This is a genomic window from Phocaeicola plebeius DSM 17135, assembly GCF_000187895.1.
Classification (GTDB): Bacteria; Bacteroidota; Bacteroidia; order Bacteroidales; family Bacteroidaceae; genus Phocaeicola; species Phocaeicola plebeius.
Genome location: NZ_DS990130.1, coordinates 403,700 through 634,385, shown reverse-complemented (window position 1 = coordinate 634,385; position 230,686 = coordinate 403,700). Strand labels below are relative to the sequence as shown.

Sequence of the window (230,686 nt, the reverse complement as noted above, 5' to 3'; positions counted from 1 at the left end):
AAGTAACTTGCTTCCTTTTATATGGAAGTGATAACCAGCTGAATAAAACCATAAAAGGTCTGACAGAGAGTTCCCGAACAGACCAGATATTCCTACTAACTGACCATCCGGAGGACAAAGACATTCCCACGGAGAAATGCCACCTTCTTCCCTCTTTCTCCTTCCAGCATACCGAAGGCATCCGGCAAATGCTTGCCCTCACCCGCACTCCCTACCTCCTTGTTTATACCAAGCCCTATACATTAGATATGGGCTACATGGCACTGGAACGCATGTGCGACTATTTAGCCGCACCGGAATCGGGCATGGTCTATGCCGACCATTATCAGGTGACAGAGGGAGTACGAAAGCCTCATCCGGTCATTGACTACCAGCCGGGAAGCGTGCGCGATGATTTTGACTTCGGCTCGGTGCTGCTCTTCAAGACGGCAGCCTTGCAGGAAGCGTTCGACACCATCACCCACCAGCCCGAATACCAGTATTCTGCCTTGTATGCCGTGCGACTGGCACTTTCACAGAAATACGAACTGACGCACATACGTGAGTTCCTTTATACCGAAATTGAAGAAGACACCCGCCTGTCGGGCGAAAAACAGTTTGACTACGTAGACCCGCGCAACCGGAGCGTACAACTGGAACGGGAAACGGCATTTACTTATTACCTGAAGAACATTCATGCCTTCCTGCCCCCTGTGGAGCGCAAAGTCGATTTGTCGGAAGGCGAGTTTGCATACGAGGCTTCGGTCATCATCCCCGTGCGCAACCGCATCCGCACCATTGCCGACGCCATTGAATCGGTACTGAAACAGGAAACAGACTTCCCGTTCAACCTGATTGTCATCGACAACCATTCTACCGACGGCACCACGGAGTGCATTGACCAATACGCCGGAAACGAAAAAGTGATTCATCTCATTCCCGAACGTGACGATTTGGGCATCGGCGGATGCTGGAACCTGGGTGTGCATCACCCTCTCTGCGGACGCTTTGCCGTGCAGCTCGACAGCGACGACCTGTACAGCAGTCCGTCTACCCTCCAGACCATTGTCGACAAGTTCCGCCGGGAACGCTGCGCCATGGTTATCGGCTCTTACCGCATGACCAACTTCCAACTGGAGACACTGCCGCCGGGCGTCATCGACCACAAGGAATGGACCGATACCAACGGACACAACAACGCCCTCCGCATCAACGGACTGGGAGCCCCGCGTGCTTTCTTCACACCGCTGCTGCGGAAAATCCGTGTACCGAACACCAGCTACGGCGAAGATTATGCGTTAGGACTGGCTTTCTCCCGGGAATACCGCATCGGACGTATCTACGACGTACTTTATTTATGCCGTCGCTGGGAAGGCAATTCCGACGCGGCCCTGAGTATTGAGAAGCAGAACCAGAACAACAGCTACAAGGACAGCCTGCGTACCCTGGAAATACGAAAACGCCAGGCCCTGCTCCGTCACCCGCTTTCATGGGAAGATGCAGCCCCTGCGGCTTCTGCCGAAACCTTCATCCGTCACCAGCTCGACACATGGCCACTGGCCCGCAAAAACCACGAAGCACTGGCGCACGTACAGACCCGCACACTTTCACTCGGCACGAACGACATCACCGTGCAGTTCAATCCAGCACGCGCCGTTTCCACCTGTGCCAAAGTAGACAAGGCCTCCATCGCTGCCCGCCCCTGCTTCCTCTGTCTGAGCCACAAGCCGGAAGAGCAAGAGTCTGTCCGCATCCAGCTGGACGAACCTTTCAGCCTGCGACTGAATCCTTACCCCATTCTGCCGGGGCACCTCACCATCTCCACGGAAAGTCACCAGTGGCAGACATTGGCCGACAAGACTTCGCGCCAGTTGCCCGAACGCCTGGTCGACTGGTTGGAGAAGAACTTCGCCAGCGGCTACACCGTATTCTACAACGGAGCCAAATGCGGTGCTTCTGCCCCCGACCACTTCCATTTCCAGGCCGTACGCCAGGAAGATGTACCTCTCATCCGCCAATGGGAAAGACTGATGAGCACAGCGGTAGAAAAAGGTTTCGAACCCCTCTCCGACGGCAAATCCTGCATCGCCTACGACATCGAAGGATACTTCTGTCCGATACGGGCCTTCATTACCCAGGGAGGACTGGCCACTGGTGTACGGCTGATTGACAGCTACCTGCACAGCCTGCCCCTGCACGAAGGAGAAACCGAGCCACGCTACAACCTCTTTGCCTGGAATGACCCGCGCTACGGATTTGTCACCGTCTACATCCCGCGCACAGCCCATCGTCCGCAGTGCTACACTGCCGAAGGCGACGCACAGCTGATAGTCAGTCCCGGTGCCCTCGATATGGCCGGCATCCTTGTGACGGCCCGCGAAGAAGATTTTCAAAAACTGGAGGCTGACACGCTCCGCCAAATCTACCACGAAGTAACACATTAAGCATCATGAAAGAACCTGAAATTAACGTGGGCATTGTCAATGCCCTTGAAATAGCCTTTACACTCAATGCCAAATTTCTGGCCAAAGGAGAAACCGTATCGGGCAAGCAACGCGTATCCTTCGACGAAGGAGGAATTTCCTGGAACGGCAACGTGTACCGGGAACTGACCTTCACCCCGTTGGAGGACGATGCCTCCTTCTCGCTCGAAGACGTAACCATCGGTATCAATTTCCACTGGGAACGTCAGGAAACACAAACCTTCCTCGGCACCCTGCGCCTGGTGGTCGACGAAGGAAAGATTACCGCCATCAACCAGGTGCCGGCAGAAGACTACCTGACCAGCGTCATCTCGTCCGAGATGAACGCCACCTCTTCTCTGGAGTTTCTGAAAGCCCATGCCGTCATCTCACGAAGCTGGCTTTTAGCACAGATTGAAAAGCGGAAGGCCCTCAGCAAACAGGGCAGCAACTTCTTTCCCTTCCTCAAGACCGAAACAGAATATATCCGCTGGTACGACCGCGAAGACCATACCATCTTCGACGTATGCGCCGACGACCATTGCCAGCGCTATCAGGGCATTACCCGTGCTTCCAACCAGAGTGTGGTGGAAGCCGTGAAGGAAACACGCGGCCAGGTGCTCATGCACAAGCATGCCATCTGCGACGCCCGTTTCTCGAAGTGCTGCGGCGGAGTGACCGAAGAGTTCAACTACTGCTGGGAAGACAAGCATTATCCTTACCTCAGTGCCGTGCGCGACTTGGACACGGATACCCCCCTGCCCGACCTCACCCAAGAGGAAGAAGCCGAACGATGGATACGCCAGCGTCCGGAGTCTTTCTGCCATACCACTGATCCGAAAATCCTTTCACAGATACTCAACAACTACGACCAGGAGACACACGATTTCTACCGCTGGAAGGTGAGATACACGCAAGCCGAACTGGCCGAACTGATTGCCACGCATACCAAGAGCGATTACGGGGAGATACTCGACCTTATCCCCATGGAACGAGGAAAATCGGGACGTATCAGCCGGCTGAAGATTGTAGGAACCCTGAAAACAATGACCATCGGAAAGGAACTGGAAATACGCCGCACCCTCTCACCTACCCACCTGTTCAGCTCGGCATTCGTGGTCGACAAGGGACCGGAAGTGAACGGAGTACCCGAATGGTTCGAACTGACCGGTGCCGGATGGGGACACGGTGTGGGACTCTGTCAGATCGGTGCTGCCGTGATGGGCGAAAAAGGATATTCCTACGACCAGATTCTGCTGCATTACTACCGGGGAGCTGAAATCCGTAAGTTATACTAAAAACGAACGACTATGCGCACACGCTCTCCCTGGTACTGGGTACCTTCGCTCTACTTTGCCGAAGGACTTCCCTACGTAGCTGTGATGATTTTATCGCTGGTGATGTACAAACGGATGGGCATCTCGAATACGGAGGTGGCCCTCTACACCAGCTGGCTGAACCTGCCCTGGGTCATCAAGCCCCTGTGGAGCCCGTTTGTCGACCTGCTCCGCACCAAGCGGTGGTGGATTGTCACTACCCAGTTGCTGCTGGGTGCCGGACTGGCTGGCATTGCCTTCACCATCCCCACCAGCCATTTCTTCCAGACCACATTGGCGGTGTTCTGGCTCGTAGCCTTCAGTTCCGCCACCCACGATATCGCCGCCGACGGCTTCTACATGTTAGGCCTTACCCCGCATCAGCAAGCCTTCTTCGTGGGCATCCGCAGCACGTTCTACCGCTTTGCCACCATCGCCGGACAAGGACTGCTCATTATGCTGGCCGGCTGGCTGGAAGAAATGACCGGACGCACATCGTATGCCTGGAGCATCACCTTCTTCACGTTAGCGGGCTGCCTGCTGGCTCTGTGGCTCTACCATTCCTTCGTACTGCCCCGTCCTGACCAGGACTGCCCGTCGGTTGCCCGACAAGGAGAAGCCCGGAGCATACTGACCGATTTCCTGCTCACCTTCCGTTCCTTCTTCCAGAAAGAACAAGCGCTTACCGCCATCCTGTTCATGCTGCTCTACCGCCTGCCCGAGGCACAGTTAGCCAAGATGGGCATTCCCTTTCTGCTCGACCCGGTGGAACAAGGAGGACTCGGCATGACCACGGCACAGATAGGCTTTGCCCAAGGAACGCTCGGCATTGTCGGTCTCACCTTGGGAGGTATCCTGGGAGGCATTGCCGTAGCACGCCACGGACTGCGCCGCTGGCTCTGGCCGATGGTATGGGCCATCTCCCTGCCCGATATTGTCTACGTGTACCTGAGTTACGCCCAGCCCGACAACTTAATCATCGTGAACAGCTGCATCTTTGTGGAACAGTTCGGCTACGGATTCGGTTTCACGGCCTACATGCTCTACCTTATTTATTTTGCCAACGGCACACACAAGACCTCGCACTATGCCATCTGTACCGCCTTCATGGCCTTGGGCATGATGCTGCCGGGCATGATAGCCGGCTGGATGCAAGAAACCCTAGGCTACCAGCTGTTCTTCATCTGGATTATGGTGTGCACACTGGCCACCTTCGGCGTTACCGCCCTGTTGAAAATCGACCCTGAATTCGGGAAGAAATAAAAAGAGACGTTTTGTCCGGCCTTTACTTTCCAGAAAGGAAGTGCCGGACAAAACGCATAAAATTCAATACCGTATCCGACTCCTGTCCCTGAGCCGATACAAAACAGAAATGCCGCTTGAACTGCAAGCCCTCAATGTCAATCACCTGAAAGTCTCCTTCCTTCAGTTCCCTCTCTAAGGCACAGATTGACACGATGCCCATACAGTTGCTGCACCGCAAGAACGACTTGATACCTTCCGTACTGCCTAAGTGCATCCGCACGTTCAGCGAAGAAAGCTTCAATCCCTGCTCTGCCAATACCATCTCAATGGCATCCAGCGTGCCGGAACCCCGCTCACGAAGCACCAGCGGCACACTGACAAACTCCTCCAGCGTCAGTTCCTCCTTTCCGGCCCAGCGACCGCGCGGACAAACCACCGGCACCAGCTCATCGCACAAGAACGGGTCGTAGCGCAGGCTGGGCAGACGGAACACTCCCTCCACCATACCCACGTCAATGGTATGCTCCTGCAAAGCCTTCTCCACATTGCGCGAATTGGTGTCCATCAATGACACACTCATCTTGGGATAACGCTCCGTGAAAGCAGCCAGCACAGGCGGAAGCACATACTGTGAGATTGTCGTACTTGCCCCTAACCGTAACTCTCCCGCATACTCATTGTTCAACTGGTGCATGTCGTACTCCAGCTTGCGGTAATCGTCCAAAATCCGTTCGCAGTGCTCCATCAGCAACTTCCCCGCCTCCGTGAGCGAAATGGAATTCCCCTTCCGGTCGAACAGGCGCACCCCGTAGAGACTCTCCAGCTCCCGTACATGCTTGGTCACTGCCGGCTGGCTCACAAACAATTCCTGCGAAGCCTTGGTAAAACTAAGGTTTCGTGCCACACTATAGAACGCTTTCAAACGGAAATCAGACATACCTCCACAAAATTAAAGTTCCTCTGCCCGGATGCCCAACGACTGAAGAATGGCAAATCCCAACATTTCAAAAGAATATTCATAATCGTGTGCCGGAGGATTCATGCCGAACACCGTCACACCATCTTTTCCCTTTATCTTTGCCGCCAGCCGCTCCACAGCTTCTCCATATTCCCCTTCATCGGGCACCAGCATGATTCGGCGTGCATCTTTCGATTCGGTCAGCAGTTGCAATGATTCCGTAAACAAGTCCTCCCGGCGAGCCATATCCGAAGGCTGGAAAGCATAAAGCGCAAACTCACCCAGACGACTCTGGAATGCCATGCCGTGAACTTCCTTTTCCAAATCGGAAGGAAGGCAGAAATTCATCCGGCTATGCTCCGCATCATACACAAAAATTACCTGTATCTCATTCTTTCCCGGCTCAATTCCGGCATCCAAAGCCAGACACTCCAGCAACACGGCCAGATCAGCCTTAGGCAGTTCGCGCCCAACCAACGGTGCAAAATGTGCCGCCATATCCTTACCCACACGGTCAAGGAAAACTGCATCAATTAAAATTACATCAGAAGCAAAGGGTATTTTCTTTTCCATATTAGTTAATGTGTTTCTATTTATACTTGTTTCTCCAGTTTACCGTCCTCCAGCTAATAGACCTACATTATTTACCCATGAATAGCATGCTAAAAAGCCAGACATATAACTTGCAATGGCATCCCTCAATGAGCCGGGACAGATATATTCGCCCCCATTGAAATCCATGTGAAATACCAGATACACCGTGCATTCCTTCTCCAGGCTGTCAACCTTCAGGCCTCTGAAAGCTCCTTGCGCCCTAAAAAAATAGTTCTTCAGCGTAGAAACCAACAAACTCTTCCCGAAACCTCGCGGACGGCTCAGAAAGTAAATAGAACCGTCCTTGGCAATCGAATAAACCATATCCATCTTGTCTACATATACATAACCGTCTTCGATGATGCGATCAAAGCTCTGTATTCCGGTTGGGTATTTCATAAATAAAATAATAAATTGACATTATAGATGATATCTGAAGCAAAGATAGAAAATTTCAACCACAATCCGCTCCCTTTCAGGAAGGCTTTTTTCTCCCCCGGAAAAAACACAAGTACATTCATCCGTAAACGCAAGTGCGTTTCAAGTAAAATGTAAAGGCGTTTGAAGTAAAACGTACTTGCGTTTCAGGAAAAACTCTTTGACGTTTCAAACGCAATGTACTTACGCCAGGACCGACTGACAAAAAGCGAGCCATAAATGACAGATTTTCAGTATAAAAGCGCAGTCAAGTGACAAATCGTCAGGTTTTCGTCTCCGGCAGACGCTGGCAAAGAATTTGAATAACACTAAGCGTAAAAAGTGAAAATAATAAGAAACCACAACTAATAACGAGAAAGGAGACCATTTATGAACTTTAACAACTTTACAATCAAATCGCAAGAGGCAGTGCAGGAAGCGGTAAACCTGGTACAGAGCCGCGGACAGCAGGCCATCGAGCCGGAACATTTGATGGCAGGTTTGCTGAAGGTGGGCGAAAATGTAACGAACTTCATTTTCCAGAAACTCGGCATAAACGGCCAGCAGATAGAAACCGTACTCGACCGGCAAATCGCCTCACTGCCGAAAGTTTCAGGTGGGGAAGCTTACCTGAGCCGGAGCGCCAACGAGGTATTGCAGAAAGCCGTGGAAGTATCTAAGGAACTGGGTGATGAATATGTGTCACTGGAAGCCTTGCTGCTGGCACTGCTGAACGTGAAAAGTACGGTGGCCACCATCCTGAAAGATGCGGGCCTTACCGACAAGGAACTGCGGGCTGCCATTCAGGAACTGCGTCAGGGACAGAAAGTCACCTCACAGTCGAGCGAAGATACCTATCAGTCATTAAACAAATATGCCATCAACCTGATTGAAGCTGCACGAAGCGGAAAACTTGACCCGGTTATCGGCCGTGACGAGGAAATCCGACGGGTATTGCAGATTCTGAGCCGACGTACGAAGAACAACCCGATTCTGATTGGTGAACCGGGTACGGGTAAGACGGCCATCGTAGAGGGACTGGCACAGCGAATCCTGCGTGGAGATGTGCCGGAGAACTTGAAGAACAAGCAGCTGTTCTCACTGGATATGGGTGCGCTGGTTGCAGGTGCCAAATACAAAGGTGAATTTGAGGAACGTCTGAAATCGGTTATCAACGAAGTGACGAAGTCCGACGGAAACATCATCCTCTTTATCGATGAAATCCACACGCTGGTGGGTGCCGGAAAAGGGGAAGGTGCCATGGATGCCGCCAACATTCTGAAACCGGCCCTGGCCCGTGGTGAATTGCGGAGCATCGGTGCCACTACCCTCGATGAATACCAAAAGTATTTCGAAAAGGATAAGGCATTGGAACGTCGTTTCCAGACGGTCATGGTAGACGAACCGGATACGGCCAGCTCTATCTCCATCTTGCGTGGACTGAAGGAGCGCTACGAGAACCACCATCAGGTGCGTATCAAAGACGAAGCCATCATCGCGGCAGTGGAACTGAGCAACCGTTACATTTCCGACCGTTTCTTGCCGGATAAGGCCATCGACCTGATGGATGAAGCGGCTGCCAAACTGCGTATGGAGCGTGATTCGCTTCCGGAAGAACTGGATGAAATCGAACGTCGGTTGAAGCAGCTCGAAATTGAGCGTGAGGCTATCAAGCGTGAAAAGGACGAGGCTAAACTGGCTCAACTGAACAAGGAGATTGCAGAACTGAAGGAACAGGAAACTTCTTACAAGGCTAAATGGCAGAGTGAGAAAGAACTGGTGAACAAGATTCAGCAGAACAAGAAGGAAATCGAACAACTGAAGTTCGAAGCCGACAAGGCAGAACGTGAAGGTGATTACGGACGGGTGGCTGAAATCCGCTACGGAAAGCTTCAGGCACTGGAGAATGAAATCAAGTCTATCCAGGAAGACCTGAAGAAGAAGCAGGGTGACAGTGCCTTGATTAAGGAAGAGGTAACGGCTGAAGACATCGCCGACGTAGTTTCCCGCTGGACGGGCATACCGGTAAGCAAGATGCTGCAAAGCGAAAGAGAGAAGCTGCTTCACCTGGAAGATGAGCTGCACAAGCGGGTTATCGGACAGGACGAAGCCATCGAAGCCGTGGCCGATGCCGTACGCCGTAGCCGTGCCGGACTGCAAGACCCGAAACGTCCGATTGGTTCGTTCATCTTCCTGGGTACGACGGGTGTGGGTAAGACCGAGCTGGCCAAGGCACTGGCAGAATACCTGTTCGACGATGAATCGCTGATGACGCGTATCGACATGAGTGAGTATCAGGAGAAGCATACCGTGTCACGTCTGATTGGTGCGCCTCCGGGATACGTAGGCTACGATGAAGGTGGTCAGCTGACCGAAGCCGTGCGCCGGAAACCGTACTCTGTGGTGCTGTTCGATGAAATCGAGAAGGCTCATCCGGATGTGTTCAACATCTTGTTGCAGGTACTGGACGACGGACGTCTGACCGACAACAAGGGACGTACGGTGAACTTCAAGAACACCATCATCATCATGACTTCTAACCTGGGAAGTGCCTACATTCAGAGTCAGTTCGAGAAGATTAACGACCAGAACCACGACCAGATTGTAGAAGAGACCAAGAAAGAGGTGATGAACATGCTGAAGAAGACCATCCGTCCGGAATTCCTGAACCGTATTGACGAGACCATCATGTTCCAGCCGCTGAACAAGCCGCAAATCGAACAGATTGTACGCCTGCAAATCAACGGTATCCGGAAGATGCTGGAAGGCAACGGAGTGACTTTGCAGATGACAGATGCTGCTGTAGACTTCCTGGCTACTGCCGGTTACGATCCTGAATTCGGTGCACGTCCGGTGAAACGTGCCATCCAGCGCTACTTGCTGAACGATTTGTCAAAGAAGCTTCTGTCACAGGAAGTGAACCGCGAAAAACCGATCATCGTAGAACGCGAAGGAGATGCATTGAAGTTCCGCAACTAAGTCAGCGGGGTTTCCCTATCTTCTATATAAAAACAAACCCTCCGCAGGGATTTCCTCAAAAGGATACCTGCGGAGGGTTTTTGTTTGTCTGTATGGTAAGAATTTTTTCTGAATCAGGGTATCGTCATGCGCTTCAGCTCATCCAGCGTGCCGTTGAACACATTCAGGTCCACATCCTCACGGATGCCCGGCAAACGTCCCACATCGGTATGCTGCCAGAAACGCCACTGCCCTTTGTATTCCACCGAGTCGGCATAATAATGGGCTATCCAGTACGGATAAGAGTTGAAAACGGAATCGTTCAGGTAACGGGTCTTAAATTTGTAAGAGGTATAGAGAATCGGTTTTACGCGATAATAGTTTTCGATTTTATCCAACCAGACTTTCAAGTCGCGGCGAAGCTTTTTCTCATCTTCTCCCCTCACCTCGATGTCGAGCACCGGAGGCAGGTCGCCCGATTCCAGTTTCACGGAGCGGATAAAGAAATCGGCCTGGCGGGAAGCGTCTGTCTTGGGATTGTAAAAATGATAGGCTCCGCGGATAAATCCGTGCTTGCGGGCCTCATCGAAATTATGGATAAAGGCTGTATCGCTGAAATCACCTCCCTCGGAAGCTTTCATAAATACGAAACGTACAGGGAAAGGAGCTGTCTGGGTTTTCTGCAGTTCGTTCCAGTCTATCTGTCCCTGATGGTGGGATACGTCGAAACCGTGCACCTCAAATCCGTATGGCAGACATACTCCGTATGCTTTCATGCCATAGCAGGGTTTCCAGCGGTAGGCGTACGGACGAATAAAGAAATAGTAAAAACAGATGACAAAACAGGCTCCAATGAAACCGAGCAGCAGATAGTAACACCACGAGGGCATCTGCCAGCGACGGATGGTTTTCTTCCCTTTGGAATTCCTGCCCGACGTTTTTCCGGAAGCGGTCTTCTTACTGCCTGTCGCTTTTCGGGGCGCAGGACGCTTGCGGGTTGTTTTTTTCACGGGCTCGTTCACCGCGAGAATGGGTGATTTCTTTGTCATCTCAAATAAGGTTTATAGAAAATTTCAACAGATGTACCGGCAGAACCGGTTGAGCTTGTTTCAACAAATAGCGAAGAATCCGGCCCTCTTTCGGTCGGCCTGATTCTTCGCTAAATTAATTTTCCTATAGAAAGTTCACTTCCGGGAATTCAGGAATCAAATTATTTTGCCTGTTCGTACTGCAGCGTCTTAGTAGGCTGGTCGCAAACTTCTGTAGGACCGAAGTACTGGATAGGACCCGGATATACGTAAGCTGTTTCCTTAGCCCAAGTGTCGCGTACGGCAGCGAATGCCTTGAACGGAGCACCATCCAGTTTCACCAGTGCTTTCTGGATAACCGGTTTCATTTCACCGTGACGACGTTCCATGTTCATCATCATAGTGATAGGCACACCACCTGCAATCCATTCTGCAGCAGGAGCTGTAGTGTTACGTACAGAAGACATGTAACCAGTCTTACCGTTAGCAATCAGCATAGATGCAGTGTAACCCAATGAGTAGCAGTAGTCAGCATCGAAGTTAGAAGGAGCAGCGCAACGTCCTTCGTAACCGAAGAAGTGGTGCTGAGCAGCAAACTTACCTACGAACTTGCCTTCTTCTTTCCATGCAGCCAGCTTAGTAGCTACCATTTCAGACAACAGCTTTTCAGTTTCAATCAAAGAAACCTGTACGTTTCCGTGCGGGTCACGGTCGAGTGACAACTGACGAGCTACGCCTTCCGGCAGAGAAGCATAGATAGCAGCGTTTTCAGGAGACAGCTTGCTGATGATGTATTCGCGCTGTTTAGAACGCTTGATGCTGTTGAATTCTTCACCGTTAGCAGCCAGGAAGTCGTTCAATTCAGCAATCAGACGCTTCATGGCAGGGATGAATTCAATCAAACCTTCCGGAATCAATACAGTACCGAAGTTGTTTCCGGCAGCAGCACGGTCGGCAACTACCTGAGCGATGTAAGTAACGATGTCATCCAAAGACATGTTCTTAGCTTCTACTTCTTCTGAGATGATACAGATGTTCGGCTGAGTCTGCAAAGCACATTCCAGTGCGATGTGAGAAGCAGAACGTCCCATCAACTTGATGAAGTGCCAGTATTTACGAGCTGAGTTACAGTCGCGTTCGATGTTACCGATAACTTCTGAGTAAGTCTTGCAGGCAGTATCGAAACCGAATGAAGTTTCAATCATGTCGTTCTTCAAGTCACCGTCGATAGTCTTCGGACAACCGATTACCTGTACGCCGTAGTTCTTGGCAGCATAGTATTCAGCCAATACGCAAGCGTTAGTGTTAGAGTCGTCACCACCGATGATTACCAGTGCCTTGATGCCCAGTTCTTTCAGGATTTCGTATCCTTTTTCGAACTGTTCTTCTTTTTCCAGTTTGGTACGTCCTGAACCGATAATATCGAAACCACCGGTGTTACGGTATTCGTCGATGATATCAGCTGTCAGTTCCATATAGTTGTGGTCAACCAAACCGCCAGGACCCAGGATAAAACCGTACAGTTTGTTAGCCGGATTCAGTTTCTTGATACCGTCGAACAAACCTGAGATTACGTTGTGGCCACCAGGAGCCTGTCCACCAGACAAGATTACGCCGACGTTCATCGGAGCAAATTCTTTTGCTTCACCTTCCACGAACTGGATCAACGGCATGCCGTATGTGTTCGGGAACAGCTTCTTGATTTCTTCCTGATCGGCTACAGACTGAGTCGGTTCGCCTTCCTTAGCTACTACAGCACCAGTCAACGCTTTCGGCAATTTCGGCTGGTAAGCAGCTCTTGCGATTTGTAATGCACTTTTTGTCATAATTGTTATTTTTATAAAGGTGTATGAATTAATCTTTATTATTGCTGTGCAAATTTCGTATTTTTTTTGCAAATATGAAAGAAAGCCGGCAATTTTAGCCGTATCTAGCTTCTTTTCTCTTCTTCTATCCGTGCCTTGATACGCTCCAGCAAACGAAGACAACCCTGCAAGCGCGGATTCTCATAACATACGTAGGCCTGCATGACTAACCGGCATACGGTTTCTTTGACATCGGGTATATAGATAGCCTTGTCCAGCTGCATCTCTGCCGGAAACTCGGTCTGCTCTGCCCAGGCTTTCAGCTGGTCTACTTCTTCAATGGTATATACATTCTTGTCCATATAATAATAGATGATATTAAAAGGGATAACCTACTGCAAAATGAAACGCAAAGTCGCGTTTGAAATCAGGAGAAATAATCGGATAACGGTCGCGCCCGGTGTACATCGGATTGATGGCCTTCATACCTCCGTCGAAACGGATAATCAGGAAGTCCAGGTCGAAACGCAATCCTAATCCGTAGGCCACGGCCAGCTGCTTATAGAAACGGTTGAACTTGAAGAGTCCTTCGGGCTGCATTTCCCGGTTACGAATGGTCCACACATTTCCGGCATCCACAAATGCCGCACCATTCAGTTTCCAAAACAAATGAGTACGATATTCCAAATTCAGGTCGAGCTTGATGTCACCAGTATGATTCACATAATCCAGGCTGTTGCTGTCGCCACGGTAACCGCCTGGTCCCAACGAACGAACGCTCCATCCACGCACACTGTTGGCACCCCCGGAGAAATAAAGCTTTTCAAACGGAAGACTCTTGGAGTTTCCGTACGGCACGGCCACTCCCACTCCCACATGGAACACCAGGGCATTACGGTCGTCAATCATAAAATTCTTGGCATAGTCGAAATCTGTCTTTACATACTGTGCAAAGCTGATGTTGGCCATCTGATAAGCTTCTCCGTTTTTCGGACGGCCGTTAATCATCCGCGAAAACAGATACAACAGGTTGCCCGACTCTTCGATATTGAAACGAATGGAGTAAGAATTGCGTTGCGACGTTTTCAGTGTGGTAGCACCCGAGCTGTTGTAAGTATACGTATACCCCAGACGCACGATGAACAAATCTTCATAGCTATAGCGCAGCAAGGGGTTTCTTTCGTCCATATAGTCCAGGTATTCACGGAAAGTTTCCGAACGATAGGGCATGTAGATGTAGTTCAGGTCGAACACATCGAAACGATGGGTCGCTCCCCGCTTTCCCCAACGGTAACTCCAGGCCGCAGAAGCTACCGTACGCTCAAACTCCGGGCGAATCTGCCAGTTGTATTTCATCGTCACCTCGGAAGTAGCACGGCTCCGACGGCGGAAATCAGACGAAAGGAAGGGAAACATGAATTCCGGAAAGCTCAAGCTGGTTTCCACTCCATATTCCAGGTAGTTGCTGTTGGCATATCCTTCCAGGCCCGTAACGGCTTCGTATGCTCCACGCAACTTAAAGGTGAAGGTTTCAGACCCCTTGAACAGGTTCCGGTGAGAATAAGCTACGGAAGCGGCAGCTCCCAAGTCGCCAGCCGAGTTAGTTCCTTCAATTTCAAAGGAAAGCGACTTGTTCTTGTTGCGGGTAAGCATGACATAGGCATCCAGATAAGCCGAATCGGCCTCCAGTTCTTCACGGAAACGGATGTTGGAATATTTCAGGATATTAAGACGTCCCAATGCAGAATAGGTGCTCTGCACATCGCGGGTACGATAAAGATTTCCGGATTTCAGATAATTATAGTCGCTGATGACCTGCGGACGTAAGAACAGCTTATCCTTGTAGAAGAAATTCACCCCGCCCGAACGAAGAGAATCAATTCCTTTCAGTCTGCCGGAAGTCAGTTCTGCAAAGTCCACATCGAACATGAAATCTACATTGCGTATATAATACTGGCGATGCGGTGAAGGGGGATCTTCCTTTTTCCGGCGATAAGGATGCAACTTCATAATCAAGTCGACATTGCGCGAGTTACGCATGGTATCTACCTGATACGTAATGAAGTCTTTGTTGAAACGATAATAGCCCCGGTTCTGAAGATACTGCGTGATGCGGTCGCGCTCCTGATCAAGCTTGTTTACGTCGAGACGGGAACCGGACTTCAGATAAGAACGGGCTGAATCTGCCATCAGGTAATCATGTATCTGGTAGTCGGCAATATCGTATGCCACATGCGAAATCAGGTAAGGCTCACCGGAATGAATCTGATAGCCGACCTTGATTTTTTTCCCCTTTACCTGCGTGCGCATACTCACCTGTCCGCTCATATATCCCATGTTGCGCACCGCCTGTTCTATCTGCAAGCGGGTTTCTTCAGCCAGTTTCGGGTCATAAATACGGGGAGCATCTCCCATGCGGTACAAGAAACGGTTGATCCACTTTGTGGAATCCTTGCCGGCTGCTCCGTAAATGTACATAGGAAGCTTCACCAGGCTGAACCACTTGGCATTGGGTGTCTGGCGAAGATACACATTCATCTGGGATGACTTGATTTCCTTGTTGTCTGATTCTACTTTTACATTGTCCAGAAGATAGTGCCCCTCAGGAATGAATTTACTGACCGAACATCCGCTCAGAAAAAGCAACAGGACAAGCAGGCCGATATAGATACGGGGGATTATCTTCATACAAACTGAAACTATATGCAAAATTTTATATGCAAAGATAGGCAATATTAAAAATATCTTCTTAGCTTTGTTCTTAAAATATAATTAAAAATCCCCGTCACACTATGCTGAGCAAAAACAGAATCAAATATATCCGGTCATTGGAGATGAAAAAATACCGGAAAGCAGAAAAAGCTTTCTTAGCCGAAGGTAACAAACTGGTCAACGACCTGCTGGGACACTTTTCATGCAAGCTGTTGATTGCTACGGCACAATGGCTGGAAACTCATCCACTTCTGCTTGCTCAGGAAACCATTGAAGTAAGCGCGGAGGAACTGGCACGTGCCAGCCTGCTGAAAACTCCGCAAGAGGTGCTGGCCGTATTCGACCTGCCTTCTTATACCTACGACGATTCTTTGCCGGGCCATTCGCTCTGCCTGGCACTGGATGACGTGCAAGACCCGGGCAACCTGGGTACCATCATCCGCATTGCCGACTGGTTTGGCATAGAGGATATTTTCTGTTCGCAAGGTACTGCCGACGCCTTTAATCCGAAAACCGTACAGGCCACAATGGGAGCTCTGGCACGTGTCAGGCTACATTACTGCGATTTGAAAGAGTTCATTCGCGTGCAGACAGAAAGAAACGTGCCGGTATTCGGTACTTTCCTGGACGGGAAAAACATCTATTCGCAGAAATTATCGGCACAAGGGGTTATCGTGATGGGTAATGAAGGAAACGGGGTGTGCAAGGAAATTGAGAATCTTGTTTCTCAGAAACTGCTGATTCCCAACTACCCGCAAGGAAAAGAAACCAGCGAATCGCTGAACGTAGCGGTGGCAACTGCCATCGTGTGTGCGGAATTCCGCCGCCGTCTGTCATAAACGTACCAGGCGGCTCCGGTCGGTGAATGCCATCTTCTGCAAGTCAAAAAACGACACATGGAAAGCATAAAGCGGCTGGTCTCCTACCACTGCAGAAGCCGTCCGCGCACGAAATTCCTGAAATGTTTCGTCTTTCCTTAATTCCGGAGCAGAAGCTGCCAGAATAATCAGTCCGCCCAGCCACTGGGTATTCCGGACTTCTTCTTCCAAAGGCTCCATCGACACCCAGGTATGACCCGATACTTCCAGCCCTATACGCTGCATGCGGAACAGTTTGTCCTGCCCCGCATGCCAGAGATAATGAGATGCATAATACTGCATAAGTATCAACGTTTGGTAATTTCCTGCCGCTTCACCCTACGAAGGGTATCGTTCGGAGCAAGTGTATCGGCCTTCACAGCCACAGAATCATTCTGCTGCGGCAAGTTCTCTTCACGCATGCGATAACGCATCAGACGTATATCGCTGATCAAAGCTGATGAGTGGTCTTTTCCGGTGTAATACATGAATCCGGTCACGCTCTTGTACTTGAATGCGGAATCCGGGCGAAGCATCAGACGCTGTATGCCCGAAGCCTCTACCACCCGACTGATTCCTTGCGTACTGTCGTTATCAAATGTCAGGTTCATGGCCATCACTACCTTACCTTCACGCTTGCCTTTGGGCAAGAAAGAGAAATTAGCTTCCAGCACCATCTTGTCCCTCTCGTGGAACGAAGTGTCGGCCTTCAAATCGAAAGTCACCTTATTGGTAAGTGAAGAAGAAGTCAGCCAATAAATGGTACGGTCTTGCCATAGGTCCACCGTATCACCCGACAATGAAACCGTCACCTCTCCGCTGCTGCGTACTGTCTGTTTTTTCAGCAGCTCGGCAGTAGTTTCCATGCGCTTCTGCAGATTCTGATAAATCGTATTCATCTCGTCGCTGTGGCGCGAATACCACACCATGGACGAATCAAACTCCGCCTCCGTTACTCCATGCTTCTGGAACACGTATGCCAGATAAGCCTGTTTCTTGTAATTCTCATCGTAAGGCAAATCATTACTCATCGTAGTCGCCAGATGATAATCATAAAGCAGGTTCTCCATGGCTTGCGGCTGGATAATATCTTCCGGCACTTTCTTGCCACAACTCCACATGCCGCACAACGCCAGCATGGTCACTCCTATAAGCGATATTCGTTTCATTTTTTGACCTCTTTATGAGAAGTTTCCGTATTCAGGTAATGCGAATAGAAAATAAGCAAGGCGATGATGCCGCAACTGATAGCCGCATCGGCAAAGTTAAAAATAGGACTGAAGAAAATAAAGTGATCACCTCCTACAAAAGGCATCCAGTCAGGCCAGTAGGTATCGATAATCGGGAAATAGAACATATCGACCACCTTGCCATGCAACCAGTCGGAATATCCCTGACCCAGTGGAACCCACGAAGCAATCTGCGAATGCGTGCTCTCGCTGAATATCTCTCCATAGAACACACAGTCGATGATGTTACCCACCGCACCGGCCAGAATCAAGGAGAGACAAACCAGGTAGCCATTCTTCACCTTGTCCGTCCGTTTCACCAGTTTCACCAGATAAACCGTAATCAAGATGGCAGCCACGATACGGAAAAGTGTCAGGAACAGTTTGGCAAAAATCTCCAGACCAAAAGCCATACCGTTGTTTTCCGTGAAATAGATATAAAACCAGTCGGTCACATGAATGTTTTCATGCAAATACATGTTTGTCTTCACCGCAATTTTGATAAGCTGGTCGATAATCAGCACTCCTGCCACCACAAGAGTAACCAGACGTCCCTGAGTGAAAAATCTTTTCATCTTCTTCAATTTGCAATTTGTATTCAAAAAAATTGAGAACTGAAAATTGAAAATGGATCACTTTGAAAAGTCCCGTTTCTCAATTTTCAATTCCCAATCTTCAATTAAAAATTCATTTCGTTACTTCTTTCCCTGCTGCTTGGCCTCGATGCTCAATGTAGCATGAGGAACAGCACGAAGGCGCTCAGCGGGAATCAATTTACCTGTTTCGCGACAGATACCGTAAGTTTTGTTTTCAATACGGACCAGTGCCGCACGCAAGTTTTGAATGAACTTCAGCTGACGGGCAGCCAGACGAGTAGTTTCTTCTTTCGATAAGGTATTGGCACCTTCTTCCAGCACTTTATATGTGGGAGATGTATCGTCAGTATCGTTACCATCTGTGTTCATTATACTACTTTTCAGTTTCTCATAGTCGCGTTCCGCGAGCTGAAGTTTCTCCATGATAATGGCGCGGAATTCCTCAAGTTCTGCGTCAGAATACCTTGTTTTTTCAGCCATAGTGCTTAAGTTTTAAGTTAATAATAGTATCCACCCGACTAAAGCCGGGTGGATGGGTTCATATTACAGCTTCGTTACATTTACATACAACGAGAAGTCATCAAAGTTAAGTTCAGTGCCGTCTGCCACTTCATCGGCCAGTGTCAGTGAGTTAGCCAGCACTTGGTTGCAAATATAAGTATTATATTCATTTATCGCGTCATCGGTATTTGAATTTTTTGACAGCACGATAGCAATCTTGTCAGTAATTTCAAAACCGCTGCTCTTACGGATATTCTGAATACGGTTCACCAGTTCGCGGGCAATACCTTCACGCTTCAGCTCATCGGTTACAGTCACTTCAAGTGCTACGGTCAGTTTGCCTTCGTTGGCTACCAGCCATCCCGGAATGTCTTCGCTGAAGATTTCTACGTCGGCAGCTTCTACCACCGCATCGGCTCCGTCAAGCTGGAAGGTGTAACTTCCGTTCTTTTCCAGTTCAGCAATAGCTTCCTGCGACATACCTGCCACAGCTGCAGCCACAGCCTTCATCTGTTTTCCGAATTTCGGGCCCAGTTTCTTGAAGTCGCATTTTACTTTCTTCACCAGTACGCCTGCCGCACCATCCACGAACTTGATTTCTTTCACGTTCACCTCGTTCATGATCAAATCTTTCACGGCTTCGATATGCTGCTTCTGCGCTTCATCTACTACCGGAATCATGATACACTGCAGCGGCTGACGAACCTTAATGTTGACTTTACGACGCAAAGCCAATACCATAGAAGTCACATCCTGTGCCATCTGCATACGAGCTTCCAGTTCTGCATTAATCAGGTTTTCATCGGCTACCGGGAACTTGGCAAGGTGAACAGATACTACCTGGTCACGTCCGGTCACCGCAATCAAATCCATGTACAGACGGTCTGCATAGAACGGAGCAATCGGCGCCATCAGCTTAGCTACCGTTTCCAAGCAAGTGTACAAGGTCTGGTAAGCAGACAACTTATCAGTTGACATGGCACTACCCCAGAAACGTTTACGGTTCAGACGCACGTACCAGTTACTCAAGTTATCGTTTACAAAGTCTGTAATCAGACGGCCAGCCTTTGTCGGTTCGTAATCGGCAAAGCAAGCATCCACATTCTTAATCAATGAATTCAACAGTGAAAGAATCCAACGGTCAATTTCCGGACGCTCGTTCATCGGCACATCTTCTTCAGCGTATGTAAAGCCATCTACATTGGCATACAGTGCAAAGAATGAGTAAGTATTATACAATGTTCCAAAGAACTTACGACGTACTTCATCCACTCCGTCTGTATCGAACTTCAAGTTGTCCCATGGAGAAGAGTTGGTAATCATGTACCAGCGCAACGGGTCAGAACCAAACTTCTCGATGGCACCGAACGGATCTACAGCATTACCCAGACGCTTAGACATCTTGTTTCCGTTCTTGTCGAGTACCAGACCATTTGAAATCACGTTCTTGTAAGCCACACTGTCGAACACCATTGTAGCGATGGCATGCAATGTAAAGAACCATCCACGAGTCTGGTCCACACCTTCCGCGATGAAGTCGGCCGGATAGTAGCTGCGTGAATCTACCAGTTCCTTGTTTTCGAACGGATAGTGCAACTGTGCATACGGCATAGCACCTGAGTCAAACCATACGTCAATCAAGTCTGATTCACGCTTCATCGGTTTGCCTGAAGCAGATACCAGGATGATGTCGTCTACATACGGACGGTGCAAGTCAATCTTATCGTAGTTTTCCTTGTTATATACACCCGGCTGGAATCCTAATTTCTTATACGGATTTTCTGTCATGAAGCCAGCTGCTACAGACTTCTCTATCTCGTTGTACAGTTCTTCTACTGAACCGATGCAGATTTCTTCGCCATCCTCACTTCTCCAGATAGGCAGCGGAGTACCCCAGTAGCGTGAACGGCTCAAGTTCCAGTCATTCAAGTTTTCCAGCCACTTGCCGAAACGTCCGGAACCAGTTGATTCAGGTTTCCAGTTGATGGTCTTGTTCAACTCAATCATACGGTCCTTGCAAGCAGTAGAGCGGATAAACCAGCTATCCAGCGGATAGTACAATACCGGTTTGTCGGTACGCCAGCAGTGCGGATAGTTGTGCACATGCTTTTCAGTCTTGAATGCCAGTCCCTGCTGTTTCAGCATCATGCAGATATATACGTCGAGCGATTCAGCAGCCTGTGCAGCCTTTTCATCGTATTTTCCGTCTACAGTGAACTGCGGATCGTATGCGTTCTTCACCCAACGGCCTTCATATTCCTTGTATTTTTCTACATCGACACATTCCTTTACGAAAGCCTCATCCAGTTCCTCCATCAGGTAGAACTTACCGGTCAGGTCAACCATCGGACGAGTCTCGCCTTTCTTATTAATCATGAACAAAGAAGGAATACCTGCCGCACGAGCCACGTTCGCATCGTCCGCACCAAATGTCGGTGCAATATGTACGATACCCGTACCGTCTTCTGTAGTGACATAATCACCCGGGATGACACGGAATGCTTTAGCCGAAGCTTCTTTCCAGGAACCGTCTTCTGCAACTTCCACTGGTTTCACCCATGGGATAAGCTGCTCGTATTCCATACCAACCAGGTCAGTACCCTTGTACTCGCCTACCACTTTGAACGGAATCAGTTTATCACCCGGCTTGTAGTCTTCCAGTGCAATGTCTTCTGCCTTTTTATTGAAATGCGTATAGAGCAAAGGTTTGGCAAGTACCACCGTCATCTTTTCTCCATTATAAGCATTGTAAGTCTGAACAGCTACATAGTCAATCTTCGGGCCCACACAAAGTGCCGTATTTGAAGGCAATGTCCACGGAGTAGTAGTCCATGCAATGAAGTAAGGTGTACCCCACTCTGCCATTTCCGGCTTCGGATTCTTCATCTTGAACTGACCTACCACGGTAAGGTCTTTCACGTCGCGGTAACATCCCGGCTGGTTCAACTCATGTGAGCTCAAGCCTGTACCTGCTGCCGGAGAATACGGCTGGATGGTATATCCCTTGTACAGCAAACCTTTCTTGTAAAGCTGCTGCAACAACCACCACAAAGTTTCAATGTAACGGTTATCGTAAGTAATGTACGGATTTTCCAGGTCTACCCAGTAACCCATCTTATGGGTAAGGTCAGTCCATTCTTTCGTGAACTTCATGACATCCGTGCGGCAATGCTTGTTGTAGTCTGCCACAGAAATCGTTTTACCGATATCCTCTTTAGTGATTCCAAGTGCCTTTTCCACTCCCAGTTCCACCGGAAGTCCGTGTGTATCCCATCCAGCTTTACGCTTCACCTGGAAACCTTTCATGGTCTTGAAACGACAGAATGTATCCTTAATTGTACGTGCCATCACGTGGTGAATACCCGGCATACCGTTAGCCGAGGGAGGACCTTCGTAGAACACGAAAGAAGGATACCCCTCACGTTCTGTCATACTTTTAGAGAACACATCGTTTTCATCCCATTTTTTCAGCACCTCCTTGTTTATTTCTGACAAGTTGAGCTGAGAATATTCAGTAAACTTCTTACTCATAATTATGTGGTTTTTATCTAATTTCTAATCATTCAGGAAGTAACCTCCCAAATTTAGGCTGCAAATTTATAAGAAAAAAAGGTTATATAAAAGAAATAAGAAAAAAATAGAGTAAAATGGAAACCGACTAACCACAATTAACAGCCACCCCCGCAAGAACAGGCGGGCAAGTCTTCTTTTCTGATTTCCGTAATGTAGAAACGGGCGAAGGCATTCTTAATCTCATCCCGCACACGACGGAATTCTGCTTCAATAAATTCCGGAGTTCCGGTGGCATGCGAAGGGTCGTCAAAACCGATGTGAAGACGCTTGCCGACTTTTCCGGTAAATGCCGGACAACTTTCATTCGCCCCTCCGCAAACGGTAATCACATAATCCCACTCCTGGTCAAGGTAGGTATTCACATGAGTCGGCACATGCGAACTGATGTCAATTCCGACTTCTTTCATTACCTCTACCGCCTTGGCATTTACCTGTGCGGCAGGCTCTGTTCCACCCGAATACACTTCTATATTTTTATCGAACGACTGCAAAAAGCCGTGGGCCATCTGGCTGCGGCAACTATTTCCTGTACAAAGAATCAATACTCTCATATATGTAACAATGATAAATTAAAGAACAAAATTAAACAAATAACCCGACAAGATAATGAAGAAAGCCACCGTTCCGAAGAATATCGCAATCAGCCGCCACGTCATCACTTTTTTCAGCAAAGTCGCTTCCGGAAGTGAAAGCCCCACCACGGCCATCATGAAGGCGATGGCTGTACCCATAGGAATACCTTTGGCCACGAATACCTCGATAACCGGCACAATACCTGCCGCATTGGCATACATCGGCACGGCAAGAATGACCGAAAGCGGTACGGCAAACCAGTTCTCCTTCGACATGTATTGCTCAAAAAATCCTTCAGGCACAAAGCCGTGCATAAACGCACCGATACCGATACCTATCAGGATGTAAATCAGTACACCACTGACAATCTTCCAGGCATCACGCACAATGACGGGAAGTCGCTTGATAAAAGTGGTATGGTCTTTCTCCCACTCTCCTGCCTGCGCCGAAGAGTTGGCCTGTATCTGCTTCACCCAGTCGCTCAGGTAAGGTGAGAGATGCATACGACCGAGCACAAAACCGCCTATCACTCCCAGCAGAATACCGCTAATGACATAGATAAGTGTGACTTTCAGTCCAAAAGAGCCGAGGAACATAGCTACCGCCACCTCATTCACCAGCGGAGAAGTAATCAGGAAAGCAAACGTTACCCCCAAAGGGATACCGCCTTTTACAAAGCCGATGAACAAGGGAATGGACGAGCAGGAACAGAACGGAGTAATGGCTCCGAAAATGGAAGCCAATACATACTGCAACCCATACATTTTATGCGTTACCAGATAGTTCCTCAAACGTTCTATCGGGAAATAAGCGTTAATGATTCCCATCAGCACACTGATAAAAAACAGTAGAATAAGAATCTTAATGGTATCATAAAAAAAGAAATTTACGGCTACTCCAAGCGGTGTATCGTCACTCAGTCCGAACAATCCGTAAACAAGCCAGTCTGCAAAATCTTGTATCATGTTTCTATCGTTATAATTCGTTTAAATACGAACAAGTATCTTATCATAAAAGCGGCAGCTGCCTCGAAGGCCGTTTCTGCCGCTTCTGAATCAATCCTCTTGTTTATTCGATTCCTAAAAGTTTCTTCACATCGCTTTCGGTGGGAACCTGTCCTTTCATCTTCACTACTTCGTCTACCACTACAGCAGGAGTTGTCATGATGTTGTAGCTCACCATTTCCATGATGTCATCCACCTTGGTCAGTTTCACGTCCAGGTTATTTTCCTTGATTACTTTTTCAATTACATTATAGGTGGTCTTGCACTTTGCGCAACCCGGTCCTAATACTTTAATTTCCATACTTGTAAAGATTTTGTTTGTTATCAAATTCGTTTATAAATACATTATCCAGCTATAATATATGCCGACGACGATAAACAGCACACCGACTATACGGGTCATCCATTTCTGCACCTTCTGCATCTTGCCGTAAAAACTGCTCAGCTGCTGTACACTGAAGGCTAAAATCCACGCCACGACCAGCACCGGTATAGCAGTCGCAATGGCAAACACAACGGGCAGCAGATAACCTGCTGTGGCCGTAGCCGACATTGGTATCAGCATGCCAAAATAAAAGACACCGCTTGTGGGACAGAAAGCCAGGGCAAACAACGCGCCTATTATCAACGCGCCCCAACCGCCTTTCCGGGCAAGTCCTTCCGCATTACCCTGAAATCCAAACTGAGGCAAGTTCAACCTATCACCGAAAAGCATGAAAAGACCTATCAGGAACAAAAGCGGTCCCAACACAAGCTCTCCCCACGACCCGATGGTCTTCTGTATGCCGAACATGCTCGACCCCTCTTTCAGAATCAGAATCAACACCACCCCAAGCAACGTGTACGAAAGAATACGTCCCAGCGTATAGAGCAGTCCGTTCCGAAAAATACGCTTCCGGTTCTCTATGTCTTTCCCGATAAAGCCAATAGCCGCAATGTTGGTCGCCAACGGACAAGGCGAAAGTGCGGTCAGCAGCCCAAGCAGAAACGCCGTCCATACAGGAGTAGAACTGTTGTCCAACAATGTCTGTAACCAGTCCATAGTTTCTCCTTATTATTTCAGCATGTCATTGACGGTCTTCACCAGTCCTTCCTTGAACACCTCCGGCGATTTACGGGCATTCCCGAAAGCAAACTGAGTCATATTTTCCGCAGTCTCCTGCCCGTTCTTGTAGCGCACCACAAAGAGTGACGACCAGGTAACCTCATATTTTTCGGCTATCTTCTCATTTTCCTTCTTGCTGATGTCTATCACCTTGAACACCACTTCTCCCTTCTTTGCCTGCTCCGAGAGATTCTCTTTCATCACAGCCAAAGTATTATTTTCAATGGCTATACATGTGGCACAACGCTGCTTTCCATGAAAATACAATACCTCTACATGGTCTTTAGCAGTTACCTCACTGTTTTCGACCACCACTTTGTCACTTGTTTGAATTTCTTTTTCACTTCTGCCCTGCATCCCACATGCGGCCAATGCCAAGCATACCGACAGAAGACATACCATCTTTTTCATCGTTCTTCAATATCTATTATTAGTAATTCGCAAAACAACGAACAAACACAGCAAAAAAAGAGCTTATTCGCAACAGCTCTCTTTTTTACATATCGGCTGGCCCAGGAAATCGGCAAACATTTTTTTGGCCAGTTTCCAGTTCTCCTTATTAATACAATACCTCACCTTAGGCGCTTCAATCTCTCCCTGAATCAGCCCGGCTTCTTTCAGTTCCTTCAAGTGCTGTGACACCGTAGCCTTGGCTATGGGCAGTTCTTCGTGAATGTCGCCAAAAAAGCAACATTCCTGCGAAGCTAAAAATTGAAGTATGGCTATACGAGCCGGATGCCCCATGGCCTTGGCAAAGCGAGCCATCTTCTCCTGTTCTTCTGAGTAGTTTTTTCTTACCATTTTCACCTCTTCTGTTTGTTGTTCGCAAAATTACGAATAAAATTATATAATGCAACAGAAAAAGCAATTTTTATCAAGCATACCTTCCATTTTAGCTATCTGCTTACTAAAACTTAAAAAAATCAGGAGAGACAATGCCTCATATTATATTTTGCAAACTTCCTAAAAGAAAAAGCAGACTGCTGAAAAGTTTTCTACGTTTCCCCCACATAAACCGTACGGTTTCCGATAGGGAAACCTATATTTCCGCACTGAGAGACTTATGTTTCCGCAACGGGAGACATAAAAAATAGCCTGAAGCTTCCGCAAAAACTTCAGGCTATTTATAAAACCCAACTTTTCAGTTGTTTATTTCTTTATCTTCTTTCGGTAAAGCTCCGCACGTGCCAGTATTTCATGCACAAACTCATAGGTATCGCTTCCACGCACATACCCGTTCTTGCAGACAGGGTCCTGATAGTACTCCTTATTGCTTTTCAACAGCATAAAGTGGGCCACATGATGCTCCCAGATGTAGCGGTTACGTCCGTATTTTTCAGCCAATGCCATGGCATCGGTCACATGGCCGATACCGGAATTGTAGGCGGCCAATATGAACTTGGCCTGTTCTTCCTTATCCGTGATTTTACTAAACGTACGCTGCATTCCGGCAATATACTTCACAGCAGCTTTGATGCTCTCTTCCGGATCCTGCTCTTTGCCCGGCGGCACTCCCATGGCACGTGCCGTAGCTGGCATCAGCTGCATCAGCCCCTTGGCTCCGGCCCATGATACGACATTCGGATTAAAGTTCGATTCGGTATAGGCCAGCGAGGCTAACAGTCGCCAGTCCCAGCCTATTTCCTTGGCATAATGCCGGAACAAATCATCGTAGTGGGAAATCTTGCCGTCTTTTACGGAAAGAATGGCTCCGTGTGCCGGACGTTTGGCCAGTTCAAAATAACGGCGGGCGCTGGCACGAAACTCCGGTGAATTGATGTTTTCGCGATGCCATTTATCAGCGGCCTCTGCCAGCAAAGGAGAAGTTTTCCGCACAGCCCACGAAGAACGCTGGTCGAAGCTGATGGCCAGGTTAATATCGAGCACCGGATAATAGGTGCGGTTGATGCGGGCAATCTCATCTGTGGCCACCGTGTAGTCAATACGCCCCTCTGCCACCCAGGTAATCAGGTCTTCCGAAGACACACTGTCGGAGGAAATCTCACAAATATCGATTCCCCCTCCCAGTTCGCGGTTCAGGTTCTCCAGACGGGTACGGTATTTTCCAGAATTGACATAGACTTTCTTTCCTACCAGTTCCGTAACGTCTTTCAAAGCTTTTTTCCCTCTTCGCTGTATGATTACCTGCCGCGTAATATCTTCTTCACCACAATAAATCAGGCTGTCTTTCAGCGGGTTGGTAATAATCAGGTTGTAGGCAACCAAATCACCTTCTCCTTTGAGCAGACTGCTGACCAGTTGCTCTTCGTCTTTCACGACCTTCACCTTCAGGTCGAGTCCCAGCGACTTGGCAAACTGCTGGGCCAGTTCGTACTGGAATCCCATAGGTTCACCACGATAATGGAAATAAGACACAGAGCTGTTGACAGTCAGCACCACCAGTTCCTTTCTTTCCTGAATCTGCGGTAAATCGACGGCAGTCTCTTCCGTTTTTTTCTCAGAGCCGCACGAAAAAAACAAAAAAAGGGCCAGCACACAGCACAGCCCCGTTATCCAGCCTTTCATTTGTCTACGATTCGTTCAATGTACATCTTCAGAATCTCGATGGCCTTTTCATTATGACCTCCTTGCGGCACAATCAGGTCGGCAATTCTTTTAGCCGGTTCGATAAACTCCAGGTGCATGGGTTTCAACACACGCACATAACGTTCCATCACCGCCTCAGCCGTACGTCCGCGTTCTATCACATCCCGCTGGATGACACGGATAAGACGTTCGTCCGGATCGGCATCCACAAAAATACGCAAATCCATCTGCTTGCACAGTCTGCGGTCGCTCAAGGCCAGAATACCTTCGATGATGATGACCTTACGGGGTTCTACATGCACGGTTTCTTTCTGGCGCGTACAGGTAAGATAGGAATATACAGGCTGTTCAATGGCTTCTCCCTTACGCAGCATGGAGATATGCTTGGAGAGCAAATCCCAGTCGAATGCCGAAGGATGGTCAAAGTTGATGTTCTGCCGTTCTTCCACGGGCACATGACTACTGTCCTTATAATATGAATCAAGCGGAAGCACTGCCACTTCATTCTCCGACAGACTTTCGATAATCCTTCTCACTACAGTTGTTTTACCGGAGCCTGTTCCTCCTGCAATTCCAATGATAATCATAACTTGTTTCAATAATTAATTTCTATATTTGCAATATTCAAAGATACGAAAATCATAAAAACAAACAAACATGGTCAAGCACATTGTTTTATTTAAATTGAAAGAAACCCTTTCTCCGGCAGAAAAAACCGACATTATGAACCGTTTCAAGACTGCCATCGAGGCTCTTCCGGCCACTATTCCCTTTATTCGTGACATTCATGTAGGACTGAATGAAAACCCGGCAGAAGTATGGGACATCTGTCTGGACAGCAGTTTCGATACGCTGGACGACGTAAAGGCTTATGCCATCCATCCGGCACACGTAGCCGCAGCTGGCATTCTGAAAGAAGCCAAGGAAAACCGCGCCTGCGTGGACTATACTATCTAAAACTCAGCCGTCATGGAAAAAATCATCAATCCATGGGAAGGAATGGAAGGATACTTCTGTTTCGGCTGTGCGCCCAACAACGAGTCGGGCCTGAAAATGGAGTTCTATGAAGACGGTGACGAGATTGTGAGCAAATGGATACCTGAAACCCGTTTTCAAGGCTGGTTGAACACCCTTCACGGAGGTATTCAGGCAACTCTGCTGGATGAGATATGTGCCTGGGTAATTGCCCGCAAACTTCAGACGGCGGGAGTGACTTCGCGCATGGAAACTCAATACCTGAAACCCATCCACACGACCGACTCTCACCTTACCCTCAGAGGAAGAATCAAGGAGCAGAAACGGAACTTTGTGTTCATTGAAGCCGAAATCTACAATGCACAGGATGAAGTCTGCACCAAGGCCGTCTGCACCTATTTCATTTTCCCAAGGGAAAAAGCAGAAAAGGAAATGTACTTCAAAGGCTGTTATACGGAAAAAGAAAAGGAATCTTTATAAATTTGACAGCAAAAGCGAGTTTTTTCTGATAAATATTTGCTCTTTTAATTCTTATCTAATATTTTTGTCGAAACAAAAGAACGATAATTATGATTTTAAATACTGTACATCATCGCCATCATCATTACCTAACGGTTCACACGGTAGGCTGACGACGCGTGCAGTTACAAGAGATAAGATTACACAAAGGCTTGCCGTAAGAATTTATTCCTCGGTAAGCCTTTTTTTATTTGACACTTTAAAAACTTAGAACAATATGTTAAGAATTGCCGTACAATCCAAAGGGCGCTTGTTCGAAGACACAATGGCCCTGTTTACTGAAGCAGACATCAAGTTATCTACCTCCAAACGCACCTTGCTGACACAGTCCAGCAATTTTCCGGTAGAAGTACTGTTCCTGCGCGACGATGACATCCCACAATGTGTGGCCAACGGCGTGGCCGACCTCGGTATTGTAGGAGAAAACGAATTCGTGGAACGTGCTGAAGAAGCGGAAATCGTGCACCGTCTGGGCTTCAGCAAATGCCGTTTGTCACTGGCCATTCACAAAGAAACGGAATACAACGGACTGGAATGGTTCAATCACAAAAAGATTGCTACCTCCTATCCCAATATCCTGAAAAACTTCTTAGCAGAACAGCACATTGAAGCCGACATTCACGTCATCACCGGTTCGGTGGAAATTGCTCCAGCCATCGGTCTGGCAGATGCCATCTTCGATATTGTCAGCTCCGGCTCTACCCTTATCAGCAACAACCTGAAGGAGGTGGAAGTGGTAATGAAGAGCGAAGCGCTGCTCATCGGAAACAAGCACATGTCAGACGAAAAGAAGGAAATACTTCAGGAACTGCTGTTCCGCATCAATGCAGTCAAAACCGCTGAAGACAAGAAATACGTGCTGATGAATGTACCGACCGACAAGGTACAGGAAATCGTAGCCGTTCTTCCCGGTGTGAAGAGTCCGACCATCATGCCATTGGCTACAGAAGGCTGGAGCAGCATTCACACTGTTCTCGATCAGAAATGTTTTTGGGAAATCATCGGCAAGCTGAAAGCCATCGGTGCACAAGGTATCCTGGTGCTGCCCATAGAGAAAATGATACTTTGATTTTCAAAACCTCATCACAAAGATTGTTACTATGAACATCATTACTTATCCTGAAAGAAATACATGGGCGGACTTACTGAAACGTCCGACGCTTCAAACGGAATCATTGCGGGAAACCGTACTCGAAATATTAAACCGCATCAAATTTGAAGGTGATAAAGCCGTACTGGAATACGAAGAAAAGTTCGACAAGGTGCGACTGAACTCCCTGTTGGTAAGCGAGGAAGAAATTGCCGAAGCAGAAAAGAAAGTCAGCATCGAACTGAAGGCGGCCATCACACTGGCTTATAACAACATCCGCACATTCCACGCCGCACAGGTATTCCAGGGAAAGAAAATCACCACACTACCGGGCGTGACTTGCTGGCAGAAAGCTGTAGCCATTGAGAAAGTGGGATTGTACATTCCCGGTGGAACAGCTCCTCTTTTCTCCACCGTCCTGATGCTGGCTACTCCGGCACAGATTGCCGGATGCAAGGAAATCATTCTCTGTACTCCTCCTGACAAGGAAGGAAAGATTCACCCGGCCATTCTCTATGCAGCCAAACTGGCAGGTATCAGCCGTATCTTCAAAGTCGGAGGGGTGCAGGCTATCGGAGCTATGGCCTATGGCACGGAAAGCATTCCCAAAGTATACAAGATATTCGGTCCAGGCAACCAGTATGTCACTGCCGCCAAACAGCAGGTTTCCTTACGTGACGTAGCCATCGACATGCCGGCCGGACCATCTGAAGTAGCGGTACTGGCCGATGAAACAGCCAATCCGGTCTTTGTGGCTGCCGATTTACTTTCACAGGCAGAGCACGGCACTGACAGCCAGGCCATCCTGATTACCACCAGTGAGACTTTGCTGAAGGCGGTGACAGAAGAAGTAGAACGCCAGCTGGCCCAACTTCCCCGAAAGGAAATTGCCAGTCGCTCCTTAGCTGCCAGCAAACTGATTTTAGTAAAGAATATGGATGAAGCCGTAGAAATGACCAACGAATATGCTCCTGAACACCTGATTATCGAAACCAAGGACTACCTGGAAATCAGCGAACGCATTGTCAATGCGGGTTCCGTATTTTTAGGCTATTATTCTCCGGAAAGTGCGGGCGACTATGCTTCGGGCACTAACCATACTCTTCCTACCAACGGTTATGCCAAGGCCTACAGCGGAGTTAGCCTGGACAGCTTCATCCGCAAAATTACCTTCCAGGAAATTACACCCGAAGGTATTGCCATGATTGGTCCGGCCATTGAAGTCATGGCAGCCAACGAACAACTCGACGCCCACAAAAATGCAGTATCCGTACGTTTAAATAAATAACTATGAAACCATTGAAAGAACTTACGCGACCGAACATCTGGGCTCTGAAGCCTTACTCTTCGGCACGCGACGAATATAGTGGGAAAGAGGCTTCCGTATTTTTGGATGCCAATGAAAATCCCTACAATACCCCCAACAACCGTTATCCAGACCCGCTTCAAAGAGAATTAAAGGGCCTGATTGGAAGAGTAAAGAAGGTATCGCCAGACCGCATTTTTTTAGGCAATGGAAGCGACGAGGCTATCGACCTTCCTTTCCGTGCTTTCTGCCGTCCGGGCATTGACAACGTAGTAGCTATCGACCCGACTTACGGTATGTATCAGGTATGTGCCGAAGTAAACGATGTAGAATACCGGAAAGTACAGTTGGATGAAAACTTTCAGTTCAAAGCTGCCGACTTACTGGCCGCTGCCGACGAACACACCAAACTGATTTTCCTCTGTTCGCCCAATAACCCGACGGGAAACCGTCTGTGCCGGGAAGAGATTCTTACCCTGCTTCGCTCATTTGAAGGACTGGTTATTCTGGATGAGGCATACGCTGATTTCTCCAGTGAAACATCTTTCCTGCAGCAGCTCGATGAATTTCCAAACCTGATTATCCTGCAGACCTTCTCCAAGGCATGGGGATGCGCCGGTATTCGTTTGGGCATGGCTTTCGCTTCTCAGGAAATCATCAACCTGCTGAATAAAATCAAATATCCGTACAACGTGAACCGGCTGACCCAGCAAGAAGCCATCCACATGATTGAAAAGCATTATCAGGTACAGCAGTGGGTAGAATCCTTACTTCACGAACGTACCCGTCTCATGCAGGAATTCCAGAAGCTTACTTGCTGCCGACGTATCTATCCTACTGATGCCAATTTCTTTCTGACACGAGTCAGTGATGCCAAGAAAATCTACAACTACCTGGTGGACAAGGGTATCATCGTCCGCAACCGGAATAGTGTCACGCTCTGTCAGAACTGCTTACGCATCACCATCGGTACGCGCCCAGAAAACGATACCCTGCTGGAAGCCCTGAAAAACTACAAGGAGGAGGAAGAATGAAAAAAGTATTGTTCATTGACCGCGACGGTACTCTCGTCATCGAGCCGCCCATAGATTACCAATTGGATGCATTCGAGAAACTGGAATTCTATCCGAAGGTGTTCCGCAATCTTTACTTTATCCGCCAGAAACTGGATTTTGAGTTTGTCATGGTAACCAACCAGGACGGATTAGGTACTGACTCTTTTCCGGAAGACACATTCTGGCCCGTACACAACCTGATACTTCAGTCATTCAAAAACGAAGGTATTGAATTTGACAATATCCTTATCGACCGGAGTTTCCCGGAAGACAATGCTCCTACCCGCAAGCCACGCACCGGTATGCTCACGGGCTACCTGAACAATCCGGAATACGACTTGGCCGGAAGCTTTGTAATTGGCGACCGCGCAACCGACGTAGAGCTAGCCAAGAACTTAGGCTGCAAGGCCATCCTGCTGCAACCGGATAAAAATCTGCTGACCGAAAAAGGACTGGAAGACACATGCGTATTAACCACCACCGACTGGGACCGCGTGGCAGAGTTTCTTTTTGCCGGTGAACGTACTGCTGAGGTATGCCGCAAAACCAAGGAAACCGATATCCGTATCCGAGTGAACCTGGACGGAAACGGCACTTGCCATATCCATACCGGATTGGGATTCTTCGACCACATGCTGGAACAGATTGGTAAGCACGGCGGCATCGACCTGGACATCCACGTAGACGGTGATCTGGAAGTGGACGAACACCACACCATTGAAGATACAGCCATCGCCCTAGGAGAATGTCTGTACAAAGCATTAGGAAGCAAGAGAGGCATTGAACGTTACGGCTACTGCCTACCCATGGACGACTGCCAGTGCATGGTTTCGCTCGATTTCGGCGGACGGGCCTGGCTGGTATGGGATGCCACCTTCACCCGCGAAAAGATTGGCGACATGCCTACCGAGATGTTCCTCCATTTCTTCAAATCGCTAAGCGATTCTGCCCGCATGAACCTCCATATCAAAGCCGAAGGAACTAACGAGCACCACAAGATAGAAGGTATCTTTAAAGCCCTCGCCCGCAGCATTAAGATGGCCATACGGCGCGACATTCATCATTTTGAAATTCCTTCCAGCAAAGGATGCATATAAAAAGAAGAAGCATGGAAACCTACAATCGGAATCCATGCTTCTTTTATTAGTTACGCAAAACGTGAAATTACTGCTTCTTAAGCTCCACACCCAGTTGCAGCCCATCATACTGGCTTAACAGCGAACTAGCTGTACTCACCGCAGAATTAGACGACTTGCTTGCTACAGCTCCTGTAATGGTCTGTGCCAGTGACATCAATTTGTCTGCCTTAAACAGCAGGCTCATGGTGTTTCCTGTAAGACCTTTCGAAACTGTCGCATTTACCTTCAGTCCTAAACGAGTTTTCATCGTCAGTTCCTTGGTATCTGCATTGTAGCTATAAGTTCCATTGACTGTTTTTCCGCCAATCACAGAGGTATACGTACTGTCTTCATTGAAAGTATAAGTCGCCCCTTCTTTGAAGCCCAGTTTTTCCAACACTCCACTCATTTTTTCCTCTACTTGCTTAGCGGCGACTTCACCACCAGCCTTGGCTAACAGGTTATCACTTTCAAATTTACAATCGGGACCCGCATAAGTCCACGTACCTGTCAATGAAGCACTTTCACCCGTTACCTTATTCGCTACCGCATTGGCTACACCCGAAAGGATTGATTTCAGGTCCTGAGCCATTCCATTGGCTGTTCCGGCAATACACAATGCCAGTACCAGCACACTTCTCCATAAAACACTTTTTTTCATCACTCTTCTTATTTTTATTTGGTAGATTCTTCTTCAACAAGTGACTTGCTTCACATGCTTGTCCATCTTAGCAAGCCTTGAAACTCATGTCAAGACCTTTTACAGAATGCGTCAGGGCACCAACAGAAATGTAATCCACTCCACATTCTGCATAGTCACGCAAAGTATCGAAGGTAATACCACCCGATGACTCCAGTTCCACACGTCCGCCTACCATTTCCACAGCCTTGCGTGTATTTTCCGGAGTAAAGTTATCCAGCATGATACGGTCTACTCCACCCAGGTCGAGTACCTGCTGCAACTCATCGAAGTTGCGCACTTCAATTTCAATCTTCAAGTCCTTTCCTTTTGCCTTGCAGTATTCCTTGGCACGAGTAATTGCCTTGTCAATACCACCGGCAAAATCCACGTGATTATCTTTCAACAGAATCATGTCGAACAATCCGATACGATGGTTTACTCCTCCACCGATCTTCACCGCCATCTTTTCAAGGATACGCATGCCCGGAGTTGTCTTACGTGTATCAAGTACCCGAGTCTTCGTTCCTTTCAGACGTTCCACATACTTGTTTGTCATGGTAGCAATACCGCTCATACGCTGCATGATGTTCAGCATCAGACGTTCAGTCTGAAGCAAAGACTGAATCTTTCCTTCTACCACCATAGCCACATCACCCGGTTTTACGTGCGTACCATCTTGAATGAACACTTCCACCTTCATTTCAGGGTCAAAGCGATGAAATACTTCTTTGGCCACTTCAATACCAGCCAGGATACCTTCTTCCTTTATCAAAAGTTTTGATTTTCCCATGGCGTCTGCCGGAATACACGACAGTGTAGTATGGTCACCATCACCGATGTCTTCTGCAAATGACAAATCTATCAAACGGTCTATCAAATCTTTTACTACTTTTTCATCCATTGTCTTTCTACTTTTTAAAATTCTAGCATTGGCAAAGGTAGAATTTTATTCGTACTTTTGCAACACAATTATCCGACAAGTATTTTGACTTTTCCCAATCTGAGATTATTTATGTCATTATCATTTTGTACGCAATATCCCACAGGTAAATATCATTTGCTAGCTATACTGACAGTAGGTGTTTGGGGAACTACTTTTATTTCGACGAAAGTGCTAATCGAAAACGGACTTTCACCTCACGAAATCTTTTTTCTCCGCTTCCTCATTGCCTACCTGGGTATCTGGAGTATTTCTCCACACAAGCTGCTGGCCAACAGCTGGAAAGACGAACTGCTTTTTCTTGCTACCGGATTGACAGGAGGAACCCTCTATTTCCTGACGGAAAATACAGCACTCAGCCTGACTCAAACCACCAACGTGGCCTTTATTATCTGCATGACTCCCCTGCTCACAACGGCCCTATCTTTACTTACCGACCGGAAGGAGAAAGCCAGCAAACAACTGATGGCCGGTTCGGTAATCGCACTGTTAGGAGTTGCCCTGCTCATCTTCAATGGCAGCTTTGTATTGAAACTTTCCCCATTAGGAGATTTCCTTACACTAGGCGCAGGCTTGTCGTGGGCCATTTACAGCCTGATTATCCGCAAACTATCAGGACGCTATCCGGCTGTATTCATCACCCGAAAGGTATTTTTTTACGGGATACTGACCGGACTTCCGACCTTTCTCGTACATCCTTTCCAATTTCCACTATCTGGATTCGCCAACCCAGTAATATGGACTAACCTTTTGTTTCTGGCAGTACTGGCCTCACTCATCTGCTTTGTCGTATGGAACATCGTATTAAAGCAACTCGGTGCCATTCAGTCCTCCAATTATCTTTATTTGAATCCCCTGTTCACCACCATAGCCGCTTCACTCATTCTTGAAGAACAGCTTACGGTGTTTGCCGTGGCAGGCGTCGGTCTGGTATTGGGAGGTGTATACTTTGCAGCCCGTAAATCCTAATTTTTCATCAATATCCAAAAACAGAGACTTCAATGAAATTTGTACTTTTAGTTGTAGGTAAGACAGTAGAGAAACATTACATCACGGCCATTGCCGACTATGTGGAACGTGTGAAACATTACGCTTCATTCGATATGGAAGTAATTCCTGAACTCAAAAACACCAAGAGCCTCAGCATGGACCAGCAAAAAGAAAAAGAAGGTGAAGCCATTCTGAAAACCTTGCAACCGGGCGATGTAGTGGTGTTACTTGACGAGCATGGAAAAGAATTCCGCTCCATCGAGTTTGCCAACTGGATAGAGCGGAAAATGCATACTGTAAACAAACGGCTGGTGTTCATCATCGGCGGACCTTACGGATTCTCTCCTTCCGTCTATCAGGCTGCCCAGGAAAAGATTTCCCTTTCCAAGATGACGTTCTCGCACCAGATGATACGGCTTATCTTCGTGGAACAGCTTTACCGAGCCATGACCATTCTGAACAACGGCCCTTACCACCACGAATAAACCGGTTATCTCAACCGCAGAATATCGCCTACTTTCGGAGCCGGGGAATCTGGCTCCATCTTATTCAACTTATACAAATTCTTCAAACGGATACCGAATTTCTGGGAAATAGAATACATGGAATCCCCCTGACGCACCACGTACACAATGTATTCCTTCGTCGCCCGACGACGTTTCTTCTCCAGATACACAATTTCTCCTCCCATGAACTGGTAGTCCTTCGGCAGTTCGTTGTAAGTGCGCAGTTTCTTTTTGCTGATACCCAATTCATCCGACAGTTTTTCAAACGTATCTCCCCTACGGGCGATGATGTACACCATATCATTGGCTAAATACGGCTGATGCGGATTTGGGAATTCTTCTATCCACTCCAAACCTTTCTTGGTATCGTAACGATCCAGGTCGTAGAGTTCAATGATGTTTATCAGGCGGTCGGCATAACGCGGGTCAGTGGCATAGCCCGCCTTCTTCAGGCCACGTGCCCATCCCTTGTAGTCTGTAATCTTCAAGCGAAACAAAAAGGCATAACGTGCTCCCGTACGCAAAAATTTGGAATGGTCACGATACGAATCCTTGGCATGACGATAAGCCCGGAAACATTCATTCGGTGCATCGTCATTGTGACGTACTGTCCGTCCGTCCCAGCTCCGTCCACACTTGATACCAAAATGGTTATTCGACTTGCGGGCCAGTTCACTTCGTCCGGCTCCCGACTCCAGCAGTCCCTGTGCCAGTGTGATACTGGCCGGAATGTGATAACGCTTCATCTCCTCCACTGCAATTTTATGATACTGCCGGATGTAATCTTCGTACGCCTTATTCTTGCGCTGAGCTGCTCCCAAAGAGAGTGCCATCCCTGCCAGACAGCACACCAAAATATATTTTAATGATTTCATGCAGTTCTTCTTTACCGTTTAACGTACAAAGATAAACGATTCACCACAGAAGCTTACGGGCAAACACTTAAAAATACAGAAAAACAGGGAGAAAAGCATTTTTTTACTTATATTTGTTTACCAACTACAAAAACAAAAGCCATGAAAGAAATCAAACTTGAAATTCGTATCCACTCCTTGCAATACGATGAACTTACCCCACAAGACCGTGAACTGATAGACAAAGCCAAAGAAGCCACCTCACGCAGTTATGCGCCTTACTCCAAATTCTCAGTCGGTGCCGCTGCCCTACTGAAGAACGGAATGATTGTGACGGGCACGAATCAGGAGAACGCGGCCTACCCTTCCGGTTTATGTGCCGAACGCACCACACTGTTTTATGCCAATTCCCAGTATCCCGACCAGCCTGTGCTGACACTGGCCATCGCTGCCCGAAGTGAATCCGGCTATCTCGATACACCGATTCCTCCTTGCGGAGCCTGCCGGCAGGTATTACTGGAAACTGAACAGCGCTACCAGCAGCCTATGCGTATTTTGCTATATGGAGAAAAAGCGATTTACGAGATAGACGGAACCAAAGATTTATTACCCTTATCTTTCGGCGGGGAGTTTTTGAAATAAACTCCCTCACCCTACCACATAACGGGCATACTTTCCAGTTAACCGGCGAAGCAGAATCACCAGTCCCCACGATACAAGGAAAGCAACTACCGCAGCAAACGGTATCTGCAATCCGACAGGCACGTGACACATACGGGCCAGCACTACGCTCGGACCGGTGAAGAAATAATGAATCATATACACTCCGAAACCGCATACCGTCAGATTGGCAAGGGCTTTCTGTATTTGCTGATTATTTACACGGACTTTCTTGCAAAGCATGAATAATGGAATGGTCATCAGCACCACGTTCGGTGAGCAATAGTAGAAGAAAAGTTCAAGCTGTTCTTCCGTGCAGTCGGGCGATGCGGTCATGTGACGGAAACCGAAGAACGTGACACAGAAACCTACGACAAACATAGGGATTCCCCATCCCAGTGTTTTTGCCAGGCTCCATTCCGTGTGACGCAGATAATGTCCTAACAGCAGATAACCGTTGAATCCGGCAAACATATAGAGCATATAAAACTCGTTCCAGGAACAGGAACCCCAGATGTAAGGCCCTACAAACTCCCTGTAATAAGGAACAAAAAGCGTCACGCCCCAGGCCACAAGGAACCAGCGCTGTGCTTTCCGGCTGGCTTTTTCCACCCAGGCAGAAAATACCGGCATGTACAGATACAGCCCGATAAGCAGATAAATGTACCACATGTGCACGTCTAGCAAAGAGAAGTTAAACGGCATCTGTGCAATGTATCCCAACGATACATCGAGTGACTGGCGCATCACCTCCTCACCTGAATACGGGAAAAAATCGAGAATGACTTCCGGAGCTACTCCCAGCAACCCGGTAACCCACGGGAAAAGATTGTAAATGACCGACCAAATAAGGAAAGGCCAGAACACACGCCCGATGCGTTTACGATAAAATGGTGCCACCTCCCCTTTTACCGGCAACAGCAAAGCTCCTGTAATCATCACAAACAAAGGCACACACGGACGAAGTAAGGAACCGTACACGGCACCCCACCACTTGATTTCCGCAATATTGGCCGGAGGTTCTCCCGGATAGAAGTTAAACGGGTCTGCCGAATGGCAGCATACTACAGTGAACATGGCTACCAGACGAACCACGTCGAGCCACACAATGTGTGTTTTTTGAGTAGGATTTAAAGTTGAGTCCATAATAACTAACTGATAATTTGAAGATTATACCTATATTTTCATAATATTCCAAAGGAGTCCTAACGAACAGAAAAAACGCAAGTGCGTTTCCACAAAAACGTACTTGCGCTTTAAGTAAAACGCCTAAGCGTTTTGATCAAAACGTCCTTGCGTTTTCTTCCAAACGCAAAGGCGTTTTTTGAGTCTTATTTATCGCCGTACATACGGGCACGCATTTCCTTGATATGGTCGGATGAAATATACTCGTCGTAGCTCATCATCTTATCGATGATTCCGTTCGGAGTCAGCTCGATGATACGGTTAGCCACGGTTTCGATGAACTCATGGTCGTGTGAGGCAAAGAGTACATTTCCCTTGTAAATCTTCAGGTTGTTGTTGAACGCCTGAATAGATTCCAAGTCCAGGTGGTTGGTCGGAGTATCCAGAATCAGACAGTTGGCATTACGTAACTGCATGCGGGCAATCATACAACGCATCTTCTCACCTCCCGACAGCACGCTGACTTTCTTCATCACCTCTTCACCGGAGAACAACATACGGCCGAGGAAGCCTTTCATCTCCACTTCATTGCCCTGACCGTACTGACTCAACCAGTCTACCAGGTTCAGGTCGCAGTTGAAATAATCCGTATTATCCAGCGGCAAGTAAGCCGTGGTAATGGTTACTCCCCAGTTATAGTGTCCGGCCTGTGCTTTACGGTGTCCGTTGATAATTTCAAACAAGGCCGTCATGGCACGCGGGTCACGGCTCAGGAAAACAATCTTATCGCCCTTCTCCACGTTGAAGTTCACGTCATTGAAAAGCACTGTTCCTTCTTCCGTTTCGGCACGCAGTCCGGAAACCTCCAGAATCTGGTTACCCGGTTCACGGTCCATCGTAAAGATGATACCCGGATATTTACGGGAAGACGGCTTGATTTCATCCACATTCAGTTTCTCCAGCATCTTCTTACGGCTGGTAGTCTGCTTGGATTTCGCTACATTGGCAGAGAAACGACGGATAAATTCTTCCAGTTCCTTACGTTTTTCTTCTGCCTTGGCCTTCTGATTCTGCTGCTGACGGAGAGCCAGCTGGCTGGATTCATACCAGAAGCTATAGTTACCGGCAAAGAGGTTCACCTTACCGAAGTCGATGTCCACCGTATGCGTACATACTGAGTCAAGGAAGTGACGGTCGTGGCTTACCACAAGCACGGTATGTTCAAAGTTAGAAAGGTATTCTTCGAGCCAGGTCACCGTATCCATATCCAGGTCATTGGTCGGCTCGTCGAGCAACAGGTTGTCCGGATTTCCAAAAAGCGCCTGTGCCAGCATCACGCGCACCTTTTCCTTACCACTCAAATCACCCATCAGCGTGTAGTGCTTGTCTTCTTTTATGCCCAATCCGCTCAGCAGGATAGCTGCATCGCTCTCGGCATTCCAGCCCTCCAGTTCGGCAAACTTTTCTTCCAGTTCGGCTGCCTTGATACCGTCTTCATCGGTAAAATCTTCCTTGGCATACAGAGCCTCGCGCTGCTTCATGATGTCCCAAAGGATGGTGTGTCCCATCAGCACGGTATCAAGCACCGTGTGGGCATCAAACTTAAAGTGGTCCTGGCTCAACACCGAAAGGCGTTCGCCCGGTCCCAGGGTAATGCTACCCTTAGTAGGGTCCAGCTCGCCTGAAATCACTTTCAGGAACGTAGACTTACCGGCACCGTTAGCTCCGATAATACCATAGATATTACCATTCGTGAACTTCAGGTTCACGTCGTTATACAACACTCTTTTACCAAATTGAACGGCTACATTTGAAACTGTTATCATCTGTTTTTTCTACCTTTTTTGAATTATGGCACAAAGATAATATAAAAATATGAGATACAGTACAAAGGAGAAGAGGAGGTTTCACTTCGGACAGACAAGTACCGCACGTCTTACGAAATCAGAACCAGTCTTTCAATTCCGAAGCTTTGGCCTTGCTGATGATGATTTTCTCGGGCACCGGCACCTTCAGGTTAATGGCCAGCCTCCCGTTGAACCACAGGCTGATGTCGGACACAGCCTTTCGCGACACGATAAACTGTCGGTTGGCCCGGAAGAAATCGTGCGGATTCAATTGCTCGCCCAGTTCGTCGAGCGACTGGGAGAAAACAAATTCTTTTCCCTCACTGTCTACCGCCTTGACCAGCCCGTTGGAAATATAGAAATACTGGATGGCCTCCACCGATACGGGCAAAAGTTTATCTCCTTTCACCGGCACCAGAAAATGCGTCTTGTAATTCTCTTCCTTTTTCAAGCTACGGATGATGGCCGACAAGTCAGGCTGTTTCTCTTCCTTCATCTGTCCGCCCAGCAATTCCAGTTTGTGCATGGCCTCCTGCAAATCTGTCCGGCTGATGGGCTTGAGCAGATAGGCCACACTATTCACTTTGAAGGCCCGCAAGGCATATTCATCGTAGGCCGTAGTAAAGATAATGGGGCACGTAATGTCTACCTGCGCACAGATGTCGAAGGCTGAGCCATCGGCCAGATGGATGTCCATAAACACCAGCTCCGGCATGGGATGCGTGCGAAACCACTCCACTCCGTCGAAAATGCTGTCCACTTCGCCGACGATTTCAAAATCGGTGTCCACTTCCTGCATCACGGCCTTCAAGTTGCGCAAGGCCGCTTTCTCATCTTCTATAATCAAAGTCTTCATATCAAAGGCAGAATAACGGTGAAACGATGATTTTCCTCTTTTACGATTATGTCTTTTTTATACAGCAACTGATAGCGCTTGGCCAGATTTGCCAGTCCGATACCCATTCCAGCACTCCCTCCCCGTTTGGGCTGAAACGGATTGCTCACCTCCACCGTGTCACCTTCGGCTATCACAGACACTGTCAGCGGACGGCGGTTACTGATTTCATTGTGCTTCACGGCATTCTCCACCAATAACTGCAAGGCCATGGGCGGCAATTTCCGTGACATCAGTTCCGGATGGATACGGATGTCAAACTGAAGATTCTCTTCATAACGCACCTGCAAAAGGTACATGTACGATTGTACAAATTCCATTTCCTCGCGCAAAGGCACAGAATGCGACTCATTGTCCTGCAAAGTGTAGCGCATCACCCGCGACAATTCTTCCAGATAATGGCGAGCCTTGTCGGGCGATTCCCGAATCAAAAGGTACAAAGTGTTCAGCGAATTAAACAGCATGTGAGGGTTCAACTGGCTTTTCAAGGCCTCGTACTGATTGATGACATTTTCCATGCGCAACTGCTGGTTTTCGAGCAACATCTTACGGCTCTTCCGGTTCTGATGGAAGAAATAGCAGCTTCCCGTCACAATGCAGGTTATCAGGAAATCACGCAAAGGATGAAGATAATGATGAAGCATGGCATCAATGGCAGGCACATCGAAATGCTGATGCAGGTAAACAAAACATTTGCCCAGCAGGTTACTTACTACCCAGGTCAGCACAAACGAACAAACCACCTTTTTCCACCCGATAGATACCATATCGCTATTGAAACGGAACACAGCTTCATTCAGGAAAAAGAGAAAAAGAAGGGAAAGGTACGTAAACAGCACCTCATTGCCCACATCGGCCCAGTGCATGCCCGGAAACGAAAGACCGTCGGCCGAATACGGATTCGACAAGGTAATCAGTTCCGGGAAATGCGTAAGGAATGCCACCATGATGGAGATGGCATTCACTATCAGCACATATTTATTACTCCAGATTCGCTTCATGCTGCAAAGTTATTCATTTTTTGCCGACTTACGTGCCGACACATACATGCCGGGACGAAAATCTTTCTGCGGATGAGCTACACGGGCATACACTTTGATGGAACGATTGGCATTGTCTACCATCTGGTCAATGGAAACCAGTACGGCTTCGAAGGTTTCATTCCCCATTCCGTTTACATGGAACTCCATACGGTCGCCCACATTCAATTTATCCAGATCTTTTTCGTAGGCTGTAAGCTGCAGCATCGGGGCCTGCTTGTCAATCACATCGCACACGGGCTCACCTACATTAAAATATTTTCCTACGTTCACGTTCATGTTCGTGACATAGCCGTTTAAAGGTGCTTTTATTTCCAAATAAGGCTGAATACCTTTTGTCTGCAAACTGCGGGCATCTACTCCCAAAATCAGCAACTGGGCTGCAGCTGCATCCAGACGACTCTTCATCGACAAATATTCCGCCTTGCTCTGCTGCATCCGCTTTTGCGAAGCTGCCTCATGTGAAGCCAGATTCTGCTGGCGAAGATATTCTTTTTCCAGGAATTCTGTCTGCGCAGCTGCATCGAGCCAGGTTTGCTGCAAGGCAATGAATTCCGGATTCTCCAACGTCAGAATGACCTGGTTTTTACGCACATAATCGCCCGGAAGGAAAGAAACACTGTGTACAGCCCCTCCCATGCTAAGGGTAATCGTTGCGTGTTGCTGTGGCGGTATCATCAAGATGCCGTTAAAAGAAGGTGCATTGGCCACCTGGGTAGCTCCCGTAGTACCGTCCACCTTCAGGCTGTCGGCAGATGCCTGAAGACTATCCTGCTGTACGGACTGTACCGCTGTAGATTCATCGGATGTTTTTTCAGTGGCACCACCTCCGCAAGAGGCCATCACCAACGAGTAGCATAAGGCTGAGAAAAAAAGAAATTGTTTCATCTTGCTATGTTTTTTTATTTTTATTCTGTATATAATTCGATTTCCAACACGGATACATTGTATGCATACACTGTCTCAATATAATTCCGGCGAATGTCACGGGAAGCATTCAGACTCTGCACAAACTCCGTAATGTTGATTTCACTTTCCTTGAACTTCATCAAGGCACTTTCCTGCAAAGCATCCGCCTCTTTCAACGCAGCCTTGGCATAATAATCCAGACTTTCCTGCTGCTGGCGCACACGACGGTAAAGTTCCTCCACCTTGTTATTCAGTTGCACACGGTTCTGGTCGGCTTCCCATTGAGCAATCTGCAGGCTTACCTTTGCCTGCTTGCTGCGACTGCGCTGCGGGAAGAACAGAATGGGGAAAGACACTCCCACCATCCACGAATTCAAGCCATTCAGCGGAGCAATTTTCTGACGGACATAACCCAGCGAGAACTCCGGGAAGAACTTGCTCCGTTCTATCCGGAGCTGTGATTTCTTTTCCTGTACCTGACTGGCAAAATAGTTCAGATGAGGGGCCGAAAGCATCCGGTCTTGCAAGGACAGCGGAAGCACAGCCAATGAACTGTCATTGGGAACCACCTGCTCACCGGCATAGCATGCCCAGGCGAAACGGCGGGAAGCCAGTTCCATCTCCTCCCGCGCCTGCAGGCTGCGAGTGTGAAGTTCGGCAGCAAGTGTTGCAATCATATTACGCTCCGTCTGGTCAATATCTCCCTGCTGATAACGCAAGTCACCGCTCTCACGCAATTTCAAGGCCAGTTCTTCTTGCGCTCCATACAAATGATACAGGTGGAAAGCATACTGATAATATACCCAGGCACGTTTCACTTCGGCCACAATCTCTTTCTTCACCATGTCACGGTAATGAGTACCAGTGGTTACCTGGGCATTCACCAGCGCATTCTTATAAAAAGGAGTCAGCAAAGAGCCTAACGACTGTTCCACGGCCAGTTCATTATCTTTCTTGTATTCTCCGTTCAATTGTCCCCAGGAATAGCTGAACGAGGTATTTCCTCCATCCCACACCTCACCACGGGCTGCGCGGCTGCGTTCAATCTCCGCACTGGCCATCTTCAGACGGGGATGGTTCTGCAAGGCTATTTCTACCGCCTCATCCAGGGTAATTGCTTTCTGCGGAGTAACTGCAGAAACGGATACAGCTGCAAGGAGCAACATACACGTCATACCCGCCTTGCGCCCCAACCGTGCACGGTGTTTTTTCCGGCCCCACAGATGGGCTATCACATTTACCAGACGATAAAATACCGGAATGACAATCAGGGTCAAAACAGTAGACACTATCAGCCCACCAATCACTACCGTGGCCAGCGGACGCTGTACCTCGGCACCGGCAGAAGTAGCTACGGCCATCGGCACAAAGCCCAATGAAGCTACCAATCCGGTCAGGAAGACAGGTCTCAACAGATGAGGACATCCTTTTGCAATAATTCGGTTCGTACACATGGTATATGTTTTTTCTTTTCGCAAATCATTAAAATGGTTAATCATCAGAATACCGTTCAACACGGCTACACCAAACAGGGCAATGAATCCTACGCCGGCTGAAATACTGAACGGAAGTCCGCGCAGCCACAGAGCTACCACACCACCAATCAGTGACAAGGGCACTGTAGAAAAGACAACCAATGAATAGATAACACTGCGGAAGGCAAAGAACAGCAACAGCAGAATCAGCATCAGCGCAATCGGAATGACAATGCTCAGGGTACGCACGGCATTCTGCAAGTTCTCAAACTGTCCACCGTATTCCCAGTAGTATCCCGGTTTCAACTTGATATTTTTTTCCAGAGAGGTACGTATCTGCTCTACTACCTGCTGAATATCGGCATCGCGCACATTGACCCCAATGACAATCCGTCGTTTGGTCGCATCGCGGTTAATCTGCAAAGGACCGTTTTCCAAATCAATGCTGGCTACCTCGCTGACCGGTATCTGAATACCTTCTCCCGTGCGGACAAACAGTTTGTCGATATTCAAGTCCTTCACCTTTTCGTTATCCAAACGAAGTACCAGGTCGAAACGACGTTCGTTTTCAAAGACTACCCCGGCGGTTTCTCCAGCGTATGCCGTACGAATAATGGAATTCAACTCTTCTATGTCAATGCCATAACGGGCTATTTTAGAGCGGTCATACTTCACCAACAATTGCGGAAGTCCCATGGCCTGCTCCACCAACACATCAGCGGCTCCAGGCACCTGTTCCACAAATTTCGCAGCTTCTTTGGCCTTGGCATACAACTCAGCCATATCCTCTCCATACAGTTTGATAGCAATGTCGGCTTTGGCACCCGTCATCAACTCATTGAAACGCAACTGAATAGGCTGGCTGAAGTTGAATTCTGCCCCTTCTACTGTTTCCAATGACTTCTTCATCTTCTCTACCATCTCTGCCCGACTGCTGGCCGATGTCCATTCACTGAAAGGCTTCATCACAATCATCACGTCGGCATCCTCTACCGCCATCGGATCGGTCGGGACCTCTGCAGTACCAATCTTGGCAACCACATGCTTGATTTCCGGAAAATCCTGCTTCAGTTTCTTTTCAGCCTCAAGCGACACCTCGATGCTACGGCTCAATGAACTACCTGCCGGAAGCGTCATCTGCATGGCAAAGTCACCTTCGTCGAGAGTTGGAATAAACTCGGCGCCCAAGCGGGTAAACAGGAAGAACGAGAGTATTAATAAGGTAAAGGCTGACACCAGCGTACCCCATACATGCGACAGGCAGAAGTCCAGTGCACAGCGATATACACGGTTCAATTTCTCAAAAAAGCGGTCGGCCAATGTCGGTTTTACCGATACCGTACGTTTCAGGAACAAGGAAGCCATCATCGGCACATAAGTCAGCGACAGCAACAGAGCACCGATAATACAGAACACCAGCGTCTTGGCCATCGGGGTAAAGTATTTTCCTTCGATTCCGGTCAAAGTCAATATAGGGAAGAACACAATCAGAATAATCAGAACGGCAAACGTGGCACTTCGTACGACATTGCCAGCTCCTTTCTCCACCTCTGCATCCATTTCTTCTTTGCTGAGGGTACGCCCCATCAACCGACGGCCGTAGATATGTGCCAAAATTCCTTCCAATATCACAATGGAACCGTCTACCACAATACCAAAGTCGATAGCTCCCAAACTCATCAGGTTGGCAGATACACCGAACACTCTCATCAGAATAAAGGCAAAAAGCATAGCTAACGGGATTACGGAAGCCACAATCAATCCTGCACGGACATTGCCGAGGAACAGAATCAATACCAGGAACACAATAATGGCTCCTTCCACCAAGTTGCGGATAACTGTCGAAATGTTACGGTTCACCAATTCTGAACGATTCAGATAAGGTTCTACACTGACGCCTTCGGGAAGCATCTTCTGTACCTTCGCCACGCGTTTTTCCAACTCCTGCGTGACCACATTGGCATTGGCACCTTTCAGCATCATGGCAATACCTCCCACGCATTCACCTTCTCCATCCTTGGTCATGGCACCAAAACGCTTGGGAGCCCCATAGCGTACTTTAGCAATGTCGCTTACATGTACAGGAATACCTCCACGATTGGTCACGACAATCTGTTCAATATCTTTCAAGTCGGTAATCATACCTTCCGAACGGATGTAATACGCACGGTTTACCTTTTCTATATAACTACCTCCGGTATTCTGGTTATTGCGGCTCAATGCATCGTACACATCGCTGATGGTGATATTGAGCGAATACAAGGCATCCGGGTCGACAGCCACTTCATATTGCTTCAGGTATCCTCCGAAACTGTTGATTTCCACGATACCCGGAATACCCGAAAGCTGTCTTTTCACAATCCAGTCTTGAATGGTACGCAACTCCATGGCATCATACTTGTCTTCATACCCAGGAGCTACTTTCAGTACATACTGGTAGATTTCACCCAAACCGGTGGTAATGGGCATCATCTCCGGCACACCCAACTCCGAAGGTATTTCTCCGGCCACGGTTTGTATCTGTTCATTCACCAGCTGACGGGCATCCAATGTGGGCACACTTTCCTTAAACACCACGGTCACCAGCGACAAGCCGAAACGGGACACGGAACGAATTTCCTCCACATTCATGATGTTGCTCATGGCCACTTCTATCGGAAAAGTAATCAACTGTTCCACCTCCTGCGGGGCCAAAGTGGGCGACACGGTAACAATCTGTACCTGATTATTGGTAATGTCGGGCACTGCATCGATGGGCAATGTCAGCATTGAATAAATGCCCCCAATCATTAAAAACAAGGTTGTCAGCACGACAAACAGTTTTTTTCGAATTGAAAAACGGACTATTTTCTTAAACATTTTCTTGTGTATTGATTGATGATGGAAACAAAATTACTTCACACCACACAATAAAAGCCCAACAAACGTGCGAAGCTGACAAATCAAGGGTTGAACTAACCTATCAGAATGATGAAATGCCAAAATCGGGAGTACACGTGTAATCTTCGTTTTTTCTATGTCAGTGTGGCAGTTTTTTATTATTTTTGCAGCCAATTTGAATAAAACTGCCATTAAGGCACGAAATTTGTTAGAGGGAAAAGAAAACTATTCAATCGAAAATAAAAAACCATTAAGATATGAACAACGAAAATAAAAATCCGAACGTGGAAGAAGAATTGAAAAAGCAGTCACAAGAAGCTGCCGAGAATGAACAAACGACTTCCGAAGCATCAGAAGCACAGGAAAATGCCTCTTCAGAAGAAAAGGAACTGACCGCAGAAGAAAAGTTGGGGAAAGAACTGGAAGAAGCTCAGAAAGTCATCGACGAGCAGAAAGACAAATACCTGCGTCTGTCTGCTGAATTCGACAACTTCCGCAAACGTACCTTAAAGGAAAAAGCTGAATTAATCAAAAACGGAGGAGAAAAGGCTATCAATGCTATCCTGCCGATTCTGGACGACTTGGAACGTGCACTGCAGAACATGCAGAAGGCAGAAGACGTGAAAGCCATTTATGAGGGAGTGGAACTGATTTATCAGAAGTTTTTGAAAAACCTGCACCAGGAAGGCTTGGAAAAGATGGAACCTGTGGGCGAAGCATTTGATACTGACTTCCATGAAGCTGTGGCTTTGGTGCCTGCTCCAAGCGAAGAACAGAAAGGAAAGGTACTGGATTGTGTACAGACCGGATATAAACTGAATGAAAAAGTCATCCGCCATGCAAAAGTGGTGGTTGCCCAATAATAAACAGGTATAGTCATGGCGAAAAGAGATTATTATGAAGTGCTGGGGGTTGCCAAAACAGCCACGGCAGACGAAATAAAGAAGGCCTACCGAAAGAAGGCCATCCAATATCATCCGGACCGCAACCCGGGTGATAAGGAAGCGGAAGAGAAATTCAAGGAAGCCGCAGAGGCTTACGAAGTTTTGAGCAACCCGGACAAGCGTTCACGCTATGACCAGTTCGGTTTTGCCGGAGTAGACGGTGCAGCCGGAGGTGGAAGTGGATTTGGCGGATTTGGCGGCCAAGGCATGTCAATGGACGATATTTTCTCTATGTTCGGCGATATTTTCGGCGGACACGGAGGCTTTGGCGGATTCAGCAGTGGATTTGGTGGCGGAGGCCAGTCACGTCAGCGGAAATTCCGTGGTTCAGACTTGCGCGTAAAGGTCAAACTGAACCTGAAGGAGATTTCTACTGGAGTTGAAAAGAAATTCAAGCTGAAGAAATACGTAGAATGCAGCCACTGTCATGGTACAGGAGCAGAAGGTGACGGAGGTACAGAAACCTGTCCTACATGTCACGGAACGGGTAGCGTAACCCGCACACAGCAGAGCATTTTCGGCATGATGCAGACACAGTCTGTATGTCCGCAGTGCGGCGGTGAAGGTAAAATCATCAAAAACAAGTGTAAGGAATGTAACGGTGAAGGAGTGGTTTACGGTGAAGAAGTGGTAACCGTGAAGATTCCGGCCGGCGTGGCTGAAGGCATGCAGGTGACCATCAACGGAAAAGGTAATGCCGGAAAACACAACGGGGTACCGGGCGACTTGCTGGTATTGATTGAGGAAGAAAAGCATCCAGAACTCATTCGTGACGAAAGTGACTTGATCTACAACCTTCTGCTGAGCGTACCAACCGCAGCATTAGGAGGTACGGTAGAAATCCCGACCATCGACGGAAAGGCAAAAATCAAGATTGAGCCGGGCACGCAGCCAGGTAAAGTACTTCGCTTGCGCGGCAAAGGTCTGCCCAACATCAACAGCTACGGCTACAACACCGGTACAGGCGACTTGCTGGTAAATATCAGCGTCTACATTCCGGAAACGCTGACGAAAGAAGAACGTCAGGCACTGGAAAAATGGCAGGAAGCAGAGAACTTCAAGCCAAATACAAGCCTGAAAGAAAAAATCTTCAAGAAATTCAGAAGTTTATTCGATTAAGCAACTGCTTTTCAGATACAAGAAAGGACTGTCTCCCCTACAGGTGGAGTCAGTCCTTTCTGCATTTAAACACGATTCCTGCAAGTCGCCGATTTCGGCCAGAAGCCTTTTCCCTGTACTTCCGAAGAAGTACTCCAGTACTGCATAGAGAGTATTCCAGTACTTTCGTGGAAGTACTACAGTACTCCTTAAGAAGTACTGAAAAGAGAACAGGACATTTCAGATTCTGCTCCGGTCCACATCGTCTTCTTTATCCAAATAAAATTTAAACCAGGACTAAAAAGAGATAACAGCCTAAATAGCAGTGACATTTTTTGTATTTTTGGGGTAACAAAAAAATGAAAGTCATGAAAAAATATATCTTGCTGCTGACATTGTTCTGTCCGTTACTCGTTTGGGCACAGACAGAAAATCCGAAGTCGCTTCCTTCCGACTCCCTTTCCACGACATTGCATGCAGAACAGCTCATGGCTAAGGATACACTCAGTGTACCCCTACCCGCTCCTGTTCCGCAGCATTACCTATACTCTCCCTTCGATATGTATGGCATTACTCCGTTCAATTACGGCTATGCCACCTGGGAGCTACATAAAGGATTCAATGCTTCCATCGGCATGAATGTCACGTTCAGTCCGAGCAAATACGCTCCTTCCGGAGTGGGTTTCGGTCAGGATGCCGCTTTCTTGTACGCCGTACCGCTGAACAAGCGCTTCAGCGTTGCAGGCGGATTGTATGCCAGCAACTTCAACTGGGGTGGCATCAACTACCGCAATGTGGGAATTACCGGCATTGCTGCGTTTAAAGTCAACGAGCGTATCAGTCTGTATGCCTATGGCAACAAGTCGCTCATGCCGAAACGTTCACCCTATTACTATCCCATGCCTAATTTCGCTCCCGACCGGATTGGAGGAATGATTAATTTCAAATTTAATGAAAGCAGTTCCATCAGCATCGGAGTAGAAGGAATCAAATACCCACAAGGGGCTTACTGGTAAATGAAATCGTAAAAAGATAGGTTATCCTGATAAAAATGATGATATTTGCAGCTGTTTTTAAAAAGCAGAAATCATGAATTATCAGGAAACACTTACCTACTTATATAATAGTGCCCCTCTGTTTCAGCAAGTGGGCAAAGATGCCTACAAAGAGGGATTAGACAACACGTATGCGCTAGATGACTACTTCCATCACCCTCACCGCAAATTCCATACGATTCACGTGGCAGGAACCAACGGGAAAGGTTCTTGTTCACATACATTGGCTGCCATTCTACAGGCTGCAGGCTATAAAACCGGACTTTATACTTCTCCTCACTTAGTGGATTTCCGTGAGCGTATCCGCGTAAACGGTACTCCGGTAAGCCAGGAATTTGTCATCGACTTTGTAGAAAAGCACCGTGCTTTCTTCGAACCGCTCCACCCTTCTTTCTTTGAACTGACCACCGCCATGGCATTCACTTATTTCGCTGAACAGCAGGTGGATGTAGCCGTTATAGAGGTTGGCCTTGGAGGAAGACTGGACTGCACCAACATCATTCAGCCCGACCTGTGTGTCATTACCAACATTAGTTTCGACCATGTACAGTTTTTAGGCAATACTCTGGAAAAAATTGCTTCAGAAAAGGCAGGCATCATTAAAGAAGGTACTCCGGTTGTAATCGGTGAAACCACCCCCGAAACCCGCCCTGTCTTCCAAGCTAAGGCAACTGCCGTAGGAGCGCCCATTGTATTTGCCGAAGACGAACACCTGCTCATCCATGCAACCCGCAACGAAGCGATGCATTACGTCTACCAAACTGCTGACTATCCTCAACTAGAGGGTGAACTGGGAGGCTTATGCCAGCTAAAGAATACCAATACCCTACTCTCGGCTATCCGCCAGCTTCGTCATGCAGGGTATAATCTGTCAGAAGAGAATGTGCGTGAAGGCTTCCTTCATGTCTGCGAGCTGACCGGTCTGATGGGACGCTGGCAGAAATTAGGTGAGAAACCGACCATTATCTGCGATACCGGACACAATACGGGAGGCATGCAATACATTACCGAACAACTCAGACATCAGACTTATAAAACCTTACATATTGTCATCGGCATGGTGAACGATAAGGATGTGAGTGGTGTATTGTCCATGTTGCCTAAAGATGCACGATATTATTTCACGCAAGCCAGCGTGAAACGAGCTCTTCCCTACCAGCAGATGAAAGCACTGGCCGAGACCTTCAATTTGCACGGAGAAGCCTACCCCCATGTGAAAGAAGCCTTCGAAGCAGCCAAGGAACAGGCCCAGCCGGACGATTTTATTTTTGTGGGAGGAAGCAGTTTTATTGTGGCCGATTTACTTTCTTTAAACAATTAAAGAACGTTCTTTCTTCGAAAATGTTTGGGTATATTGAAGAAAATCTTTTTATTTGCACAACAAAATAATGTGTGAACTAAAAGATTTTAATAATATGAACAACACATTTTACAAAGAAAATAATTTAAGCGGCTTAAAAAGAGCAGATTTTCAAAAAATTGTAGACGGCAAAGAGACAGATTTGTTTATTCTTTCTAACCAGCAAGGTGCCGAAGTAGCAATTACAAACTATGGGGGAGCAATCTTAACTGTGATGGTACCGGACAAAAACGGTAAACTGGCCAATGTGGTACAGGGACATGACAGTATCGACAATGTAATCAATAGTCACGAACCTTTCCTGAGTACATTAATCGGACGCTATGGCAACCGTATTGCGAAAGGCAGTTTCCTGATGGACGGACAAGAACATAATTTGACCATCAATAATGGTCCTAACTCCCTGCATGGAGGTCCGACTGGTTTCCATGCCCGTGTATGGGATGCCAAACAGGAAGATGAACATAGCGTAACGCTGCACTATCTCTCTAAAGATGGGGAAGAAGGTTTCCCAGGCAATCTGGACATCACAGTTACTTATACGCTGACAGGACAAAATGAACTGGTCATCACTTACGTAGCCAACTGCGACAAGAAGACCATTATCAACCTGACAAACCACGCATTTTTCAGCCTGGCAGGTTTGAATAATCCGACTCCGACCGTAGACAATAACATCGTCACAATCAACGCAGATTTTTATATTCCAATAGACGAAGTATCTATCCCTACAGGAGAAATATTGAAGGTAGAAGGTACTCCGATGGACTTCCGTACACCGCACACAGTGGGAAGCCGTATTAATGAACCGTTCCAGCAGCTCATCAACGGAGCTGGATACGACCATTGCTACGTGCTGAACAAACGCGAAACGGAAGCTTTGGTATTTGCGGCTAAATGCGTAGAACCGGAAAGCGGACGTTCGCTGGAAGTTTATACCACAGAGCCGGGGGTACAAGTATACACAGCCAACTGGCACAATGGTTTCACTGGATACCACGGTGCTACATTCCCGGCAAGAAGCGCTATCTGCTTTGAAGCACAGCACTTCCCCGACTCACCCAACAAAGGACACTTCCCGTCAGTCGTACTGAAACCGGAAGATACCTACCATCAAGTAACTATCTATAAGTTCGGAGTTGAAAAATAAAAATCTAATTCTTTAATTAACCTATAACAAACTAACACCTTTAAACAACATGTCACAACAACAAAAAAGCTATTTGTTACCCATAGTAATGATGTTCGCATTGTTTGCTATGATTTCTTTCGTAACCGGTTTGCCGGCTCCATTCGGAGTTATCGTACAGAGTGAATTTGGAGCTACCAACCTGGAAGCTACACTCGGATTTGCTGCGAACTTCATTGCATACGCATTTATGGGTATTCCTTCGGGACTTCTTTTACAGAAAATCGGATACAAGAAAACAGCATTGATTGCTATTGCTGTAGGATTCATTGGTGTAGGTATTCAGGCATTGGCCTCTAAAGGCGGATTCTCTGTATATTTGGCTGGAGCCTTCATCTCTGGTTTCTCTATGTGTATGCTGAACACAGTAGTTAACCCGATGCTGAACACTTTGGGCGGCGGCGGCAAGAAAGGAAACCAGCTTATCCAGACTGGTGGTTCACTGAACTCTTTGTCAGCTACTATCGTTCCGGTATTGGTAGGTTACCTGATGGGTGCCAACGTAGAAGAACGTACTATCGCTAAGGCTTTGCCGGCACTTTACATTGCCATGGCTATCTTCGCCATCGCGTTCCTGGTACTTTTCTTCATGGCAATCCCTGAACCAAGCTTGTCTAAGGCAAACAAGAGCAAAGGCGAACACAGCCCGTTGTCTTTCCGTCACTTCAAGTTGGGAACTATCGCCATCTTCGTATACGTAGGTATTGAAGTAGGTGTTCCTCACTTTGCAAACTTGTTTATGACTGCACAAGTGAATGAAGGCGGTCTGGGTATCGATCCGGCCATTGCAGGTTCTATCGTAGGAACTTACTGGTTCCTGATGCTTATCGGTCGTCTGATTGGTGCTTCACTTGGTGCTCAGTTCAGTAGCAAAGCCATGTTGACCGTAGCTTCTATTCTCGGATTGATTTTGATTGGTATCGCTTTTGTAACCCCATTGAGCAGCGTAGTCAACATGCCGGTATTCAAAAGCGGAGCTAGCCTGTCATTCGGACTGGAAGCTGTTCCTGTCAGCGTAATGTGTATGGCACTCTGCGGACTCTGTACTTCAATCATGTGGGGTGGTATCTTCAACCTGGCTGTAGAAGGACTGGGTAAATACACAGAAGCTGCTTCCGGAATCTTCATGGTAATGGTTTGCGGTGGTGGATTGCTTCCGTTGTTACAAGGTGGAGTAGCCGACTCAGCAGGTTACCTGAACAGCTTTATCGTAATTGCAGCCGCATTGGCATACTTGTTGTTCTATGCGTTGATCGGATGCAAGAATGTGAACAAAGACATTCCGACTGAATAAAAAAAGACATAAGGATGAAGGATGGACTCATTCTTCATCCTTTCTTGTTTATATACCAGAATTTATTAACCTTTAATTTTTATCATTATGGACATAGAATTTGTAAGAAGCCGCTTTATCAAGCATTTCGACGGTACAACAGGCTCAGTATATACTTCTCCGGGACGAATCAACCTGATTGGTGAGCACACTGACTACAACGGAGGTTTTGTATTCCCGGGAGCTGTAGACAAAGGTATGGTGGCTGAAATCAAACCGAACGGAAAAGATAAAGTTTGCGCTTATTCTATCGACTTGAAAGATTACGTAGAATTCGGATTGAACGAAGAAGATGCTCCGAAAGCAAGCTGGGCACGTTATATCTTTGGTGTTTGCCGTGAAATGATCAAACGCGGAGTTGACGTAAAAGGCTTTAATACTGCATTTGCAGGTGATGTACCTCTGGGTGCAGGTATGTCTTCTTCTGCTGCATTGGAATCTACATACGCATACGCTTTGAACGATTTGTTCGGCGACAACAAAATTGACAAATTCGAACTGGCTAAAGTAGGTCAGGCTACAGAACACAACTACTGTGGAGTAAACTGCGGTATCATGGACCAATTTGCTTCTGTATTCGGTAAAGAAGGTCACCTGATTCGTTTGGACTGCCGCTCACTGGAATACCAGTACTTCCCATTCAGACCGGACGGATACCGTTTGGTATTGGTTGATTCTGTAGTAAAACATGAACTGGCATCTTCTGCATACAACAAACGCCGTCAGAGCTGCGAAGCTGTTGTAGCTGCTATCAAGAAGAATCACCCGACTGTAGAATTCCTGAGAGACTGCACAATGGATATGCTGAACGAAGTAAAAGCTGAAGTTTCTGAAGAAGACTACATGCGTGCTGAATACGTAATCGAAGAAATCCAGCGTGTACTCGACGTATGCGATGCATTGGAAAGAGGCGACTACGAAACAGTAGGACAGAAAATGTATGAAACTCACCATGGTATGAGCAAACTGTATGAAGTAAGCTGCGAAGAGCTCGACTTCCTGAACGATATTGCTTTTGACTGTGGAGTTACTGGTTCACGCGTTATGGGCGGTGGATTCGGTGGATGTACCATCAACCTGGTTAAGAACGAATTGTATGAAACATTCATTTCTACTGCAAAAGAACGCTTCAAAGAAAAATTCGGTCGCAGCCCGAAAGTATACGATGTAGTTATCAGCGACGGTTCACATAAAGTTTGCTAATTCTATATCCATCATATCATAAAAAAAGCACGAATTTCGGTTCGTGCTTTTTTTTATGATATATACAAAGTCAATCGCCGCGATAATAATAAAGCAATGAATGCCGCGCAATAAAGTCCGCATTAAGCTTCACCAGCATCTTCTCTCCTACTTCAGGCAGTTCTGCATCTGGCAGTAAGTTCTTCTCAATACAATAATGCAGCAAATCCGGTGGGCAAAGCATCTCTTCCGTCAACATACGGAATGCATTTTGCGAAGCCTCTTCCCGATCGTAATAAGGATTTTCCGTGTCGGCAATGTATTCACACACGTCCTTCGCCAGCAAAAGCCCTTTCTGCTCATCCACCATCAATACAAAGTTCCGGCAACTCTTCATCTGCGGCAAGGTGTGATTTTCATCATCCGGCCACTGCAGAATCTCTACCAGGAAGCGTTTCAATGAATCATAGCCGTTGAGATAAATAATCTTGCGTCCGCCAGTCCACAAGGTAAATAGACGATAAATCTCCGCATTCTTCTGCAGAATATTTTCCGGTATTTCCTTTTCCTCCTGATACAGACGAGGAACCGATTTCCAGCACGCAGCCTGCTTACCAGCCAACAACTCAATCCATTCGTGAAGGAACAATGCCAAAGGACCCGTAGGAATAATAAAACGGTCGTCTGGTGCTACTCGTTCAATGTAAGGCAGCATAGAAGGTTCCGTAAGGTAAGTGTGGCCGAAAAGCCATGACAATTTCCTGTCAGCCTCTTTTTCATCTATATATCCGGCAAAATAATCCTTCAGCAACTCATTCTCAGGAGCCACCTCATAAGCTTCCTCCAGTAATGGCAGAAAAGCCTGTGCCTGCTTCAAAATTGCAGTATCCAGCGGGTTCACATACCTATGTGAGTAAGGAGCCTTCTGCCAAGTATTCCAAATGATAAAACGTATATCCTCCAGGTTCACCTCTCCCTTCATATAATCTTTCCCTGTAGGATAAAATGGAAGACATCTGCCATACAAACGGGTATGAGCAGTGGCAAATCCCTGCCACAATCCCAGTCCGGAGATTATATCTTCCAGATAAGCCGCCACATACAAACTTACATTCTTGCGAAACGTCTCAGGCAATTCCTCCAAATGACAGACCGCATAAAGTTTATTGGCCAACTCCACAAAAAACGTATCTGAAGAACAAACTGTCGTATACGGATGAATAGCCAGCCAGTCGTTCAAATAAATCACATTCTTTTTCATATATATTCGTTCATTTGAATAATCAGTTTCGAGTAAAAAGTGTCACAAGCAATGAAATCAGTGTCAGGCCGATTCCTACACAGACAACTCCGGTCCAACCCCATGCATGCCAGAAAGTACCGGCCAGAAAGGTTCCTAGTGAACCGCCCACAAAATAAGTTGTCATAAAGATGGTATTCACCCGGTTAGTTGCCTTGGGAGCCTGCGACAATGCACAGGTTTGATTACCTATCTGCACACATTGCATACCGATATCTATCACGATAATTCCTATGATAAAACCTAAATAAGAGTTCTGGAAGACAAACATGATAACCCAAGCCGCGATAATAAGAAGACAACCTAGAAAAGTAAAAAACCGCACTCCAAACTTATGTACCAGACTCCCAACAAAAGAAGCTGTCAACGCACCAGCCACTCCACACAGTCCCAGCATACCGATGATGTTATTTCCTGCATAAAACGGTTCCCCACTCAACTTAAAGGCCAGGCACGCCCACAACGCCAGAAAACTACCAAAACAAAGTCCGGCCCGTGCAGAAACCAAACGAATAGTAGAATTGTCCCGATACAGCGTAAAAAGCGATTTCATCAGTCCTTTGTACGTACCTTTGAAATTTAGCGGCATATCCGGCAACACCCGAACTACCACAAAAATACAAAGCAACATGATGACGGCTGCAATATAATACATCGTACGCCATCCCCAATATTCTCCTACAAAACCACTGATTACCCGCGAACCCAAAATTCCTGTCAGCAAACCGCTGACCATCATCCCCACGTTACGTGCTTTATTCTGTGGCAGTGAGAACTGTGCAGCAATCGGAATAAAAATCTGCGGCATAACTGAACAAACTCCTGTCACCAGCGAAGCCAGCAGGATGTAAAACACATTCACAGACATGGCAATGCTACAAGTTGCCACCGACAATAAGAGAAAGTTAATAACAATGATATTCTTCCGCTTGTACAAATCCCCCAAAGGGATAATAAACAACAATCCCAGTGCATACCCAATCTGTGTGGTCATAGGTATCAGATTGGCAGTAAATTCCGAGATACCCAAATCTTCACTGATACGATTCAGCAACGGCTGATTATAATACAGATTCGCCACTGAAAGTCCTGATATAATGGCCAGTATCCACAGCAACGAAGCCGGAATTCCATTATTCTCTTCCAATTTCTGTTTCATATTGATAAACTCTTACTTTCATTCTGCAAAAATAGACAAAAAAACAAATGTCCATAATAAAGTCAACCACTAAGCAAAATGAAAATAAATTCAGGATTCATACAATAACCTTGTTCAATTCGCCTCCTTTGAAGTCAAAAGTTACAAATATATTACGTATAGTTACAACGATGCAAGTCACACAAAATCAGCTCCAAACATTCTACTCCGGAAATAAATTTACTTCTATTGCAAAATAAAAAAGTTAATTATTTACAGCCTAATTTGTTAAATCGTCCACTCTCCAATTATTCGCTGAAAAGATTTTTTAACTTTGCAACAGAAAAAGAGGAATAATACAAAAAGAATCAACGAACTTAACTACAAAGAATTAAGCGAACAAAAACGCTAAAATAGATTTACAATTTATTTAATTAAAAATTTATGGTACATCATTCCAAATTCCTGTATTCCGCATTGGTCGTTTCAGCCATGGCTGTCGGCGCAAATGCTCAGGTAACGACTTCTGCTATCAGCGGAAAAGTTTTAGATGAAACCAAAGCCCCGGTTATCGGTGCTACAGTGGTAGCTATCCACGAACCGTCAGGAACTCTCTACGGTGCAGTGACAAACGTAGATGGACGTTACACCATCCAAGGTATGCGTACCGGTGGTCCCTACAAAATTGAAATCTCATACGTAGGTTACAACAAAACTGCATTTACAGGTATTTCACTTGAACTGGGTAACACACTCAGTCTGAATGCCGAAATGAAACCAAGTTCAGAACTGTTGGACGAAGTAGTAGTCGTAGCTGATGCAAAAGCAAATGCTGGAGCCGCACACAACTTCTCTACACAGAAAATCGAAAACACTCCGACAGTAGACCGTAATGTGTACGACATCGTGAAGAACATGCCGATGGCCATGACTTCAAAGAACGGAGGTATCACATTCGCCGGCTCAAACAACCGTTACAACAGCTTCCAGATTGACGGTACAGTAAGTAACGACGTGTTTGGTTTGTCTGCATCTGGAACTAACGGTGGCCAGACAGGTGCCAACCCGATTTCTATGGATGCCATCCAAGAAATTCAGGTAGTCGTTGCTCCTTTCGACGTACGTCAGAGCGGATTTACCGGAGGTGGTATCAATGCCATTACCAAGCAGGGTACTAACACCACTCACGGTTCGGCCTACACTTACTTCAACAACCAAAATATGTATGGTAAATACAGCGCCGTACGTGATTACGAAAAATCTCCGCTCACCCAGCAGTACACTCGTACTTATGGTGGAACATTGGGCGGTGCCATCGTAAAAGACAAATTGTTCTACTTTGTAAGCGCAGAATCAAAAAAAGAATCTTATCCTTCAAGCATTTATCCGGGATATACAACCTCTTATCTTACTTCTGAACAGGCTAAGCAAATTGCAGATGCATACTACGATATGACAGGCTTCAAAGAAGGATATTCACAACGTAACATTGATAACAAATCATTCGGATTGCTAGCTCGTATTGACTGGAACATCAACCAGAACCATAAACTAGCATTACGCTATCAGCACAACAATTCATACGATGACAATTATGGAGTAGGTTCAACCAGCTACATGTTTGAAAACAGCGGTTACCGCATGAATAACAAGACAAACTCAATCGTAGCCGAATTGACTTCTCACCTGGGACAGAATTTGTACAACGAATTCCGTGCTTCCGCCAGCTTTATCCGTGACCATCGTGATGTAGCTTACCAGGGACCAACTGTACAGATCAGCAATATTCCAGCACCGGACGGAACAAACATCACTGCCAACATCGGTACGGAATATTCTTCTGGAGCCAATTACTTGGATCAGGACATCTACACTTTCGAAGATAACTTGTCATGGTACCTTGGAAATCATACACTGACCTTTGGTACTCACAATGAGATCTATAAGATGACAAACCTCTTCATCCAAGCTTCTAACGGTTCATGGTATTATAATTCATTGGAAGATTTTATTGCTGACCGCCCTTATAAATACACCTATAAGTATACAGATCCAACTCTGACAGGTGGTGATACTAAGTGGGCACCTGCTATGAAGTCTGGTCAGTTCGGATTCTATGCACAAGACAAATGGGATGTCAATAACAACTTCAATCTGACATACGGATTGCGTATCGACATTCCGGTTATCTTCAATAATCCGACTACAAACGACGCATTCAACCAGTTTGCTGAATCACAGAACCTGAACGCACGTGTAGGTCAGAACCCTAGTGCAAAAGTCTTGTTCTCACCGCGTGTAGGTTTCCGCTGGTACACTAACGATTCACACAACACATTGCTCCGCGGTGGTATCGGTATCTTCACAGGACGTGTACCGTTCGTATGGCTGTCTAATGCTTTCAATAACACTGGTATGGAAAGCAAAGGAACCACCATCACTCCAGAAGATGCAGATGGAAACTACACTTACGACGCACCAAAACTGGGAGAATATGCAGACAATCCGCTGGGAGCTGCCAATTCACAAAGCGGTGCTTCTGCAAAACCAGACATTGTAACTGTAGACAAAAACTTCAAATACCCGCAAGTATTCCGTGCCAACTTAGCATTGGAGCAGATGTTGCCGGGTGACGTGAAAATGACGTTGGAAGGTATCTACTCAAAGACCATGAACAATGTGTTCTTTGAAAATCTGGCACTGACTCAGAGTGGCAACAAAGTATATGCTGTAGCAGGAAATGAAGCATCTGCAGCTCCTTACTACCAATTCAACTCTGGTAACTATTATAGTATTATCAATCTGAAGAATACGAATAAGGGATACACATATGCTTTATCTGCTTTGTTGGAAAAACGCTTCAACTTCGGTCTAGACTTGTCTGCATCATATACTTTCGGACATGCAAAATCTGTGAACGATGGAACAAGTTCTGTAGCTTATTCTAACTGGAAATACAACTACTCTGTAGACACCAACTCTGGAAATGAACTTGGTTTCTCGAAATTCGATATACCTCACCGTGTAATGGTTCAAGCTTCTTACAACAGTCCGAAATATTGGAACGGCTGGACAAGCACCACTATCTCTGTAATTTACAACGGATTCTCAGGAAGTCGCTACAGTTTAACAATGAATGAAAAATCAGATTACAACGGTGATAAATGGTCTGGAAACTCATTGTTATATATCCCGACAGACGAAGAACTCAGCAAGATGAATTTTGTAGACATTACCGATAAACAAGGAAATGTTACAATGAGTGCAGAGGAAAGTCGTGAAGCATTCAAACAATGGATTGAAAACGATAGCTATGCCAAAAACCATAGAGGTCAATATGCTGAACGTAACTCAAACCTGAGCGATTGGGAGCATGAAATCGATTTGCACTTGGCACAAACTATCTACAATGTGCAAGGAGTTGGAAAACTAGAATTTACATTCGATATCATCAACTTCGCTAATATGTTGAACAAGAAATGGGGAGCAAGCTATAGCTCAGCTTATAACTTATCACCGCTGACTATGACAGGACTTTCTACAGATGCAGATGGCAATAAAATCGCATCTTTCTCTTACAACAAAGCTGAAATCCAGAAGAGCGATATCAGCTCACGCTGGCACTGCCAGGTGGGTGTAAGACTGACTTTCTAATGAAAGACTAACCCTTTACATAAAAGGTGTATTGCCCACAAAAGAACGGCAATACACCTTTCTTTTTATCACCCTAAAAACAAACTAGACTTATGAAAAAAATTATCTCGCTGTGTATGATGTGGTGCATCTGCCTCTCTATCTGGGCCGGAAAACACTACACCGTCATTGTATCCCTCGACGGGTTCCGCTGGGACTACCCGCAAATGTACGATACACCGTTCTTCGACCGGATGGCTCATGAAGGCGTAAAGGCCACCATGATTCCATCGTTCCCCTCGAAAACATTCCCTAACCACTATACCATTGCTACGGGACTGGTGCCCGACCACCATGGTATCGTAGCCAATACGTTCTGGGACCCACAGCGCCAGGAACTTTACAAGATGAGCAACCTGAAAACCCGCAACGATGCGTCTTATTATGGTGGAGAACCTATCTGGATTACCGCACAGAAGCAGGGTGTCAAGACGGGAAACATCTACTGGGTAGGCTCTGACATTGCCGTAAAAGGACAGCACCCCACCTACTATCACGTGTACGACCAGAAACCCCGGCTCACCCAGACGGAGCGTGTGGCAGAGGCACTGAGAATGCTGAAACTGCCGGAAGAAGAACGCCCCCAGCTGGTTATGATTTATTTCGAGGATTCTGATACCTACGGACACACTTATAGCCCGCACAGCAAGGAAACACGCCGCTGCGTGGAAGAGCTGGATGCCCTCATGAAATACTTATGGGAAGGACTTCAAAGCTTGCCTTTCGGAAAGGACATCAACCTGATTGTGACGTCCGACCACGGAATGGCGACTGTCAGCGCAGACCGCTTTGTGCCTATCAAGCACCTGTTGAACGAAAAATGGTATACTTTGATTGACGGGAATCTGCCGGCACAGATTTATACGAAACCGGAATACCGTGACTCTGTGTACCAGGCACTACAGGGACTGAATCACGTACGGGCATGGAAAAAAGAAGATATTCCTGCTTATTTGAACTATGGTAGCAATCCACGTGTGGGCGACATCATCGTACTGCCTGATTTAGGCTGGCTGGTGGAAGAAGGCAAGAAGACACTTCCGGGAGCCCATGGGTTCGACCCGACCTACGACGATATGCAGGTGATGTTCCGGGCATGCGGACCGGATTTCAAGAAGGGATACGAGGCTCCGAAATTCCGGAATGTATCGATTTATTCCTTGCTGGCCCGCCTGCTACACATCACTCCAGAGAAGACAGACGGATGCCTGGAAGAGGTTGAAAATATGTTGATTCAGTGAAGCTTACTGAAGCAGTCCAAAACGTAAGTACATTTCAAATCAAACACAAGTGCATTTGAGTCAAAACGCCTTTGCGTTTCAAGTAAAACGCAAGGACATTTAAACAAAAAGGCTTCGACGTTTTTCGGTGAACGTCGAAGCCTTTTTTCGTCATGTATAATCTGCTGTAAATTAGTCTTCCATCAACTTGCGATAACGTACGCGCTTCGGCTCTACATTGCCCATACGCTTCATCTTGTTTTCTTCGTATTCCGTGTAAGAACCCTCGAAGTAGAACACCTGACTGTCTCCTTCAAAAGCTAAGATATGGGTACAAATACGGTCGAGGAACCAACGGTCGTGGCTGATGACCACAGCACATCCGGCAAAGTCTTCCAGACCTTCTTCCAGCGCACGGAGGGTGTTTACATCAATATCGTTGGTCGGCTCGTCGAGCAACAACACGTTACCTTCTTCCTTCAGTGCCATGGCCAGGTGCAGACGGTTACGTTCACCACCAGAAAGCATACCGCAAAGTTTTTCCTGATCAGAACCGGAGAAATTGAAACGACTCAGGTAAGCACGGGCATTCACATCGCGGTTACCCATACGAATCAGGTCGTTACCGCCACTGATTACCTGGTATACAGTCTTGTTCGGGTCGATATCCTTGTGCTGCTGGTCTACATAGGCCACTTTCACAGTCTCTCCTACTTCAAACTCACCTTTATCCACACTTTCCAGTCCCATAATCAGGCGGAACAACGTCGTCTTTCCGGCACCGTTCGGACCGATAACTCCCACGATACCGTTAGGCGGCAACATGAAGTTCAGGTCATCGAAAAGCAGTTTGTCGCCATACGCCTTGGCCACATGCTTGGCTTCGATAACCTTGTTTCCCAAACGCGGACCGTTCGGAATAAAGATTTCCAGCTTTTCTTCCTTCTCCTTCACATCTTCGTTCAAGAGCTTGTCGTACGAATTCAGACGAGCCTTACCCTTGGCCTGACGAGCCTTAGGAGCCATGCGCACCCATTCCAACTCGCGTTCCAGCGTCTTACGACGCTTGCTGGCCGTCTTCTCTTCCATTTCCATACGCTTGGTCTTCTGCTCCAGCCAGCTTGAATAATTTCCCTTCCAAGGAATACCTTCACCACGGTCAAGTTCCAGAATCCATCCAGCCACATGATCCAGGAAGTAGCGGTCGTGTGTCACGGCAATTACCGTTCCTTCGTACTGCTGCAAGTGCTGTTCCAGCCAGTCAATACTTTCTGCATCCAAGTGGTTGGTCGGCTCGTCAAGCAACAGGATGTCAGGTTTCTGCAACAACAGACGGCACAAAGCCACACGGCGGCGTTCACCTCCCGAAAGGTTCTTCACCAGCTGGTCTTCGGGCGGACAGCGCAATGCATCCATCGCACGTTCCAGTTTGCTGTCAAGATTCCACGCATCGGTAGCGTCAATAATATCCTGCAGTTCGGCCTGACGCGCAAAGAGTGCGTCCATCTTTTCCGGATCTTCATAATACTCCGGCAAACCGAACTTCTGATTGATTTCTTCGTATTCGACCAGCGTGTCTACCACCTGCTGCACTCCCTCCATCACGACTTCCTTCACGGTCTTCGTGTCGTCAAGCTGAGGTTCCTGTGCCAGATAACCTACAGAATATCCCGGTGAAAATACCACTTCACCCTGGTAGTTCTTTTCGATTCCGGCAATGATTTTCATCAAAGTAGACTTACCGGAACCGTTCAAACCGATGATTCCGATTTTCGCGCCATAAAAAAAGGATAGGTAGATGTCTTTCAATACCTGTTTGTTGTTCTGGAATGATTTGCTCACTCCCACCATTGAAAAGATAATTTTCTTGTCGTCTGCCATATTCTTTATATTAGTTAAGTTATCTATTCTTCATTCGTTTCATGAAATAGCCGTGCACCACTGCCTGATAAATCAACAGACCAGCCAGCAGAATGAGCGATGCAGCGCGGAACTGTTGTCCGGAGATGTCTTCTGTGTATTTCCCGAAGAACACGCCCAGCATGACACCCGACTCCCAAAGCAACTGATAGGTGTGATAGCCCGTTCCGCGCTCACAGTGCAAAGGAAGACGTATCATCATCCGCAAGAACTGAAGCAGGGAAAAACCCATGCCCAATCCGGTCAGAAGACCGGCTCCCATTAGCATTTCTTTTTCGGTGGAACAGCCCAATATCCATACTGCCACACACATCAATACCAGCCCGACACCATTCAGCAAACGGCCGTTCACTTGCTTACGAACCACGCGGTCCAGCAGCAGGAAAACGATAAATCCGGCTATGATACAAATGTAGAAAAAAGTATCGAAAATCGAGCTGAACAGCACCCCTAAAATGAAGGGAACCACCATCATGTTCAGCCCCGGAATCAAGGTACGGAAAAGCAGAAAACGGTCGAACGACAGCAACGGAAGGTCCAACGGAGCACGGAAACAGACTTCCACCATGGAAACCAGTACGACCGGAAGGGAACAAAGTCCCACAAAAAGATAAATCTGCTGCTGGAAAGAAAGATACCAGCCTGCATTATATCCCAACAGGATGCCGCACAGCATACCGAGTACCCCCGACCAAGTGAAAACCACACTGGCCTTGTTTCTGTACTGGCTGGGAGTTACATCGATGACCAGGGTACTTCCCATTGCCATCAGTACCACCCCAAACAAGGCTCCCTGAAGCACACGCAAAAGGAAGATCATCCCCCACTCTCCGGCATATGGATACAACAATCCCAAAAGCGCCAGCAGCAGAAGACTACGCGTACACACATTCTTACGCTTAAACGTATCGACCAGATAATTATTGAACGCTCCCAAAAGGAAAAGAGAAGCTCCAAAGATAGCTATGGCACCTCCGGCCTGAAATCCCGTATACCCTCCTTCTGACACCATCCAGTGATGAAGTGCAGGAAACAGCATATACACTGCCGTATACAGGAAAAAATTAGCGATGAGCAAAAGATTAAAATTCTTGTTCCACATTTTTTCTACATCTGATAGAAAACACAGATGCACAGACTGCGACTTTTAAATTGTCCGGAAGAACCGGACTTTGCAGTCCATGCATCTGCGGCTTATAAGTGATAATCTTAGTATTGTTCTGACTCGTTAGGGAAGTCACAAGCTTTCACGTCGGCTACATAATGTCCGATGGCGTCGGTCATCACGGTATTCAAGTCGGCATAGCGACGAAGGAAACGCGGACTGAATCCTTTGGTCATACCCAGCATATCAGTCACTACCAATACCTGTCCGTCTACTCCTCCACCGGCTCCGATTCCGATAACCGGAATAGTCAGTTCCTGAGCCACACGGGTTGCCAGTGCAGCCGGAATTTTCTCCAGTACCAGAGCGAAGCATCCGGCTTCTTCCAGCAGACGTGCATCCTTAATCAGCTTTTCAGCTTCAGCATCTTCTTTGGCACGCACACCGTAAGTTCCATATTTATTGATAGACTGAGGCATCAGTCCCAGATGTCCCATCACGGGCATTCCGGCACCAATAATACGGCGAATCACGTCGATGACTTCTTCACCGCCTTCCAGCTTCAGAGCATCAGCATGTGTTTCTTTCATGATGCGGATGGCATTGCGTACCCCGTCAAACGGGTCTGCCTGATAAGAACCGAATGGCATATCCACCACTACCAACGCACGCTTCACACCGCGCATCACTGACTTTCCGTGATAAATCATCTGCTCCACGGTAATAGGCAAGGTCGTCACGTTACCCGCCATCACATTCGAAGCTGAATCACCTACCAGAATCACATCCACACCTGCGCCGTCTACAATCTGCGCCATCGTATAATCATAAGAGGTCAACATGGAAATCTTCTCACCTCTCTGTTTCATCTCAATCAAACGGTGAGTCGTTACTTTACGAGTATCACCAGAAAGATATCCTGCCATAGTTTTCTTCTGAATTAATAAAATTTCCGCAAAAATAGCCGATTTTTCCGAATCAGACAAGCCTTACAGCAAGTTCATCATTTCTTCATACGTAAAACAGGTGAAATCTGGAATCACCCGGGCGCACTGATTTTGAATGGCTTCCGCCGGATTGGTGGTGCTCAGTCCCACTACAGGCATGCCTGCTGCGTTTCCCGCCTGAATACCATGGAACGAGTCTTCAAACACGACACAATTGACCGGGAGCGTCTCGAAAACTTTGGCTCCAAGCAAAAAACAATCGGGATCCGGCTTGGATTTCTGAAACATCTCGGCTGTGAGTATCCGGTCCACCATGTTCTTCAATTCAGGATGTGCCGCATATACATTGGCCATTTTCTTCTCGTTCGAACTGGTCACTATGGCTATTTTCACTCCATGGGCACGAAGGCTCTGCATGAACTCTGCCACTCCCGGCACATATTCATAGCGCATCTCCGTCTCGAAACGGTTCAGGGCTTCTGTAATTTCAGCCTGTTCATGCTCCATTCCCTGAAAATAACGGTCGTAAATCTGCCGCAGCGTCTGTCCCTTAATGATTTTTCCGAATTCCTCGTATTCCGGATGGTATTTTTTTCCTACCTCATTCCAGAAGATACTATACTGTGACTCAGTGTCCATCACTACTCCGTCAAAATCAAAAAGTGCTGCTACGCATTTAGTTTTGTCCATTGGTATGTTTAGTTTGATTTAACGGTGCAAAGTTCTAAAATATTGCTTCATATTCCTAACTTTGGAAATTAAAATAAACAAACGTACATGAAAGAAAACAATCCGCACATATTGGGAGAGGCCCCTATCGGGAAACTGCTGGTGGAATATTCCATTCCTGCCATTATCGGAATGACACTGACTTCCTTGTATAACATCATCGACAGTATTTTCATCGGTCATGGTGTGGGAGCCCTAGCCATCTCCGGTCTGGCCATCACCTTCCCGCTGATGAACCTGCTGGTAGCTTTCTGTACACTGGTGGGCGTAGGAGGTGCCACACTTTCTTCCATCAGATTGGGACAGAAGGATAAAAAGGGGGCAGAAGACATTCTCGGCAACGTAGCTATTCTTTGTGTCATTAATGCCATCTTCTACGGCGGACTGGCATTTATCTTTCTGGAACCGATTCTCTTTTTCTTCGGAGCCAGCGAAGCTACCCTGCCGTATGCCCGCGATTTTATGCAGGTAATTTTGTTGGGCAGTCCGATTTCTTATGTCATGATCGGACTCAACAACATCATGCGTGCCACCGGTTATCCGAAAAAAGCCATGCTTTCTTCCATGCTGACCGTAGGCTGCAACATTATTCTGGCTCCGATTTTTATTTTTGTACTGAACTGGGGAATCCGGGGAGCGGCACTTGCGACCATCTGCTCACAATTCATCGGCATGCTGTGGGTATTGTATCACTTCTATAGTCAGAAGACTTATATCCGGTTTCAGCGTCACAGCATGCGACTGAAACAGCACATCATAGCCAACATTTTTGCCATCGGCATGTCGCCCTTCGTTATGAATGTGTGCGCCTGCTGCATCGTGATTTTCATCAACAACCGTCTGCTCAACTATGGAGGTGATATGGCCATCGGTGCATTCGGTATCCTCAACCGTATCCAGATGCTCTTTGTCATGATTGTGATGGGTATCACCATGGGAATGCAGCCCATTACGGGATACAACTACGGTGCACAACATTTCGACCGCGTAAAAAGAACCTTGAAACTGGGAATCACGGCAGGATGTATCATTACTACCTTAGGATTCATAATCGGTGAACTGTTTCCCGGTATATTTGTCGGCATGTTTACTGACAACCACGAACTGACTGATGAAGCGACACTGGCCCTGAGAATTGGCATTCTATCCTTCCCGGTGGTAGGTGCACAGATTGTCATCACCCAGTTCTTTCAGTCCATCGGAAAGGCCCGGATTTCCATCTTCCTGTCTCTTTCCCGCCAGCTGCTCTTCCTTCTGCCGGGACTGGCTTTTCTCCCACCTTTCTATGGCGTGGAAGGTGTATGGTTCAGCATGCCGTTATCCGATGCATTGGCCTTTGCCGTGGCAGCTTTGATGCTGGCATACCACTATAAGAAAAAGATGTCAGGCACCGATTTACGGACAGCTTAAAAACTTTCTGAGAAAAGAAGAGCCAGATTCAGCACAGATACAATCACTGCCATGGTGTAAAGCACAAAACTGCTCCACCGGGAGTTGGCATATTGCCCCATGACCCGTTTCGAGGAGGTCAACCCTACCTGCAAGAATATGGTAAACGGAAGCTGAATGCTCAGTATCATTTGTGAGATAATTAATCCCTGAAAAGGATTCTCGATGAACAGAATGACAACCAGTGCTATTCCTAATGAAAGTAGAATTCCTACACGAGAGTGCACATCCTTTACATGATAGGATTCACCAAACATGCCGGCAAAAATGGAACCGGCGGCCATCCCGCTTGTCACAGTGGAAGAAATACCTGCCATCAGCAAGGCAAGGGCAAAGATGGTAGCAGCCTGATTGCCCAGCAAAGGCTCCAACAAGCTCTTGGCCTGCTGCAACTCTTCCACTCCGATATGGTGAGCAAAGAAGGTAGCCGCAGCCAGTAGAATCATCGCGCTGTTGATGGCCCAGCCTACTCCCATAGAGAACAGGGTATCATAAAATTCATATTTTAATAGCTTACGGATAGAAGCATCGTCCTTCTTGTTGTACTCCCTACTCTGTACCACTTCCGAGTGCAAGAACAAGTTATGAGGCATCACCACGGCTCCCAGCACACTCATTATCACCAACAGGCTTCCCTCAGGAATGGAAGGTGTCACCCATGAACGGGCAGCCAAAGGCCAGTCAATGTCAACCAGGAAAAGTTCATAAAGGAATGACAATCCTATCACTGACACGAATGCAATAATGGAGCGTTCAATTCGCTTGTAGGAATTGGTAAACAGCATGATAGTAACAAAAAAAGCGGTGAGAAGGGAACCCCAGATGATAGGAATATCGAATAGCATTTCCAAGGCAATAGCTCCTCCCAAAATCTCTGCCAGAGAAGTGGAGATAGATGCCAGTACGGCTGTTCCCAAAATAGGACGTGACACCCATTTCGGCGTATATTTAGTGGCAGCTTCGCTCAAGCAAAGCCCGGTAACAATTCCCAAGTGAGCTACATTATGCTGCAACACGATGAGCATAATAGTAGACAAGGTAATCACCCACAACAAGGAATACCCGAAATCTGCCCCTGCCGCAAAATTAGAAGCCCAGTTGCCCGGATCAATAAAACCAACGGTCACAAGCAAACCGGGACCAATATATTTAAAGAAATCCAGTCCACCAAGATAACGCTGGTGGTCCTTACGTCGTAATTCTTTGATGAAATTCCACATATCTATAAATCTGTTTTAATAAGTAAAAACACATTTAGCCAATAGAATGTTCACACAAAGAGTAAAGAAATTTGTAATTAGTTCAAATTTAAATTATCCCAACCTGCGGCATGGTACCAAGAGATGGACTGTTCGTAATAATCATTCCAAGCTGTTTTATTAGCAACGTAAGGATTATATTCTTCTGGAATATACATACCGATTCCACAGAAACGAGTGCCATCAATAACTACCCCATCAAAATCATAATCAACACCAGACAAACAATCTTTAGCTATCACCGCCTGATTCAATGCACTTTGTACAGAAGCAATAGCTTCATTCAAATCAGTAGTTTTTACCACCCCACTTTTTCTTCCTAACTCCCGAAAGAAATCAAGCACATCATAAGAAAAGTATCGATAACTCCCCACTCCATACTGCTGTACGTTCTGCATGGACACAGAAGAAAGCGCATCCTCCCATTCTGAAAGTTTTGCTTTTACCGTACTGGCCAGATTTTCCATTTGACTACAATCCATCACTGCACATGTACCCCAGGCATCTTTTATTTTATTGAAAGAAATAAATTCATGGCATACAGCAGAATAATCCACGTTTTCAGAATACAAATAAGGAAGAATCTGATCGTACGGGAATCCATACACCGGAGTTTCCATTACGGAAGCAATGCAATATGAAGTTGTCTCTCTCAACTCATAACCCACTTCCGCTGTACCCATCATGCAGGCATCAAACAATACGAAATCAAGTTTTTCCGAAAAACTATTTTTCAACACATCAGCCAGATCCGGAATATCTATATTGTAACCATCGTCATCACCAAAGGCTTTTGACTGCACAGAATTCCCCTTCATCCACCCCGAAGCATGCGAGCCTAGAATAAGGCCATAACTGTCAGAAGGTGCAACAATCTGCATATCGGTAAACACCTCTTTCATCACAGCCGGATCAGTTGCAATCTGACTGTTCATGGTATACTCTTTTTTCTGAGCAATCTGACAAACTGCCTCAAATGTCAAGTTATCCCCACTTAAAACTGGTTGATTATTGACATTACCACGCCCGTCAGTATAGAAACTCATTAAGGTAGGATTACTCAAGGGAGTATCACCCGTATACGGACGATAGAATACCAGCAATGTGCATGATTCTTTCATGTTACCCAATGCGGTATACATATCGATTACGTTATCACGCAAATAGGTATCTAAAGAACCTGCCTTGTTATTCGAAATCAGATATGCCAGCACCGTACGTCCGGAACGTTTCGCAGGCTGTTGTTCCGGAATTTCATTAGAACAAGCAGCCAGCACAATCACCAGCAGGGTGTAAAGCCATTTCTTCATCTGCATTATTCAAAATCAGGCTTCTCAAACTTAAATTCTGCATTCACATCCTGAAGGAACAATGAGCCACCCTTGGTATATTTTTCCTTCAATTTCTTCAGTTCCTTCTGCACGTTTTTCTTTTTACGGCTGAAAAACATGAAACAAGTACGGTTCTTCCCATTCTGTTTCTGCTCCAAATAGTCTTTCAACTGGATGCTGTACAATGCACGGCCAATGAGCATTCCTTTATCATCTACAGCTGCACTATCCAGATACTGCACGTCAGTAAAATACACCAGTGAATCAGTAAATGAAGCAGAAACGCCTGCCAAATAAACTCCATATTTGTTCTTATCTTTCGGCCGCTTGCTGAATGCAGAAGCAGCAAATACCATCATTAACAGAAAACAGAAAAACTTTGTATAACGCATAATTTATCGATTTATGAGGGCAAAAGTACACAATTATGCGTAAAAACCGAAAGAAGACATATAAATTAACAAAGAAAAAGCCTTTCTACATACAAAAAGAGATGTATCAAGGTCTGAGCTAACCTTCATACATCTCTTCTGTTTTTTTGGAAATCAATCTCTACCTTATCCCAAATAAGATTTGAGCAGCTTACTACGAGAATTTTGTCTTAATCTTCTAATTGCCTTTTCCTTAATCTGACGAACACGCTCACGTGTGAGCCCAAACTTGTCGCCGATTTCTTCCAACGTCATTTCCTGCGTGTTAATACCGAAAAACATCTGGATAATATCCTTCTCTCTTTCGGTTAGCGTAGAAAGTGCTCTGTCAATTTCCCTCGAAAGTGATTCATTTACCAAGGAGCGGTCGGCCATAGGAGAATCATCGTTCACCAGCACGTCCAGCAGACTGTTGTCCTCTCCTTCCACAAAAGGAGCATCCACTGAAATGTGACGACCGGAAACCTTCAGCGTATCCGAAATCTTGTCTACCGGGATTTCCAGTTCATCGGCCAGTTCTTCCGGTGAAGGACGACGCTCGTTTTCCTGCTCAAACTTGGAAAACGCCTTGCTGATTTTGTTCAGTGAACCTACCTGATTCAACGGCAAACGCACAATACGCGACTGTTCAGCCAGTGCCTGAAGAATAGACTGACGAATCCACCAAACGGCGTAACTGATAAATTTGAATCCACGAGTTTCATCAAACTTTTCAGCAGCTTTAATCAAACCCAGGTTACCTTCGTTAATCAAGTCAGGCAAGCTCAATCCCTGGTTCTGATACTGTTTGGCCACAGACACCACAAATCGCAAATTAGCACGCGTAAGCTTCTCCAAAGCAATACGGTCACCCTTACGGATACGTTGAGCGAGTTCTACCTCCTCTTCTACAGTAATCAAATCTTCACGACCGATTTCCTGCAAATACTTATCCAAAGAAGCACTCTCTCGGTTAGTGATACTTTTAGTAATCTTTAACTGTCTCATTCTATATAAAATGATTTGGGTACAAAAGTACAAAATTAATTTTATTTAGGCGGCAGATTTCCAAAGAAAGAATCTATAAATTTCTTAAACAGACAAACTTACTCTCTTTTTGTTAACCATCTGCCATAAAGGACAACAGACTAAACCGTCTGATTGTTCATCTTCATGAAAAATACAAGGCAAATAAACATCAAAAAGGCGCTTCGGCAATCGAAACGCCTTTTCTTTCCAATTCTTTTTACCTTAGTAATATCTTTTATTCAGCTTGTGACAAGTCTACCGCATAATTGGCACGTCTTCCTGAAGGATAAACTCCCGTCATGAACAGTACCTGATCGGGTGACTGAGAAGCCTCTTTCATTACACTTTCCAAATCTTGTACGGTGCGCAACTGCTTGCCGTTGGCTTTCAGAATAATGAAACCTTTACGGATACCGCTGTCTTTCATTCTTCCGTTATCAATACCGGTCACTTCAACTCCATAGCCTAAGTTCAACTGTTTCTTCAGTTCATTAGGTACGGCACGGAAAGCTGCTCCCAGAAGTTCCATATCTGCCTGTTTTACCACCTTGGTTGTTCCCTGAGAGTTCTTCAACGTGATGGTAAAGGTCTTTTCTTTCTTGTCGCGCAATACGGTAACTTTCACCTTGTCACCCGGACGATACTTAGCCAGCAAGCCTTGAAGGTCGGCCATCGTCTTCACCTTATTGTCATTCAACTTCAGGATCACATCGTTCTTCTGCAAGAATCCGTCGGCAGAACCACCTTCAGTTACTTCAACTACCTGTACACCTTCAGTAGCTCCCAGTTCCTTCTGTTCTTTTCTGATTTCATCCGGATACCTTTCATCACCCATGTCACGACCACCGATACCCAGCAAAGCACGCTGTACGGTACCATATTGTTTCAAGTCGGTTACCACCTTGGTCATGATACTTACCGGGATAGCGAAACCGTATCCTGAATAAGCACCAGTCGGAGAATACAGCATGGCATTGATACCTACCAGTTCACCTTTCGCATTAACCAATGCACCACCACTGTTACCCTGATTGATAGCCGCATCGGTCTGGATGAAAGATTCTACCTGATTAGCTCCCAGTCCACGAGACTTCGCACTTACCACACCGGCAGTCACTGTAGAACCCAGGTTGAACGGGTTACCTACTGCCAGTACCCACTCACCTACTTTCAGGTTGTCAGAGTTACCTACCACAATAGCCGGGAAATCATCTCCTTCAATCTTTACAAGTGCCAGGTCAGTAGTCGGGTCAGTACCGATGACACGACCTTTCATTTCGCGTCCGTCGTGCAACTTCACGTTGATTTCATCCGCTCCGTCAATCACGTGGTTGTTCGTTACGATGTAACCATCCTTTGAGATGATGACACCCGAACCGAAACCTCTCTGTTCCGGAGTCTGTACTTGCTGCTGACGTCCTCTACCGTCACCGAAGAAGAAGTCAAAAATATCCGGTTGTCCCTGAATAGTCTGTATCTTGCTACGCTGGATAGACATGATATGTACAACGGAATTCAACGTACTCTCTGCCGCTTTAGTCAAGTCTACCGGCTGCATGCTGGAAGCATCGAACGCTGCGGTACGTAAAGGAGATGCCGTTTCAAAACTTTCATAAAAAGAAGTATTATCCTGATTTTTCTCCATCATGGCATACGCTGTAACCCCTGCCACTCCGGCACTCAAAGCAACGACTGCCACAGAACCAATCGCAAACTTAGTTATTGTTTTCATATCTTCTATTGTTTTAAATGTTAATTTCGACGTTGTTTTAACTTTTCATTTGCTAAAGTAGAACAAAATCCATACGATTGTACTCTTACCCTATTCTTTTTTCCGTCTTTTAACAATGAAAACAAGGGCATTAACCGCAGTTAACTGGCATATCTGACAAATTTACATTCATTACCAGTGAAATAGTGACAACGCTGACAATTCGTCCGGCCCGTTCTGACAGCTCCCCAAACACCCGAATCAAAAGAATCCTGACAATTATAGCACAAATTCCGTTTATTTGCGTACCTTTGCACGAAGAAAGCAGTCGGTCGGTCTGTCGCTGGTACATTATTATATAGTAAAAGAGGAAAGTCCGGGCAACGCAGAGCATCCTACTTCCTAACAGAAAGCTGTCCGTAAGGGTAGAGTAATGCAGAAGAAAATAACCGCCTCCACCCGGAGGTAAGGGTGAGAAGGTAGGGTAAGAGCCTACCAGCCGCATAGCGATATGCGGGCTGTGCATCTTAGGAGTTGTAAGGTCATGTAAACCGGCATTAACGAGGGTTGCTCGCCCCACGTCGGAGGGTGGACCGCTAGAGCCTGTCGGTGACGGCAGGAGTAGATAAATGACAGACTCCCCTGCTTGCAGGGTGACAGAACCCGGCTTATAGACCGGCTGCTTTCTTTTTCATTAAAACCAATCCACCATGAACGCACGACTCAAATCACTGATTCACTTTCTGGACGACGGTATCTGGCGCATCCGGGAAGAGGAAGTTTCTCACCTCCAATGGAAAGTATACACCTGTCTTAAGATTATTTACTTATCCATCAACCAGTTTATCAATGACCGTATTGTGGTGCGTGCATCAGCGCTGACCTACAGCACCCTGCTTTCCATCATCCCCATCCTGGCCTTGCTTTTCGCCATAGCCAGAGGGTTCGGATTCGACACCTTGATTGAATCACAGTTCCGCAGCGGGGTAACAGGTGCGCAGGCTGAACTTGTTATCAGCTGGATTAATTCCTATCTGGAACATGCACAAAGCGGAGTTTTCATCGGTGTGGGCCTCATTATGTTATTAGGAACCGTCCTGCTACTGATTGACAACATCGAACGCAGTTTCAATGCCATCTGGCAAGTAAAGAAGCCACGCGGTCTGTTCCGGCAGATTACCGACTATTCTTCTTTGATTCTGCTGCTACCGGTACTGCTCGTTATCTCCAGCGGTCTGTCCATCTTCATGAGCACCTATGTCAAAGAATTGCAGAACTTCATGGTACTGGCCCCGGTTCTGAAATTCTTCGTCCGCCTTATCCCCTATGCCCTTATCTGGGGAATGTTCATCGGACTTTACATCTTCATGCCCAACACGAAAGTCAAGCTGGCACACGCCTGGCTACCGGGTATTCTGGCAGGAAGTGCTTTCCAAGCCTTTCAGTATTTCTACATCAATAGCCAGATATGGGTTTCTAATTACAATGCCATCTACGGAAGCTTTGCGGCCATTCCTCTGTTCCTTTTGTGGACACAAATATCCTGGAGCATCTGTCTGTTCGGAGCCGAAATGAGCTACATCAGCCAGAACATATCCACCTTCAACTTCGGAAAGGAAACAGCCAATATCAGCCGACGTTTTCACGACTTTTTCTGCACCATCATTTTGAGTTCTATCTGCAAACGGTTCGCCACTGGCGGCCGGCCTTACACGGCAGAAGCCCTGAGCAAAGAACACAAGATTCCAATCCGCCTGACAAAAAGTATTCTGTATGAATTGCAGGATATGCGACTGATTTATGAAGCCGGTGCCGGCGGAGAAGAAAAATCCCGCGACCCTCAATATCTTCCAGGAATAGACATCCACCGGTTAAGCGTAGGCACCCTCCTCAGCCAGCTGGACGCCAATGGAGCGGAAGATTTCAAAATTGACCCGGGACATTATTCTACAGCCTGGCAAACCCTGATACAGGCCCGCAAAGAATTTACAGAAAAAAGCAGTGAGGTACTGCTCAAAGACCTATAAGAAACGCAAGGCGCAGCTTTCGGAAATCGTTCCAAAAAGCTGCGCCTTGAAGTTATATAATTTGAAAGTATCACTCTGTAAGCTGCATCATACGGCTCAGGTACTTACCAATAATATCAAATTCGATATTTACCACACTGCCCACCTTGATTGTATGAAAATTGGTATGCTCGTAAGTATAAGGAATAATCGCTACCTGGAACGTATCCGATGTAGGATTGCAGACTGTCAGGCTGACACCGTTCACCGTGACAGAACCTTTGTCTACCGTAAAGTATCCGCGTTTTGCCATCTCCTTGTCAAAGTTATACTTAAAGGTGAAATACCAGCTTCCCTGCGCATCATCAACCGCCGTACAGACTGCAGTCTGGTCCACATGTCCCTGCACGATATGACCGTCCAGCCGTCCGTTCATCATCATGCTGCGTTCCACATTCACCTTGTCGCCTACAGCCAGCAGACCGATATTGGAGCGTTCAATGGTTTCCTTCATGGCCGTTACCGTATAAGTACCGTCCTGGATGCTGACTACCGTCAGACATACCCCGTTATGTGATACACTCTGGTCAATTTTCAGCTCATCCACAAACGAACATTTCAATGTCAGGTGCAGGTTTTCCTGATCCTTTACCACCTTCACGACTTCTGCATATTCCTCTACTATTCCAGAAAACATAATCTTATGGTTTTAAAAATATAAACTGTGTCATTTCTTTTTCGACTCGGGAATCGGGCTGCTCCATACGGTTTCTCCGCCGGAAGATACGACCGAAATCACTCCGCCTGCGTAATCTTCAATGTAGCTGTTGCCCTTCACCAACATGTCTTCCGCCATGTGAATGGCCTTTTCCGGGGTCTTGATAGAAAACCCCTTATTGTCGCTCGAACTGCCGTCCGAGAAATAAATATCATACGTTGTCATGTTTCTTCATTTTCTTAATTGCAGGCGCAAATATATCAAATTCCTCATAATACCCGCAACAGATATACAAAAAATTTCCTGCAAGAAAAATGCATAAAAAAAGAGAAAACAACCTGCGTTGCTTTCTCCTGCGAGCGGAAAACGAGACTCGAACTCGCGACCCTAACCTTGGCAAGGTTATGCTCTACCAACTGAGCTATTTCCGCAAAAATTTAAAAATCAAATGGAGCGGAAAACGAGACTCGAACTCGCGACCCTAACCTTGGCAAGGTTATGCTCTACCAACTGAGCTATTTCCGCAAAATGTAGTGCCCAGAACAGGACTCGAACCTGCATGCCTCTCGACACACGCACCTGAAACGTGCGCGTCTACCATTCCGCCACCTGGGCATTACGGTCTTTCGACCTTCGCGCAACAAACGCTGGAGCGGAAAACGAGACTCGAACTCGCGACCCTAACCTTGGCAAGGTTATGCTCTACCAACTGAGCTATTTCCGCATTTTCGGTGAAGGAAATGAGACTCGAACTCACACGACATAACTGTCACCACCCCCTCAAAGTGGCGCGTCTACCAATTCCGCCATTCCTCCAAAAAGGAAAAGAAAAGAATTGTTTTCGTGGTGCCCAGAACAGGACTCGAACCTGCATGCCTCTCGACACACGCACCTGAAACGTGCGCGTCTACCATTCCGCCACCTGGGCATTGTTTTTTTCGCGCAACTCTTTTCTTTCACTGAGCGGAAAACGAGACTCGAACTCGCGACCCTAACCTTGGCAAGGTTATGCTCTACCAACTGAGCTATTTCCGCATTGTTTCTACAACCGTTCATCATTTTCCCGATTGCGAGTGCAAAGGTAGTCCTTTTTTCGAAACTACCAAAATTATCGACTATCTTTTTTTGAAAAAAGTGACAAATTTCTTTGGCTTCACAGGCCCCATTAAGGTATCTGCCTACCCTTTTTCCGATTAAAACTCCTTGTAAATGAACGTTTCGAAAGGCTCTTAGAACTGTTTCAAAAAGCATATTTCAACAGCCTAAAAAACACAAGGACATTTGACTGAAAACGTACTTGCGTTTCAAATCAAACGTCCTTGTGTTTTGACTCAAACGCACTTGCGTTTGAATCAAAACGCTTAGGCCTTTTTTCACGAATACCTAAGCGTTTAAAAAAAGACTATTTTACCATCCAAATTAGCACATCCGGTCACGATAATCCTCGTAATGGAAAGTGCGATATACTTCCAGTTCTCCATCCGCATGGAGCAGGGCTATCGAAGGATGATGGATACCGTTAAACATATTTGTCTTGACCATCGTATAATGAATCATGTCTTCAAATACGATTCGCTCTCCTACCTGCAATTCGTGGTCGAATTTCCAACTGCCCATATAATCACCACTCAGGCAACTGTTTCCTCCCAACCGGTAGACATGTTCTTCCCGAGCAGCTGTTTTCACCGCCTCAGCCGGAAGAGATTCGGCATTACGCACCCGCGGCTGATAAGGCATTTCCAGACAGTCGGGCATGTGGCAGGTAAAGCTCACATCCAGAATGGCCGTCCGTATCCCCCGACTTTCTACTACATCTACTACCGATGCCACCAGCGGGCCAGTCTGCCAGGTGAAAGCCGAACCAGGCTCCAGAATAATCTGCAGATGCGGATAGCGTGATTTCAATCCCTGCAGCAAGCCTATCAAATGGTCTACGTCATAATCGGCACGTGTCATCAGATGACCTCCACCCAGATTCAACCATTTCAACTGAGGGAACCAGCGGCTGAACTTTTCCTCAATATGCTGGAGCGTGCGTTCCAACTCGTAAGAACTCGACTCACAATGACAATGACAGTGGAAACCTTCAATACCTTCGGGCAACTGCTTCGGAAGCAGGTCGGCCGTTACTCCGAAACGTGTGCCCGGCGCACAAGGGTTATAGAGCTCTACTTCCACTTCCGAATATTCGGGATTGACACGGATGCCACATGACACATGCTCCGGATACGCCTTTGCCAGCGGATAAAAACGCTCAAACTGCGACAGGGAGTTGAACGTGATGTGACTGCTGTACTTCAGAAAGGCAGGAAAGTTCTGTGCGGTATAGGCCGGCGAATAAGTATGCGCCTTACTGCCGAACTCTTCGAAAGCCAACCGTGCTTCGTATTCCGAACTGGCCGTGGTATAACGGATGTATTCCCGGAAAATAGGGAACGACTTCCACATGGCAAAGGCTTTAAATGCCAGAATAATTTCCACTCCCGCCGTATCGGCCACATGCTTAATCAGCGTCAGGTTCTTTCTCAATAAATCTTCTTCCATGACATAGCACGGAGAAGGTATCTTATCCCAGTCTTTTATCATTCTTTTTCTCTGTTATTTAGTGTTTGAATCAATTATCTTAAAACGGGCAAATTTCAGCAGCAGCTGTTTTACGCCGGCGTGCTGGAACTGTACGGTAGCTTTGCAGTTGTCTCCGTTGCCTTCCACCCGAGTCACTTCCCCTTTGCCGAAGCGTTCATGCTCTATCCACATACCGGCAGAAAGTCCCCCTGCTGACGGACCGGCCGGAGCTGCCGAAGGACTCGCATCAGGTATACGGCGAAGCGTACGAGGAGGCACAAAGCGATGAGGTTCTTCCGGCATCGGCCCGCCATCAAACATAGATGGACCCGTTTCGCGAGGTTCGCGTTCGTAAGATGCACGGCTGGCTTCTTTCCGGAAACGGCTGGCCTTTTCTTCGATGCGTGTACCCATCAGTTCCTCCTGCGGCACCTGCAGGTAACGTACGTCAATATCTTTCAAGAAACGGCTCGGATTACAGAACTCCATCTTCCCGTATTTGAAACGGCTCTTGGCGTACGACAAGTAACAGTGCTCTTCAGCCCGTGTCACTGCCACATAAAACAGACGGCGCTCTTCCTCGAGTGCCCGATAGCAAGCAGATGACAGCGGACTCGGAAACAGATTTTCTTCCAGTCCCACCACAAACACATTCGGAAACTCCAACCCCTTGGCGGAGTGAATGGTCATCAGTGTCACCTTCGGCTGCGCTTCCCCCTGCTCTTCATCCTGATCGGTCAGCAAGGCAATCTCTGAAAGATAATCCGACAAAAGCACATGTGGGTTTCCTTCTTCCTGACGGCCGTCGCAGAAATCGCGCATACCGTTCACCAGTTCCTCTATATTTTCCTGACGGCTCATGTTCTCCGGCGAACGGTCCTGATAAATCTCTGCCATGATTCCCGAACGTTTCACCAGTTCCATACCCAACGTATAGGCATCCTGCTCACGAGCCAAAGTAACGAATTCCGAAATCAGGTCGCGGAATCCCTGCAACTTGGTATAGGTTCCTTTATTCAGTTCCACTCCGTAGCTCAGCGGTTCGCAAAGCACTTTCCACAAACTCACTTCACAACGTCCGGCCGCTTCGGTCAACTTGCCCAATGTGGTATTCCCAATTCCTCGTGCCGGATAGTTGATGACACGCTTGAAAGCCTCTTCATCGTGCGGATTCACCGCCAGACGGAAATAAGCCACCACATCCTTCACTTCCTTCCGCTGATAAAACGAAAGTCCTCCATAAATACGGTAGGGTATACTGCGCTTGCGCAAAGCTTCCTCAAAAATACGGCTCTGTGCATTAGTACGGTAAAGAATGGCAAAATCATGATAAGCATATCCCGACTTGGCATGCAACTGCGCAATCTTGTTGGTCACGATTTCTCCTTCTTCCACATCGCTATAAGCTGCAAACACGCCGATAGGTTCCCCCTTGTCTTTCTCGGAGAACACCTCCTTCTGAATCTGGTCGCGGTTTTTCGCAATCAGGCTGTTCGCCGCATTCACGATGGTCTGCGTGGAGCGGTAATTCTGCTCCAACTTAAACAACCGTGCATCTTTGTATGTACGGGTAAAATTCAGGATATTATCGATGTTAGCTCCACGGAAAGAATAGATACTCTGGGCATCATCACCTACTACACACACAAACTGGTGTTTCTGCGTAAGCTGGAGTACGATGCTGTGCTGTGCAAAATTCGTGTCCTGATACTCATCTACTAAGATGTAACGGAAACGCGCCGCATATTTATCACATATATCCGGACGAGTACGGAACAACAAATAGGTGTACAGCAGCAGGTCGTCAAAGTCCATCGCGTCACTCTGCCGGCAGCGGTTCCAGTAACGCAGGTAGATTTCATGCAACAGAGGCACCTTCGCAGCCCGGTCAGCTTCTATGAGTTCGGCATTTGCCGCGTATGCCTCCGGCAGCACCAGGTGATTCTTGGCATTGCTGATGCGGCCCTGCACCATCCCCGGCTTGTAAACCTTATCGTCCAGGTTCATTTCTTTTATGATAGTTTTCACCAGACTTTTGGAATCCGTCGCATCGTAAATTGTAAAATTAGGAGTAAAACCCAGCGCCTCAGCCTCGGCCCGCAATATCCGTGAAAAAATAGAATGGAAAGTCCCCATCCAAAGATAACGGGCACGTTCCTGCCCTACCTGACGGGCGATACGCTCCTTCATTTCACGGGCAGCCTTATTGGTAAAGGTCAAGGCCAGAATAGACCACGGCTCATAACCGTTGTCCAGCAAATAGGCTATCTTGTATGTCAGCACGCGGGTCTTTCCGGAACCGGCTCCGGCAATCACCAGCGAAGGGCCTTCATTGTACAATACCGCCTCGCGCTGACTTTCATTCAGTTCATTCAAATAGTCTGTCATACAGGTCAAAATAAATCCGCCACAAAGATAGCACAAATCCGTCAGTGTCCTAACACTTTTTTCGACTCTCCCCTTAAACAATTTCCCCCTTTGAGGTGTTATAGTAGTTGGTACAGTAAAACAATTACCATCGTATTAAGGTTATAAAGAAAGGGAGGCTTACCGACTGTCAAATCCGGCAAAGCCTCCCTCTTTTTATTGTCTCTCGGACAATTCTGTCTTAACTACATACACCTGATCAAAGGTTCGGATTCTTGGCAGAATCGGTGTCTGGATAAGGCATGTACACCTTGCTGTCACTCCACGTACCGCTCACTTCCACACCTTCTTTCACCTTCACACCCGGAGCTACTTCTACTTCCGGATTCCCTACACGTTCTTCAAATGTTTTTTGAAGCAGTTTCATACGGAACTGGTCCGCACGGCGCGTTACCAATGCCACCCAGTAACCAGCGACTTCCCATCCATGTTCTTCGAAAGCAGCCTCAGCCAGTTGTGAGGCGTTCATCTGGTCAATATCCACACCGTTAATGACTTTCCAAGAACCGTCATCTGCATACGTTTTTTTCTTGCTGCCATAGGTATCGCCCACCATTCCGCGCTTACGCACATCCTTCAGACACTGTCTGGCCAGCGTTAAATCCGCTTCACCGGCACGTGCCGCAGCTTCAGCATACCACAGTTTCACTTCCGCATAACGAATCAGGCGATGGCGGTGGCCGTTACACATATTCTGACTTGCAGGAAGAGTATAATCATAAGGAGCATCTATATTGGCCTTGGAAGCCGGATCCCAGTTCACAGAAAAGACACTGAACATCGGATGACATTCCGGAAATACCCAGCCTTCGCCCGACTTTTCATACCAGTCGTGGAGTTCATAGCCATTTCCGTCCTTATTGGGCTTCAGAATCTGCGGATCATAAATGGCATCCTTACGCGGTCCTTCAGGGAATCTCTTCCAGAAACGGATTTCTCCCCATGCATCTCCCCATCCGCCGATTGACTCAAACTGATTGCAGGAGGTAAGCTGTGAATCCTGTACCCAGTCTACATTCGGAGAATAGTTGATACCGAGAATCGTTTCCTTGTTGTAGTTATTGCTCATGGCATACACGTCGTAGTAATTATCATCCATGCGGATGTCATAAGTACCGTTTTGGGCGCCTTCAATCACTTTCTTCGCTTCTTCAGCAGCCTTCGCATAATATGAAGCTCCCTTTTCCAACGGCCATCCAGCCATTGCCATGTACACGGCAGCACGTGTAGACTGCAAAGCAGCCTTCGTGACATATACATTGACTCCGTTCATGAATGCCGGTGCATCCTTGTAACTTTCAGGAAGACTTTCGCATTCCTCTGAAGTCAAGTCGGCTACAATCTGCTCATACACTTTTTCCACAGGACTGGGACTCATGGTAAAGTCATCATTTTCATTATCCAGTGTCAAAGGGATGTCACCGAAAAGACGTACCAGCGTAAAATAAGCATACGCACGCCAGAATTTAGCCTGACCAATGGCCTGTTTCATAGAAGTCTCATCGGTTGGCGTCTTTGAAGCATTCAAAATAATGAAATTGGCAGCCTTGATAATGGCATAATGGTCGGCCCAGCAGTCCTTTACTCCCTTATTCGAGTTTACAGGAGCAAAACGATCTATTTCGGCCGCAGCCTGCTTGTTACTTCCCGGGTTGGTCGTAATGTCATCTCCCTGCCACTGGGGATACTGAGGATTCGTACGAGTTTGCGATGCATTCACCTTGCTATACAATGAATACACACTCATGTTCAATTCTTCCTGCGTACTGAAATAGCTTTCAGGTGTCAGTTTGCCCCGAGGGTCCTCCTGAAGCAAGTCTGCACAAGAAACGGTCAGCAGTGAGGCCGTCATCATACAGCCTAAAAATATTTTTGTTTTCATGTCACATCTAGTTTTGATTAAAGGTTAAAAATTCATACGCACACCAAAGGTAAAAGTGCGAGGAGTAGGATAAGCTCCCATGTCAATACCGGCATCTACGTCCACATTGCTGTTAGAGAAAGTAGTTCCCACAGGGTCCATGCCCTTATAACCGGTAATGGTAAAGAGATTCTGGCAGCTCAACGTGAAGCGGATGTCAGCAAATTTCGCCACCTTTTTCGGCAGGTTATACGACAAGCTGATGTTTTCCAGTCTTACATAGCTTGCATCTTCCACCCACTTGGTAGATACGGCCTGATAGTTATTTCCTGTCACCTTTAATCCCGGATACATGGCCGACTGTCCCACCTTATCAAAGTTTTCGGTATAAGCCTCACGCAAGGTAATGAATCGGGAGTCTCCCACCATTGAAGCCATAGTAAAGCGTGCCAGATTCAGTCTGTCTACTCCAAATGCTCCGTTAAAGAACAGGTTCAGGTCCCAATTCTTCCAGGTCAGCGTATTGTTCCAGCCAATAGTAAAGTCAGGTGTTGCCTTTCCTATTACCTGGCGGTCGGCTCCGTCAATCGCTCCATTGCCGTCCATATCCAGGTAAGTATCCTTACCCGATTCATCCAGTCCGGTCCACACATATCCATAGAAAGAACCGATTGCATATCCCGGTTTGATAATCGTCGCTTCATCTACCATACCCGATGCCGGTTTAGACCCGAAGAAGAAGTCATTCTCACCACCAGCCAGTTTTTCCACACGGTTCTTCAAGTAAGTTCCGTTTAAAGTAGTAGACCATGTAAAATCTTTATTTTGAATCAAATGGGCTATCAAAGATATATCCACACCCCGGTTGCTGATTTCGCCGTCGTTTACCCAATAGCTGGCACCACCTTTATAACTCGGCATCGTCTTTTTCAACAGAGCATCGGTCGTACGCTTGTCAAAATAGTCCACACTCACAGACAAACGGTAATTGAACATGGCAAAATCCAAACCAATATCAAACTGACGGGTCTTCTCCCATGTCAGGTCAGGAGTGGCAATGTCGTTAGCCCAATATCCTACGTAGTCACTGCTGGTACCAAAATTATATTTGGTCTGCGTCATCAATCCCAATGTAGAGTAAGGGTCAATGGCCTGATTACCCACAATACCGAAGCTGGCACGGAGTTTTAAATCCTGCACGGCCTTGACATTCTTCATGAACTTTTCATTGCTAATCGTCCAGGCAGCAGCCACTGAAGGGAAGAAACCCCATTTATTTTTTGAGAAGCGTGAAGAACCATCCGCACGGAAAGTTCCGGTCAGCTGATAACGGTCACCGTAGTTGTACATCACACGTCCCACGCCGGAAACCAGTGCCCAGTTCTGTATGCCGTTGCTTACGTCACGGCTCTGTGCCATACTGGCATCCCACCATCCGACCGATTCGGTCAAAAGATTTTTCCCGGAAATACCCATCAGACGCTCTTCATACTTGGTTACTTCGTACACGGCTGTAGCAGTGAGTGAATGCTTGTTCCATTTTCCCATGTAAGTAAAATTATTCGAACTCTGCAACATCATGCGATAGGTATCATTATTGCCCATGCTATTGGATGGATTAACACGCTTGGAAGCAAAACTATAAGACTTCGCATCATAATAATCCACACCATTGGTCGTAGTAAAGGTCAGTCCTTTTGCCAGGTTAAAACGCAGGTCCACATGTCCGGTCAGCACATTGGTCATCGTTTCTCCACCGTGCAACCGAAGAATACCTACCGGGTTGCTGGCAATGGCATTGATCGGGTCTTTCGCGTAATTATTGCCATCCATCATCTGCATAGTCGGAGAATAATTCATCGCAATCCAGATTGGGTTATCTTTTCCGGTTACAAACGAGCCGCCTTTTCGGATGCTGTGTGAAGCATTGATGTCTGTCGTGACATGCAACCACGGAAGAATCTGCGAAGTCACATTGGCCTTTGCCTGGTAACGTTCATTCTTGGATTCGATAACTACACCCGTCTGGCTCATATAGTTACCAGACAGATAATACTGCGTTTTCTCATTTCCACTGGATAATGACACTTTATAGTTTTGTGTAATACCCGTACGGAAAATCTCATCCTGCCAGTCGATTCCCGGATTGGAACCATCCAGATAAGCCGACATTTCATCCTTGCTTTTCTTTCCGGCATCTACCAGTGCCTGAGCATACTCACGTGTGTTCAACAAGTCATAACGCTTATACACATTAGCCACTCCAAACGAAGCGTCCAAAGTAATCTGTGAAGCTCCCGCTTTACCGGTCTTTGTAGTAACCAATACCACACCGTTGGAACCACGCGAACCGTATATGGCCGTAGATGAAGCATCTTTCAGCACCTGCATAGACTGAATATCTTCCGGGTTGATGCCATCCAGACCGCTTTCACGCACAATTCCGTCGACAACGTACAACGGATCATTACTCTTGTTGATAGAACCAGAACCACGCACACGAATCTTTACGCTTCCTCCCGGTACACCACTGTTTTCTACCTGCACACCCGACACACGGCCCTGCAATGCATCAGAGACTTGCGTAATGGGCTGGTCCTTGAAGCTTTTATTATCCAATACGGCCACCGCACCAGCCACATCAGCCTTACGTACGGCACCATAACCGATAACAACCACTTCATCCAGTTTCTCTGCATCTTCCTTCAGCACAACTTTCAACTCGTTCTGATTCTTAGCCGAAATTTCCTGTGTTACATAACCAATGTAAGAAAATACCAGTACGGCATTCGGAGAAGATAGATTTAAGGTAAATTTTCCATCAAAATCGGTGATGGTTCCGTTTGTAGTTCCTTTTTCCAGCACATTCACGCCAATCAGTGGTTCACCATTTACATCGACCACACTTCCGCTAAACTGTGCAACCTGCTGTGAAACAGCCGACTCAGCTACATTGGCAGCCATTAATTCGGCTGTAGAACCAATTGCAACAAACAAACTGAGAGTAATAGGGACAGACTGTAACAGTCTCCTTCCCCAAAGAGACTTTGTCTCTTGACAAGAAAATTGTTCTTTCATGATTTATTTCATGATAAATTAAAGGTTAACCATTAAAGTATAGCATGCCTTAAAAGAGAAGTGATAGCACCAAATACTTCAATGTGTTCAAATAGGTTAGTTAGTCTGCTGCAAAGAAATAGCTTTTTTATGTCTTGCACAAGCGATAAATCATTTTTTATCTCTTCAGTTCGTATGTTTAAAAGCAGCTATATAAAGAAAAATCAGCCAGTTCCCTTTATGAGAGCTGGCTGATTTCCTTTATTTTTGTATATCCGTAAAATCAGTTCTTGAAACTGTGAATCGGAGCAGGAATTCGTCCGCCACGATTCACAAAAGCTTCACAGCTGAAACGGTTGACCGGCATTACCGGTGCATAGCCCAGCAATCCGCCGAACTCTACCGTATCGCCCACTTCCTTTCCTACTACCGGAATGATTCTCACTGCCGTCGTTTTCTGGTTGACCATACCAATGGCCGATTCATCAGCAATCATTCCTGAGATAGTTGCCGCCGAAGTACTTCCCGGAATGGCAATCATATCCAACCCTACAGAGCATACACACGTCATGGCTTCCAGTTTTTCGATAGTCAAGGCCCCAGCCACAACCGCATCAATCATTCCCTGGTCTTCACTGACCGGAATAAACGCACCACTCAGTCCGCCCACATAAGAAGAAGCCATTACGCCACCCTTCTTCACCTGATCGTTCAGCAGGGCTAAGGCAGCCGTTGTTCCCGGTGCACCCGGATATTCTAATCCGATTTCCTGAAGAATCTCTGCCACACTGTCACCTACTGCCGGAGTTGGAGCCAACGAAAGGTCGATGATACCAAACGGCACATTCAAACGGCGAGAAGCTTCCTGTGCCACCAGCTGCCCCACACGCGTAATCTTGAACGCCGTGCGCTTGATAGTTTCACAAAGTACTTCAAAGCTTTTGCCACGAATCTGTTCCAAGGCATATTTCACCACACCAGGACCACTGACACCCACATTGATAACGGCATCCGGTTCTGAAACACCATGAAAAGCACCGGCCATAAACGGATTATCATCCGGAGCATTGCAAAGCACTACTAGTTTGGCACAGCCTAATGAGTCACGTTCTTTCGTCATTTCCGCCGTTTCCTTGATGATTTCACCCATCAGTTTCACTGCGTCCATGTTGATGCCGGTCTTGGTAGAACCTACATTCACAGAACTACAAATACGTTCTGTACAAGCCAAAGCCTTCGGAATGGAACGAATCAGCAACTCATCGCTACGACTCATACCTTTCGATACGATAGCCGAATATCCTCCGATAAAGTTTACACCCAGTTCGCCCGCAGCCTTATCCAGCGTCTTGGCAATCTGCACGTAATCATCCGGAGTCTTGCAAGCCGTTCCTCCCACCAGTGCAATAGGCGTAATCGAGATACGCTTGTTTACGATAGGAATTCCAAATTCCTTGGAAATGTCCTCACCCGTCTGCACCAGATTCTTTGCCAGACCGGTAATCTTATTATATATATTCTGACAAAGCACCTCCAGGTTACTGTCCGCACAATCCAGCAAGTTAATACCCATAGTAATGGTACGTACATCCAGGTTCTCCTGCTCTATCATCTTGTTGGTTTCAAGAACCTCAGTTATATTAATCATACCGTTTCCCGTTTTTATTAGATACGATGCATTTTGTCAAAAATTTCTTCACGCTGGCATTTGATCTGTACCCCAATGCCAGAACCGATATTCGCCAGTTCGCTCACTGCCTGTTCAAAAGGCTTTTCCAGCTTGGTCATATCCACAATCATCATCATTGTGAAATACTCCTGCACGATGGTCTGCGAAATATCCAGAATATTCACTTTATTTTCTGCCAGATAAGTACACACCTGAGCAATGATACCTACCGTATCCTTACCCACCACTGTAATAATAGCTTTGTTCACCATTGTTTCTAAAATAAATTGTTGTTTATGCCCCACAAAGGTAGACAATTCTTTCCATGTGTCACCTTTTCAAAAGAATTATTTTCAAGAAAGTTGCGTTTTCACAAAAAGAATGACATTTTGCAGGTACCCACCGATTCCTTTACAGACCTTTCGCCTTTGCTTCGTTCCAAATAGCATCCATCTCTTCCAGCGACATATCCATCAAATTCTTTCCTTCCTTAATGGTATGCGCTTCCAGGTAATTAAAGCGACGGATAAACTTCTGGTTTGTCTGCTCCAGCGCATTGTCCGGATTGATTTTATACAAGCGAGCCGCATTAATCAGGCTGAACATTACATCACCAAATTCGGCCTCTGCCTTCTCTTTGTCCATCTGACCTACCTCTGCTTCAAACTCGCCTATTTCTTCCTTCACCTTGCTCCATACCTGCTCACGTTCTTCCCAGTCAAACCCTACATTGCGAGCCTTGTCCTGAATGCGATACGCTTTAATCAATGAAGGAAGGGCATCGGGTACCCCGCTCAATACAGACTTATTACCGTCTTTTTCCTTCAACTTAATCTGCTCCCAGTTTTCAGACACTTTTTCTGCCGTATCCGCCTTCACTTCGCCAAATACATGCGGATGGCGGAAAATCAGTTTGTCGCACAACTTATCGCACACATCCTTAATGTCGAAATCGCCCGTTTCACTGCCAATCTTGGCATAGAATACCACGTGAAGCAATACGTCGCCCAATTCCTTGCAAATATTTTTCTTGTCGTCCTTCATCAGGGCATCACAGAGTTCATACACTTCTTCAATCGTGTTCGGACGCAAACTTTCATTGGTCTGTTTACGGTCCCACGGACATTTCACCCGTAACTCGTCCAGCACGTCGAGCAGGCGTCCGAACGCTTCCATCTTTTCTTCTCTTGTATGCATGATTTTCTATTTTTCTGTTTTACCCTGCAAAGGTACGACAAAAAAGCAAATCCTATTTCACTTCCACCTGCCAGTTTATTTCCAGCGGGTTGTTTTTCATGCGCCACACCACGGGTAGAGACGGATTGTCCCATATCCACATCTCACCCCCTTCATGACGGTCTACCACATGCAATAACGGACGTCCGGCATTCTTTTCCGATTCATCGGCTACCCGGTCATACACCGTCCGGTTAAACTCCATACTTCCCTTTTCTTTCAACTGCTGCAATGCACTCTGAGGTAACACATACGCTGTTTCCAAAGATGAGAGCGTCAGGTGATTTCCGTCCTCCGGCTGCAGGAAACACAACTGCTTTCCGTTTTTCAAGGCTTCCGGTGTCATGGTGTAACTGCCCGACTGCCAATGCAGGTTGCGTTCAATACCCCAGTTCATCTGTATATTCTCTCCCTGCTGACAGAAAACTACCTGATAACGGCGTGTCTGACCATGCAACTTGAACACAAACTTCAATGTATCCGATACGGCAGTCTGTGCAGACAGCATGCCCGTACTCCACAGACATGCCGTTAAAAATCCAAGTAAATATCTTTTTTTCATACGCATCTTATTTATCCAATCCCAGTTCCTTTCCCCAGCTTCCGGGCTTCTTTCCCATTTTCAAAACCAGCTCACCTCCGGCCATTATATCCTTGTGACGCAAAACAGAATATGGATAGTCTTTTCCATTCAATGTCACACCCTGGATATAACAGTTTTTATCCGAAAGTCCTTCGGCCACGACCTTAAACTCTTTTCCTCCTTCCAGATGGAAAGTCGTAGAGGTCAGTAGCGGTGTATGAATCAGGTAATAATCCTGTCCGGCATTCGGATACAAGCCTATCATGTGGAATGCCAGCCAAGAAGACATGGCACCTGAGTCATCATTACCCGGCAAACCTACCGGACCGTCGTTATAGTTCTTTGCAATAATCTCACGGATACGGTCGCTTGAGCGCCAGGGTTTACCCAGCCAGTGATACAGACAAGGTGTCAGGAAAGACGGTTCGTTGTTCACATTGAAGAAACCTTTATCAAAGAAAATGTCCAGTCGTTTTTCAAAATCGGCTGCCCCGCCACATTTCTCTATCAGCCCCGGCACATCGTGCGGAATGCTCAACGAATATTCCCATGAACTGGCTTCATAGAAGAACATGCTCCACCAAGGAGTGTACCATGGTCCTTCGAAGGTAACCGGTGTGTATTTAAACTTCGGCTGCATGCGAGTGGAATGACCGAAAGGAATAGAATCCAACCAGTTTCCTTCCTTGTCGCGCGGCATGATAAAGCCTTTCGCCCCTTCATGTTCATAGTCACCACGCCACAAGTTTTTCCAGTTTTCCGACTGCTTCAAATAACGCTGATACAGGTCTTCTTTACCCAAGCCTTTAGCCACCAACGCAATGGCATAATCACAATAAGAATATTCTACCGTACGGTTGCCAGCACGGTCAACACCATGAGGTATGTAGCCTAATTCCAGATAAGGAATCAGTCCGCCTCGGCCTTCTGCCTCTTCATTTCCACCGGGAGGCACCGTAGCGTCCTTCAGCATGGCTTCCAATGCTAGTTCATAATCAATTCCTTTTAATCCTTTCACAAAGGCATCGGCAATCACAATTTCCGCATTCGAACCACCCTGTGTACGACCGTTGCTGTTACCGCTACGCGCATCGGGCATATAACCATCACGTTTGTAAATATTTACCAGCGAACGTACAATATCGGCCTCCCGTTTCGGGTCAATCAAGGTAATCAAAGGAGAAGAGCTACGATATGTATCCCAGATAGCATAAAAATCGTCGTAATAAGGTTCCGGATCACTCCACAGCGGATTCTCGCCCGTACGGTCTACTGGCATCAGCATGGTGTGATACAGTCCGGTATAGAACATGCGTTTCTTTGCAAGCGGAGTCGACGGATTGATTTCTATTTTCTGAAGAAGTTGCTCCCACTGTCCTAACAAATCCTGATGCACCTTTTCAAACGACCAGTGAGGAATTTCAGAATGCGCATTGATTTTTGCCTTCTGCATACTCAGGAAAGAAATACCCACCTTCAACTGTACCACTTTGTCATTCTTCGCAAAGCGCAACAAGGCACCTGTCTTTTCTGCAGAGTCATACTGCGACTGTGCCTCCGTAATACGGTTTCCTTTCCAGGTAAGCGACTGCACAAACGGACGGTCTGTCTCCGCATAGAAATATACCGTATAAGCCTTTCCGTTGTTCCATCCGCCACGAATACGTGTATAACCAGCAACTTCATGGTCGGAAAGCACCTGAATTTCAGAACCGACAAACTGCTGAGCCTCGCGTGCATCCGGCACTGGATTTTCTCCCAAGAAGAAACCTGCATCCACTGCCAGCGATTTCAAAGAATCTTCCGGATACGTAAAACGATAGAAAGAAGCGCGATTGGCAGTAGTGATTTCCGTACGGATACCATTCTGCTTGAACTGCGTATCATAATATCCTAACCGGATGGTTTCATACTCACGGTAGTCATAATGGTTGACCCGGTCCATACCATTTCCAAACGGAGTAACCAGTACATTTCCATACTTAGGACCTCCTCCCGTACCACTGACATGCACCTGAGCAAATCCGTCTACCCGCTCCGGCATAGGTAACCATCCACTATTAGGAGAAGGTGTACAATCAGGTGAAGGCTTTACCATGCCATACGGACACGACGGCCCGATAAACACACGTCCCAGTCCTTCAGAACCGATACGCGGATCGACATATTGCGACAAAGGTGCTACATATTCCCCTTCGCTTTCAGCTACCACACGTGCCCAAAGCTCAGGCTGGTCGATATTCACTAAATCCGGCTGTGCCTGAATGGCTTTTTTGTAAGCCTCCTCATTCCCGTTTTGTATAGCAGCCATTACCAATATGCCATTTTTATGACAATAATTTACAAGATTCTTAGTAATGTTTTCCGGTTCAATCTCCACATACGAAGGCCGACATACAGCCTGCCATTTTTTAATTCCTTCTATATCCGATGCATTTACCTTTATCTTCATTTCAGGAGCCAGTTTGACAAACTCCGGAACCATTTTTGCATCGGCAAACCAAAAGAAACTATTCTTTTCGAATCCTTTAGCACGCACCAGCTTTACCAAATCAGCAACCGGAGTTCCTTTTTTCACATCAAAAAACACATTGGCCTTTCCCTTCAAAGAATCCAGCATGGTTTCAATACGCGGCACCTTAAGACCCCGGAAAGCAGGGCCGAACCATGAACCTGCATCCAACCGCTCTATTTCAGAAGAGGTAACCAAATGAATTGGCCCATGCCCATCCGTAGTACGGTCGAGGGTTTCATCATGAAGATTATACAACACTCCATCTTTACTTTTACGTACATCCAATTCTATCCATTCGGCTCCATATTTCAATGCAGCCCGTGCAGAAGGCAACGTGTTTTCCGGAGCTAAAAAATTTGCTCCACGATGTACAACCACTTCTATATCTTCAGAAGAAGGCCTGCCTTGCGCAGCAGGATTTGCATAACCCATGCCGGCCAAACCAGCCACAAACATAACGGTAAACAGCCTGGGAAATATATTCATGTTCATATAAAATTTATTAGATTGATACTTTTGGAAGCTAATTTACAATTTTTCGTCAATTTTATCTAGTATTTTATAGAATAAAGTTTTTCTACAAGAGAATATATCCGTCATAAAAAAGCCCCGTGCAGCACATCAAAGTTATCTTTTCTGCGACACGGAGCTTATTTTCAGATTAAAAACAATCGCTTGCTTCTGCTTTCAATCGCTTGCTCGATTAATATCCCTCATTCTGTTCCCAGTTCGTATTGGCATTCAATACATCCAGGGCCAACGGGAAAATTCGTTTGGTCAATTCGGCATTATCCGGATTAATATACTTGAATCCCCATGCACGTTCATAATCACCAAAACGAATCAAGTCATTCCTACGCCAATGTTCATCCAAAAACTCACGGCCGCGTTCATCCAATATTTCCTGCAACGAAGGATTGTAATCTATATCCAGCGAACCATCACGATTGGGTGACACATACGTACGAATCTGATTAAACAAACTCATCGGAGTATCGCCTAAAGTAGCCTCACCTCCACGGACAATTGCCTCACATTTTGTCAGAAGAATATCAGCATAGCGGAAAATAGGAATATCATTGTCCTGATTACGTTCATACAGATTATAGTCATTGGCATCCGGATAGAATTTGATAGAACGATACCCTTGTCTTGTTCCGTCTGCTCCCACATCCAAGTCACCATCTTCACGAATCAAGGTGATATGCTTCGTAAACTCTACTTGTTTTCCTTCGTACATATGAGGAGTAGTTGTTTTTTCACCGGTTACCGGATCATATTCAAAAATCAGTGTCTTTTCTTTTGAAGGATCTCCTACCACCACATCATTACGGCAGTCACCCGGCAAACAGAACAATTCTGCAAATTCAGGATTCATTGCAAAATTTCCTCCACAGCTCGGAGTCAGTACCGTAGTATAGAAACCGTTGGCACCACCATATCGCCAAGTACGATAACGGGCATAACACATTCCTTGGCTAAGGCTAGCTTCGTAAGGTACTGCATAAATAAAGTCTTTAATATGTGAACCGTTATTATACATGAACTTTTCCTTATAATCATCGCTCAAATCAAAAAGCTGAGAATTGATGATACGGTCACATGCCGCAATACAATCATCCAACTTTTCATTGGCCGCATTCGGATTCCAGTCTGCGCTAGTCACATCTTGTGTATATACATTCCAGTTGATATACAGTTTAGCGAGTAAAGCGTCCACCATCCAGCAAGTAGGTGTGCCATAAGTCGATTCATTCACTTCGCTGGGACACTTATCACGTACAGCCAGAAGTTCTGTCTCAATCCAGCGGGCAACATCTGCACGAGGAGAACGTTCTATAGAAGCAGAACCTTCGGTCAGTTTATAGTCCACGATAGGAGTGTCTCCAAAATTATCCATCAGCAAGAATGTATAGAATGCACGGGCAGCGCGTACCGGATTCGAAGTTTCCGGATTAGTTTCTCCCAAGTCGCGCAACAGCTGATTACAATTAGTTATACCTGCCAGAATATCGCTATACACGTTCAGCTGGCTATTGTTTGCCGAAGCCTCCCATGAATGAGTGGAACAGTTGGAATACTGACGTCCGTCCAGCCATCCTCCATTGAAACACACAGCCGAATATTCGTCTGAACTAAGGGAAAGCAATTCATCATAACGACGGGCCAACGGAGTACGGAATGCATAATACGCATTACTGATTCTTGCTTCCAGCGCAATGTCTGAGTCAATCGGATACTCCGTATATTGAGATTTGATGTCTACATCAAGGTCGTTACAACTGATTGTTGCGAGTGCCAGCATGGCACAGGTAAATATATTTTTGGTTTTCATATCAATTTTGTCTCCTTAATTTATATTAGAAGTTCATATTTACACCCACCATAAAGCTTCTGGTTCTAGGATAATTGCTATAGCGCATGTCCATACCCGGTTCCAGTCCGCCCAGGTTCACTTCAGGGTCTATTCCTTTATAACCTGTAAGAGTAAATACATTGTTGCATGTGGCATACACGCGTAAATTATTTACATAGTTACCCAGTTTACCGAAATTGTAAGCCAATGTCAGCGTAGACAAACGGAGATAAGAACCATTTTCCAAATAACGAGTAGAAGGAGCCTGGGCACGCGAGTCGTTAGCATGCTGTTCAGTAGCTACTTCTGACAAAATATTTTTACCGAAGCTGCTGAGTAAAGAAGGATCGCTATAGGTAGCACGAGTTGCATTAAATATCTTATTTCCGGCTACTCCCTGGAAGAAGGCACTCAGTGTCCATTTTTTCCATGTCAAATCATTGTTCCATCCGTAAGTCAGTTTCGGCTGTGCAGAGCCTGCCATACGGCGGTCACCATCATCTGGAGCATCGGTTGTTCCTACCAGATTGCCTTCTTCATCATAGTCATTGAAGATTGACATACCGTTTTCATCGTATCCGGCCCATTCCCACAAATAGAACTGACCGATAGGAGCGCCTTCCATCAATCGCTGTACATGCTGTCCTGAGTAGCTGTTGATGTTAGGATCGGCCATATCAATAAAGTTTACAGTATATTCAGAGTTAGACATTGACTCTACTTTATTTTTGTTGTGTGACAAATTAAGAGTGGTACTCCAAGTAAAGTCTTTTGTCTGCACAGGCACGGCATTAATCGTAATTTCAACTCCTTTGTTGCTGATGTCACCCACATTGGCCCACATTTCACTATAAGGATAGAGCAGCGTAGAAACCCGATAATTGTAAATCAAGTCACTGGTGCGCTTGTCATAATATTCTACGGTACCAGAAAGACGGTTATTGAAAAACCCAAAGTCAAGCCCCACATTCAACATCGCTGTCTTTTCCCATTTCAAGTCCGGATTTGCATTACGGGTAGCACCCAGCACACGGTAATTGTCGCCATCGGCACTAGTAAACCAGCCGGTAGAGCCATATACCTGACGTGAATAGAAGGCATCAAAACCCAAAGAGTTACCGCTGACACCGTAACCAACCCGGAACTTCAAATCGTCAAACACATCCTGTTCTTTCATAAAGTCTTCTTCAATGATTCGCCAAGAAGCAGACACAGAGGGGAAAGTACCCCAACGATTATTGACACCAAATGCAGAAGAACCGTCACGACGCAGGGTAGCCTGCAACAGATATTTGCTCTTGTAACTATAGTTAATACGTCCGTAATAAGAAATCATACGCAGCGTAGACAACAGATAACCGCTATTTATATTGCTTATATCGTCCATGGAAACACTGTTTGCCAGTGCCATATTATAATAAGAAAGCGCATCATTGTAGAAATTATAGGCTATCAGTCCAAAACCATTGTTATTATCTGCCTGTTCCCAGGAATATCCCAGCATGACACCTACTTTATGGACATCATTAAACGTATGGTCCCAGTTAATGTAGGTTTCCATCTGCTTCTTGATGTTTTCAGCCGTACTGCGTTCTGCCTGTCCGTTGCGTGACGCATAATCTACAATCTGAGATTTAGAAGAATGGTAGTTGTTGTAAAGGTATTGTTCATTCTGATAAGAAAGATTCAAATTCCAATCCAAACCATCGCAGATATGCAGTGTAGCCTTTGCAACTCCTTGCAACAATTTTTGCGTAGTTTCATAGCGGTCTTCATTGATAAGAGAAGCCGGATTGTAATATTGTGAGGTAGTTCTGCCATACCATGTTCCGTCTTCATTCTTCACCGGATTCAAAGGCAAGTAGTAGTTCATGGCATCCAAAGCACTTCTTCCCTCATTACTTGCAGGACCATTTTCATTATTGGTGATACTTCCATTCAAACTGATAGAAATATCCAGACGGTCATCGAATGCTTTTGTCTGAAGGAAAGAACGGGCTGTCAGGCGATCCATACCCGTACCGCGAACCGTACCCTGACGCTCCAGGAAGTTTAAAGAAGCATTATAAGAAGTCTTTTCATTACCTCCGTTAATCGAAATATTGTGATTATGACTGAAACCTGTACGAAGTACTTCACTCTGCCAGTCTGTATTAGCCGGATTATTTACATCATAATATCCAGATAAATCCAGATCATTGGCATCCGCATAAGCCAATACCTCGTCTGCAGTCATCATGTCCAGGGTTTTCATGGTTTTATCCCATGCCACATATCCACTGTAGCTTACATTGGTCTTGCCATTTTTATTCCCTTTCTTGGTTGTCACAATGATTACACCATTGGCTGCTTTTGAACCATAAATAGCTGTTGCAGAAGCATCTCTCAACACATCAATGCTCTCAATATCTTCTGGAGCAACCAGTGAAAGGCTCACTCCCGGCACACCGTCAATGACATAATATGGCTCCATAGCCTCCCCCGAACGAAGTGAAGAAGCACCACGTAATGAAATAGAAGGAGAACCATTAGGGTCGCTGGTATTGGCAATGGTCAGTCCCGGAACCTTTCCTTGAAGCAACTGAGCCGGAGAAGTGTACACCCCCACATTGAGATCTTCTGCCTTAACCGTAGTAATAGAACTGGTCACATCTTTACGGGTCATACTTCCATACCCGATTACCACCACCTCATCCAAGGTTTTAGTATCTTCATTCAACACCACATTCACCACATTTGAAGTCACTTTTATTTCCTGAGTGACAAATCCAATAAAGGAAAACACCAAAGTCTTTCCTTGTGGCATATCAACGGTAAATTTACCGTCTATATCAGTTACGGTTCCGTTTGTGGTTCCTTTTTCAAGCACATTTACCCCAATCAAAGGTTCTCCGGTTTTGTCGGTCACAACACCTGTTACCCGATTTTGGGCAAATGCCAAAGTACTACTCAATAAAAACAACACAAAGAACAAGCTTTGCGTAAATGTTCTTTTACTCTCTGATTGTACATTAAGCATAATACAAATTTTTAGTTAGAAATAAACTTTTTTTTCAGCGGCAAAAGTATCCCGACGATGTTACAAGAATATTTCCAGACTATTAAATCTGTATTTAAACAATTGACAAACAAACAGTTATACACACATACTAGAATACCTCACCACTTTTCAATGGTAAGGGCACAACAAAGATATTCAGGCTCACTTTTGCCTGAAATCCTGATGCAAAACTAGTGGATAAACCACTAAAGAAGGAGGAAAATAGTATAATATAGGAGGGAAATAGTACATCCAGAAGCTAATCTTCTGTGATTGCATCTTTTTTCAGGTCAATCACAAAATTCTGACAAGGCTCTCCATTCAGAAAAGCAAGGAAAAGCGTACCCAGACCTTTCACCATCTCCACTTCGGCCGAACGGAACGTAGAAATACGCGCACGGTCAAACAGATAACGATAAACCGCCAAACGAGTCCTCGGAATATCTTCCAAAGCCAGACGTTCTGCATAACGCAGACGATATAAATCCAGAACCAAATCTTTCATACACCAGTCAGTCCAGTCGGCATCATCCGACTTATCTTCTCCCGACACGGCTTCCAGCATCCGGGCACCGGTAAAATCCAGGCAGGCCCGCCAGGATTCCGGAAGGTCACGCGGAATAAATCGCAGACGCACCAAATCACGAAACTGATAATCGCAGAATTCTCCATACGTACGGGCAGAAAGAATTTCTTTATTCCATACAGGTGAATGTCCTTTCAGACTATCCGACTGGTATTCTGCGCGATACAAAGGAAACAGACTATCGAATCCTGGCACCGTGTCCAATGCTACCGTTTCCACCCGAAACACCTCATCGCTTTCAATGGTCAGAATCTTATAGGCCGGTACATAGGTCGCAATTGAAGGGACCTGTATATTATATAGATGTTTCCCGTCTTTTCCTTCCCAGATACCAGTATCATTCACGTGCATGTGTCCGGCAAAATGCAGACGCAGTCCGGCTTGCAGAAAAGCCTCACTCACTTCGGCTTCCGGCACACGGTGCAGATCGAACCGGCGGTCGCCCCATATCCGACGTACATGTTCCGACACACCGTCATTGAAATCGACCAACGGATAATGTGAAAATGACACCAGTGTCTTATGGCGCTTCTGTGCTTCCTCTACTACCTTTCGCACCCAAGGCAACAAAAACGGTTTATGTTTCAGTACAAGGTTGTATCCAGCACTGGAACCTTGATAGCTCCACTTTCCATCCTTCATTTCTTTTGGAAGATAAACTCCTCCGTCAATGGCCAGCAGCCAGAGTCCGTCTACCGGTTCTACCAGGTAACTGGCATCCGTAGCCGTCAGCGAATCGCACAGTGTGTAGGTCCGCTTGCTCAATACACTTTCACGGCAAGCATCCTCGTAAGAATACTTGTCATACGTATAAGAAGTAAAAGGACTTTCCCAATAACAATCGTCCTTCCGAGGGAAAAAGCCAAAATCGGCATAGCATTCCATCTGCGACACATAACCGGCACACGAATCCTCACGCGTCACACGGCTTCCGTCTGCTGCCAGAAAATGCGCGTTCTTTTGCATCAGCCCCAAAGGAAGAGCCGGATCATGATTACCTGTAGTCACAAAAAAGCGCATACCTTTTCTTTGCGTGTACGAATGCAATATATTCTTTATTTTTTGTTGATTGAAGAACTGCCCGTTATCGGTTAAATCACCCGGCAACACAACCCAGCGAATATTCCTGCGAGCCACGTCATCAAGAGCCGCCAGAAGCGCATAATAATTTTCATTAAACAAACGGGTGGACTGTACCTGTACCTCCATGGAACGCACTCGTTCGGCATGACCGTCCACATCTTGAATATGTGCATCCGATATAAATGCAATCTGTGTCTGTGCATTTCCCAACAGCATAATTCCCCACAAACATGCCACCAAGCACAGCTTTATCATTTTACTCATAAATACGTACTTAAGAATCTCTTACAAAGATAGTGATTTTATCAGAAAGGAGACTCTCCATTCTTTCTTTTAAAACAGCATCCTATTCTTGACATACTTTTGAAATATTTTCTTAACCACAAAGAATCTTTTACGTTTCTTACAGCAAAGCCTTATGTTTTCCCGACGGAAAACGTATAGCTCCACCCGGAAAAACATAAGGCTGTCATAAGGGAGACATAAAACACCCTGCTTCATTTCTCCCTACATACAAAGGGGATTATCAATCAATGATTCGGACACTGATGTTCTCCACCCTCATGATGATGATCGCAACCTACACCAGAATCCTGTATCTTTCCAGCCAGATAGGCCTCAGCCACTTCTATCACTGAGCCATGGCATCCTCTGATTACCTCTATACCACAAGCTGAAAGTTTGGCCAGCGCACCGGCTCCCATATTGCCGGCCAACATCACGGTCACCCCGTCAGCCTGTAATTTAGAAGCAATATCCGACTTACATCCACAACCCTGCGGAGAAGGGAGCACTTGCGTACGAGCTATACGGTTCTCTTCGTCTACCGTAAAAATGGTGTAAAACTCACAATGACCGAAATGGTCGTCTATCAGACCGTTTTTTGTAGGTAAAGCTATCTTTTTCATACGCGCTTAATTTGATAATTTATTGACGCAAAAGTACGAATTAAAAGTAATAAGCAGAAAAATATAGCAAAGTTATTGGCAGATAGGCGTTTTAGGAAAATAGTTTTGAAAGACAGAAAAAGCAATGAAAAAGCCAAGTTAGGACATCGCAACATTACCAATTCGTGACCATACCTGAAACAGGTTATAACGAGGTTGTAAAAATATAGGAAACATTAATTTCCAGTAAGTTAGTAATAACTCACGCAAGAGAATGCGGCATAAACGAGAATTGCAGTATTCCTCAATGATTTGCGTAGCGACGAAAGATTCTTCACGAACTAAATATGAAATCAAGAAAGAGGGAACAACAAGAGGGTTTCTCACGAAAGGGGAAATCCGTATGCTGATGGACGGCAAACCGAAAAACGCTAAACAGGAGCTTTACCGTGACCTGTATCTGTTTTGTGCGTTTCATGAGGTTGTCGTTTTCCGATATGCGCAATCTGCGTGAAGAAAATATCCATACATACTTCGACAACCATGAATGGATAAACATTAACTGCCAAAAGACGGATGTAGAATCGAACATCCGCCTGCTGGATCTGCCCCGAAGAATCATAGCAAAATACCGCGGACTGTGTGAGGACGGAAGGATTTTCCCTGTCCCCATTACATGACCTGCCTGTGTGGAATACGTGCCGTAACCAAACGCGGTATCACGAAACACCTTACATGGCACCAGAACCGCAACACGGCGGCGATAACCGTATTCCTGTCAAACGGCATACCTATTGAAACGGTGAGTTCGATACTCGAACACAAGAGCATCAAGACAACGCAAATTTATGCGAGTGCGCCCAGAATGGTCGCTTAATAAATACTTCTTTAGCAAGAAGTTAGGATTGGGTTCGATATAGTCCTATCGTCAATCAGTTTATCCAAAAGGGAAACCCGATGGAGAGTGTAGCATACTGATTAAAGCTCCAAGTCCACTAATAGTCAGGTGGCGACTGAGGGGCAAGACGAAAAGACATACATAAGGATGAAGCCTTGATTGGTTGAATGATAGTTCAGTGGTACCAAATCTTGCAACAACGGAAGACTATTATACATACGTTGTTTCATAGTACTCTGCCTATTTTGTGCGTTAGTGCAGAGCATAAAGAACCGACTATGACACAGCCGCAATAAGCGGACAAGAACGAAAGTCGCATCCGACAGTATGTCGTGCTAATAGTTATTAAGAGAACTAACTGGGGATTACCTAAGTCGGAACGCTGGAACAAACAGCTATAAAGAAAGCTTTTGAATATCCGATATGGTAACGGAACTTCCGTAGTAGTCTGAGCAAGGGAAAGCCTTGTACATGGCGAAGGGAAGTAGTCTGTAACTTTAATACAAACAACGGAAAACGTGAGAGACGTATGAGAAATCCAGAGCAAGTATTAAACATTTTAGCTGGACACAGCAATGAGCCCGAGTATAAATACGAAAGGCTTTACCGTATTCTATTCAATGAACAGATGTTCTTTGTCGCCTACCAACGTATGTATGCAAAGCCGGGCAACATGACACCCGGCACAGATGGCAAAACTGAGGATGAAATGAGCATTGATAGGATAAACAAACTCATAGAGAGTATAAAGGATGAGACTTATAGTCCCAATCCTGCAAAGAGAACTTACATTCCGAAAAAGAATGGGAAGATGCGTCCGCTAGGAATACCGTCTTTTGAAGACAAATTGGTTCAAGAGGTAGTAAGAATGGTGCTTGAAGCCATATATGAGGGACACTTTGAGTGGACATCGCACGGTTTCAGACCAAACCGAAGCTGCCACACAGCACTGAAAAGTCTACAAAACAATTTCAACGGTGCAAAATGGTTCATTGAGGGAGATATAAAAGGCTTCTTTGACAACATAGACCATAATGTGCTGATAGAAATAATGAAAGGCAGAATAGCAGACGACAGATTTCTTCGTCTGATACGGAAATTCCTCAATGCAGGGTACATGGAAGAGTGGCAATTCAACAAGACTTATTCAGGGACACCGCAAGGTGGTATCATAAGCCCTATTTTGGCAAACATATACCTAGACAAGTTCGATAAGTACATGGATGAATATGCCAACAAATTCAATAAAGGGACAGCAAGAAGCCGCAACAAGGATATTTGCAAACTCAACAGCAGAGTACACTACCTAAAACGTAGGATAAATGAAGTAGAGGATGTAAACGTAAGAACAAGGATGGTAGAAGAACTGCACGAAAAGCAGAAGCTGATACTTACAATGCCAAGTGGCAATGATATGGATGTAAACTTTCGCAGGTTGAAATACGTGCGCTATGCCGATGATTTCCTTATCGGAGTTATCGGAACGAAAAACGAATGTGAGACAATCAAAGCTGACATCACTAAGTTTATGCAGGAAAAGTTAAGGCTGGAGATGTCACAGGAAAAGACTTTGATTACAAATGCACAAGACAGCGCAAAATTTTTGGGTTACGAAATATATGTCCGTAAAGACTATGCCACAAAGAGAAACAGTAACGGAACAGTGCGCAGATACTTCAACGGGAATGTGATACTACACGTTTCAAGAGAAGTAATCAAGAACAAGCTGCTCAGCCTCGAAGCCATGAAAGTTGTCACCAAACACGGCAAGGAAACATGGGTGTCAAAAGGCAGGACTTATATGATTGACAATGAAGCGCACGAGATTGTATCTCAGTTTAATACCGAAATACGAGGGTTCTACAACTATTACTCAATAGCAAACAATGCATCGGCTTTGGGACGCTCTTTCGGCTGTATTATGAAGTTCTCCATGTACAAAACTCTTGCTCAAAAGCTGAATATGTCAGTGAGAAAAGTCATTGAAAGATACCGCAAGGACAATCTCTTTGCAGTGCCTTTTGTAAACAAGGGAGGAGAAACCAAGTACAGGGTATTCTATAATGAGGGATATGCCCGCAAAACGGATTGTGAAACAGCCCCAAGTGACAATCTGCCGTACATGTTCAAAACGCCATCGTTGAGTCTGATAGAAAGGCTTACAACAAAAACGTGCGAACTATGTGGCAAGCACGGAGAAGTGGTAATGCACCATGTCCGCACACTCAAAGAGTTAAAAGGTAAAAATGACTGGGAACGCAAAATGCTCTACATGCACAGAAAGACTTTGGTTGTATGTGCGGAGTGTAACGCAAAAATCCAGAGATGTGTCAAGTAAGATGATGTTACAGATGGAGAGCCGTATACATGGAGACGTGTAAGTACGGTTCGGGGGCAGGCAAACGAAAACCTACCGCTGTAAAGCGGAAAGGCGTTGTTTGCCGAGCCTACAGATTACAAAAGAAAAGTTCAATCAGGATATGGAAAATTCTGTCGCACGCCTTGGCAGCATAGAAAAGTTTAAAGGATACAACATCTAAAAGAAGAAAAACCATGAAACGAAATGTCATTACCATAGAAGGGAAATCGATAATTGTAACCGGTAACGATGTATGGATGACGGCATGGGAAATCGGAGAACTATTCAATGTAACAACAACGGCGGTAAATGCGGTTATCCGGGTAATCCTGAAAACGGACGTACTGAATGACTTTGAAGTGTGCCGGTATGTCTGGTTGAAAATGGTCTGAATACCGATGTCTATTCCCTTGAAATCATTGGCTCAATATGAAAACAGCAAATCATTTTTATCAACATCTTCAATATTTATTACAATGAATAGCATTCCCAAGTTTGGCAACACAATATTAACAACTCATAAATGAAACTACAACTCATAAAGGCATTGAACCTTCTTACAATATGATTCATTCTGGAAATTTATCTTTACTTCATCAAATAAGAGAGAGACTCATACCTTAAATCTTATTTCTGTTGTTTATATGTGATAAAAATCAAATAACATCGTAGTAACCAATGATGTCAAAAATTAATATGGTGGTTATAGAATATATTTGGATTTATGTTGATGAAATATGGCTTTCTGTAGAACTTACTTTGTGGACATCACACAAACAGGTAAATTTGCAGAAAACAAATGGTTATGAAGCATATAGTAACATTAACATTGACACTTTTTTCTTTTTGTGCTTGTACCTCTGAGAAGAATTTTTCGAATGATACTGATATTGTCCTTACGATGAATTATCCCATTGTCGGTACTAACCAGACTCTTTCATTCAACGACTGTGAAATAATCAGCAATGTATATGAAGGAGCATCATTTTATGGACAGGACTCCAATTATCCGGGCAATATTCCTTCATATACAAATAATGGAGACGGTACTGTAACCGATAATGTTACCGGACTTATGTGGAGTAAAAGTCCTGATTTGAACGGTGACGGCATAATTAACTATGATGATAAAATCAGTTTAGAGGAATCGGAACAGTTCATAAAAGAGTTTACTCTTGCCGGATATACTGACTGGAGAATACCTACCATAAAAGAGCTTTACTCACTGATAGATTTCAGTGGCATAGACATAAGTTCGTATTCCGCTACTTCTACAGAAGGGTTAACACCATTTATAGATACGAGGTATTTTGACTTTGGATATGGAGACCTGTCTTATGAAAGACTTATAGATGCCCAGATGCTGACAACCACAATTTATACATCTACCACAATGGAGAATGCAAAAACTCTTTTCGGGGTTAATTTTGCAGATGGCAGAATCAAAGGATACGGTCTCACTTCTCCAAAGGGTGAAAAGAAATTCTATGCATATTTTGTCAGAGGTAATTCGGATTATGGGAAAAATGATTTTGTAGAAACAGAGGATGGAACAATAGTTGACAAAGCGACAGGTCTGATGTGGATGAAAGATGACAGTGGGAAAGGTATGGCGTGGCAGGAGGCGTTAGAATATGCGGAAAACTACAGTTATGGTGGCTATGACGACTGGAGGCTCCCAAGCGTAAAAGAGCTTCAAAGTATAGTTGATTATGACCGTTCACCGGATTTCACATCGTCAGCTGCAATATCCCCCCTGTTCAACTGCACGCAGATTACAAACGAGGCAGGCCAAAAAGATTATCCTGCCTATTGGAGCTCAACCACCCATCAGCGATATGCTTCGGATAGGGTTGGAATCAATGCATGCTATGTATGTTTTGGAAGAGCAATGGGACATATGGGCAGATGGATAGATGTCCATGGTGCCGGTGCTCAAAGAAGCGACCCTAAAAACGGAAATCCCAATGACTATACCAACGGATTCGGCCCACAGGGAGATGCTATCAGAATTTATAATTATGTAAGACTTGTCAGAAATGCTGAAACAGATTAATAAAATAGACGGACAAATTATTGAAAGAACCATATATGTATTGCTGTGGTCTTTATTCCTTTTATTTCCTATACTTATCATTGGAGGAAACGGCAATCTAAGATGGGAAAGAGTTGTATTGGAATGGGTAAGACTTTTACCATTTCTGTTGTTCTTCATCATACACAACAGTCTGCTGATTCCTGCCTTTCTGATGAAAAAGAGATACTTCCTGTATGGTTGTGGGTTGATAATCAGTATTATTGCTGTGATAATGCTTTCCCCTATATGTAGAGAAATCCAAATTCTCGTGCTTCCTGAAAGGCCTCCATACACAATCCCAGGTATGGGGCAACAGAGAATGGCTGCCGTGTATGGAGTACGGAATCTGTCGGACAAAATTCTGTTTATGATTCTTATTATGGCTTTCAACCTATTGCTGAAGTATTTCTTTATGCAGCAACAGAAACTCAGACTGGAGGAAACTAAAAGCAGGGAAGCCATACAGACAGAACTGAATTTCCTGAAGAATCAGATAAGTCCGCATTTCTTCATGAATACTCTGAACAATATCCATGCACTGATAGATTATGACCCTGATATTGCAAAGGAAACTGTATTATCGCTCTCTCGTATGATGAGACATATACTTTATGAATCAAAGTCAAGGCGGGTTCATATAAAAAAGGAGATGGACTTCATCAGGAGTTATGTGGAACTTATGAGATTGAAAACCTCTGAAAAGGTTGCCATTTCATGCAATATACCGGATAATCTTCCGGACAAGAGTATTCCACCTCTGATTTTCACATCACTGATTGAGAATGCCTTCAAGCACGGGGTAAGCCTGAAGGAGAAAAGCTATATCTGTATAGATTTCTCTTTTCCGGATGAAGGTCACATGAAATGCCGGATTGCAAACAGCAACCACTCTGCAAACCGTCAGGGCGAACACAAAGGCATAGGTCTGGAAAATACCAAACGCCGTCTGGACATAGAGTTTCCTTCAGCCTATATTCTTGAAATAAGCGATACCCCAAATGAATATACAGTAAATATAAACATACCGATATGATAAAGTGTATAGCAATAGATGACGAGCCTCATGCACTCAGACAATTGGCAGAATATATAGAGGCTGTTCCTTACCTTTCTCTGGAAGGAAGTTTCGAGAGTGCTTTCGATGCCTGCAACTTTTTACATGACAATGCCATAGATTTGATATTTGTTGACATCAACATGCCGGACATAAACGGGATAGATTTTGTAAAATCATTGTCTAAAAATGTAAAGATTGTATTTATCACGGCACACAGCGAGTTCGCTTACGAGGGTTTCCAGCTTGACGCAGCCGACTATCTGCTGAAACCCATCAGCTTTACTGATTTTCTGAAGTCTGCAAACAAGGTGAACGAAAGATATTTCCAGCAGAACAGCAGTTTGCCTGAAATCCAGCAGAACAGGGATTATCTATTTATAAAGTCAGAATACCGTGTCATACGCATAAACTTCAAGGATATAAAATACATAGAAAGCAAACGTGAGTATGTGAAAATATTCCTTGATGGAAGCGAGCCGATAACTACTCTTATGAGCATAAAGAAACTGGAAGAAACTCTGCCTGGCAATATGTTCATGCGTGTCCACCGTTCTTTTATAGTTAATCTAGACAAGATTACTGTTGTGGAGCGCAACAGAATCATTTTTGACAACAAGGTATATATACCGATCAGTGAGAATTATGGTGAGAAGTTTCAAGAATATATGGAGAAGGGGTTTGTATGACTCTGTTTTCATCCTTATGATGGCTGTTATATCTGTATCCTGCGATAAGGTACAAGTGGATTCTGACAATGAAAATGAGAATGAGAATGATACCATACGTCTATGTGTCGTTTCAGACATGCATGTAGGTTCATCGGAAATATTCACAGACATAGCCAGTGAGATTATGAAAAAAGATGTTGGGTGTATCATAGCAACCGGTGACCTGGTAGAAGGAGGTAAAGGTGCTACTGTTTCAGAGTTTTCACAGCAATTGTCTGAATGGAAGGAAATAACCACCCCTTTAGTTTCAAAAGGTATAAAGATACTGCCCCTGAAAGGGAATCATGAGGATGATGTCAGAAACGGCGCCGGTTTATGGAAGGAATTCTTATCAGGATATGTACCTGTCGATGACGGTATTATGAACTATACTTATGTATATAAAAATTTGCTATTAGTGTGTCTCGACAACTATAACGGAGAAGAAAAGGTCGATATATCATGGTGGGAGGATGAACTTAAAAGAAACCGGGACAAGAAAGTATTGGTATTCGGTCATGAACCGGCATTCAAGATTTTTCATGATGACTGCCTTGATGATGATGTGCAGAACCGTAATGATTTCTGGGAAATACTTAAACGATATAATATAAGGGCATATTTCTGCGGACATGACCATTTTCTCGATGTTGCAGAAGTCTCAGGAATTCATCAGATCTGTTCAGGTACAGGAGGTGGTTGGCTCATGGAAAAATATAGTAACTATAACGGATACAATGGAAACTATACTCCACATAGATTAATACATAAGTCTTCTTATGGATATATTGTGATAGAGTGCATTCATAATCATATATCTGTTTTTTGGAAAAGTCTGAATTATACAGAAGAGATTATGTTACTTCTGATATAAAACTTGTTGAATATTCTAATTAATGTAGCTTTATGAAAGTTTTTGTATTGTTGATGTGTACTGCATTCCTGATAACAGGTTGTGGTACAACGGTAAAGGCCGTTCCGGCAAGAGAAAGACGTGTAGTATTGGTTGAGCAGCACCGCCACAGACATAAAAAGCCTAGAAAGGTTGTAGTAGTTGTCGGTACGAAAATAAAGGAACGACCGGCCAGAAGTGTTGTCATTTATTATAAGGATGCCCCTTATCTGTATGCAGACGGAGTATATTATAAATCTGTGGATAAGGACTATGAAGTGATTAAACCACAAATCGGAATGGTTGTACCTGAATTACCGAGAGAAGGAGTGACCAAAATGAAGATTAAAGATGAAGTCCTTTATGCTTATGACAATGTGTTGTATAAGAAGATACCCACATCAAATGGCGTACAGTTTGAAGTTCAGGGATTTATCAATGAATAAAATAAGAAAAGTATGAAAAAAAGATTGTTTTTGTCGTCTGCAATATTACTGATTATGCAGGCGGGTTATTCGCAGGTGAAATATCCAATAGTGGATACAGGACAGAATGAATGTTACAGCAACAACAAGGTAATTGACATGCCGGAACCGGGACAGGATTTCTACGGACAGGATGGCTGTATACAGGGAAACCAGCCAAAGTATAAAGATAACGGTGACGGCACGGTTACAGACCTTGTTACCGGACTTATGTGGGAAAAGGATATGGGAGAGAAACTGACTTTCGAGGAAGCGAAGGAAAAAGCGGAAAAACTCAGAACCGGCGGTTATGATGACTGGCGTGTGCCGACAATAAAGGAACTGTATTCACTTATACAGTTTACAGGAAGGTCTATGGGAGAGCGCGTCATAACTCCGTATATTGATACCAATTATTTCAACCAGCCTATAGGTGACAAGAGCAAGGGAGAACGTGAAATTGATGCACAGACATGGTCATCTACTATCTATAAAGGCAAGACAATGGGAGGACAGACAACCGTCTTCGGCGTCAATTTCGTAGACGGAAGAATAAAAGGATATCCGCTAAAGAAAAGAAGGGAAGAAAACAAAATGTATTTCCGTATGGTGAGAGGCAATACAGAGTATGGCAAGAACCAGCTTGTAGATAACGGTGACGGCACAGTTACCGATTATGCAACAGGGCTGATGTGGCAGAAAGCGGATGACGGAAATCTTTATGACTGGAAACAGGCTCTGGCCTATGCAGATACACTTTCACTCGCAGGCTATTCAGACTGGTATCTTCCAAATGCCAAGGAACTGGAGTCAATAGTGGACTACACCAGAGCACCGTCCGTAACAGATTCTCCGGCAATATCTCCATTGTTTGAGTGCAGCAAGCATGAACTCTATGATGGTGTTGATGGATATGCATATTATTGGAGCTCAACCACCCATTTGGATGGTCCGAATCCTTACAAAAATGCAGTTTATGTATGTTTTGGCGAGGCATGGGGAAGAGAACCACGTACAAATGAATTCTGTGACGTACATGGTGCCGGAGCTCAGAGGAGTGACCCTAAATCAGGTTCATTATCAGAATATCCCCGATTCTTCGGACCACAGAAGGATATGCTTTGTGTATTCAATGCCGTAAGATGCGTCAGAAAAATAAAATGATAGACAACAAGTAAAGATGATAGCATGAAGAAGATAATTTTTATTATATTTTCTGTTCTAGTATCATTCCTCCCTATATCAGCGCAGAACGGTAACTGGCATTTTGCCGTTGTTGGGGATACGCATGTACCCGATGCCTATACCATTAAGAAGATTATACCATCACTGATTGAAAACAAGGTAGAGGTTGTATTGTTTGTCGGTGATTTGATACAAGGTGGTAAAAGACAGACAACGCAAGGCATGTATGAGGAACTATCGCAGTGGAAGGAATTAACACAGCCTCTAAGAGATGCAGGCATAAAGATAATTGCGATACGAGGCAATCATGAAGCAGATGTAAAAGGGGATAACCTTAAACCCTGGAAAGAAATGATTTCTCCAGACCTGAACTTGGTATCCACCTACAGAAATGTAACATTCATTGGAATGGACAATTATCTGGACGGCGAGCATACCGTTGACAGTGGATGGTTAAAAAAGGTTCTTAAAGAAGCAAATAAGGATAATATTATTGTTCCATTTGGCCATGAACCTGCATTCACCTGTAATACGTTTCATCCGGTATGTCTTGATGCCAACGAAAGCAGCAGGAACAAGTTCTGGAGCCTTCTTGAAAAGTATGGTATAGACTATTACTTTTGCGGACATACCCATCAGTACAATCATTGTACCGTAACCCATGATGGAAAAACCATCCATCAGATAGTTTCAGGTGGTGGCGGTGGCTTCCTGCAACCGAAACGTGGTGGTATTCAAAATGCTGACGGATATAAAATCGAGCCTATCGATCTAAAGAGCGAGACAGGATATGTTCTTGTAAACGTCTCAGATAGAAATCTGTCAACCAATTGGATAAGTATTTTTGATAAAGATGTAAAGAACAAACCAATGCCTCAAAGGAAAAATAGACCAGGTGGACAACGAGAACGTTTCTAATCTTAAATTCAATTTGGTTCTATAATTCTATAAGATATAAACGTAAAGGCGAAAACTGAAAGCATACATCAAATACATATATCCACTTTCATCTATTCTGAATAGAAATCTACAAGATGGGAACAAATAGACTTCTGTCAGTGATAGTCTTCTTTGGAACAACGTTTTCTTTGCTACTTCCTTTTTCCTCCGCCTACTTACCGAAAAAAGTGTATTCATAAAGAAATCGACAAAAAAGAACATGAATAGGCACAACAGCCGTAAAAGCATCATCAAAATTTGCTTTTTATAGAAAGACTTGTCTGTGAAGCTTAAAAAGCTGATTTCGTCAATAGATACCATTAAAATACTACTTTTACATACGAAGAGTTCTTTGAGAGTTACGCAACGCGCAGAAAAATAAAACAGCAGATAACTAACTAATTCGTAACTTATTACTACTATGAGTTGGTAGCTGCAATTCATATTCAATCACTTAGTTCTTTTTCGTAATTTTAATTTGCAAAGGTAAAGAAAAAATGCCTGTACTTACACTATCGGGCCAGAACAAATGAAGTTTTCGGGCAAAGCCCCCTAAAATCCAAGTAGTTTTATTATTTTTGCAGCCGATTATACGATAAACATAATAATAAAGATATTATAACCATGGAATTAGCAAGTAAGTACAATCCCGCTGACGTGGAGGGAAAATGGTATCAGTATTGGCTGGACCACAAACTTTTCAGTTCTAAACCCGACGGACGTGAACCTTACACCGTCGTCATTCCTCCCCCTAACGTGACGGGAGTGCTCCACATGGGACACATGCTGAACAATACCATCCAGGATATTCTTGTAAGACGTGCCCGCATGATGGGAAAGAATGCGTGCTGGGTACCGGGTACAGACCATGCATCCATCGCTACTGAAGCAAAGGTGGTAAATCGTCTGGCTCAACAAGGCATCAAGAAAACAGACCTTACACGTGAAGAGTTCTTGAAACATGCATGGGCATGGACAGAAGAACACGGAGGCATCATTCTGAAGCAGCTCCGCAAACTGGGCGCATCATGCGACTGGGACCGCACGGCTTTCACCATGGACGAAACCCGTAGCAAGAGCGTAATCAAGGTATTCGTGGACCTTTATAACAAGGGACTGATTTACCGTGGCGTACGTATGGTAAACTGGGACCCAAAAGCACTGACTGCCTTGTCTGACGAAGAAGTAATCTACAAAGAAGAGCATAGCAAACTGTATTACCTGCGTTATTACGTAGCTGATGACGACATGAGCGGTGAAACAGGAGCTGAAGGTGAAATCGTACACCGCGACGCACAGGGCCGCCGTTATGCCGTAGTAGCTACTACGCGTCCGGAAACCATCATGGGTGATACGGCGATGTGTATCAACCCGGCAGACCCGAAGAACCAGTGGTTGAAAGGTAAGAAAGTTATCGTTCCGCTGGTAGGACGTGTGATTCCGGTTATTGAAGACAGCTATGTAGACATTGAATTCGGTACAGGTTGTTTGAAAGTTACTCCGGCACACGACGTGAACGACTACATGCTGGGAGAAAAATACAACCTTCCTTCTATTGATATTTTCAATGACAACGGTACACTGAGTGAAGCTGCCGGATTGTATGTAGGTATGGATCGCTTCGACGTACGTGCGCAGATTGAAAAAGATCTGGATGCAGCAGGATTGCTGGAAAAGGTAGAAGCTTATACGAATAAGGTAGGTTTCTCTGAACGTACCAACGTAGCCATCGAACCGAAACTGTCTATGCAGTGGTTCCTCAAGATGCAGCACTTTGCCGACATGGCATTGCCGCCGGTAATGAACGACGAGTTGAAGTTCTACCCTGCCAAATATAAGAATACATACCGCAACTGGCTGGAAAACATTAAAGACTGGTGTATCAGCCGTCAGCTGTGGTGGGGACACCGTATTCCAGCTTACTACTTGCCGAAAGGTGGTTTCGTAGTAGCTGAAACTCCGGAACAGGCATTGGAACTGGCTAAGGAAAAAACCGGAGATGCAAACCTGAAGATGGAAGACTTGCGTCAGGAAGATGACTGCCTCGACACCTGGTTCTCTTCATGGTTGTGGCCGATCTCATTGTTCGACGGTATCAACAACCCGGGCAACGAAGAAATCAAGTACTACTACCCGACTGCCGACCTGGTAACCGGACCGGACATCATTTTCTTCTGGGTAGCACGTATGATTATGGCTGGCTACGAATACATGGGCGACATGCCGTTCCGCAACGTATACTTCACCGGTATCGTACGCGACAAGATTGGCCGTAAGATGTCAAAATCACTCGGTAACTCACCCGACCCGCTGGAACTGATTGAACAGTTCGGTGCCGACGGAGTGCGTATGGGAATGATGCTGGCTGCTCCTGCCGGAAACGATATTCTTTTCGATGAAGCACTTTGCGAACAAGGACGTAACTTCAACAACAAGATATGGAATGCCTTCCGTCTGGTAAAAGGCTGGCAGGTAGCCGACATCGAACAGCCGGAATATGCCAAACTGGCCACTGAATGGTTTGACTCTATGCTGGCCAAGACCGCAGAAGAAGTAAACGACCTCTTCGGTAAATACCGTCTGAGCGAAGCGTTGATGGCTGTATATAAGTTGTTCTGGGACGAATTCTCAAGCTGGTATCTGGAAATGGTGAAACCTGCATACGGACAGCCTATCGACAAGGTAACCTACGAAAAGACATTAGCATTCTTTGAAACCTTGCTGAAACTGCTCCATCCGTTCATGCCGTTCATCACAGAAGAGTTGTGGCAGCACATTTACGACCGTCAGCCGGGCGAAAGCATCATGACCCAGACGCTCGTAAAAGACATGCCTTACAACGAAGCACTGATTGCACAGTTTGAAGCTGTGAAAGAAGTAATCAGTGGCATCCGTACCATCCGCCTGCAGAAGAACATCGCACAGAAAGAAGCGTTGGCACTTGAAGTAACTGGAGAAAATCCGGTAGCCGGCTTTGGTTCTGTAATTGCCAAACTCTGCAACTTGTCAGAAATCAAGCAGGTAGAAACCAAGTCGGAAGGAGCTGCTGCCTTCATGGTGGGTACTACAGAATATGCCGTACCATTGGGTAACCTGATTAACGTAGAAGAAGAGCTGAAGAAACTGGAAGCTGACCTGAAATATCAGGAAGGATTCTTGCAAAGCGTAATGAAAAAGCTGAGCAACGAAAAGTTTGTCAGCAAGGCTCCGGCCAATGTCATTGAAATGGAACGCAAGAAACAGGCTGATGCAGAAACGAAGATTGCAGCATTGAAAGAAAGCATTGCTGCATTGAAGCGTTAAGCTGCTTGTTTCCCTAAAAATAAAACCCTTCCTAAATAGCTGACAGTTATTTAGGAAGGGTTATCTTTTAATAAATCAGAACAATACAAGACCTACAGACAGGGCGCTGAACTCAGGACCGTACGCCGTATCAAGTATCTTACAAGGACTGTATTTTACGTAAAATCCAATCGTCTTATAACCTATAGCTGCCTGAATATCTATTGTTACCGGAGTTTGATGGATGTTGCTATCGGTCAGCTTAAATTCCTGCCCATCCTGTTTATACCTTGTTTTCAGACTGGCATGTGTATTGAAATTGACAATTGCTCCCAGACTGAAGTTGAAATTATTCTTTGTTTCATGAGTAAGCATGACAGGAACAGCCCAACTGAAAACTTTGATACGTGAAAACTGAATATCGGCTCCTTCTGGATAACTACCGATGTACATATCACTACCCGCATCTTTTATAAAACGCTGCTTGCCAGTCATCCGGTAATTGCGCCAGCTGCATGCCACTCCGAGAGAAAGAGAGGTTTCCGTAGCCCACGGATAACACTGCCATCCGAGAGTAGGAGTAGTAACCTCCCATGATGATCCCATGCTGACATCCATATTTTCAGGAGCTCCCTGCACGCAGGAAAGTCCTATCTTGAAATCTTTCAGCACAAACTCATTACGCTTATGCCTTTTTTCCGACGTGCGTTTTCTAAAGGGAATATTAAAATCCCAGTTGCCACTGCGCTCCTTTGTTACCGAAACATCCGAAGGAGATATTTCCACCTCACGAGCATAACGGAAACCCGGATTATCTTTCTTTCCACTGATTTCCACAAGGAAGCGGTTTCCAGACTCAGTGATTGTCACCCGTTCGGGATTCTCCACACTCATGACACTTTCCACCTTCAGTGAATCTCTACTTTCGGCATATCCGCCAGTTGCAGTCAGCAGAGTGACTGCAAGCAAAAACATTTTCTTCATATCTTATCGTATCTTGTTTGTTTGCATTTCATTTGAACATCTGTTTCAGTTCTTCCAGAGTAACTTCTCCTTCCATGTATACCACCGTCACTTCGGCCTTCTTTTTGCTGCCAGGCGCGACCAAAGTATTCCGATAGAATAAATACCTGTAATTGTCATCCCGTGGTGGAAAACAGTAAAAACCGTAATATAATTTCTTACCCACTCTGCCTTCCTCCTTATCAACTGCCGCTAGAGCATCCCGACTGACCAACTCCTCTATTTCTTCCGACACATCCGGAGCATCAGTGACTGTCAAGCTGCGAAACAAGGTCAGATGATACTTTTTCAATTCTTTCCCTTTGATAAGCACCTCTACGGCACGTTTATCATGCTTAAAGCGACTTTCAAACAAGGCGTCTACATGCATACCTTTCTGTGCATACCCAGACAACACAGACAGCATGATTATCCATAATATAACCCATCGTTTCATATCATCTTGTCATTAATTATCCATTGATATAGTATCATTTTCTTCCAACGTCTGAAACAAATCCGACAACTGCATTTCGACAGTTTCCTCCGGTGAATAGTGACGAACCTTTTCCACAGACTTCAAAGCCTCGGAAAATACAATTTCCTTGTCGGTACAACGTTCCCCGTTAATATAAGCCACACACACATTGGTTCTTTCCGTCAGCTGCCAAGTTGTAATCAGAACAATGATTCCCATAGCCGCAGCTGCTACATAATGCCACATTCGTACACTGCGTGTATGCGGTCGATTGTATATGGAACGTCTTGTAACAAAATATCCCATCACAGCACGAAGTTCATCGAACTCCTTGCCTTGTGCAGCAGGAGTAGCTAAAAAACGTGCCAGTGCTTCTTCTTCAGCCTCACTCGTTTCAGCCTCAAAGTAGCGGTTTGCCAGCTCTTTCCACTGTTGAAAAGTTCGTTCGTTGTTTTTCATCGCTCCATTTGTTTTAAGTAACATTCTCTAATTTCTTTTCTCGCTCTCGATAGTTGCATACGTACTGCTGCCTCCTGCATACCCAATATGCCGGCTATTTCATTATATTTCTTTCCTTCATATTCTTTCATGTGCAGAATCTGCTTCTGAAGTGGCGTCAATCTAGATTCAATAATACGCTCAACCATACGGAACTGCTCTTCCTTTTCCAACACCTCGGCTGCTGAATCGAAAATAGATTCATCTCGATTTTCGTCTAGCTCCACCGTAAGCAAATGATTCTTTTTACGCAAAGTATCGATGCACAGATTCTTTACCGTAACAACTGTAAGCGCCTCTGCCTCTTCGCGCGAGTCGATTCGGTCTGCATGTTTCCACAGACGGAAGAAAGCCTCCTGCAACGCATCGTCGGCATCCTCTCTGCTAGGAAGGAAGCGCATTGCCAACTGGAGAAAACTTTTTCTCAAATCGGTGAAAGTTGATATCAATGTTTCTTTACTCATGCTTATTAGAATCGTCGTAGAAGTCGTTTCTCAAAAAGGTAAACGTAAAACTATATCTTTTGTAACAAAAAAAGACACAAAAATCTTATCTTTTATTCTCAGGACAAATAAAAGATAAGACAAAATGAGTACACAATCATCTACAACAGAATCTGGTCAAACAATTGATTACCCCCAAAAGTCCACCATATTTCCGAACTGACATATTCTCCTTTGAGGAATATAAATGAAATTCTGTCAGCTAAAACTGACAAATGAAGCAGACGATTTGTCAGTCTTTGCCAGAGCAATTGATTTACATCAACAAAACAACAGAAAAATAAAATTATATGCTATAAAACATGTTTTTCAAAAAAAAGGCATTACCTTTGCAGTGTAATAAAACGAACGAAGGAACCAGAAAGGGTTCTGGAGGAAAGGATAAAAAGATTAAGGATAACAACAATAGGTAACAAAGATTTGAAAAGTCCTCTGCGAAGAGCACCTCGAGAAACAATAACTAAACTAGAGATTAAGATACAATAGGTACTAACAAAAAGCAAATGAAAGGATAACAGTTATGAAAAAGGTAACAAAGATTTTCAAGAAGATTGCAAATGCAGATCCTATGATCTGGGGGTACGTCATGTTGAGTGAAAACGCTCACACGAAGTAACCCGCTGCCGATGACCGGCGGATTTATTATGATTAGAAAACAAAACAATTGACAATAGAAAGTCCGGAAATCTATTTTCTGACCATGTGCAGAAGGTAAGATTTCCGGACTTTTTTATTTTCTTGACGATATAATCTCTATCGAATCGGTTGCAACTTGATAATCTCCCCTAATTCAGGAATTATGACCGGCATGCCGCGCTTCTTAGCTTCTGCCGCAAACACATGAGGAGGATCGAACAAAGGTTCATCCGAAAGGTCAAAAGTGCCATAGTGCATTGGAATTGTAACCTTTGCATGCAAATCTGCCGAAGCAGTCAATGCATCGTATGGAGATATATGATTCGGCTTCATAAACCAGCGAGGTTTGTAAGCTCCAATTCCTACCATGCAATAATCTATATGAGAAAAAAATCCTGCAATTTCTTCAAAATGCCGGGCATATCCGGTATCTCCACTATTATAGATGGTAATACCATCTCCCTGAATCATAAATGAGCCCCACAAGCGCTCTCCTCCATCGCTTACACCACGTTTGCTCCAATGCTGGGCAGGTAAAAAGGTTAAGCGGAAATCGCCATCGACATACTGTTCATACCATGCAGCTTCTATCACTTCCAGATTAGGGAACCAGCTTTTTATCAAAGCCCCCGTATTCAAGCCACAAAAGAGCTTAAGTTGAGGATTATCTGCTACCAGACGTGCTACACTCGGTTTATCCAGATGGTCAAAATGATCATGACTAATAAGCAGATAGTCTATCTGACGAAAAATAGACGGATCGGCAGGGAATTGACTTCGGCGTTTGACAAACGGAATACTTCCATATACAGGATCAATCATCAAACGCTTTCCACCCAATTGAAGAAAAAAAGAGTTATGCCCCAACCAAATCAATGAATTACCCACCACTTTCTCCAGAGAGGTGAGATAATGCACTTTAGGATTCCATTTGATTGTACGCTTTTCTTTCCGCTGGGGATTAGGAGAGAACCGCCATTTCAGGACACTTCCCATCCCCGGTTTCCAACGGTGCTGACGGTTAAAAAATTTGCCATTCACAGTCGGATTCCCTCTCCAATGAGGGTGTATGCTTCGCAACCCCTCATTGCGGCGGAATGTGATTCGCTCTCCCATTCTAGCGGAATTTAACGTTCCAACAAATCCTTCAAAAAGGCATCCAATTCTTCATCCAACCCTTTTAGCAGCTCATCATTCAGCAACAAGGTCTCATCTTCGTCCACAAGAAGCAGTTCGGCTACCGTTTCTTTGTCTTCATCTACCAGCACAAAAGAGTAAGGCTTCATCAGACAAAGCTTCTCCAGTTTTCCGCTCTCTTTCAGCGCCTCAACCTCTGCACGAAGAATCGGTTCTACTACAGTATAGAAATCATCACTCTCATATTCTACCCACTCATTGATAATCGTACGCGACAATTCCTGATCGTCATCGTCGAAAATAATCAGCTCACCACTTTCTGAGTTTGGTTGCAAATGAATATCTGTAACGACCGTTTCATCTCCTTCTGATGCATACCGGCAAATGGCTGTTTTCAGAGCCGAGACTATTGAAGCACGTGATTGTTCACTCATTTTCATAGGCTATATTCTTTTTATGTACTCAAATGTACAAAAAAAATGAATCGGACAAGATATTATTAATTGATTTTGTTTCCAAAACGAGCCATTTGAAGGTTCAGCAACTGAAAATCCTTGGCACGTTCCTGCAATACTGTAGAATAAAAGAGTGCAGCACGTTCTTCTTCCGAACCTTTAGATGCACAACTTTTTGCTTTTTCAATCCAAGAAACAGCCTCATCCATCAACCCCTGTACCTCACAGGCTAAAGCCATATTGAAAGCAGCACGTGATTTCAATTTTCCCTTTTTCAATGAGTCGTATAAATTCTTCCACAAACGGCCTGCTTCCTGCCAGTCTCCTTCTCGTAGTGAAACTGCTGCATCACGCATGTCGGGATTTCCTCCATCAAAATAAATTCGTTCTACATTCTTCCAATGAGGAACTAACTGGTTAACAAGCGTAATACCGGTATGTTGAGAAGCTTCTTTCACTACATCATGGTCAGATAACATAGGAGTTAAATCCCATAACATACTATCCACCTTACTGATAGTAACCACAGGCATTACCCTAGAAGGAATGTATGCACGCACTACCGGACGGATTTTCAAATCAAAAGCAGCAAAAGGGGAGATTAAACCCGGATAGTAGATTTCTTTCTTTCCGGTCAACAATTGAATTCTGTCCACTGAAAGAATCATATCGACCCCAAGTACTTGAGTTAAACTGTCTACTACCGGTTGAGGGAGAATTTCTCCTCCTGTCAATTCCTGCGTAATTGCTGAATCTGAAATAACTACCTGATAGAAATAACGACTATCAGCCAGTCCTCCAGCCAAACTTTCCGACAAAACCTTCCCATCTCCTTCCAATCGGCCCAATGTCAATAAATCCTTTTTAGGGAAAGGTATAGCAGGAGCATGGTTCACTACTGCCACCGTACGAACCTGCTCAGGAAAAGTAACCTCTGCGGGATATAACTGATCAAACGTAAAAGGCTGAAGTCCTCCACAAGAAACCAGCATAGTAGCTGCTAAAAGGATTCCGGCCATAATGTATTTCTTCATAATTCACTACTTTTTTGTTCGCAAACAAAAATAATAAATAAAAAAGACACGGATTCCATCGTTTTCACAGATTATTCTAAATTAAGAAATAAAAATCTGCAAACGGTGAAAACCGTGTCTTAAATATCTCAATCAAATGCTTAATCAGGCATTTTTCCCGTGACAGTTTTTATATTTTAATCCGCTGCCACAAGGACATGGGTCATTGCGACCGACTGTCTTTTCTGAGCGATAAGGCTCTTGCTTCTGTTCACGAGTATCACGACCTGCTGCTTCACGCTGGTCTGGGTCAGTCAAATCCTGCTTTTCTTCACGATACTGCTGGCGGGGAGCCTGAGGTTCAGGAGCGGCTTCACGCACTTGTTCCGGCTCCTGCACCGGTATCTGACCACGCATCAATACAGAAATAGTGTTGTTGTTAATCTTGTTGACCATGTTATCAAACAGATTCACAGATTCCAGTTTGAAAATTAATAGTGGATCTTTCTGCTCATAACTTGCGTTCTGCACAGAATGCTTCAGTTCATCCAGTTCACGCAGGTTTTCTTTCCATGCATCGTCAATTGTATGCAACAAGATGGCTTTTTCGAACGACTTCACAATTTCTTTTGACTCGCTTTCGTATGCAGCTTTCAAGTTTACTGAAATGTTATACATACGCTTACCATCAGTAATAGGTATCATGATATTTTCATACATGTGTCCCTGAGCCTCATATACCTGTTTGATAACCGGATTAGCAATCTGAGCCATACGTTCAGTCTTACGTTTGAACAATGCCATAGCTTCCTGGAAAGTCAGTTCTGCCAGATCGTCTTTCTTCTTGGAACGGAAATCTTCTTCAGTAAACGGAGCTTCCATAGCCAGAACCTGAAGAATTTCCATCTTGGCATCATCATAAGTAGGCTGCTGTACGGCATTGTAGCAACGTTCCCAAATCATATCTACAATATCCATTCCGATACGTTCTCCCATAAGCGCATGACGACGTTTGGTGTAAACCACTGTACGCTGCTTGTTCATCACGTCATCATATTCCAACAGACGTTTACGGATACCAAAGTTGTTTTCTTCCACCTTCTTCTGTGCACGTTCAATGGAGTTAGAAATCATCTTGTGTTCAATCATTTCTCCTTCCTTAAATCCTAACTTATCCATCACAGTAGCAATACGGTCGGATGAGAACAGACGCATCAAATCGTCTTCCAAAGAAACAAAGAATACAGAAGAACCCGGGTCACCCTGACGTCCGGCACGACCACGCAACTGGCGGTCTACACGACGTGATTCGTGACGTTCTGTACCAATAATAGCCAGACCACCGGCAGCTTTCACTTCTGCACTCAGCTTAATATCGGTACCACGACCGGCCATGTTCGTAGCAATAGTTACCGTAGAACTCTGACCTGCCTTCGCTACAATTTCAGCCTCCTTCTGGTGTAACTTCGCATTCAATACATTATGCTCAATCTTACGCAGGGTAAGCATCTTGCTCAACATTTCAGAAATTTCTACTGAAGTAGTACCTACCAGCACCGGACGACCAGCCTGTACCATCTTCTCAATTTCTTCGATTACGGCTTTATATTTCTCACGTTTCGTTTTATAAACGCGGTCGTTCATATCAATACGGGCAATCGGACGGTTTGTAGGTATCACCACTACATCCAGCTTATAGATATCCCAGAACTCTCCTGCTTCTGTTTCTGCAGTACCGGTCATACCTGACAATTTATGGTACATACGGAAGTAGTTCTGTAAGGTGATAGTTGCAAAAGTCTGTGTAGCAGCTTCTACCTTCACGCCTTCCTTCGCTTCTACAGCCTGATGCAGACCATCACTCCAACGACGGCCATCCATGATACGTCCTGTCTGTTCGTCGACAATCTTTACCTGACCATCCATTACCACATAGTCCGTATCTTTTTCGAACATGGTATATGCCTTCAACAGCTGGTTGATAGTATGTACACGCTCTGCTTTAATGGCGTAATTGGTCATCAGCTCATCTTTCTTAGCCAGACGTTCTTCATCAGAGAGCCCTTTCTGATTTTCAAGTTCAGACAGCTGAGCTGCAATATCAGGAAGTACGAACAAGGTAGGATCCTGTGAGTTACCAGTAATCAGATCTACACCTTTATCAGTCAAATCTACACTCTTCAGTTTTTCATCGATCACAAAATACAAAGGTTCTACCGCTTCCGGCATACGCTTGTTATTCTGTTCCATATAGATTTCTTCCGTCTTCAGCATACCAGCCTTGATACCAGGCTCACTCAGGAACTTAATCAACGGTTTGTTTTTAGGCAATGCCTTGTGGCTACGGAAAAGAGCGAGGAAACCAGCTTCCTGATCTTCCTTCTTATCTGAAGCAATCAAACGCTTGGCATCGGCCAAATACTGGGTAGCCAGTTTACGCTGCGCTTCTACCAGACGTTCTACCAACGGACGAAGCACTTCAAATAATTGCTGGTCACCTTTAGGCACCGGACCTGAAATAATCAACGGCGTACGTGCATCATCAATCAATACAGAGTCCACCTCATCGACAATGGCATAATTATGCTTGCGCTGTACCAAATCCTTCGGAGAAACGGCCATATTATCACGCAAATAATCGAAACCGAATTCATTGTTGGTACCAAAAGTAATATCTGCCATATAGGCACGACGACGAGCTTCAGAGTTAGGCTGATGCTTGTCAATACAATCTACACTCAGTCCATGGAACATATAGAGCGGGCCCATCCACTCAGAGTCACGCTTTGCCAAATAATCGTTGACAGTTACCACGTGTACTCCATTACCAGTCAAGGCATTCAGGAACACCGGAAGCGTTGCTACCAAGGTTTTACCTTCACCGGTTGCCATTTCCGCAATCTTACCCTGATGTAATACCACACCACCAAACAACTGTACATCGTAATGTACCATGTTCCAGGTCATTTCGTTTCCACCCGCTTTCCAATGGTTTTTCCAAATAGCTTTGTCACCTTCAATGCGGACAAAGTCACGTCCCTGTGCAGCAAGTTCACGATCAAAATCGCTAGCTGTTACTTCCAGTTCTTCATTTTCTGATAAACGGCGAGCTGTATCTTTTACAATAGAAAAAGCAGTCGGCAACACTTCACTAAGTGCTTTCTCGTATTTTTCCAGGACTTCTTTCTCCAACTTATCAATCTGAGAGAAAATAGCCTCACGTTTTTCAAGGTCAGTAGATTCAATTGTTGCTTTCAGTTCTTCAATCTTTTTATTCTCCTCTGCGGCTGAATCCTTGATAAACTTCTTCAATTCTTCTGTTTTCGCACGTAGTTCATCGTTCGTCAACTTGGAAATTTCCGGATAAACGGCTTTTACCTTTTCTACCCACGGCTGAATTTCCTTCATGTCACGAGTCGCCTTGTTTCCGAACAGCTTGCTTATAAATTCATTAAATCCCATTGTATATTTCTTTTTATTATTTACTAATTAATTATTTTTTAATCCTACCGCTACAAAGATAGGTAAATTACGAATTATTCGCATAATATTTATTTACGAATATTAATCATTGGAGCATCTGAGCAAGCATTTGGCGCCCGTATGCGCATAAAATGAGCTAAAGTAGGTACAATTGAAGTAATTTTCACCGGAGAATAAAGCTTTTCAGGCTTTACATCAAACCCCATAAACACAAGAGGAGCTGCAGTATATGCTTCACGAACGACCTCTATTTTCTGAGAATATTCGTTGACTACGGACCATCCAGGCATTACTTCTACATAAATATCACCCGAGCAATTTGGATTATATGTATTTCTAATTTTTCCAATCTTCGGAGTCCATGCCCCCAAAAGTAAACGCTGCGCTGAATAAGCATTCTGTACCCCACTCATTTGCACCACAAACTCCGAAGAACGGGTCATAACTTCCACCAAATTCAGTTTACGTTCTTCTATCAATTTATGATTCAAATAAATCTGTCGGTCATAATAGGTTTCCACATATTGACCTTGCCCATAAAGAGCCATTAAATACATGTTCAGCAAAGCTGCACAGCGCTTAATATGAAATTCTCCACCAGGAATCCTGTATTTAACCGGATCCACAGGTTCCGGATCGGTATAACCCGTAGAAGTGATGAAGAATAAGGTATTACGAAGCCCTATTTTACGGTCTATCAAATCCAACAAATCTCCAATACTGTTATCCAGACGAACATACATATCCTGTATCTCCATCGCATATTCCGTATTGGGTTTGTGATCATAATTTCCTGCATAATAAGATAAGGTCAATAAATCCGGAGCTGCGTCCTGACCAATTTGTGTATTGCTTAAACATGCATTCACCAAACGATTTACCTCGTCATTTATATATGGGCTTGTTTTAAACTTCTTATATTTATCCAAACGCTCATCCGAGAAATTATGCTTAAAGCTAAGCTGCTTAGTTTCAGTAGTGATATACTGATAAGAAGTTACCGGTAAATAAGGGAGCCATTCCAAGTTGTTAATACGAAAATCAAGCCCCTCCTTGTCATTATAATTGCTCACCCACAACGGGCAATCACCATAGTAAGTCGTGCCAGCCCACTTCCCAGTTTCATCATTCAACCAGAAAGCACCATTCGCTGCATGTCCGGCAGCTAAAACAGCCATTTCACGAGTCGGTGCAATAGAATAGACTTCAGCCTGCCCCTGAGTAGCAACCTTCAATTCATCCGACAAAGTAGAACAACGTAACAACTTAGCTGAAGAGTTTTCAGAGGTGTATACTCCCATAAAATCCTGGTCATCTACAGATTTTATAATCCGTAAAGACCCGCGGTCCATCCACCGATTAGAAGGTATACCATTATAATAAGGTGTAGTGCCTGTATAAATCGAAGCCGTCGCCGACGAACGGTCTACATTAATAAAATCATATTCCGCATTGGTATATATACGCCCTTCTTTTAAAAGGCGTTTAAACCCTCTTTCCCCATACAATACAGAAAAAGCTTCTATGTAATCTGCCCTCAACTGATCAATCGTCAACCCCACCACCAATCTTGGGACTGGAGAAGGAGCTTGCGCCTGAATTCCAGAGATGACAAATACAGTCAATAAAGATGTCAGTATACGTTCTTTCATTACTTTTTATTCAATACTAATACATGGCTTGCAGCATTTACCAGCAAACCGAGTGCCAAAGGTAATACTGTTAAATTAAAATCTTGCGGTAAAAACGGGAATAGCACCATAAAAAGTGTTAAATACACCAGATTGCAAGTATGATACAGGTCTTTTTTATGTTTTAACTCACGATAAATCATAAAAGGCAGATAAAACAATGGCAACGGATTAAACAAGAGCAGCAACCAATTTGAACCTACAGTCGGATGAGAAGAAATGAAAAACAAGAAAGCAATAATACAGCCAGCCATTCCTTGAACTGCATACAATAATATATCCCACCCCCAGAAAATCATTTGCTTCCTCCACTGGAAGAATCCGATAATTACATTCAAAAGCAAGAATAAAGCAGCGGCTATCATCGGGGTTATCTTCCTAGATGATTCTGTGTCCAATTCTGCATCCACAATTTTTTCCTCACGCAAAACCAAAGGCCGTCTGACACCATCAGGAGTTTGAATGTATGCATCCTGAGCAAAATAACGCATATAAAACGGAGCAAACATTTGCTGCCTTATATCTATCGGCTTATCAGCTTCCGCCCCAAGACACAAATCTATACCCAATTCATCCCACGGAGACCCTTTGGTAAATTCATGCACAATCCCTCTGAAAGTTTTATGCCAATCTACGGAAGGATACACAACTTTTCCCTGAATACTTCTTTCTATCTGATCACGAGCACGAGTCGTACAATTATCATAAAAATAATTATAACGGTAAACCCTGTTTTCCGGTAGATAATTATCCTGAAGTAATTTCAATAAAGATATTTTCTCCAAGTATGTCAAATTCAGGACCTGCTGATAAACTGAAGAACCCCTGAATGCATATTCCGATTCAAAATAAGAATAAGGTGTGATTCCTAACTGATAGTCCGTTTCACCTTTCACAAAACGATATACAAAATGAGGAGTATCGAAACTAAACATACCATAATTAAACACTAAATCTACTCCTTTAGAAAAATTCTGGTAGCGAATAGCCGTATGTCCAAAAAGTGCATATATCTCACTACCTGGCGCACACGTCAGCAAACTAAACTGAATACTATCAGTTTGTGGTACTTTTTTTATATCACTAGAAATTTCCCCCCAAACTTTGGTTGAAGAAAAAACACAGCTTATCAAAGTAGCACACAGCAAAAAAACAAACTTCTTTTTCATAAACTAATGCAAATATCAACCAAATACCAAGACTTCCCGAGGTATCTGAATAATTCATAATATTTTTTTCTGCATGCAAAAATACATGGATTCTGCCATAAGAACGAAATAAATAATCAGTTTTATTGATGTTCATATCCAAATTTTGTCTTACTTTGCAAGCGAAATAAAGAAGAAAAACGTGAATTTAGTAATTGATATCGGCAATACTGTTGCAAAACTGGCAGTATTTGATGGTGACAAAGTGGTGGAGGTTTTAAGAGGGTCCAATCATTCGCTGGACTGGCTGTCTATGTTGTGTAACAAATATCCAATTAAAAGAGGTATCATTGCATCAGTCATCACGCTCAGCAACACCATACGACGCCAATTGGCTGGAGTTCCATTTGAAATTATTGAGCTCAACCACAAAACCCCCATCCCTATTCATAATTTATACAAAACACCTGAGACTTTGGGAATGGACCGGTTAGCAGCCGTGGTCGGTGCTAACTATATTTCACCTGGAAGGAACCTGCTAGTAGTAGACGCAGGGACTGCACTAACTTATGAATTCATAGACGCGGAAGGGAATTATTGGGGAGGAAACATTTCACCTGGGATATACACCCGCTTCAAGACATTGAATGCGTGCTGTGACAAACTTCCCCTAATCGAAAGAAAAGGTGAAACGCCTGAATTCGGATTTGACACAGAGACCGCGATTCGTGCCGGAGTTATAAGAGGCATAGAATTCGAAATCATTGGTTATATCACTCTGCTACAAAAGAAATATCCCGACCTTTTGGTTTTTTTAACTGGAGGAGATAAATTTTCTTTTGATACAAATTTAAAAAGTATCATCTTTGCAGATAGATTTTTAGTATTGAAAGGTTTAAACAGAATATTGAATTATAATGTTAAGTAAGAAAATACTTGTTGGTTCATGGCTTTTAGCTAGCTCTACTATGGTATGTGCACAAATAAGCACTAATTCACCTTATACACGTTATGGACTTGGAGACATGTTTGACCAGAGCTTTACAAACAATGCAGCAATGGGAGGAGTTGGATATGCACTCCGAACGTCTGAGCACATTAATGCCATGAATCCAGCTTCTTATACGGCCGTGGATTCTCTTTCCTTTATCTTTGATGCAGGTATGTCTTTAAAAAGTTCCAACTTCCAAGAAGGGAAATATAAAGCCAACGCCAAGAACTCCAGTTTTGATTATATCGGAATGCAATTTCGCTTACATCCAAGACTGGGTATGACTATTGGATATACTCCTTTTTCCACTGTGGGATATAATTTTACCCGTTCAAAGGAAATAGAAAATAGCAGTGACGTAACTATATCCAATAATTTCTATGGAGATGGAGGTCTACAACAAATTTTTGGAGGACTGGGATTCAAGATTCTGGACAACCTATCTATCGGAGCCAATATTGGTTATTTGTATGGGAAACTGAATTACCAGACGACAGCGACCCTCAGTAATGGAGGTGACCAAACCATAACCTACAATACTTTGTCTATCAGCAGTTACAATGCTAGTTTTGGCCTTCAATACACTCAGCCTATAAATAAACAAAATGAACTGACATTAGGGCTTACTTATAGTTTGGGACATACTTTAAATGGACACGATACGCAAGGTACACAGATTACTAATGGTTCGAACTACTCTGTAGTAAATCAAGAACAAATTAATGACTCCTATGGAATTCCTCATATATATGGAGGAGGTTTAGCTTGGAAATATAAAAAAAATTTGACAGTAGAAGCTGATTATACACTGCAAAAATGGAGTGGAGTAAAATATAATAACCGCACGGACTTATATCAGGATCGATCCAAAGTAGCTATTGGAGCAGAGTTTTTACCTAAAGAGTTCGGACGAAACTATTTTACCCGTATACGCTATAGAGCAGGGTTCTATTATGCAAACTCTAATCTTCAGATTCCAGTTTCACAAAATATGATAGATGGTCCTAAGGAATATGGCGTCAGCGTGGGACTAGGTTTACCACTTAAACTATACCAACGAAACAGTGTACTAAGCATTACCGGTCAGTACATCCATGCCACTCCTTCTGTAAGCGACATGTTATCGGAAAATCGGTTCGTCCTAAAAATAGGATTGACATTCAACGAACACTGGTTCATGAAATGGAGAGTAAATTAATATGAAAATAAACACAATGAACAACTAATCTTACATACGATGAAAATGAAAATGTTTACAATGCTGTGTGCTTTATCTTTAGGCACCACAGCAGCTTTCGCTCAGAAAGGTGTAGAAGACGGATCTCGTTTCGGACATGGAGAAGACAGTATCCGTTGCTTGCAAAACATCAGTATTTACAGTGAATACGTAAAAACTGACAACTTCACAGATGCATACAAGCCTTGGATGGCTGTATTCACAGAAGCTCCTTTAGCTCAAGTAAGTACTTATACAAACGGAGCTAAAATTTTACGTGCCTTGATTGCCAGCTCTAAAGATGCCGCACAACAAAAAAAGTATCTTGACGAACTGATGGCCGTACACGATCAACGCATCAAGTATCTTGACGGATTGAATCAGTTGGTAAAAACTCCAACAACAAAAGGATCTATTCTTGGAATGAAAGCTCATGACTACATCATCTTCTCCGGAGCTAATGTAGACGTAAACAAGGCTTACCAAATGATTAAAGAAGCTGTCGACTTGGAAAAAGCTACATCTGATTATTTCATGTTCCAAGATTTGATGGACATTTCTGCCCGCAAATTAAAGAGCGATGACACTCATAAAGAACAGTTTATCCAAGACTACCTGACAGCATCAGGTTATGCAGATGAAGCTCTGAAAGCAGCTACTAAAGAAAGAGATAAAAAACTGCTGAAAACAGCAAAAGACAACGTTGATGCTTATTTCATCAATAGTGGTGCTGCCAGCTGCGAAAACTTGCAGGCTATCTATGGCCCGAAAGTAAGTCAGAATAAGACAAACTTGGAATACCTGAAACAGGTGATTAATGTAATGCAGATGCTGAAATGTACAGAAGAAGAAGCTTATTTCGTTGCTTCTGAAGCTGCACATGCAATGGAACCTACAGCTGCAACTGCTGCTGGATGTGCTTACATGTACTACAAAAAAGGTGACTTGGACAAGAGTGTACAGTACTTTGACCAGGCTATCGAACTGGAACAGGAAGCAGAAAAGAAAGCTGACTATGCATACAGCGCAGCAGTTGTATTGTTCAGCAAAAAACAGTTGAGCAAAGCTAAACAATATGCAAACAAAGCTATTTCTTTCAACGGAAGCTACGGAAAGGCTTATATCCTGATTGCACAAATGTATGCATCAAGCCCGAACTGGAGCGACGAAGCAGCTTTGAACAAATGTACTTACTTTGCTGCTATTGATAAATTGCAGCGTGCAAAGAGTGTAGATCCCAGCGTAGCAGAAGAAGCCCAGAAGCTGATCAACACATATGCCGGACATACCCCGAAAGATGAAGACCTCTTCTTCCTTGGCTTGAAAAAAGGTAACTCTGTGACAATCGGTGGATGGATCGGAGAAACTACAACCATCAGATAAATATATGTCAGCCAAACTTAAAAAGCACATATATAGGCTATTTATCAACATAACAGTTGCCACATGGGCAACTGTTATGTTTCTTTTTGTTCCTGCATGCGGAAACAAAGAGAAACCTACTGCTGCAGCCGTAAAAGAAGGAGATTCTCTTCCCGATATGCGTACTACAGGAGTAACCACCCTCGTGTCTGACTCAGGAATGATCAGATACAAGATTATTACAGCAGAATGGCTTATCTACAGCCATCGGAATCCTCCATTCTGGGCGTTTGAAAAAGGAATCTATCTAGAGAAATTTGATAGCCTTTTCCATGTAGATGCAAGTATCAAAGCTGATACAGCTTATTACTATGAGCCCAAGAAACTATGGGAGCTACGTGGAAACGTCCATATTCAAAGCCAAAGAGGCGACAAATTCGACACGGAATTGATGTTTTGGGATCAAGGAAAAGAAAAAATCTATTCCGATAAATTTATCCGTATCGAACAAGTTGACAAGGTACTGACTGGATACGGTTTCGAATCCAATCAGCAAATGACCGAATACCAAATCTATAACAATACGGGAATCTTTACCGTTGAAGACAATGCTGTCCAAGCAGACAGCACACAAACTTCCAAATAAAACTATTAGTATGGAGCTTATCATCCAACTACTTATATCTATGGTGTTTTCTGCCTATTTCTCAGGTATGGAAATCGCCTTCGTTTCTTCCAACAAATTGCGTTTTGAAATGGAAAAGACGAACAATGTATCGTCTTATATCCTTTCCGTATTCTACCGGCACTCAAATAATTTCATTTCCACCATGCTGGTAGGAAACAACATCGCATTGGTCATCTATGGTATTTTGATGGCTCAACTTATTGAACATTATATACTTGCAGATGTGATTTCAAATCAGGCATTGCTTGTTCCCATAGAAACCGTAATTTCCACATTGATTATTCTTGTCACCGGAGAATTTCTTCCCAAAACACTCTTCAAGATTAATCCCAACGCTACTCTGAAGTTTTTCAGCGTACCGACATTTGTATGCTACATCATACTCTACCCCATCAGCCGTTTCTCATCGATGCTTTCAAGCGGTATTCTTCATCTTGTAGGAGTAAAGACAAATAAAGAAGACCGGGAAAAGGCATTTACCAAAGTCGACCTAGATTACTTCATACAAAGCAGTATTGAAGAAAAAGAAGGAGAAGAGATTGACAATGAAATCAAGATATTCCGCAACGCACTTGATTTTTCCAATGTCAAAATACGTGACTGCATGATTCCTCGAACGGAAATCATAGCTGTGGATTTTGATACTCCGCTCACTGAACTCAAAAAGGTATTTATTGAAAATGGCATCAGCAAGATAATCGTTTACAAAGAAAATATCGACAACATTGTGGGATACATTCATTCATCCGAAATGTTCCGAAGCAACGACGAATGGCAAAATGGCATTCGTAGCATCCCTTTTGTGCCTGAAACAATGGCTGCCCACAAGTTGATGCGAATCTTCAAACAACAAAAACGTTCACTGGCTGTAGTAGTAGATGAGTTTGGAGGTGTTTCAGGTATCGTGGCATTGGAGGATTTGATTGAAGAAATCCTAGGCGACATTGAAGATGAACATGATACCACATCCATCGTCGCCAAGCAAATATCAGATAACGAATACATCTTCTCTGGAAGAATAGATATAGAAAAAGCCAATGAAACCTTTGGCCTGAATCTGCCTGAGAGCGAAAATTACCAGACCATCGGCGGACTTATTCTGAATGAATGTCAAAGCATACCCAAAGTAAACGACGTCATTCAGACTGAGAATTTTACCTTTAAAATTATCAAAGTAAGCGCCAATAAAATAGAATTGGTCAAACTGTTTACCACGAAATAAGCATTTTTTTGAGAGAAAATAGTGACTAAACAGTATTTTTTGTATCTTCGTGCGCTAATAACAGAACTATAAAAACAATAAACAAAAAAATAATAACTTTAAATGGCAACTTTACAAAAAATTCGAAGCAAAGGACCTTTGTTGGTCATCGTAATCGGTCTTGCCCTTTTTGCATTTATTGCCGGTGACGCATGGAAAGTACTCCAGCCGCACCAAGGTAAACAAGACGTAGGAGAAGTGAACGGGGAAGTTCTCAGTGCACAAGATTATCAGAAAATGGTGGACGAACTCAGTGAAGTCATCAAACTGACCAATGGATTGAATTCGCTGACAGAAGACCAGTTGAACAACGTGAAAGATCAGGTATGGCAAAGTTATGTCAACAACAAGCTGATTGCTGAACAGGCAGAAAAATTAGGCTTGAAAGTGACAGACGCTGAAATACAGAGCATCATTGACCAAGGCACACACCCGTTGCTGATGCAGACTCCTTTCCGCAATCCGCAGACTGGTATGTTCGATAAAGATATGTTGAAAAAGTTTCTGGTAGATTATGCAAACTTGAATGCAAGCCAAATGCCTGCACAGTATGTAGAATACTATCAGAAGATGGGTGCTTTCTGGCAGTTTGTAGAAAAGACTTTGGCACAAAGCACTTTGGCTGAAAAATATCAGAACCTGGTAGCAAAATCTTTGATCTCTAACCCTGTAGCTGCTGAAGATGCATTCAACTCACGTACAGAACAGAGTGACCTGTTGTTAGCTGGTGTACCTTACAGCTCTATCAATGATTCTACAATTCAGGTTTCTGACAGTGAAATCAAAGACCGCTACAACGAAAAGAAAGAACAGTTCAAGCAGCTGGTAGAAACACGCGACATCCGTTACATCGATGTAAAAGTGGTTCCGTCTGATGCAGACCGTAAGGCTGTAGAAAAAGAAGTAACTGAATACAGCAACCAATTGGCTAGCACAACAGCCGATTTTGGAACTTTTGTTCGTTCTACAGGTTCTTCTGTAAACTACTCTGACGTTCCGGTAAGCAAATCCGTATTCCCTGCAGACGTGGCTTCACGCCTTGACTCTACGAATGTAAACGAAGTATACGGTCCTTACTACAATCAGACAGACGATTCATTCAATGCATTCAAGTTGCTTGCAAAAGTTTCTTCTCCTGACTCAATCCAGTTCCGTCAGATTCAGGTATATGCTGACACTGAAGAAAAGACAAAAACACTGGCCGACAGTATTTACAATGCATTGAAAGGTGGTGCTGACTTCGCAGCCGTAGCTAAGATTTACGGACAGACAGGTGAAGCAACTTGGGTAAATGCACAGAGCTGGGAAGGTTCTGAACTGGATGCAGACAACAGCAAGTTCATCAACACATTGTTGAACCAGCCTGTAAACGAACTGGCTAACCTCAACATGGGACAAGCTAATCTGATTCTGCAGGTAATGAACAAGAAGAGCATGCAGACTAAATACAAAGTAGCTGTCGTTAAACGTGAAGTAGAATTCAGTAAAGAAACTTACAATGCAGCATACAACAAATTCAGCCAGTTTGTAGCACAGAACACTACTATCGACTCAATGGTGAAGAACGCAGAAGAAAGCGGTTATACACTGATGCCTCGCACAGACCTTTCAAGCGCAGAACACTATGTAGGTGGCGTACGTTCTACTCGTGAAGCACTGAAATGGATTTTTGCTGCAAAACCAGGTGAAGTTTCTCCGCTGTATGAATGTGGTGAAAACGATCATCTGATGGTAGTTGCTCTTGACAAGATTCATGAAGCCGGTTATCGTGACATCAACTCAGTAGCTGAAATGCTGAGAGCTGAAATCCGCCGCGATAAGAAAGCTGAAAAGATTATGGAAGAAATGAAGAAGTATAACTCCATTGCTCAGGTGAAGGGAATGAAGGATGCTGTAAGTGATTCTGTAAAACACGTTACATTCAGTGCTCCTGCTTACATTTCAGTTACACGCAGCAGCGAACCGGTTATCGGTGCTGTAGCTGCTAAGACAGCTGCCAACAAGGTAAGCGCACCTATCAAAGGTAATGGTGGAGTATACATGATTCAGGTATACGCAAAAGAAAAAGGAAGCGAGAAGTTTGATGCAAAACAAGAAGAAGCTACATTGACTAACATGGCTGTACGTATTGCAGGTAACCAGTTAATCAATGACTTGTATCAGAAAGCAAAAGTTGTAGACCAGCGCTACCTCTTCTTCTAAAGCTTAGCTAAATAAATAAGAACCCTATAAAAAGACAGACCGTTTTGAATGTGAAAGCATCAAAACGGTCTGTCTTTTTATTTTAAAGAACAAAAACCTCTTTACAACCCCATATTGTTCACCACCACATACACCTGATAATGTGTAGTTGCCTGTACTGGAGTCAGTGGCAAATACCCTTGAAGGATACGCCCTTCTTGAGTAATCTTTAACGGATAGGCAGATAAACACCTGTGATGATTTTCCAGAGCTTCCCCCTCAGCTGCATAATGCTCCACCACATATTGTCCCGAAGAAGAAGGAGAGACATAACGATCAAAGAACAGGCGAGACACCACTCCCATATTCATGCGAAGATTAATTTCCACACACGGATGTACCACAAACTCTTCTGTAAGGCGGCAAATCATCATATCTACCCCCAAATACCCTTCATAATCATCCTTCAACAGCCGTTGAAGTGCGGAAAGCAGACAGCTTCTTACTTCATGTAGAATCTCCCGAGATACATACGCTGACAACCGATGCTCAATTTCTGTATTTGATAACAGAAGATTAAGCTTGTAATTTCCATGGGCATCTGTTTCAAACAAAGAATAACCGGCAAAACGGACTCCATTCTGCTTCTCCGCATAAAACTCCATCGCAAAATCAACCACTTTATCATAAATGGGCTCTGCCATTACAACTCCCTGTACCCTCAGAATACGTGCGGCCCACCCAGCCAGTTGCGCATTCCAACTGGCAGAAGATACTTTCAGTAGCCCTCTCCCACTTCCCGACCATGGAGCTTTCAATACCAATTCTCCTCTTTCCTGAAGATACGCTTCCAGTTCAACCAGAGACACACAAGCTTTCATCTCCCCGCAAGTCCCATCTATCTTCACTAATTCAGGCAATACCTCCAGACAACGCTGACGAGACGAAAAAAAACGGAAACGCCTGACAGCATCTTCCGAAGGCAAAAAGCGCTCTTCTACTCCTTCCTGTCTGAGCCGGTGCACCAAGGCAGGTGTCCACCCCCAGGGGATATAACGAGCTGAAGGCCATTCTGCCGTCCAAGCTGCACGCGGCAATAACCCATCGAGCCTTCTTTCCATCTCCATGCTTCCTCCACACACCTCTTTCAACTGCTTCTTCAAAAGAGATACAAGAGCCATATTCTCCACCTTCACACAACTTCCTTCTTCAGCAAACCACCATGGAAGAGCAGATAAATCCGCAATCATACGCACAATCTCTGCAGGAGATTTATAATAAGGAGTGAAATTGGCCATCGCCATATCATAATCCGGATTAAACAAATATACGTTTGGAAACATGCTTTTCTCAATTAAAACCCTACAAAAATACGAAAAAACAGTTCCGTATCCCTAACTTCCTCCTCTTCATCATCGAAAGAAGAATATTTTTTCTCTGAAAGTTTTCTGCCGAGAAAACAAATTCGCGAAAAATCAATGAAAAATATTTCAAACTTAAACCTAAAATAGGGTAAAAACAAGTAATTTTGCACTACACAAAATATAAAAGAAGAAAGTACACCTTTTTATGCTTAAGAACAGCTAAAAGAAAGTATATTTGCATATCGATAAAACAAAAAGAAAGAAAATACAACTAAATACAATACAAAAAGACAATACAACTAAAAGTAAAGAGTTTTAAACATTAACTAAAAACACGAAAGCAATGAAAAGAATGCAACTCACCGGAATCGCACTGCTTTTAATGACAGGCATTCCAGTCATTTCAATGGCACAAGACAAAGTAGAAGCTGACATTGGAGCCGATCTTGTAAGCGGATACATCTGGCGTGGACAGGATTTAGGAAATGTGAGCATCCAACCCTCTGCTTCCGTATCCTACAAAGGTTTCTCCCTTTCAGGCTGGGGTTCTGTCGGACTGGATAAAGAAGACACCAAGGAATTCGACCTTACTTTAGGATACAGTACAGGAGGATTCAGCGTATCTGTCACTGATTATTGGTTTGATGGCGGTCCTGAGTATTTTCACTATGGTACCCACAACACTTCACATGTGTTCGAAGCGCAAGTCGGTTACGATTTCGGTCCCTTAGCCGTGAACTGGTATACAAACTTTGCTGGAGCTGATGGTGTAAAAGCAAACGGTAACCGTGCTTATTCTTCCTACTTCAGCATCGCAGCCCCCTTCAAGTTAGGTGGTCTGGACTGGTCGGCAGAAATAGGTGCTACTCCATGGGAAACCAGCTTCTATAACAATGGGGCAAGCGGATTTGAAGTTTCAAATATATGCCTCGGAGCTAGCAAGGAAATCAAAATCACAGATTCCTACTCGCTGCCTATATTTGCCCAGGCTATTTGGAATCCGGCCACAGAAGGAGCTTACTTTGTGTTTGGCATAAGTTTCTGACAAAAATATACTACAATACAAATACAACATCAATAGGATTAATGATTTCAAGAGGCAAAAAAGATTACACAGGATAACAAACAATACAAAATACAAATACAATTTATTATGAAAAAGATTGAGGCAATCATCCGTAGAACCAAATTCGAAGAAGTAAAGGAGGCATTATTGGCCGCCGACATCGAATGGTTCTCCTACTATGAAGTAAGAGGTGTCGGAAAAACCCGCGAAGGTCGTATTTACCGTGGGGTAGTATATGATACCAGTTCCATCGAACGAATCCTGATTTCCATCGTGGTGAGGGAAAAGAATGTGGAAAAGACCGTACAAGCCGTCATGAAAGCCGCTTATACCGGTGAGATAGGTGACGGACGCATTTTCATCATCCCCGTAGAAGACTCCATCCGTATCCGTACAGGCGAACGTGGCGATATTTCGCTTTATAATGCGGAACAGGAAAAATAATCCCGGAAAATCAACTCAGGTATTAATTCTTAATAGGTAAAAATTATGAAACGACTTACAGAAGGTGTGCACACAGCAGCATACCGCAAAATCCTCATACCCTTATTCTTACTTCTGTTTCCATTGATTACAACAGCGCAGACCTCTGTACCTGAAGAGGTTAGCAACGCTGACAAGATAGCGGAATTATCTACCGGACTTAACACCGTATGGATGTTACTGGCTGCCATGCTGGTATTTTTCATGCAGCCGGGCTTTGCTCTGGTTGAAGCCGGATTTACCCGCAGCAAGAACACAGCCAACATCCTGATGAAAAACCTGGTGGACTTTATGGTAGGTTCCATTCTGTTCTGGTTTATCGGTTTCGGACTGATGTTCGGTGTAGGAAATGTATTCGGTACTCCACACCTTTTCGACCTGGATGCCATGGACAATATCATTCAAAACGGATTACCTATTGAAGGTTTCCTAATCTTCCAGACCGTATTCTGTGCCACTTCTGCTACCATTGTGTCAGGTGCCATGGCCGAACGTACCAAATTCTCCATGTATCTGGCTTACACGATAGCCATCAGTGTATTAATCTATCCGGTTTCCGGTCATTGGACCTGGGGAGGAGGATGGCTTTCAAACGCAGATCCGGATTCATTCATGATGTCTGTGTTCGGTTATACATTCCATGACTTTGCCGGTTCAACTGTGGTTCACTCTGTAGGTGGATGGATTGCATTGGTCGGTGCCGCCATTCTTGGTCCGCGTTTGGGCAAATACGGAAAGGACGGAAAATCAAAAGCCATCCCCGGCCACAACCTGACACTTGCTTGCCTGGGTGTATTCATCCTCTGGTTCGGATGGTTCGGTTTCAACCCGGGTTCACAGCTTGCAGCAGCCGGATACGGTGACCAGACAGCCATCTCACACGTGTTCCTTACCACCAATCTGGCAGCTTGTACCGGAGGATTCCTTGCCTTGATTGTAAGCTGGATTAAATATGGTAAACCGTCACTCTCTCTCACACTCAATGGTATCCTTGCCGGACTCGTCGGTGTAACAGCCGGATGCGACCTGGTATCACCTATGGGAGCCGCTCTTATCGGAGCCATCTGCGGAACTGTCATGATTTTCGCTGTAGAATTTATTGAACACCGTCTGAAAATTGATGACCCTGTAGGTGCCTCTTCCGTACACGGTGTATGCGGCAGCCTCGGAACCATTCTTACCGGTCTGTTTGCCGTAGAAGGCGGCACATTCTACGGAGGTGGCTTCGGATTCCTCGGTGCACAAATTTTCGGTGTAATCATCGTCGGTGGATGGGCCGCATTGATGGGATACATCATCTTCAAAGTCCTCGACAAAGTTCACGGTCTGCGCGTTCCAGCCAGAATCGAAGAAGAAGGTTTGGATATTTACGAACACGGAGAATCAGCTTATAACCATTAAAACTGAACATTCACTACTAACAATAAATAACCAATAAAAATTTACAGTCACATGTCAACATTAAGATTCAGAGTTGTAGAAAAGGCCTTCCAAGCTAAACCCATGGAAGTACCTACCCCTGACAAAAGACCGGGAGAATATTTCGGTAAATATGTATTCAACAGAGAAAAGATGTTTAAATACCTGCCTTCTACGGTATTTGCACGATTGATTGATGCCATGGATAATGGCGCAGCACTCGACCGCCAGATTGCCGATGCCGTAGCCGAAGGTATGAAACGATGGGCCAGCGAACTGGGTGCTACCCATTATACTCACTGGTTCCAGCCACTGACAGAAGGAACAGCCGAAAAGCATGATGCATTCGTAGAACACGACGGAAAAGGTGGCATGATGGAAGAATTCTCCGGAAAGCTCCTTGTACAGCAGGAACCGGATGCTTCATCTTTCCCGAACGGCGGAATCCGTAACACCTTCGAAGCTCGCGGATACAGCGCATGGGATCCTTCCTCACCTGTGTTCGTGGTAGACGACACCTTGTGCATCCCGACAATCTTTATCGCTTATACCGGTGAATCACTCGACTACAAGGCTCCGCTTCTGAAAGCCCTCCGTGCAGTCAACAAAGCGGCAGTAGACGTTTGCCACTATTTCGACCCGAATGTAAAAAAAGTGATGGCTTACTTGGGATGGGAACAGGAATACTTCCTGGTAGACGAAGGTTTGTATGCCGCACGTCCAGACCTGTTGCTGACAGGACGTACACTGATGGGACACGAAGCGTCTAAGAATCAGCAGTTGGAAGACCATTACTTCGGCGCTATTCCTACCCGTGTGGCAGCTTTCATGAAAGACCTTGAAATCCAGGCACTCGAATTAGGAATTCCGGTGAAGACACGCCATAACGAGGTAGCTCCTAACCAGTTTGAATTGGCTCCGATTTTCGAAGAATGTAACCTGGCAGTAGACCATAACATGCTCATCATGTCATTGATGCGAAAAGTAGCCCGCACACACGGATTCCGTGTACTGCTACACGAAAAACCCTTCAAGGGTGTCAATGGCTCCGGTAAACATAACAACTGGTCACTCGGTACAGATACCGGTACTCTGCTGATGGCTCCGGGAAAGACTCCAGAAGAGAACCTGCGTTTCATCACATTCATCGTAAACACCCTGATGGCTGTGTACCGCCACAACGGATTGCTGAAAGCTTCTATCATGAGTGCAACCAACGCACACCGTCTGGGAGCCAACGAAGCACCTCCCGCCATCATCTCTTCCTTCTTAGGCAGCCAGTTGAGCAAAGTACTCGACCACATGGAAGACAGTTCAACCGACGAACTGATTGCCTTAGGAGGTAAACACGGTATGAAACTCGACATTCCGCAGATTCCGGAACTGTTGATTGACAATACCGACCGTAACCGTACTTCACCATTTGCCTTCACCGGCAACCGCTTTGAATTCCGTGCCGTAGGTTCTGAGGCCAACTGCGCCAGCGCCATGATTGCCCTGAACACAGCCGTAGCTGAACAGCTTACCGAATTCAAGAAAGAAGTGGACGAACTGATTGAGAAAGGTGAACCGAAGATTTCGGCCATCATTCAGGTGATCCGTAAATACATCAAGATTAGCAAACCCATCCGCTTCGACGGCAACGGATACAGCGACGAATGGAAAGAAGAAGCTGCACGCCGTGGTCTGGACTGCGAAACCAGCTGTCCGGTCATCTTCGACCAGTATCTGACAGAAGACAGTGTACGCATGTTCGAATCTGCCGGTGTCATGACCCGCAAGGAACTCGAAGCACGCAACGAAGTGAAATGGGAAACCTATACCAAAAAAATCCAGATTGAAGCTCGCGTTTTGGGCGACCTGGTAATGAACCACGTAGTTCCGGTAGCCATTGAATACCAAAGCAAACTGATTGACAATGTCTACAAGATGAAGCAAATCTTCCCTACAGAAGAGGCCGAAAAGCTGTCTGCTGAAAACATGGCCATCATCCGTAAGATTGCAGAACACACTTCTTACATCAAAGAACACGTAGATACCATGGTAGAAGCCCGAAAAGTTGCCAACAAGATTGTAGACGAACGTGCAAAAGCCATCGAATATCACGACAAGATTACTCCGATGCTGGAACAGATTCGCTACCACATCGACAAACTGGAACTAATTGTGGATGATCAGATGTGGACATTACCCAAATACAGAGAACTGCTGTTCATCAGATAATCCATCCCCTAAAGGATTATCTCTTATTTCTTATTGGTTGTTTGAGAAAGAGGCCGCGACCGTGAAGGTCGTGGCCTCTGCGTTTTCTTACTCTATTTATAATCTCCCATTATCATTCCATTCCCCGTAGAGAAGCCCTTTTCGCGTATTCTCTATAAACTTATTCAAGCGGCTTTCAAAAAGTTCCTACAACGTGGCCTTTTCCGCAAATTAAAAAAGCCGCTTGCACATGACGAAATTTGTCAGTTCCAGCTGATTGGCTCTGCACTTTTGAGACTTAACCACTTTGTATCCCTTTTGTTCAAAAAACGATTTTGCAGTCAAGCTGATCTCCGAGGTAATTTCAGTAACTCCATACGCTTTGGCCATCTTCTCTACTTCCGAAAGCAACTGAGTAGCTACTCCCCTGCCCTGCATGTCCTTGTGTACAAACATGGAATGCAAATATCCCTCTTTATTCATAGAAGAGAAACCAGCCATATTGTCTTGTTCATCAAAAGCCCCAATAAAATGATGTTGAGACAAAAGTTCTTTCCAGTGCAACAAGTCATCACCACAAGAAGCCCAGTCTGCTACCTCTTCTTTTGTATAGTCCCTCAAATTCACATTAAGCACTGTAGAACGGAACAAGTGCTGCATTTCCGGAATGTCTTTTTCTTCAAGCGGACGTAAAGCATAAACAAGCTTTGTTTCTTTACAATTTTCCTTAAGAAAATCTTCTTTCGTCAACAAAGTAAAATGTTCTGTCCGCACATCACCCAATGGAGAAAGTTTGCCCTCTTCCGTATGATGGAACTTGAAACCACATTTATCCATTACTCGGCGAGATTTGGTATTTCCGTCATAATAACCACACCACACTCGTTTTACTCCCAGTTCCTCAAAACAACGCCTCAACAGGCGATTGACGGCCTCCGGAATCAGCCCCTTTCCCCAATGAGGAACTCCAATCCAATAACCAATCTCTGCATCTCCTTCCTGCATGTCAGCGCTGTGTACGCTGTCTCCAAACATAATGCCCACACTGCCAACAGGTTCATTGATTTCTTTCAACACTACCGCATAAGTTTCCGGTGCTGAAAGAATATCACGTATCACCTCTCGGCTGTTTTCTACAGACGTGTGCGGTGGCCAACCGGCAATCGGCCCTACAGCCGGATTCTTGGCATATTTATAGAGTGAAAGGGCATCTTCCTCACGCCACGGCCTGAGTATCAGTCTTTCTGTTTCCATAATTATGTGAGTTATATTTTATTTTTTATATGCCGCAAGATTAGCTATCATCTTTTTCAAATTGGCTTCATTTTCCTCATCCGAAATGGAAGGATCTTTCATAAAACGACCACAAGGTAAATCCGGACATCCCCCACAATTTTCCCGCTTTTGTTCCTTACAGCATTTCCAAATGGGACATACCGCATCACCTGTATACTGAAGCCAGAACACCTTACCTTTTATCTTTCTGCATCCTTTGCATTCCTTTGGGAATGACGCACAGTCCACACACCTTGCTCCACACGGAGAGGGATAAAAATAATCATCTTTCCAATACCACCACTTACATTTCTCTCTATCCGGGTTTTCCGTATGAACAAAATACTCTAAAGCCCGATACAGATAAAGCTGACAGCGGTCTATCGTACACCCACGCAAACGGCATTCTTCCTCGTACAAATCCTCCGCTTTCTTTCCTTTCAGCGATGCGATAGAGGTATACCCCATGGCTATCAAGTCTTGTTCTGTCTGTGAACCTACATTGGGGATTTTTCGTAAAGAAGATTTTTCCTGGTTGTTAGTCATATCTTATTTTTTATTCATCATTTTTCTTTCTCAGCGATTCGACTACTTTCATTGCATTTCTCCTGGCTGCTACGATGCTTGGCATCATTTCGTATTCCAGCATATCAAGACAGGCCACTAGTTCATTTGCCAGTTCCGGAACAAACCGGCACATTTTTGCAGCCAGTTTTATCATCATCGAGCGGCTGCTGTCCGATTCCTTCTTGTCGACAGCATGGGCAAGACAAAAATCAAACAAGTCCGTCCTGAAGTTCTGCTTCGTAGACAAGTCAATCAGAATAGAAAGAACAAGTCCCCGACGTATATGCAAACAAGGCTTCATTGCCCAGTCTGCAATCTTATCATAAAAGGGAGAGACATAAAGTCTTTTGTCTTCTGCCGGTAAATAATACAGTATCCATGCCGCATTGTATGCCGACTGTGCATCTTCCGCATAAAGCATAAGGTCACACAACTTACCGATGCCAGCCTCATCATGATGCAACTCGCGAGACAAAGCCATTACCTGCCATTTGGACAGCCTATCCTGCAAATGTTCCATTTCGTTTTACTATGTTTCTATATGCAATAAGAGCAAATCTAAACAATAAGAAACAGAATAACAAACAAGCCACTATTTCTTTCACATTTACCCCTCAAAAAAACACAAGTACATTTCAACTCAAACGCCTAAGCTTCTTAAGTAAAACGTACTTGCGTTTGAATCCAAACGCATTTGCATTCTCTATCAAACGTAAGTACGTTTTTCCCTTGTGCTTAAAAAGCCCCAATTTTTCTTTATTTATTCAGAAAATATACATTTCAAAGGCATTTTTTAGTATCTTCGCACCAAACTAACTAGCCTGACTAACCTATGTCTGTACTCCGATATTTCATCATTATAGGGATACTCGCCGTGGGAGTATACGTTTTTTCGTGTACCTCCCCAACTGAAGCACCTTCCCCTGAATCTACAGAAATAAATACTCATACCGATAGCCTGTTGCAGTTCAGGATTTATCTTGAACAGGCCCGCATCAGCCGTTTTAAAGGAGAAAATCAGGAAGAAGCTCATTTCTTAGACGCTGCGGAAGACATCGCGCAATGTCTGAACGACTCGTCCGTATATGCGAATTTATGGCAGGAGAAAGCCATGCTTTACCTGCCGCATCAACCGGAAAAAGCTAAAGAATTCTTTCAGAAAGCACTTGCTTATATGCCTTCCGGAACTCCAGCCTCCATCGCACAAAGTGAACTTTATCTTTCCCGCATTTATTTAGAGCAAGGACAGACGGACAGTGCCTTCCATTACATCAATAACGCCATTCGCCAAAATCTGCCGGACAAGGAAGCTGCCGCCTTGTACCTTCAGAAAGGGTACATTTTTGCCTCTCTTCTGCAAGCTGACTCGGCCACGCATCATATCCTGCCTTTTTTGTCTGATGCCTCCTTAAAACAACGTACGGAAGCCTACCGTCGTCTGTTCGAAATGTACGGAAAGAAACAGAATGAGAAGCAGGAAAACATCTACATGCGAAAATACATTCTGTCGCATGACTCGTTAAGTGCCGAACGAAAAGAAATGGTCATCGAAAAGATACAGGATATGCACGAATACAAGTTGCAACGCGAACGGGCCAACAAAGCAGAGATGCAGGCAGCACACCACAAACTGGTTTTCTACCGGATTGCGGTCACCTTAGGCGTAGTGATTCTTATCCTGCTTTTACTTCTTCACCGCATCCGCGTACACAAACAAAAGCTGACAGAAGAACTAAAGACTACCCAGTGGATGCGCATGGAAGAAACGCTGAAAAGGAAAGAAGCGGAAGTGGCACTGGCTCACGAACAGGAGAAATTGAAACAGCAGGAAATTGACCGGCTGAATAAAAGCGTGGCCTACTACCGGCAACTGAATGCCATCACGCTTCCTTCTCTGTTGCGGAAAAGGAATTCGCAAGGCGCACTTCACTTAACGGAAGAGGAATGGGAAATCATTCAGCAAAACGCGGACACTTGCTTCGACGGATTTACCAGACGACTGAAGGAATGTTACCCGCAACTTACAGAAGAAGAACTTCGTTTCTGCTGTCTGGTAAAGATGGATCTTCCCTTGTCATTACTGTCCGAAATTTACCATATTGCCAAAGGAAGCATCTCGCGCCGGAAAATGAGACTAAAGGAGAAAATGCACATCGAAAATAGCAGCTTTGATGAGTTTATCACCGCATTTTAAGTGTCATGTACATCATAAAAACTATCAACCATCTAATTTCCAATAGATTAATCTTCGCTTGTGTACATCAGATTTTTCCCTGACTTCCATCTGTTCACTTTACCTTTGCAGCCGTAAATCTATTTAAACATACGCGACTCATGAAAGTGAAACAACTACTTTATGGGATGATGTACGGCTTACTGATTTTCTTCACGGCATCTTGCAGTGAAGAAAATTCAGAAAATCTACCAGACAATGTAGCCATTTATCAAAGCTACCTGGTGGCTTTTTCTGATTCACAGCCTACCCTGGCCTACGCCCGTTTCTCCCCAGAGAAAGACGTACCCCTGAAAGAAATCAAGCTTACAGGCGGAGCATCCATCATGGCCAATGGCAAAGAGATGGAATACCATTATTTTGATGGGAATACAATATTCGGTTATTCCTATTCACTGTCACTCGGAAAAGACGAACAAGTCTCATTCGTGTTCCAACGCAAACGGCAGCAAGAAACCCGTATGCTGACCAATTATGTCTACAAGGAATGGATTAATGAGATACATATTCCTTCGGAACTTACCACGATTGCCAATCAGGAAATGGTTGAATGGAAGGGTGAGAAAATCGCGTCCAATGAAGAACTGGAGGCCACGCTGGACAATCCCTCTCATTTGGAGGAATATACCGCTTATTATGGTACATTAAATGAAAGCCGTGACGGAGTTTCGTTTAAGAATGTGCCGAAAGGAAAATATATGCTTACGCTGAAACGCATCCTGAAACTGGAAACCAAAGACAATGACGCTCCTGCCAAAGGAGAAATCAGACTGGTTTTCTACGACAAGAAAGAAGTAACGGTGAAATAACAAGACATAGCTTAAAATGAGAGGAGTTTTTGTAATCATTTTGCTAATCTGTAGCTTGTCTGTGTATGGTCAGACTGAAAAACGCCCACTTTGGAAAATACAACTGGAGGGCGCACTGGACAATTACAGCAGATGGGAGGTAGAGCCGTCTGTCACTTTCCAGCCTTTCAAGTATGCCGGCATCGGAGTCAGCTTTCTTTTTAGCAAAAGTTTGGATGACATCCATCTCAATGGTGTCTCTGCTGATAAAAAATTCCGCTTTGAATTGAACGACGAAAAGGTTCTGTCCACCCACCTCGCATGCAGAATTGCGCCACAATTCTACACGCCTTCGTGGATATTAGGACATGACCGGGAATATGCCTTGTACCTGACATTCAGTCCAGGCATCACTTGTTCGTTTCCACCCACTAAACATATAACCCTGGCCTATTTCCCAAACTCTACAGGTGTATGGACTCCCCACCACTATGAAGAAATCACAACTTCCCGTGCGGAGCCTTTATCCTTTCAGCTGAAAACTTCCGTTTCGTTGGAAATAGAAGAAAGCCTGATAATCTCTCTGGGATACACCCTCTCTAACCTTGACCCTTACTCGGGCCTCCGGGAAACCGTTTTCGACGGAAACATGCTGAATCTCGGAAAGAAGTGCCCATTTTTTCATTCACTCTCAATCGGGATAGGCTGGCGGTTTTAAAAACTGGGTCGGATTAACGTCCGGCCCAGTTTTTTATTCTGTTCATAGCTTCCTGGCAATCTTCACGTTTACCAAAGGCTGTCAGTCGCAGGAATCCTTCTCCGCTTGGTCCAAATCCAACTCCCGGAGTTCCTACCACATTGACTTCGTGAAGCAACATTTCAAAGAAGCTCCATGAATCCAGTCCTTCGGGTGCCTTTACCCAAATATAAGGCGCATTCACTCCTCCATAGAGTGTAAATCCGGCAGCATGCAATCCTTCACGCATCAAACGGGCATTCTCCATATAATAAGCTATGGTTTCCTTTATCTCAGCTTGTCCTTCGGCGGTATAGATGGCCTCTGCTCCTCGCTGGGTGATATAGCTGGTACCATTGAACTTCGTACACTGCCGACGGTTCCACAAATGATTCAAAGCTACTTGTTCGCCTGAAGCCGTCATGGCTTTCACTTCTTCCGGCACCACGGTATAACCGCAACGCACTCCGGTAAAACCAGCAGTCTTGGAGAAGCTGCGGAATTCTACGGCGCAAGAGCGGGCTCCTTCTATCTCATAAATAGAATGTGGCACATCACTTTCGTGAATGTAAGCTTCATAAGCCGCATCATATAATATCAACGCTTTGTGCTCTAAAGCATAATCCACCCACTTCTGCAATTCGGCTTTGGTCAGTGTCGTTCCCGTCGGATTGTTCGGATAGCACAAATAAATCATGTCTACCGGCTCCTGGGGGAAAGAAGGTATAAAATGGTTTTCTGCCGTACAAGGAAGATAAGTCAGACGGTTCCATTGCCCGTTTGCCTGCAATTCTCCAGCTCTCCCAGCCATGACGTTACTGTCAATATACACCGGATACACAGGATCCGTTACCGCTACTTTATTGCCTGTGCCTAAAATGTCTCCAAAATTACCGGTGTCACTTTTAGCTCCGTCACTCACAAAAATTTCTGTCGGGCGCAATTCTACTCCACGCGAGCGGTAATCATGTTCCAGAATAGCCTGAATCAAGAAATCATATCCTTGTTCAGGACCGTATCCATGAAAGGTTCCGGCATCGGCCAGTTCGTCTACCGCACGGTGCATGGCTTTGATAGAAGCCGGTGGAAGCGGACGAGTCACGTCGCCAATTCCTAATCGGATAAGTGCGGCTTCCGGATGAGCCGATTTAAAGGCATTCACTTTTTTAGCAATGCTCGAAAACAGATAGTTTCCGGGCAACTTGATGAAATTATCGTTTACTTGTATCATATATATCTTGTCTTACTCTTTTAATTCGATTGTTCCGTCAAATACTTTTACTGCGGGTCCTGTCATATACAAATGCTGCCCCTCTCCTGCCCAGTCGATGGTCAGGTCACCTCCATCCATACAGACTGTTGCATGGGAGCCGCATTGTCCGGAAAAGGCTGCTGCCACAGCGGTAGCACATGCTCCCGTACCACAAGCTTGTGTGATACCGGATCCTCTTTCCCATACCCGCATGCGTATGTTTTCTTTATTCAATACCTGAGCGAACTCTACGTTTACCCGATCCGGGAAAAGCGGATGACGTTCAAGCACCGGTCCTACTTCCGCAAGAGCCACCTCTTCCATTTTATCTACAAAAATAACCAGATGAGGGTTTCCCATTGACACTGCTACCCCTTTCCGAAAGGGATAAGCATCACCCAAATCCACCCAGTGAATATCGGCAGGAATTCCCATATCTACCCGAACAGACTCTACCTTTCCCTCCTTCACCTGCAAATGCAGTTCCTTGATACCGGAAAGCGTATCCAGCAAAATATCCGTCTTCGTAGTCAGTCCATATTCATACAAATACTTCCCGATACAGCGACTGGCATTTCCGCACATCTTGGCCTCAGAACCGTCCGCGTTAAAAATACGCATACTAAAATCAGCTTTGTCCGAATCGCCAATCAGCACCAGTCCGTCACTGCCTATCCCCGTATGAGGACGGCTCCAGGCTATGGACTTTTCTTCCGGATTAGTCAACGGGTATTTCATCGTATTCACATAGATGTAATCATTACCCAGACCATGCATCTTTGTAAATTCTATTTTCATATCTGATAATCAGTTTAGTTTTTGTATCCCTCTTCATGTACATCGGTTACCGCACGTCCGCTCGGCTCATTGATATGCTGGAAAGCTTTATCCCAAGCCAGTGCCTCCGCTGTAGAACAAGCCACACTCGGTACGCTGGGAACACTCTTAGCCGCACTCTCACTCGGGAAATGCTCCTCAAAAATAGAGCGATAGTAGTACTCTTCCTTGTTGCGGGGAGGATTCACCGGGAAACGTTCAGCCGCATGCGCCATCTGTTCGTCGGATACTTCTTTTGACGTGAATTCCTTCAGCGTATCAATCCAGCTGTATCCCACACCGTCACTAAATTGTTCTTTCTGACGCCATGCCACGCTTTCAGGCAACAAGTCGGCAAAAGCTTCGCGTACGATTTTCTTTTCGATGGTTTTTCCGGGGCACATCTTGGCTTCCGGATTCAACCGCATGGCCACATCCAAAAACTCCTTGTCCAGGAACGGCACACGTCCTTCTACTCCCCAGGCAGCCAATGATTTATTGGCCCGCAAACAATCGTACAAATAAAGTTTGGACAATTTACGCACAGTTTCTTCATGGAAAGCCCGTGCATCGGGAGCCTTGTGGAAATACAGATAACCACCAAAAATCTCATCTGCTCCTTCTCCGCTAAGCACCATCTTGATACCCATACTCTTGATGACACGAGCCAGCAAGTACATAGGTGTAGAAGCTCGAACTGTCGTTACATCATAAGTCTCAATGTAATAAATCACATCGCGAAGTGCGTCGAGACCTTCCTGAATGGTGTAGTGAATTTCATGGTGCACGGTACCGATGAAATCAGCCACTTCACGTGCCTTGGCCAAATCGGGGGCTCCCTCCAGACCAATGGCAAAGGAATGAAGCTGAGGCCACCATGCCGCCATCTTTCCATCCGTTTCCACACGACGGGCTGCATAACGCTTGGCAATAGCAGAAATGACCGAGCTGTCCAGCCCTCCTGAAAGCAATACACCGTAGGGTACATCACTCATCAGTTGCTCACGTACGGCTTTTTCCAAGCCTTCCCGCAAAGCACTTACCGATGCCGGAGCATCAGCTACTGCCTCATACTGAGTCCAGTCACGAACGTACCAGCGGGTCATCTTCCCGTCCTTGCTATAATAACAATGTCCGGGTAAAAAGGGTTCATAGCGTTCACAAAAACCTTCCAACGCTTTCAGTTCGCTGGCACAATAGACTTTGCCATCGCTGTCATAACCAATATAAAGTGGAATTACGCCGATAGGGTCGCGAGCGATGAGAAACTCATCTTTTTCTGAATCATACAGCGCGAATGCAAAAATACCATTCAGCTTCTCCAGAAAATGTATTCCGTATTCTTTATAAAGCGCCAAGATTACTTCACAGTCACTTCCTGTCTGGAAATCATATTTTCCGGCATACTCCTTACGAATCTCACGGTGATTGTAGATTTCGCCGTTCACGGCCAGTACCACTTTCTTATCGGGTGAGTACAAAGGCTGTCCGCCACTCTGCGGGTCTACTATCGACAAACGTTCATGCGCTAAGATAGCCGATCCCCCACAATAAATTCCACTCCAGTCGGGACCACGATGACGAATCTTTCGAGCCATGGCCAATGCTTTTTCACGCAACTCTGGAGTCTGTTTTCTGATATTTAAAATAGCTGCAATGCCACACATAATCGTAAAGTTGTATTTATATTTTGTATGAAATCAATTATTTTCGGCTTAAATATGCATCAATGTCGGCTGCGGCCTTCCGACCGCCTGCAATGCACTTCACAACCAGACTGGCTCCGGTAGCTGCATCACCGGCCACAAAGACATTTGCCGGGAATTCGGGTTGTACCGGACGAAGGAATCCCATTGCCAGTAATACCAAATCGGCTTTCAGAATTTCTTTCTTGCCGGTTAGCTTCATCACCGGACGTTCTCCTTCGGCTCCCGGAGTCCATTCCACTTCTTCCACTTCTACACCGCACACTTTCCCGTCTTCTTCCAGGAAACGGTTGGAAGTCAGACTCCACCGACGTATGCATCCTTCTTCATGACTGCTGCTGGTTTTGAGAACCACCGGCCACTGCGGCCACGGAGTATTCGGATTATGACCTACAGGAGGTTTCGGCATAATTTCAATCTGCGTCACACTGAGTGCTCCCTGACGGTTACTTGTACCGATACAGTCACTACCCGTATCTCCACCTCCAATTACCAGCACATGTTTGCCTTTTGCCGTGATGCGTTCCTCCTCCGAAATATGCTGCCCAGCCAGCACGCGGTTCTGCTGTGCCAGCATCTCCATGGCAAAATGAATACCTTTCAGTTCACGTCCGGGGATATTCAAATCGCGTGCCTGCGGCGTACCCGTACAAATACAGTATGCATCAAATCCTTCGGGAAGGTTTGTCACGTCGATATCGGCATTAACCTTGAAAGTGATTCCTTCTGCTTCCATCACTGCCACACGGCGGTCGATTACCGACTTGCTGAGCTTAAAATTCGGAATACCAAACCGCAACAAGCCTCCCACGTATTCCAGTTTTTCGAACACCGTCACCGTATATCCTCTGCGGTTCAACTGATTGGCAGCCGCCAGTCCTGCAGGTCCGGAACCGATGACAGCCACAGACTTCCCGTTTCGTTCATATTGACGAGGCTGTACATACCCTTCACGAAAAGCAGCTTCAATGATAGCGGCTTCATCTTCACGAATGGTTACCGGTGCATCCATACTCAACTTCAACACACAACTCTTTTCACACAATGCCGGACATATACGGCCAGTGAACTCCGGAAAATCATTGGTTCCGGTAAGTATCTCATAAGCTTCTTTCCATTTTCCCTTGTACATGGCATCCTGGAACTCCGGAGGACGATTGCCCAACGGGCATGCCCAATGGCAGAAAGGTACCCCACAGTCCATACACCGCGATGCCTGGAGCTTTCGCTCGCTTGTGTTCAACGTCTGTTCCACTTCACTGAAGTCCATGATACGGTCGTGTACCGGACGATATCCGGCTTCTTGTCTGGGAACGGTCAGAAATGCTTTTGGATTTCCCATATATCTAGTTTTTTACTGTTCAACAATTAATCAATAATCACGCTGTACTTCGGCTATCTTCTGCTGCAGTTTGCGCATCTGCTCTTCAGCCAGCACTTTCTTGTATTCAATCGGAGTTACCTGAATGAATTCTTCCACATAACGGCTCCAGTTATCCAACATCGTACGTGCCAGTTGAGAACCGGTGTACAGATAATGCTGACGAACCAGTTCATGCAATTCCTTGCGGGCTGTAGCATCTTCCAACAGAGAAAGTTCTACCATTTCCATGTTACAGAAGTAATCGAAGTTGCGGTCTTTATCCCATACGTAAGCAACTCCCCCACTCATACCTGCGGCAAAGTTACGTCCGGTCTTACCCAGTACGACTACTCGTCCGCCAGTCATATACTCACAGCAATGGTCGCCTACTCCTTCTACTACCGCAATGGCTCCAGAGTTACGTACGGCAAAACGTTCACCTACGCAACCATTGATATAAACCTCTCCACTTGTGGCACCATACAACAAGGTATTACCAGCGATTACGTTGTTTTCGGCCAAGAAATTGCTTCTTACCGGAGGCTGTACCGAAATATGTCCTCCACTCAAGCCTTTACCCAGGTAGTCGTTCGCTTCACCTTCCAGCTTGAAGCTGACCCCATGTGGAAGGAAAGCACCGAAACTCTGTCCGGCTGAACCTTTGAACTTCACCTGGATGGTCTGTGCGGGCAATCCAGCTTGTCCATACTTGGCAGCTACGGCTCCAGAAAGCATGGCTCCTACCGAACGGTCGGTATTGGATATGGCATATTCCAACGATACCTCCTTACGGTTTTCCAGTGCTTCGCGTGCGGCAGCCAGCATGCTCACATCCTTCACGTGCTCTATCTCATGACGCTGTTCTGTTACATTATGTAAAGCAGCTCCGTTATCGACTTTATGCAACAATTTACTGAAATCGAGCAATGAAGCTTTTTCATGAGTTGTCGGGCGTATTTCAATCAAATCCGTACGTCCTACAATGTCTTCCAGACGGGAGAATCCCATCTCTGCCAGGTATTCACGTACCTCTTGTGCCAGGAAACGGAAGAAGTTGACTACATAACGATAATGTCCGCGGAAATGTGCCCGCAACTGCGGATCCTGTGTAGCTACCCCGACAGGGCATGTATTGGCATGACATTTACGCATCATGACACATCCCAAAACAATCAATACAGAAGTTCCGAATCCAAACTCTTCTGCTCCCAGCAAAGCCATGCTGATGATATCGCGTCCAGTCTTCAACTGTCCGTCAGTCTGCAAACGTACCTGACCACGGAGTCCGTTGAGTACCAGTGTCTGCTGTGTCTCGCTCAGACCGATTTCCGGAGAAATACCAGCATAGCGCATGGAAGAGGCCGGAGAAGCTCCAGTTCCACCTTCTGCTCCTGAAATGACAATCAAATCAGCCTTTGCTTTTGCCACACCGGCTGCAATGGTACCAATACCACTCTCAGCTACCAGCTTTACACTGATTTTGGCTTTCGGGTTCACGTTCTTCAAATCGAATATCAGCTGAGCCAAGTCTTCGATTGAATAAATATCGTGATGAGGGGGAGGCGAAATCAGCGAAATGCCCGGAATAGAATGACGCGTCTTGGCAATCACTTCATTTACCTTGAATCCCGGAAGCTGTCCACCTTCACCCGGTTTAGCTCCCTGTGCCACCTTAATCTGAATTTCTTCGGCATTCACCAGGTATTCAGTGGTTACCCCGAAACGTCCGGAAGCTACCTGCTTGGTCTTACTGCACAAGGAAATACCATCGTAGGTTTCATGGAAACGATCGGAATCCTCTCCTCCTTCACCTGTATTACTGCGGGCGTTCAACTTGTTCATGGCCAGTGCCATGGCTTCATGTGCCTCTTTACTGATAGAACCAAAAGACATGGCTCCCGTTACAAAATGCTTTACAATTTCCTCTACCGGCTCTACATCTTCCAATGGAATCGGATTACGGCGGAAAGAGAAGAAGTCACGCAAGAATATCGGACTTTCCTTTTCATCTACCCGACGCGTATATTCCTTGAACTTGGCATAGCTTCCCAAACGAGTGGCCAACTGCAAAGCACTGATAGTTTCCGGATTCCAGGCATGTTTCTCACCATCCTTACGGTAGGAGAACTGACCGATGTAAGGCAACAAATCGTCGACCTCTTTTGCAAAACCTGCATCATGGAATGCCTGGTAATCTTTGGCAATGCTTTCCAATCCGACACCTCCAATGGATGAAGAAGGGGTACCAAAGTAAGTAGAAAGCACTTCGCTGCCCAAACCAACGGCTTCAAATATCTTCGCTCCACGGTAAGAACGTATCGTACTGATACCCATCTTACTCATTACTTTATAGAGTCCTTTGCAAACGGCTTTTATGTAGTTCTTTTCGGCAGTTTCATAATTCAACTGTACATCGCCTTTTTTCACCATGTCATCCAGAATGGCAAATACCATATACGGATTGATGGCGCTCGCTCCATATCCCAGCAACAAAGCGGCATGCATCACTTCCCGAATTTCTCCACTTTCTACCACCAATGCGGTCTGTACTCTCTTTTGTACAGAAATCAGGTGATGGTGTACGGCACTTACAGCCAGCAAAGAAGGAATGGCTGCATGTGCTGCATCAATCTCACGATCGGAAAGAATGATGTAGTTTACCCCTTCATCCACTGCCGCCTCGGCTTTCTTGCACAACTCATTCAATGCCTCACGCAGACCTTCCGCTCCTCTTGCTGCATCGAACAGCATCGGCAACTTCACGGTATTGAACCCTTTATAGCGAATGTTGCACAATATATCAAGCTGTGTATTGTTCAGAATCGGATGTGGCAGACGCACCATCTTACAATGTGATTCACTCGGCAACAAGATGTTGGTTCCTACGGCTCCGATATATTCCGTCAACGACATCACCAGTTCCTCACGTATCGGGTCAATTGGCGGATTGGTCACCTGCGCAAACTGCTGACGGAAATAATTGAACAATATCTGAGGCTTGTCAGACAACACAGCCAAAGGAGTATCGTTACCCATGGAGGCAGTGGGTTCGGCCCCATTCATACACATTGGAGTAAGCGTACGTTCTATGTCCTCGCGAGTGAATCCGAATGCACGCAGGCGACATTCATAATCAGGTACAGAATTGGAAATCTTACGGCCACTGCGTAATGTATCCAGTTCAATACGGTTGGTAGAAAGCCACTGACGATAAGGCTTGGAAGCCGCCAACTGGCTCTTCAGTTCTCCATCGTAATAAATACGTCCTTCCTGGGTATCTACCAACAATATCTTGCCTGGCTGAAGACGGCCTTTTTCCTTAATGGCTTCAGGTTCAAAATTAATGACTCCGGCTTCGCTGGCTACCACCATCATATCGTTTTTGGTGATCAGGTAACGCGCCGGGCGTAAACCGTTACGGTCGAGCATACCACCTGCATAACGTCCGTCGCTGAACAACAAGGCTGCCGGTCCGTCCCAAGGTTCCATCAAAATGGAATGGTACTCATAAAACGCCTTCAGCTCCTCACTTATCGGATTCTTGTCATTGAATGACTCTGGCACAAGCATAGCCATGGCATGCGGCAGGCTCAATCCGGACATCACGAAAAACTCCAATACATTATCGAGTGAGGCACTGTCGCTCATTCCCGGCTGTATAATCGGACCTATTTTCTTCACGTCACCCAGTAAAGGAGTGGAAAGCACACTTTCACGCGCCTCCATCCATCCTCTGTTTCCACGAATGGTATTGATTTCTCCATTATGGGCTAACAAGCGGAAAGGCTGTGCCAAACTCCAGGTAGGAAATGTATTCGTACTAAAACGAGAGTGTACGATGGCCAGTCCGCTGGTAAAGTAAGGCTGGGTAAGGTCCTGAAAATATTCACGCACCTGTACCGAAGACAGCATACCTTTATATATAATATTTTTGCTGGACAACGAAACAATGTAAAAGTCCTTATGATGTACACGACGTTCAATCTTTTTACGTACAATATATAAGGTACGTTCAAAGTTTTCCAGGTCGGTTGCCCCGGTAATGAACACCTGCTTAATGTCTGGTTCAGTCTCCAACGCACTTTTCCCTAAGATAGAAGAATTCACGGGCACGGAACGCAAGTGCATCAATGACAAGCCTTCACGCTCTACCTCCTCAATCAGGATGCTCAGAATGGACTCCTGTTCCTTCGCGTCTTTCGGAAGAAAAACCAATCCCGTACCATATTTCCCCTTTTCAGGCACCGGAATTCCTTGTAACAATATAAACTCATGTGGAATCTGCAGCATAATACCTGCACCGTCACCCGTCTTGTTGTCAGCGCCTTCTGCGCCACGATGTTTCATATTTTCCAAGACTTTCAAGGCTGCATCCACCAATTCATGTGATTTATTACCATGAATGTCTACAATCATACCTACTCCACAAGCATCGTGCTCGTACTCCGGTTGATAAAGCCCGGAAGATGTCTGATGACATTCTGTTACTTCCTGCTCTTCTTTTCTCATAAATTTTCCTGCTAACCTCATTTTATCTTTCATTATTAATACCCAAAACAGAGTTTACATTCTATTTGTCCACAAAAATAATAATATCACTTCCAATATGACACTTTTGTAGGATTTTTCATTACAATATTTTCATCTACGTCAGCTACACCTTTCACTTTCTTTATATAGTAAATAAAAAAGTTTCAGAATAAAACAGAATAGATACATTTTAATTACATTTATCACAAAAAGACAGAAACAATGTATTTTTTCATGCACAGCACATACCTCTTTTAATAATTGTCTGTTATTTTGTAAACGAAAATCATAATATGGCTTGAAAACAAAATACAGATGGAAACATTAAAACATGAATGCGGGGTCGCTCTTATCCGACTCCTGAAACCACTGGAATATTATCAGGAAAAATATGGTACATGGATGTATGGCTTGAACAAGCTTTATCTGCTGATGGAGAAGCAGCACAACAGAGGACAAGAAGCTGCAGGATTAGCCTGCGTAAAACTGCAAGCCAACCCTGGTGAGGAATACATGTTCCGTGAAAGAGGACTCGGAGCGGGAGCCATTACAGAAATCTTCAACAACGTTCATCAACAATACAAAGATTTAACGGAAGAACAATTGCACGATGCAGAATTTGCAAAGAAGTGCCTGCCCTTTGCCGGAGAACTTTATATGGGACATCTGCGTTACTCTACCACCGGGAAAAGCGGTATCTCGTATGTTCATCCATTTCTCCGTCGCAACAACTGGCGTGCCAAGAACCTGGCATTGTGCGGTAACTTCAATCTGACCAATGTAGACGAAATCTTTGCTGATATTACTGAAGCCGGACAACATCCCCGGAAATACGCAGATACCTATATCATGCTGGAGCAGGTAGGTCACCGGCTGGACAGAGAAGTGGAGCGCCTTTACAAGCAGTGCAAAGAAGAAGGCTTGAAAGGAATGGACATTACGCATGCCATTGAAGACCGAATTGACCTGACAAACGTACTGAAAACATCTTCTCCATCTTGGGATGGAGGTTACGTCATCTGCGGAATGACAGGAAGCGGCGAGACCTTTGCCGTACGCGACCCATGGGGTATTCGCCCCGCGTTCTGGTATCAGGACGATGAAATCATGGTATTAGCTTCGGAACGCCCTGTCATTCAGACGGTATTGAATATCCCTGCTGAAAGCATCCATGAACTGATGCCTGGCCAAGCTGTATTGGTCAATAAGAAAGGTCAGCTCAGACTGGCACAAATCAACAAACCCGGAAAATTAAAACCCTGCTCTTTCGAACGCATCTACTTCAGCCGAGGAAGTGACGTGGATATTTATCGGGAACGTAAAAAATTAGGAGAAAAACTGATTGAACCGATTCTCTCTGCAGTCAATCATGATATTGCCCATTCTGTATTCTCATTCATTCCCAATACAGCTGAAGTAGCTTTCTATGGAATGCTGGAAGGACTGGACAATTACCTGAACCAACTTAAAATCAAACAAATCGAGGCTCTGGGTCACACACCAAACCATGAGGAGCTGAAACAAATTCTTTCTCAACGCATCCGAAGCGAGAAGGTAGCCATCAAGGATATTAAATTACGTACTTTTATTGCAGAAGGAAATACCCGTAACGACCTGGCAGCTCACGTATATGATATTACCTACGGAAGCCTCGTGCCACATGAAGATAATTTAGTCATCATTGATGACAGTATCGTACGAGGAACGACCTTGAAACAAAGTATCATCAGCATTCTCGACCGTCTGCAGCCCAAAAAGATTGTCATCGTATCCTCTTCGCCACAAGTCCGTTATCCGGATTACTATGGTATTGACATGGCCAGCATGGAACAATTCATCGCCTTCAAGGCTGCCATTGCTCTGCTGGAAGAGCGTGACATGCAGCACGTCATTGAATATGCCTATAGAAAATCCAAAGAACAAATGAACCTGCCTAAGGAAAAAATGCACAATTACGTAAAAGAAATCTATGCATCCTTTAGTGATGAAGAAATATCAGAAAAGATTGCTGCATTGCTGACTCCTCCCACTACGCGGGCAAAAGTACAGATTGTTTACCAAACGTTGGAAGGACTGCATGAAGCATGTCCGGCACATCCAGGAGACTGGTATTTTAGTGGAGACTATCCTACTCCGGGAGGAACACGCCAAGTAAACCAGGCATTTATCGACTGGGTGGAAAAGAATTATCAATTCTAATCCCCCCAAAAACGAACTGAACTAAGTTTCCAGTACTCCCGAAGAAGTACTGTAGTACTGTCTATGAAGTACTCCAGTACTTTCACGGGAGTACTATAGTACTTCTTTGAAAGTACTGAGATTACACAAATGATGCTACGATTCTCCCCCTTTACAAATTATCAAATCGAGAATCTATACCTGAAAAGCAAACCAACAAATCCCCGCCTTTGATGCACCAAAAAGAGATTCAAAAAAACTTAATCAAAAGATGAATTTTTGACAACTCCAGTTTGCAATATTATGAAGTATTCGTATATTTGCAGCCTAGAAACAGAATTCATGGAAGCATTTTACAGAACACATAATTATTTGGTTGAACATACCAACGCTCCTGTTCGCCGTGATCTCATGGATGAAATAGACTGGAATGATCGCTTGATTGGTATAAAAGGTACAAGAGGGGTAGGCAAAACCACATTTCTTTTACAATATGCAAAAGAAAAATTCGGGACTGACCGTTCCTGCTTGTTCGTAAACATGAATAATTTCTACTTTTCACAATACAGTTTAGTAGACTTTGCCGGGGAATTTGTTAAAAGAGGGGGAAAAGTCCTGCTTATTGATCAGGTTTTCAAGCTTCCAGACTGGAGTCATGATTTGCGTACATGCTACGAACGTTATCCGCAACTGAAAATTGTATTTACCGGTTCTTCTGTAATGCGCCTGAAAGATGAGAATCCCGAGTTGAACGGGATTGTCAAGTCATATAACCTGAGAGGATTTTCTTTCCGTGAATTTCTGAACTTACAGACAGGAAATCATTTTTCAGCTTATACGTTGGATGAGATTCTGCACAATCACGAGCATATTGTGAAAACAATCTTACCACACATCAACCCGCTCAATTATTTTCAGGACTACATCCATCATGGTTTCTATCCTTTTTTCCTTGAAAAAAGAAATTTCTCGGAAAATCTGCTGAAGACCATGAACATGATGATTGAAGTGGACATTCTCCTGATTAAACAAATCGAACTGAAATATCTGTCCAAAATCAAAAAATTATTATATTTGCTAGCGGTAGATGGTCCTGTGGCTCCTAATGTCAGCCAATTGGCTAATGAAATTCAGACATCACGTGCCACAGTCATGAACTACATAAAATACCTGGCAGATGCACGACTCATCAACATGGTTTATCCGAAAGGGGAAAGTTTCCCTAAAAAGCCGGCTAAAATCATGATGCATAACACGAACCTGATGTACAGCATTTACCCAGTAAAGGTGGAGGAACAGGATGTGCTGGAAACCTTCTTTGTCAATACCTTGTGGAAAGACCACAAAATCAACAAAGGAGATAAAGGTACCTCTTTCCTTGTAGACAATACGCTACATTTCCGGATTTGTGCAGAAGGAAGCAAATATAAAAGCAATCCGAACATATACTATGCCATGCATAAAATGGAAATAGGACACGGTGACCAGATACCTTTATGGTTATTTGGATTTTTATATTGACAATAACGATTTTATTACTTCATATTTAATTAGTAATTGTATGACTAAACAAAAAAAATTCATCACTTGTGATGGTAACCAGGCTGCAGCACATATTTCATATATGTTCTCAGAAGTTGCAGCTATCTATCCTATCACCCCGTCATCTACAATGGCTGAATATGTAGACGAATGGGCTGCCGCAGGTCGTAAAAACATCTTCGGCGAAACTGTTTTGGTTCAGGAAATGCAATCTGAAGGTGGTGCTGCTGGTGCAGTACACGGATCTCTTCAGGCTGGTGCATTGACAACTACTTATACTGCTTCTCAGGGTCTTCTGTTGATGATTCCTAACATGTACAAAATTGCAGGTGAGTTCTTGCCATGTGTATTCCACGTTTCTGCACGTACACTGGCTTCTCACGCATTGTGTATCTTCGGTGACCACCAGGACGTAATGTCTTGCCGTCAGACTGGTTTCGCTATGCTTTGTGAAGGTTCTGTACAGGAAGTTATGGATTTGGCCGGTGTAGCTCACTTGTCAACAATCAAGTCTCGCGTTCCGTTCTTGAACTTCTTCGATGGTTTCCGTACATCACACGAAATCCAGAAGATTGAAATGTTGGAAAACGAAGACCTCGCTCCGCTGGTAGACCAGAAAGCTTTAGCTGAATTCCGTGAACGTGCACTCAGTCCTAACAAACCGGTTGCTCGCGGTATGGCTGAAAACCCGGATCACTTCTTCCAGCACAGAGAATCTTGCAATCCGTTCTATGAAGCAGTTCCTGCTATCGTAGAAGAATATATGAACGAAATCAACAAGATTACAGGACGTCACTACGGCTTGTTCAACTACTATGGTGCTGAAGATGCTGAACGCGTTATCATCGCTATGGGTTCTGTAACTGAAGCTGCTCGTGAAGCTATCGACCACTTGGTAGCAAACGGCGAAAAAGTTGGTTTGGTTTCTGTACACTTGTATCGTCCGTTCTCTGCTAAACATTTCTTGGCAGCTGTACCTAAGACTGCAAAACGCATTGCAGTTCTTGACCGTACAAAAGAACCGGGTGCAAACGGCGAACCTTTGTATCTTGACGTAAAAGACTGCTTCTACGGACAGGAAAATGCTCCTCTTATCGTAGGCGGACGTTATGGTCTGGGTTCTAAGGATACTACTCCTGCTCAGATTCTTTCTGTATACGAAAACTTGGCATTGCCGACTCCTAAGAACCACTTCACTATCGGTATCGTAGATGACGTTACCTTCACTTCTCTTCCTCAGAAAGAAGAAATCGCTTTGGGTGGCGAAGGTATGTTCGAAGCTAAATTCTACGGTTTGGGTGCTGACGGTACTGTAGGTGCTAACAAGAACTCTGTAAAAATCATCGGTGACAACACCAACAAATACTGCCAGGCTTACTTCTCATACGACTCTAAGAAATCTGGTGGTTTCACTTGCTCTCACTTGCGTTTCGGTGATCATCCTATCCGCTCTACTTACTTGGTAACTACTCCTAACTTCGTAGCTTGCCACGTACAGGCTTACCTGCACATGTATGATGTAACTCGCGGTCTGCGTAAGAACGGTACATTCTTGCTGAACACTATCTGGGAAGGCGAAGAATTGGCTAAGAACCTGCCGAACAAAGTGAAGAAATACTTTGCAGAAAACAACATCACTGTTTACTATATCAATGCAACTAAGATTGCTCAGGAAATTGGTTTGGGTAACCGTACTAACACTATCCTGCAGTCTGCATTCTTCCGTATCACTGGCGTAATTCCAGTTGACCTGGCTGTAGAACAGATGAAGAAATTCATCGTGAAGTCTTACGGCAAGAAGGGTGAAGACGTGGTTAACAAGAACTACGCTGCCGTTGACCGTGGTGGTGAATACAAACAATTGACTGTTGATCCGGCATGGGCTAACCTGGAAGTTGAAGCTGCTGCTGCAAACAACGATCCGGCATTCATCAACGAAGTTGTTCGTCCTATCAACGCTCAGGATGGTGACTTGCTGCCAGTATCTGCATTTAAGGGTATCGAAGACGGTACATGGCATCAGGGAACAGCTAAATACGAAAAACGTGGTGTAGCTGCATTCGTTCCGGAATGGAATCCTGAAACTTGTATCCAGTGTAACAAGTGTGCATACGTTTGTCCTCACGCTGCTATCCGTCCGTTCGTACTGGATGCTGAAGAACAAGCTGGTGCTAACTTCCCGACTCTGAAAGCTGTAGGTAAACAGTTCGACGGAATGACATTCCGTGTACAGGTAGACGTTATGGACTGCTTGGGTTGCGGTAACTGTGCTGACGTTTGTCCGGGCAACCCGAAGAAGGGTGGCAAGGCTTTGACTATGAAGCCGCTTGAAACTCAGTTGGCTGAAGCTGCTAACTGGACTTACTGCGCTGACAACGTGAAGTCTAAACAGCACTTGGTAGACATCAAGGCTAACGTGAAGAACTCTCAGTTCGCTCAGCCGTTGTTCGAGTTCTCTGGAGCTTGCTCTGGTTGTGGTGAAACTCCGTATGTGAAACTGATTTCTCAGTTGTTCGGTGACCGTGAAATGGTTGCTAACGCTACTGGATGTTCTTCTATCTACTCTGGTTCAGTTCCTTCAACTCCTTACACAACTAACGAAAAAGGTCAGGGTCCTGCTTGGGCTAACTCATTGTTCGAAGACTTCTGCGAATTCGGTCTGGGTATGGAATTGGCTAACAAGAAACTGCGCAACCGTCTGGAAGAAGCTATGAAGTCTGCTATCGCAAACGAAGCTACTCCGGCAGAATACAAGGAAGCATTCCAGGAATGGATTGACGGCCGCAACGATGCGGATAAGAGCAAAGCTGCTGCTGAAAAGATTATCCCGTTGGTAGAAGCTGCAAAAGACAAGTGTGCTGCTTGCGCTACTATCGCTGAATTCAAAGACTATCTGGTAAAACGCTCACAGTGGATTATCGGTGGTGACGGTGCTTCTTACGATATCGGTTACGGAGGTCTTGACCATGTAATCGCTTCTGGCGAAGATGTAAACATCCTGGTATTGGATACTGAAGTTTACTCTAACACTGGTGGTCAGTCTTCTAAGGCTACTCCGCTGGGTGCTATCGCTAAGTTTGCTGCTTCTGGTAAACGCGTTCGCAAGAAAGACCTGGGTATGATTGCCACTACTTACGGTTACGTTTACGTAGCTCAGATTGCAATGGGTGCTGACCAGGCTCAGACTTTGAAAGCTATCCGCGAAGCTGAAGCATATCCTGGACCATCATTGGTTATCGCATACGCTCCATGTATCAACCACGGTTTGAAAGCTGGTATGGGTAAATCTCAGGCTGAAGAAGCTAAGGCTGTAGAATGTGGTTACTGGCACTTGTGGCGCTTCAACCCGGCTCTGGAAGAAGAAGGTAAGAATCCGTTCTCACTTGACTCTAAAGAACCGAACTGGGAAGGCTTCCAGGATTATCTGAAGGGTGAAGTTCGTTTCGCATCTGTAATGAAACAATACCCGACAGAAGCTGCTGACTTGTTCGCTGCTTGTGAAGACATGGCTAAGAAACGTTATGCTTCTTACAAGCGTATGGCTGCAATGGACTGGAGCGACGAAAAAGCTGAATAATTTATTTTAGCATAATAACAGAAAACGGCTGCCTTATAAAGGTGGCCGTTTTTTATATAAATAAGATAACATTATCTTGCTTTTAAAATATAAGAAGACGAAAAGTAACAATTTTTTCTTAAGTTTGTATCGAATTCTATAATGACCAAACAGTTTATATGAAATATTTGATTGTTTCAGACATACACGGATGCCTTCCTGCTTTGGAAAAAGTCCTACAATTTTATCAAGAACACCGGTTTGACATGCTTCTCATCTTAGGAGATATATTAAACTATGGGCCTCGAAACGGTCTTCCTGAAGGACTAAATCCTAAAGGCATCGCAGAACGATTAAATGAAATGGCAGATGAAATTGTAGCGATACGAGGAAATTGTGATTCAGAAGTAGATCAAATGCTATTAAATTTCCCCATTTTGTCTGATTACACATTGGTAGTAGATAACGGAAAAAAGTTATTCCTCACACACGGCCATATTTACAACGAAGAAAAACACCCACAAAACGGATATGACATATTCTTCTACGGACATACCCATTTATGGAAACTAGAAAAAGCAGGGGATACAATGGTTTGTAATACAGGTTCCATCACTTTTCCAAAAGGAGGCAATCCTCCCACTTTCGCAAGCTATGAGAACGGAAAAATCACCGTACACCATTTAAATGGTGAAACCTTAAAAGAACTTCAGATATAAAAGAATACAAAAAAGGCTGCCAACCTATCGTAACCCATAACAGACAATACATAACATTACGATTCGGAAGGCAGCCACTCCCCATCTCAATTATTTAATTATAGTAATAGACAAGTATGTTTTTAGAGTTCAGAGAATGGTTTTGGTTTTCCTCCCAAAGGGAAAGATATTCCCAAAAAGCCATTTACTGACTTAGAATTATTTCCAAAGAACATATAGTCAGTACCTATGAACAAGGGACCTAATTTCACAGCAAGACCAATTGATTTTCCACTTGCCTGAATCGGAGAATAACTAATTGCTGCATTCAACCAATTTTTCGGACGTAGTGTAGCCGAGAATGTCAATTCATTCAATGTTTTCGGTTCTGCAAAACGAGCAGTATACATTGCACCAACACTCAGCTTATTATTCAACAATCCATACTCACCAGCCAGCAACAGTGTAGAATACAAACGAGTTTTTGTCTTTACCTTTTCTGGTGAACCTTCTTCAAAATCAAAACGTTCAAATGACAAGAAATCACCGCCGATATAACGGTCATAATTCTCTGAAGTAATAGTTACATTTTCACTACCAGTCACTGTAGCTACAGTTGTTTCGCTCTCCTTCCATTTTAAGAAACCTAAATCAAGAATTGAAGCTGATACAGTCAAATTATCCCAAACTTTATAACTTGCTCCTAAATCAATACCAAAACCAGAACCAGCAATACCTAAATCCCCTGCATCCAAATCAAAATCATCAATCATTCCATTGTTATCAAAAGTCATACCACCGCCTTTCAGAGTAGTAATTACATTACCATCAGCTGAATAATTGTAATGCGCACCATACCAGTCAGAAGGAGATAATTCACCATTAGAACTATAATCCTGATAACTTGCATAATTAGGATTCGGTACTTCCAAATCCAGATCAAACTGATTAATATTCATTTCTGCACGAGCTAAACCTAACAACACTTTTACACGTGCACCTACAGTTAATTTCTCTGTAATCCGACGAGAATACCCCAAACCAACTTCCGCATATGCTTTCATATTCAAGGTCTGGTTGGACAAACTATAATTCTGATTAGTTCCTGCTATATTTTCCAATGAAAAACCATTCATTGTACGCATCATAGAGAACATATCCTTTGACAATGCTGCACCGAAATCAGCACGTAATCCCACATTAAAACTCCAAAATCCTTTTCCCCGATACCAGCCAAAAGAAAGAATATCCGTATTCAAGTTTACATTTAATCGATTGTCTGTCTTTAAACGATCAAACAACTTATCATTTGAATATAAATCACTTCCAGAATTCAGGATATCAATAATATCACTTGTTCCTAACACATTAGAAGAGGCTGACATATTAATAGACCCAATAATCGGCATATTAAAATACCCCTTGGTAGGTTGCAAACCTGGATTTAACTGTAAACGGGCACTAGTCCCTTCCATAAAATAAGAGGAACGCAAATACTGAGCCTGCGCCGTTCCACCCAACACCATTATGCTTCCTAACAGAAGCATAGCCTTACACCCAATTTTTCCCATACAATTATTATTTGCAATTTTTAATGCAAAAATAAAAATATCTGTAATAAAGACGAAACAAGAAAGTAAAGCCTACCAACTAAACATCATATATTCAACACTAAGCAATCCTTTTTTGATACTAAGCGGATAAAAACATTTCATTACAATTGACAAAAACGTTCCATCATTTCCTTACGGAATTTTTTAGAAACCTGAATTTCATCTACATTATTAAAAGGCGGATACATCACGCACTGACATCCCTGAACCATCAACAAATAGTTCATATTTATAATATAAGACTGATGAACCTGTACAAAAGCAGAATCATAAGCGCACAAATTTTCAGCCCTTGTATTCCGTTTTAAAGGAATAAAAGAACCGTTCACCAAAGCCACTTCCCAAATTTTACGATCGGAAACATACCGAAAATATCCGATATCCGACACACGTAACACGCGTAAGTCTCCCATTGGAGTCACTACCATAAAAGATTTCTCTCCAACTCGTCCACCATCCGACTGGATATTTGCCGGACTTTTAATACCATCTGCAGACCGCAAACGCTCCAAAGCCACCGATAACTCCTTCGGGTCAACAGGCTTTAACAGAAAATCAAAAGCATAATTACGCAATGCATCAATCAGATACTTATTATAGGCAGTATAAAAAATTATATGCATATCCCAGTTCTGAAATTCATGCACCTTAATAGCCAAGTCCATCCCTAACATATCCGGAAGTTCCACATCCAAAAATAATAAATCCGGACGTTCCTTTTCTATTAAACGAATCCCCGATTTGCCATTACGGGCAATACCATCTACAGAAATCCACTGATATTTTTTAAGCTCAAAACAAAGGTTATCAATGGCTGTTTCTTCGTCATCTATGATGACAGCCTTAATCTTATCATTCATACTTTTCTGTTTTTCTTTAATTGATATGAATAATCCAAAGGAACCACAAAACGTACTTCACATCCCATTTCTTTCTCTTCCCCGATAAGTACATTATTAATTTTCATAAGAATAGGACGAGAATTATACATATTCAATAACTGAATAGTCTGCGTTATTACCTTCATGCCAGTTCCTGTTCCATAGCTTACACTCGTTTTACGGTAACCTCCCCCATTGTCACAAATCACAATCTCCACCTGATTGTTTTCTAATTTATGAACTTGTATAAGCAACAAGCGCTTTCCTTCTTTTAAACGCAGACCATGCTTAATTGCATTTTCCACCGGTATTTGCAACAACATAGAAGGAACCTTCATTTCTTGTAAATCCAGTTGTTCAGCCAAATCCAGACGATACTCAAACTCAGAACCTAACGACTGTCTTTCCAATTTTACATACGTATCTACAAAGTCTAATTCATCAGCCAATGACACTGCCAAGCAATCTGTCAGTTCCAAATTACGACGTATTAATTTTGTAAGTCCAATCAAGTTCTGGCTCTCTTTATCTCCCTTATGCAAATTCATTTCACGATTTAATACGTTAAAAATGAAATGAGGAGAAATCCGGTTTCGTACATTTTCCAAACGCAAGGAAGTCATGGCATTTTGCATGCGCCATTGTTCTCTATCTCTCTGCCGCTTACGATACAATATGACTGCAGACACAACAGCTATCAACAAAAAACATCCTCCCACAATTCCATACATCAACTGATGTAACTGAAGTACCTGATTTTCTTTTTCTCGAATAGAGATTTCTTTTTTCATCAACGTACTATCCTGAGTATATTTCAGCTCAATTTCTGCAGCCCTCATTTTTACCCTTTCATTCCGAATGGAATCATCTATACGATGATTTTCCTTTAAATAATGATAAGCATGTTTATAATCCCCAACTTTCTCATAATAACGCTGTAAATAACGATTACGTACGTGAATCATGTTAGGTTCCACCTCGTCATATTTAACAGCCTTTTTTAAACGTTCTCTGGCCAATGCCACATTTCCTTGCTTAAGAGCCAGTTCCATAAGTTGAGTATCAATACAATATAACGCCGTAGAATGATGTATAGAATCAAAAAAACCTCGGCATTTTTGCAAATAATAAGAAGCAGAGTCCGTGTTATTCAGAAGGAGAAAAACTTCACCCAAATTAATCATGGTCAAATTTCGTTCAAAGGTCATATCGGGATATTGATTCACCACGGCCAATGAACGACGAAAATACTTCAACGCTGTCATATAGTCTTGCCTGTAATAATAAGAATTACCCCTATTATTCAGGTAAATATGCTTCTCAAAAGGATGCATTTTATCATAATACTTATAGGCTAAATCATAATAATAATCGCATGCGGAGAAATCCCTTAACTCCATATTTACTTGAGCCAAACCATAATAAGCAGGAAACCTTTGCTCATCTGGCATATTCAAAGAATCGGCAATGGTAAGTGAACGATTATACCACAAAGAGCCTAAATCGTAACGTCCCTGTTTGACATATACATCGGCCAGATTCAAACAAATATCGGGCAAAACCTCCCTTTTACCTCCACGATTAGCATAGTCAAAGGATTTCAGATAGCAATAACAGGCAGAATCCACTTGAGAGGTACGCACAAAAATATTTCCACGTGCATTATACACCAATGCATACAATCGGGCTATCTCCTGACTACCTTGATGTCTGTTACAGAAAGAACTGATTCTATCCATGAAATAATCTGCTGAATCAAGCTTAAAAGACAGAAAACAGTTTCTGACTTTCAAAAAAAGCAAACGATAATACATCATACTATCTGTAACGGAAGGGAGTAATGTATCAACCATCCGATTTACCTTTTCCGGAGAATCAGCCGACAACTGCTCCATCTGCTGATAAAGTTTCTCTATTGAGTCCACCCTGTTTACCTCTCTCTTTCCCCTACACCCAATCATGGCAGAAAAGAAACACAAACAGCTAATCCATATAACTATATAATGATTCCTCACATTCAGTTTCATATATCTCTACCCAAGTATTAACCAAACAAAAATACGTAAAACTATTCAGGCTACAAAAAAAGTCTAATTTTTTCGCATAAGACGTAAAAAAAGATTTACAAATAGACAAAATAAGTCATCAAAACATAGCTTTTTATCATACATTCTTATCGGTAAAATACCTGTAAACTTTTTAATTATTGGACAAAGCGCCCCCATGTTTGCAGGGAAATATGTACATTTGCAACTAGAAACAAGAACTATACATACAAATGAACGGTAAATCCTCTTACGAATTGCCAGATTTGGCTCATTCCATGGGAGCACATCTAGGCATTCAGTTCCTCGAAATGGAAGAGGGATATGTCAAAGCCCAAATGCCGGTAGACGAAAGGACCTGCCAACCATTTGGCATACTTAATGGCGGTGCATCCCTAGCCCTCGCAGAAATCGTAGCCGGACATGGCTCCATTCCATTATGCAGTGCAAATGAAATGCCTTGTGGCATTCAAGTCAGCGCCAATCATCTTCACATGGTTCCAAAAGGAGAATTTGTCATAGCCACCGGACGTCTCATCCATCGTGGACGGACATCTCACCTGTGGAATGTAGATATTACCAACCAGGAAGGAAAACTAATTTCTACAGCTCGCATTGTCAATCAAATAGTCAAGAAAAGACCATGAAAACGCCGGAAACTATATATCACCATCTTATTGACTCATTCACCCATAGCAACGTATCTTTTGCGTTGTACAGACTTCCTTGGACTGATGAACCCATTCTCATCATGCAAGAGGAAGGCCAACCTGAATGTATCAGTAGCCTGAATGAGTTAAATCAGAAAAAAGGATTTCTTCTTTCTCCTTTTCATCTCACCTCATTCCGCCCGGCTACATTAATCCGTCCGGATATACAGGCACACGACTGGGGAGAAATAAAATCGGTCCTGCAAGAATGGATTACACGCCATCCGCAGTATACAGATTCTCATGCCACTGCACAAGAAAGTGTACCAGAATCTTATACAACTTCTGAAAAAGAAGAAAAAGACTTGTACACCGAAACATTCAGCCGTTTCATCATGCCGCTTAAAGAGAAGCAGTTCCGAAAGCTTGTGCTATCCAGAAGTACCACACAGATAATTAATGAACAGTTTTCTCCTCTTTCTGCCTTTATAAAGGCTTGCAACAGCTATCCGCGAATGATGATTTCGCTATGCCATACCCCTAGTACCGGCACATGGATAGGCAGTACCCCCGAAATTATACTTAGCGGACACGAAAGAAACTGGCATACAGTAGCATTGGCTGGAACTATGCCCATGCAAGGAGAAATCATGCCTACAGAATGGAGTAAAAAAAACAAAGAGGAACAGGCCTTTGTAGGAGAATATATCCGTAAGGCTATCAAAAAGTTTGGCAGCAAACTGACCGAAAAAGGTCCGTATACCGCACGTGCCGGTCAGTTAGTCCATCTGAAAACGGATTTCCATTTCTGTCTGAAAGATACTTCTCACCTGGGCGATGTATTACAAGAATTGCATCCTACCCCAGCTGTCTGCGGATTACCTAAAGAAGAAGCTTACCAGTTCATTCTGGATACAGAGCCACACGACCGTCTTTTCTATTCAGGCATCATCGGATGGATAGATCCCGAAGGGGATACCACACTTTATGTCAACCTGAGGTGTATGCACATAGAAAATAAGAAAGCGACACTCTATGCAGGAGGAGGTATTCTTCCCGATTCCACAGCTGATGCAGAATGGGAAGAAACACAGCAGAAAATGAATACCATGCGAAATATCCTGTAAATCTAACATATTAAAAATCATGTACACAGACAAGAAAAATATTCTTCAGCTTGTGGCGCTACTAAAGGCGCACCGGATACAAAAAATTGTGCTATGCCCCGGAAGCCGGAATATCCCGATTGTACAAACACTTGTAAACATTCCGAAATTTACCTGCTACCCCGTCACAGACGAACGAAGTGCAGGATTTTTTGCCTTGGGACTGGCACTGAACGGAGGTAGCCCGGCTGCCATCTGCTGCACATCAGGTACAGCCTTGCTCAATATCCACCCGGCCGTAGCCGAAGCTTTCTACCAGCAGGTACCGCTTGTCGTCATTTCGGCCGACCGCCCTGCCGCATGGATTGGCCAAATGGACGGACAGACACTTCCTCAACCTGGCGTATTCGGAAGTTTGGTGAAAAAATCAGTCAACCTGCCAGAAGTACAGAGTGAAGAAGACGAATGGTACTGCAACCGCCTCATCAACGAGGCACTCATGGAACTTGACCATCACGGAAAAGGACCTGTACATATCAATGTACCTATCAGTGAACCTTTTTTCAAGCTACCGGTCACGGAACTTCCTGAAGCACGTGTCATTACCCGCTATCAGGGACTGAATGTGTACGACAAGGACTACCAGCCACTCATCGACCGCTTGAACCGCTACCAGCGACGGATGGTCGTAGTGGGACAAATGAACCTGATTTATTTGTTTGAAAAGAAATACACCAAGATGCTCTACAAGCATTTTGCCTGGTTTACCGAGAATATCAGCAACCAGACCATTCCGGGCATGCCTATCCGCAACATCGAGCCATTGCTCTGCTCTATGGATTTCGAAGCCCAGCAGAAGATGCGTCCGGAGTTACTGATTACTTACGGAGGACATATCATCTCCAAACGATTGAAAAAATTCCTTCGCCGTCATCCACCGGTAGAACACTGGCACGTGGCTACTGACGGACAGGTAGCAGACCTTTTCGGTTCACTGACCACCGTGATTGAAATGGACCCGTTTGAGTTCTTAGAAAAGATTGCCCCGATGATGGACAGCCGCACACCGGAATATCCCCGCACATGGGAGGCTCTGTCGAAGAATATTCCGCAAGCCGTATTCCCCTACTCCGAAATGAGTGCCATCGGGAAAGTCATCAATCACCTGCCAACTCCTTGTTCCCTTCACCTGGCTAACAGCTCCACTGTGCGTTACGCCCAGTTGTTCCCTCTGCCAAACGACGTGGAGGTGTTATCCAACCGGGGAACCAATGGCATCGAAGGTTCTTTGTCTACTGCCATCGGCTATGCTACGGCGTCCGACAAGCTCAATTTCATCTTCATCGGCGACCTGAGTTTCTTCTATGACATGAACGCACTCTGGAATGCCAACTATGGAAGCAACGTACGCATCCTGCTCCTCAACAACGAAGGTGGAGAAATATTCCATGCGCTACCGGGACTGGAAATGGCAGACAGCAGCCGACGCTTCATTACGGCCACTCACCGCACTTCTGCCAAAGCATGGGCTGAAGACCGGGGATTCCAGTACCTTTCTGTCCACAATGAAGAGGAACTTGACCAGGCAGTAGAGATATTCACCCAGCCATCCATTACCTCACAGCCCATGCTGATGGAGGTATTTACAGAAAAGGACAAGGACATCGAACACCTGAAAACGTATTATCACAACCTAAAAAAATAGCAATATGTCACAACCCAGAGAATGGAAAACCATCAAGGAATACCAGGATATTCTTTTTGAATTTTATAATGGAATCGCCAAGATTACCATCAACCGCCCGAGATACCGCAATGCGTTCACTCCGACCACCACTACTGAAATCAGTGACGCATTGTATTACTGCCGCGAGTGTCAGGACATCAATGTTATCGTACTGACAGGAGCTGGCGACAAGGCTTTCTGCTCAGGAGGCGACATGCACGTGAAAGGCCACGGCGGATATGTAGGTACCGACGGAGTTCCCCGCCTGAATGTGCTCGACGTACAGAAACAGATTCGTTCCATCCCGAAACCGGTGATTGCCATGGTCAACGGATATGCTATCGGTGGCGGACACGTGCTTCACGTAGTCTGCGACCTGACCATTGCTTCAGAAAATGCTATCTTCGGTCAGACAGGGCCTCGCGTGGGCAGCTTCGATGCCGGATTTGGTTCTTCTTATCTGGCTCGTATCGTAGGCCAGAAGAAAGCCCGCGAAATCTGGTTCCTCTGCCGCCAGTATTCTGCCCAGGAAGCACTGGATATGGGACTAGTCAACAAAGTCGTACCGTTCGACCAACTGGAAGATGAAGTGGTAGAATGGGCTGAAACCATGATGCAGCACAGTCCGCTCGCCCTGCGAATGATTAAAGCCGGACTCAATGCAGAACTCGACGGACAGGCTGGTATTCAGGAACTCGCCGGTGACGCAACCATGCTTTACTACATGACAGAAGAAGCACAAGAAGGTGGAAAAGCCTTCCTCGAAAAGCGGAAACCCGACTGGAGCAAATACCCTAAATTCCCCTGATTATTCTCTCATTTCACTTTTTTATCGGACAGAAAGCAGAAACCACTTCCGCTTTCTGTCCGCTTTTATTCCCTTCACAACAGACCTATATGTACACACTGAAAATCATTCCGCGCACACTTCATTTCAAACAACCGGCCGGTACCTCACGCGGGGTATATCACACCCGGCAGGTATGGTATCTGCTACTTACTGACACTGAAACCGGACAATATGGCGTAGGTGAATGTGCTCCTCTGCCCGCGTTAAGCTGCGACGACCTGCCCGATTATCCTCGCCTGTTAGCTGAAATCTGTGAGAAAACAGCCGCAAATGGCTACATTGATTATGAAGCACTTCGTCCTTACCCCTCTATATTATTCGGACTGGAAACCTCATTTGCCCATCTGCAGGCCAACAGTCTGCAGTTCTGGGATACCCCTTTCAGTCGCGGTGAACAAGGTATTCCCATCAACGGACTCATCTGGATGGGAAATTTCGATGAAATGTACCGCCGCATAGAAGAAAAGATGAAAGCCGGATTCCGGTGCATCAAGGTGAAAATCGGAGCGATTGAATTTGAACGTGAACTGGAACTGCTGGCTCACATCCGTCACCATTTCTCAGCTGCCGACATCGAACTCCGGGTAGATGCCAACGGAGCCTTCAGTCCTGAAGATGCCTTACGGAAACTGATACAGCTGAACGAATTTCAACTGCACTCCATCGAACAGCCCGTACGCGCCGGCCAATGGGAAGTCATGAAAGAACTGTGTGCTACTTCACCCTTCCCCATCGCACTGGATGAAGAACTGATTGGAGTAAATGAAACGGAACGGAAAATCCAGCTGCTGGATACCATCCGCCCACAATACATCATCTTAAAGCCGTCCTTGCACGGAGGTATCCAGGGAAGCAAGGAATGGATTACATTGGCTCAGGAAAGAGGCATAGGCTATTGGGTAACCTCCGCCTTAGAATCCAACATCGGACTCAATGCCATCGCACAGTGGTGTGCCACTCTCCAGCCTGAAATGCCTCAGGGGCTGGGCACCGGTATGCTTTTCACCGACAACATTGACTACCCGCTGCACATTGAAAGCGACTGTCTGTGGTTCCATCCTGAAGAAAAGACACCCGATTTCCTGACTTATCTGCAAACCATCTGACATGAACGCCACTCCATTTATTACAGCAATAGCCCGTCAGTCCATCTTGATTGACGGGAAATGCTACACTGCTCATGAAGTCCATATACCTGAAGGCGAATCACAAAGTCTGCTGCAAAAACGATTCCATGCGGAATATGGAGCAGACAGCTTTCAGGCCTCACTTGCCGATTTCTTAGCAGAATGGTTTAATGACAGCACCACCGTACTGGTGCATACCTCCGGCTCCACCGGAACCCCCAAACCGCTCCGGGTAGAAAAACAACGCATGATGCAGAGTGCCATGCTGACAGTCCGTTTTTTAGGTCTGAAACAAGGAGACACCGCCTTGCTTTGTATGCCCCTGAAATACATTGCCGGAAAAATGGTGGTCGTCCGTGCGTTGGTAGCCGGCCTGAACCTGCTACCAGTTACTCCTTGCGGACATCCGCTGGCAGAGATAAATGCCGCTCCTGAATTTGCTGCCATGATACCCATGCAGGTATACAATTCACTGCAAATACCTGCCGAAAAAGAATGTTTGCAACAAATACGCCATCTCATCATCGGCGGTGGAGCAATAGACAGTACATTATCCACGGAATTAGCGTCATTTCCTCATGCCGTATGGAGCACCTACGGAATGACCGAAACCCTTTCTCACATCGCCCTGCGACGACTGAACGGACCGGATGCCTCCGACTGGTACACCCCCTTCCAAGGAGTCAAGGTCTCACTCTCTCCGGAAAACACCCTGACCATTGAAGCACCAGCCGTTTGTGCAGAGAAACTGACCACAAACGACATCTGTGAGTTCAATGCCCAGGGACAGTTTCATATTTTAGGACGGAAAGACAATACCATCAACACCGGAGGAGTGAAGATACAGATTGAGCAGGTAGAAAATGCACTGAAAACTGCGCTGCCGATTCCCTTCATGGTGACTGCCGTGCCCGATCCGAAATTTGGAGAATGCATCGTCCTGCTGCTGGAAAGCGAAGAACAGACCGATGTCCCCCCTCTGTTAGCACAGGCTTACAACCAGCTTCCGGTCTATTGGCGACCGAAACAGACCTTCTTCGTCCAGCATCTTCCACAAACTGAAACCGGAAAACCCGACCGCGCCACCGCACGAAAAGTGGCCCAAGAAATCGCAAGCGCGAAAAAGAAATAAGTAAAAATCCCCTTGTATATGAGCATTTGATTCTTTAACTTTGTTTAAAATTCAAATGCTCATTTTTTAGCTGACATCAAAACTATGGAAGAATACACTTTCCTCGCCCCCTTGCTGCTGACTATCGGGGGGCTCATCATTGGAGCGATATTGAAATCATTGCTCAAGCACAGCCGCCTGCCCTACACGGTAGGTCTGTTTGCCATTGGAATCATTTTAGGAGTCATGAACCGTACAGGCGTCTTTCAATCGCTACCGGAACTGCATGATGCGGTCAGTTCCGTCGCCAATATCAATCCCGACCTGATTCTTTATCTTTTTCTACCCATCCTGATTTTCGATGCAGCCTACGAACTCAACCTGCACATTTTCAAGAAGACATTGGCCAACGCTACCCTGTTAGCGGCACCGGGACTTATCATCTGCATGCTGCTGACGGGAGCCCTCATGATGGGAGTAGCGACCTTCATCCCCGGTTTTGAATCGTGGACATGGGCATTTGCACTGATGTTCGGAGCCTTAATCAGTGCCACCGACCCGGTGGCCGTAGTAGCCCTGCTGCACGAGTTGAAAACCAGCAAACGCTTCTCTACCCTTGTCGATGCGGAATCCCTGCTGAACGATGGTACAGGCATCGTCTGCTTCATGCTTTTCTTCGGAGCATACGCCGCCGGAGAAGCCACTCATGCCTCTCCTGTCATTACATTTATCCGTGAAGTGGGCCTCAGTACCTTTTTAGGATTTCTGTTGGCACGGATTATCATCTGGTTCATCACGCGCATCAACTCGGAAGAGATGGTACAGAACAGTGTTATCATCTTAGCGGCTTACCTCACCTTCATTCTCTCCCAATATTATCTTGGCGTATCGGGAGTGATTGCCCTTGTGGCTTTCGGACTGACCGTCACTTACGTAGGAAAACCCCGGTTAAAACCGCAGGTGAATACGTTCATGGAGCATTTCTGGGAACTACTGACCTACATAGCCAATACCCTGATTTTTATCCTGGTGGGAGTAGTCATTGCCGAAAAAGTGGATTTCTCCTGGGGAGCATTAGGCGTGCTGATACTTATCTACATCGCTCTTAACCTTATCCGCTTTGCCATGATTATGCTGCTCTACCCTGTGATGAAACGCCTGGGATACGGACTGACCCGACGCGAATCGGTTATCCTTACCTGGGGAGGATTACGTGGTGCATTGGCCATGACCTTGGCCCTGATGGTATCTTATACCCCGGCTATTCCGGAGGACATCCGCAGCCAAGTATTGTTCTTCACTGCCGGCATCGTTACCCTGACACTCTGCATCAATGCCACCACCATGCGCGCACTGCTGAACCGTTTGGGACTGACTCACGTGCCTTCTGCACGTACCATGTTGGCCTACCGCATTGAGAAGTCAATACGCGACAATTCCGAAAAATACCTGGAAGGATTGAAAAAGAGAGACGCCTTAGAAGGAGCCAACTGGCACAAAGTGGAAAGTTACATGACCGCACAACCGCAGGAGCCGGCCAAAAATCCACAAAACAAAGCCATGCTGCCGGAAATCCGTCTGCGTGTATTGGATAAGGAAAAAGCCATCTGCCGGGAAATCTATGAAGAAGGAGTCATCTCCAAACCCGTATTCCTCCGGCTCATGAACTCGCTGGATGAATTGTATGACCATGACGGAAACTACCCGCTGAACGTTCGTACCTCCATTTTCAAGTTCTGTCAGCGTACAGACCTGCTGAACACACTGCGAAATATTCCTTATCTGCAAAACTGGATGACCTTCTATTTCCGCGAACGCATCACGGTAGTGTACGACTTAGGCCGTGGCTTCATTATTCTTCAGAAAGGAAGTCTGAAACTACTGGAGGACCTGCGTGCATCAGAATGGGTAACCGGCGAACAGGACTCCGTGCTGGACACACTACGGGAAGAGATAAATGACAATATCAATCGCATGAGTGCCTTTATCAATAACTTGGCCGATAATTTCCCCAAAGCATACGGCCATGCACTGACCATCAAGTCCATCCGTATGCTGCTGAGCAATGAGCGTCGCACTGTAAAACAGCTTATCAACAACGGTATGCTTTCCGAAAAAGACGCAGAAAGAATCCTGGACGACATTGACGAACGTACGGATGAAATCAATTCATTCAGCCATACTTTCACCGCTTCTTTCTTGCGATGGCTGTTTTTTATTAAGAAAAAGAAAATCTATCGCAATTAAAAAAGGAAGCTGTGCCCTTACAAGGCACAGCTTCCTTTTCCAATATAATCACTGCTCACTTCTCCCTGATATTCTGGATGCCGCTGCAACCATATCACAGCATAAGAGCAAGTAGCAATAGCCTTCAATCCTTTGCATCGTCCATAATCATAAGCTGCCTGTACTAACGCAGAAGCTATGCCTTTCCCTCCAATAGCTTCCGGCACAATCGTATGTCGGATATCCAGCCCTTCGTCGTGAATTTTATAACTCACATGGGCTCTATGTCCCTCCAGTTCCACATAGAACTCCTGCCGGGATTCATCATGTTTTACTTCCATATCTTTTCTTTTTAGTAAACTGTACACAAGATAGGAAATATTCTTATTTTTACAAAAGAATAAAGCTAAAAATCAATGAAATTTCCGTTCCTTATCATGACTAAAGAATACCAGTTTCCTCCGATTACAAACATCATACAAAAATTATTTTTTCCTTGGAAGTATATTCGCCGAGGGACACTCGTAGTTAGTAATCGGCAATTTCACTTTTTTCAGATCTTTCAATCTGAATTTAGGCATATCTACACCTTTAGGGTACCTCTTACGAGAATAGATACGAAAGTACTCTAAACAAGCATCTTTCCACCACACCGCATCATTCGCTTGAATATCCAGCCGTTTAGCCACCGCCTGAAAACGCTCCTCATCCACATACAGTTTCATCTGGTTCCACACTTTCTGAAATTCACGTACCTTATCAACGCCTTGCTGATATTTATAACACAATTCATCCCAAAGAGTACGTCCAGACTTTAATGAATGATTCCAGTCTACATGATGAAACCACAACAAAAATTCCTCCGGACATAGCTCCAATGAATTGAATACGTGGGCTAAAGAGTCTGGATACTGAGACACCGCATCACTTCCAGAACGGCTCCGGTCAAACCCCAAACCTTTTTTGTCTGCCTGATGATAATACGACGGCAACCAATCTGCACGGGCACCCGGTACCTCACACCAGGGTTCTGGTCCGTAATGATGACTCCAGGCAAAAATATGATGTAATCCTAACGGCATCATGTAATCTACCACCGCCTCCCGACTATCCATCATTACTTGCGTCATGGGCTCTACGAACTTAGGGTCGGACGTAAAAGTCTGTGCCAGCCACTCTTTAGCTATTTCTTCAGAAGAAAGCGAAGGATTCCATGCCAGCCGGCCATACGCATACCAGTTAGCCTGTGCAAAATCATGTCCGCACCAGTTGGTATCATCACCTATATTGGCCACTCCAGCCACCCCTTTTAAAGAAGCAGGAGACACATACCGATAAAACTCCTTCCACATAGTAGCCAGGTAAGCCAGGTGATTGGAATGCCCTAAGTATTCCTGTGTAACCTGAAATTCAGCCATCAACGGGGTGTGGGGCATCGCACCAAACAACGGACTGTAAGGTTCTCTCGGCTGGAAGTCAATCGGACCGTTTTTCACCTGCACAATCACATTATCTAAAAACTTTCCATCCAAAGGTTTAAACTCCAGATAAGCCTGTTTGGCTCTGTCGGCATCCGACGGACTGTACACAAACGCACGCCACATCACGATTCCTCCGTAGGGTTTCAGGGCCCTTGCCATCATATTCGCTCCTTCGGCATGCGTACGCCCGTAATCGCACGGACCAGGCTGTCCTTCTGAATTAGCCTTGACCAGAAAACCTCCAAAATCAGGAATAAGACTGTAAATCTCATGTACCTTCTTTTTCCACCACTCAACGACCTCCTCATTCAACGGATCGGCTGTAGACAATCCTCCCAACTGCATGGGAGAAGCGAAGTTGACCGAAAGATAGACTTTTATTCCATACGGCCGAAAAATATCCGCAAGCACGCGTATCTTTTCAAGGTATTCGCTGGAAAGTATTTTAACCGAAGCGTTGACATTGTTAAGCACTGTCCCGTTGATACCAACCGAAGCATTGGCCCGGGCATACTCCTGATAACGTGCCGACATAGTATCTGAAAGTTCGTCCCACTGCCACAAGGACTTACCGGCATATCCACGCTCTATCGTACCATCCAGATTATCCCAATGATTCAGCACACGTACATCGAAGGCCGGTTTTTCCGCAATATCCAGACGGGTACAATCTGCCCCTTCTGCCTGCAAACGTAAAAGATGATAGGCCGCATAAAGCAAACCCTGTTCAGTAGTGGAGCCAAGCACTATCTTTTCATCGGAAGTACGTATGGTGTACCCTTCCCTCCCCAGCTTACGATGAGCTTCATCAGCAAACAGTTGTAGCTCAACCGCCTTTCCACGCCATAAAGAAGCCAGTTCCTCACGAGCTATGGCAATGGTAGGAGAAGAAATTGAACAACAGACAGACGCCTTTTCACAAGACGCCTGTCGCAACCAGAGTTTACTTCCATCTTCCGCAAATAAGGTCAGTCCGAAAGACAAAAGACATATACCCAACAAGTACTTTTTATTCATCCGCACTTCCTTTTATGGTCTGAATCTTACCCTCTTCATCGTATTCCAATTCAACCACTTTTAAACTGCGAAGCCAGGTCTTTCCACCTGAAGGAACACAATCATGATGGAAAAGATACCACTTTCCTTTATATTCTGCAATAGAGTGATGGGTAGTCCATCCTACTACCGGAGTCAGAATTACGCCCTGATATGTAAACGGTCCATAAGGATTGTCGCCTACCGCATAACACAACAGATGAGTATCGCCCGTAGAATAAGAGAAATAATATTTACCTTTATATTTATGCATCCACGAAGCCTCAAAGAAACGATGCGGATCGCCTGCAAACAAAGGTTTGCCATCTTCTCCCAATACGATGACCGGACGGGGTTCTTCTGCAAATTCCAACATATTATCCGATAATTTTACCACACGACTGGGCAAAGCCGGTTCATTATCAGCTGGGAGACATGGACTTTCAATGGCTTTGTTATCACGGTAACGCTGCAACTGTCCTCCCCAGATTCCGCCAAAATACATGTAGTAGCTTCCGTCATCATCGCGGAAAACTGCCGCATCAATACTGTAGCTTCCACGAATCGGATCGGGCTGAGGAATAAACGGACCTTCAGGTTTATCGCTAATGGCTACCCCCATACGGAAAATATCATTCCGGTCTTTCAACGGAAAATACAAGTAATATTTTCCATCCTTGCAGGCAATGTCACAGTCCCACAGCTGGCGTCCGGCCCAAGGTATATCAGCAACCTTCAAAGCCACTCCATGATCGACGATTTCACCCTTCATCACGTCATCCGTCGACAATACATGGTAATCATTCATATCAAAATGGTCACCGTTGTCATTTTCAGGAATACCTGATTCACGGTCGTGTGAAGGATAAATATACAAACGTCCGTTAAATACATGTACTGACGGATCTGCCATATAGTCGGCAGGAAACAAATATCTTTCTTCCTTTTTCATTTTTATATTGATTTATGAGACTCTTACTGAAAGCGTCTCCTGTTAAACGTTATTTCTGTGCAATAGCTGTCGTATCCGACTGCTCATCTATCATTTTCTGTATAAATTCCTTAGGTTGATAGTTCCGGTCAAAAAGCAACGGATAGTCTCTTCTTCCACGAATCGGGAAATCATTCTTCCACGAATCACTATCTGTAACTCCCCATGCCGTTACACGCGTCACAATATCGGCATGTTTTTCAAAAAGCTGGAAGAACTGCTGCATTCTTTTGTTCCAAGCCTGGCTGACAGAGTCAGGGAGTTCCTGCGGATAAGGATTCAATGTTTTCTTAAATGCAACCGTATCCGAGATGTTGGCACTGCGAAGTGCAGTAGGCAGCGCACTCATATCCCATTCTGTAATCATCACCTTGACACCAGCAGAAGCAAAAGCAAGCATACTTTCTTCAAATTTCTGAATGTCGGGGTAATCCATTCCCATGTGTCCTTGCATGCCTACAGCATCAATACGCAATCCTTTTTCCTTCAATGAACGGACAAGCTTCACAACTCCTTCCCGACGACCCTGCACGTCCATACCATAATCATTATAATAAAGTTCGGCATCCGGGTCAGCCTCGTGCGCATACTGGAAGGCCAGTGGAATAAACTCTTCTCCCAAGATTTCATAAAATTTACTTTTGCGATAAGAGCCGTCTTCCACAATAGCTTCATTCACCACATCCCAGCCTTTCACCTTTCCTTTGTATCGTCCTACAACGGTCTGGATATGCGTTTTCATACGCTGTTTCAACTTTTCAGGAGAAACATTCTGACCCTTTTCATCTACGCAGAACCAGTCCGGAAGCTGAGAATGCCAAATCAAGCAATGTCCTATCACCGTCATTCCATTATCTATTCCGAACTGCACAAAGCGGTCGGCATCCTCAAAATGGAACTCTCCCTCTTTAGGCTGAATTTCTCCGCATTTCATACAGTTCTCTGCCACAATGGAATTGAAATGCTGCTTCACAATCTTCACTGCTGAAGTATCAACACCAGATGACTGACGTACATTCAGCGCTACCCCCATTAAAAACTTGTCTCCTACAACCTCTTTCAAAGATTTCTCTGATACAACCGTATCAGAAACCTTACTCCCGCACCCCATAATAAACAGGCTGCACAGCATCCATGATGCAATGTGTTTGTTCCTCATATAGCTTTTTCTTAATTAATAGTCACTCTTACTTCTTCGAGCAGTTAATTCTGCCTGCATTTTCTCATTGTATTCTTTACTGATAGGATAGAAACATAATGCCACCACACCGACAAAAAAGAATGCGGCTGGAATCAGACTTGATGAAAGAATGATGCCATGAACGGCTGTATCACTTTGAGCTATATCCGCTCCAGAAACATAACCAAATCCCGACAGCAAGAAGCCCAATACAGCTCCTCCAATACCTAATCCGGCTTTCAGGGCAAACACCACTCCCGAAAAGATAAATCCCGTAGCACGACGATAATTGATATATTCCGAATGGTCGGCCACATCGGCAATCATAGCCCAAAGCAAAGGAACCGTTGGTGCATAAGCCAAGCTCTTCAAGAAGTTCAATACGAACATCATTTCAATATCGTATTTTGAAGGGAAATAGAACAAAGCCGTGAAAATAGCCGTCAGCGCAAGACATACAATAAACGTACGCTTCTTGCCATATTTGTTGGCTAAAAATTCTGATAAACAAATTACGCCGAAAAACTGAACCAAGGCTCCCACCATATTGAATACGCCAAAGCCCACTTCGTATGCTTTGTCCGGAGAAGTTACAATCAACCCGAAAGCATCAAGTATATGATACCCGACTGAAGTTCCACCGTCAGTGGCTACCAACCCGATATTATCCAGGAAAGTAAACAAAGCTGCCTTATCCACATAGTTTTCAAAATAATAGTTCATGGCACTTCCCCACATAGCCAGTGTGATGAACACAAAAAGAGTCAAGAAAAACATGGCACGCCAGGGCACACTGCTTAATACATCTTTTATATCCTGACGGGTATCATTTTTCTGATTGGCAGGCGGAGTAATACGTTCTTTTGCTGAGAAAAATACAATTACCAAAAACAAGAAACCTACGGCAGCAAACAAGGATATGGTACAGAGCCAGCCATGTGCCTTGTCACTACCTTCCGAAAACTTGCTGACCAACGGTAAGGTAAGTCCTTGTACCACAAACTGTGCAATTGTAGAAAAGACGAAACGCACAGAGGTAATACTGGTACGTTCTTTAATATCTGACGACATGACTCCTCCCAATGAAGAATAGGGTGTATTATTAAAAGAATACATCGTCATCAGTAAGGTGTATGAAATTGTAGCATACAAAGCTACCAGTCCTTTTTCTTCAATGCCCGGATTGTAAAAGGCCAGTACATAGAACACCATGAAAGGAAGTGCTGTCCATAATACCCATGGACGATATTTTCCCCATTTCGTCTGAGTCCGGTCAGACAAAATACCGACAGTGGGATCTACAAACGCATCCACAATACGTGCTACCAACATGACGGTTCCTGCAATTGCTCCTTCCAGCCCAAACACATCCGTATAGAATTTGGTCTGGTAAATCATCATCATCTGGAATACCAGATTTGCGGAACAGTCTCCTAATCCATAGCCCACCTTTTCGGCCATGGATACTTTCTGATTCTGAATCTTACTCATATCTGTTTATTATTTTTCATTCTGTATTACTGCTTCCACCAGACGGGTAGCTGCTGTTTTTTTATCCAAAGGATGGATGTCATTCCATTCTCCCGTATCACTATTCTTTATCAGTGTAACGTGTGCATTCTCACGGGCAGTTTTCGCCTGCTGTTTTCTCAACTCAGCCCATGCTGCTCTTCCCGGATCATCCGGTGCCAGGAAATCAGCTAATTCAATGATATAGAAAGGAAGATTTTCATCTTTGAAAAGTGTTCTCCAGTCGGCTATCAATGCACTGAGCAAAGACGAATATTCGCTCCAACGGCCCACATTTGACTCTCCCTGATACCACACCACTCCTTTGAACGTATAATGACGTAATGGATAAATCATCCCATTATACAAGCCAACAGGAGTGTAATGAAAGGCTGTAGAAGAAGGAGAAGGGGGCATCACCGTACCTATTTTGTGCTTCCATCCCCCTTCCAGATTTACTTCTTTCCCGTCACAAATCAACTTATAAGGCTTTTCCTTTACAAAAGAAGGACGTCCTCCATAACTAAACAACCGTACAGTAAGTTGATTTTTTCCCTTCTTCAGCAACTTGGAAGGTACTTTATAAATACGAGGAGGATACTGATAGGAAACAGTGCCGACGAAATGTCCGTTTACAAACACAGAGTCTGCATCCACAATGCATCCTAAACGTAAAACGGCTTCTTTCCCACTCCAGTCCTCTGGTATAAAAAAGTCCTTCCTGAACCAATGCACTCCGTTCAAAGGACGGCCATTACGAATGGCCCAATTATCTGAAAACATATCTACCTGTTCCCAATCCGAATCATCATAATCCTCCGTATACCAGGGTGTCACACCATGAAGTCCTGCATCAGACTTATACAATACTTTATTCCATGCCTGTTGATGCAGCCTTTCAGTCTCTGTTATCCGAGAAACTAATTCTGTATCCTCATACAAGGCCTTCTGATGTACATACTCCGGAAAGTTTTGCAATCCTTTTTCACTAACCCAAGCTTCCACCGGAGTTCCTCCCCAACTTGCATTAATAATACCTACCGGCACATTAGTCTTTTCTTCCAGCAACCGGGAAAAGAAATAACATATCGCAGAAAAATCTTTTACATTTTCGGTCGTCATCGGACGCCAGGTTACAGGACGAATATCTTCTTTCTGTTGAGAAAAATCATACGAATAAGGAACTTTCACATATCGAACAGAGGTATTTTCATATCCTTCTATCTCGTCTGCATATTTATCCATTACTCGATTAACCGGAAGTTCCATATTAGACTGACCTGAACATAAAAAGACATCTCCTACGAGAATATCATTTAAAACAATGTCGTTAATTGTCATAGAGTAAGGTCCTCCGGCTTTCATAGCAGGCAGTGTTACAGCCCATTTCCCATTCTCATCCGCCGTTACCTTATATTGTTTCTTATGAAACTTTACACAAACCTTCTCAGACGGATCAGCCTTACCCCATATTGTTAACGGAGCATTTCGCTGCAACACCATACCGTCTGATACCAGCACCGGTAAAACCACCTTTGCAAAAGCTCCAAAATCACAAGAAGCAAGCAAGGCTAAGCCTAATAAAAAACGTTTAATAATAAAATGTGTTTTCATATACTTTTCATTGTATTTTTCATTGATTTTTCACTGTAACAAAAATAGTGAAAGGTTATTAATACGTATGTCCGACAGGATACCAAGCTTACATCTATGGTTACATTTCATTTTCTATTGTAACAAAAAGCATATGTATATGTTACACCATCTCTACAATAAGGGTATTAACGTCCACATACACTGCTTATTTTAAGCACCGCCCTACACCAGAAACTCTATAAAAAGTATCTATTTAATTCCTTTACTTTTCATTGAGAAATGAAAAAAAAGAATTTACTTTGCATCACTAACAATACGTACATTTCAACAAACTTATCCATTAGGGAAATAACCAAGTGTAAACTTATGATACAGATAATGAAAAACAAAACCTTTATTTTAATCATCTTTCTGTGTTTTCTACCTCTTTTTTGTAAAGGACAGTTTTGTAAGTTATATTCAACTCATGGAGATATATCCAGCAGTATGATTAACCATATATACCAAGATTCCAAAGGATATATATGGGTGTCTACAGAAGATGGATTAAACAAATACGATGGCGCCAAATTTGTTAATTACAAAAATCATTTCAATGATTCTACTTCATTGCTTGGGAATCATGTATACAGAACATTTCAGGACGCCAAAGGCAATTTGTACGTACTTTCAATCAAAGGACTTCAGATTTACAATTATAAATCAGATTCTTTCATTACAATTAATAAATCCAACTCAAGTTATGAATACAACAATAAAAGTATTGCACAGCTCAGCGACGGCAGCATATTAATAGGAACAAGTGGGTATGGCATCAAAGAACTATCTTTTAACGATAGTGGAAATTTTCAAGTTAAAGATTGGAATACATCTTTAATTGGACATACTATCAATGATATCATGGAAGACCATAAGGGGAATATATGGATTTGTACGGAATACCATGGAGTGGTCAGAATTGACAAAAATAAAAAAATTCATCACTATACTCTTGGAAAGCCTTATGGAAATCAATTTATCAATTGTTGTACAGAAGACTCAAATGGCAATATATATGCAGGAACCAGCGGACGAGGAGTATTTATATACAATCAAGAAGATGACACCTTTCATCAAATATTTCATTCCAGTTTCCCCATTAAAGTATTTAAGCAGAATAATAATCTCATGCTGATTGGTATTGATGGAGAAGGAATTGTAGCTTATGACATTTCAAAAAAATCCATAGCCAACACGGATTTTTACATAGACAACATAAACATCAAGAAAAGCAAAGTACATTCTTTGCTGACAGACAGCAGCAATAATCTTTGGATTGGTATCTACCAGAAAGGAGTAGCATTTATTCCTTCACAAGCGAATATGTTTAACTACATCGGAAACTTCTCATCTATCCGAAATTACATAGGAAGCAATTGTATTACAGCTTTGTGCGAAACCACAGATAAGGGTAAACTAATTGTAGGTACAGACAATGATGGTATTTATTTATTAGACAAAAACTACAACTTTATTCAACATCTAACTCAAGATAAAAACCCGGATGTTCCTCCTACCGTCATGTGCCTTTTTGAAGATTCCAATAAAAAGGTATGGATAGGTTCATACCTTAGTGGAATATCTTTATTCGATTCGCAAACAAACAAACTTTCAAAAACTTCACTGCGAAATAATGAAGGGAATGAAATAACAAAAGTATATAGATTCGTAGAAGACCCTCATAAAAGATTGTGGATAGGCACAATGGGAACAGGGCTTTATTATGTAGATTTACCAGCTTCATCGGCTTCTTATAGTGACCTGAAAGTACATCAGGCTCTATCAGAGAAAGAAATCAATCAATGGATTAATACTTTATTGTATATTCCAAACGGACGATTGTATATAGGTACTTATGATGGTATTAAATGCATAGATACTGAGAAACTCAAAGTCGTAGGTAAGGAAAAAGTGCTCATAGGCTTAAGTATAAATACCATTGCACAAGGGCCAGACGACCATATATGGGCAGGAACCCCGGAAGGAATTTATGTAATGGATTATAATTTGAATATAATTGAGAAATTTACAACTCACAATGGACTCCCCAATAATCTGATCTCATCAATCATTGTGGATAAAAACAAGGATATATGGGTAAGTACAAGTCAGGGAATTGCCAAATATAATTCACACAACAAATCGTTTATTCCTTTCTTTGCATCAGACGGATTATACAATAATGAATTTTCAAGAAATGCCTATTGCATATCTCCCGACGGAAAAATTCTGTTTGGAGGAACCAATGGTATTGTCTTTTTTAACCCGAATGACATCGAAACACAGAAGTTTCAAAGCAATATAAGAATTACCGGTTTCTATCTGCATGATAAAGCAGTCAACGAAATGACTCAATCCGGAAGTTATCATGTGATAGATAATGATATATTTCATACCAAAGAAATCAATCTGTCCCACTATGACAATTCGTTTTATATAGAATTTGCTACAGACAATTTCATTTCCCCACAAAACTATTTATATTCCATGAATAATGGAACATGGAACTCTTTTCCCAAAGGAAGCTCCCGTGTTTCCTTCAGTAATCTTCCTGTAGGAAAATACGAATTTAAAGTAAAAGCAATCAATGGCACTTCTGAATCTAAAATAAAGACAATAGTCATTAATATACATCCTGCATGGTACAACTCCGGTCTGGCATGGGTTATCTATATCTTAATCATCATTAGTATAATAGCCATCTTTATACATCAGGCTAAAGAAAAATACAGAGTAAGACAGGAGATGCTAAAGCACAAACACTTGGAAGAGATTAATGAAAGTAAATTACAGTTCTTCATTAATATTTCTCACGAAATCAGAACTCCGATGTCTTTAATTATCAGCCCATTACAGAAATTAATATCTACAGATAATGACAGCGAAAGACAAAAAAGCTATTCATTGATAGAACGTAATGCGCAAAGAATTCTAAACCTGATCAACCAATTAATGGACATCAGAAAGATAGATAAGAACCAAATGAAGCTAAGTTTCACAGAAGTGGATTTAATCAGCTTTATCAATGACATAAAAAATACATTTGCATATCAAGCAGCTGCTAAAGGAGCTAAATTAAACATTATAACCCAAATGGAGAGCCTGAAAGTTTGGCTGGATCCTAATAACTTTGACAAAGTAATCTTTAATTTACTCTCAAACTCCTTCAAACATATCCAGAATGAAGGAGAAATCAACATATATATCAACTCCGTCAATAACTCTTCAAATGTTTATCCATTGAATAACTATGCAGAAATCATTATTGAAGACAATGGAACCGGCATAAAGGAAAGTGAGATGGAACGTATTTTTGAAAGATTCTATCAAATAAGCGATGACCGGTCACGAAGCAAAGGAACCGGAATCGGACTTCATCTATCTATGTCGCTCATAAAGATGCATCATGGTACTATCACGGTCAAGAACAATGAAAACAAGTCCGGATGTAGTTTTACCATCCATATTCCATTGGGATGTAGCCATCTGTCAACCGAAGAACTTTATCAGAATAGTAATAAGAATATTTCAGAGCAACCATCCATTGAAGATCAGCCTCTGCAACATATTCCGGCTTCTATTGAAGAAAACGAAAATAGCGAAGACGGCACTAAAAAAGTAATCAGGAAAAAGCATTCTATATTAATTGTAGAAGATGAAGATGAGATACGAAATTATCTGCTCACTGAATTAGGAAGTCATTTCCGTGTGTTAAGTTGTAGCAACGGGAAGGAAGCACTCGACCTTATTATGCACCACATGCCTGATTTGGTTCTAAGTGACATCATGATGCCGGAAGTAAACGGTATCACGTTGCTTCGTAAATTAAAGCAGAATATCAAAACCAATCATATCCCGGTAATCCTTCTTACCGCCAAAAACAGTGAAAAGGATTATATCGAAGGACTTTCCCTAGGGGCAGACGCCTATATAGCCAAACCTTTCAACCTGGATATTTTAATAACAACTATTGAAAACCTGATTAAAAACAGAGAAATATTACGCAATAACTTTAGCGGAAAGCAAGAACAAAACGACAATATTGAAGTGGCACAACCTCAGTCTGCAGATGAAAAGCTGATGCAAAAGGTTCTAAAAGTAATCAATAAGAACCTGAATAATCCAGATTTAAATGCAGAAATGATTGCAGCCGAAGTGGGTATAAGTCGTGTACACCTATACAGAAAACTAAAAGAACTGACCAACCAGTCTACCCGGGATTTTATCAGGAATATCAGACTGAAACAAGCAGAAATCCTGCTGAAATCTGAAAAGAATTACAGTATGTCTGAAATAGCCCAACTGGTAGGTTTCAACAATACGACTTACTTCTCCAATGCATTCAAAGAATTGTACGGAGTATCCCCCAGTAAATATACGGAACGCTGTAAAGAAAAAGAAGAGGAGAAGAAAGATGAATAAAAAGAGAGGAGATAGACGGGGTTGACCGAGTCCATCTCCTCTCTTCGTATAAATACCCTATTACTTACTCTTTTTCAAAAGTTCAAGCATGGTAAAGGCATATCTCTTGCCAAGTTCTCTATAGCCAGCTGCACTAAAATGCAATCGATCGGATACGGCCTCACATCCTTCAGAAGAAACCACATGTACTACAGGAATCGTTTCAGGTAATTTCTGAATCACCGGATTCATCGATGCACAAGCTCCCCCTTGCCCCTCAGACACAAGCTCACCAACTAAAAGAGGCAATGAGTTAGGCTGCAAACCAAGGTCTGAAAGAATATTATCGTATACTTTTTTTACCTTCATCGGCCAATCCGAATCTCCGGTATTGGATTCTCCTTGATGAAGAAGTATACCTTTTATAACTCCACACCGAGAAGCTTGTTTAGCAAGCTCGATTAATCTGGCATAAGGATTTCCATCATACTCAGCTACCATATTTTTTAACCAGTCTGGAGATCCAGCCACATACGATGCATAATTATCCTTATCAAATAATTCTATTCTACATCCTCCCACAGCCACATTAATAACACCTATTTCGACATCAGCTGGAAGGCTATCTGCCAATGTTCGTCCAAAATAGTCTGCTGGAGTTAAACCCGTTCCACATCTTGCCAAAGGAGGAACAGCAGTGTACCACTTACCTTTTTCCCGTCCTAAATCCGGGCAATCTACAGCTTGAAGCACCTTGAAACGCGGAGTTACATTCACCGTATCACACGCTTCTATTTTTGCATTTCCCTCCATATTCGACTGTCCTAAACAAAGATAGATATGAAACTTCTCATTCACCTTCTCGGTTCCAGTCTGAGCCTGTGCAGAAACAGGTCCCAAAGACAAAGCCATCAATGATGTCAATGTCACAAACATTCTTTTCACTTCCATTAGTTCAAAATTTATATTCAACAGTTATCTCTATTTATTTTTATCAAAAAGCTATTTTTAACTCCTCACCCTTATAGACTACAGACTTTTCTGTTACGTTCGATTTTACATCTGAGGACAAAGCTATTTTTACAATCTTAAGGTTCCGCACCGGTTCCATCCCCTCATACTGACCACTCCGTTTACCAATAATCAAAATGGAATGCGCATCATCCCAAAACAGACGAATGCAAGAATATCCTCCTTTTTGATAGTTGTAGTCTGTACCTTCATCCTCATACAATTGATAGGCTCCATCTGTTCCTGCATAAACACGTATCTCCAAATCTGATTTCAAGGCTTTCTGCGCATTTTCTGCATATCCTGATGACAAAGGCAAGACAGTGCCAGCCTTGACAAATACAGGAATGTAGTCCGGAGAGACTGAAGTCTGAATCCAACCCGTTGACATATACTGATTGTCATGGAAATCATACCATCCACCCTGAACGGCAGGCAGGTATGTCTTCCACACGACAGGCCCCTCTTCCACGATAGGAGAAACCAGCAGAGACCGACCAAACATATATTGATATTTCAAAGATAAAGCTTGAGTATCCTGAGGGAAATCCATCATCAGAGGACGTAACATCGTACCATTTCCCAATGAGACACATGCTGCTTCAGAATAGATATATGGTAAAAGGCGGTAACGCAGCTCTAATGATTTACGAGCCATATCCGTCACTTTATCTCCATAATTCCAAAACTCCGTATTGGTCATATACCCATGTACACGCATCAAAGGTAAAAAGACAGAAGTCTGAAGCCATCTGGAAAAACGCTCATGAAAATGTGCATCTGTATACTGTGCATCGCCCGGACGAAAGAATCCTCCAGCATCATAAGTCCACCAAGGCAGACCACAAACAGAAATACCCAGTCCTGCAACAATCTGACGACGAAATGTATCCCAGTCATTCCCGACATCTCCAGACCAAGTAGCAACCCCATATTGCTGAATGCCAGGAAATCCGCTACGGGTAAGCAGAATAGTTCGAGAAATAGAATCACGTTGTTTTCCCTCATCAGTGGAAAGACCTCGTAAACCTTCATATATCGTTTTGTTGACCACAAGTGGATACACATTCCGGAACACTTCTCCGGGGAAAGTGGAATGGTTTACCCTACGTCCTACCAAATCGTCATTTTCCGGCTCCGTTGCATCCAGCCACCAAGCATCTATTCCTATCGGAAGCACCAGACTATCCCGAAAGTTCTTCCAATAAAAAGAAGCAGCTTCCGGTTTAAAAAAATCAACCCAAGGAGTACCTGGTATGTAATAGGACTTATCAGCTAAACGTTTTCCTAACACAGAATTCTGGTCCACTTTCGACCAAACCGACAACATCAATCTCATGCCCATCCGGTGAAGACTGTCGGTCATCTCCCGAGGTGCAGGATAATCTGTCTCGTCAAAACGCATGGCATTCCATCCATATTTTCCCCAGTACTGCCAGTCCTGTACCATCAAGTCAACCGGCAATTTTTTTCTTCGAAACTCGGAAGCCGTTTCCAGAATCTCTTTTTGAGAATGAAAACGTTCCCGGCAATGAATGTATCCCAAAGCCCACGCAGGCAACATAGGGACTTCTCCTGTCGCTTCCCGATAAGAAGCAATCACTTCATCGGCTGTTCCTGCAAAGAAAGTATAATCTATTCCATTCGATACCGGAGAGCGAAAAGTAGTAGTTTCATCTACTTTTCTAAAATACACTCTAGGTGCATCCTCATTAGTCAATTCGGCCCTTAAATTATGCTCTCCCGCTTTTAAATCTACCAATATGGAAACTGTAGGTGGCAACCAAAGATTATTCATGTCGACTACCGTATGCCCATCAATTGCCAGATTATGTCTACGCGCCATTACACTTCCCACATCCAGCATCAAAGCATACTGTCCGTCTGATTCTACTTTCAACTTACCCACAAATACATTACTTTCACGCACTTCCTCCTTCCCCCCTTCAGTAGAAGTCACATTCACGGTTACTTTATTTCCTCCCAAACCCGTTTTCTGAAGTGCAACTACCGAAGAAGCAGGATTAAAATCTGTCAAACCATAATTATTCCACAAAAGTCCGTATCCTTTATTCGACATCACAAAAGGAATGGCTATCTGTGTATTAACCTGGGTCAGTCTTCTGGTTAAACCACGCACATTCAAATAACCATCCTGAAACTGTCCTAACCCGTAAAGACACTCATCAAACGGAGAATGAAAAGTCTGCGTAGAAACATACGTTTTTTCCCCTTGCACAGAAGAAGACTCTATCAGACTCGCCTCCTCTCCTACTATTTCCTTGCCACCAGAAGAAAAGAACGAAATCCGTCCGTCAGATACAGAAAACCTGACATTCAAATTCTTTAAAGACAAAATATAACCATCCTTCTCCTTTTTCAGTACATAATCAGGAACCTTCTTTGGAAGATATACTAATTCTGGAACTTCATGAGCTATACCCATGCTTCGAATCACTCTTACAGCGTTGTTGGTCAGCGGACGAAGTTTCAACAGAGTGTCTGCTAATCGAAAAGTAACCTGCTCTGTCTCCTGCTTTTCCAACGTCCATTCCTGCAACTCATTAGCAGACGAGAGGCCGGGATCATTCCCGGCCAAACATTCTCCTCTCCACCCTACACAAGTGAAAACGGATAATAAAAATAAATTAACCCTGTTCATAGCATACGCAATATCATCAGTAATTTAGCTTCCAATAATCAAAATAAGCCAAATCTTTCGGAACCTTTCCCTTAAAAATAAAATACAAGTCGTGTACACCTGTTACCTGTGGAATCTGTTCTTCCATCATCCGCCAACGATCACTTCCCCCAGTTCGTGGTACTTTAATCTTAGCTAACACCTGTCCGTCCAGCCCGTCAAGACGTACTTCCATAACAATTTCCGCATTGTGAGTGGTAGACAAACGAGCAGAAAAACGAGAAGGAGCTTTCTCACCGAAATCAACAGCCCGTACTTTCGTATAAGCTCCATCTGCTAAGGCTGTAATAAAGACACCTACCTGAGGATTATAAGCGCTCTTCATCTTTTCTGACCATGCCATTGTTTCCGCTTCCACCTTCTGGTACGGACAAAGAGGTTTTAAACTCTTCGTAACACCCTCTTTCACCATCTTCATGCAAGGAATTTTTCCATCAGACTGGAAATCAAGTTCCCTAACACACACAGAACGAGTAAAGCCACTTCCACCAGGAAGAGAAGCATCGTGATAAAACAAATAAGTTTTTCCTCTGAAATCAGCAATTCCAGGATGATTGGTAAAACTTCCTCCTTCTGTAGCCATCAAAGTACCTCCATACTTCCACGGGCCTTCCGGACTTTCAGCTGTAGCATACGCTAAATGTTCAGGAACCGGTCCTCCAGCATAAAAGAGGTAATACATTCCCTTACGTTTATACAGCCACGGAGCCTCTTCATACAAAGTAGGACGTTGTGAATCTCCTTCCCTGCGTCCAAAAGCTTCCGGCTTCATCGGTACCGCATGTATCTCCCCTTTATAAGATATCATATCCTTATTCAGCTTCACATAATAGCAGTTCGGATTTCCCCAATAAAGATAAGCCTGTCCATCTTCATCAATGAAGACCGTAGGATCTATATTGCCATAATCAGCTCGTACCAAAGGAGCTCCTATCGGATCATAAAAAGGCCCGTAAGGACTATCAGCCACAGCTACTCCAATAGCCGTTTCACCTTTACGGTCCGTCACAGGTACATACATATAAAATTTACCGTCACGTTCAATACACTGGGCAGCCCATGCATCTCCACCTGCCCATTCAAATGTCTTGAATGACAAAGGAGTGGGATGTTCGGTCCAGTTCACCATATCATCCGTAGAATAAAGTTTCCAGTCGTTCATGGTAAACCACGTAGAACCGTCTTCATCGTGACTTGTATAAAGGTATAGCTTGTCATTGTATACCATAGGAGCTGGATCAGCCGTATAAGATGTTTGGATAATGGGGTTTTGTGCATTTACTGCCAAACCAGAGAATAAAACCACTCCCTGCATAATTCTGTACCATCGAATATTTAGTAAAGACAACTTTATATCTTTTCTTAAAATCTTTTTTATCATATATACTCTATTTATGCTGTAAACTAATATCAGAATTTCCAATAATCCAATTCAAATAAATCCTTATTATTCTCTCCTTCAAAACTAAGGTACAAATCATGTATGCCACTGACCGCATTGACCTCACAAGAATAAAGTTCATACTTAGATGTTTCATTTCCCTGCGGTATATTCACGTTTCCCACAATCTTTCCATCCGGAACATCCAAACGAATTTTCAGATTTCCTCCCTCAAGAGGCAATGCGGAAACTTCAAAACGGCGAGCTTTATTCTTTCCAAAGTTCACTCCACGTACACAGATGTACTCTCCATTGTTCACATCTACCATCGAAAGAGACTTATCTGCATTCGGAGCAGTTTTCAATCCATATCCCCAAGCCATAGTTTCAGCTTCTACCTTACGGAACGGATTAAAAGTACCGATCTGCTCCAGCTTGGTATCCGCCCAATAAGGTACTTCTTGAATAGTTCCATCTTCATTATAGTGCATTTCTGCCACTGACACCGAACGGCGTTCATAATGAGTATTCGTTTCCAGTTTTAACAAATCATAATTCAACCCAAAGACATACGATTTCCCCTTATAATCCATAACACCAGGATGATTGCCTCTGGTTCTCTCCGTAGGGCGCATAATGTATCCTTTCGTTTTCCATGGTCCTGTAGGACTATCACTCATTGCATACCCTATTCCCTCCGGACAACAGGTAGAAGCAAAAGCCAAATAATAATGTCCATTACGTTTATAGAACCACGGACCTTCCTGATAATGCTCCGGAGTTTCTTTTAGCTTTACAATATCTCCTGAATATGAAATCATGTCTTCATTTAATTTCACATAATAACAATTGGGATTTCCCCAATACATATAAGCTTGCCCATCCTCATCGATGAACACGGTAGGGTCAATATCATCCCAATGTTCTTTCTGCCATACAAGAGGCTTTCCAAGAGGATCCTTAAATGGTCCATAAGGACTGTCGGAAACAAGCACACCGATTCCATTTCCATGAATCGGACAATACATATAAAACTTACCATTGCGCTCAACTACCTGTTCAGCCCAAGCTCCATTATCACGCTTCACCCAATCAAAGCTCTTGAGAGAAGCAACAACCCCATGATCAGTCCAGTTAACCATATCGGTAGAAGTATACAACAACCAATCCTGCATTTTAAACCCTTCGGCATCATCTTCATCATGCGTCGTATAAAGAAATACCGTATCATTGTATACCATCGGTGCCGGATCGGCAGTATATTTCGTTTGAATAATAGGTCGTTGAGCATTTACATTCAGACAATTCAACAGTCCACAACCACCACACAGTAACAAAATCTTGCTAATATTCATAATATTCAATATTTAAGTTTATCAAATTCATTTCACTTTACCCACCTAAAGAATCAAATCTTTTTTATTCATGATTACTTCCGGGTAATCACTACACCTCCATTTTTAGGAATAGAAAGATTCAAAGTCTGTTTCTTGCTGATAAGCTGTTCCTTGACTGAGCCTGCCAGTTTATCATTATCTTCATACAAATTGACGATTTCTCCTGCTGCAAACAAAGTTGAAACATCTATCTTTAATTTAATAGTTTCATCCTGTGCATTAATTCCTGCCACGTACCATTTACCAGCATGTTTACGTGCCATCACAATATATTTTCCAGGATAACCGTCTATAAACTTCACCTCATCCCAAGTAGTAGGCACTTTTTTCATGAAATCCACGACCCAAACTGGAGCGTCAGTTAGGTTATTAGGTGCCAATGCAAAATGCTGCACCGGACTCTGAAACAATACTGCCGTAGCCAATGCAAATACATCGGACGTAACTCTCAGCCGTCCCCCCGGTTCATTTTTCGCATTATAATATTTGTTCAAAGTACTTCCTCCGAAATCCATACTCCCAATCGTATTACGAACAAACGGATGGATACATGCATTGAATGCTTCTGCATCGCAGCTTCCCTGAGAGAAATTCATGTTTTCACTGGCCAATACCGCTTCACTGGCCGCATAATTAGGATACATACGTTCCCATCCACGCGGAATGGTACATCCATGAAAAATAACCAACAGTCCATAATCGTTTGCGTCAGCTAAAATGTCTTCATAAAGCTGCATGGTGACCTGCTTGTCACTACCTATGAAATCGACCTTAATACCTTTGATACCTATACGTTGCATCCATTTCATTTCTTTCCGACGCTCAATGATATTACTCATTTTTCCACGAGGTCCTTGAGGGGCATCATTCCAGTATCCATTGGAGTTATACCACAAATATAGCCCTACATTTTTCTGTTTGGCGTAGGCAGCCAGCTCTTCTATCTTATCATAACCTACCTGTGTATCCCAAAGCGCATCTACCAGCACCGTACGATATCCCATAGCTGCACAAAAATCTACATAACGCTTTTGGTCATCCATATTCATACTGGCATCTCCGGCAATAATCCAGCTCCAAGTTCCACAACCGTATTCTGCGGTATAGTCTTTCGACGGTTCATATAACGGCTCTACCACATCAAACGGTACAGTTGTTTCTACAATAGGAGCCAGTGTAGAACCCAAGGTTATAGTACGCCAAGGAGTCTTACCCGGCAATGCAATTCCCGGAGAAATCGTGCCATTGCCGTTAAATTCACCTTCCTGCGGAAAACCAATGGTATACACCCCATCTTCATGCCCCATCAAACGACTACCGCAATAATAACTGTTTACTCCAGTTTCAGAAATTAAAATCCAACCTTTATCTGAATTTTTAAACAAGCAAGGGAATGTATATCCTTCTCCCCAACCATTTTTTCCCATCGTATCATCTACTGTATATGGAGTTTCATAGCTAGGAGAAGTTCTGGCGAAACCACCCATCGGTCCGCTTTGTGGACATAAGAAAGTAGTCGTACCTTCCGGCATGACAAACCCCGTAGTTTCCTGCTGTATCACACAGCACAAAATATCCTTCTTAGGATAAACGGTATATCTAAAAGCCACGTCATTATTACTTACCCGAAACTCCACATCAAAAGCAGTTCTCCCTTCCTTTGTAAATGGAACGACTACTGATTCAGCCGCATACTCCACCTTACTTTTTTTTATGTTCGGTAAACGGTAGTTCTTCCGGATAGAGGTCTCCTTGATTTCACTACCGAGTGATAAAGAAGATGTAAAATCACCAATAGTAGTCTTCATACCCAACGGAGATTTCTCAATAAAAGTTACTCCATCATAGAATACCTGATAAGAAGGAATTCCACCTTCATCTGACACTACTACCTTCAAACGTCCATCAGGACTCAGCACCTCTTTTTCACTTGCATATAAACTTGTCATACAAATCATCGCAGTAAACGATGACAATAATACACGTTTTATCATAGACATTAGTTTTATTGTTATGTTTCCCTTTTAGTGCAGATAAAACGACTAAAAGGGAAACGTAATATTACACATCATTCTGTAAGCAGGCGCAACATAAAGATTCCACCAGCCACACTATTTTTCTCACTCCTAAACATGACTTCAATCTGATTCTTTCCTTTTACCAAAGTTTCGGGCAATTTATATTCCACATCCACAAACTCTTCCTTGTTCCATTTACCCACGATATTCTCAGTCGCCACGACCGTACCATCGACCACAATTTCAAATTTCCGATTGCCTTGTTCATAACCCCAATAAGTAGCCATAAGGGAAAGAGGCTGTTTGCCGTTGGTAGAAAGTGTATATTTGAAATATCCTCCATTACGAGCATCTCTCCACTTCTTACCTTTCCACATTCCTGTTTCAGAGTTTTCCTTTTTCATCTTATGATCTACTTCCGGTTGCTGTTCACCTACACTTACAGCATCCACCGTACGGGCATCCAACGCCATCAACCGTTTTTCCTCTTCTTGTGTGCGTTTGGTGTACGCACTATATCCATCAGAAGTCATACACAACCAATACATCATATACCGACAGTCATGCAGACGACAGAACGGTTCCAGCACCAGTCCGTCAAACTTCGGGTCATTGAATATGCCTGAAAGTTTATAACGCAATGTATTACCTTTCATCGGTTTCAAGCTGTTCAAATAACCAGTCACAATTTCTTTAGTTCCTATCAAGACCGGAGTTTCACTCAACGGAACCAACTTACCCGAAGCAATGTGTCCCCAACGGCCATCATTCGCAACCAATCCGTCCAAATTTTCTGTACCAACCGATGCCCCCATCAGGATAGGACCACGCATAATGGCCACAAAATCATCTTCTCCTTGAAGGGTTTCCAAACGCATTTTCATGGGCAAGGATACTTCCACCTTATCACCATCTTTCCATTTGCGATCAATGCAGATATAAGACGAACCAGCAACCTTCTCCGAAACATCTACTACCTTACCATTGCATTTTACTTCATACCCTTCTGTAACCCATGCCGGACGTCTTAGCAACAACTTAAAATGACACGACTCTCCACTTTTTAATTTTACTGTAAGTCGAGACGTTTCCTCATCAGGAAAGTTTGTTTCCTGTGTAATCGTGACCTTCTCCTGCTCCCAATTCAGCCGCGAAGAAATGAAAAGATTGACAAACAATGAGTCCGACGAATGAGTATAGATGAACTCACCATATTTCCCGTGATTCTCCATTCCGGTTCCTACACAACACCACATAGCGCTGTTAGGTTTTGAATACACTCGATAATGTGCCGGTCGAGCTGAAGTAAAATATACATAACCACCATGCTTTGGATGCTGTGTAGATAAAATATGATTGTATAACGCCTTTTCATAAAAATCGACGTATACAGCCTTTCCTGTCATCCGGAATAAACCTTCCGTAAGTTTCAGCATATTATATGTATTACATGATTCAGGGCCTTCTCTATCTTCCACATGACTTCTAAAATCATCCATAGATGAAAAATATTCCCTCCGACTATTCCCTCCTAAAGCAAGAGAGCGCTTACATGCCACAATATTCCAAAAGAAATCAGCTGCATCCATATATTGATTATCCCCACATACCTCTGCAATACGTTGATATCCGATAACTTTGGGAATCTGTGTATTCGCATGTATATTGTCCAGATTATCCTTATGAGCTACCATACTATCAAATAACCATCTATGAGAAAAACGTTTAGCTGTAGTCAAATATTTTTTCTTACCCGTAATCTGGTATGCATCGGCAAAAATTTCATCCATCCCACCAAATTCATTAGCCAGCATCTGTTCCATCTGATTATCCGAAAGTCCTTCTGTAACAGAAACTCCCCAGTCACATAATCTCAAAAACATATCCAACGCTTCCTTATTACCCGTATACATCCAAGCATCCCTCAAACCAGCAAAGATTTTATGTACGTTATACCATGGAGCCCAATATTTCCAAATTGACTCTACTTTCCCGTTTTTAATATCTGCCCATAGTTCTTTTCCATTAGGAACACCTCCAATATAACCGTCACCATTACTTTCCTGACAACGTTTCAATTCACCTAACATGTATTCCATCCGCTTCCTGCATTCTTCATTGCCGGTCGCGGCATAATTCATAGCCATAGCCGATAAGTAGTGTCCACCTACATGTCCGTCAAGCCCTGCCCAATTAGGAAATGGCTCCGCTTTTAAGGGTAACCCTGCTTCTTTAAGAAATGGAGCCAGAAGCCGGTCTACATCATATTCCATCAGCACCTTGAGATTTAATTCCTGTGCATGTTTAAACGGTCCGTCAAGTAACTCCACATCGCCTAAAGGAAAAGTATTCTTATATAATCTATCTTGAGCCTGGATATCAGGAGAAATGCCATTCAACATCATCAAAAGTATTCCTCCTGCAATAAAATTCATTCTCATAGTCACAATCTTTATTAAAGTATACAATGCGCTATTCTTTATTTCTTAATGTGTTTATAATTAAAGAAGTCGATATCAACAAAACCACCCAGACTCTTTGTCGCATAATTAAACAAAGCAAACTTAGTGCCCATAAAGAAACGACGATAATCAAAAATCATCTTAAAATCAGTTCCGATTTTCTTCCAGTCTTTATTATCGTAACTATAATAGAATGAAACTATATCCTTATTCAATCTGAAGTCCCCATCCAAACGAAGGTATATCACATCCGATGTTAATTCCACCTTTTGAATTTCATTTCGATCAATGCCTGTTACAGACTTATTTTTATCATCCAATTTGACACTTTCTGTTTTCATAGTCAAATACTTCTGGCTTCCTTGACAAGTGACAGCTAAAATTCCAGCATCTCCATTAAATGCACTCAATCCGGCCACATCACCGGCCTTCATGCCCGAAAGGTCCATACAAACCACTCCAGAACATTTCGGCCCTTCCATACGTTGAGTTAAAGTATTAGGTGCCACAAACAAATTATCCACAACTCGTCCGGTCGTCAGCCGTAAATATCCCTTACGTGCATTCAATGACCAACATTCATTCATCGGATTATGATTCCACTGCCAGTTTAATTTTAGCTTTTCGCCACTAAAATCATCACTCACTACCAATCCTTCAGAAGAATATCCTTGTACAGGCTTAGACATTGTAGCCGGCACATGTCCATTTTCATCTCCTAACATCGGCCAGCCGTCTACCCATCGACAAGGCATCACAGTCAACACACGACCTACCCCATTACGATCCTGAAAAATAACTCCATACCAATTTCCTTTTCCATCATCTACAATCGTACCTTGTGCCACGTACGGAAAACCAGCAAATGCATCTTCCAATATCACCTTTTTCTCATAAGGACCGGTAATTTTATCTGCCCGGTAACATACTTGTCTGCGTTTACCTCCTCGAGGCCATGAAATCATCAGCAAATAATACTTCCCATCGTGTTTTATCACCCTACTACCTTCCAGTAAAGCATTTTCCTCTTTATCTCTTTCGAATATCTTCATATCCACACCTCCCGGCATGACATCACTCAAATCCGGCTTCAGTTCACGCAACTGTCCGGTACCATAAAAGATATAAGCTTTCCCATCGTCATCAAAAAACAAAGACGCATCATGAAAATGAGGAATACGTGACGACAATGTCCATCCCTTTTTAGGGTCAGAAGTAGTATACACATATCCTTTGTAAGGGGTGTCATTCGGAGAAAAATAAGCATAATATGTTCCATTATGGTAACGCAAAGAAGTAGCCCACTGGCCACGTCCATATACAGTTCCTTCTTTCAAGTCATAATTCGGTTTATCATCCAACCGATCATACAGATAACTTACTATTTCCCAGTTGACCAAATCTTTTGAGTGCATGATCGGCGCTCCCGGAACCAAATGCATGGTTGTACTCACCATATAAAAGTCATCCCCTACACGTATCACATCCGGATCAGGAACATCTGCCCAAAATACAGGATTAGAGAAAGTTCCATCTCCATTGTCACCACACTGGGCATTGACTACGTCAGGGTACACGCCTCCCATAGCCATTAACAGACAAGCTAGCAAAAAGTGTTTTTTCATGATTTTATTCTATTACAAATGATTCATTCTGTTAATTCTTTACTTTGCATACACGACATACCGCTTTCCCGGTTCTGTTTTCAAGTCATATTCATAGATTCTCTTTAGTTCAGGCTTTTCCGGATTCGAGAGTTTCTTCGATATTAAAGGTGAAGCAACTTCAGCCTGACAAAGTAATTCATTCGGACAATCCCCTGAAGCACGCTTCAAACCTTTGCCTTTCAAAGGAATATACGACCGTAAACGTATAGTTCCACCTATCCGCGAATAAATTACAGCCTTGGTAAGATGCACATTTTTCCAATCCATATCTACAACAAAACCTCCTCGTGCTACCAAGCCTTTTACATTTCCATCCTGCCATTCATCAGGTACGGCTGGAAGTAAATGCACTGCACCATCATGACTCTGCAAAAGCATTTCTGCCACTCCTGCTGTAAAGCCAAAATTTCCATCTATCTGAAAAGGTGGATGTGCATCAAACATATTGGGATACGTACGCCCTAAAGGATACTTACCTGCCAGACTGTCGCAAGGTAACAATGAAAGCATATTCCGAATGATATTATACGCATGATTTCCATCCAGCATACGTGCCCAGAAATTAATTTTCCAACCAATACTCCAGCCCGTAGCCATATCACCTCTTTGCAGCAATGTATTTTTAGCAGCCTGAAATAATTCTGGATGCCGGTAAGGAGAAATCTGATTACTTGGATACAGTCCATACAAGTGAGATATATGACGATGCTGGTCTTTCGGGTCATCCACATCTTCCAGCCATTCCTGAAGCTGATTATATTGTCCTATTTGCATAGGAGGCAACTGACTTATCAGAGACTGAAGAGAATCACAATATGCCTTGCTATCCCCTATAATCCGTGCAGCACGAAGAGTATTGCTCAATACATCAAAAGCTATTTGGTTATCCATCGTGCAACCGGCTACAATTGATACTCCGTTCGGTCCATGTTCCGGAGAGACAGAAGGGGCAGTCACTCTCCAACCATACCGAGGATGCTTAGTCATAAATGACAAGAGGAAATCAGCCGTACCTTTCAACACAGGATAATATTCACGAAGAAAATTCTTATCACCCGAATATAAATAATGCTGCCAAAGATGTTGAGCTACCCAGGCTCCTCCATTAGGCCACATACCCGCATCGGCAAAATCCACCGGTCCGGCAGCCCGCCAGATATCCGTGTTATGATGTGCCACCCATCCTTTGGCTCCATATAACACACGAGCTGCTTCTTTACCTGTTACGGAAAGTTCATGCGCCATCTGAAAAAATGGCACATGAGTTTCCGACAAGTTAGTCACCTCTGCCGGCCAGTAATTCATCTCCGCATTGATATTAATTGTGTACTTACTATCCCAGGGTGCATATAAATCCTTATTCCATATTCCCTGAAGATTAGCCGGCTGACTGCCTGGCTGCGAGGACGAAATCAACAAATAGCGCCCATACTGAAACATCAACGCAGCCAGTGAACAATCTTTTACCTTATTGAATTCGTTAATACGTACATTCGTTTCCTTCTTTGAAAATTCCGAAGATGGCAAATGTAAAGCCACTCTTCCAAATTGCGCAGAATAAATCGCCTTATGCTCGTCGTACAACTTTTTATTCTGTTTATCCCATGCCCCTTCAATGGCACAGCGTGCTTTAGCGTATGCATCTCCCGACACATCCTGATAATTCACAAAATTAGTTGCCGCACTGAGAAAAACGGTAGCCGAAGATGCACCTCTGACAGACAAGCGTCCATCTTTACATTCTATTTTTCCATCCGATTTCACACGCATCATAACCACTGCATGAAGTGCAGCTGGAATACCTTCATGCTCTGCTCCGTTACATTTCATTATAAGATAGTCTCCTTCGCTCTTTACCTCTGAAGTCAGCGGACAAGTATATCTCAAATCCACATCCAATTTCTTATTACCTTTATCTGTCGCCATTTCTACAACCATGACGTTATCAGAAAAAGACGTAAATACCCGACGGGTATATTCCACACCATCACACCGAAAACGTACTGAAGCCGTGGCATCTTCTAAATTCAAATCACGATAATAAGAATCAACCTTTCCCTCACAATTGAAATCCATCAAAAGACTCCCCAATGTCAAATAACGCATTCCATGATGCGATGTCATAAATTTTTCATCCAACAGCGTTCTGGCTTCCAAATTTTTATTCTCAAATATAAGCCGTCTTACCTCATCCAGATAGCCTGAAGCACCAGTTCTGTTATTGCTATATGGACCGCCGGCCCAGAATGTTTCTTCATTCAGTTGGATTTCTTCGTGATTTATTCCACCAAACACCATTCCTCCCAAATGTGAATTACCTACAGGCAATGCTTCCCACCAATTACGTGCCGGAGCAGAGTACCACAACTTCAAGTCCCCTGCACTGTTGGCAAACACACCAAGAATCGAAGTCGCCAGAAACACACATACGTACAGAAATTTCTTCATAGATGCCTATTCTTACAATTATTATTTACTGAATGTTCCTGAAACAAAAGGCAGACACAAATATAAAGCAGAATGCCAATATTCCCAATCGTGTCCGCCGTCTCTTACCCTAAACTGACACGGTATTCCCGCTTTGCGCATGGCCTGAAAGAATTCGATGTTTCGGTCAAGCAAGAAATCGTCATCCCCACAATCCACAAACCATCTCACTGATTTCAGTGCCTGAATCGTACCTGCATCTGCATTTATCACACGCTTGATACAGCTCCGTTCTATCACTGCTCGTGTCAAAATAGCCAGCTTACTGTCCGGATTATCAAAACGGGCTGCTCCTTCTTCGGGAATTGACATCAACGCACTCATCGCATACACCGAAGCAAACTTATCTGCATGCCACAACCCATAGCCGGTAGCTCCTCCGCCTCCCATGGATAATCCGGCTACTGCACGATTCTCTTTATTCCCAATAACGTGATATTTATTTTCTACATAAGGCAGGAATTCCTCAAAAAAGAAATCTTCATAAAGCCAGCCTGACATATTAAAGAAACCATTCCATATTTCCTTGTAAATATCACCACCAGCATCAGGCATCACAATAATCATCTCACGAGCTTCCTGTGAATATATCAAACGGTCGGCCACCTCCTGCACATGTCCGCGCCATACCCAGTCTTGATTAGTTTGCGACATTCCATGAAAAAGATAAAGCACTGGATATTTTTTTCCCGGAACTTCTCCATAAGATGGAGGAAGATACACCGAGCATGTTCTTTCTGCATTTAACTTTTTACTAAAGATTGTATCATTTACGACTCTGCTACGCGAAAATAACGATACGGGTATAAAGCATAAAACCCATAAAGCAATAAAAAAAGAATGTTTATCCATAGACTTAAAATTTAATCCATACAAAAATACGCACCAAGCATACAAATTACAATAAATTACGTTACCAGGACTTTCGTTCACGTTACACATAAGCGATATTGCATTTACAAAACGTACATTTTACATATACTCATATTACATTCTCATTTATATCAAACTAATAAACAAGAAATTACATAATCACGTATCCTATCGAAAAGAAAACAGTATCTCGTAACATAGAATAAAAGATATGCAACATGCCGTCACACATACCCCACACAAAACAAGTAAATTTGCCAATGAAAGATTACATAAATACTTCATTTAACCAACACAATCATTCAATTATTTACAACTAATTATTTAATCATGAAAAATCAATTTAAATTACTCACATTGGGAACACTAAGCCTCATCGCTGCCTCGTGTGGAAACAAGGTAACGATGCCCGATTCGGGTACTCCAGTGTTCACACAATTTACCTACACGGGGAAAGATGTAGTATATGAAAAGAATCCACTGGCAGAAGGAGAATTTTATAATCCTATACTACAGGGATGTTACCCTGACCCCAGCATTTGCAAGAAAGGAACCGATTATTACCTGGTATGCTCATCTTTTGCCATCAACCCCGGAGTACCCATTTTCCATTCTACGGATTTAGTAAACTGGAAACAGATAGGACATGTGCTCGACCGCCCTTCACAGCTAAAGGTAGAAGATTCTGGAATCAGTGCCGGTATTTACGCTCCGACTATCCGATATAATTCCTACAATGATACCTTCTATATGATTACTACTCAGTTCTCAGGAGGGATGGGAAATATGATTGTGAAAACCAAAGACCCGATGAAAGGCTGGAGCGATCCTATCAAATTGAACTTTGAAGGCATTGACCCCGACATCTTCTTTGATGACAACGGCAAGGCATACGTCACTCACAACGATGCACCCGAAAAACCATTATACGAAGGACACAGAGTTATTAAAGTTTGGGAATACGACCTGGAAAAAGACCAGATTATTCCGGGTACAGACAAAGTTGTAGTGAACGGAGGAGTAGATTTGTCTAAAAAGCCTATCTGGATAGAGGCGCCACATCTTTACAAAAAAGATGGAAAATACTACCTGATGTGTGCAGAAGGTGGTACCGGAGGCTGGCACAGTGAAGTAATCTTTATCAGTGACAATCCACAAGGTCCTTTCAAGCCTGCTCCTGAGAATCCGATTCTGTCACAGAGACATCTGCCGGCTGAACGCCCGTTTAAAGTAGACTGGGCTGGTCATGCCGATTTGGTAGAAGGTCCTGATGGACAATACTATGGCGTATTCCTTGCTATTCGCCCTAATGAAGCCAACAGAGTAAATACCGGACGTGAAACCTTTATATTACCTGTAGACTGGAGCGGTACTTTCCCTGTATTCAAAGGCGGTCTGGAGCCTATCCAGCCTAAACTGGCTATGCCACAAGGTGTGAAGAATGAAACTGGAAAGAACGGATATTTCCCTAACGGAAACTTTACATTTACAGAAACTTTCACCGGAAGTTCACTTGATTACCGCTGGGTAGGAGTAAGAGGTGCCAGAGAAGGATTCATTTCTACTACTGCGGAAGGTCTAACAATTACACCTTACGAAACCAATATCAAGGCAGTTCTTCCTACTTCTACATTGTTCTATCGTCAGCAGCACCTTAATTTCACGGCTACCACTACCCTGAAGTATGTGCCTCGTACAGAAAAAGACCTCGCTGGAATCACTTGCTATCAAAGCGAAAAATTCAACTATGTATTTGGGGTAACAAAAAAAGCAGAAGATAGCTATATCGTACTGCAACGTACTGAAAAGGGAGAATCTTCAACCATTGCCAGCGAAAAGATTGAAGGAAACACTCCAATCAGTCTGCGCGTAACAGCAGAAGGAGATAAATACACATTCAGCTACTCTGTAAAAGATAATAACTACCAGACCGTAGGAGGAACCGTTTCCGGAGATATTCTTTCTACCAACGTAGCTGGCGGATTTACCGGTGCAATGATTGGTTTGTATGCTACTACTTCCAACGATGCGGAAGCTTTATAATCAAAATTAGTAACCACAAAGAGTATAAGAAATATCTTCTATACTCAAAGAAAAGAGGCTGCTTAAAAGCAGCCTCTTTTTATTCTCATCATTTAACATGTATGACAAACCTTCGATACCCAGTAAGACTAGGAACACCATCATCATTTAATTCTAAAATTAAATGAAAATCTTTACCTGTAGCATCTTCAGGAATGTGTAACACACACATTCCTTGCTTGTCAGACTCAATTTCTACCACACCTTTATACGTACCAGGCTCCTCATACACATACCAATTATAATATAAATTATTTCCATCAGGGTCATACGATGAAGAAGCATCCAACTGCAATACTTCCCCAGCCTCAACTGTTTTACTAGAAAAATTAAATGTTGAATCATTCTCAAAGACAACGACCGGATGATGATTAGCATCCGAAAATTTATCTGTAGTAGCCCAACACATCCTCGCAGCAAAATCATTCAAAATATGCTGTCGCCATTTATTAATGGCAGCAATACCCTCAGACGTACTAGCATGCATAAAATAGGGATCATAAATTTTCTCACTCTTACCTGATTTTTCAATAAAATCCATTCCTCGTATACCTGCAGTACGTTCCATTTTAAATCGGCCTCCCCATCCACCGTACGCAAGGCTATCCGGAACATTCAATCCATTCGCATATACATATAAAAAAGAAGGAGAATCACCTTCCGAGGCCCATATCCTGTCTGGATAACAACCTCCTAACGGTTTTCTTGACTGAACATTATCTTTAATCCATTCATCACCAGGTCCCCATCCATAAATTTCCGTATTTCTTATATAAAAGATTTCCGGAAAAGATTTAGCAATCCAAGCTCCAGCATCATCTTGCCCTAACACATCATAAATTCGAATTTTAGCTACAAATTTTTGGAATTCTTCTGGACTTCTGGTAGAATGGACTTTCCAAATAGCTTGTGCTATCGTATTCATTCCACTCCATGCAGCAAGCCAGACAGGACGAGCGTCTTCTTCCTTATCTACCGCCGCAATAATTAATTCAGAACCCGGAGAGTCCTTACCTACCCCAACTCCTGACATATTCGATTTTTCTTGCCCCCTTTTTACAATACTCTTCAAATAATCAGGTGATGGAAAATCGTTTGCATGTTTCTTTAAAAAAGGATAAGCATCTGCATAACAATCAATGACTTCTGTTATATCTGAAGTTCTATCCGGGTCATCTACCCAAGCATTTGAGCTAATGATTCCCTCTATATCCATTCTATCTGCACATACCAAAAGGTGTATCAATGATTGCTTGTCATCCGGATCAGCTCCACCTAAATCTGTAGTTACAATCAATCTTTGTTTTCCTAAATCATTTCGTGCAAACAGAAATCCACAAAAACCCAAAAACAAAGTCAAAATAATATATCTCATATCAAAAACTGTTTTATTGTCAATAGTCATCAAACTAATTGCTCATCATAAATAAAATATCCACTTTACCTCGTTCTTCTACATGGAGACTCATTCATATATAAATAAGACTTTTTATATCCCCCATAATCAACCACAATCTTTTCCAAAACTACTGCAGGATCTAAAGGCGAAAAATCAATTATATAACTACCGTCCTGACTTACAGGCAAATCAAGACGCACCTGTTTTTCAACTACACGCCTTGCTACCGTAGGATAAAATGTAGTATAGATATTCTCAGGATGTTCATTCAAATCATGATTATAATTCACCGTCACTTTATTACCATTTCTAAAACCTATAGCATATCTATGACCGTCTGTGTTATGAAAAGCAAGAGTGGATTTTACAACCACAATGACATTCACAGTCTTACACTTCTTTATCTCCTCTGGTAAAACCATCTTATAAGAAACCGTAGTACCCTCCACAGACTTTGTATAAGGCATTAATGTGATTCCTCCCAATGTTCTTCCCATATCGGGAATCACCTGCCATTTGAGGCTCTCAGGAGACTTGGTTTCAAAGAAATGCTCAGCTTCCATAGCCACATATCCGCCAGTCCCTTCAAAGATGTATCCCCCTACATTTTCCTCTGATAATCTGAATACTTCCGGTTGTTTGTCAACTGAAAAGTCATCATTCCATGAAGTATAACCTATATGCTTTTGAGTCATCATCCCCTTCCATTTTCCATTGCTCATAATGTTATTATAGTCTTCACTCAATGCTTTATCACGAGCAAAGCAAGCTTCTACCTTGTCAGCCCAATCATTAGCTTCCGGATTTCCTTCTTCATAAAGTTTATGGTTCATGGCCTGAGCATAATACATCTCATAAAGATTAGACATTGCCTGAACAGGAAATAACAGCAATTGCTTATAAGCATCCTTATATTCAGGAGCAAGTGATAAATATTGACGTAATGCTTCAGCTTCTAAACGTACATAATCATCTGCTACTTGCTTCCATTCCCCTGTTTCAAGATTATAAGTGTCACAATCCAGCATTTCCGCCGTTACACGACCATTATACTTGGTATACAAATTAAGAATCCGAGCTGCTTCCTCAGCCTGCCCTTTACCAAATATTTGTTCACAGAAGCAATAAGGATGTTGCATAAAATTATCAACAGAATAATCATTCGGATTCCATGCCATATCTAAAAATAAAGTAATAGGATACTCCATCGGTTTAAGATCCCCCACATTAAGTATCCAAAGTTTGTCCACTCCGTATTCATAAGTAAGATGAAGCTGCTCCCACATTCCTTGTATTGGAGTCATATTCATCCATTTTGAATTTCGGGGCGCTCCCACATAGTCTACATGATAATACATTCCCCATCCTCCCGGATGCTTACGCTCCTTATCGTTAGGAAGACGACGCACATTGCCCCAATTATCATCACAAAGCAACATTATTACATCTTCAGGAACCCGCATTCCCTTGTCATAATAATCAAGTACCTCTTTATATAAAGCCCATACCTGAGGAGTTTCCTTTGCCGGCTTTCCAGTCACATCCTCAATAATTCGACGTTGGTTTTCAACTATAGACTCCATCAGTTTTACATTGGTATCTTCACTCATAGCCTCATCCCCATCTCCACGCATACCAATAGTAATTATATCTTCAGTATTTTTTACCCTCTCAATACCTTCTCGAAAAAACTGATCTAACACTTTTTTATTCGTCGAATAATTCCATGCACCATATTCATTACGTTTACGGGCCCATTCTTGATGGTTTCGCGCCATAGGTTCATGATGTGATGTACCAATAATCACCCCCATTTCATCTGCAGTCTTACTATTGAGAGAATCATCTGCATAAAAAGCCCATCCCCACATAGCAGGCCATAAAAAGTTTCCCTTAAGGCGAAGAATCAGTTCACAAACCTGGGCATAAAAACGATGATCACCAAAATCTGTTCCATAATATTGCTTTACCCAGCTTGTCAGACAAGGAGCTTCATCATTCAAAAATATACCACGATATTTTACGGCAGGTTCTCCATCTGTATAAATACCCGGTAATATATAAGCTTCTGTTCTCTTTACTACTGGCACATCCATCCACCAATACCAAGGTGACACTCCAAGCTGTTTTGACAACTCATAAACGCCGTAAATAGTACCTCTACGGTCACTACCAGCAATTACTAATGCTTTTTTAACTCCATTAAAAGGAGCGTCAACGGTTGTTATAATATATTTCTCATTTTTCCCTTGCAATTGTTTCTTTTCGAACTTCTCCTTCTGGATAAGTTGCTTAATATACTTTGAATTCAGACTTCCTACGATAATGCAATTCTCATCCGAAATTTCAGTTGTCAACTGAGGCTTCATCCCAAACACCTGACTAAAATCCTCACATAAATTTTCAGCAGCAATATGAATACCTCTTTGATCTTCTTTATCTATAAGGATATTTATTATTTTGTTATCAGATACTAAAGAAAACGCATTACTTTCTTTTTCAAAAACCACAAACCGATTTGCTGAAAATGTATCCAAACATACTATAAGCAAAAGGCAAATTAAACTATGTATTTTCATGGTATAAATTTAAAATCATTTATTTCAAAAAACGACAACAAAGACTCGTAATCAATTCCACATCCAATATTATGAAAATTTCTCTTATCCCCATCTTTTACAAATAACAAAAACAGGAATAAGAGAAACTTTCATGTATAATTTTATTCTTGTGAAATTATCACTCTGAATTTTGTCTATTAAACACTTCTAATTTTAGTATTACAAATGCTTAATTATTTTTCCTGACTCAATTCTTCAGATGGCTCTGCTATAACTTTACCAGCAAGTCCATTAGCAAATCCAGCATATGTCGGTTTACGTTTAAAGCTGCTATCCCATAAACCAGTAGGTTCTCCTGGTCTCCAACCAGAATCAGCCGGACTATCTGTAGCACACCACTGAGTAATACCATATTGCTGTTCTACAGGAATTATCTCAAAATATTTACTGATAATAAACTGATAGAACTCTGCCATTTTCAGTTGTTGCTCATAAGTTACATTCTCAGTCTTGATAGCAGTACCGAAAGCTTTGTCTACAATACCCATATCCAATTCTGAGATTTTGATAAGCTTACCACTTGCAGCTAAAATCTTAAACATATTAACGATTGCATCTTCCTGAGCTTTTTGATCTGCTTCGTTCAAAATATAGCTTACGTGCATCTGGGTTCCAATACCATCAATCTTTGTTACACCATCTGATTCCCATCTTTTAATCCATTCAACCAAGCTCTTTGCCTTTTTGTTGCCATCCCACCAAGACTCAAGATTAAAATCATTGATAAACAACTTCAACTTAGACGGATCGCCTCCATATTCCTTGAAATATTTACGTGCTCTTGATTCAAGAATACGTACATAATCAATATCGCCTAAATAATCAGTCCAATAGAAATTAGTTGTAGGATCTCCATTTTCAGATGATTGTAATTCATAAATACCATCACCATCACTATCAGTACCAGAAACTGTTTCATTTGCCAAATCCCAAGCTGTTACATAACCACCTGTTGCTTCCATCATACCTTTAACCCAGTTATCCAAAGCCCAAGTAAGCGTATCTTTCTTTTCTTCAGGAGTCAAAGGAATTGTATTTCCTTTTTCCTCCAATTCCCATTTAATATCATCAAAATAATAAGTATTAGCTTCTGGCAATACAGACAAATTAAATGCAATAGTATTCATACCACTCGCACCTGCTTGATCCTCAGAAATAGTTCCTTCATACACAAATTCCTGCCAAGTGGTAGAGAAAGTAGGATTAGTAAACATATTATAGAAAACATATCCACCAGGTTCATTATGCGACTGAGTTTCACATCCAGCTTCTTTATCTGCGCGATATTTCATGCTAAAACGATATTTTTCGCCAGCCATCATCATTCTCGGAGTCTTTACAAAGAATTGAGTATCCCAAGTATTTGTCGGATTATCTCCTGATTTAACAACAATAGCACGTCCAGCTCCATCAGCACCTGTTCCCGCAGCACCAAAAGTAGCAGCTTTAGGACCAGATGTCATTTCCGTTGCATAAAAGCAAGAAGTATCATCACTTTCACAGTCACTATTTAAAAGCATATTATTCCAAAGTGAAATTGACGGTGCTTCTTTATGCGTTACTTTAAGCCATTCAATTTCTATATCTCCAGCAAAGTTTCCAGATTGAAACATCACAAAACCATCAGCTGTATTCACTCCTGTAAATGTAAGTTTAACTTCCTGCCATTCAGTTGTAAATGATAAAGCAGCAGTTTGTTGTCCTCCCCAATCTCCAATACAACATGTCAAATATCCATCGCCACTAGCCTTTATCTTAGCAGTAACCGTATATTCTATATCCGGACTAGCAACTAAACCATTCGCCACATGATATTGAATTTCGTAAAAATTCTCAATAGCTTCCGGATTATGAATTAACAAATTACCATCAGAATTAATACTAGCATCTACTTTATCACCATGCCAATAAGTATAAGATCCTAGTGTAGAATAATCTACATACACATCATTTACCTCTTCGGCATCTCCTGGATCAACTGTGATTTCTTTATCAGCAATCAACCCATTCAAATAAGTCATATTCTGCTGTGCATGCCAACCTAATGTATGACCGTAAATCGTAATACCTGCAGCTTTGGCTACATCTACAAAATTTGAAACCGTTGAAAAGTTCATCGTACCATCATCGGCTACAACTGAGGCATATTTCATTGCATTGCCTGCAGTCATCTCGTCAAAGTTTGTAGTAACCGCTTCATAAACTACACCTTGCTGAACAAAATCACTTACACTGGCCGCTAATCCCAACTTGAAGTTGGGATTTTTAGCACGGTCCAGATATGATTTCAACACGTCATAATTATTCAAATATTCATATTGAGCAACGCTTGTCGGTTTTTGAACCGAATAGGGCAATAGGGCATCGTCAACACATGATTCTACTACCATCCCTAAGGCTAATACCGGAAGCAATTTCATATATTGTTTCATGTTTTCTTTAATTTAAGGTTATTTATTATATGTAACATCAAACCATTCAGCCTTAACCTGACGATCGCGCATAACCAATGTATCCTTAGTTGCATAGACAGTAGAACCTAAATCCACTGTATAATCCAAATACAAGACGTCACGATCTTTATTATTAAAGGAATTCTTTTCTCCCTTCTCTACATACTTACCAGAACCTGAAACAGTGCAACCCGGAGTGTCTGTAGAAAGTGTACATTCATTATTATCATTAAAAGAAAGAATCAAGTTGCAATTTTGATCATTAAGAGTCAAAGCAAAATTAGCATCCTTCAATGAGCGAGTTGTCAATTCACAAACTTCATCACTTTCAACAGAACCTGTATGACGAACTACTGTATTAGTAGCACCACCTTGAGTAATTTGATCTACCCCACGACGCAAATAAACTGCATCCCACGGATTAATATACTTCACGGCATACAAAATGTAATCTTTCGGCAATACATTCCAGTCTGACTTGTTGCAACGAACAGGATTTTCCACTAAAGGAGAGCCTGACAAAATAGAATCCGCATTATGTACATTTGACATTACCAAAGGAATTACATAGGTAGTTTCTATTGCTTTAGGATCAGCAAAGAAAGCATCAGTCAACTGTACTTCTACTCCCGCACTAATCTGACCTTGAGGTATAGTGATTTGGTCAGAAGAAAGTGTATAATATTCAGCAGGCATAGGAACCACGTCTTCTCCTGTAGAGAACTTCAAGTTGTCACACAAAGAATTTACCACTTCAATATCAACCACAGGCGATGTTTGATTTTCATATACACCACCCATTGTTGCCTTAATCATACATTTATGTTGATTATCAAGTGTATTATCAAAAACTTCATCATTACCCAAAACGATAGTACGCACCGGATACTGATAAGCAAAATATACAGTAGTTGTTCCATAGTCAGGGAAAGACCAATCCCCATTCTCACACGAAGAGAAAGAAACCAACGCTAACAGTGAAAACAAATAAAATAGTTTTTTCATTTTTCCAGTCATTAAAAATTATTCCACATAAAATCAATCCCAACCCTTATTCTGTTCCAATGCATCAAATTTCACTACTTCGCTATAAGGAATAGGACCAAACCGCATGAAATCATTATATGTACGGCTTTCAACATTAAATACCTGATAGGTTCCTCCACTAATACGTATTCCTTTTGCCGGTTCGTTCAAATCCATGTTCCAACGGCGCAAATCCCAAAAACGGAAACCTTCAAAACACAATTCCAAACGACGTTCATTTCGTATTAAATCACGCATTTTAGCCTGATCATTCTTCACACTTTCCAAATAAGGATCATTTCCTGAAGTATCTTTAATTCCGGCACGCTGACGAATGGCTTTAATAACATCATAAGCAGAATAACCATGTAAACCAGTACCTGTAGGTCCCCATGCCTCATTAGCTGCTTCCGCATAATTCAAATAAATTTCAGTGTAACGGATACGCGGACTATAATGTGGCTGTCCTGTAGTGGTTGTAGAACTCAAATATACATCTTCACGCAAATGTTTACGCAGATAATAACCTGTACGAGTAGAATAGCCGTTTTCTTTATTTAAACCATCATTGTTAGAAGTATTATCTACACTTGTATCAATTGTCTTGCCATCAGTACCCATAACAGTACCATTCACCACAATATAGAGAGCCAGACGTGGATCACGGTTGGCATAAGGATTTTGGTCATCATAACCAGCTTCAGGAGAGTCAATTGGATAACCATTAGCCATCGGGAAAGCATCAACTAAATTCTGAGTCGGATTAATCTGACCGCTACCGTAAAGGCTGGGTGGGAACTGCGCCTGCTCTAATGAATAAGCTGTAGCATCCTTACCATTTCTCCAAAGCATCTCCGGAGGATTAGAACCTCCAGTCAAGCTATTAATTTCATCCGCATTCTTATACCACGTATTTCCCTGAGCTGCCAAACCTGCTACTCCACCTATCAAATCCAGGATTTCACCATTATAGTCAGCAGCTTCTGCCCATGTTCCTTTGCTACCTTCTGCAAATGCCGGGCTGGCAGCTAAAAGTGCAGCTTTTGCACGAAAAGCCAACGCGATACGTCCACTCATACGAGAACGGAAATTGTTACCAAACACAATGTTGTACTGGCTGAAGTTAGCTCCTTCAGAACGATATACTTCCGGAACTTCTGCATCGGAAGAAATATTCTCATAATCAAGAGGTAACAATTCTTCAGCCCGTTGGACATCATCATAAATAGCCTGAATACATTCATCAAAAGTGTTTCGCGGATAGTTGAAATTAGAAGTTTCATCTTCTAATTCCTCCACAATAGGTACTCCCATCAAACGACCATCCTCTGTGTATCCAGCATGAGCCTGCAACATATAAAAATTAAACATTGCACGCAAACCATAAGCTTCACCTTTCAAACGGTCACAAAACATTTTATTCACAACCGGATCTTTTACCCATGAAACCTGATCAACCTGAGTCAAGAAAAGATTAATGTAATGAATAGCAGCCTTACAAGATCCCCACTGATCCATCGGATTATTATTTGATGTCCATGAACCAGTAGCCATCTTCAGATAACTGTTACTTGTCTGGTTAGTTACAGCGTCATCTGTAGCCACATCATTAAATGACTGTGAATTGTAGGGATTACGAGTATAAGCATTAGCCAAAATTCCTTCTGCATACAAAGGATCTTCAAGGCCATCCGAAACTTGCTTATTATTTTCAATTGCTGGTGTAAATAAATCATCGCATCCCACCAGTAAAAAAGCCGCGACAAAAACTGTCAATATTTTTTTCATAAGAATCTACTTTTATTTATCAATTTAGAAACCTATCTTGAAACCAATGTTGTAGAAACGAGTCTGAGGAGCTGCTCCTGTATTCAGTTCCAGCTTTTCACGTTCTTTCGATATTGTCAACAAGTTGCTTGCATAAGCATATACTGAGAAACTACGTACAAATGAATTTCCCAACCATTGTTTAGGCAAATCATAAGTCAACTGAAGACGAGACAGATTAAACCGATTAGTCTTATACATCCAGAAATCAGAATTACGATAGTTGTGATTATCCGTTTGTGTAGTCAAACGTGGATAAGTTGCGGTTTCTGCAGTTTCAGGAGTCCAGCGTCCACGTACCACTTCTGAATACTTCTTATCTCCATATACCCAATAATAATCACCACTCATGAAAGCAGAAGCACCCCAATAACCGGTACCTAAAGCAAACAAAGTAAAGTTCTTCCATTTCAATGTAAGGTTCAAACCTACTGTCAACGGAGTTCCTTGCCAGCCATAGCGTTCTCCCAAATAAACTTCATCCTTTTCATCGATAATCTTATCACCATTCTGATCTACATATTTCAAATCACCAGGTTTCAACTCACCGAAAGAAGAAGTGATTCCTGAATTCTGAATTTCCTCTTCACTGTTGTAGAAACCTTCAGCCTGTAATCCCCACATACCATCAGTAGGTTTGCCCTTACGATAACGATATGCATCTTCATACAGTTCATCTACCTTTGTATTCTCATTGGTATAGTAAGTAGCATTTACTCCCAAATTAAAATCAACTTCACCCATCTTCTTATTGAAATTCAATGCTAAATCAAAACCTGTACGGGTACTATTGTTATAGTTCACATAAGGAAGCAAAGTACTTTCGGGCCAATAAGACACAAAATAATTCGGATAACTATTAGAAGGTTGAACCAACATTCCTTCAAGGCTATTCTTAAAGAATGATGCATCAAAAGTCAACATCTTATTCCATAAAGAACCGCGTAATCCTACGCTAATCTCCTTACGCTTGATGAAAGACAGATCTGAATTATTACCGCGTCTAGCTTCTGTTGCATGGCTCTGGTTACCATCAGCCCAACCCCACCAAGCACCATTAGCCTGGTCGTAGCTACTTTGGTACATATAGTAATCATCAATTCCCAAGTCTGTATTTAATACCGAACCTGAAACACTCAACATTAAATCATCCAGAACCGATGAATCTTCCAGGAAGCTTTCATTGCTTAAACGCCATCCCAAAGTAAGTGAAGGTGAGAAAGCATTACGATTATTTTCCGGAAGACGAGCAGAATGGATCAAAGCTCCTCCAAAACTCATATAATATTTGCTCAAATAATCATAATCAACCTGCAAACCTAAATTGACATTGCTAGTTTTATGATATACGGCACTTTCACCTTGCTGATATCCGGCAGCAATCAACATAGCAGAAATATTGTGACTATCTGCAAATTTATTGTTATAGTTCAACTGAGCCGAGAATGCCATAGTCTGACGATTCCAGCTATCGGCAATATGCTGAATACCATCGTGTACGTCATCACCATACTTTGTCAGACCCACAATCTGATCCTGGCCGTTCACATTAGCCCATTGAGGTTCATAAGTAGCATAAGTATCACCATAATAGCGATTGTAGGTTGTTGCATAATCTATCGCAAAACGAGTCTGAAAGGAAAGGCCTTTCAAAAGCATAGAAAGATCCACATCTACTCCCATGTCAAACTGATATTGACGACTTGTATAGGTATTGACACCAGCCGCATAAAGATTGGCAATTTCATTAGTCTGATCTACTTGTGTACCGCCTAACAGATATTTTCCATCAATTAAGTAACGACTATTATTTACAAGATTCCAGGCATCCGTATTATTCTGCATAATATAATCAACAGGAATCAGCGGAGAGATACGGTTGGGTCTCAGCGAAGCTGCAGCTCCCCAGAAATTACCACGGGCACTACGTCCATCATAGAAAGTAGCATTGGCATTCACGTAAGTCTTAACATATTGTCCCAGATTCACATCAATGTTACCACGTACACTAAAGCGAGTTGTACGGTCATCTTTCGCATTACCTACCTTTATCAATGAACCTGTATTATAAAGGTTGATATTGGTATAAAACCGTGCCTTTTCAGAACCACCTGAAATTTCAGCCGTTACATCCGACTGATTGTAAGCCTTTTTCAGATAATCATCAGAATAAAGATTTACATCCGGATAACGATAAGGGTTTATTCCAGAACCATGGTTATAAATATCCACATCACTATATAACGGATCCATGCCATCATTTACACGAGCTTCATTATACAATGTCATGTATTCAGCTGATCCTAAATATTTCGGATAACTTTTCGGAACGAAAAAACCGGTATTACCTCTTACATCAATACGAGTATCTCCTTCCTTTCCACGTTTAGTTGTGATATAAATAACACCTTTGGCAGCACGGCTACCATACAGAACCACAGCAGAAGCACCTTTCAGGAAAGTAATGTCTTTAATTTCAGAAGGCATTACGTTGTTTGCATCACGGGGCACTCCATCTACCAATACCAGATAAGAATCCATTCCCCACAAACTACTTCCGTTCCAGCCACTAACCATGTTCTCCATGCCGTCTAAACTGTATGTGAAATAATCCTTTTTCATTAATTCTTCTACATTTACAGAAGAAACTCCTCCTAAAAGGTCTTTTTTGTTCACCTTTCTATAAGCAACCTGTACTAATTCCTCTTCAGCAACAGATAAAGAATCTGAACTGGCATCCAACAATTCTGACGGCAAATTTTGAGCGCCGACATACAATGAAGAAGTTGCAAGTGCCGCACATAAAACAGACTTTATTCGTATGTTTTTCATTTTAATTCCTTTTTAATTAGCATTCAAAATTCTCAAGAGCATTACCAACCGGGATTTTGATATAATTCCGGATAAATATTCACATCAGAAACCTTCAAAGGCAACCAATAATGTTTCTCAGAGAAATTACGAGTTACAATCACCTCTTCTCTGAAATTAGAAACACGACTTTGAGTCGGATCTTCCTGATCCAGTTCCACACGATCAAATTCCTGAGAAGTTTTAATAGTATAAGGATACTCAGTTAATAGTAACCAACGACGCAAATCATTGAAGCGATGTCCTTCATAAGCTAATTCTACGGCACGTTCACGTCGTAACTCGCTCATAAATCCGTCTAATGAGCCGGCGTATTTACTAGCAACATCATCTACACCCGCACGTTCACGAATCTTATTTACAGCATCGACAGCGGTCAAAGAGCAACCGTCAGCTTTTGCAGATGGGCCTCCATAACCATTGGCCACAGCTTCAGCATACATTAAATAAATATCAGACAAACGCATCCAACTTACTTGAATAGTCAAAGCATCACCATAATCGCGAAAGCCTTCATCAAAACCATTCACTACAAGTGGAGTAAACTTATGCAGCAAGTATCCGGTACGACTTTCATTTTTTACATCACGATAATTACCTCCAGTATAAAGATTGGCATACTGAATTTGTTTATCCTTTTGCTCTGAAGTAAATTTAGCTGTATTCTGAATTACCTGCAGTCCATCATAAGTAATGTCGGCATAGAAACGGGGGTCACGATCACGCCAAGGATGTTCTTTATCAAAATGAGAATCCGGGTCATTCAACGGAAGACCGTTTTTCATACCATAATAATTTACATAATTAGCCGTCGGTGAGAAAACAACACCATTTGTCTCATTTGCCAAAGTAGAAGGAACATATTGAGGACCCAAACACCAGCCTGATCCCATCCACCAGTCGTACATCGGAGTCTGGAAAATAGCTTCAGTAGAACCCGGGTTCTTGCTATTCTGTTTAAATGTATAGAATATATCGGTATAATGTTCAAAGTCAACCAATGCATATTGGGTTTGTCCTTTTTCTACCAGATTCAACAATTCTGCAAAAGCATCAGCAGCCTTCTTGCAGTAATCCGCATTATAACTTCTGCTATTCTGAGACTCATAGTTCATCAATGGACTACCAGCCCACAAATAGTTCTTTCCTAAATAACCCAGAGCCATAATCTTATTGATACGCTGCTGGTTATTTCCATATGTAGCCTTACCAGTAGTGGTATCATCCCAATCAATAGGTAACAGATCGGCTGCACGACGGAAATCTTCGGCTGCACGGTCGGCACATTCCTGATAGCTCAAACGTGGGTTACGCAATGGTTCAGAAGAAGATGGTACAGAATCAATATAAGGTAAACCACCGAAATACTGCATCAATTCAAAATGGAACCATCCGCGGAAGAAATAAAGCTGACCTAATATCAAGTCACGCTGCTCTTCTGTGGCTTCCACCAGTTTATCAATATTCTCAAGTCCTAAATTACATTTACGAATACCATACCATGCCAATGGCCATAAAGATTTTTGCATACGGTCAGTAGAGTTAGCCACCGTATTGCTACGGTCCATCCAACCACATTGCCAGCCATCATAGCTGGACTGCCAGCCCCAGAAATCTCCCATATCAACCTTGTATCCCATATGATAGTCGATACTAAAAGAGATAAGTTCATCTTCTCCCCAGTTGAATGAGTTGTTCCAGTAGCCATGTGCAAAATCAGGAATACAGTAATACAGCTCTTCCGTAAAACCCTGGAAATTCCGGAAATTTTTAAAAGCATCCTCAGGGTTCACACTACTTTCAGGTGCTTTGTCAAGATAATCTTCACAAGAAGTCATTCCTACACAGCACAATGAAAGAAGTCCCCCATAGAATAATGTACGTATATTGTTTCTTTTCATTTGACTTTTCATTTTATAATGTGAATTTTAAACCGAAATTAATACGTTTCACCGTAGGATAAGCACCCTGAGAAGCCCAACCTGTTCCTGCAAAATTTGATTCACGGTCATCAGGCATACGAGTCCATACCCAAAGGTTATTACCATTAACATAAAGTTTCAAATTAGAAAGTCCTAAACTCTTGATCCAACCGCTAGTAAAGGTGTAAGACAATTCTATATTCTTCAAACGAATGTATGAACCATCATAGAAATAACGAGCTGCATCATAATAACTGTTAGTCGTAGAACCAAAACGTGCCATCGGTACATCTGGATTTGGATTATACTTGCTCCAACGTGAACCTTCATCATAGGCAATCAACTGTTTCTGACTAAATGTAGAGAACACTACCTGACGAGTTACGTTATTCACACCATAGAACTGAACGAAGAAGCTCCATCCCTTATAATCAAAACCTAATGAAGCACTATATGTATTCTGAGGACTGCTAGAATATCCATAAGGAATCTGGTCGTAAGAGTTAATAACTCCATCACCATTATAGTCTAGGATATAGTAAGTTCCAGGCAATTTCTGATCATCATTTGACTCAAATGCTGTACTTCCGTAAATATCATCCATAGTCTGTGTATAACCATGGTCTACATAAGTATGAGTCTGACCAATTGACTTTCCGGCATCCTTCTGGTAGTCGGGTAACAATTCTGGATCATCAGCTTCAATAATTTCATTCACGGCATGAGTCATATTCATATTAGCCCATAAATGCAAACTATTTCTCAGAGTCTTGTTAATACGAAGTTCCAGTTCATAACCACGGTTTTTAACTTTACCCATGTTTACCCAAGGTGCACTTACAATACCTCCAAAATAAGAAGGCATAGCACGATCCGAACCGCTGATAAGAATATCCGAACGTTTATCTCTAAAAATTTCAATATTACCAGCAAACAATCCGTCTAAGAATGAATAATCAATACCAAAGTTAAATTTACGAACAACTTCCCAATGAATATCCGTATTACCTACAGTCTTCTGACGATAAAAAGTATAAGGACTTGCTACATTATACAAACCTGTTGCAATGTTGCCTCCTGTTTCCCACTGATCCATATAAAGCCAACGACGAGTTGTATCCCATTCATCACCGATTACGTCATTACCGATTTCACCGTAAGAAGCTCTCAGCTTCAACATATCAAGGAACTTGATTTTCTTCATGAACTTTTCTTCACTCAGCATCCAGCCAATGGCACCTGAATTAAAGAATACAAAACGATTATCAGCACTAAACTTATCAGAACCATTATATGCACCGTTATATTCCAAGAAATACTTATTGGCATAGTTATAGGTAACACGGAAAGCCCAGTCCTCACGATAATTAGGAACAATACTACCTTTCGCACGTTCCTGACGGCTGAATAATCCCATAGCACCTACCGTATGATTACCAAATGTATTGTTATAATCAATCTGGGCAGAATAATAGAGATGACGTTCCGTAGCATTATTATCAATAGAACCACCTTCAGCAATCCAGTTAACTTGTTCATGGAAATCAAAGTTATGACTACCCTGGCTTGGATTATAGCTGACTGCACCCGTTTCTGGATTAATGTATTTGTACAACGCCTGATCAGTTGAGTTTACACCACGGTTTTGTTCGTAAAATACATTGTCCCATGAAATAGAAGCTTTGGCACTTAAACCTTTTACAATAAAGTCCAGTTTCTGTTCTAATGTAAAGTCAGTTGTCAAACGAGTAGTTGTACGTGTATTCTGTCCGGCCAAGGCCAATTGAGCAACTGAGTTATTGGCATTATTTATCGGGTCATATCCCCATGTACCATCTGAATATTGAGGATAAAATACATTAGGAGGTGTACTATAAGCACTACCCCAGATATTATATTCATAATCAGTACGAGGTCCTTGTTTTACCCCATGTGAACCTGAAAGGTTTGTCTTTAACAATGTTGTCTTGGTAAGCTGGAAGTCAAGGTTACTACGCATATTCACACGGTTATAACCATAAGTAGTCTGATAGCCACGTCCATTATCATATTCCTTAAACAAGTCACCTTCGTGCTGATAGTCAATGGCTGCATAATATTTCACAAAACGTGTACCACCACTCACACTGACATTGGCATTTTCAGAAAATGCATAATCCTTAAACATCCAATCTGCCCAGTCAATATTAGGATAGCGTTCTGCTTCTGCCTGATTTGCAGGATTACGATATTTATTCATTTGTTCCTGTGACATCATGTACATCCAAGAATCAGGAGTCAAACCTAATTCATATTCTACTGCATCATTACGCAATTGGAATGCATCGTATGAATCAAGTTTGTTAGGCAGTTTTGAAGGCATCTTTAATGCCATGCTACCACCTGCATTAATAGTCGCTTTACCTTCCTTACCACGTTTAGTAGTAATCAAGATTACACCGTTAGCACCCTTTACACCATAGACAGCAGTTGCTGACGCATCTTTCAACACTGAAATAGATTCTACAGAGTTTACATCGATACCTGACATCGGACGTTCAATTCCATCGACCAAAATCAACGGAGCGCTATTGTTCCATGAACTTGCACCACGAATGACAATTTGCGGATCTTCCTCACCCGGCATACCTGTTGAAGCTGTAGTAACAACACCTGGCAAGTTACCAGTCAACGCAGATCCCAAATCAGAAACTCCACCGGCACGTTCCAATACTTTTGAAGAAGTCTGCGTAATAGCTCCAACGACAGATGCTTTTTTCTGTTGTCCATAACCGACTACTACAACCTCATCCAAAACTTCTGTATCTTCACGCAGCACGACTACAATCATCGTTCTTCCGTTAACCTTTACATCTTGTGGAGTCATTCCCAAATAAGAGACTGTCAAGACTGAATTTCTATTGGGAACTTCAAGGGTAAAATTACCATCAAAATCGGCAACTGTTCCTACATTCGTATTACCTTTTAATACGATTGCTGCACCAATCAAAGGTTCATCATTTGCATCAAGCACCTTTCCTTTCACTACAACACCATTCTGAGCCATTAAAGAAACGCTACAGAAAAAAAGAAGTAAAAAGAAAATACGGCTTCGCGTGAGAAATAACTTCTGGTTAGAAGAACTATTCTCGAGAAACTTTTGTCTTATGTTTTTCATTATACCAAATAATTAAAAATAAAAAAATTACAAAGAGTTACCTAATAATATCCTTTCGTTATCCTCCGTCTTTTTTATTAACAACCATACGCATTTCATTTAAGATTACACATTTATAAATCATTTAACACAACGCAAATGTAAATCTTAATTAATAAAAGGGAATTATACCATATTACCAACACCTATGTTACATGTTACATCATTATCCCGTGTGTAACATTTTCTTTATTCTACGATACATTTAGGCTGTACAACATAAAAAGAAGGGCCCCATCTTTTACACAATCTTAATTTCTATACACAAACGTAACTTTGTGTTACATATCAAACACAAAGGCGCTCGACTCCAAACGTAGTGTACTAAATAAGTTGACACAATTTATTTAGTAACATGCGTAAAAATCGAAAGTTTTCAAAGGCAGAATGCCTGTCTTATCTGGAAGAATATATGTGTTCTTCTCAGAACCACAGTGAATTTGAACGAGAAAAAGGTCTGAAACGCACCACAATTAGCCGCTGGCTTCGTATCTTTGGGCTTGAAGATAAACCAAGTCCCATTATGAGCAAGAAACTAAATCAGACCGAGCAGGAGCTTCATGACCGTATTCATGAGCTCGAGCGGAAAATCAAGTCTCTGGAAGTAGAGTTGAAGCAGTCCAACATGGCCCGTGACGCCTACGACTACATGATCGACCTTGCGGAAAAGACCTATAACATTCCGGTAAGAAAAAACTCCGGTGCCAAGTAATCCGGGGCCTGTCTCAAGGCGGACGCCGTTACCGCGTGCGTCCGCTTTGCAGATTGCTTGGCATATCAGCACAGGGATACTACAAGCATGACTATGCCTCAAACGAGGCTGACATACTCTCTGCCAGCATTGTATTGTACTGCCTGTACGTCCGCCAGAAGGAATGTCTTCCCAAAGCGGGCTGTCGGGAACTCTACACACTCTGCCGTGAATACTTCAGGGAAAAGTTCACCATAGGACGGGACAGGTTTTACAATGTGCTCCGTTCCAACTCGCTCATGCTCAGGCGGACAAGGTACCGTCCTCGTACCACGGACTCCAGACACGGTTACCGTCTTTACAGGGATCTTGTAAACACTTCTCCCAAGTACACGCCTGCGGGCAATGGCCGGCTTGTGGTGGCGGACATCACCTATATCTATACCAGAGAAGGTTTTGCCTATCTTTCACTGGTGACTGACGCCTACAGCAGATACATAGTCGGATACTGCCTGAGCAGGAGTCTGGATGCAGAGGGACCGCTGAGAGCTATGTACATGGCTCTGGAGACCTACCGTGCCTACGGAATCAGTACGGAGGGCATGATACACCACTCTGACCGTGGCGTGCAGTATGCCTCGAAGCAGTACACGAACCTGCTGCTTTCACAAGGCATCAGAATCAGCATGACCCAGACGGGAGACCCGCTTCACAATGCTCTGGCCGAGAGGATGAACAACACCCTGAAGAACGGGTGGCTCTTCAATGAAGGTGATATGGACTTCAGACAGGCAGAGGAAGCCGTAAGTAAATCCGTAGCGATGTACAACAATGCCAGACCACACAGGGCACTGGGTATGAAGACCCCTATGGAAGTCTTTTCAGGCAGAGGAGGAAACCCTCTTATGGAATATCGGTATAACTGAAAGATATGCTCGTCGGGACGGGTGCTCCCGCCCCTTGCCGCACGGCGCTCCCCGAGCGATGAGTTTTTAGAGAGAAAATATACGGATATTGAGTTTTTGTTGTAGTTTTGCAGAACTGACAACCTTTTTAGGAATATAATGTTTAACCTGTCAACTTAGTCAGGAATAAATTTTCAAACTGACAACTATTTTCAGTACACCTCAAAACGCAAGTACATTTCAATTAAAACGCCTTTGCGTTTCAACTAAAACGCAAGTGCATTAAAAACAAAACGCAAGGACGTTTGACTTCAAGCGCCCTTGCGTTTTGTTTATAAAAGAAACCACCGTGATAAATCACTATTCCGCAAGCGTTTTTCCCTTCCTGCGAGAATAAGCCAAATGTTTCGGACTGCCAATCAGCTGAGCTGTATAAATGCCGGTATGACCGGAGAAAAGATAAGCCACCACACAAGCTATACCTAAATAGAGACCGGGCTCTGCTCCAAAAAGTTCAATTCCCATCAATGTACAAGCAATGGGAGTGTTCGTTGCTCCAGCAAACACAGCCACAAAACCAATTCCAGCTAATAGCCCCATCGGAAGAGGTACCACTGCCGACAATGCGCTACCTAAAGTTGCTCCCACAAAGAACAGAGGAGTAACTTCACCTCCCTTGAATCCGACTCCGATAGTGAAAGTGGTAAACAAAATCTTCAGCAAGAAATCATACCACATCTGCTGTTCCGAGAACGAAGCTACAATAGTAGGTACACCCAAACCGATATACTTCGTCGTTCCCATCATCCAGACAGCTGCAGCAATCACAAGTCCTCCTATCAGCGGACGGAAAGGTGGATAACTGATGCGTTTGGCCATTCCTGACCAAAAACCGATGGAACGTGAAAACAACATGGCAGCCAGTCCGAACAGAATACCTGCACCAATGGTCCACAACAAATTGGACGCTTCCGGAAAAGGAACTTCAGAAACCACATAGTGCGTATGTTCCACTCCCCACGCATGGCAAACCATACTGGCCACAGCAGCCGAAAGAAAGCTCGGCAGAATAGCTTCGTAACGCATACGTCCTACCACAATGACCTCCAAGCCAAAAACAGCCCCAGCCAATGGGGTGCCAAATACAGAAGCAAAACCTGCACTGATACCAATTGCTACCATCAGACGATGGTCTCTGCGACGCATACGGAACAGACGGGAAAACTGGTCGGCTATAGCTCCTCCCATCTGTACACCGGTTCCTTCTCGTCCGGCAGAACCACCAAACAAGTGTGTCAGTACAGTTCCAATATATACCAAAGGAGCCATACGGAAAGGAATAATATCATGAGGAGAACGGATTTCTTCAATCAGGTAATTATTGCCGCGAGAAGCTGTTCCTGCCCAGTAATGATACATCAAGCCGATAAGCAAACCGGCCACTGGCAAAAGAGCAATTATCCAAAGATGGTGTTCGCGATACTGTGTAGCCCACTCCAGAGATACCAACAGCAAGGCAGAAGCCGACCCAATACAAGCCCCTGACACAACTGAAAGGAAAAGCCACTTACATAAATAAAGGAGTAACGGAAGCTGTTCAAACTTCCACCAGTAATTCTGATTTCTTAAAGTCTTCATATTTTTCTAAGTTTTCTTGTATCCATATCTCAAGTTTTCGCAAAAACCAAAGCCAGAACTCTTTCACATAGCATGGATACAGACATAGCCCTCCCTGCTGGCCTAAAAAAGAGACCTGCTCCGGTAGGAACTATCAGCTACTTCATTAGCGGTTTATCACAGGGAAGTCCCATTCCCTTGATTCGAAAATCGGCTGCAAAGATATAATAAAATCCGTAAACATAAAAAAACTGTTCCCCGACTCTCGTCGGAGAACAGCCACAACACAAACACAAAATAAAACACGACAAAACTACTATGCAAAAATACAACTCCCTGCTTTCATTTCTGATGAAAATCAGCGGCCGTTCATTATCTATATCACATACACAAGAACCGCAAGAGCTGTATATTACATGTAACGTTCATAAAATATCTTTAGTTCAGTATTTTTTATTTTATTAAGAATTCTATTTACATGATACCTTTTTCACGGAGGTGAACCTGCCATTTCCATGCAGAACGTAAGGTATCTTCGATAGAAGTTTCAGCTTTCCATCCTAATTCAGAGTTTGCATAAGAAGGATCAGCCCAAACCTTTACGATATCACCTGCACGACGAGGAGCAATCTGGTAATTCAACTTCACACCGGTAGATTCTTCGAACTTATGAATCAGTTCCAATACAGAAAGACCACGGCCTGTACCTACATTGAATACTTCAACTTTATCTTTCTGCTTGTCTTCCAAAATACGATTCATGGCAATTACGTGTGCCTTAGCCAAGTCTACTACGTAGATATAGTCACGAATACAAGA

At 44.0% G+C, this 230,686-nt stretch carries 164 protein-coding genes, 7 tRNA genes, 1 other RNA gene, 5 pseudogenes and 1 riboswitch (2 of these 178 cut by a window edge); of the genes and pseudogenes, 66 read left to right on the top strand and 111 right to left on the bottom strand.

What is annotated here, in order from left to right:
• The 3 genes in view from BACPLE_RS10775 to BACPLE_RS10765 are tightly spaced (at most 12 nt apart) and all read left to right on the top strand, a layout consistent with a single transcriptional unit that may run on beyond the window.
• A protein-coding gene (locus BACPLE_RS10775) for a DUF4922 domain-containing protein (protein WP_007561762.1) crosses the window boundary here: on the top strand, positions 1-2,423 show its 3' portion. It extends 10 nt beyond the left edge of the window; the window shows 2,423 of its 2,433 coding nt (coding positions 11-2,433); the start codon falls outside the window, past its left edge; it ends in the stop codon at positions 2,421-2,423.
• Positions 2,424-2,428: 5 nt separating this feature from the next.
• Positions 2,429-3,739 (top strand): SpoIID/LytB domain-containing protein, encoded by a 1,311-nt coding sequence (locus BACPLE_RS10770; protein WP_007561761.1) that lies wholly within the window; start codon positions 2,429-2,431, stop codon positions 3,737-3,739.
• A gap of 12 nt (positions 3,740-3,751) precedes the next feature.
• Positions 3,752-5,020, top strand: coding sequence for an MFS transporter (locus BACPLE_RS10765; protein WP_040312862.1), 1,269 nt, complete (start codon positions 3,752-3,754; stop codon positions 5,018-5,020).
• A 22-nt stretch (positions 5,021-5,042) separates the two neighbouring features.
• Here the strand turns inward: BACPLE_RS10765 and BACPLE_RS10760 are convergent, their stop codons facing one another.
• From BACPLE_RS10760 to BACPLE_RS10750, 3 genes are read right to left on the bottom strand one after another with little or no spacing between them, the layout of a single operon-like run.
• Positions 5,043-5,939, bottom strand: a complete 897-nt coding sequence (locus BACPLE_RS10760) for a LysR family transcriptional regulator (protein WP_007561758.1) — start codon at positions 5,937-5,939, stop codon at positions 5,043-5,045.
• 12 nt (positions 5,940-5,951) lie between these two features.
• On the bottom strand, positions 5,952-6,533 hold the full coding sequence (locus BACPLE_RS10755) for a DUF6621 family protein (RefSeq protein ID WP_007561757.1): 582 nt from the start codon (positions 6,531-6,533) through the stop codon (positions 5,952-5,954).
• A 39-nt stretch (positions 6,534-6,572) separates the two neighbouring features.
• Entirely contained in the window at positions 6,573-6,953 is a 381-nt protein-coding gene (locus BACPLE_RS10750) for an AAA family ATPase (RefSeq protein ID WP_007561756.1), read from the bottom strand.
• A 408-nt stretch (positions 6,954-7,361) separates the two neighbouring features.
• Between BACPLE_RS10750 and clpB the strand changes: the two genes are divergently transcribed.
• Positions 7,362-9,950: an ATP-dependent chaperone ClpB gene (gene clpB / locus BACPLE_RS10745; protein WP_007561753.1), complete on the top strand. Its 2,589-nt coding sequence runs from the start codon at positions 7,362-7,364 to the stop codon at positions 9,948-9,950.
• 113 nt (positions 9,951-10,063) lie between these two features.
• Here clpB and BACPLE_RS10740 read toward each other — a convergent pair whose 3' ends face one another.
• The 4 genes from BACPLE_RS10740 to tamL all read right to left on the bottom strand — a co-directional run bounded on the left by BACPLE_RS10740 (position 10,064) and on the right by tamL (position 15,450).
• The gene (locus BACPLE_RS10740) at positions 10,064-10,978 is read right to left on the bottom strand and encodes a glycoside hydrolase family 25 protein (protein ID WP_040312857.1); all 915 of its coding nucleotides are present in this window, start codon (positions 10,976-10,978) and stop codon (positions 10,064-10,066) included.
• 161 nt (positions 10,979-11,139) lie between these two features.
• Positions 11,140-12,783: a diphosphate--fructose-6-phosphate 1-phosphotransferase gene (locus BACPLE_RS10735; RefSeq protein WP_007561750.1), complete on the bottom strand. Its 1,644-nt coding sequence runs from the start codon at positions 12,781-12,783 to the stop codon at positions 11,140-11,142.
• Between the two features lie 104 nt (positions 12,784-12,887).
• On the bottom strand, positions 12,888-13,124 hold the full coding sequence (locus BACPLE_RS10730) for a DUF6965 family protein (RefSeq protein ID WP_007561749.1): 237 nt from the start codon (positions 13,122-13,124) through the stop codon (positions 12,888-12,890).
• 16 nt (positions 13,125-13,140) lie between these two features.
• A complete protein-coding gene (tamL, locus tag BACPLE_RS10725) occupies positions 13,141-15,450 on the bottom strand; it encodes a translocation and assembly module lipoprotein TamL (RefSeq protein ID WP_007561748.1) in 2,310 nt (769 codons plus the stop codon).
• Between the two features lie 104 nt (positions 15,451-15,554).
• On the opposite strand from tamL, the gene BACPLE_RS10720 reads away from it, so the two are divergent.
• The gene (locus BACPLE_RS10720; RefSeq protein WP_007561747.1) at positions 15,555-16,313 is read left to right on the top strand and encodes a TrmH family RNA methyltransferase; all 759 of its coding nucleotides are present in this window, start codon (positions 15,555-15,557) and stop codon (positions 16,311-16,313) included.
• Here the strand turns inward: BACPLE_RS10720 and BACPLE_RS10715 are convergent.
• The 13 genes from BACPLE_RS10715 to udk all read right to left on the bottom strand — a co-directional run bounded on the left by BACPLE_RS10715 (position 16,308) and on the right by udk (position 28,046).
• Positions 16,308-16,634 carry a hypothetical protein gene (locus BACPLE_RS10715; RefSeq protein ID WP_007561746.1) on the bottom strand — a complete coding sequence of 109 codons (327 nt, stop codon included), beginning with the start codon at positions 16,632-16,634 and terminating at the stop codon, positions 16,308-16,310. The two genes, BACPLE_RS10720 and BACPLE_RS10715, sit on opposite strands and share 6 nt — an antisense overlap.
• Before the next feature lie 5 nt (positions 16,635-16,639).
• Positions 16,640-17,500, bottom strand: coding sequence for a DUF4296 domain-containing protein (locus BACPLE_RS10710; RefSeq protein WP_007561745.1), 861 nt, complete (start codon positions 17,498-17,500; stop codon positions 16,640-16,642).
• Positions 17,497-18,135, bottom strand: a complete 639-nt coding sequence (locus tag BACPLE_RS10705) for a lipoprotein signal peptidase (protein ID WP_007561743.1) — start codon at positions 18,133-18,135, stop codon at positions 17,497-17,499. The genes BACPLE_RS10710 and BACPLE_RS10705 overlap by 4 nt, the downstream gene beginning before the upstream one ends.
• A 120-nt stretch (positions 18,136-18,255) precedes the next feature.
• On the bottom strand, positions 18,256-18,636 hold the full coding sequence (locus BACPLE_RS10700; protein WP_007561736.1) for a TraR/DksA family transcriptional regulator: 381 nt from the start codon (positions 18,634-18,636) through the stop codon (positions 18,256-18,258).
• A gap of 63 nt (positions 18,637-18,699) precedes the next feature.
• Positions 18,700-22,188 carry an isoleucine--tRNA ligase gene (gene ileS / locus BACPLE_RS10695; protein ID WP_007561734.1) on the bottom strand — a complete coding sequence of 1,163 codons (3,489 nt, stop codon included), beginning with the start codon at positions 22,186-22,188 and terminating at the stop codon, positions 18,700-18,702.
• Between the two features lie 137 nt (positions 22,189-22,325).
• Positions 22,326-22,781 carry an arsenate reductase ArsC gene (locus BACPLE_RS10690; protein WP_040312853.1) on the bottom strand — a complete coding sequence of 152 codons (456 nt, stop codon included), beginning with the start codon at positions 22,779-22,781 and terminating at the stop codon, positions 22,326-22,328.
• 18 nt (positions 22,782-22,799) lie between these two features.
• Positions 22,800-23,768: a permease gene (locus BACPLE_RS10685; RefSeq protein ID WP_007561729.1), complete on the bottom strand. Its 969-nt coding sequence runs from the start codon at positions 23,766-23,768 to the stop codon at positions 22,800-22,802.
• 103 nt (positions 23,769-23,871) lie between these two features.
• Positions 23,872-24,108 carry a thioredoxin family protein gene (locus BACPLE_RS10680; protein WP_007561727.1) on the bottom strand — a complete coding sequence of 79 codons (237 nt, stop codon included), beginning with the start codon at positions 24,106-24,108 and terminating at the stop codon, positions 23,872-23,874.
• Between the two features lie 33 nt (positions 24,109-24,141).
• Positions 24,142-24,849, bottom strand: a complete 708-nt coding sequence (locus tag BACPLE_RS10675) for an aromatic aminobenezylarsenical efflux permease ArsG family transporter (RefSeq protein WP_007561722.1) — start codon at positions 24,847-24,849, stop codon at positions 24,142-24,144.
• Positions 24,850-24,861: 12 nt separating this feature from the next.
• The gene (locus BACPLE_RS10670; RefSeq protein ID WP_007561720.1) at positions 24,862-25,323 is read right to left on the bottom strand and encodes a nitrophenyl compound nitroreductase subunit ArsF family protein; all 462 of its coding nucleotides are present in this window, start codon (positions 25,321-25,323) and stop codon (positions 24,862-24,864) included.
• 63 nt (positions 25,324-25,386) lie between these two features.
• Positions 25,387-25,713 (bottom strand): ArsR/SmtB family transcription factor, encoded by a 327-nt coding sequence (locus BACPLE_RS10665; protein ID WP_007561718.1) that lies wholly within the window; start codon positions 25,711-25,713, stop codon positions 25,387-25,389.
• A gap of 348 nt (positions 25,714-26,061) precedes the next feature.
• Positions 26,062-27,438, bottom strand: a complete 1,377-nt coding sequence (locus BACPLE_RS10660; RefSeq protein ID WP_007561713.1) for an MltF family protein — start codon at positions 27,436-27,438, stop codon at positions 26,062-26,064.
• Positions 27,435-28,046 (bottom strand): uridine kinase, encoded by a 612-nt coding sequence (gene udk, locus BACPLE_RS10655; protein WP_007561711.1) that lies wholly within the window; start codon positions 28,044-28,046, stop codon positions 27,435-27,437. The genes BACPLE_RS10660 and udk overlap by 4 nt, the downstream gene beginning before the upstream one ends.
• A 70-nt stretch (positions 28,047-28,116) precedes the next feature.
• Here udk and BACPLE_RS10650 point away from each other — a divergent pair, with 70 nt between their 5' ends.
• The 6 genes from BACPLE_RS10650 to hisB all read left to right on the top strand — a co-directional run bounded on the left by BACPLE_RS10650 (position 28,117) and on the right by hisB (position 33,501).
• Positions 28,117-28,416, top strand: a complete 300-nt coding sequence (locus tag BACPLE_RS10650; RefSeq protein ID WP_007561709.1) for a Dabb family protein — start codon at positions 28,117-28,119, stop codon at positions 28,414-28,416.
• Positions 28,417-28,428: 12 nt separating this feature from the next.
• Positions 28,429-28,914, top strand: a complete 486-nt coding sequence (locus tag BACPLE_RS10645) for a PaaI family thioesterase (RefSeq protein WP_007561707.1) — start codon at positions 28,429-28,431, stop codon at positions 28,912-28,914.
• 256 nt (positions 28,915-29,170) lie between these two features.
• On the top strand, positions 29,171-30,022 hold the full coding sequence (gene hisG, locus BACPLE_RS10640) for an ATP phosphoribosyltransferase (protein WP_007561703.1): 852 nt from the start codon (positions 29,171-29,173) through the stop codon (positions 30,020-30,022).
• A 31-nt stretch (positions 30,023-30,053) separates the two neighbouring features.
• Positions 30,054-31,331 carry a histidinol dehydrogenase gene (gene hisD / locus BACPLE_RS10635; protein WP_007561701.1) on the top strand — a complete coding sequence of 426 codons (1,278 nt, stop codon included), beginning with the start codon at positions 30,054-30,056 and terminating at the stop codon, positions 31,329-31,331.
• 2 nt (positions 31,332-31,333) lie between these two features.
• On the top strand, positions 31,334-32,383 hold the full coding sequence (hisC, locus tag BACPLE_RS10630; protein ID WP_007561699.1) for a histidinol-phosphate transaminase: 1,050 nt from the start codon (positions 31,334-31,336) through the stop codon (positions 32,381-32,383).
• Positions 32,380-33,501 (top strand): bifunctional histidinol-phosphatase/imidazoleglycerol-phosphate dehydratase HisB, encoded by a 1,122-nt coding sequence (hisB, locus tag BACPLE_RS10625; protein ID WP_007561697.1) that lies wholly within the window; start codon positions 32,380-32,382, stop codon positions 33,499-33,501. The genes hisC and hisB overlap by 4 nt, the downstream gene beginning before the upstream one ends.
• A gap of 67 nt (positions 33,502-33,568) precedes the next feature.
• On the opposite strand, the gene BACPLE_RS10620 is transcribed toward hisB, so the two are convergent.
• Positions 33,569-34,183: a DUF4923 family protein gene (locus tag BACPLE_RS10620; RefSeq protein WP_007561695.1), complete on the bottom strand. Its 615-nt coding sequence runs from the start codon at positions 34,181-34,183 to the stop codon at positions 33,569-33,571.
• 67 nt (positions 34,184-34,250) lie between these two features.
• On the bottom strand, positions 34,251-35,105 hold the full coding sequence (nadC, locus tag BACPLE_RS10615; RefSeq protein WP_007561694.1) for a carboxylating nicotinate-nucleotide diphosphorylase: 855 nt from the start codon (positions 35,103-35,105) through the stop codon (positions 34,251-34,253).
• A 111-nt stretch (positions 35,106-35,216) separates the two neighbouring features.
• On the opposite strand from nadC, the gene BACPLE_RS10610 reads away from it, so the two are divergent.
• On the top strand, positions 35,217-36,113 hold the full coding sequence (locus tag BACPLE_RS10610; RefSeq protein WP_007561693.1) for a DMT family transporter: 897 nt from the start codon (positions 35,217-35,219) through the stop codon (positions 36,111-36,113).
• Positions 36,114-36,145: 32 nt separating this feature from the next.
• On the top strand, positions 36,146-36,619 hold the full coding sequence (rlmH, locus tag BACPLE_RS10605; protein WP_007561692.1) for a 23S rRNA (pseudouridine(1915)-N(3))-methyltransferase RlmH: 474 nt from the start codon (positions 36,146-36,148) through the stop codon (positions 36,617-36,619).
• Positions 36,620-36,624: 5 nt separating this feature from the next.
• On the opposite strand, the gene BACPLE_RS10600 is transcribed toward rlmH, so the two are convergent.
• A complete protein-coding gene (locus tag BACPLE_RS10600) occupies positions 36,625-37,515 on the bottom strand; it encodes a glucosaminidase domain-containing protein (RefSeq protein ID WP_007561691.1) in 891 nt (296 codons plus the stop codon).
• 141 nt (positions 37,516-37,656) lie between these two features.
• On the opposite strand from BACPLE_RS10600, the gene BACPLE_RS10595 reads away from it, so the two are divergent.
• On the top strand, positions 37,657-38,136 hold the full coding sequence (locus tag BACPLE_RS10595) for a cytidine deaminase (protein WP_007561690.1): 480 nt from the start codon (positions 37,657-37,659) through the stop codon (positions 38,134-38,136).
• 6 nt (positions 38,137-38,142) lie between these two features.
• Here BACPLE_RS10595 and BACPLE_RS10590 read toward each other — a convergent pair whose 3' ends face one another.
• The 7 genes and pseudogenes from BACPLE_RS10590 to BACPLE_RS10565 form a co-directional block, all read right to left on the bottom strand.
• Positions 38,143-39,300 carry an acyltransferase gene (locus tag BACPLE_RS10590; RefSeq protein ID WP_007561689.1) on the bottom strand — a complete coding sequence of 386 codons (1,158 nt, stop codon included), beginning with the start codon at positions 39,298-39,300 and terminating at the stop codon, positions 38,143-38,145.
• 185 nt (positions 39,301-39,485) lie between these two features.
• Positions 39,486-41,105, bottom strand: coding sequence for an ABC-F family ATP-binding cassette domain-containing protein (locus BACPLE_RS10585; protein WP_007561688.1), 1,620 nt, complete (start codon positions 41,103-41,105; stop codon positions 39,486-39,488).
• Positions 41,106-41,223: 118 nt separating this feature from the next.
• Complete coding sequence (locus BACPLE_RS10580) at positions 41,224-41,982, bottom strand: LytR/AlgR family response regulator transcription factor (protein ID WP_007561687.1); 759 nt, start codon at positions 41,980-41,982, stop codon at positions 41,224-41,226.
• On the bottom strand, positions 41,979-43,022 hold the full coding sequence (locus BACPLE_RS10575; RefSeq protein WP_007561686.1) for a sensor histidine kinase: 1,044 nt from the start codon (positions 43,020-43,022) through the stop codon (positions 41,979-41,981). The genes BACPLE_RS10580 and BACPLE_RS10575 overlap by 4 nt, the downstream gene beginning before the upstream one ends.
• Before the next feature lie 9 nt (positions 43,023-43,031).
• Positions 43,032-43,949 carry an efflux RND transporter periplasmic adaptor subunit gene (locus tag BACPLE_RS10570; protein WP_007561685.1) on the bottom strand — a complete coding sequence of 306 codons (918 nt, stop codon included), beginning with the start codon at positions 43,947-43,949 and terminating at the stop codon, positions 43,032-43,034.
• Between the two features lie 20 nt (positions 43,950-43,969).
• A complete protein-coding gene (locus BACPLE_RS19895; protein ID WP_394357938.1) occupies positions 43,970-44,485 on the bottom strand; it encodes a TolC family protein in 516 nt (171 codons plus the stop codon).
• Between the two features lie 65 nt (positions 44,486-44,550).
• Positions 44,551-48,304, bottom strand: a pseudogene (locus BACPLE_RS10565) (CusA/CzcA family heavy metal efflux RND transporter); the annotation flags it as partial.
• A gap of 278 nt (positions 48,305-48,582) precedes the next feature.
• Here BACPLE_RS10565 and grpE point away from each other — a divergent pair.
• The 7 genes from grpE to galK all read left to right on the top strand — a co-directional run bounded on the left by grpE (position 48,583) and on the right by galK (position 56,507).
• Positions 48,583-49,188 (top strand): nucleotide exchange factor GrpE, encoded by a 606-nt coding sequence (grpE, locus tag BACPLE_RS10560; protein ID WP_007561678.1) that lies wholly within the window; start codon positions 48,583-48,585, stop codon positions 49,186-49,188.
• A 15-nt stretch (positions 49,189-49,203) separates the two neighbouring features.
• Positions 49,204-50,388 carry a molecular chaperone DnaJ gene (gene dnaJ, locus BACPLE_RS10555; RefSeq protein ID WP_007561676.1) on the top strand — a complete coding sequence of 395 codons (1,185 nt, stop codon included), beginning with the start codon at positions 49,204-49,206 and terminating at the stop codon, positions 50,386-50,388.
• A 347-nt stretch (positions 50,389-50,735) separates the two neighbouring features.
• Positions 50,736-51,383: a hypothetical protein gene (locus BACPLE_RS10550; protein ID WP_148374589.1), complete on the top strand. Its 648-nt coding sequence runs from the start codon at positions 50,736-50,738 to the stop codon at positions 51,381-51,383.
• A 73-nt stretch (positions 51,384-51,456) separates the two neighbouring features.
• Positions 51,457-52,743 carry a bifunctional folylpolyglutamate synthase/dihydrofolate synthase gene (locus BACPLE_RS10545; protein ID WP_007561674.1) on the top strand — a complete coding sequence of 429 codons (1,287 nt, stop codon included), beginning with the start codon at positions 51,457-51,459 and terminating at the stop codon, positions 52,741-52,743.
• Between the two features lie 94 nt (positions 52,744-52,837).
• On the top strand, positions 52,838-53,932 hold the full coding sequence (locus tag BACPLE_RS10540) for an aldose epimerase family protein (RefSeq protein ID WP_040312989.1): 1,095 nt from the start codon (positions 52,838-52,840) through the stop codon (positions 53,930-53,932).
• A gap of 49 nt (positions 53,933-53,981) precedes the next feature.
• The gene (locus BACPLE_RS10535; protein WP_007561670.1) at positions 53,982-55,265 is read left to right on the top strand and encodes an MFS transporter; all 1,284 of its coding nucleotides are present in this window, start codon (positions 53,982-53,984) and stop codon (positions 55,263-55,265) included.
• An 87-nt stretch (positions 55,266-55,352) separates the two neighbouring features.
• Positions 55,353-56,507 (top strand): galactokinase, encoded by a 1,155-nt coding sequence (gene galK, locus BACPLE_RS10530; protein WP_007561668.1) that lies wholly within the window; start codon positions 55,353-55,355, stop codon positions 56,505-56,507.
• 70 nt (positions 56,508-56,577) lie between these two features.
• Here galK and BACPLE_RS10525 read toward each other — a convergent pair whose 3' ends face one another.
• Entirely contained in the window at positions 56,578-57,747 is a 1,170-nt protein-coding gene (locus tag BACPLE_RS10525; RefSeq protein WP_007561665.1) for a DUF3843 family protein, read from the bottom strand.
• A 22-nt stretch (positions 57,748-57,769) separates the two neighbouring features.
• The gene (locus tag BACPLE_RS10520) at positions 57,770-58,945 is read right to left on the bottom strand and encodes an MFS transporter (RefSeq protein ID WP_007561664.1); all 1,176 of its coding nucleotides are present in this window, start codon (positions 58,943-58,945) and stop codon (positions 57,770-57,772) included.
• Positions 58,946-59,368: 423 nt separating this feature from the next.
• On the opposite strand from BACPLE_RS10520, the gene BACPLE_RS10515 reads away from it, so the two are divergent.
• Both BACPLE_RS10515 and BACPLE_RS10510 read left to right on the top strand, forming a co-directional pair.
• Positions 59,369-62,578, top strand: coding sequence for a TonB-dependent receptor (locus BACPLE_RS10515; RefSeq protein WP_081458123.1), 3,210 nt, complete (start codon positions 59,369-59,371; stop codon positions 62,576-62,578).
• Between the two features lie 92 nt (positions 62,579-62,670).
• Positions 62,671-63,858 carry an alkaline phosphatase family protein gene (locus tag BACPLE_RS10510; protein ID WP_007561662.1) on the top strand — a complete coding sequence of 396 codons (1,188 nt, stop codon included), beginning with the start codon at positions 62,671-62,673 and terminating at the stop codon, positions 63,856-63,858.
• A 171-nt stretch (positions 63,859-64,029) separates the two neighbouring features.
• Here the strand turns inward: BACPLE_RS10510 and ettA are convergent, their stop codons facing one another.
• From ettA to BACPLE_RS10490, 4 genes are all read right to left on the bottom strand, one after another.
• Entirely contained in the window at positions 64,030-65,718 is a 1,689-nt protein-coding gene (ettA, locus tag BACPLE_RS10505; RefSeq protein WP_007561661.1) for an energy-dependent translational throttle protein EttA, read from the bottom strand.
• A gap of 19 nt (positions 65,719-65,737) precedes the next feature.
• Positions 65,738-66,859 (bottom strand): MFS transporter, encoded by a 1,122-nt coding sequence (locus BACPLE_RS10500; RefSeq protein WP_007561660.1) that lies wholly within the window; start codon positions 66,857-66,859, stop codon positions 65,738-65,740.
• Positions 66,860-66,966: 107 nt separating this feature from the next.
• Positions 66,967-67,788, bottom strand: coding sequence for a 3-methyl-2-oxobutanoate hydroxymethyltransferase (gene panB, locus BACPLE_RS10495; protein ID WP_022053053.1), 822 nt, complete (start codon positions 67,786-67,788; stop codon positions 66,967-66,969).
• Between the two features lie 63 nt (positions 67,789-67,851).
• Positions 67,852-68,499, bottom strand: coding sequence for an HAD family hydrolase (locus BACPLE_RS10490; protein ID WP_007561657.1), 648 nt, complete (start codon positions 68,497-68,499; stop codon positions 67,852-67,854).
• A gap of 87 nt (positions 68,500-68,586) precedes the next feature.
• On the opposite strand from BACPLE_RS10490, the gene BACPLE_RS10485 reads away from it, so the two are divergent.
• The gene (locus BACPLE_RS10485) at positions 68,587-69,948 is read left to right on the top strand and encodes an MATE family efflux transporter (RefSeq protein WP_007561655.1); all 1,362 of its coding nucleotides are present in this window, start codon (positions 68,587-68,589) and stop codon (positions 69,946-69,948) included.
• Here the strand turns inward: BACPLE_RS10485 and BACPLE_RS10480 are convergent.
• The 5 genes from BACPLE_RS10480 to BACPLE_RS10460 form a co-directional block, all read right to left on the bottom strand.
• The gene (locus BACPLE_RS10480; protein ID WP_007561653.1) at positions 69,945-71,207 is read right to left on the bottom strand and encodes an Nramp family divalent metal transporter; all 1,263 of its coding nucleotides are present in this window, start codon (positions 71,205-71,207) and stop codon (positions 69,945-69,947) included. The two genes, BACPLE_RS10485 and BACPLE_RS10480, sit on opposite strands and share 4 nt — an antisense overlap.
• 77 nt (positions 71,208-71,284) lie before the next feature.
• The gene (locus BACPLE_RS10475) at positions 71,285-72,556 is read right to left on the bottom strand and encodes a clostripain-related cysteine peptidase (protein ID WP_040312985.1); all 1,272 of its coding nucleotides are present in this window, start codon (positions 72,554-72,556) and stop codon (positions 71,285-71,287) included.
• Between the two features lie 5 nt (positions 72,557-72,561).
• The gene (locus BACPLE_RS10470; protein WP_040312840.1) at positions 72,562-72,969 is read right to left on the bottom strand and encodes a hypothetical protein; all 408 of its coding nucleotides are present in this window, start codon (positions 72,967-72,969) and stop codon (positions 72,562-72,564) included.
• A gap of 165 nt (positions 72,970-73,134) precedes the next feature.
• Entirely contained in the window at positions 73,135-73,995 is an 861-nt protein-coding gene (locus BACPLE_RS10465; protein ID WP_007561648.1) for a sigma-70 family RNA polymerase sigma factor, read from the bottom strand.
• Between the two features lie 256 nt (positions 73,996-74,251).
• Positions 74,252-75,748: a trypsin-like peptidase domain-containing protein gene (locus BACPLE_RS10460; protein ID WP_007561647.1), complete on the bottom strand. Its 1,497-nt coding sequence runs from the start codon at positions 75,746-75,748 to the stop codon at positions 74,252-74,254.
• Positions 75,749-76,051: 303 nt separating this feature from the next.
• Here BACPLE_RS10460 and rnpB point away from each other — a divergent pair.
• Positions 76,052-76,414, top strand: an RNA gene (rnpB, locus tag BACPLE_RS18615) — RNase P RNA component class A.
• A 23-nt stretch (positions 76,415-76,437) separates the two neighbouring features.
• On the top strand, positions 76,438-77,754 hold the full coding sequence (locus tag BACPLE_RS10455) for a YihY/virulence factor BrkB family protein (protein WP_007561646.1): 1,317 nt from the start codon (positions 76,438-76,440) through the stop codon (positions 77,752-77,754).
• A 70-nt stretch (positions 77,755-77,824) separates the two neighbouring features.
• Here BACPLE_RS10455 and BACPLE_RS10450 read toward each other — a convergent pair whose 3' ends face one another.
• The 22 genes from BACPLE_RS10450 to BACPLE_RS10345 form a co-directional block, all read right to left on the bottom strand.
• The gene (locus tag BACPLE_RS10450; protein WP_007561645.1) at positions 77,825-78,430 is read right to left on the bottom strand and encodes a riboflavin synthase; all 606 of its coding nucleotides are present in this window, start codon (positions 78,428-78,430) and stop codon (positions 77,825-77,827) included.
• A gap of 30 nt (positions 78,431-78,460) precedes the next feature.
• Positions 78,461-78,676, bottom strand: coding sequence for a hypothetical protein (locus tag BACPLE_RS10445; RefSeq protein WP_007561644.1), 216 nt, complete (start codon positions 78,674-78,676; stop codon positions 78,461-78,463).
• Between the two features lie 133 nt (positions 78,677-78,809).
• Positions 78,810-78,882 (bottom strand) — tRNA-Gly (locus tag BACPLE_RS10440).
• Between the two features lie 18 nt (positions 78,883-78,900).
• A tRNA-Gly gene (locus BACPLE_RS10435) sits at positions 78,901-78,976 on the bottom strand.
• 9 nt (positions 78,977-78,985) lie between these two features.
• Positions 78,986-79,066, bottom strand: a tRNA-Leu gene (locus BACPLE_RS10430).
• A gap of 33 nt (positions 79,067-79,099) precedes the next feature.
• Positions 79,100-79,175: transfer RNA gene (locus tag BACPLE_RS10425), tRNA-Gly, on the bottom strand.
• Positions 79,176-79,183: 8 nt separating this feature from the next.
• Positions 79,184-79,267: transfer RNA gene (locus tag BACPLE_RS10420), tRNA-Leu, on the bottom strand.
• A gap of 28 nt (positions 79,268-79,295) precedes the next feature.
• Positions 79,296-79,379, bottom strand: a tRNA-Leu gene (locus tag BACPLE_RS10415).
• 34 nt (positions 79,380-79,413) lie between these two features.
• Positions 79,414-79,486: transfer RNA gene (locus tag BACPLE_RS10410), tRNA-Gly, on the bottom strand.
• A gap of 384 nt (positions 79,487-79,870) precedes the next feature.
• Positions 79,871-81,037, bottom strand: coding sequence for a carboxynorspermidine decarboxylase (gene nspC / locus BACPLE_RS10405; protein ID WP_007561641.1), 1,167 nt, complete (start codon positions 81,035-81,037; stop codon positions 79,871-79,873).
• A 12-nt stretch (positions 81,038-81,049) separates the two neighbouring features.
• Positions 81,050-83,404: an ATP-dependent helicase gene (locus BACPLE_RS10400; protein ID WP_007561640.1), complete on the bottom strand. Its 2,355-nt coding sequence runs from the start codon at positions 83,402-83,404 to the stop codon at positions 81,050-81,052.
• A 238-nt stretch (positions 83,405-83,642) separates the two neighbouring features.
• The gene (locus BACPLE_RS10395; RefSeq protein ID WP_007561639.1) at positions 83,643-85,325 is read right to left on the bottom strand and encodes a RagB/SusD family nutrient uptake outer membrane protein; all 1,683 of its coding nucleotides are present in this window, start codon (positions 85,323-85,325) and stop codon (positions 83,643-83,645) included.
• A gap of 24 nt (positions 85,326-85,349) precedes the next feature.
• The gene (locus tag BACPLE_RS10390; RefSeq protein WP_235777930.1) at positions 85,350-88,268 is read right to left on the bottom strand and encodes a SusC/RagA family TonB-linked outer membrane protein; all 2,919 of its coding nucleotides are present in this window, start codon (positions 88,266-88,268) and stop codon (positions 85,350-85,352) included.
• Positions 88,269-88,644: 376 nt separating this feature from the next.
• Complete coding sequence (locus tag BACPLE_RS10385) at positions 88,645-90,009, bottom strand: PFL family protein (RefSeq protein ID WP_007561637.1); 1,365 nt, start codon at positions 90,007-90,009, stop codon at positions 88,645-88,647.
• A 17-nt stretch (positions 90,010-90,026) separates the two neighbouring features.
• A complete protein-coding gene (locus BACPLE_RS10380) occupies positions 90,027-90,299 on the bottom strand; it encodes an ACT domain-containing protein (protein ID WP_040312982.1) in 273 nt (90 codons plus the stop codon).
• 142 nt (positions 90,300-90,441) lie between these two features.
• A complete protein-coding gene (gene mazG / locus BACPLE_RS10375; protein WP_040312837.1) occupies positions 90,442-91,230 on the bottom strand; it encodes a nucleoside triphosphate pyrophosphohydrolase in 789 nt (262 codons plus the stop codon).
• A gap of 49 nt (positions 91,231-91,279) precedes the next feature.
• Positions 91,280-91,828, bottom strand: a complete 549-nt coding sequence (locus BACPLE_RS10370; protein WP_148374588.1) for a hypothetical protein — start codon at positions 91,826-91,828, stop codon at positions 91,280-91,282.
• A gap of 7 nt (positions 91,829-91,835) precedes the next feature.
• Positions 91,836-94,856 (bottom strand): GH92 family glycosyl hydrolase, encoded by a 3,021-nt coding sequence (locus tag BACPLE_RS10365; RefSeq protein ID WP_007561623.1) that lies wholly within the window; start codon positions 94,854-94,856, stop codon positions 91,836-91,838.
• A 211-nt stretch (positions 94,857-95,067) separates the two neighbouring features.
• Entirely contained in the window at positions 95,068-96,699 is a 1,632-nt protein-coding gene (locus tag BACPLE_RS10360; protein WP_007561621.1) for a RagB/SusD family nutrient uptake outer membrane protein, read from the bottom strand.
• 25 nt (positions 96,700-96,724) lie between these two features.
• Positions 96,725-99,739: a SusC/RagA family TonB-linked outer membrane protein gene (locus BACPLE_RS10355; RefSeq protein WP_007561619.1), complete on the bottom strand. Its 3,015-nt coding sequence runs from the start codon at positions 99,737-99,739 to the stop codon at positions 96,725-96,727.
• Positions 99,740-100,019: 280 nt separating this feature from the next.
• Positions 100,020-101,693, bottom strand: coding sequence for a metallophosphoesterase family protein (locus tag BACPLE_RS10350; protein WP_007561618.1), 1,674 nt, complete (start codon positions 101,691-101,693; stop codon positions 100,020-100,022).
• 266 nt (positions 101,694-101,959) lie between these two features.
• Positions 101,960-102,337, bottom strand: a complete 378-nt coding sequence (locus BACPLE_RS10345; RefSeq protein ID WP_007561614.1) for a NifB/NifX family molybdenum-iron cluster-binding protein — start codon at positions 102,335-102,337, stop codon at positions 101,960-101,962.
• 322 nt (positions 102,338-102,659) lie between these two features.
• On the opposite strand from BACPLE_RS10345, the pseudogene BACPLE_RS10340 reads away from it, so the two are divergent.
• From BACPLE_RS10340 to BACPLE_RS10280, 12 genes and pseudogenes are all read left to right on the top strand, one after another.
• Positions 102,660-103,193: pseudogene (locus BACPLE_RS10340) on the top strand (site-specific integrase); the annotation flags it as partial.
• A gap of 550 nt (positions 103,194-103,743) precedes the next feature.
• Positions 103,744-105,552: a reverse transcriptase/maturase family protein gene (locus tag BACPLE_RS10335; RefSeq protein WP_007561608.1), complete on the top strand. Its 1,809-nt coding sequence runs from the start codon at positions 103,744-103,746 to the stop codon at positions 105,550-105,552.
• Between the two features lie 215 nt (positions 105,553-105,767).
• Positions 105,768-105,994 (top strand): annotated as a pseudogene (locus tag BACPLE_RS10330) (RhuM protein); the annotation flags it as partial.
• Positions 105,995-106,378: 384 nt separating this feature from the next.
• Complete coding sequence (locus BACPLE_RS10320; RefSeq protein WP_218958589.1) at positions 106,379-107,629, top strand: Lcl C-terminal domain-containing protein; 1,251 nt, start codon at positions 106,379-106,381, stop codon at positions 107,627-107,629.
• 102 nt (positions 107,630-107,731) lie between these two features.
• Positions 107,732-107,902 carry a hypothetical protein gene (locus BACPLE_RS19320; RefSeq protein WP_167535718.1) on the top strand — a complete coding sequence of 57 codons (171 nt, stop codon included), beginning with the start codon at positions 107,732-107,734 and terminating at the stop codon, positions 107,900-107,902.
• A gap of 52 nt (positions 107,903-107,954) precedes the next feature.
• Positions 107,955-108,683 (top strand): sensor histidine kinase, encoded by a 729-nt coding sequence (locus BACPLE_RS10315; RefSeq protein WP_157131889.1) that lies wholly within the window; start codon positions 107,955-107,957, stop codon positions 108,681-108,683.
• Positions 108,680-109,393, top strand: a complete 714-nt coding sequence (locus BACPLE_RS10310; protein ID WP_007561598.1) for a LytR/AlgR family response regulator transcription factor — start codon at positions 108,680-108,682, stop codon at positions 109,391-109,393. Before BACPLE_RS10315 ends, BACPLE_RS10310 begins: the two co-directional genes overlap by 4 nt.
• Before the next feature lie 16 nt (positions 109,394-109,409).
• Positions 109,410-110,288, top strand: a complete 879-nt coding sequence (locus BACPLE_RS10305; RefSeq protein WP_007561597.1) for a metallophosphoesterase family protein — start codon at positions 109,410-109,412, stop codon at positions 110,286-110,288.
• Between the two features lie 32 nt (positions 110,289-110,320).
• Positions 110,321-110,752 (top strand): DUF6515 family protein, encoded by a 432-nt coding sequence (locus BACPLE_RS10300; protein WP_007561595.1) that lies wholly within the window; start codon positions 110,321-110,323, stop codon positions 110,750-110,752.
• 12 nt (positions 110,753-110,764) lie between these two features.
• Positions 110,765-111,934 carry an Lcl C-terminal domain-containing protein gene (locus tag BACPLE_RS10295; protein ID WP_007561593.1) on the top strand — a complete coding sequence of 390 codons (1,170 nt, stop codon included), beginning with the start codon at positions 110,765-110,767 and terminating at the stop codon, positions 111,932-111,934.
• Positions 111,935-111,958: 24 nt separating this feature from the next.
• Positions 111,959-112,873, top strand: a complete 915-nt coding sequence (locus BACPLE_RS10290) for a metallophosphoesterase family protein (protein WP_007561591.1) — start codon at positions 111,959-111,961, stop codon at positions 112,871-112,873.
• A 645-nt stretch (positions 112,874-113,518) separates the two neighbouring features.
• Positions 113,519-116,197: a valine--tRNA ligase gene (locus BACPLE_RS10280; protein WP_007561588.1), complete on the top strand. Its 2,679-nt coding sequence runs from the start codon at positions 113,519-113,521 to the stop codon at positions 116,195-116,197.
• A 75-nt stretch (positions 116,198-116,272) separates the two neighbouring features.
• Here the strand turns inward: BACPLE_RS10280 and BACPLE_RS10275 are convergent, their stop codons facing one another.
• The 10 genes from BACPLE_RS10275 to lnb form a co-directional block, all read right to left on the bottom strand.
• Positions 116,273-117,160 (bottom strand): hypothetical protein, encoded by an 888-nt coding sequence (locus tag BACPLE_RS10275; RefSeq protein WP_007561586.1) that lies wholly within the window; start codon positions 117,158-117,160, stop codon positions 116,273-116,275.
• 28 nt (positions 117,161-117,188) lie between these two features.
• The gene (locus tag BACPLE_RS10270) at positions 117,189-117,635 is read right to left on the bottom strand and encodes a DUF6108 family protein (RefSeq protein WP_007561584.1); all 447 of its coding nucleotides are present in this window, start codon (positions 117,633-117,635) and stop codon (positions 117,189-117,191) included.
• Between the two features lie 12 nt (positions 117,636-117,647).
• The gene (locus BACPLE_RS10265) at positions 117,648-118,115 is read right to left on the bottom strand and encodes a hypothetical protein (protein WP_007561581.1); all 468 of its coding nucleotides are present in this window, start codon (positions 118,113-118,115) and stop codon (positions 117,648-117,650) included.
• Positions 118,112-118,618 (bottom strand): RNA polymerase sigma factor, encoded by a 507-nt coding sequence (locus BACPLE_RS10260; RefSeq protein WP_007561579.1) that lies wholly within the window; start codon positions 118,616-118,618, stop codon positions 118,112-118,114. The genes BACPLE_RS10265 and BACPLE_RS10260 overlap by 4 nt, the downstream gene beginning before the upstream one ends.
• 792 nt (positions 118,619-119,410) lie before the next feature.
• Positions 119,411-120,409 (bottom strand): MBL fold metallo-hydrolase, encoded by a 999-nt coding sequence (locus tag BACPLE_RS10255; protein ID WP_007561575.1) that lies wholly within the window; start codon positions 120,407-120,409, stop codon positions 119,411-119,413.
• An 11-nt stretch (positions 120,410-120,420) separates the two neighbouring features.
• Positions 120,421-120,870: a hypothetical protein gene (locus BACPLE_RS10250; protein ID WP_007561574.1), complete on the bottom strand. Its 450-nt coding sequence runs from the start codon at positions 120,868-120,870 to the stop codon at positions 120,421-120,423.
• Positions 120,871-120,929: 59 nt separating this feature from the next.
• Positions 120,930-121,919, bottom strand: a complete 990-nt coding sequence (locus BACPLE_RS10245; protein WP_007561573.1) for a DUF6340 family protein — start codon at positions 121,917-121,919, stop codon at positions 120,930-120,932.
• A gap of 144 nt (positions 121,920-122,063) precedes the next feature.
• Positions 122,064-125,360 (bottom strand): preprotein translocase subunit SecA, encoded by a 3,297-nt coding sequence (secA, locus tag BACPLE_RS10240; protein WP_007561572.1) that lies wholly within the window; start codon positions 125,358-125,360, stop codon positions 122,064-122,066.
• An 89-nt stretch (positions 125,361-125,449) separates the two neighbouring features.
• On the bottom strand, positions 125,450-127,033 hold the full coding sequence (locus BACPLE_RS10235) for an alkaline phosphatase family protein (RefSeq protein ID WP_007561569.1): 1,584 nt from the start codon (positions 127,031-127,033) through the stop codon (positions 125,450-125,452).
• A complete protein-coding gene (lnb, locus tag BACPLE_RS10230) occupies positions 127,033-128,241 on the bottom strand; it encodes a lipoprotein N-acyltransferase Lnb (RefSeq protein ID WP_007561568.1) in 1,209 nt (402 codons plus the stop codon). Before lnb ends, BACPLE_RS10235 begins: the two co-directional genes overlap by 1 nt.
• Positions 128,242-128,422: 181 nt before the next feature.
• Between lnb and BACPLE_RS10225 the strand changes: the two genes are divergently transcribed.
• The 6 genes from BACPLE_RS10225 to BACPLE_RS10200 all read left to right on the top strand — a co-directional run bounded on the left by BACPLE_RS10225 (position 128,423) and on the right by BACPLE_RS10200 (position 135,940).
• Complete coding sequence (locus tag BACPLE_RS10225) at positions 128,423-129,148, top strand: type III pantothenate kinase (RefSeq protein WP_040312828.1); 726 nt, start codon at positions 128,423-128,425, stop codon at positions 129,146-129,148.
• A gap of 40 nt (positions 129,149-129,188) precedes the next feature.
• A complete protein-coding gene (locus tag BACPLE_RS10220) occupies positions 129,189-130,409 on the top strand; it encodes an OmpP1/FadL family transporter (RefSeq protein WP_235777923.1) in 1,221 nt (406 codons plus the stop codon).
• 39 nt (positions 130,410-130,448) lie between these two features.
• Positions 130,449-131,810: a tetratricopeptide repeat protein gene (locus BACPLE_RS10215; protein ID WP_007561564.1), complete on the top strand. Its 1,362-nt coding sequence runs from the start codon at positions 130,449-130,451 to the stop codon at positions 131,808-131,810.
• Positions 131,811-131,814: 4 nt separating this feature from the next.
• Entirely contained in the window at positions 131,815-132,435 is a 621-nt protein-coding gene (lptC, locus tag BACPLE_RS10210; RefSeq protein ID WP_007561563.1) for an LPS export ABC transporter periplasmic protein LptC, read from the top strand.
• Between the two features lie 10 nt (positions 132,436-132,445).
• Complete coding sequence (locus tag BACPLE_RS10205) at positions 132,446-133,699, top strand: hemolysin family protein (RefSeq protein WP_040312975.1); 1,254 nt, start codon at positions 132,446-132,448, stop codon at positions 133,697-133,699.
• A gap of 102 nt (positions 133,700-133,801) precedes the next feature.
• Positions 133,802-135,940 (top strand): peptidylprolyl isomerase, encoded by a 2,139-nt coding sequence (locus BACPLE_RS10200; RefSeq protein WP_007561550.1) that lies wholly within the window; start codon positions 133,802-133,804, stop codon positions 135,938-135,940.
• A gap of 101 nt (positions 135,941-136,041) precedes the next feature.
• Here BACPLE_RS10200 and BACPLE_RS10195 read toward each other — a convergent pair whose 3' ends face one another.
• Positions 136,042-137,262 carry a hypothetical protein gene (locus BACPLE_RS10195; protein WP_007561548.1) on the bottom strand — a complete coding sequence of 407 codons (1,221 nt, stop codon included), beginning with the start codon at positions 137,260-137,262 and terminating at the stop codon, positions 136,042-136,044.
• 364 nt (positions 137,263-137,626) lie between these two features.
• Between BACPLE_RS10195 and BACPLE_RS10190 the strand changes: the two genes are divergently transcribed.
• The 4 genes from BACPLE_RS10190 (at position 137,627) to BACPLE_RS10175 (ending at position 142,474) form a co-directional block, all read left to right on the top strand.
• Positions 137,627-138,328, top strand: a complete 702-nt coding sequence (locus BACPLE_RS10190; protein WP_007561544.1) for a hypothetical protein — start codon at positions 137,627-137,629, stop codon at positions 138,326-138,328.
• A 108-nt stretch (positions 138,329-138,436) separates the two neighbouring features.
• Entirely contained in the window at positions 138,437-138,793 is a 357-nt protein-coding gene (locus BACPLE_RS10185; protein ID WP_007561542.1) for a P-II family nitrogen regulator, read from the top strand.
• Positions 138,794-138,838: 45 nt separating this feature from the next.
• Positions 138,839-140,233, top strand: a complete 1,395-nt coding sequence (locus BACPLE_RS10180) for an ammonium transporter (RefSeq protein ID WP_007561541.1) — start codon at positions 138,839-138,841, stop codon at positions 140,231-140,233.
• Between the two features lie 51 nt (positions 140,234-140,284).
• Positions 140,285-142,474, top strand: coding sequence for a glutamine synthetase III family protein (locus tag BACPLE_RS10175; RefSeq protein ID WP_007561539.1), 2,190 nt, complete (start codon positions 140,285-140,287; stop codon positions 142,472-142,474).
• Positions 142,475-142,684: 210 nt separating this feature from the next.
• Here BACPLE_RS10175 and BACPLE_RS19620 read toward each other — a convergent pair whose 3' ends face one another.
• The 4 genes and pseudogenes from BACPLE_RS19620 to BACPLE_RS10160 all read right to left on the bottom strand — a co-directional run bounded on the left by BACPLE_RS19620 (position 142,685) and on the right by BACPLE_RS10160 (position 144,815).
• Positions 142,685-143,113, bottom strand: coding sequence for a GNAT family N-acetyltransferase (locus BACPLE_RS19620; protein WP_218958597.1), 429 nt, complete (start codon positions 143,111-143,113; stop codon positions 142,685-142,687).
• A 63-nt stretch (positions 143,114-143,176) separates the two neighbouring features.
• Positions 143,177-143,707: pseudogene (locus BACPLE_RS19575) on the bottom strand (GNAT family N-acetyltransferase); the annotation flags it as partial.
• Between the two features lie 18 nt (positions 143,708-143,725).
• Entirely contained in the window at positions 143,726-144,274 is a 549-nt protein-coding gene (locus tag BACPLE_RS10165; RefSeq protein WP_007561535.1) for a helix-hairpin-helix domain-containing protein, read from the bottom strand.
• Positions 144,275-144,284: 10 nt separating this feature from the next.
• Positions 144,285-144,815, bottom strand: coding sequence for a hypothetical protein (locus BACPLE_RS10160; protein WP_007561533.1), 531 nt, complete (start codon positions 144,813-144,815; stop codon positions 144,285-144,287).
• A 312-nt stretch (positions 144,816-145,127) separates the two neighbouring features.
• On the opposite strand from BACPLE_RS10160, the gene BACPLE_RS10155 reads away from it, so the two are divergent.
• The 3 genes from BACPLE_RS10155 to BACPLE_RS10145 all read left to right on the top strand — a co-directional run bounded on the left by BACPLE_RS10155 (position 145,128) and on the right by BACPLE_RS10145 (position 148,034).
• Positions 145,128-146,489 (top strand): tetratricopeptide repeat protein, encoded by a 1,362-nt coding sequence (locus BACPLE_RS10155; protein ID WP_007561531.1) that lies wholly within the window; start codon positions 145,128-145,130, stop codon positions 146,487-146,489.
• 140 nt (positions 146,490-146,629) lie between these two features.
• Positions 146,630-147,337, top strand: a complete 708-nt coding sequence (locus tag BACPLE_RS10150; protein WP_007561530.1) for a hypothetical protein — start codon at positions 146,630-146,632, stop codon at positions 147,335-147,337.
• 16 nt (positions 147,338-147,353) lie between these two features.
• Entirely contained in the window at positions 147,354-148,034 is a 681-nt protein-coding gene (locus tag BACPLE_RS10145) for a hypothetical protein (RefSeq protein WP_007561526.1), read from the top strand.
• A gap of 13 nt (positions 148,035-148,047) precedes the next feature.
• Here BACPLE_RS10145 and BACPLE_RS10140 read toward each other — a convergent pair whose 3' ends face one another.
• Genes BACPLE_RS10140 through gltB form a run of 5 tightly spaced genes read right to left on the bottom strand, consistent with a single transcriptional unit; the run spans position 148,048 to position 157,698 of the window.
• A complete protein-coding gene (locus BACPLE_RS10140) occupies positions 148,048-149,283 on the bottom strand; it encodes an LL-diaminopimelate aminotransferase (RefSeq protein ID WP_007561524.1) in 1,236 nt (411 codons plus the stop codon).
• Positions 149,284-149,295: 12 nt separating this feature from the next.
• The gene (dapF, locus tag BACPLE_RS10135) at positions 149,296-150,102 is read right to left on the bottom strand and encodes a diaminopimelate epimerase (RefSeq protein ID WP_007561522.1); all 807 of its coding nucleotides are present in this window, start codon (positions 150,100-150,102) and stop codon (positions 149,296-149,298) included.
• A gap of 14 nt (positions 150,103-150,116) precedes the next feature.
• Positions 150,117-151,787, bottom strand: a complete 1,671-nt coding sequence (asnB, locus tag BACPLE_RS10130) for an asparagine synthase B (RefSeq protein ID WP_007561520.1) — start codon at positions 151,785-151,787, stop codon at positions 150,117-150,119.
• Between the two features lie 37 nt (positions 151,788-151,824).
• On the bottom strand, positions 151,825-153,168 hold the full coding sequence (locus tag BACPLE_RS10125; RefSeq protein ID WP_007561518.1) for a glutamate synthase subunit beta: 1,344 nt from the start codon (positions 153,166-153,168) through the stop codon (positions 151,825-151,827).
• A gap of 30 nt (positions 153,169-153,198) precedes the next feature.
• The gene (gltB, locus tag BACPLE_RS10120) at positions 153,199-157,698 is read right to left on the bottom strand and encodes a glutamate synthase large subunit (RefSeq protein WP_040312969.1); all 4,500 of its coding nucleotides are present in this window, start codon (positions 157,696-157,698) and stop codon (positions 153,199-153,201) included.
• Positions 157,699-158,034: 336 nt separating this feature from the next.
• Between gltB and BACPLE_RS10115 the strand changes: the two genes are divergently transcribed.
• The 4 genes from BACPLE_RS10115 to yfcE all read left to right on the top strand — a co-directional run bounded on the left by BACPLE_RS10115 (position 158,035) and on the right by yfcE (position 165,714).
• The gene (locus tag BACPLE_RS10115) at positions 158,035-159,918 is read left to right on the top strand and encodes an amidophosphoribosyltransferase (RefSeq protein ID WP_007561511.1); all 1,884 of its coding nucleotides are present in this window, start codon (positions 158,035-158,037) and stop codon (positions 159,916-159,918) included.
• A gap of 321 nt (positions 159,919-160,239) precedes the next feature.
• Entirely contained in the window at positions 160,240-161,418 is a 1,179-nt protein-coding gene (locus BACPLE_RS10110) for an ATP-binding protein (protein WP_040312967.1), read from the top strand.
• Positions 161,419-161,458: 40 nt separating this feature from the next.
• Positions 161,459-165,016, top strand: coding sequence for a pyruvate:ferredoxin (flavodoxin) oxidoreductase (gene nifJ / locus BACPLE_RS10105; RefSeq protein ID WP_007561508.1), 3,558 nt, complete (start codon positions 161,459-161,461; stop codon positions 165,014-165,016).
• Between the two features lie 158 nt (positions 165,017-165,174).
• Positions 165,175-165,714, top strand: a complete 540-nt coding sequence (gene yfcE, locus BACPLE_RS10100; RefSeq protein ID WP_007561506.1) for a phosphodiesterase — start codon at positions 165,175-165,177, stop codon at positions 165,712-165,714.
• Between the two features lie 122 nt (positions 165,715-165,836).
• Here the strand turns inward: yfcE and BACPLE_RS10095 are convergent, their stop codons facing one another.
• The 3 genes from BACPLE_RS10095 to BACPLE_RS10085 all read right to left on the bottom strand — a co-directional run bounded on the left by BACPLE_RS10095 (position 165,837) and on the right by BACPLE_RS10085 (position 170,148).
• Positions 165,837-167,264, bottom strand: a complete 1,428-nt coding sequence (locus tag BACPLE_RS10095) for a DUF5723 family protein (protein WP_007561504.1) — start codon at positions 167,262-167,264, stop codon at positions 165,837-165,839.
• A gap of 143 nt (positions 167,265-167,407) precedes the next feature.
• Complete coding sequence (locus BACPLE_RS10090; RefSeq protein WP_007561503.1) at positions 167,408-168,166, bottom strand: LytR/AlgR family response regulator transcription factor; 759 nt, start codon at positions 168,164-168,166, stop codon at positions 167,408-167,410.
• Positions 168,163-170,148, bottom strand: a complete 1,986-nt coding sequence (locus BACPLE_RS10085) for a tetratricopeptide repeat-containing sensor histidine kinase (protein WP_007561501.1) — start codon at positions 170,146-170,148, stop codon at positions 168,163-168,165. Before BACPLE_RS10085 ends, BACPLE_RS10090 begins: the two co-directional genes overlap by 4 nt.
• A 317-nt stretch (positions 170,149-170,465) precedes the next feature.
• Here BACPLE_RS10085 and BACPLE_RS10080 point away from each other — a divergent pair, with 317 nt between their 5' ends.
• The 7 genes from BACPLE_RS10080 (at position 170,466) to BACPLE_RS10050 (ending at position 179,049) form a co-directional block, all read left to right on the top strand.
• Positions 170,466-170,879 carry a PaaI family thioesterase gene (locus tag BACPLE_RS10080; RefSeq protein ID WP_007561498.1) on the top strand — a complete coding sequence of 138 codons (414 nt, stop codon included), beginning with the start codon at positions 170,466-170,468 and terminating at the stop codon, positions 170,877-170,879.
• On the top strand, positions 170,876-172,009 hold the full coding sequence (locus tag BACPLE_RS10075; protein ID WP_007561496.1) for an isochorismate synthase: 1,134 nt from the start codon (positions 170,876-170,878) through the stop codon (positions 172,007-172,009). The genes BACPLE_RS10080 and BACPLE_RS10075 overlap by 4 nt, the downstream gene beginning before the upstream one ends.
• A gap of 19 nt (positions 172,010-172,028) precedes the next feature.
• Positions 172,029-173,693: a 2-succinyl-5-enolpyruvyl-6-hydroxy-3-cyclohexene-1-carboxylic-acid synthase gene (gene menD / locus BACPLE_RS10070; RefSeq protein WP_007561494.1), complete on the top strand. Its 1,665-nt coding sequence runs from the start codon at positions 172,029-172,031 to the stop codon at positions 173,691-173,693.
• A 4-nt stretch (positions 173,694-173,697) separates the two neighbouring features.
• Complete coding sequence (gene menB / locus BACPLE_RS10065; RefSeq protein ID WP_007561492.1) at positions 173,698-174,522, top strand: 1,4-dihydroxy-2-naphthoyl-CoA synthase; 825 nt, start codon at positions 173,698-173,700, stop codon at positions 174,520-174,522.
• A gap of 89 nt (positions 174,523-174,611) precedes the next feature.
• A complete protein-coding gene (locus BACPLE_RS10060) occupies positions 174,612-175,670 on the top strand; it encodes an o-succinylbenzoate synthase (RefSeq protein ID WP_007561490.1) in 1,059 nt (352 codons plus the stop codon).
• A gap of 1 nt (position 175,671) precedes the next feature.
• A complete protein-coding gene (locus BACPLE_RS10055) occupies positions 175,672-176,823 on the top strand; it encodes an AMP-binding protein (RefSeq protein WP_007561488.1) in 1,152 nt (383 codons plus the stop codon).
• Positions 176,824-176,907: 84 nt separating this feature from the next.
• On the top strand, positions 176,908-179,049 hold the full coding sequence (locus tag BACPLE_RS10050; RefSeq protein ID WP_007561486.1) for a cation:proton antiporter: 2,142 nt from the start codon (positions 176,908-176,910) through the stop codon (positions 179,047-179,049).
• A gap of 17 nt (positions 179,050-179,066) precedes the next feature.
• On the opposite strand, the gene BACPLE_RS10045 is transcribed toward BACPLE_RS10050, so the two are convergent.
• The 6 genes from BACPLE_RS10045 to BACPLE_RS10020 form a co-directional block, all read right to left on the bottom strand.
• Complete coding sequence (locus BACPLE_RS10045) at positions 179,067-179,369, bottom strand: GNAT family N-acetyltransferase (protein WP_007561484.1); 303 nt, start codon at positions 179,367-179,369, stop codon at positions 179,067-179,069.
• 144 nt (positions 179,370-179,513) lie between these two features.
• Positions 179,514-181,526, bottom strand: a complete 2,013-nt coding sequence (locus tag BACPLE_RS10040) for an alpha-glucuronidase (RefSeq protein ID WP_007561483.1) — start codon at positions 181,524-181,526, stop codon at positions 179,514-179,516.
• Positions 181,519-182,496, bottom strand: coding sequence for a glycoside hydrolase family 43 protein (locus tag BACPLE_RS10035; RefSeq protein ID WP_007561480.1), 978 nt, complete (start codon positions 182,494-182,496; stop codon positions 181,519-181,521). Before BACPLE_RS10035 ends, BACPLE_RS10040 begins: the two co-directional genes overlap by 8 nt.
• Positions 182,497-182,545: 49 nt before the next feature.
• Positions 182,546-183,646, bottom strand: a complete 1,101-nt coding sequence (locus BACPLE_RS10030) for an endo-1,4-beta-xylanase (RefSeq protein ID WP_235777928.1) — start codon at positions 183,644-183,646, stop codon at positions 182,546-182,548.
• A gap of 63 nt (positions 183,647-183,709) precedes the next feature.
• Positions 183,710-185,206 (bottom strand): MFS transporter, encoded by a 1,497-nt coding sequence (locus BACPLE_RS10025; RefSeq protein ID WP_007561476.1) that lies wholly within the window; start codon positions 185,204-185,206, stop codon positions 183,710-183,712.
• 9 nt (positions 185,207-185,215) lie between these two features.
• Complete coding sequence (locus BACPLE_RS10020; protein WP_007561474.1) at positions 185,216-186,838, bottom strand: sialate O-acetylesterase; 1,623 nt, start codon at positions 186,836-186,838, stop codon at positions 185,216-185,218.
• 261 nt (positions 186,839-187,099) lie between these two features.
• Here BACPLE_RS10020 and BACPLE_RS10015 point away from each other — a divergent pair, with 261 nt between their 5' ends.
• Complete coding sequence (locus BACPLE_RS10015; RefSeq protein ID WP_007561473.1) at positions 187,100-191,281, top strand: hybrid sensor histidine kinase/response regulator transcription factor; 4,182 nt, start codon at positions 187,100-187,102, stop codon at positions 191,279-191,281.
• Between the two features lie 69 nt (positions 191,282-191,350).
• On the opposite strand, the pseudogene BACPLE_RS10010 reads toward BACPLE_RS10015, so the two are convergent.
• From BACPLE_RS10010 to BACPLE_RS09970, 9 genes and pseudogenes are all read right to left on the bottom strand, one after another.
• Positions 191,351-192,172: pseudogene (locus tag BACPLE_RS10010) on the bottom strand (sialate O-acetylesterase); the annotation flags it as partial.
• Positions 192,173-192,254: 82 nt separating this feature from the next.
• Positions 192,255-194,933, bottom strand: coding sequence for a glycoside hydrolase family 31 protein (locus tag BACPLE_RS10005; RefSeq protein ID WP_007561470.1), 2,679 nt, complete (start codon positions 194,931-194,933; stop codon positions 192,255-192,257).
• 16 nt (positions 194,934-194,949) lie between these two features.
• Positions 194,950-196,287, bottom strand: a complete 1,338-nt coding sequence (locus BACPLE_RS10000) for a glycoside hydrolase family 43 protein (RefSeq protein ID WP_040312822.1) — start codon at positions 196,285-196,287, stop codon at positions 194,950-194,952.
• A 95-nt stretch (positions 196,288-196,382) separates the two neighbouring features.
• A complete protein-coding gene (locus tag BACPLE_RS09995; protein WP_007561465.1) occupies positions 196,383-197,708 on the bottom strand; it encodes a glycoside hydrolase family 43 protein in 1,326 nt (441 codons plus the stop codon).
• A gap of 74 nt (positions 197,709-197,782) precedes the next feature.
• The gene (locus BACPLE_RS09990; protein ID WP_040312960.1) at positions 197,783-199,744 is read right to left on the bottom strand and encodes a glycoside hydrolase family 97 protein; all 1,962 of its coding nucleotides are present in this window, start codon (positions 199,742-199,744) and stop codon (positions 197,783-197,785) included.
• Between the two features lie 74 nt (positions 199,745-199,818).
• On the bottom strand, positions 199,819-202,209 hold the full coding sequence (locus tag BACPLE_RS09985; protein WP_007561462.1) for a glycoside hydrolase family 127 protein: 2,391 nt from the start codon (positions 202,207-202,209) through the stop codon (positions 199,819-199,821).
• 38 nt (positions 202,210-202,247) lie between these two features.
• Positions 202,248-203,816: a glycoside hydrolase family 43 protein gene (locus BACPLE_RS09980; RefSeq protein ID WP_235777927.1), complete on the bottom strand. Its 1,569-nt coding sequence runs from the start codon at positions 203,814-203,816 to the stop codon at positions 202,248-202,250.
• Positions 203,817-203,894: 78 nt separating this feature from the next.
• Entirely contained in the window at positions 203,895-206,345 is a 2,451-nt protein-coding gene (locus BACPLE_RS09975; protein ID WP_007561458.1) for a glycoside hydrolase family 95 protein, read from the bottom strand.
• A 21-nt stretch (positions 206,346-206,366) separates the two neighbouring features.
• Entirely contained in the window at positions 206,367-207,236 is an 870-nt protein-coding gene (locus BACPLE_RS09970) for an alpha/beta hydrolase (RefSeq protein WP_007561456.1), read from the bottom strand.
• Between the two features lie 426 nt (positions 207,237-207,662).
• On the opposite strand from BACPLE_RS09970, the gene BACPLE_RS09965 reads away from it, so the two are divergent.
• A complete protein-coding gene (locus tag BACPLE_RS09965) occupies positions 207,663-209,300 on the top strand; it encodes a glycoside hydrolase family 43 protein (protein ID WP_235777926.1) in 1,638 nt (545 codons plus the stop codon).
• Positions 209,301-209,388: 88 nt separating this feature from the next.
• On the opposite strand, the gene BACPLE_RS09960 is transcribed toward BACPLE_RS09965, so the two are convergent.
• The 8 genes from BACPLE_RS09960 to BACPLE_RS09925 all read right to left on the bottom strand — a co-directional run bounded on the left by BACPLE_RS09960 (position 209,389) and on the right by BACPLE_RS09925 (position 226,615).
• Positions 209,389-210,714, bottom strand: coding sequence for a nucleoside hydrolase-like domain-containing protein (locus BACPLE_RS09960; protein WP_040312959.1), 1,326 nt, complete (start codon positions 210,712-210,714; stop codon positions 209,389-209,391).
• Between the two features lie 65 nt (positions 210,715-210,779).
• Positions 210,780-213,317 carry a glycosyl hydrolase 115 family protein gene (locus BACPLE_RS09955; protein ID WP_007561449.1) on the bottom strand — a complete coding sequence of 846 codons (2,538 nt, stop codon included), beginning with the start codon at positions 213,315-213,317 and terminating at the stop codon, positions 210,780-210,782.
• A 215-nt stretch (positions 213,318-213,532) separates the two neighbouring features.
• A complete protein-coding gene (locus BACPLE_RS09950) occupies positions 213,533-215,791 on the bottom strand; it encodes an endo-1,4-beta-xylanase (protein ID WP_007561447.1) in 2,259 nt (752 codons plus the stop codon).
• Positions 215,792-215,809: 18 nt separating this feature from the next.
• Positions 215,810-216,817 (bottom strand): DUF5627 domain-containing protein, encoded by a 1,008-nt coding sequence (locus BACPLE_RS09945; RefSeq protein ID WP_148374586.1) that lies wholly within the window; start codon positions 216,815-216,817, stop codon positions 215,810-215,812.
• A 33-nt stretch (positions 216,818-216,850) separates the two neighbouring features.
• Positions 216,851-218,626 carry a RagB/SusD family nutrient uptake outer membrane protein gene (locus BACPLE_RS09940; protein WP_007561442.1) on the bottom strand — a complete coding sequence of 592 codons (1,776 nt, stop codon included), beginning with the start codon at positions 218,624-218,626 and terminating at the stop codon, positions 216,851-216,853.
• A 24-nt stretch (positions 218,627-218,650) separates the two neighbouring features.
• The gene (locus BACPLE_RS09935; protein WP_007561440.1) at positions 218,651-221,497 is read right to left on the bottom strand and encodes a SusC/RagA family TonB-linked outer membrane protein; all 2,847 of its coding nucleotides are present in this window, start codon (positions 221,495-221,497) and stop codon (positions 218,651-218,653) included.
• 41 nt (positions 221,498-221,538) lie between these two features.
• Positions 221,539-223,437, bottom strand: a complete 1,899-nt coding sequence (locus BACPLE_RS09930) for a RagB/SusD family nutrient uptake outer membrane protein (RefSeq protein WP_050792086.1) — start codon at positions 223,435-223,437, stop codon at positions 221,539-221,541.
• 13 nt (positions 223,438-223,450) lie between these two features.
• Entirely contained in the window at positions 223,451-226,615 is a 3,165-nt protein-coding gene (locus BACPLE_RS09925; protein WP_007561437.1) for a SusC/RagA family TonB-linked outer membrane protein, read from the bottom strand.
• Positions 226,616-227,009: 394 nt separating this feature from the next.
• On the opposite strand from BACPLE_RS09925, the gene BACPLE_RS09920 reads away from it, so the two are divergent.
• The gene (locus BACPLE_RS09920) at positions 227,010-227,366 is read left to right on the top strand and encodes a hypothetical protein (protein ID WP_007561434.1); all 357 of its coding nucleotides are present in this window, start codon (positions 227,010-227,012) and stop codon (positions 227,364-227,366) included.
• Positions 227,366-228,271: an IS3 family transposase gene (locus BACPLE_RS09915; RefSeq protein WP_148374585.1), complete on the top strand. Its 906-nt coding sequence runs from the start codon at positions 227,366-227,368 to the stop codon at positions 228,269-228,271. The genes BACPLE_RS09920 and BACPLE_RS09915 overlap by 1 nt, the downstream gene beginning before the upstream one ends.
• Positions 228,272-228,610: 339 nt before the next feature.
• On the opposite strand, the gene BACPLE_RS09910 is transcribed toward BACPLE_RS09915, so the two are convergent.
• The gene (locus BACPLE_RS09910) at positions 228,611-229,888 is read right to left on the bottom strand and encodes a voltage-gated chloride channel family protein (protein ID WP_007561432.1); all 1,278 of its coding nucleotides are present in this window, start codon (positions 229,886-229,888) and stop codon (positions 228,611-228,613) included.
• A 117-nt stretch (positions 229,889-230,005) separates the two neighbouring features.
• Positions 230,006-230,074: riboswitch (Fluoride riboswitch) on the bottom strand.
• Positions 230,075-230,341: 267 nt separating this feature from the next.
• Positions 230,342-230,686: the final stretch of a UDP-glucose 4-epimerase GalE gene (galE, locus tag BACPLE_RS09905; protein WP_007561426.1), read on the bottom strand. It continues 690 nt past the right edge of the window; only the last 345 of its 1,035 coding nucleotides appear in the window; its start codon lies off the right edge, out of view — the gene reads right to left on this strand; the stop codon is at positions 230,342-230,344.

Coding starts and splice junctions, on each gene's coding strand:
- BACPLE_RS10770 (WP_007561761.1), top strand. CDS start 2,429: ATGAAAGAACCTGAAATTAACGTGGGCATTGTCAATGCCCTTGAAATA.
- BACPLE_RS10765 (WP_040312862.1), top strand. CDS start 3,752: ATGCGCACACGCTCTCCCTGGTACTGGGTACCTTCGCTCTACTTTGCC.
- BACPLE_RS10760 (WP_007561758.1), bottom strand. CDS start 5,939: ATGTCTGATTTCCGTTTGAAAGCGTTCTATAGTGTGGCACGAAACCTT.
- BACPLE_RS10755 (WP_007561757.1), bottom strand. CDS start 6,533: ATGGAAAAGAAAATACCCTTTGCTTCTGATGTAATTTTAATTGATGCA.
- BACPLE_RS10750 (WP_007561756.1), bottom strand. CDS start 6,953: ATGAAATACCCAACCGGAATACAGAGCTTTGATCGCATCATCGAAGAC.
- clpB (WP_007561753.1), top strand. CDS start 7,362: ATGAACTTTAACAACTTTACAATCAAATCGCAAGAGGCAGTGCAGGAA.
- BACPLE_RS10740 (WP_040312857.1), bottom strand. CDS start 10,978: ATGACAAAGAAATCACCCATTCTCGCGGTGAACGAGCCCGTGAAAAAA.
- BACPLE_RS10735 (WP_007561750.1), bottom strand. CDS start 12,783: ATGACAAAAAGTGCATTACAAATCGCAAGAGCTGCTTACCAGCCGAAA.
- BACPLE_RS10730 (WP_007561749.1), bottom strand. CDS start 13,124: ATGGACAAGAATGTATATACCATTGAAGAAGTAGACCAGCTGAAAGCC.
- tamL (WP_007561748.1), bottom strand. CDS start 15,450: ATGAAGATAATCCCCCGTATCTATATCGGCCTGCTTGTCCTGTTGCTT.
- BACPLE_RS10720 (WP_007561747.1), top strand. CDS start 15,555: ATGCTGAGCAAAAACAGAATCAAATATATCCGGTCATTGGAGATGAAA.
- BACPLE_RS10715 (WP_007561746.1), bottom strand. CDS start 16,634: ATGCAGTATTATGCATCTCATTATCTCTGGCATGCGGGGCAGGACAAA.
- BACPLE_RS10710 (WP_007561745.1), bottom strand. CDS start 17,500: ATGAAACGAATATCGCTTATAGGAGTGACCATGCTGGCGTTGTGCGGC.
- BACPLE_RS10705 (WP_007561743.1), bottom strand. CDS start 18,135: ATGAAAAGATTTTTCACTCAGGGACGTCTGGTTACTCTTGTGGTGGCA.
- BACPLE_RS10700 (WP_007561736.1), bottom strand. CDS start 18,636: ATGGCTGAAAAAACAAGGTATTCTGACGCAGAACTTGAGGAATTCCGC.
- ileS (WP_007561734.1), bottom strand. CDS start 22,188: ATGAGTAAGAAGTTTACTGAATATTCTCAGCTCAACTTGTCAGAAATA.
- BACPLE_RS10690 (WP_040312853.1), bottom strand. CDS start 22,781: ATGAGAGTATTGATTCTTTGTACAGGAAATAGTTGCCGCAGCCAGATG.
- BACPLE_RS10685 (WP_007561729.1), bottom strand. CDS start 23,768: ATGATACAAGATTTTGCAGACTGGCTTGTTTACGGATTGTTCGGACTG.
- BACPLE_RS10680 (WP_007561727.1), bottom strand. CDS start 24,108: ATGGAAATTAAAGTATTAGGACCGGGTTGCGCAAAGTGCAAGACCACC.
- BACPLE_RS10675 (WP_007561722.1), bottom strand. CDS start 24,849: ATGGACTGGTTACAGACATTGTTGGACAACAGTTCTACTCCTGTATGG.
- BACPLE_RS10670 (WP_007561720.1), bottom strand. CDS start 25,323: ATGAAAAAGATGGTATGTCTTCTGTCGGTATGCTTGGCATTGGCCGCA.
- BACPLE_RS10665 (WP_007561718.1), bottom strand. CDS start 25,713: ATGGTAAGAAAAAACTACTCAGAAGAACAGGAGAAGATGGCTCGCTTT.
- BACPLE_RS10660 (WP_007561713.1), bottom strand. CDS start 27,438: ATGAAAGGCTGGATAACGGGGCTGTGCTGTGTGCTGGCCCTTTTTTTG.
- udk (WP_007561711.1), bottom strand. CDS start 28,046: ATGATTATCATTGGAATTGCAGGAGGAACAGGCTCCGGTAAAACAACT.
- BACPLE_RS10650 (WP_007561709.1), top strand. CDS start 28,117: ATGGTCAAGCACATTGTTTTATTTAAATTGAAAGAAACCCTTTCTCCG.
- BACPLE_RS10645 (WP_007561707.1), top strand. CDS start 28,429: ATGGAAAAAATCATCAATCCATGGGAAGGAATGGAAGGATACTTCTGT.
- hisG (WP_007561703.1), top strand. CDS start 29,171: ATGTTAAGAATTGCCGTACAATCCAAAGGGCGCTTGTTCGAAGACACA.
- hisD (WP_007561701.1), top strand. CDS start 30,054: ATGAACATCATTACTTATCCTGAAAGAAATACATGGGCGGACTTACTG.
- hisC (WP_007561699.1), top strand. CDS start 31,334: ATGAAACCATTGAAAGAACTTACGCGACCGAACATCTGGGCTCTGAAG.
- hisB (WP_007561697.1), top strand. CDS start 32,380: ATGAAAAAAGTATTGTTCATTGACCGCGACGGTACTCTCGTCATCGAG.
- BACPLE_RS10620 (WP_007561695.1), bottom strand. CDS start 34,183: ATGAAAAAAAGTGTTTTATGGAGAAGTGTGCTGGTACTGGCATTGTGT.
- nadC (WP_007561694.1), bottom strand. CDS start 35,105: ATGGATGAAAAAGTAGTAAAAGATTTGATAGACCGTTTGATAGATTTG.
- BACPLE_RS10610 (WP_007561693.1), top strand. CDS start 35,217: ATGTCATTATCATTTTGTACGCAATATCCCACAGGTAAATATCATTTG.
- rlmH (WP_007561692.1), top strand. CDS start 36,146: ATGAAATTTGTACTTTTAGTTGTAGGTAAGACAGTAGAGAAACATTAC.
- BACPLE_RS10600 (WP_007561691.1), bottom strand. CDS start 37,515: ATGAAATCATTAAAATATATTTTGGTGTGCTGTCTGGCAGGGATGGCA.
- BACPLE_RS10595 (WP_007561690.1), top strand. CDS start 37,657: ATGAAAGAAATCAAACTTGAAATTCGTATCCACTCCTTGCAATACGAT.
- BACPLE_RS10590 (WP_007561689.1), bottom strand. CDS start 39,300: ATGGACTCAACTTTAAATCCTACTCAAAAAACACACATTGTGTGGCTC.
- BACPLE_RS10585 (WP_007561688.1), bottom strand. CDS start 41,105: ATGATAACAGTTTCAAATGTAGCCGTTCAATTTGGTAAAAGAGTGTTG.
- BACPLE_RS10580 (WP_007561687.1), bottom strand. CDS start 41,982: ATGAAGACTTTGATTATAGAAGATGAGAAAGCGGCCTTGCGCAACTTG.
- BACPLE_RS10575 (WP_007561686.1), bottom strand. CDS start 43,022: ATGAAGCGAATCTGGAGTAATAAATATGTGCTGATAGTGAATGCCATC.
- BACPLE_RS10570 (WP_007561685.1), bottom strand. CDS start 43,949: ATGAAACAATTTCTTTTTTTCTCAGCCTTATGCTACTCGTTGGTGATG.
- BACPLE_RS19895 (WP_394357938.1), bottom strand. CDS start 44,485: ATGCTTTCGGCCCCTCATCTGAACTATTTTGCCAGTCAGGTACAGGAA.
- grpE (WP_007561678.1), top strand. CDS start 48,583: ATGAACAACGAAAATAAAAATCCGAACGTGGAAGAAGAATTGAAAAAG.
- dnaJ (WP_007561676.1), top strand. CDS start 49,204: ATGGCGAAAAGAGATTATTATGAAGTGCTGGGGGTTGCCAAAACAGCC.
- BACPLE_RS10550 (WP_148374589.1), top strand. CDS start 50,736: ATGAAAAAATATATCTTGCTGCTGACATTGTTCTGTCCGTTACTCGTT.
- BACPLE_RS10545 (WP_007561674.1), top strand. CDS start 51,457: ATGAATTATCAGGAAACACTTACCTACTTATATAATAGTGCCCCTCTG.
- BACPLE_RS10540 (WP_040312989.1), top strand. CDS start 52,838: ATGAACAACACATTTTACAAAGAAAATAATTTAAGCGGCTTAAAAAGA.
- BACPLE_RS10535 (WP_007561670.1), top strand. CDS start 53,982: ATGTCACAACAACAAAAAAGCTATTTGTTACCCATAGTAATGATGTTC.
- galK (WP_007561668.1), top strand. CDS start 55,353: ATGGACATAGAATTTGTAAGAAGCCGCTTTATCAAGCATTTCGACGGT.
- BACPLE_RS10525 (WP_007561665.1), bottom strand. CDS start 57,747: ATGAAAAAGAATGTGATTTATTTGAACGACTGGCTGGCTATTCATCCG.
- BACPLE_RS10520 (WP_007561664.1), bottom strand. CDS start 58,945: ATGAAACAGAAATTGGAAGAGAATAATGGAATTCCGGCTTCGTTGCTG.
- BACPLE_RS10515 (WP_081458123.1), top strand. CDS start 59,369: ATGGTACATCATTCCAAATTCCTGTATTCCGCATTGGTCGTTTCAGCC.
- BACPLE_RS10510 (WP_007561662.1), top strand. CDS start 62,671: ATGAAAAAAATTATCTCGCTGTGTATGATGTGGTGCATCTGCCTCTCT.
- ettA (WP_007561661.1), bottom strand. CDS start 65,718: ATGGCAGACGACAAGAAAATTATCTTTTCAATGGTGGGAGTGAGCAAA.
- BACPLE_RS10500 (WP_007561660.1), bottom strand. CDS start 66,859: ATGTGGAACAAGAATTTTAATCTTTTGCTCATCGCTAATTTTTTCCTG.
- panB (WP_022053053.1), bottom strand. CDS start 67,788: ATGGCAGGATATCTTTCTGGTGATACTCGTAAAGTAACGACTCACCGT.
- BACPLE_RS10490 (WP_007561657.1), bottom strand. CDS start 68,499: ATGGACAAAACTAAATGCGTAGCAGCACTTTTTGATTTTGACGGAGTA.
- BACPLE_RS10485 (WP_007561655.1), top strand. CDS start 68,587: ATGAAAGAAAACAATCCGCACATATTGGGAGAGGCCCCTATCGGGAAA.
- BACPLE_RS10480 (WP_007561653.1), bottom strand. CDS start 71,207: ATGTGGAATTTCATCAAAGAATTACGACGTAAGGACCACCAGCGTTAT.
- BACPLE_RS10475 (WP_040312985.1), bottom strand. CDS start 72,556: ATGAAGAAATGGCTTTACACCCTGCTGGTGATTGTGCTGGCTGCTTGT.
- BACPLE_RS10470 (WP_040312840.1), bottom strand. CDS start 72,969: ATGCGTTATACAAAGTTTTTCTGTTTTCTGTTAATGATGGTATTTGCT.
- BACPLE_RS10465 (WP_007561648.1), bottom strand. CDS start 73,995: ATGAGACAGTTAAAGATTACTAAAAGTATCACTAACCGAGAGAGTGCT.
- BACPLE_RS10460 (WP_007561647.1), bottom strand. CDS start 75,748: ATGAAAACAATAACTAAGTTTGCGATTGGTTCTGTGGCAGTCGTTGCT.
- BACPLE_RS10455 (WP_007561646.1), top strand. CDS start 76,438: ATGAACGCACGACTCAAATCACTGATTCACTTTCTGGACGACGGTATC.
- BACPLE_RS10450 (WP_007561645.1), bottom strand. CDS start 78,430: ATGTTTTCTGGAATAGTAGAGGAATATGCAGAAGTCGTGAAGGTGGTA.
- BACPLE_RS10445 (WP_007561644.1), bottom strand. CDS start 78,676: ATGACAACGTATGATATTTATTTCTCGGACGGCAGTTCGAGCGACAAT.
- nspC (WP_007561641.1), bottom strand. CDS start 81,037: ATGATAAAAGACTGGGATAAGATACCTTCTCCGTGCTATGTCATGGAA.
- BACPLE_RS10400 (WP_007561640.1), bottom strand. CDS start 83,404: ATGACAGACTATTTGAATGAACTGAATGAAAGTCAGCGCGAGGCGGTA.
- BACPLE_RS10395 (WP_007561639.1), bottom strand. CDS start 85,325: ATGAAAACAAAAATATTTTTAGGCTGTATGATGACGGCCTCACTGCTG.
- BACPLE_RS10390 (WP_235777930.1), bottom strand. CDS start 88,268: ATGGCTGCCAATGTAGCTGAGTCGGCTGTTTCACAGCAGGTTGCACAG.
- BACPLE_RS10385 (WP_007561637.1), bottom strand. CDS start 90,009: ATGATTAATATAACTGAGGTTCTTGAAACCAACAAGATGATAGAGCAG.
- BACPLE_RS10370 (WP_148374588.1), bottom strand. CDS start 91,828: ATGAAAAAAAGATATTTACTTGGATTTTTAACGGCATGTCTGTGGAGT.
- BACPLE_RS10365 (WP_007561623.1), bottom strand. CDS start 94,856: ATGAACATGAATATATTTCCCAGGCTGTTTACCGTTATGTTTGTGGCT.
- BACPLE_RS10360 (WP_007561621.1), bottom strand. CDS start 96,699: ATGAAAACCAAAAATATATTTACCTGTGCCATGCTGGCACTCGCAACA.
- BACPLE_RS10355 (WP_007561619.1), bottom strand. CDS start 99,739: ATGCTTAATGTACAATCAGAGAGTAAAAGAACATTTACGCAAAGCTTG.
- BACPLE_RS10350 (WP_007561618.1), bottom strand. CDS start 101,693: ATGAGTAAAATGATAAAGCTGTGCTTGGTGGCATGTTTGTGGGGAATT.
- BACPLE_RS10345 (WP_007561614.1), bottom strand. CDS start 102,337: ATGAAAAAGATAGCTTTACCTACAAAAAACGGTCTGATAGACGACCAT.
- BACPLE_RS10335 (WP_007561608.1), top strand. CDS start 103,744: ATGAGAAATCCAGAGCAAGTATTAAACATTTTAGCTGGACACAGCAAT.
- BACPLE_RS10320 (WP_218958589.1), top strand. CDS start 106,379: ATGAAGCATATAGTAACATTAACATTGACACTTTTTTCTTTTTGTGCT.
- BACPLE_RS19320 (WP_167535718.1), top strand. CDS start 107,732: ATGGGAAAGAGTTGTATTGGAATGGGTAAGACTTTTACCATTTCTGTT.
- BACPLE_RS10315 (WP_157131889.1), top strand. CDS start 107,955: ATGGGGCAACAGAGAATGGCTGCCGTGTATGGAGTACGGAATCTGTCG.
- BACPLE_RS10310 (WP_007561598.1), top strand. CDS start 108,680: ATGATAAAGTGTATAGCAATAGATGACGAGCCTCATGCACTCAGACAA.
- BACPLE_RS10305 (WP_007561597.1), top strand. CDS start 109,410: ATGATGGCTGTTATATCTGTATCCTGCGATAAGGTACAAGTGGATTCT.
- BACPLE_RS10300 (WP_007561595.1), top strand. CDS start 110,321: ATGAAAGTTTTTGTATTGTTGATGTGTACTGCATTCCTGATAACAGGT.
- BACPLE_RS10295 (WP_007561593.1), top strand. CDS start 110,765: ATGAAAAAAAGATTGTTTTTGTCGTCTGCAATATTACTGATTATGCAG.
- BACPLE_RS10290 (WP_007561591.1), top strand. CDS start 111,959: ATGAAGAAGATAATTTTTATTATATTTTCTGTTCTAGTATCATTCCTC.
- BACPLE_RS10280 (WP_007561588.1), top strand. CDS start 113,519: ATGGAATTAGCAAGTAAGTACAATCCCGCTGACGTGGAGGGAAAATGG.
- BACPLE_RS10275 (WP_007561586.1), bottom strand. CDS start 117,160: ATGAAGAAAATGTTTTTGCTTGCAGTCACTCTGCTGACTGCAACTGGC.
- BACPLE_RS10270 (WP_007561584.1), bottom strand. CDS start 117,635: ATGAAACGATGGGTTATATTATGGATAATCATGCTGTCTGTGTTGTCT.
- BACPLE_RS10265 (WP_007561581.1), bottom strand. CDS start 118,115: ATGAAAAACAACGAACGAACTTTTCAACAGTGGAAAGAGCTGGCAAAC.
- BACPLE_RS10260 (WP_007561579.1), bottom strand. CDS start 118,618: ATGAGTAAAGAAACATTGATATCAACTTTCACCGATTTGAGAAAAAGT.
- BACPLE_RS10255 (WP_007561575.1), bottom strand. CDS start 120,409: ATGGGAGAGCGAATCACATTCCGCCGCAATGAGGGGTTGCGAAGCATA.
- BACPLE_RS10250 (WP_007561574.1), bottom strand. CDS start 120,870: ATGAAAATGAGTGAACAATCACGTGCTTCAATAGTCTCGGCTCTGAAA.
- BACPLE_RS10245 (WP_007561573.1), bottom strand. CDS start 121,919: ATGAAGAAATACATTATGGCCGGAATCCTTTTAGCAGCTACTATGCTG.
- secA (WP_007561572.1), bottom strand. CDS start 125,360: ATGGGATTTAATGAATTTATAAGCAAGCTGTTCGGAAACAAGGCGACT.
- BACPLE_RS10235 (WP_007561569.1), bottom strand. CDS start 127,033: ATGAAAGAACGTATACTGACATCTTTATTGACTGTATTTGTCATCTCT.
- lnb (WP_007561568.1), bottom strand. CDS start 128,241: ATGAAAAAGAAGTTTGTTTTTTTGCTGTGTGCTACTTTGATAAGCTGT.
- BACPLE_RS10220 (WP_235777923.1), top strand. CDS start 129,189: ATGGTATGTGCACAAATAAGCACTAATTCACCTTATACACGTTATGGA.
- BACPLE_RS10215 (WP_007561564.1), top strand. CDS start 130,449: ATGAAAATGAAAATGTTTACAATGCTGTGTGCTTTATCTTTAGGCACC.
- lptC (WP_007561563.1), top strand. CDS start 131,815: ATGTCAGCCAAACTTAAAAAGCACATATATAGGCTATTTATCAACATA.
- BACPLE_RS10205 (WP_040312975.1), top strand. CDS start 132,446: ATGGAGCTTATCATCCAACTACTTATATCTATGGTGTTTTCTGCCTAT.
- BACPLE_RS10200 (WP_007561550.1), top strand. CDS start 133,802: ATGGCAACTTTACAAAAAATTCGAAGCAAAGGACCTTTGTTGGTCATC.
- BACPLE_RS10195 (WP_007561548.1), bottom strand. CDS start 137,262: ATGTTTCCAAACGTATATTTGTTTAATCCGGATTATGATATGGCGATG.
- BACPLE_RS10190 (WP_007561544.1), top strand. CDS start 137,627: ATGAAAAGAATGCAACTCACCGGAATCGCACTGCTTTTAATGACAGGC.
- BACPLE_RS10185 (WP_007561542.1), top strand. CDS start 138,437: ATGAAAAAGATTGAGGCAATCATCCGTAGAACCAAATTCGAAGAAGTA.
- BACPLE_RS10180 (WP_007561541.1), top strand. CDS start 138,839: ATGAAACGACTTACAGAAGGTGTGCACACAGCAGCATACCGCAAAATC.
- BACPLE_RS10175 (WP_007561539.1), top strand. CDS start 140,285: ATGTCAACATTAAGATTCAGAGTTGTAGAAAAGGCCTTCCAAGCTAAA.
- BACPLE_RS19620 (WP_218958597.1), bottom strand. CDS start 143,113: ATGCAGCACTTGTTCCGTTCTACAGTGCTTAATGTGAATTTGAGGGAC.
- BACPLE_RS10165 (WP_007561535.1), bottom strand. CDS start 144,274: ATGACTAACAACCAGGAAAAATCTTCTTTACGAAAAATCCCCAATGTA.
- BACPLE_RS10160 (WP_007561533.1), bottom strand. CDS start 144,815: ATGGAACATTTGCAGGATAGGCTGTCCAAATGGCAGGTAATGGCTTTG.
- BACPLE_RS10155 (WP_007561531.1), top strand. CDS start 145,128: ATGTCTGTACTCCGATATTTCATCATTATAGGGATACTCGCCGTGGGA.
- BACPLE_RS10150 (WP_007561530.1), top strand. CDS start 146,630: ATGAAAGTGAAACAACTACTTTATGGGATGATGTACGGCTTACTGATT.
- BACPLE_RS10145 (WP_007561526.1), top strand. CDS start 147,354: ATGAGAGGAGTTTTTGTAATCATTTTGCTAATCTGTAGCTTGTCTGTG.
- BACPLE_RS10140 (WP_007561524.1), bottom strand. CDS start 149,283: ATGATACAAGTAAACGATAATTTCATCAAGTTGCCCGGAAACTATCTG.
- dapF (WP_007561522.1), bottom strand. CDS start 150,102: ATGAAAATAGAATTTACAAAGATGCATGGTCTGGGTAATGATTACATC.
- asnB (WP_007561520.1), bottom strand. CDS start 151,787: ATGTGTGGCATTGCAGCTATTTTAAATATCAGAAAACAGACTCCAGAG.
- BACPLE_RS10125 (WP_007561518.1), bottom strand. CDS start 153,168: ATGGGAAATCCAAAAGCATTTCTGACCGTTCCCAGACAAGAAGCCGGA.
- gltB (WP_040312969.1), bottom strand. CDS start 157,698: ATGAGAAAAGAAGAGCAGGAAGTAACAGAATGTCATCAGACATCTTCC.
- BACPLE_RS10115 (WP_007561511.1), top strand. CDS start 158,035: ATGGAAACATTAAAACATGAATGCGGGGTCGCTCTTATCCGACTCCTG.
- BACPLE_RS10110 (WP_040312967.1), top strand. CDS start 160,240: ATGGAAGCATTTTACAGAACACATAATTATTTGGTTGAACATACCAAC.
- nifJ (WP_007561508.1), top strand. CDS start 161,459: ATGACTAAACAAAAAAAATTCATCACTTGTGATGGTAACCAGGCTGCA.
- yfcE (WP_007561506.1), top strand. CDS start 165,175: ATGAAATATTTGATTGTTTCAGACATACACGGATGCCTTCCTGCTTTG.
- BACPLE_RS10095 (WP_007561504.1), bottom strand. CDS start 167,264: ATGGGAAAAATTGGGTGTAAGGCTATGCTTCTGTTAGGAAGCATAATG.
- BACPLE_RS10090 (WP_007561503.1), bottom strand. CDS start 168,166: ATGAATGATAAGATTAAGGCTGTCATCATAGATGACGAAGAAACAGCC.
- BACPLE_RS10085 (WP_007561501.1), bottom strand. CDS start 170,148: ATGATTGGGTGTAGGGGAAAGAGAGAGGTAAACAGGGTGGACTCAATA.
- BACPLE_RS10080 (WP_007561498.1), top strand. CDS start 170,466: ATGAACGGTAAATCCTCTTACGAATTGCCAGATTTGGCTCATTCCATG.
- BACPLE_RS10075 (WP_007561496.1), top strand. CDS start 170,876: ATGAAAACGCCGGAAACTATATATCACCATCTTATTGACTCATTCACC.
- menD (WP_007561494.1), top strand. CDS start 172,029: ATGTACACAGACAAGAAAAATATTCTTCAGCTTGTGGCGCTACTAAAG.
- menB (WP_007561492.1), top strand. CDS start 173,698: ATGTCACAACCCAGAGAATGGAAAACCATCAAGGAATACCAGGATATT.
- BACPLE_RS10060 (WP_007561490.1), top strand. CDS start 174,612: ATGTACACACTGAAAATCATTCCGCGCACACTTCATTTCAAACAACCG.
- BACPLE_RS10055 (WP_007561488.1), top strand. CDS start 175,672: ATGAACGCCACTCCATTTATTACAGCAATAGCCCGTCAGTCCATCTTG.
- BACPLE_RS10050 (WP_007561486.1), top strand. CDS start 176,908: ATGGAAGAATACACTTTCCTCGCCCCCTTGCTGCTGACTATCGGGGGG.
- BACPLE_RS10045 (WP_007561484.1), bottom strand. CDS start 179,369: ATGGAAGTAAAACATGATGAATCCCGGCAGGAGTTCTATGTGGAACTG.
- BACPLE_RS10040 (WP_007561483.1), bottom strand. CDS start 181,526: ATGAATAAAAAGTACTTGTTGGGTATATGTCTTTTGTCTTTCGGACTG.
- BACPLE_RS10035 (WP_007561480.1), bottom strand. CDS start 182,496: ATGAAAAAGGAAGAAAGATATTTGTTTCCTGCCGACTATATGGCAGAT.
- BACPLE_RS10030 (WP_235777928.1), bottom strand. CDS start 183,646: ATGGGGTGCGGGAGTAAGGTTTCTGATACGGTTGTATCAGAGAAATCT.
- BACPLE_RS10025 (WP_007561476.1), bottom strand. CDS start 185,206: ATGAGTAAGATTCAGAATCAGAAAGTATCCATGGCCGAAAAGGTGGGC.
- BACPLE_RS10020 (WP_007561474.1), bottom strand. CDS start 186,838: ATGAAAACACATTTTATTATTAAACGTTTTTTATTAGGCTTAGCCTTG.
- BACPLE_RS10015 (WP_007561473.1), top strand. CDS start 187,100: ATGAAAAAAAAGAATTTACTTTGCATCACTAACAATACGTACATTTCA.
- BACPLE_RS10005 (WP_007561470.1), bottom strand. CDS start 194,933: ATGAACAGGGTTAATTTATTTTTATTATCCGTTTTCACTTGTGTAGGG.
- BACPLE_RS10000 (WP_040312822.1), bottom strand. CDS start 196,287: ATGCAGGGAGTGGTTTTATTCTCTGGTTTGGCAGTAAATGCACAAAAC.
- BACPLE_RS09995 (WP_007561465.1), bottom strand. CDS start 197,708: ATGAATATTAGCAAGATTTTGTTACTGTGTGGTGGTTGTGGACTGTTG.
- BACPLE_RS09990 (WP_040312960.1), bottom strand. CDS start 199,744: ATGATAAAACGTGTATTATTGTCATCGTTTACTGCGATGATTTGTATG.
- BACPLE_RS09985 (WP_007561462.1), bottom strand. CDS start 202,209: ATGAGAATGAATTTTATTGCAGGAGGAATACTTTTGATGATGTTGAAT.
- BACPLE_RS09980 (WP_235777927.1), bottom strand. CDS start 203,816: ATGGGAGGCGTGTACCCTGACGTAGTCAATGCCCAGTGTGGTGACAAT.
- BACPLE_RS09975 (WP_007561458.1), bottom strand. CDS start 206,345: ATGAAGAAATTTCTGTACGTATGTGTGTTTCTGGCGACTTCGATTCTT.
- BACPLE_RS09970 (WP_007561456.1), bottom strand. CDS start 207,236: ATGGATAAACATTCTTTTTTTATTGCTTTATGGGTTTTATGCTTTATA.
- BACPLE_RS09965 (WP_235777926.1), top strand. CDS start 207,663: ATGCCCGATTCGGGTACTCCAGTGTTCACACAATTTACCTACACGGGG.
- BACPLE_RS09960 (WP_040312959.1), bottom strand. CDS start 210,714: ATGAGATATATTATTTTGACTTTGTTTTTGGGTTTTTGTGGATTTCTG.
- BACPLE_RS09955 (WP_007561449.1), bottom strand. CDS start 213,317: ATGAAAATACATAGTTTAATTTGCCTTTTGCTTATAGTATGTTTGGAT.
- BACPLE_RS09950 (WP_007561447.1), bottom strand. CDS start 215,791: ATGAAACAATATATGAAATTGCTTCCGGTATTAGCCTTAGGGATGGTA.
- BACPLE_RS09945 (WP_148374586.1), bottom strand. CDS start 216,817: ATGAAAAAACTATTTTATTTGTTTTCACTGTTAGCGTTGGTTTCTTTC.
- BACPLE_RS09940 (WP_007561442.1), bottom strand. CDS start 218,626: ATGAAAAAAATATTGACAGTTTTTGTCGCGGCTTTTTTACTGGTGGGA.
- BACPLE_RS09935 (WP_007561440.1), bottom strand. CDS start 221,497: ATGAAAAACATACGAATAAAGTCTGTTTTATGTGCGGCACTTGCAACT.
- BACPLE_RS09930 (WP_050792086.1), bottom strand. CDS start 223,437: ATGAAAAGAAACAATATACGTACATTATTCTATGGGGGACTTCTTTCA.
- BACPLE_RS09925 (WP_007561437.1), bottom strand. CDS start 226,615: ATGAAAAACATAAGACAAAAGTTTCTCGAGAATAGTTCTTCTAACCAG.
- BACPLE_RS09920 (WP_007561434.1), top strand. CDS start 227,010: ATGCGTAAAAATCGAAAGTTTTCAAAGGCAGAATGCCTGTCTTATCTG.
- BACPLE_RS09910 (WP_007561432.1), bottom strand. CDS start 229,888: ATGAAGACTTTAAGAAATCAGAATTACTGGTGGAAGTTTGAACAGCTT.